This is a genomic window from Streptomyces sp. NBC_01689 (genome assembly GCF_036250675.1).
Lineage (GTDB): Bacteria > Actinomycetota > Actinomycetes > Streptomycetales > Streptomycetaceae > Streptomyces.
The window spans coordinates 6721332-6952017 of the sequence record NZ_CP109592.1 but is presented as its reverse complement, the minus strand read 5'-3'; the positions used below and the strand labels follow the sequence as shown (position 1 = coordinate 6952017).

At 72.4% G+C, this 230686-nt stretch carries 193 protein-coding genes, 1 other RNA gene, 4 pseudogenes and 1 riboswitch (2 of these 199 only partly in view); of the genes and pseudogenes, 101 read left to right on the top strand and 97 right to left on the bottom strand.

Translation table 11 applies throughout. The features are described from left to right. From OG776_RS29670 to OG776_RS29660, 3 genes are all read right to left on the bottom strand, one after another. Nucleotides 1-584 carry the 5' portion of a response regulator gene (locus OG776_RS29670; RefSeq protein WP_148013601.1) on the bottom strand. Its footprint begins 109 nt before the window's first position, so 584 of the gene's 693 nt are visible here — the first part of the coding sequence; the start codon lies at nucleotides 582-584; its stop codon lies off the left edge, out of view. A 114-nt stretch (nucleotides 585-698) separates the two neighbouring features. After that, nucleotides 699-1892, bottom strand: coding sequence for a MacS family sensor histidine kinase (macS, locus tag OG776_RS29665; RefSeq protein ID WP_148013602.1), 1194 nt, complete (start codon nucleotides 1890-1892; stop codon nucleotides 699-701). Between the two features lie 33 nt (nucleotides 1893-1925). Further along, nucleotides 1926-2693 (bottom strand): lysophospholipid acyltransferase family protein, encoded by a 768-nt coding sequence (locus tag OG776_RS29660; RefSeq protein ID WP_329326557.1) that lies wholly within the window; start codon nucleotides 2691-2693, stop codon nucleotides 1926-1928. 226 nt (nucleotides 2694-2919) lie between these two features. On the opposite strand from OG776_RS29660, the gene OG776_RS29655 reads away from it, so the two are divergent. Together OG776_RS29655 and OG776_RS29650 are read left to right on the top strand one after the other, a co-directional pair. After that, nucleotides 2920-3729, top strand: coding sequence for an alpha/beta hydrolase (locus OG776_RS29655; RefSeq protein ID WP_148013604.1), 810 nt, complete (start codon nucleotides 2920-2922; stop codon nucleotides 3727-3729). Then, a complete protein-coding gene (locus OG776_RS29650; protein WP_148013605.1) occupies nucleotides 3722-4423 on the top strand; it encodes a hypothetical protein in 702 nt (233 codons plus the stop codon). The genes OG776_RS29655 and OG776_RS29650 overlap by 8 nt, the downstream gene beginning before the upstream one ends. Nucleotides 4424-4455: 32 nt before the next feature. Here OG776_RS29650 and OG776_RS29645 read toward each other — a convergent pair whose 3' ends face one another. From OG776_RS29645 to OG776_RS29620, 6 genes are all read right to left on the bottom strand, one after another. Further along, nucleotides 4456-5208: an endonuclease/exonuclease/phosphatase family protein gene (locus OG776_RS29645; protein ID WP_148013606.1), complete on the bottom strand. Its 753-nt coding sequence runs from the start codon at nucleotides 5206-5208 to the stop codon at nucleotides 4456-4458. 222 nt (nucleotides 5209-5430) lie between these two features. Next, complete coding sequence (locus OG776_RS29640) at nucleotides 5431-6384, bottom strand: ROK family glucokinase (RefSeq protein WP_148013607.1); 954 nt, start codon at nucleotides 6382-6384, stop codon at nucleotides 5431-5433. Between the two features lie 54 nt (nucleotides 6385-6438). Next, nucleotides 6439-6909: a DUF5304 domain-containing protein gene (locus OG776_RS29635; protein ID WP_148013608.1), complete on the bottom strand. Its 471-nt coding sequence runs from the start codon at nucleotides 6907-6909 to the stop codon at nucleotides 6439-6441. Nucleotides 6910-6966: 57 nt separating this feature from the next. Beyond that, nucleotides 6967-8136, bottom strand: a complete 1170-nt coding sequence (locus tag OG776_RS29630; RefSeq protein ID WP_148013609.1) for an ArsA family ATPase — start codon at nucleotides 8134-8136, stop codon at nucleotides 6967-6969. Nucleotides 8137-8292: 156 nt separating this feature from the next. Continuing rightward, nucleotides 8293-8739, bottom strand: coding sequence for an SRPBCC family protein (locus tag OG776_RS29625; protein ID WP_148013610.1), 447 nt, complete (start codon nucleotides 8737-8739; stop codon nucleotides 8293-8295). A gap of 107 nt (nucleotides 8740-8846) precedes the next feature. After that, nucleotides 8847-9644, bottom strand: coding sequence for a metallophosphoesterase family protein (locus tag OG776_RS29620; RefSeq protein ID WP_148013611.1), 798 nt, complete (start codon nucleotides 9642-9644; stop codon nucleotides 8847-8849). A 296-nt stretch (nucleotides 9645-9940) separates the two neighbouring features. On the opposite strand from OG776_RS29620, the gene OG776_RS29615 reads away from it, so the two are divergent. Next, a complete protein-coding gene (locus OG776_RS29615; protein WP_148013612.1) occupies nucleotides 9941-11737 on the top strand; it encodes an AMP-dependent synthetase/ligase in 1797 nt (598 codons plus the stop codon). Between the two features lie 80 nt (nucleotides 11738-11817). Here OG776_RS29615 and OG776_RS29610 read toward each other — a convergent pair whose 3' ends face one another. Further along, the gene (locus OG776_RS29610) at nucleotides 11818-13401 is read right to left on the bottom strand and encodes a GMC oxidoreductase (RefSeq protein WP_148014102.1); all 1584 of its coding nucleotides are present in this window, start codon (nucleotides 13399-13401) and stop codon (nucleotides 11818-11820) included. Between the two features lie 449 nt (nucleotides 13402-13850). After that, on the bottom strand, nucleotides 13851-14993 hold the full coding sequence (locus OG776_RS29605) for a glycosyltransferase family 4 protein (RefSeq protein WP_329322798.1): 1143 nt from the start codon (nucleotides 14991-14993) through the stop codon (nucleotides 13851-13853). 151 nt (nucleotides 14994-15144) lie between these two features. Between OG776_RS29605 and OG776_RS29600 the strand changes: the two genes are divergently transcribed. After that, nucleotides 15145-16377 carry a glycosyltransferase 87 family protein gene (locus OG776_RS29600; protein ID WP_148013614.1) on the top strand — a complete coding sequence of 411 codons (1233 nt, stop codon included), beginning with the start codon at nucleotides 15145-15147 and terminating at the stop codon, nucleotides 16375-16377. 59 nt (nucleotides 16378-16436) lie between these two features. Here the strand turns inward: OG776_RS29600 and OG776_RS29595 are convergent, their stop codons facing one another. The 5 genes from OG776_RS29595 to OG776_RS29575 all read right to left on the bottom strand — a co-directional run bounded on the left by OG776_RS29595 (nucleotide 16437) and on the right by OG776_RS29575 (nucleotide 21982). Further along, the gene (locus OG776_RS29595) at nucleotides 16437-17633 is read right to left on the bottom strand and encodes a hypothetical protein (protein ID WP_148013615.1); all 1197 of its coding nucleotides are present in this window, start codon (nucleotides 17631-17633) and stop codon (nucleotides 16437-16439) included. Nucleotides 17634-17665: 32 nt separating this feature from the next. Continuing rightward, entirely contained in the window at nucleotides 17666-18697 is a 1032-nt protein-coding gene (locus OG776_RS29590) for a C40 family peptidase (RefSeq protein ID WP_148013616.1), read from the bottom strand. 223 nt (nucleotides 18698-18920) lie between these two features. Continuing rightward, nucleotides 18921-19961, bottom strand: a complete 1041-nt coding sequence (locus OG776_RS29585; protein ID WP_148013617.1) for a C40 family peptidase — start codon at nucleotides 19959-19961, stop codon at nucleotides 18921-18923. 397 nt (nucleotides 19962-20358) lie between these two features. After that, entirely contained in the window at nucleotides 20359-21708 is a 1350-nt protein-coding gene (locus tag OG776_RS29580) for an NYN domain-containing protein (protein WP_148013618.1), read from the bottom strand. 34 nt (nucleotides 21709-21742) lie between these two features. Then, nucleotides 21743-21982 carry a hypothetical protein gene (locus tag OG776_RS29575; RefSeq protein WP_148013619.1) on the bottom strand — a complete coding sequence of 80 codons (240 nt, stop codon included), beginning with the start codon at nucleotides 21980-21982 and terminating at the stop codon, nucleotides 21743-21745. A 130-nt stretch (nucleotides 21983-22112) separates the two neighbouring features. Between OG776_RS29575 and OG776_RS29570 the strand changes: the two genes are divergently transcribed. Together OG776_RS29570 and OG776_RS29565 are read left to right on the top strand one after the other, a co-directional pair. Then, entirely contained in the window at nucleotides 22113-22844 is a 732-nt protein-coding gene (locus tag OG776_RS29570) for a rhomboid family intramembrane serine protease (RefSeq protein WP_148014103.1), read from the top strand. Then, nucleotides 22841-23122: an Lrp/AsnC family transcriptional regulator gene (locus OG776_RS29565; protein ID WP_148013620.1), complete on the top strand. Its 282-nt coding sequence runs from the start codon at nucleotides 22841-22843 to the stop codon at nucleotides 23120-23122. The genes OG776_RS29570 and OG776_RS29565 overlap by 4 nt, the downstream gene beginning before the upstream one ends. Before the next feature lie 112 nt (nucleotides 23123-23234). Here the strand turns inward: OG776_RS29565 and OG776_RS29560 are convergent, their stop codons facing one another. From OG776_RS29560 to ctaE, 6 genes are all read right to left on the bottom strand, one after another. Further along, complete coding sequence (locus OG776_RS29560; protein ID WP_148013621.1) at nucleotides 23235-24599, bottom strand: aminotransferase class V-fold PLP-dependent enzyme; 1365 nt, start codon at nucleotides 24597-24599, stop codon at nucleotides 23235-23237. A 183-nt stretch (nucleotides 24600-24782) separates the two neighbouring features. Continuing rightward, nucleotides 24783-24899: riboswitch (SAM riboswitch) on the bottom strand. A 357-nt stretch (nucleotides 24900-25256) separates the two neighbouring features. Then, entirely contained in the window at nucleotides 25257-26321 is a 1065-nt protein-coding gene (gene trpD / locus OG776_RS29555; protein WP_148013622.1) for an anthranilate phosphoribosyltransferase, read from the bottom strand. A gap of 141 nt (nucleotides 26322-26462) precedes the next feature. Next, complete coding sequence (qcrB, locus tag OG776_RS29550) at nucleotides 26463-28100, bottom strand: cytochrome bc1 complex cytochrome b subunit (RefSeq protein WP_148013623.1); 1638 nt, start codon at nucleotides 28098-28100, stop codon at nucleotides 26463-26465. Further along, nucleotides 28097-29161 (bottom strand): cytochrome bc1 complex Rieske iron-sulfur subunit, encoded by a 1065-nt coding sequence (qcrA, locus tag OG776_RS29545; protein WP_148013624.1) that lies wholly within the window; start codon nucleotides 29159-29161, stop codon nucleotides 28097-28099. The genes qcrB and qcrA overlap by 4 nt, the downstream gene beginning before the upstream one ends. Next, nucleotides 29158-29967, bottom strand: a complete 810-nt coding sequence (gene qcrC, locus OG776_RS29540; RefSeq protein ID WP_148013625.1) for a cytochrome bc1 complex diheme cytochrome c subunit — start codon at nucleotides 29965-29967, stop codon at nucleotides 29158-29160. Before qcrC ends, qcrA begins: the two co-directional genes overlap by 4 nt. Before the next feature lie 64 nt (nucleotides 29968-30031). After that, the gene (gene ctaE, locus OG776_RS29535) at nucleotides 30032-30652 is read right to left on the bottom strand and encodes an aa3-type cytochrome oxidase subunit III (RefSeq protein WP_148013626.1); all 621 of its coding nucleotides are present in this window, start codon (nucleotides 30650-30652) and stop codon (nucleotides 30032-30034) included. 193 nt (nucleotides 30653-30845) lie between these two features. Between ctaE and OG776_RS29530 the strand changes: the two genes are divergently transcribed. After that, on the top strand, nucleotides 30846-31247 hold the full coding sequence (locus OG776_RS29530; RefSeq protein ID WP_148013627.1) for a hypothetical protein: 402 nt from the start codon (nucleotides 30846-30848) through the stop codon (nucleotides 31245-31247). An 86-nt stretch (nucleotides 31248-31333) separates the two neighbouring features. Here OG776_RS29530 and OG776_RS29525 read toward each other — a convergent pair whose 3' ends face one another. The 4 genes from OG776_RS29525 to ctaC form a co-directional block, all read right to left on the bottom strand. After that, the gene (locus OG776_RS29525; protein ID WP_148013628.1) at nucleotides 31334-32599 is read right to left on the bottom strand and encodes a L,D-transpeptidase; all 1266 of its coding nucleotides are present in this window, start codon (nucleotides 32597-32599) and stop codon (nucleotides 31334-31336) included. Nucleotides 32600-32755: 156 nt separating this feature from the next. Then, on the bottom strand, nucleotides 32756-33154 hold the full coding sequence (locus OG776_RS29520) for a cytochrome c oxidase subunit 4 (RefSeq protein ID WP_148013629.1): 399 nt from the start codon (nucleotides 33152-33154) through the stop codon (nucleotides 32756-32758). Next, nucleotides 33151-34887 (bottom strand): aa3-type cytochrome oxidase subunit I, encoded by a 1737-nt coding sequence (gene ctaD, locus OG776_RS29515; protein ID WP_329322797.1) that lies wholly within the window; start codon nucleotides 34885-34887, stop codon nucleotides 33151-33153. The genes OG776_RS29520 and ctaD overlap by 4 nt, the downstream gene beginning before the upstream one ends. Further along, complete coding sequence (gene ctaC / locus OG776_RS29510; protein ID WP_148013630.1) at nucleotides 34884-35843, bottom strand: aa3-type cytochrome oxidase subunit II; 960 nt, start codon at nucleotides 35841-35843, stop codon at nucleotides 34884-34886. Before ctaC ends, ctaD begins: the two co-directional genes overlap by 4 nt. A gap of 335 nt (nucleotides 35844-36178) precedes the next feature. On the opposite strand from ctaC, the gene OG776_RS29505 reads away from it, so the two are divergent. Next, nucleotides 36179-37561, top strand: a complete 1383-nt coding sequence (locus OG776_RS29505) for a cysteine desulfurase/sulfurtransferase TusA family protein (protein WP_148013631.1) — start codon at nucleotides 36179-36181, stop codon at nucleotides 37559-37561. Nucleotides 37562-37574: 13 nt separating this feature from the next. Here OG776_RS29505 and OG776_RS29500 read toward each other — a convergent pair whose 3' ends face one another. Beyond that, complete coding sequence (locus tag OG776_RS29500) at nucleotides 37575-38549, bottom strand: carbohydrate kinase family protein (RefSeq protein WP_148013632.1); 975 nt, start codon at nucleotides 38547-38549, stop codon at nucleotides 37575-37577. A 134-nt stretch (nucleotides 38550-38683) separates the two neighbouring features. Between OG776_RS29500 and OG776_RS29495 the strand changes: the two genes are divergently transcribed. Together OG776_RS29495 and OG776_RS29490 are read left to right on the top strand one after the other, a co-directional pair. After that, a complete protein-coding gene (locus OG776_RS29495) occupies nucleotides 38684-38893 on the top strand; it encodes a hypothetical protein (RefSeq protein ID WP_148013633.1) in 210 nt (69 codons plus the stop codon). Nucleotides 38894-39118: 225 nt separating this feature from the next. After that, the gene (locus OG776_RS29490) at nucleotides 39119-40684 is read left to right on the top strand and encodes a hypothetical protein (RefSeq protein ID WP_329322796.1); all 1566 of its coding nucleotides are present in this window, start codon (nucleotides 39119-39121) and stop codon (nucleotides 40682-40684) included. Nucleotides 40685-40892: 208 nt separating this feature from the next. On the opposite strand, the gene OG776_RS29485 is transcribed toward OG776_RS29490, so the two are convergent. Next, nucleotides 40893-41249 carry a HesB/IscA family protein gene (locus OG776_RS29485; protein WP_148013634.1) on the bottom strand — a complete coding sequence of 119 codons (357 nt, stop codon included), beginning with the start codon at nucleotides 41247-41249 and terminating at the stop codon, nucleotides 40893-40895. 309 nt (nucleotides 41250-41558) lie between these two features. Between OG776_RS29485 and nadA the strand changes: the two genes are divergently transcribed. Beyond that, nucleotides 41559-42743 carry a quinolinate synthase NadA gene (nadA, locus tag OG776_RS29480; protein WP_148013636.1) on the top strand — a complete coding sequence of 395 codons (1185 nt, stop codon included), beginning with the start codon at nucleotides 41559-41561 and terminating at the stop codon, nucleotides 42741-42743. Nucleotides 42744-42937: 194 nt separating this feature from the next. Here the strand turns inward: nadA and OG776_RS29475 are convergent, their stop codons facing one another. The 5 genes from OG776_RS29475 to OG776_RS29455 form a co-directional block, all read right to left on the bottom strand. Next, a complete protein-coding gene (locus OG776_RS29475; protein WP_148013637.1) occupies nucleotides 42938-46069 on the bottom strand; it encodes an efflux RND transporter permease subunit in 3132 nt (1043 codons plus the stop codon). A 336-nt stretch (nucleotides 46070-46405) separates the two neighbouring features. Beyond that, nucleotides 46406-47089, bottom strand: coding sequence for a response regulator (locus tag OG776_RS29470; RefSeq protein WP_148013638.1), 684 nt, complete (start codon nucleotides 47087-47089; stop codon nucleotides 46406-46408). Next, the gene (locus OG776_RS29465; RefSeq protein WP_187285992.1) at nucleotides 47086-48306 is read right to left on the bottom strand and encodes a sensor histidine kinase; all 1221 of its coding nucleotides are present in this window, start codon (nucleotides 48304-48306) and stop codon (nucleotides 47086-47088) included. Before OG776_RS29465 ends, OG776_RS29470 begins: the two co-directional genes overlap by 4 nt. Before the next feature lie 236 nt (nucleotides 48307-48542). Then, a complete protein-coding gene (gene pspAA / locus OG776_RS29460) occupies nucleotides 48543-48821 on the bottom strand; it encodes a PspA-associated protein PspAA (protein WP_148013640.1) in 279 nt (92 codons plus the stop codon). A gap of 40 nt (nucleotides 48822-48861) precedes the next feature. Beyond that, nucleotides 48862-49653, bottom strand: a complete 792-nt coding sequence (locus tag OG776_RS29455) for a PspA/IM30 family protein (RefSeq protein ID WP_148014105.1) — start codon at nucleotides 49651-49653, stop codon at nucleotides 48862-48864. A 269-nt stretch (nucleotides 49654-49922) separates the two neighbouring features. Here OG776_RS29455 and OG776_RS29450 point away from each other — a divergent pair, with 269 nt between their 5' ends. Both OG776_RS29450 and OG776_RS29445 read left to right on the top strand, forming a co-directional pair. Next, nucleotides 49923-50549, top strand: a complete 627-nt coding sequence (locus OG776_RS29450; RefSeq protein ID WP_148013641.1) for a DUF3043 domain-containing protein — start codon at nucleotides 49923-49925, stop codon at nucleotides 50547-50549. Between the two features lie 83 nt (nucleotides 50550-50632). Continuing rightward, nucleotides 50633-51334, top strand: a complete 702-nt coding sequence (locus OG776_RS29445) for a class I SAM-dependent methyltransferase (RefSeq protein WP_148013642.1) — start codon at nucleotides 50633-50635, stop codon at nucleotides 51332-51334. A 55-nt stretch (nucleotides 51335-51389) separates the two neighbouring features. Here the strand turns inward: OG776_RS29445 and OG776_RS29440 are convergent, their stop codons facing one another. Beyond that, nucleotides 51390-51602, bottom strand: a complete 213-nt coding sequence (locus tag OG776_RS29440; RefSeq protein ID WP_148013643.1) for a hypothetical protein — start codon at nucleotides 51600-51602, stop codon at nucleotides 51390-51392. A gap of 113 nt (nucleotides 51603-51715) precedes the next feature. Between OG776_RS29440 and OG776_RS29435 the strand changes: the two genes are divergently transcribed. Beyond that, nucleotides 51716-52915, top strand: coding sequence for a bifunctional adenosylcobinamide kinase/adenosylcobinamide-phosphate guanylyltransferase (locus tag OG776_RS29435; RefSeq protein WP_148013644.1), 1200 nt, complete (start codon nucleotides 51716-51718; stop codon nucleotides 52913-52915). Between the two features lie 19 nt (nucleotides 52916-52934). Here the strand turns inward: OG776_RS29435 and OG776_RS29430 are convergent, their stop codons facing one another. Continuing rightward, entirely contained in the window at nucleotides 52935-53999 is a 1065-nt protein-coding gene (locus OG776_RS29430) for a class I SAM-dependent methyltransferase (protein WP_329322795.1), read from the bottom strand. A 152-nt stretch (nucleotides 54000-54151) separates the two neighbouring features. Here OG776_RS29430 and cobT point away from each other — a divergent pair, with 152 nt between their 5' ends. The 3 genes from cobT (at nucleotide 54152) to OG776_RS29415 (ending at nucleotide 58020) form a co-directional block, all read left to right on the top strand. Further along, the gene (gene cobT / locus OG776_RS29425; RefSeq protein WP_329322794.1) at nucleotides 54152-55237 is read left to right on the top strand and encodes a nicotinate-nucleotide--dimethylbenzimidazole phosphoribosyltransferase; all 1086 of its coding nucleotides are present in this window, start codon (nucleotides 54152-54154) and stop codon (nucleotides 55235-55237) included. A gap of 264 nt (nucleotides 55238-55501) precedes the next feature. Beyond that, nucleotides 55502-57298, top strand: coding sequence for a phosphatidylglycerol lysyltransferase domain-containing protein (locus tag OG776_RS29420; RefSeq protein WP_329322793.1), 1797 nt, complete (start codon nucleotides 55502-55504; stop codon nucleotides 57296-57298). Next, a complete protein-coding gene (locus OG776_RS29415; protein ID WP_187285993.1) occupies nucleotides 57295-58020 on the top strand; it encodes a hypothetical protein in 726 nt (241 codons plus the stop codon). Before OG776_RS29420 ends, OG776_RS29415 begins: the two co-directional genes overlap by 4 nt. Here the strand turns inward: OG776_RS29415 and OG776_RS29410 are convergent. Beyond that, entirely contained in the window at nucleotides 57957-58724 is a 768-nt protein-coding gene (locus OG776_RS29410) for a hypothetical protein (protein ID WP_148013647.1), read from the bottom strand. The two genes, OG776_RS29415 and OG776_RS29410, sit on opposite strands and share 64 nt — an antisense overlap. A gap of 74 nt (nucleotides 58725-58798) precedes the next feature. On the opposite strand from OG776_RS29410, the gene OG776_RS29405 reads away from it, so the two are divergent. The 8 genes from OG776_RS29405 to OG776_RS29370 all read left to right on the top strand — a co-directional run bounded on the left by OG776_RS29405 (nucleotide 58799) and on the right by OG776_RS29370 (nucleotide 70955). Continuing rightward, a complete protein-coding gene (locus tag OG776_RS29405) occupies nucleotides 58799-59581 on the top strand; it encodes an adenosylcobinamide-GDP ribazoletransferase (RefSeq protein WP_148013648.1) in 783 nt (260 codons plus the stop codon). 570 nt (nucleotides 59582-60151) lie between these two features. Continuing rightward, on the top strand, nucleotides 60152-61681 hold the full coding sequence (locus tag OG776_RS29400; RefSeq protein ID WP_148013649.1) for a leucyl aminopeptidase: 1530 nt from the start codon (nucleotides 60152-60154) through the stop codon (nucleotides 61679-61681). Nucleotides 61682-61996: 315 nt separating this feature from the next. Continuing rightward, the gene (lpdA, locus tag OG776_RS29395) at nucleotides 61997-63385 is read left to right on the top strand and encodes a dihydrolipoyl dehydrogenase (protein WP_148013650.1); all 1389 of its coding nucleotides are present in this window, start codon (nucleotides 61997-61999) and stop codon (nucleotides 63383-63385) included. 132 nt (nucleotides 63386-63517) lie between these two features. Further along, nucleotides 63518-65332, top strand: a complete 1815-nt coding sequence (sucB, locus tag OG776_RS29390; RefSeq protein ID WP_329322792.1) for a 2-oxoglutarate dehydrogenase, E2 component, dihydrolipoamide succinyltransferase — start codon at nucleotides 63518-63520, stop codon at nucleotides 65330-65332. A gap of 330 nt (nucleotides 65333-65662) precedes the next feature. Next, nucleotides 65663-66286: a GntR family transcriptional regulator gene (locus tag OG776_RS29385; protein WP_148013651.1), complete on the top strand. Its 624-nt coding sequence runs from the start codon at nucleotides 65663-65665 to the stop codon at nucleotides 66284-66286. 259 nt (nucleotides 66287-66545) lie between these two features. Continuing rightward, on the top strand, nucleotides 66546-69248 hold the full coding sequence (aceE, locus tag OG776_RS29380) for a pyruvate dehydrogenase (acetyl-transferring), homodimeric type (protein WP_148013652.1): 2703 nt from the start codon (nucleotides 66546-66548) through the stop codon (nucleotides 69246-69248). A gap of 102 nt (nucleotides 69249-69350) precedes the next feature. Further along, a complete protein-coding gene (locus OG776_RS29375; RefSeq protein WP_148013653.1) occupies nucleotides 69351-70322 on the top strand; it encodes a helix-turn-helix transcriptional regulator in 972 nt (323 codons plus the stop codon). 111 nt (nucleotides 70323-70433) lie between these two features. Then, nucleotides 70434-70955 (top strand): DUF4240 domain-containing protein, encoded by a 522-nt coding sequence (locus OG776_RS29370; RefSeq protein ID WP_187285994.1) that lies wholly within the window; start codon nucleotides 70434-70436, stop codon nucleotides 70953-70955. 188 nt (nucleotides 70956-71143) lie between these two features. On the opposite strand, the gene OG776_RS29365 is transcribed toward OG776_RS29370, so the two are convergent. Further along, nucleotides 71144-71890: a peptidoglycan recognition protein family protein gene (locus tag OG776_RS29365; RefSeq protein ID WP_148014108.1), complete on the bottom strand. Its 747-nt coding sequence runs from the start codon at nucleotides 71888-71890 to the stop codon at nucleotides 71144-71146. A 580-nt stretch (nucleotides 71891-72470) separates the two neighbouring features. Between OG776_RS29365 and OG776_RS29360 the strand changes: the two genes are divergently transcribed. Further along, nucleotides 72471-73655, top strand: a complete 1185-nt coding sequence (locus tag OG776_RS29360) for a MarP family serine protease (RefSeq protein WP_148013654.1) — start codon at nucleotides 72471-72473, stop codon at nucleotides 73653-73655. Nucleotides 73656-73727: 72 nt separating this feature from the next. Here the strand turns inward: OG776_RS29360 and OG776_RS29355 are convergent, their stop codons facing one another. After that, entirely contained in the window at nucleotides 73728-74216 is a 489-nt protein-coding gene (locus OG776_RS29355; RefSeq protein WP_187285995.1) for a GNAT family N-acetyltransferase, read from the bottom strand. A 72-nt stretch (nucleotides 74217-74288) separates the two neighbouring features. Between OG776_RS29355 and OG776_RS29350 the strand changes: the two genes are divergently transcribed. Continuing rightward, the gene (locus tag OG776_RS29350) at nucleotides 74289-75206 is read left to right on the top strand and encodes a TIGR01777 family oxidoreductase (RefSeq protein WP_329322791.1); all 918 of its coding nucleotides are present in this window, start codon (nucleotides 74289-74291) and stop codon (nucleotides 75204-75206) included. A gap of 605 nt (nucleotides 75207-75811) precedes the next feature. Next, nucleotides 75812-77200 (top strand): NAD(P)/FAD-dependent oxidoreductase, encoded by a 1389-nt coding sequence (locus OG776_RS29345; protein WP_148013657.1) that lies wholly within the window; start codon nucleotides 75812-75814, stop codon nucleotides 77198-77200. A 7-nt stretch (nucleotides 77201-77207) separates the two neighbouring features. Here the strand turns inward: OG776_RS29345 and OG776_RS29340 are convergent, their stop codons facing one another. After that, on the bottom strand, nucleotides 77208-78689 hold the full coding sequence (locus OG776_RS29340; RefSeq protein ID WP_148013658.1) for a regulator: 1482 nt from the start codon (nucleotides 78687-78689) through the stop codon (nucleotides 77208-77210). A gap of 291 nt (nucleotides 78690-78980) precedes the next feature. Between OG776_RS29340 and lipB the strand changes: the two genes are divergently transcribed. The 4 genes from lipB to OG776_RS29320 all read left to right on the top strand — a co-directional run bounded on the left by lipB (nucleotide 78981) and on the right by OG776_RS29320 (nucleotide 82220). Further along, nucleotides 78981-79775, top strand: coding sequence for a lipoyl(octanoyl) transferase LipB (lipB, locus tag OG776_RS29335; protein ID WP_329322789.1), 795 nt, complete (start codon nucleotides 78981-78983; stop codon nucleotides 79773-79775). 140 nt (nucleotides 79776-79915) lie between these two features. Then, nucleotides 79916-80881, top strand: coding sequence for a lipoyl synthase (gene lipA / locus OG776_RS29330; protein ID WP_148013660.1), 966 nt, complete (start codon nucleotides 79916-79918; stop codon nucleotides 80879-80881). A 319-nt stretch (nucleotides 80882-81200) separates the two neighbouring features. Further along, nucleotides 81201-81398, top strand: coding sequence for an SCO2195 family GlnR-regulated protein (locus OG776_RS29325; protein WP_148013661.1), 198 nt, complete (start codon nucleotides 81201-81203; stop codon nucleotides 81396-81398). A 120-nt stretch (nucleotides 81399-81518) separates the two neighbouring features. Further along, nucleotides 81519-82220, top strand: coding sequence for a DUF4191 domain-containing protein (locus tag OG776_RS29320; RefSeq protein ID WP_148013662.1), 702 nt, complete (start codon nucleotides 81519-81521; stop codon nucleotides 82218-82220). A gap of 243 nt (nucleotides 82221-82463) precedes the next feature. Here the strand turns inward: OG776_RS29320 and OG776_RS29315 are convergent, their stop codons facing one another. Continuing rightward, the gene (locus OG776_RS29315; protein WP_329322788.1) at nucleotides 82464-82931 is read right to left on the bottom strand and encodes an RDD family protein; all 468 of its coding nucleotides are present in this window, start codon (nucleotides 82929-82931) and stop codon (nucleotides 82464-82466) included. A gap of 199 nt (nucleotides 82932-83130) precedes the next feature. Here OG776_RS29315 and glnA (OG776_RS29310) point away from each other — a divergent pair, with 199 nt between their 5' ends. The 3 genes from glnA (OG776_RS29310) to pspAB all read left to right on the top strand — a co-directional run bounded on the left by glnA (OG776_RS29310) (nucleotide 83131) and on the right by pspAB (nucleotide 86390). Further along, the gene (glnA, locus tag OG776_RS29310) at nucleotides 83131-84540 is read left to right on the top strand and encodes a type I glutamate--ammonia ligase (protein ID WP_148013664.1); all 1410 of its coding nucleotides are present in this window, start codon (nucleotides 83131-83133) and stop codon (nucleotides 84538-84540) included. A gap of 269 nt (nucleotides 84541-84809) precedes the next feature. Further along, nucleotides 84810-85733: a zinc metalloprotease HtpX gene (htpX, locus tag OG776_RS29305; protein ID WP_148013665.1), complete on the top strand. Its 924-nt coding sequence runs from the start codon at nucleotides 84810-84812 to the stop codon at nucleotides 85731-85733. Nucleotides 85734-85760: 27 nt separating this feature from the next. Next, nucleotides 85761-86390 carry a PspA-associated protein PspAB gene (gene pspAB, locus OG776_RS29300; protein ID WP_148013666.1) on the top strand — a complete coding sequence of 210 codons (630 nt, stop codon included), beginning with the start codon at nucleotides 85761-85763 and terminating at the stop codon, nucleotides 86388-86390. Between the two features lie 25 nt (nucleotides 86391-86415). On the opposite strand, the gene OG776_RS29295 is transcribed toward pspAB, so the two are convergent. Beyond that, entirely contained in the window at nucleotides 86416-87774 is a 1359-nt protein-coding gene (locus OG776_RS29295) for a DUF2252 domain-containing protein (RefSeq protein ID WP_148013667.1), read from the bottom strand. A gap of 5 nt (nucleotides 87775-87779) precedes the next feature. After that, nucleotides 87780-88319 carry a hypothetical protein gene (locus OG776_RS29290; RefSeq protein WP_261994968.1) on the bottom strand — a complete coding sequence of 180 codons (540 nt, stop codon included), beginning with the start codon at nucleotides 88317-88319 and terminating at the stop codon, nucleotides 87780-87782. Nucleotides 88320-88428: 109 nt separating this feature from the next. Between OG776_RS29290 and OG776_RS29285 the strand changes: the two genes are divergently transcribed. Continuing rightward, nucleotides 88429-89664, top strand: a complete 1236-nt coding sequence (locus OG776_RS29285) for a winged helix DNA-binding domain-containing protein (protein WP_329323780.1) — start codon at nucleotides 88429-88431, stop codon at nucleotides 89662-89664. A gap of 136 nt (nucleotides 89665-89800) precedes the next feature. Here the strand turns inward: OG776_RS29285 and OG776_RS29280 are convergent, their stop codons facing one another. After that, the gene (locus tag OG776_RS29280) at nucleotides 89801-90109 is read right to left on the bottom strand and encodes a hypothetical protein (protein WP_329322787.1); all 309 of its coding nucleotides are present in this window, start codon (nucleotides 90107-90109) and stop codon (nucleotides 89801-89803) included. Nucleotides 90110-90328: 219 nt separating this feature from the next. Between OG776_RS29280 and OG776_RS29275 the strand changes: the two are divergent. The 6 genes and pseudogenes from OG776_RS29275 to OG776_RS29250 form a co-directional block, all read left to right on the top strand. Beyond that, nucleotides 90329-90685: pseudogene (locus OG776_RS29275) on the top strand (ArsC/Spx/MgsR family protein); the annotation flags it as partial. A 165-nt stretch (nucleotides 90686-90850) separates the two neighbouring features. Then, the gene (locus OG776_RS29270) at nucleotides 90851-91534 is read left to right on the top strand and encodes a hypothetical protein (RefSeq protein ID WP_148013669.1); all 684 of its coding nucleotides are present in this window, start codon (nucleotides 90851-90853) and stop codon (nucleotides 91532-91534) included. 415 nt (nucleotides 91535-91949) lie between these two features. After that, nucleotides 91950-92978 (top strand): glutamine synthetase, encoded by a 1029-nt coding sequence (gene glnII / locus OG776_RS29265; protein WP_148013670.1) that lies wholly within the window; start codon nucleotides 91950-91952, stop codon nucleotides 92976-92978. Nucleotides 92979-93391: 413 nt separating this feature from the next. After that, nucleotides 93392-93985, top strand: a complete 594-nt coding sequence (locus OG776_RS29260; protein WP_148013671.1) for a winged helix-turn-helix domain-containing protein — start codon at nucleotides 93392-93394, stop codon at nucleotides 93983-93985. A 92-nt stretch (nucleotides 93986-94077) separates the two neighbouring features. Further along, the gene (locus OG776_RS29255; RefSeq protein ID WP_187285996.1) at nucleotides 94078-95082 is read left to right on the top strand and encodes an NAD-dependent epimerase/dehydratase family protein; all 1005 of its coding nucleotides are present in this window, start codon (nucleotides 94078-94080) and stop codon (nucleotides 95080-95082) included. Between the two features lie 343 nt (nucleotides 95083-95425). Then, the gene (locus OG776_RS29250; RefSeq protein WP_148013672.1) at nucleotides 95426-96964 is read left to right on the top strand and encodes a DUF1996 domain-containing protein; all 1539 of its coding nucleotides are present in this window, start codon (nucleotides 95426-95428) and stop codon (nucleotides 96962-96964) included. 94 nt (nucleotides 96965-97058) lie between these two features. On the opposite strand, the gene OG776_RS29245 is transcribed toward OG776_RS29250, so the two are convergent. Beyond that, nucleotides 97059-97496: a hypothetical protein gene (locus OG776_RS29245; RefSeq protein WP_148013673.1), complete on the bottom strand. Its 438-nt coding sequence runs from the start codon at nucleotides 97494-97496 to the stop codon at nucleotides 97059-97061. 158 nt (nucleotides 97497-97654) lie between these two features. Here OG776_RS29245 and OG776_RS29240 point away from each other — a divergent pair, with 158 nt between their 5' ends. The 5 genes from OG776_RS29240 (at nucleotide 97655) to OG776_RS29220 (ending at nucleotide 103034) form a co-directional block, all read left to right on the top strand. Then, nucleotides 97655-98155: a tetratricopeptide repeat protein gene (locus OG776_RS29240; protein WP_261994969.1), complete on the top strand. Its 501-nt coding sequence runs from the start codon at nucleotides 97655-97657 to the stop codon at nucleotides 98153-98155. A 49-nt stretch (nucleotides 98156-98204) separates the two neighbouring features. Further along, entirely contained in the window at nucleotides 98205-100121 is a 1917-nt protein-coding gene (locus tag OG776_RS29235) for a hypothetical protein (RefSeq protein WP_148013674.1), read from the top strand. A gap of 188 nt (nucleotides 100122-100309) precedes the next feature. Beyond that, nucleotides 100310-101221, top strand: coding sequence for a metal-dependent hydrolase (locus tag OG776_RS29230; RefSeq protein WP_329322786.1), 912 nt, complete (start codon nucleotides 100310-100312; stop codon nucleotides 101219-101221). Beyond that, entirely contained in the window at nucleotides 101218-102276 is a 1059-nt protein-coding gene (locus OG776_RS29225; protein ID WP_329322785.1) for a PDR/VanB family oxidoreductase, read from the top strand. The genes OG776_RS29230 and OG776_RS29225 overlap by 4 nt, the downstream gene beginning before the upstream one ends. A 56-nt stretch (nucleotides 102277-102332) precedes the next feature. Further along, on the top strand, nucleotides 102333-103034 hold the full coding sequence (locus tag OG776_RS29220) for a TetR/AcrR family transcriptional regulator (RefSeq protein WP_148013677.1): 702 nt from the start codon (nucleotides 102333-102335) through the stop codon (nucleotides 103032-103034). A 15-nt stretch (nucleotides 103035-103049) separates the two neighbouring features. Here the strand turns inward: OG776_RS29220 and OG776_RS29215 are convergent, their stop codons facing one another. The 8 genes from OG776_RS29215 to OG776_RS29180 all read right to left on the bottom strand — a co-directional run bounded on the left by OG776_RS29215 (nucleotide 103050) and on the right by OG776_RS29180 (nucleotide 117523). Continuing rightward, the gene (locus OG776_RS29215; protein ID WP_148013678.1) at nucleotides 103050-103406 is read right to left on the bottom strand and encodes a 5-carboxymethyl-2-hydroxymuconate Delta-isomerase; all 357 of its coding nucleotides are present in this window, start codon (nucleotides 103404-103406) and stop codon (nucleotides 103050-103052) included. A 33-nt stretch (nucleotides 103407-103439) separates the two neighbouring features. Then, nucleotides 103440-105080 (bottom strand): fused response regulator/phosphatase, encoded by a 1641-nt coding sequence (locus tag OG776_RS29210; RefSeq protein ID WP_329322784.1) that lies wholly within the window; start codon nucleotides 105078-105080, stop codon nucleotides 103440-103442. A 69-nt stretch (nucleotides 105081-105149) separates the two neighbouring features. After that, entirely contained in the window at nucleotides 105150-110549 is a 5400-nt protein-coding gene (pulA, locus tag OG776_RS29205; protein WP_443077384.1) for a pullulanase-type alpha-1,6-glucosidase, read from the bottom strand. Nucleotides 110550-110693: 144 nt separating this feature from the next. After that, nucleotides 110694-112076, bottom strand: a complete 1383-nt coding sequence (locus OG776_RS29200) for an alpha-amylase (RefSeq protein ID WP_148013681.1) — start codon at nucleotides 112074-112076, stop codon at nucleotides 110694-110696. Nucleotides 112077-112306: 230 nt separating this feature from the next. Further along, on the bottom strand, nucleotides 112307-113986 hold the full coding sequence (locus OG776_RS29195; RefSeq protein ID WP_148013682.1) for a glycoside hydrolase family 13 protein: 1680 nt from the start codon (nucleotides 113984-113986) through the stop codon (nucleotides 112307-112309). A 226-nt stretch (nucleotides 113987-114212) separates the two neighbouring features. Continuing rightward, a complete protein-coding gene (locus tag OG776_RS29190; RefSeq protein ID WP_148013683.1) occupies nucleotides 114213-115121 on the bottom strand; it encodes a sugar ABC transporter permease in 909 nt (302 codons plus the stop codon). Nucleotides 115122-115134: 13 nt separating this feature from the next. Continuing rightward, nucleotides 115135-116139, bottom strand: a complete 1005-nt coding sequence (locus OG776_RS29185) for a carbohydrate ABC transporter permease (RefSeq protein WP_148013684.1) — start codon at nucleotides 116137-116139, stop codon at nucleotides 115135-115137. A gap of 109 nt (nucleotides 116140-116248) precedes the next feature. Next, nucleotides 116249-117523 (bottom strand): extracellular solute-binding protein, encoded by a 1275-nt coding sequence (locus tag OG776_RS29180; RefSeq protein WP_148013685.1) that lies wholly within the window; start codon nucleotides 117521-117523, stop codon nucleotides 116249-116251. A 468-nt stretch (nucleotides 117524-117991) separates the two neighbouring features. On the opposite strand from OG776_RS29180, the gene OG776_RS29175 reads away from it, so the two are divergent. Then, on the top strand, nucleotides 117992-119026 hold the full coding sequence (locus tag OG776_RS29175) for a LacI family DNA-binding transcriptional regulator (RefSeq protein WP_261994970.1): 1035 nt from the start codon (nucleotides 117992-117994) through the stop codon (nucleotides 119024-119026). A 110-nt stretch (nucleotides 119027-119136) separates the two neighbouring features. Next, nucleotides 119137-120006 (top strand): phosphatase PAP2 family protein, encoded by an 870-nt coding sequence (locus OG776_RS29170; protein ID WP_329322782.1) that lies wholly within the window; start codon nucleotides 119137-119139, stop codon nucleotides 120004-120006. Nucleotides 120007-120371: 365 nt separating this feature from the next. On the opposite strand, the gene OG776_RS29165 is transcribed toward OG776_RS29170, so the two are convergent. Next, nucleotides 120372-123368 carry a bifunctional [glutamine synthetase] adenylyltransferase/[glutamine synthetase]-adenylyl-L-tyrosine phosphorylase gene (locus OG776_RS29165; RefSeq protein WP_329322781.1) on the bottom strand — a complete coding sequence of 999 codons (2997 nt, stop codon included), beginning with the start codon at nucleotides 123366-123368 and terminating at the stop codon, nucleotides 120372-120374. A gap of 303 nt (nucleotides 123369-123671) precedes the next feature. Here OG776_RS29165 and OG776_RS29160 point away from each other — a divergent pair, with 303 nt between their 5' ends. From OG776_RS29160 to OG776_RS29150, 3 genes are read left to right on the top strand one after another with little or no spacing between them, the layout of a single operon-like run. After that, the gene (locus OG776_RS29160) at nucleotides 123672-124559 is read left to right on the top strand and encodes an alkaline phosphatase family protein (protein ID WP_148013687.1); all 888 of its coding nucleotides are present in this window, start codon (nucleotides 123672-123674) and stop codon (nucleotides 124557-124559) included. Nucleotide 124560: 1 nt separating this feature from the next. Continuing rightward, a complete protein-coding gene (locus tag OG776_RS29155; protein WP_329322780.1) occupies nucleotides 124561-126024 on the top strand; it encodes an MFS transporter in 1464 nt (487 codons plus the stop codon). After that, a complete protein-coding gene (locus OG776_RS29150; RefSeq protein ID WP_329322779.1) occupies nucleotides 126021-127052 on the top strand; it encodes a TolB family protein in 1032 nt (343 codons plus the stop codon). The genes OG776_RS29155 and OG776_RS29150 overlap by 4 nt, the downstream gene beginning before the upstream one ends. A gap of 100 nt (nucleotides 127053-127152) precedes the next feature. On the opposite strand, the gene OG776_RS29145 is transcribed toward OG776_RS29150, so the two are convergent. Beyond that, nucleotides 127153-127917, bottom strand: a complete 765-nt coding sequence (locus tag OG776_RS29145) for a hypothetical protein (protein WP_329322778.1) — start codon at nucleotides 127915-127917, stop codon at nucleotides 127153-127155. A 261-nt stretch (nucleotides 127918-128178) separates the two neighbouring features. Here OG776_RS29145 and OG776_RS29140 point away from each other — a divergent pair, with 261 nt between their 5' ends. After that, a complete protein-coding gene (locus tag OG776_RS29140) occupies nucleotides 128179-128733 on the top strand; it encodes a DUF4760 domain-containing protein (protein ID WP_148013692.1) in 555 nt (184 codons plus the stop codon). Between the two features lie 30 nt (nucleotides 128734-128763). On the opposite strand, the gene OG776_RS29135 is transcribed toward OG776_RS29140, so the two are convergent. Both OG776_RS29135 and glnA (OG776_RS29130) read right to left on the bottom strand, forming a co-directional pair. Beyond that, nucleotides 128764-129330: a GNAT family N-acetyltransferase gene (locus tag OG776_RS29135; protein ID WP_329322777.1), complete on the bottom strand. Its 567-nt coding sequence runs from the start codon at nucleotides 129328-129330 to the stop codon at nucleotides 128764-128766. Between the two features lie 228 nt (nucleotides 129331-129558). Then, a complete protein-coding gene (glnA, locus tag OG776_RS29130; protein WP_148013694.1) occupies nucleotides 129559-130920 on the bottom strand; it encodes a type I glutamate--ammonia ligase in 1362 nt (453 codons plus the stop codon). A gap of 331 nt (nucleotides 130921-131251) precedes the next feature. Between glnA (OG776_RS29130) and OG776_RS29125 the strand changes: the two genes are divergently transcribed. After that, a complete protein-coding gene (locus tag OG776_RS29125; protein WP_329322776.1) occupies nucleotides 131252-132439 on the top strand; it encodes a globin domain-containing protein in 1188 nt (395 codons plus the stop codon). Nucleotides 132440-132529: 90 nt separating this feature from the next. Here OG776_RS29125 and OG776_RS29120 read toward each other — a convergent pair whose 3' ends face one another. Beyond that, nucleotides 132530-132964 (bottom strand): RrF2 family transcriptional regulator, encoded by a 435-nt coding sequence (locus tag OG776_RS29120; RefSeq protein ID WP_148013696.1) that lies wholly within the window; start codon nucleotides 132962-132964, stop codon nucleotides 132530-132532. Nucleotides 132965-133142: 178 nt separating this feature from the next. On the opposite strand from OG776_RS29120, the gene OG776_RS29115 reads away from it, so the two are divergent. The 4 genes from OG776_RS29115 (at nucleotide 133143) to OG776_RS29100 (ending at nucleotide 138924) form a co-directional block, all read left to right on the top strand. Then, a complete protein-coding gene (locus OG776_RS29115; RefSeq protein ID WP_148013697.1) occupies nucleotides 133143-133814 on the top strand; it encodes a DUF3105 domain-containing protein in 672 nt (223 codons plus the stop codon). A 5-nt stretch (nucleotides 133815-133819) separates the two neighbouring features. Then, nucleotides 133820-134443 (top strand): DUF305 domain-containing protein, encoded by a 624-nt coding sequence (locus tag OG776_RS29110; protein WP_148014113.1) that lies wholly within the window; start codon nucleotides 133820-133822, stop codon nucleotides 134441-134443. Nucleotides 134444-134746: 303 nt separating this feature from the next. Beyond that, nucleotides 134747-136687: a S53 family peptidase gene (locus OG776_RS29105; RefSeq protein WP_148013698.1), complete on the top strand. Its 1941-nt coding sequence runs from the start codon at nucleotides 134747-134749 to the stop codon at nucleotides 136685-136687. A gap of 191 nt (nucleotides 136688-136878) precedes the next feature. Continuing rightward, on the top strand, nucleotides 136879-138924 hold the full coding sequence (locus tag OG776_RS29100; protein ID WP_148014921.1) for an NAD(+) synthase: 2046 nt from the start codon (nucleotides 136879-136881) through the stop codon (nucleotides 138922-138924). Nucleotides 138925-138928: 4 nt separating this feature from the next. Here the strand turns inward: OG776_RS29100 and OG776_RS29095 are convergent, their stop codons facing one another. The 4 genes from OG776_RS29095 to OG776_RS29080 form a co-directional block, all read right to left on the bottom strand. Next, a complete protein-coding gene (locus OG776_RS29095; RefSeq protein WP_148014920.1) occupies nucleotides 138929-140152 on the bottom strand; it encodes an MFS transporter in 1224 nt (407 codons plus the stop codon). 205 nt (nucleotides 140153-140357) lie between these two features. Then, nucleotides 140358-141395 carry an endonuclease/exonuclease/phosphatase family protein gene (locus OG776_RS29090; protein ID WP_148013699.1) on the bottom strand — a complete coding sequence of 346 codons (1038 nt, stop codon included), beginning with the start codon at nucleotides 141393-141395 and terminating at the stop codon, nucleotides 140358-140360. A gap of 219 nt (nucleotides 141396-141614) precedes the next feature. Next, nucleotides 141615-142235, bottom strand: a complete 621-nt coding sequence (locus tag OG776_RS29085; RefSeq protein ID WP_187285999.1) for a TetR/AcrR family transcriptional regulator — start codon at nucleotides 142233-142235, stop codon at nucleotides 141615-141617. Between the two features lie 120 nt (nucleotides 142236-142355). Further along, the gene (locus OG776_RS29080) at nucleotides 142356-143948 is read right to left on the bottom strand and encodes an MFS transporter (RefSeq protein ID WP_148013700.1); all 1593 of its coding nucleotides are present in this window, start codon (nucleotides 143946-143948) and stop codon (nucleotides 142356-142358) included. A 312-nt stretch (nucleotides 143949-144260) separates the two neighbouring features. On the opposite strand from OG776_RS29080, the gene panB reads away from it, so the two are divergent. The 3 genes from panB (at nucleotide 144261) to OG776_RS29065 (ending at nucleotide 147270) form a co-directional block, all read left to right on the top strand. Then, complete coding sequence (panB, locus tag OG776_RS29075) at nucleotides 144261-145148, top strand: 3-methyl-2-oxobutanoate hydroxymethyltransferase (protein ID WP_329322775.1); 888 nt, start codon at nucleotides 144261-144263, stop codon at nucleotides 145146-145148. A gap of 218 nt (nucleotides 145149-145366) precedes the next feature. Then, complete coding sequence (locus OG776_RS29070) at nucleotides 145367-146395, top strand: ATP-binding cassette domain-containing protein (protein WP_148013702.1); 1029 nt, start codon at nucleotides 145367-145369, stop codon at nucleotides 146393-146395. Beyond that, nucleotides 146392-147270 carry an ABC transporter permease gene (locus OG776_RS29065; RefSeq protein ID WP_329322774.1) on the top strand — a complete coding sequence of 293 codons (879 nt, stop codon included), beginning with the start codon at nucleotides 146392-146394 and terminating at the stop codon, nucleotides 147268-147270. The genes OG776_RS29070 and OG776_RS29065 overlap by 4 nt, the downstream gene beginning before the upstream one ends. Before the next feature lie 36 nt (nucleotides 147271-147306). On the opposite strand, the gene OG776_RS29060 is transcribed toward OG776_RS29065, so the two are convergent. Next, complete coding sequence (locus tag OG776_RS29060) at nucleotides 147307-150699, bottom strand: AfsR/SARP family transcriptional regulator (RefSeq protein ID WP_329322773.1); 3393 nt, start codon at nucleotides 150697-150699, stop codon at nucleotides 147307-147309. A 926-nt stretch (nucleotides 150700-151625) separates the two neighbouring features. Between OG776_RS29060 and OG776_RS29055 the strand changes: the two genes are divergently transcribed. Then, nucleotides 151626-152426, top strand: a complete 801-nt coding sequence (locus tag OG776_RS29055; protein WP_329322772.1) for a site-2 protease family protein — start codon at nucleotides 151626-151628, stop codon at nucleotides 152424-152426. Here OG776_RS29055 and OG776_RS29050 read toward each other — a convergent pair. From OG776_RS29050 to OG776_RS29040, 3 genes are all read right to left on the bottom strand, one after another. Further along, the gene (locus tag OG776_RS29050; protein WP_148013705.1) at nucleotides 152416-152631 is read right to left on the bottom strand and encodes a hypothetical protein; all 216 of its coding nucleotides are present in this window, start codon (nucleotides 152629-152631) and stop codon (nucleotides 152416-152418) included. The genes OG776_RS29055 and OG776_RS29050 overlap by 11 nt on opposite strands. Nucleotides 152632-152818: 187 nt before the next feature. Then, nucleotides 152819-153523 carry an NADPH-dependent F420 reductase gene (gene npdG, locus OG776_RS29045; RefSeq protein ID WP_148013706.1) on the bottom strand — a complete coding sequence of 235 codons (705 nt, stop codon included), beginning with the start codon at nucleotides 153521-153523 and terminating at the stop codon, nucleotides 152819-152821. Continuing rightward, a complete protein-coding gene (locus OG776_RS29040; protein WP_329322771.1) occupies nucleotides 153510-154655 on the bottom strand; it encodes a sialidase family protein in 1146 nt (381 codons plus the stop codon). Before OG776_RS29040 ends, npdG begins: the two co-directional genes overlap by 14 nt. A gap of 79 nt (nucleotides 154656-154734) precedes the next feature. On the opposite strand from OG776_RS29040, the gene OG776_RS29035 reads away from it, so the two are divergent. Both OG776_RS29035 and OG776_RS29030 read left to right on the top strand, forming a co-directional pair. Then, the gene (locus tag OG776_RS29035) at nucleotides 154735-155337 is read left to right on the top strand and encodes a hypothetical protein (protein WP_148013708.1); all 603 of its coding nucleotides are present in this window, start codon (nucleotides 154735-154737) and stop codon (nucleotides 155335-155337) included. A gap of 135 nt (nucleotides 155338-155472) precedes the next feature. Next, nucleotides 155473-156879, top strand: coding sequence for an MFS transporter (locus tag OG776_RS29030; RefSeq protein WP_329322770.1), 1407 nt, complete (start codon nucleotides 155473-155475; stop codon nucleotides 156877-156879). Nucleotides 156880-157103: 224 nt separating this feature from the next. Here OG776_RS29030 and OG776_RS29025 read toward each other — a convergent pair whose 3' ends face one another. Next, nucleotides 157104-157334, bottom strand: coding sequence for a hypothetical protein (locus OG776_RS29025; protein WP_148013709.1), 231 nt, complete (start codon nucleotides 157332-157334; stop codon nucleotides 157104-157106). A 59-nt stretch (nucleotides 157335-157393) separates the two neighbouring features. On the opposite strand from OG776_RS29025, the gene map reads away from it, so the two are divergent. After that, entirely contained in the window at nucleotides 157394-158251 is an 858-nt protein-coding gene (gene map / locus OG776_RS29020) for a type I methionyl aminopeptidase (protein ID WP_329322769.1), read from the top strand. 236 nt (nucleotides 158252-158487) lie between these two features. Beyond that, nucleotides 158488-159135, top strand: a complete 648-nt coding sequence (locus OG776_RS29015; protein WP_329322768.1) for a biliverdin-producing heme oxygenase — start codon at nucleotides 158488-158490, stop codon at nucleotides 159133-159135. A 44-nt stretch (nucleotides 159136-159179) separates the two neighbouring features. On the opposite strand, the gene OG776_RS29010 is transcribed toward OG776_RS29015, so the two are convergent. After that, a complete protein-coding gene (locus OG776_RS29010) occupies nucleotides 159180-159824 on the bottom strand; it encodes a PhzF family phenazine biosynthesis protein (RefSeq protein ID WP_148014117.1) in 645 nt (214 codons plus the stop codon). On the opposite strand from OG776_RS29010, the gene OG776_RS29005 reads away from it, so the two are divergent. The 5 genes from OG776_RS29005 to OG776_RS28985 all read left to right on the top strand — a co-directional run bounded on the left by OG776_RS29005 (nucleotide 159714) and on the right by OG776_RS28985 (nucleotide 164850). Continuing rightward, nucleotides 159714-160349: an HtaA domain-containing protein gene (locus tag OG776_RS29005; RefSeq protein ID WP_329323779.1), complete on the top strand. Its 636-nt coding sequence runs from the start codon at nucleotides 159714-159716 to the stop codon at nucleotides 160347-160349. The genes OG776_RS29010 and OG776_RS29005 overlap by 111 nt on opposite strands. A gap of 187 nt (nucleotides 160350-160536) precedes the next feature. Further along, entirely contained in the window at nucleotides 160537-161685 is a 1149-nt protein-coding gene (gene efeO / locus OG776_RS29000; protein WP_148013711.1) for an iron uptake system protein EfeO, read from the top strand. An 11-nt stretch (nucleotides 161686-161696) separates the two neighbouring features. Further along, entirely contained in the window at nucleotides 161697-162962 is a 1266-nt protein-coding gene (gene efeB / locus OG776_RS28995; protein ID WP_148013712.1) for an iron uptake transporter deferrochelatase/peroxidase subunit, read from the top strand. A 3-nt stretch (nucleotides 162963-162965) separates the two neighbouring features. Continuing rightward, nucleotides 162966-163841, top strand: coding sequence for an iron uptake transporter permease EfeU (gene efeU, locus OG776_RS28990; protein ID WP_148013713.1), 876 nt, complete (start codon nucleotides 162966-162968; stop codon nucleotides 163839-163841). After that, entirely contained in the window at nucleotides 163798-164850 is a 1053-nt protein-coding gene (locus tag OG776_RS28985) for a hypothetical protein (RefSeq protein WP_148013714.1), read from the top strand. Before efeU ends, OG776_RS28985 begins: the two co-directional genes overlap by 44 nt. Before the next feature lie 146 nt (nucleotides 164851-164996). Here OG776_RS28985 and OG776_RS28980 read toward each other — a convergent pair whose 3' ends face one another. Both OG776_RS28980 and OG776_RS28975 read right to left on the bottom strand, forming a co-directional pair. Further along, nucleotides 164997-165725 carry a bifunctional DNA primase/polymerase gene (locus OG776_RS28980; RefSeq protein ID WP_148013715.1) on the bottom strand — a complete coding sequence of 243 codons (729 nt, stop codon included), beginning with the start codon at nucleotides 165723-165725 and terminating at the stop codon, nucleotides 164997-164999. 199 nt (nucleotides 165726-165924) lie between these two features. After that, a complete protein-coding gene (locus OG776_RS28975) occupies nucleotides 165925-166572 on the bottom strand; it encodes a TetR/AcrR family transcriptional regulator (RefSeq protein ID WP_329322767.1) in 648 nt (215 codons plus the stop codon). 331 nt (nucleotides 166573-166903) lie between these two features. Between OG776_RS28975 and ddaH the strand changes: the two genes are divergently transcribed. Further along, nucleotides 166904-167761, top strand: a complete 858-nt coding sequence (gene ddaH, locus OG776_RS28970; RefSeq protein ID WP_410093610.1) for a dimethylargininase — start codon at nucleotides 166904-166906, stop codon at nucleotides 167759-167761. Between the two features lie 129 nt (nucleotides 167762-167890). Here ddaH and OG776_RS28965 read toward each other — a convergent pair whose 3' ends face one another. The 3 genes from OG776_RS28965 to OG776_RS28955 form a co-directional block, all read right to left on the bottom strand. Then, a complete protein-coding gene (locus OG776_RS28965; protein WP_148014882.1) occupies nucleotides 167891-168877 on the bottom strand; it encodes a small ribosomal subunit Rsm22 family protein in 987 nt (328 codons plus the stop codon). Between the two features lie 308 nt (nucleotides 168878-169185). Then, on the bottom strand, nucleotides 169186-170367 hold the full coding sequence (locus OG776_RS28960) for a serine hydrolase domain-containing protein (RefSeq protein ID WP_329322766.1): 1182 nt from the start codon (nucleotides 170365-170367) through the stop codon (nucleotides 169186-169188). After that, nucleotides 170313-171800 carry a multidrug effflux MFS transporter gene (locus OG776_RS28955; RefSeq protein WP_261994972.1) on the bottom strand — a complete coding sequence of 496 codons (1488 nt, stop codon included), beginning with the start codon at nucleotides 171798-171800 and terminating at the stop codon, nucleotides 170313-170315. Before OG776_RS28955 ends, OG776_RS28960 begins: the two co-directional genes overlap by 55 nt. A gap of 99 nt (nucleotides 171801-171899) precedes the next feature. On the opposite strand from OG776_RS28955, the gene OG776_RS28950 reads away from it, so the two are divergent. Together OG776_RS28950 and OG776_RS28945 are read left to right on the top strand one after the other, a co-directional pair. After that, nucleotides 171900-172907, top strand: a complete 1008-nt coding sequence (locus OG776_RS28950; RefSeq protein WP_148013716.1) for a Gfo/Idh/MocA family protein — start codon at nucleotides 171900-171902, stop codon at nucleotides 172905-172907. A gap of 124 nt (nucleotides 172908-173031) precedes the next feature. Further along, the gene (locus tag OG776_RS28945) at nucleotides 173032-173790 is read left to right on the top strand and encodes an SDR family oxidoreductase (protein ID WP_329322765.1); all 759 of its coding nucleotides are present in this window, start codon (nucleotides 173032-173034) and stop codon (nucleotides 173788-173790) included. A gap of 351 nt (nucleotides 173791-174141) precedes the next feature. On the opposite strand, the gene OG776_RS28940 is transcribed toward OG776_RS28945, so the two are convergent. Further along, complete coding sequence (locus OG776_RS28940) at nucleotides 174142-175449, bottom strand: D-alanyl-D-alanine carboxypeptidase family protein (RefSeq protein ID WP_148013718.1); 1308 nt, start codon at nucleotides 175447-175449, stop codon at nucleotides 174142-174144. Nucleotides 175450-175763: 314 nt separating this feature from the next. Here OG776_RS28940 and OG776_RS28935 point away from each other — a divergent pair, with 314 nt between their 5' ends. The 3 genes and pseudogenes from OG776_RS28935 to OG776_RS28920 all read left to right on the top strand — a co-directional run bounded on the left by OG776_RS28935 (nucleotide 175764) and on the right by OG776_RS28920 (nucleotide 178790). Beyond that, nucleotides 175764-177227 (top strand): ABC transporter permease, encoded by a 1464-nt coding sequence (locus tag OG776_RS28935; RefSeq protein ID WP_148013719.1) that lies wholly within the window; start codon nucleotides 175764-175766, stop codon nucleotides 177225-177227. A gap of 54 nt (nucleotides 177228-177281) precedes the next feature. Further along, nucleotides 177282-177999, top strand: a pseudogene (locus OG776_RS28930) (ABC transporter ATP-binding protein). A 245-nt stretch (nucleotides 178000-178244) separates the two neighbouring features. Further along, nucleotides 178245-178790 (top strand): DoxX family protein, encoded by a 546-nt coding sequence (locus tag OG776_RS28920; RefSeq protein WP_148013720.1) that lies wholly within the window; start codon nucleotides 178245-178247, stop codon nucleotides 178788-178790. Nucleotides 178791-179035: 245 nt separating this feature from the next. Here the strand turns inward: OG776_RS28920 and OG776_RS28915 are convergent, their stop codons facing one another. From OG776_RS28915 to OG776_RS28905, 3 genes are all read right to left on the bottom strand, one after another. Continuing rightward, on the bottom strand, nucleotides 179036-179722 hold the full coding sequence (locus OG776_RS28915; RefSeq protein ID WP_148013721.1) for a histidine phosphatase family protein: 687 nt from the start codon (nucleotides 179720-179722) through the stop codon (nucleotides 179036-179038). A 112-nt stretch (nucleotides 179723-179834) separates the two neighbouring features. Further along, nucleotides 179835-180209 carry a MazG-like family protein gene (locus OG776_RS28910; RefSeq protein ID WP_148013722.1) on the bottom strand — a complete coding sequence of 125 codons (375 nt, stop codon included), beginning with the start codon at nucleotides 180207-180209 and terminating at the stop codon, nucleotides 179835-179837. A gap of 178 nt (nucleotides 180210-180387) precedes the next feature. After that, the gene (locus OG776_RS28905) at nucleotides 180388-181410 is read right to left on the bottom strand and encodes a LacI family DNA-binding transcriptional regulator (RefSeq protein WP_148013723.1); all 1023 of its coding nucleotides are present in this window, start codon (nucleotides 181408-181410) and stop codon (nucleotides 180388-180390) included. Nucleotides 181411-181520: 110 nt separating this feature from the next. On the opposite strand from OG776_RS28905, the gene OG776_RS28900 reads away from it, so the two are divergent. The 3 genes from OG776_RS28900 to OG776_RS28890 all read left to right on the top strand — a co-directional run bounded on the left by OG776_RS28900 (nucleotide 181521) and on the right by OG776_RS28890 (nucleotide 184575). Further along, a complete protein-coding gene (locus tag OG776_RS28900; RefSeq protein WP_148013724.1) occupies nucleotides 181521-182693 on the top strand; it encodes a phytanoyl-CoA dioxygenase family protein in 1173 nt (390 codons plus the stop codon). A gap of 41 nt (nucleotides 182694-182734) precedes the next feature. Further along, nucleotides 182735-183499 (top strand): SDR family oxidoreductase, encoded by a 765-nt coding sequence (locus OG776_RS28895; RefSeq protein WP_148013725.1) that lies wholly within the window; start codon nucleotides 182735-182737, stop codon nucleotides 183497-183499. Nucleotides 183500-183570: 71 nt separating this feature from the next. Continuing rightward, nucleotides 183571-184575, top strand: a complete 1005-nt coding sequence (locus tag OG776_RS28890; RefSeq protein ID WP_329322762.1) for a Gfo/Idh/MocA family protein — start codon at nucleotides 183571-183573, stop codon at nucleotides 184573-184575. Nucleotides 184576-184782: 207 nt separating this feature from the next. Here OG776_RS28890 and OG776_RS28885 read toward each other — a convergent pair whose 3' ends face one another. Further along, nucleotides 184783-185514 carry a hypothetical protein gene (locus OG776_RS28885; RefSeq protein WP_329322761.1) on the bottom strand — a complete coding sequence of 244 codons (732 nt, stop codon included), beginning with the start codon at nucleotides 185512-185514 and terminating at the stop codon, nucleotides 184783-184785. A 508-nt stretch (nucleotides 185515-186022) separates the two neighbouring features. On the opposite strand from OG776_RS28885, the gene OG776_RS28880 reads away from it, so the two are divergent. Together OG776_RS28880 and OG776_RS28875 are read left to right on the top strand one after the other, a co-directional pair. Then, complete coding sequence (locus OG776_RS28880) at nucleotides 186023-187537, top strand: hypothetical protein (protein WP_329322760.1); 1515 nt, start codon at nucleotides 186023-186025, stop codon at nucleotides 187535-187537. Nucleotides 187538-187559: 22 nt separating this feature from the next. Then, nucleotides 187560-190202 carry a hypothetical protein gene (locus OG776_RS28875; RefSeq protein WP_329322759.1) on the top strand — a complete coding sequence of 881 codons (2643 nt, stop codon included), beginning with the start codon at nucleotides 187560-187562 and terminating at the stop codon, nucleotides 190200-190202. Between the two features lie 216 nt (nucleotides 190203-190418). Here OG776_RS28875 and rnpB read toward each other — a convergent pair. From rnpB to OG776_RS28850, 4 genes and pseudogenes are all read right to left on the bottom strand, one after another. Next, nucleotides 190419-190819, bottom strand: an RNA gene (gene rnpB / locus OG776_RS28870) — RNase P RNA component class A. A gap of 118 nt (nucleotides 190820-190937) precedes the next feature. Further along, a pseudogene (locus tag OG776_RS42475) lies at nucleotides 190938-191663 on the bottom strand (DMT family transporter); the annotation flags it as partial. A gap of 133 nt (nucleotides 191664-191796) precedes the next feature. Continuing rightward, nucleotides 191797-192618 carry an AraC family transcriptional regulator gene (locus OG776_RS28855; protein ID WP_329322758.1) on the bottom strand — a complete coding sequence of 274 codons (822 nt, stop codon included), beginning with the start codon at nucleotides 192616-192618 and terminating at the stop codon, nucleotides 191797-191799. A 379-nt stretch (nucleotides 192619-192997) separates the two neighbouring features. Further along, the gene (locus OG776_RS28850) at nucleotides 192998-194431 is read right to left on the bottom strand and encodes an RNB domain-containing ribonuclease (RefSeq protein ID WP_148013730.1); all 1434 of its coding nucleotides are present in this window, start codon (nucleotides 194429-194431) and stop codon (nucleotides 192998-193000) included. Nucleotides 194432-194633: 202 nt separating this feature from the next. On the opposite strand from OG776_RS28850, the gene yaaA reads away from it, so the two are divergent. Further along, nucleotides 194634-195434, top strand: coding sequence for a peroxide stress protein YaaA (gene yaaA, locus OG776_RS28845; protein WP_148013731.1), 801 nt, complete (start codon nucleotides 194634-194636; stop codon nucleotides 195432-195434). Between the two features lie 86 nt (nucleotides 195435-195520). Further along, nucleotides 195521-196216 (top strand): bifunctional 4-hydroxy-2-oxoglutarate aldolase/2-dehydro-3-deoxy-phosphogluconate aldolase, encoded by a 696-nt coding sequence (gene eda, locus OG776_RS28840; protein ID WP_148014122.1) that lies wholly within the window; start codon nucleotides 195521-195523, stop codon nucleotides 196214-196216. A gap of 223 nt (nucleotides 196217-196439) precedes the next feature. Here eda and OG776_RS28835 read toward each other — a convergent pair whose 3' ends face one another. The 3 genes from OG776_RS28835 to OG776_RS28825 are packed head-to-tail and all read right to left on the bottom strand — an operon-like array spanning nucleotide 196440 to nucleotide 199398. Further along, nucleotides 196440-197786 (bottom strand): bifunctional RNase H/acid phosphatase, encoded by a 1347-nt coding sequence (locus OG776_RS28835; protein WP_329322757.1) that lies wholly within the window; start codon nucleotides 197784-197786, stop codon nucleotides 196440-196442. An 11-nt stretch (nucleotides 197787-197797) separates the two neighbouring features. Next, nucleotides 197798-198541 (bottom strand): zinc ribbon domain-containing protein, encoded by a 744-nt coding sequence (locus OG776_RS28830; protein ID WP_187286031.1) that lies wholly within the window; start codon nucleotides 198539-198541, stop codon nucleotides 197798-197800. Continuing rightward, nucleotides 198538-199398, bottom strand: a complete 861-nt coding sequence (locus OG776_RS28825; protein ID WP_148013734.1) for a Nif3-like dinuclear metal center hexameric protein — start codon at nucleotides 199396-199398, stop codon at nucleotides 198538-198540. Before OG776_RS28825 ends, OG776_RS28830 begins: the two co-directional genes overlap by 4 nt. A gap of 252 nt (nucleotides 199399-199650) precedes the next feature. On the opposite strand from OG776_RS28825, the gene OG776_RS28820 reads away from it, so the two are divergent. Then, nucleotides 199651-201033 (top strand): hypothetical protein, encoded by a 1383-nt coding sequence (locus OG776_RS28820; RefSeq protein ID WP_261994975.1) that lies wholly within the window; start codon nucleotides 199651-199653, stop codon nucleotides 201031-201033. A 58-nt stretch (nucleotides 201034-201091) separates the two neighbouring features. Then, nucleotides 201092-201259: a hypothetical protein gene (locus OG776_RS28815; protein ID WP_187286000.1), complete on the top strand. Its 168-nt coding sequence runs from the start codon at nucleotides 201092-201094 to the stop codon at nucleotides 201257-201259. 162 nt (nucleotides 201260-201421) lie between these two features. On the opposite strand, the gene OG776_RS28810 is transcribed toward OG776_RS28815, so the two are convergent. From OG776_RS28810 to OG776_RS28800, 3 genes are all read right to left on the bottom strand, one after another. Continuing rightward, the gene (locus tag OG776_RS28810) at nucleotides 201422-202378 is read right to left on the bottom strand and encodes a 3-oxoacyl-ACP reductase (RefSeq protein WP_329322756.1); all 957 of its coding nucleotides are present in this window, start codon (nucleotides 202376-202378) and stop codon (nucleotides 201422-201424) included. Nucleotides 202379-202507: 129 nt separating this feature from the next. Then, a complete protein-coding gene (locus OG776_RS28805) occupies nucleotides 202508-203584 on the bottom strand; it encodes a Zn-dependent alcohol dehydrogenase (RefSeq protein WP_148013736.1) in 1077 nt (358 codons plus the stop codon). A 30-nt stretch (nucleotides 203585-203614) separates the two neighbouring features. Next, a complete protein-coding gene (locus tag OG776_RS28800; RefSeq protein ID WP_329322755.1) occupies nucleotides 203615-204499 on the bottom strand; it encodes a MaoC/PaaZ C-terminal domain-containing protein in 885 nt (294 codons plus the stop codon). A gap of 411 nt (nucleotides 204500-204910) precedes the next feature. Here OG776_RS28800 and OG776_RS28795 point away from each other — a divergent pair, with 411 nt between their 5' ends. The 4 genes from OG776_RS28795 (at nucleotide 204911) to OG776_RS28780 (ending at nucleotide 208807) form a co-directional block, all read left to right on the top strand. Further along, entirely contained in the window at nucleotides 204911-205813 is a 903-nt protein-coding gene (locus tag OG776_RS28795; RefSeq protein WP_148013738.1) for an ABC transporter ATP-binding protein, read from the top strand. Beyond that, a complete protein-coding gene (locus OG776_RS28790; protein WP_329322754.1) occupies nucleotides 205813-206532 on the top strand; it encodes an ABC transporter permease in 720 nt (239 codons plus the stop codon). The genes OG776_RS28795 and OG776_RS28790 overlap by 1 nt, the downstream gene beginning before the upstream one ends. Before the next feature lie 192 nt (nucleotides 206533-206724). Continuing rightward, entirely contained in the window at nucleotides 206725-208107 is a 1383-nt protein-coding gene (locus tag OG776_RS28785; RefSeq protein WP_148013740.1) for a sensor histidine kinase, read from the top strand. 67 nt (nucleotides 208108-208174) lie between these two features. Continuing rightward, complete coding sequence (locus tag OG776_RS28780; protein WP_148014123.1) at nucleotides 208175-208807, top strand: response regulator transcription factor; 633 nt, start codon at nucleotides 208175-208177, stop codon at nucleotides 208805-208807. A 36-nt stretch (nucleotides 208808-208843) separates the two neighbouring features. On the opposite strand, the gene OG776_RS28775 is transcribed toward OG776_RS28780, so the two are convergent. From OG776_RS28775 to OG776_RS28765, 3 genes and pseudogenes are all read right to left on the bottom strand, one after another. Beyond that, on the bottom strand, nucleotides 208844-209650 hold the full coding sequence (locus OG776_RS28775; protein ID WP_329322753.1) for a hypothetical protein: 807 nt from the start codon (nucleotides 209648-209650) through the stop codon (nucleotides 208844-208846). 29 nt (nucleotides 209651-209679) lie between these two features. Further along, the gene (locus tag OG776_RS28770) at nucleotides 209680-210219 is read right to left on the bottom strand and encodes a SigE family RNA polymerase sigma factor (RefSeq protein ID WP_148013742.1); all 540 of its coding nucleotides are present in this window, start codon (nucleotides 210217-210219) and stop codon (nucleotides 209680-209682) included. 267 nt (nucleotides 210220-210486) lie between these two features. Beyond that, nucleotides 210487-211672 (bottom strand): annotated as a pseudogene (locus tag OG776_RS28765) (thiolase C-terminal domain-containing protein). A 237-nt stretch (nucleotides 211673-211909) separates the two neighbouring features. Here OG776_RS28765 and OG776_RS28760 point away from each other — a divergent pair. From OG776_RS28760 to OG776_RS28740, 5 genes are all read left to right on the top strand, one after another. Further along, nucleotides 211910-213652 (top strand): MFS transporter, encoded by a 1743-nt coding sequence (locus OG776_RS28760; protein ID WP_148013743.1) that lies wholly within the window; start codon nucleotides 211910-211912, stop codon nucleotides 213650-213652. A gap of 530 nt (nucleotides 213653-214182) precedes the next feature. After that, nucleotides 214183-214833, top strand: a complete 651-nt coding sequence (locus OG776_RS28755) for a class I SAM-dependent methyltransferase (RefSeq protein WP_148013744.1) — start codon at nucleotides 214183-214185, stop codon at nucleotides 214831-214833. A 22-nt stretch (nucleotides 214834-214855) separates the two neighbouring features. Beyond that, complete coding sequence (locus OG776_RS28750; RefSeq protein WP_329322752.1) at nucleotides 214856-215845, top strand: N-acetylmuramoyl-L-alanine amidase; 990 nt, start codon at nucleotides 214856-214858, stop codon at nucleotides 215843-215845. Nucleotides 215846-216003: 158 nt separating this feature from the next. Continuing rightward, a complete protein-coding gene (locus OG776_RS28745; protein WP_148013746.1) occupies nucleotides 216004-216858 on the top strand; it encodes a DUF5336 domain-containing protein in 855 nt (284 codons plus the stop codon). A gap of 115 nt (nucleotides 216859-216973) precedes the next feature. Next, entirely contained in the window at nucleotides 216974-218002 is a 1029-nt protein-coding gene (locus tag OG776_RS28740; protein WP_329323778.1) for an LLM class F420-dependent oxidoreductase, read from the top strand. Nucleotides 218003-218033: 31 nt separating this feature from the next. Here OG776_RS28740 and OG776_RS28735 read toward each other — a convergent pair whose 3' ends face one another. Then, a complete protein-coding gene (locus OG776_RS28735; protein WP_148013748.1) occupies nucleotides 218034-218606 on the bottom strand; it encodes a hypothetical protein in 573 nt (190 codons plus the stop codon). Nucleotides 218607-218750: 144 nt separating this feature from the next. Here OG776_RS28735 and OG776_RS28730 point away from each other — a divergent pair, with 144 nt between their 5' ends. After that, complete coding sequence (locus OG776_RS28730; protein ID WP_153290868.1) at nucleotides 218751-219044, top strand: hypothetical protein; 294 nt, start codon at nucleotides 218751-218753, stop codon at nucleotides 219042-219044. 218 nt (nucleotides 219045-219262) lie between these two features. Here OG776_RS28730 and OG776_RS28725 read toward each other — a convergent pair whose 3' ends face one another. Genes OG776_RS28725 through OG776_RS28715 form a run of 3 tightly spaced genes read right to left on the bottom strand, consistent with a single transcriptional unit; the run spans nucleotide 219263 to nucleotide 222578 of the window. Next, nucleotides 219263-220330: a prenyltransferase/squalene oxidase repeat-containing protein gene (locus tag OG776_RS28725; protein WP_148013750.1), complete on the bottom strand. Its 1068-nt coding sequence runs from the start codon at nucleotides 220328-220330 to the stop codon at nucleotides 219263-219265. Further along, nucleotides 220327-221073 carry a class I SAM-dependent methyltransferase gene (locus tag OG776_RS28720; protein ID WP_329322751.1) on the bottom strand — a complete coding sequence of 249 codons (747 nt, stop codon included), beginning with the start codon at nucleotides 221071-221073 and terminating at the stop codon, nucleotides 220327-220329. Before OG776_RS28720 ends, OG776_RS28725 begins: the two co-directional genes overlap by 4 nt. Further along, on the bottom strand, nucleotides 221067-222578 hold the full coding sequence (locus OG776_RS28715; RefSeq protein WP_329322750.1) for a glycosyltransferase family 4 protein: 1512 nt from the start codon (nucleotides 222576-222578) through the stop codon (nucleotides 221067-221069). The genes OG776_RS28720 and OG776_RS28715 overlap by 7 nt, the downstream gene beginning before the upstream one ends. 226 nt (nucleotides 222579-222804) lie before the next feature. On the opposite strand from OG776_RS28715, the gene OG776_RS28710 reads away from it, so the two are divergent. After that, complete coding sequence (locus tag OG776_RS28710; RefSeq protein ID WP_329322749.1) at nucleotides 222805-223452, top strand: TetR family transcriptional regulator; 648 nt, start codon at nucleotides 222805-222807, stop codon at nucleotides 223450-223452. Nucleotides 223453-223476: 24 nt separating this feature from the next. Here the strand turns inward: OG776_RS28710 and OG776_RS28705 are convergent, their stop codons facing one another. Further along, a complete protein-coding gene (locus tag OG776_RS28705) occupies nucleotides 223477-223710 on the bottom strand; it encodes a ferredoxin (RefSeq protein ID WP_148013754.1) in 234 nt (77 codons plus the stop codon). Nucleotides 223711-223713: 3 nt separating this feature from the next. After that, nucleotides 223714-225171 carry an aldehyde dehydrogenase gene (locus OG776_RS28700; RefSeq protein ID WP_329322748.1) on the bottom strand — a complete coding sequence of 486 codons (1458 nt, stop codon included), beginning with the start codon at nucleotides 225169-225171 and terminating at the stop codon, nucleotides 223714-223716. 190 nt (nucleotides 225172-225361) lie between these two features. Here OG776_RS28700 and OG776_RS28695 point away from each other — a divergent pair, with 190 nt between their 5' ends. Continuing rightward, nucleotides 225362-226399 (top strand): MBL fold metallo-hydrolase, encoded by a 1038-nt coding sequence (locus OG776_RS28695; protein WP_148013756.1) that lies wholly within the window; start codon nucleotides 225362-225364, stop codon nucleotides 226397-226399. 107 nt (nucleotides 226400-226506) lie between these two features. Here the strand turns inward: OG776_RS28695 and OG776_RS28690 are convergent, their stop codons facing one another. After that, the gene (locus OG776_RS28690; RefSeq protein ID WP_148013757.1) at nucleotides 226507-227169 is read right to left on the bottom strand and encodes a phosphotransferase; all 663 of its coding nucleotides are present in this window, start codon (nucleotides 227167-227169) and stop codon (nucleotides 226507-226509) included. Nucleotides 227170-227508: 339 nt separating this feature from the next. On the opposite strand from OG776_RS28690, the gene OG776_RS28685 reads away from it, so the two are divergent. The 3 genes from OG776_RS28685 to OG776_RS28675 form a co-directional block, all read left to right on the top strand. Beyond that, the gene (locus tag OG776_RS28685) at nucleotides 227509-228786 is read left to right on the top strand and encodes a prenyltransferase/squalene oxidase repeat-containing protein (RefSeq protein WP_329322747.1); all 1278 of its coding nucleotides are present in this window, start codon (nucleotides 227509-227511) and stop codon (nucleotides 228784-228786) included. Next, nucleotides 228783-229463: an SCO2322 family protein gene (locus OG776_RS28680; RefSeq protein WP_329322746.1), complete on the top strand. Its 681-nt coding sequence runs from the start codon at nucleotides 228783-228785 to the stop codon at nucleotides 229461-229463. Before OG776_RS28685 ends, OG776_RS28680 begins: the two co-directional genes overlap by 4 nt. Nucleotides 229464-230504: 1041 nt before the next feature. Further along, nucleotides 230505-230686, top strand: the beginning of a protein-coding gene (locus tag OG776_RS28675; protein ID WP_329323777.1) for an energy-coupling factor transporter transmembrane component T. The gene runs 931 nt beyond the window's last position; 182 of the gene's 1113 nt are visible here — the first part of the coding sequence; it begins with the start codon at nucleotides 230505-230507; the stop codon falls past the right edge of the window.

The following is a 230686-nucleotide window of genomic DNA, read 5'->3' as shown; positions in this document are numbered from 1 at the left end:
GAGATGACCAGCCGCTCCGCGATCTGCTTGTAGCTCAGGCCCTTCGCCACCAGGCGCAGCACCTCCGTCTCCCGGTCGGTCAGCTGCGGGGCCTTGGGCTCGCCCGCGCCCGCGGCCGGCACCGGCTCGGAGGCGAGCCTGCGGTACTCACCGAGGACCAGACCCGCGAGGCCCGGGGTGAACACCGGGTCACCGGCCGCCGTCCGGCGCACCGCCTCGGTCAGCTCCTCCGTGGACGCCGACTTCAGCAGATAGCCGGTCGCCCCGGACTTCACCGCCTCCAGCACGTCCGCGTGCTCCCCGCTGGCCGACAGCACGAGGACGCGCAGCGCCGGGTCGGCTCCGACCAGTTCCTTGCAGACCTGGACACCGGGCTTGGCCGGCAGGTTCAGGTCCAGCACGAGAACGTCCGGGCCGGCCGCCCTGGCCCGCCGTACGGCCTGCTCACCGTCGCCCGCCGTGGCCACCACGGCGAAACCGGCCGCGGCGAGATCGCGGGCCACCGCGTCGCGCCACATGGGGTGGTCGTCCACCACCATGACCTTGATCGGGTCCTCGCCCACCTGCCGCTCCGCCTCCGTCATGTCCGCCGCTCCCCCTGTTCCGTCGTATCCGCCACGTCCGCCACGTCTGTCACGTCTGTCACGTCCGTCATCTCTGTGTCTGCCATGCCCGCCCCGTCCGTCCAGCTTTCGCCGTCAGGCCTTCGGTACCTTCAGCTCGACCTCCGTGCCCTGGCCCGGGACCGAGATCAGTTCGGCCGCGCCGCCCAGCTCGCGCAGCCGCCCGCGGATCGACAGGGCCACGCCGAGCCGCCCCTCCCCCTCGGCCTGGGCGAGCCGCCCCTCGGGGATGCCCGGGCCGTCGTCGCGCACGGTCACGATCACCGCGTCCGGCTCGTCCTCGACCAGGATCCAGGCACGGGCGCTCTCCCCGACGTGTCTGCGCACATTGTCCAGGGCGGCGCCGACGGCTGCGGCCAGCTCCCGGGCGGCCACCGCGGGCAACGGCACCGGGGCGCCCGGCTCGGAGAGGGTCACGCGCGCGGTGGCGTACCGGGCGAGCAGCACGCGCAGGTCGACGGGGCCCGCGTCGTCGTCGGGCTCCTCGACGGCCCGTACCACCGCGCCGAGCGCGGCGTCCTCGGACACCCGGGAGACGGGCAGCAGTCCGCCGGAGACCAGCGTGCGCAGTGCCACCTCCTGCTCGCCCGCCATCCGGCCCAGCTCCGCGGCCTCGCCGCCGAGGGCGCCGCCGCGCCGCTGCACCATGGCGAGGACCTGCAGGACCCCGTCGTGGATGTCACGGGCGAGGCGCTCGCGTTCTCGGGTGGCGGCCTCGATCTCCAGGGCGCGGGCGAGGGTGAGCTCGGAGGCGCGGGCGACCTCGACGACGTAGCCGATGGCGATGGACGCCACCCAGACGAGGATCACGTTGTGGACGGTGTCCCGGGTCGGGGCGCCGCGCTCGACCAGGTTGGCGGCCGCGACGAGCGTGGACGCGAAGGCCGCCCAGCGCCAGCCGCCCTTGATGGCGAAGGCCAGGACGGAGCCCGCGGTCCATATCGAGGGGAGCGTCGGCCCGCCGGTCACGATGCCGTGGTGGGTGACCGCGACCGGGGTGAGGAGGATGCCGGTGAGCGCCACGGCGAGGTCGGCGGCGAGGAACCGCTTGGTGCAGCTCGCCGCGTTCGCCACCCTGGGGAGGGTCGCGAGGGTCCAGACGAACAGGACGGCGTAGTAGCCGACGGCCACCCAGGGGCGGGCGAACCGATCGGTCGCGAACCCGAAGAGGCCGATCGCGTACAGCATCGTCAGCACGCGGTACGCGGTGAGCGCACGCCACAGCGGCTGCTCGACCGACATCCTCATGACTCTCTCGCGCTTGGCCATGCCCCCCGCCCCAACCGCCTCCGACGCGAGCGTCTAGGAGCCGCCCGCCCGTCCCTCTTCGGTCCCGGCCGCCTTCGCGGCCTCCTTCTGCGCCTGTTCCGCTTCCTTCTGCGCCTGCTTCTCGGCCTTCGCCGCGTCCGCGAGCTGCCGCTTGGCCGCGGTCGCGTAGATGTCGACGTACTCCTGGCCGGACAGCTTCATGATCTCGTACATGACCTCGTCGGTCACCGCGCGCAGCACGAAGCGGTCGTGCTCCATGCCGCTGTAGCGGCTGAAGTCGAGCGGCTCGCCGATGCGGATGCCCGGACGCATCAGCTTGGGCATCACCTTGCCCGGCGGCTGGATCTTCTCGGTGTCGATCATGGCGACCGGGATGACCGGGGCGCCGGTGGCGAGGGCCACCCGCGCGAGGCCGCCCGGTTTGCCGCGGTAGAGGCGTCCGTCGGGCGAACGCGTGCCCTCCGGGTAGATGCCGAACAGCTCACCCCGCTCGATGACGTCGATACCGCTCTTGACCGCCGCCTCGCCGGCGCCGCGCGCGCCGGAGCGGTCCACCGGGAGCTGCCCCACGCCCTTGAAGAACGCGGCGGTCATCCTGCCCTTGACGCCGGGCGTCGTGAAGTACTCCGCCTTCGCGATGAAGGTCACCTTGCGGTCGAGGACCGCGGGCAGGAAGAACGAGTCCGAGAAGGACAGATGATTGCTTGCCAGGATGGCGGGGCCCTCGGCGGGAATGTGCTCGAGGCCTTCCACCCAGGGCCTGAAGGCGAGCTTCAGCGGCCCTCCGATGGAAAACTTCATGGCGCCGTAGATCAACCGAATGCCTCCTGTGTCGTCGCTCAGACCTTATCCCGGAGGACTGTCAAAGGACCCGACGACCCTGGTCGGTGTCAGTGCGGTCGCGTACGGTGAAGTACGCCCGGATCTCCGGGGCCGTGTTCCGCCTCCGTTCGGGTCGCCCGTCTTGTTCCGGTCCGCCCACCCGCCTTGTCCCGTTCCGCCCGTCCTGACGAACAGGAGACCGAAGGTGCCGGTCCTCCCTGGAGCCGAGCCGTTCCGCCACGAGGGCGGAGAGGTCGGCGTCCTCCTCTGCCACGGTTTCACTGGGTCGCCCCAGTCGCTGCGCCCCTGGGCCGAGTTCCTCGCCGAGCGCGGGCTGACCGTCGCGCTCCCGCTGCTGCCCGGGCACGGCACGCGCTGGGAGGACATGCAGCTCACCGGCTGGCAGGACTGGTACGCGGAGGTCGACCGCGAGCTGCGCGCCCTCCGGGAGCGCTGCACCCGGGTGTTCGTCCTCGGACTCTCCCTGGGCGGCGCGCTGGCCCTGCGGCTGGCGGCGAAGCACGGGGACGAGGTGAGCGGCATCGTCGTGGTCAACCCGGCGAACAGGGTGCACGGGGCCGCCGCGTACGCCCTTCCCCTGCTCCGTCACTTCGTACCGACCGTGGGCGGTATCGCGAGCGACATCGCCAAGGAGGGGGTCACGGAACTGGGCTACGACCGGGTCCCCCTGCGGGCAGCGCACTCCATGCGGAACTTCTACCGGATCGTCGACGGGGAGCTGCCCCAGGTGACCCAGCCGCTCCTGCTGCTGCGCAGCCCGCAGGACCATGTGGTGCCGCCGGTGGACTCGGCGCGCGTCCTCGGCCGGGTGTCGTCCACGGATGTGACGGAGGTCCTCCTGGAACACAGCTACCACGTGGCGACGTTGGACCATGACGCGGACCGGGTCTTCGAGGAGAGCTACGCGTTCATCGGCCGGCTCGCGCCCGGCGTCGGCGAGCGGTCCGACGCGGTACAGGCGGGTCAGCAGGAAGGGACGGCCACCGGTGGCTGAGCAGGACGCGGAACGCGGCGAGCCCGACGAGAAGGGCGTGCCCGTCGGCGGGCCCCCGGGGGACGGACAGGGTGTCCCGTTCGACGAGGAAGCCGCGTGGAAGGCGATCGTCGAGGGGTACGGCGAGGAACCGAAGGACCCGCCCGGCGCGAAACCGTTCAAGTCGGTCGAGGACCTGGCGCTCCTCGGCCCGGAGACGAACGGCACCCCCACGGGCCGTGGGGGCGGGGACAAGGCCGAGCCGCGCGACAAGGGCGACGGGAGCGACGCCGGCACGACCGGCGGGACGGACCCGGCCCGGGGCGCCGACGGGGAAGACGAGCGCGGGGACCGGCCCTCCGCCGCACAGGCTCTCGGCAGCTCCGTCTCCTTCGCCCCCGGCGTCGGCGGACCCCGTGACTACCGGGCGGCGGAACCCGCCGAGGACGACTTCGACGAGGACGACGAGGGGCACTTCGTGCCGCCCGAGCCGCCTCCGCTGCCGGCCGCCGACACCACGGCCAAGTTCGCCTGGCTGGCCGTCATCGGCGGTCCGGTCGTGCTCCTGCTGGCCGTCCTGCTCGGCTGGGACATGACCTGGTGGCTGGCGACCGTGGGCATCGGCGGCTTCCTGGGCGGTTTCGCCACTCTCGTGATGCGCATGAACCCCGACGCCGACGACGAGGACGATCCGGGGCGGGGCGCGGTGGTCTGAGCCAGGGTCCCGCGCCCCGCGGGACCCGCGTCTCAGGACGCCGGCACTCTGAGGGCGGCCAGTACGGGCAGATGGTCCGTGGCCGCCCTCAGGTCCGTCTCCGTCACGCCGGGCAGGCCCAGCGGCACCCCACAGCCCAGCACCTCGATGCCCTTCGTGGCGAAGACGGCGTCGATACGGCGGTGCGGCGCGTCGCGGATCCAGGTGTGCTCGGCGCCCCAGGGGCGGGTCGCCCAGCCGTCCTGGAGGGAGGCCGAGAGCCGCTGGAAGGTACGGCCCCCGGGCAGGTCGTTCAGGTCACCGCCCGCCACCGCGTGCGGGGTGCCGAGGGCCGCGACGCGGTCAAGAAGCAGGCCGCCCTGCTCATGACGCTCGTCCCCGTCGAGCGACAGGTGGCAGCTCAGGACGCCCAGGCGCGCACCGCCGAAACGGACGACGGCCGTGGCGAAGCCTCGGCGGTGCAGGCCCGGCGTGAGCGGGAGCAGGACGTCCTCGGTCCGCTCGACGGTGGCCCGCAGGGAGCACAGGAGCGCGGGGCCGGCCGCCGGGGCGCCGCCGGAGAGGATCATCTGGTCGGAAGCGGCCGCGAGACGGGCCAGCTTCTTGCGCCAGCGGAAGAAGCGGGGGGCTTCCTGGACCAGGACGAGGTCCGGCGCGCAGGCGCCGATCACCCGCGCGAGGGCGCCGGTGTCGTCGCGCATCGAGCGGATGTTGTAGCTGAGCACCCGGACGACGGCGGAGCCGTCGGGTTCGGTGCGGGAGTGGGGCAGCGGGGTCGTCGCCATGCCGATCAAGATACGGGGGCGCTCCGCCGGGTGGGGGGAAATCGGGGGCGGTCCGGTCCTCGGCCGCGGGTGGGCCGCGGTCGGCCGCACGCCGGGGCCGGTCCCGTCCCGGCTGCCGGGAGCCGTGCCAGCCCGCGCGCTCCCGCGCCCTGGGGAAGGCCCCGTACGACGGCGCCCGCCGTCCTCGGGGGCCGGCGGGCGCTGTCGGGTGGTCACAGGGGGTCACATGATCGGGTCGGGCTCCCGGGCCAGGTCCGCCGCGCCCACGAGTCCGGCCTTGTTGCCGAGCTGGGCGGCGATCACATCGGCCACGGGGCGCCAGTTGCCTCCGACGAGCCAGCGCTTGTACGACTTCCGGATGGGGTCGAGGACCAGTTCGCCCTCGTCCGACAGGCCGCCGCCGACGATGAAGGCCGACGGGTCGAAGAGCGACGCGAGGTCGGCGAGGCCCGCGCCGGCCCAGCGGGCCAGCTCGCGGTAGGAGTCCACGGCGACCGGGTCGCCCTGCCGCGCGGCCACCGAGATGTGCTTGCCCTCGATGCCGTCGGGGTTGCCGTCGCCCAGCGCGAGCAGGATCTCCGCGTTCTCGGGGGTGGCGTTGGCCCGCTGCTTGGCGTAGCGAACCAGGGCGCGGCCGGAGGCGTACTGCTCCCAGCAGCCCTGCGAGCCGCAGCCGCACAGCAGACCGTCCGGCACCATCCGGATGTGGCCGAACTCGGCGGCCACACCGAAGTGCCCGCGGCGCAGCTTGTTGCCGATGATGATGCCGCCGCCGAGGCCCGTGCCCAGCGTGATGCAGATGACGTTCCGGTGGCCCTTGCCCGCGCCGAACTTGTACTCGCCCCACGCCGCCGCGTTCGCGTCGTTCTCCACCACGACCGGCAGCCCCACGCGCGCCTCGACCTCGGCCTTGAGCGGCTCCTGCCGCCAGTCGATGTTGGGCGCGAAGTAGACCGTCGAGCGCTGGCGGTTCACGTAACCGGCCGCACCGATGCCCACCCCGACGATGTCGTGACCGGCTCGCGCACCCTCGACGGCGGCGGCGATGGCGTCCACGATGCCCTGCGGCGTGCTGGGAGTCGGCACCTTGTGCGTCGAGAGGATGTTGCCTTCCTCGTCGACCACACCGGCCGCGATCTTCGTGCCGCCGATGTCGACGCCGATGGTGAGTCCCATGAATCCCTCAGTTTCGGTCGAGCCCCGCTACGGCCAACCGTACCCGAGCGGCCTTCAGTCCAAGTCAATCCGCTCCCCCGGACCGGTGCCCTCGTCGTGCGGGCCGGTGTCCCGGGTCGTCCAGCGCCGTTCCTGCGCCTCGACGGCCGAGCGGTACGCGGCGAGCAGCTCGGAGCCCGCGGCCGCGAGGTGGTCGAAGACGTCGGGGTTGCGTTCCATGACGGGTTCGACGGCCGCCTTGGCCTGCTGCACGACCTGGCTGACCATCTGCTGGGCGGTGCCCGAGGCGATCGCGCCGAACAGCGGTGAGTTCAGTCCGGACAGTTTGTCGGCGACCGCGTCGACGAGCTTGCGCAGTTCCTCGGAGGCGGAGCCCGGCGGTGGCCCGTACTGGGTGCGGCGGCGGGCCTTCTCCGCCGCGAGATCCTCGGCGCACGCCTTCGCCCAGGCGTCGGCGTCGCTGACGCGCGCTTCGTCCACCGTCTCCTGCTGAGCGGCGTCGGACGTGGGGCGCTCTTCGCTCATGGCGGGCTCCTGCCTACGGTTCCTCCCTTCGACGTTACCCGAACAGGGGTACCCGGTTCACCGTGCGCGCGGCCACAGATCGGGGTCCGGGGCGAAACGGATCCGCAGTTCCCCCTCACGCAGCGCGGCACCGTCCACGCCACAGCGGCGCAGGGCGGACGGCAGCGGCACGATCCGGCGGAACTGCCCCACGGTGAGGACCAGTTCGTCGCCCCTGCGGATCAGGTCCAGTTCCTCGCGTATCGCGCCGGGGAGCGGGATGTGCCACACGAGGACGCCGTCGTCGGCGAGGTGGTCGAGGACGGGCCACTCGACCGGGGGCGGCGTCTCGTTGACACCCGGCACCGGGAGCGCGCCGAGGTCGTCGGCGCCGCGCGGATCGCGGCCCAGGTGCGCGGTCTCGTGGACGGTGTACGTCTCCCGCCATTCGTCGAGCGCCTTGTGCTGCTGCGCGGCGAGGGCGCCCAGCCAGGCGTCCGGGGTGGCGGCGGGCAGCACGCGGTTGGCGAGCAGTGTCTCGACGCGCAGACCGCGCAGCGCGAAGCCGGTGACGGCGGTGCGGACGGCGTCGGTGCCGGCCGGTCCGGGTTCGGCGACCACCCGTACGGTCGTGGCGCGGTCCCCGACGACCGCTTCCACGGCGGCCAGCTCCCCGTCCCAGCGCGCCGCCGTCTCGTAGAGCCACTCGGCGGGCATCGGGACCCCGGCGAGCCGGCCGAGGACGGGCCGCAGGGCGCGGGCGGCCTGGCGTTCCGCGGGGAGCAGCCGGCGCAGATAGCGGCGCAGTTCCTCGGGGAGCGCCAGCAGGGCGAGAGCCTCGGGGGTCGGGGGGAGGTCGACGACCAGGAGGTCGTACCTCTCCGAGGTCGCCGCGTCGCGCAGGGCGCGCAGCAGGGCCAGTTCCTCGGCGCCGGGCAGCGGGGTGAGCTCCTCGGCGTCCAGCCGGGCGGCGCCGAGCAGATCGAGGGCGGTGGTCGCGCGGTCCTGGAAGGCGGCGAGGTCCTCGCGGAAGCGTTCGGTCGCGTCGGGACGCCAGGCGGTGAGGCCGGGGGCGGCTTCGACGGGCTCCGCGCCGGTGCGGGTGCCCAGCGCGGCGCCGAGGGTGTCGGCGCGGTCGGCGCTCAGCAGCAGGGTGCGGGTGCCGGCGCCCGCGGCCTTCAGCGCGGTGGCCGCCGCGAGGGTCGTACGGCCGGTGCCGCCGGAGCCGGTGATCAGGATGGTGCGCATGGGAGGGAACGCTACCCGCGCCCGGCACCCCCGCCGTCCCGCCCCGTCACCCGTCCGCTCCCCGGAACCGCGCGGCGGCCCGTCACCCGTCCGCTCCCGGGAACCGCCCGGCGGCCCGTCACCGGGCCACCCGGTGCGGCCCGGCCGCGGACGGGGTCAGCCCGCCTCGCCCGATTCCACCCGCTTCTTCAGACCCGCCAGGGCCCGGTCGATGATGACCTTCTCGGCCTTGCGCTTGATCATGCCCAGCATGGGGATCTTGACGTCGACCGTCAGCCGGTAGGTGACCTCGGTGGCACCGGCGCCCGCCGGCGCCAGGAGGTACGAGCCGTCCAGGGAGCGCAGCATCTGGGACTTGACCAGGGTCCAGGAGACCTCGTGGTCGCCGGTCCAGGTGTACCCGAGGGTCTGGTCGTCCTTGATGGCGCCGGCGTCCATGACGAGACGCACCTGCTCGGCGCGGCCCTGCCCGTCCGTGCCGAGCACCTCGGCCTCCTTCACCTCGCCGGTCCAGTCCGGGTAGCGGGCGAAGTCGGCGATGACCGCCATGACGTCAGCCGGTGCCGCCTCGATCGTGATGCTCGAGCTGGTGTGTTCCGCCATCGCCGTGGCTCCTCCAGGTGCGGTCCGGTGAGGGAGGGTGGTGCGCACGAGTGTGCAGCGTGAAGGCTACCGCGCGCCGGGCCGACCCTTGCCACCCCACCTGGGGTTCACCATTCCAGCGCCCAGGGCCTGCCCGACCCGGCGAAGTGGCCCACGTTCACGCACTCCGTCGCGCCGATCCGCATCCGCCGGACGAGCGGCTGGTGGACGTGGCCGAAGAGCGCGTAGCGGGGGCGGGTGCGCCGGATCGCGTCGAGCAGGGCGCGGGACCCGCGTTCGAAGCGGCGCGCCACGGTGTCGTACATCAGATCGGGCACCTCCGGCGGGATGTGGGTGCACAGCACGTCGACCTCGCCGACCGCCTCGATCTTCGCCGCGTACTCCTCGTCGCTGATCTCGTAGGGGGTGCGCATGGGGGTGCGCAGTCCGCCGCCGACGAAGCCGAAGACCCGGCCGGCGATCTCGACCCGCTCGCCGTCGAGGACGGTGGTGCCGGGTCGGGCGTACTCGGCCCACAGCGCGGGCATGTCGACATTGCCGTAGGTGGCGTACGTCGGTGTCGGGAACGCGGCGAACAGCTCGGCGTACTGCCTGCGCACGGCCTTCTCGATGGCCGTGAAGCGGTCCGTGCCCACGCCGGACCACAGCCGCGCCCCGAACTCGCGCGCCTCCGTGAAGCGGCGGGCGGTGCGCAGCTCGACCAGCCGGTCGGCGTTCTCCGTGCCGAAGAGGTCGGGGAAGATGCCCCGCGAGTGGTCGGCGTAGTCGAGGAAGAGCACCAGGTCACCGAGGCAGATCAGGGCGTCGGCGCCCTCGCCGGCCCGGGCGAGGTCACGCGCGTTGCCGTGCACGTCACTCACCACGTGAATGCGCGTCCTGCGGTTACCGCCTGGTGTGGGTGCCATGGCGATCAAGCGTAGGCCTGTGCGGCAAACGTGAACAGAGGCGGTCGGACCTGCGGTTACTGGCATGCCGAGAAGGGCGTGGACTACTGTGCGCGAAGGAACGTCAACCTGTGTGACGCAGGGAACATCTCGCCGGGACCCCCTATCGAAACAGCCGTACCGGTGGGTAACGTCCGGGCAGTCCAGTCGTACTCAGGAATTCAACAACGGTCTTCCCGAGTGCCTGCCCGAGCCTTGGACCGCACCGTCGCATCACACAGAGTCGTGGCGCCGGCGCCCTATGAGGAGCAGCAGTCTTGCGCGAGTTCAGCCTTCCGGCTTTGTACGAGGTCCCTGCGGACGGAAACCTGACCGACATCGTCCGCAGAAACGCCGCGCAGCATCCCGACGTCGCCGTCATCGCCCGCAAGGTGGGCGGCACGTGGACGGACGTCACCGCCACGGTGTTCCTCGCCGAGGTACGGGCCGCGGCCAAGGGACTGATCGCCTCGGGCGTGCAGCCCGGCGACCGGGTCGGCCTGATGTCCCGTACACGCTACGAGTGGACGCTGCTCGACTTCGCCATCTGGAGCGCGGGCGGCGTCACCGTGCCGGTGTACGAGACCAGCTCCGCCGAGCAGGTGCAGTGGATACTCGGCGACTCGGGCGCGACCGCCTGCGTCGTCGAGCTGCCGGCGCACGCGGCCGCCGTGGAGTCGGTGCGCGACCGGCTGCCCGCCCTCAAGCACGTGTGGCAGATCGAGGGCGGCGGAGTGGAGGAGCTGGGCCGGGCCGGGCGGGACGTCAGTGACGCCACCGTCGAGGAGCGCAGCTCGCTGGCGAAGGCCGACGATCCGGCGACCATCGTCTACACGAGCGGTACGACCGGCCGTCCGAAGGGCTGTGTCCTCACCCACCGCGCCTTCTTCGCGGAGTGCGGCAACATCGTGGAGCGGCTGCGTCCGCTGTTCCGTACGGGCGAGTGCTCCGTGCTGCTGTTCCTCCCCCTCGCCCACGTCTTCGGCCGTCTCGTGCAGGTCGCGCCGATGATGGCGCCGATCAAGCTGGGCTGTGTCCCGGACATCAAGAACCTCACCGACGAGCTGGCGGCTTTCCGGCCGACGCTGATCCTCGGTGTGCCGCGCGTCTTCGAGAAGGTCTACAACTCGGCGCGCGCCAAGGCGCAGGCGGACGGCAAGGGCAAGATCTTCGACAAGGCCGCGGACACGGCGATCGCGTACAGCCGCGCGCTGGACACCCCGTCGGGCCCGTCGCTCGGCCTGAAGATCAAGTACCGGACCTTCGACAAGCTGGTCTACAGCAAGCTGCGCGCGGTGCTGGGCGGTCGCGGCGAGTACGCCATCTCCGGCGGTGCCCCGCTCGGCGAGCGGCTCGGGCACTTCTTCCGCGGCATCGGCTTCACGGTCCTGGAGGGCTACGGCCTGACGGAGTCCTGCGCGGCCACCGCCTTCAACCCCTGGGACCGGACGAAGATCGGCACGGTCGGCCAGCCGCTGCCGGGTTCCGTGATCCGCATCGCGGACGACGGCGAGGTGCTGCTGCACGGTGAGCACCTGTTCAAGGGGTACTGGAACAACGAGGCCGCCACCGCGGAGGCGCTGGCCGACGGCTGGTTCCACACGGGCGACATCGGCACCCTGGACGAGGACGGCTACCTCCGGATCACCGGCCGCAAGAAGGAGATCATCGTCACCGCGGGCGGCAAGAACGTCGCCCCGGCCGTGATCGAGGACCGCATCCGCGCGCACGCGCTGGTCGCGGAGTGCATGGTGGTCGGAGACGGGCGCCCGTTCGTCGGCGCGCTGGTCACCGTCGACGAGGAGTTCCTGGGCCGCTGGTGCCAGGAGCACGGCAAACCGGCGGGTTCCACCGCGGCGTCGCTGCGCGAGGACCCGGATCTCGTACGGGCGATCCAGGACGCGGTGGACGACGGCAACGCCGCGGTGTCGAAGGCGGAATCGGTGCGGAAGTTCCGCATTCTGTCCTCCCAGTTCAGCGAGGAGTCGGGCCACCTGACGCCGTCCCTGAAGCTCAAGCGCAACGTGGTGGCGAAGGACTACGCGGACGAGATCGAGGCGATCTACGGGGGCTGACCCCGGCGGGTCCGGCTCGGACGTCCTGCCCTAGGGCCTCGGAGTTCCACGGTCTCCACGGCCCTGCTGCCGCACGGCTCTCATGGCGCGGTGTCCTCGGCGAGGATCCGCGCCATGCCGCGTTCCGCGAGCGCGGTGATGGTCACGAACGGGTTGACCCCGATCGAGCCGGGCACCAGTGAGCCGTCGGTGATGTACAGGTGCGGATAGCCCCTCACCCGGCCGTAGTCGTCCGTCGCCCTGCCCAGCACACAGCCGCCGAGCGGGTGGTAGCAGAAGTCGTCGGCGAAGGTCTTGTTGCCGCCGAACAGGTCGTACCGGTAGATCGTCGCGTTCGCCAGGTTGATCCGGTCGAAGAGCTTCTTGGCCATGCTCACCGAGACCGCGCTCTGGGCCGCGGTCCAGCCGAGCTTCGCGGAGTCCGTCGCGGCGTCGTAGGTGAAGGACGCGCGCTCGGGGTTCTTGGTGATCGCCAGGTAGAGGCTGATCCAGTGCTCCAGCCCCATGGGCAGCGGAGCGATCTCGGCGAAGACCGGGTTGGAGGCGTTCGCCCAGTCGTCGATCCCCATCACGGGCATCGTGGACTGGTTGGCTCCGACGGTGTCCCAGATGTGGTTGGCCCTGCCGGTCATGACGTTGCCGTTGGTCCCCCAGCCCGCCCCCACACTGGCGTCCAGGGCGGGCAGGGCGCCCGTCTCCCGGGCCCGGACGAGGAGTTCGGTGGTGCCGAGGCTGCCGCCGCCCAGGAAGAGGTACGTGCAGCCGTACTGCTTGGTCTCCACCACCGCGCCGGTGCCGTCGATGCGGTCGGCGGTCAGGACGTACGTCCCGTCGGCGGCGCGCTGGACGGCCCGGACCCTCTCCAGGGTGTGGATGGTGACGTTGCCGGTGCCGAGGGCGGCGGCGAGGTACGTCTTGTCGAGGCTCTTCTTGCCGTAGTTGTTGCCGTAGATGACCTCACCCGCGAGCGCCGACTTCGTGGCGGTGCCGGCCGCCTCCCGCTGCATGTAGGAGAAGTCGTAGACGTTCGGCACGAACGTGGTCCTCAGCCCCGCGTTCGCGGCGGCCTTGCGGGAGGTGCGGGTGAACTTGTACCACTCGGTGGACTCGAACCAGGCGGGGTCCACCGTGTTGACGCCGAGCATGGCCCGGGCGCGCGGGAAGTAGGTGTCGTACATCTCGGGGGCGTCCACGCCGGGGAACTGCTCGGCGAAGTACGACTGCGGGGGTGTGACGGCCATGCCGCCGTTGACCAGCGAGCCGCCGCCGACGCCACGGCCGACGTAGACGGACATGTGGTCGTAGTGGACGCGGTCCAGGACGCCCGGGTAGCGGCTGATGTCCTTGTTGACGAGGTCCAGCCAGAGGAACGTGGCGAGCGGGGCCTCGGTGCGGGTGCGGAACCACATGGAGCGCTGGTCGGGGGCGCTGGTGGAACAGAAGACCTTGCCGTCGGAGCCGGCCGTGTTCCAGAGCCGGCCCATCTCGATGACGAGCGTGCGGATGCCGGCCTGGCCGAGGCGGAGGGCGGCCACGGCGGCGCCGTAGCCCGAACCGATCACGATGGCGGGGGCGTTGTCGACGGCGTCGGGTTCGGTGGCGTGGGCGGACTGGAGGCCGATGCGGGTGAGGCCGATGGCGGCGGCCGTCTGGAGGGCGGCCATGCCCAGGATGTGGCGTCTCGTCAGGTGACGGTTAGTCATCTGATGATGAGTCAGTTTTTCTGTCATGTGCGCAGCATCGGCGGATTATTGCCTTCCGCCTAGGGGCTTCGCCCGGATTTCGAGGGGGTGAGGGTCACTGTGCGGGGAGTCCTGCGGGAGCGTGGGGGCTTGGCGCGCAGTTCCCCGCGCCCCTTGGGGAGTTGACGGGAGCGCCTGTGGGTGCGTGCGGGTCCGTGGAGGGATTGCGCAGTTCCCCGCGCCCCTGAGGGGCGGGTGGGAGTCACTGTGCGTGGAGACGTGCGGGAGCGTGGGGGCTTGGCGCGCAGTTCCCCGCGTCCCTTGGGGAGTTGGTGGGGGCGGCTGTGGGTGCGTGCGGGTCCGTGGAGGGATTGCGCAGTTCCCCGCGCCCCTTGGGGAGTTGGTGGGGCGGGAGGTTCCCGGCGGTTGGGCTACAGGAGGGTCTTGAGGTGTTCCGACAGGAGGTCCCAGCGCCATTTCTCCTCGATCCAGGCCCGGCCCCGTTCGCCCATGCGGCGGCGGAGTTCCGGGTCGGCGAGGAGGGTGGCAATGCGGTCGGCCGCGTCGTCCGGAGAGCCGCCCCGCACCACCCAGCCCGTCTCTCCGTCGAGGACCGCGTCGGGCGCGCCGCCCGAGTCGCCGGCGACGACCGGCAGGCCCGTCGCGGACGCCTCCAGGTAGACGATCCCGAGGCCCTCGACGTCCAGACCGCCCCGGCGGGTACGGCACGGCATCGCGAAGACGTCCCCCGCACCGTAGTGCGCCGGCAGCTCCGACCAGGGCACCGGGCCGGTGAAGCGGACGGCGTCGGCGACACCCGTCCGGTGCGCCAGCTCGCGCAGCTCCTTCTCGTACGGCCCACCGCCGACGATCAGCAGCACCGCCTCCGGCTGCGCGGCGAGGATGCGCGGCATGGCGAGGATGAGCGTGTCCTGCCCCTTGCGCGGGACCAGGCGGGAGACGCAGACCACCACCGGGCGGTCCGTCAGCCCGAGCCGGGCCCTGACCTCGGCGCCGCCCGAACCGGGGTGGAAGGTCTTCTCGTCGACGCCCGGCGGCAGCTGGACCATGCGCGCGGCCGCTTCCGGGCTCAGCGCGGAGGCGATCCGCGAGCGCGTGTACTCCCCCAGATACGTGATGGTGTCCGTGGAGTCCCCGATCCGCCGCAACAGACCGCGCGCGGCCGGCAGTTGAGCCCAGCCGGCCTCGTGACCGTGCGTGGTCGCCACCAGCCGGCGGGCACCCGCCCGGCGCAGCGCGGGCGCCATCAGGCCGAGCGGGGCCGCCGCCCCGAACCACACCGACGTGCAGCCGTGTTCGCGCAGCAGCCCGACGGCCCGGCGAGTGACGCCCGGCGTCGGCAGGAGCATCGTCGTACGGTCGCGGACGACGGTGAAGGGCTGCTCGGCGTCGAAGGCCGCCGTCGCCTCGGCACCCTCCCGGTCGCGCTTCCAGGTGGAGGCGTAGACGACGAGCCGCTCGGGGTCCAGGCGCAGCGCCATGTTGTGCAGGAACGCCTGGATGCCCCCGGGGCGGGGCGGGAAGTCGTTGGTCACGATCAGGGTCTTGTGCATCGGGCCCGACAGTAACGGAACCCCGCCGGCCGTTCGCGTCCGGCACACTCCCCGGCGCACGGCCCCGCTTCGTGGCTCTCGCCCGGTGCGGCCCGCCATCATGGCCCCACGCGAAACCGCGCGGACCGGGACGGACGAGGGCCAGGTGGGCATGAAGGGCGCAAGGGGGGCGGGGTTCCCGTACGGACCGCTCGGGGCGTGGTGCCTGACCAGGCTGGTGGTGCTGCTCGTCGTCCTCCGGGTGTTCGTGCTGCCCGGCCCGGACGTCACCGGTGACGTCTCGGTGATCTACCACGGCTGGTACGAGATCCTGCGCGCCGGCACCTTCCCGCTCGACGACGTGGCCTGGCAGTACCCGCCGGCCGCGTCGCTCGCGATCCTCTCCCCCGCGCTGCTGCCCTTCCTCGACTATCCGTCCGCCTTCTTCGTCCTGGCCCTCCTCGCCGACCTGGTGGTGTTCGCGCTGCTCCGGTACGCCGGTGTGCGCCCCGGCAGGACGCCGCGCGGTGCCTGGGTGTGGGTGGCCGGCCTCCCGCTGCTCGGCCCGACCGTCTACGCCCGCTACGACGTGATGGTGACGGCGGTGGCGGTCGCGGCCCTGCTCGCGGGGGCCCGGCACCCGCGCGTGATGGGGGCTCTCGCGGGTTTCGGGGCGCTGCTGAAGGTGTGGCCGGTCCTGCTGCTCGCCGGAGCCGTGAAGCGCCGCGCGTGGGCCGCGGCGGCGGTGACCGCGGGCGGGATCGCGCTGCTGTTCTGGGCGGTGATACCGGGTGCCTTCTCCTTTCTCGCCTCCCAGCGGGACCGCGGCACCGAGGTGGAGTCGCTGGGCTCCCTGGTCTTCCACGTGGCCCGGCACTTCGGCTGGAGCGGCCAGGTGCTGCTCAACTACGGTTCGGTGGAGTTTCTCGGCCCGTACGTCGACCTGGTGAGCGCGGCGGCCCTGACGCTCACGGCGGCCGCCCTGGGCTGGCTGCTGCTGTGGCGGCTGCGCAGCGGCCGCATGCGGTCGCACACCCTCGCCGACGCCGCCTTCACGGCGGTCCTGATGTTCACCGCCACCAGCCGGGTCATCAGCCCGCAGTACATGGTGTGGCTGGTCGGAACCGGCGCGGTCTGTCTGTGCTTCCGCGGCAGCCGGATGGCGGTCCCGGTGGGGATGGTGCTGGGCGCCTGCGCGGCGACCGTGCTGGAGTTCCCGGTCTGGTTCTCGCATGTGGTGATCAGCGACTGGCTGGGCGTGACCCTGCTCGCCGCCCGCGACGGGCTGCTGGTGGCCGCCGCGCTGCTGGCCGCCCGCGCGCTGTGGTGGGGCACGGTGACGCACCCGGCCCCGGCCCTGCCCGCGCGGGCCACCCGTGCTCCGGAGTCCCTGAGTCCGTCCTGACGGCGGGCGGGGGCACCGTCGGCAGGGTCTCGGCGGCCCGGGGTGCCGTCGGGACGGTCTCAGCCGAGCTGGTCGCGCAGATAGGTCCGCCACTGCGCGGTGAATCGCTCCGGTGTCGTGTGCAGCACGTCCCGCAGCGCATCCGCCACGGCCCCCGTCCGCTTCCCGTGGTCTCCCACCGCCCGGTAGAAGTCGTCCAGCCGCACCTCGCCCCAGCGGTCGGCGATCAGCCGGCACGCCATCCAGCCGCCCTCGTACGCCCGGGCCAGCCGCGCGGCGTCCCCGGTGAAGCCGAAATCCCCGTCCGCCGGCAGTGCGGCCGGGGAGCGGCCGTCCAGCACCGCCCGCTGCAGCTCCGGTGCCGCCTGCACCGGCGTGCGCCCGCTGCCGCGGTAGCCCACCCAGTCCGCGTACCCCTCGGACAGCCACAGCGGGGTGGCGGCGGTCGTGTGGGCCCGGGTGGCGACATGCGTGGTCTCGTGGGTCAGCACGACCTGCTTGCCGAGGTCGCCGAGGACGCCGTACGCCTCGGGGTTGACGATGATCCGGTCCGCTGGCGCCTTCGCCGAACCGCCGGCCTCGCCGGTGGTGACGGCGGCGATCCCCCGGTAGCTCGACGCCGGCGCGCCGAGCAGCCCCGCCATGCCCTCCAGCGACTTCGGCACGAGGACGACGACGTGCCCGGACCAGTCCGTGTCCCAGGCCTCGGAGACGGCGGGCACGGCGCGGTCCGCGAGAGCCGCGTAGGACCGCAGCCGCCCCACGGTCTGCCCGACCCCCAGGACGAGGCTGTGGGCCCCTCGTACGGCCGTCACGGTGCCCTGCTCCCACAACTGCCGGCCGGACTTCTTCACGGGGGTGTCGGAGGCGACCCGCCACCCCCCGCCGTCGTGGACGAGGCGCAGCGTCCGGGGGACCGTGACGGGAGCCCTGTCGTACCCCTCGACGCGGTAGCGCAGCTCCGCGTCGGCGGTGGCCCGCTCCCCGGACCGGCGCAGGTCCGTCAGCCGGTACGACCAGGCGGCCAGCGGGACGGCGCGCAGCGCCCTGAACCCGGCGACCCCGCCGGAGGGTTCCTCGGTGGCGCGGTACGCCGCCTCGTCCCGGTGGAGGACCGCGGCGGCCCGCCGGTCGAGGACCCGCTGCACCTCGGCGGCCGCGGTGTCCGCGGCCGGACGTCCGCCGCAGCCCGCCAGCACGCCGAGCAGCAGCACCAGGGCACACCCTGCCCGCGACGCACGCCCTCGACCTGCCACGTTCCCGATCGTACGGCGGTGCGGCGGTGTGGTCAGACCCGCGTCACGGACGAGATCGGCATCATGCCCACCGGGTCGTAGCGGACCGCGGCCCCGGGGTAGGGCGCGTGGATCACCTGTCCGTTGCCCGCGTACATCGCCACATGGCTCGCGTCCGACCGGTAGGTGACCAGGTCGCCGGGCCGGGCCTGGGAGAGCGGCACCTGGTGTCCGGCGTACCGCTGCTCCTGCGAGGTGCGCGGCAGGCCGACCCCGGCCCGCGCGTACGACCACTGCATGAGGCCCGAACAGTCGAAGCCGCCGGGCCCGTTGGCGCCCCACACGTACGGGCGGCCGAGCGCGGAGCGGGCCGCCGCGAGGGCCGCCGCGGCCCGTCCCGAGGAGGGCACGGCGCCACCGAGGTCGGGGATTCCGGGGCGTCCGGAGCGGGAGGCGCGGTCGTAGGCCTCGCGCAGCGCGTCGGGCATCGCGTTGAGCAGCCGGCGCGCCTCGGCGAGTTTCCGCTCGACGGTCCGCTTGTGGTGGGCGACGGCCCGGCTGGTCCGCTCCAGCGCGGCGAGTTTCGCGGTGGCCTCCTCCCGTTCCTGGGCGAGGTCGCGCATGGCGAGCTGGAGGTCGTCCAGTTCGCCCGCCTGGTGTGCGGAGATCCGGTCCAGCACGGCGGCCTTGTCGAGGTATTCGGCCGGGTCGTCGGAGAAGAGCAGCGCGAGGGAGGGGTCGAGTCCGCCGGAGCGGTACTGGGCCCCGGCGAGTGAACCGAGCGCGTCCCGCATCGTGTTGATGCGTTCCTGCTGGCGGGCGATCCGGTCCTGCGCCGTGTGGACCTCCCGGCGCAGTGAACCGGCGCGCTCGCCCGCCTTGTTGAACGCCTCGGTGGCCTTCTCCGCCTGCGTGTAGAGGCGGTCCACCTCGGCCCGGGTGTCGTCCTGCGGTGCCGCGGCGGCCGGTACGGCGCCGAGGGCCGCGGCGGCCACGGACATCACGGTGGCGGTGATACCGGCGATGCCGGGCGTGCCGGCGACCCGGTCGGACCCGGACGGCGCACGGCGGCGATGGGAACCCACGGTAGCCGCTCTCCCTTCCGCTGACGGTCCCCCGGAATCGGGGGAAACGCGGCAGACAGTAGCCGTGCGACTACGCACCGGCCAAAGACCTCCGGCGGCGCGCGACACGGCGCCCCGCCGGAGACGCAGGTCACCGACGGGGCGCGGGGTCAGCGGGAGTTGTCGTGATTCGCCCGTTTGGGCGGCGAACCGGGGAGGTTCCCGAAGAGGTCCGGGACCGGGATCAGACCCGGACGCCGAACTGGAACGCTCCGCCGATGGTGCTCATCGACTCGTAGCGCACGACGGTGCCGGTACGCGGGGCGTGCAGCACCTGGCCGTTGCCCGCGTAGAGGGCGACGTGGTGCAGGTCACCGAAGAAGAAGACCAGGTCACCGACCTGCAGATCGCTCTGCGAGTAGATACGGGTGCCTATGTTGGCCTGCGACTCGGAGGTCCGCGGGATGGAGACGCCGGCCTGAGCGTAGGCCCAGGAGGTGAGGCCGGAGCAGTCGAAGGAGCTCGGGCCGGTGGCGCCGTAGACGTACGGGCGGCCGATCATGCCCTGGGCGGCGGCGAACGCGGCGCCGGCCCGCCCGGAGGCGGCCTTGGAGTTGCCGAGGTCGACGCGCTCGCTGGCCCGGGTGGCCCGCTCCTGGTCCTGGGCCGCGAGGGCCGCCCGCTCCTTGGCCGTCAGGGAGTTGAGCAGCTTCTGCGCGGAGGCGAGCTTGCCCTGGACTTCCTGCTTCTTCTTCTTGAGCTCCGCGCGGGTGTCGGAGAGGTCCTTGAGCTTCGCGGACGCTTCCTGGCGCTGCTGGGCGAGTTCGCGCTGCTTCGACTGGACCTTCTTCATCGCCTCGACCTGCTGACTGCTCAGCTGGTCCATCGCGGACGCCTTGTCCAGGTAGTCGTCCGGGTTCGAGGAGAGGAAGAGCGCCACGGACGGGTCGATGCCGCCGGTGCGGTACTGGGCGCTGGCCATCGAACCCAGGCCGTCACGCAGCTCGTTGAGGTCCTCCTGGCCGCGGGCGACGTTGTCCTGCAGGGTGCTGATCTGCTTCTCCAGCTTGTCCTGCTTCTCCTTGGCCCCGTTCAGCTTCTCGGTGGCCTTCTCCGCCTGCTCGTAGAGGGCGTCGACCTTGGACTTGACCTCGTCCTTGCTCGGCTTCTCGCTGGGCGCGGCGTTGGCGGCGTTGGCGCTGAGGGCCACGGCTGCCGCGGCGGCGGTGGTGAGCACGGTCACGCGGGTGCGGCTCGGCTGCTTGGGTCGACGGTGGGACGCCACGAAGGCGAGCTCCTTCTTCCTTCAGCCGCCTGCCGAGACGCCGACGGGCGGTGCCCCTCCGCCGTCACTCCCTATGAGTGATCACCCGAGCGGAGGTTCGAGGCCAGACCCTAGTGACCTTCCTGTGATCAGTTCAAATCCAAACCTGAAAAATCTCGGTCACCGAGCGCATTCTTTGCACTCAACTCACGTGCAGTGATGCGCGATTGACACTACGTTGCGTGAAGGTCTCACCAAACGGGCCATCCCGCCCGGACGTCACAGATGGGACGGACGAGTTCTCCGGGACGCGGGAGGCGGTTCGCGGACCGGGGGCGGACACCCCGCCCGCGCCGGGGGACGCGCTCGGCCGACGGCCCCCGGGGCAACGCCCGGCGGACCAGGGGTGAACTCCCGGCTAACCGCGCGAGAAACGCTTCAGGAGCACCACGGAGGCGACCGGGCGGGCGCCCGCCTTGGCGATCCCGTCGGCGACCTCACGGTCGGTGGAGACCACGATGACCGGCCGTCCGGGCGGCTCGGCGCGCACCAGCTGGCGGATCAACTCGTCAGCGGTGACGCCGGGTTTGGAGAACAGCACCCGCACCCCGCGCGGCGGCGCGAGCAGCACCGGCGCCGCCAGCTCCGCCCCGTCGAAGACGCAGGTGACCTCGGCGCCGGTCTGCGCGGCGAGCTGGGAGAGCTGCCCCAGCAGTCGCAGCCGCTGCTTCTCCAGCGGCATCTGCGGATAACCGGTCTTGGTGACGTTGTACCCGTCGACCACCAGGTGCGCCTGCGGCAGCGCGAGCAACTGGTCGAGGATCGCGGGGTCGTTCTCGGAGAGCGCGCGAGCGGCGATGTCCTTCGGGGTCATCCGTCCCGGCTCGACCGCGTCCACGGTCTCGGCGGGCCGTACGGACACGGGTGGCAGGGCGAGTTCGCGCCGCAGCCCCTGTGCCGCGTCCAGCACGGTGTCCAGGAGCAGCCGGACGCGCATGTCCTCGACGCTGCGACCCTCGCGGGCCGCCCTGCGGGTGGCCTCCAGGGCCGCCTCGGCCTCGGCCAGCCGGGTCTTGAGCCGCCGGGTCTCGCTCTCCGCGGCGGACACCTGGGCCTGCCCCTCCGCCCGCGCGGTGTCCGTCTCGGCGTGCAGCTTGCGCAGCGCGGCCTCGCCCCGCTTGACGTCGCTGAGGGCACCGCGCAGCTTGCGGTGCAGCGACTCCGACTCCTTCTTCGCGGACTCCAGCTCGGTGCGCAGCCGTTCGGTCTCGGCCCTGGTCTGGGCGCGCGCCTCGGCGAGCTCCTCCCGCAGCCGCTCCAGCTCCGCGCGGCTCTCCTCGTCGGCACGCTCGGCGTCCGCCCGCAGGGCCTCCTCGCCCGCGGCGGTCACCAGCTTCACCCAGCCCGTGGGGCGCAGCACATAGGCCGCGGCCGCCACGTCCAGCGGGTCCGCGGCCGGGGGCGGCGCACCGGAGTCGAGGGCGCCCACGAGCTCCGGCTGCGCCTCTCTGAGCTTCTCCCCGATACGCTGCCGGAAGAGCGGGTCGGTCTCCAGTGCGGCGGCCATCGCGTTGCCGGCGAACTTCGCCCGCCGGTTCGCGGCGAACCGCGCGTACTGTCTCAGCTGAACCGGCAGTTCGGCGACGGTCAGGCCGCCGAACCCGTCGGAGACGATCTGCACGACGCGGCGGCGCACGCCGTCGGGCAGCGGACGGTCGAGCACCTCGGCGGCGCCGTCGTCCGGCTCCCCATCCGTGGTCTCCGCCATCCCTCGCTCCATCGTCCGTGCGGGGCCCGCTCCCTCAGGAGCCGGCGCCCGGCCTGTCCACCAGTTCCACCTGATCCACCGCGTTGCACCAGCGACAGCGCACCGACTCGATGGTCTCACTGACCACCTCGCGCTCCTCCACGCTCGGCTCGCCGGCCAGGTCGAGGTGCACGTACTCGACGACCTTCGACGAGCGCGTCACGTCGAAGCGCGTCAGATTGCCGCACAGGGTGCAGCGCCAGCGGGTCTCGGTGGTCGGAAGGGGAACCGTCATGTGGCAGTCGCTTTCCTTCTGGTGTCCGTGTGGCTCGTAACCCTACGGCCTGGCGGGTACTCGACGCTCGGCCGTCCGCAGCGGCGAGGCACTCTGCGTGCATCGGTCCGGTTACGTCATGCTCTGCAACATGATCGGCAACTGGAGTACGACGGTCGGCAGGACGGTGCGGGCCCAGTCCGCGCCCGTGACGTACGGGCTGATCGTCCTGTGCTGCGTGATCTTCGTGATCGGCCCGGCGTCGGGGTTCAATCCGACCTACGGCACCGGGGACGAGCTGCTCGTCGCGCAGCGGGCCTACTTCCGGCGCTGGGGCGTGGTGCCCGCCGAGCTCCTCGCGGGGACCCCGGGCGCCCTGCTGACGCCCGCCACGGCCCTGTTCATCCACGGCAGCTGGCTCCACCTCCTGGGCAACATGCTCTTCTTCTACGTCTTCGGGGCCATGACCGAGGAGCGCATGGGCCACTTCGAGTTCGCCCTCTTCTACGTCGGCTGCGGCTATCTCGCGCTGGTCGGCTACGCGGTCGCCAACTCCACCTCCGAACAGACCCTGGTCGGTGCCTCGGGAGCGATCTCCGCGGTCCTCGGAGCGTTCCTCTACCTTTTCCCCAAGGCCCGGGTGACCAGTCTCTTCCCGTTCCTGTTCTTCCTGCCGCTGCGCTTCCCGGCCTGGATCGTGCTGCCGTTCTGGGCGGCGCTGCAGTGGCTGGCGGCGGGCCGCAGCCCCTCGGGTCCCGGGGTCGCCTATCTGGCCCATCTGGTGGGCTTCTCGCTGGGCTTCCTCTACGCGTGGGTGCGCTTCCGGGGGCCGACTAGAGTGAAAGTCCCAGCAGCGGCCCCCGAGGGAGAGAACCAGCCGTGATCACCGCGATCGTGCTCATCAAGACCAGCGTGGACCGGATCCCCGAGATCGCCGAGTCGATCGCCGCCCTCGACAGTGTCAGCGAGGTCTTCTCCGTCACCGGCACGTACGACCTGATCGCCATGGTCCGGGTCAAGGCCCACGACGACCTGGCGGACGTCATCCCCGGCAGCATCAGCAAGATCCCCGGGGTGGAGGGCACCGACACCCACGTCGCCTTCCGCACGTACTCGCAGCACGACCTGGAGGCGGCCTTCGCGATCGGCCTGGACTCCTGACCGGCCCGGACTCCTGACCGGCCGCGCCCCATGGCCGACCGCGACCCTTGACCGGCCGCGACTCCTGACCGGTCCCGCGACCCGCGCCACACCGCCCGAGGGGGGACCCGGGTCAGACCGCGGGCACGCAGCGACCGCCCTCGGTGCGGTAGCGCCACTGCGCGCCGTCCCGCACGAGCTCCTTCACGGCGCGCACGAAACGCTCCACGTGCTCGTCCGGGGTGCCCGCCCCGAAGCTGACGCGGATCGCGTTGAGGGACTTCTCGCCGGGCGCGGCCTCGGGGGCCCCGCACTCGCCCTGGGTCTGCGGGTCGCTGCCGAGCAGCGTGCGCAGCAGCGGGTGCGCGCAGAAGAGCCCGTCCCGCACCCCGATGCCGTACTCGGCGGAGAGCGCCGCCGCGAAGTGCGAGCTGTTCCAGCCCTCCACGACGAACGAGATGACACCGACCCGGGGCGCGTCGTCGCCGAACAGGGACAGCACGCGCACCCCGGGCACCTCGGCGAGGCCCTCGCGGACCGTGCGGATCAGGTGCCGCTCGCGGGCGACGATCCGGTCGAAGCCCTCCTCGGCGAGCGCCTTGCAGGCGGAGGCGATGGAGTAGGCGCCGATCACGTTGGGGGACCCGGCCTCGTGCCGGGCCGCGCTCTCGTGCCACTCGACGTCGACACCGCCGTCCGCGCGCCGGGCGACCTTGCGGCTGGCGCCGCCCCCGGCCAGGTACGGCTCGGCGGCGCGCAGCCAGTCGGAGCGGCCGGCGAGGACACCGGAGCCGAAGGGCGCGTAGAGCTTGTGCCCGGAGAAGGCGACCCAGTCCACGTCGAGGTCGCGGACGGACACCGGGTGGTGCGGGGCGAGCTGAGCCGCGTCCAGCACGATCCGGGCGCCGTGGGCGTGGGCTGCGGCGGCGAGCTCGCGCACCGGCCACAGCTCGCCGGTGACGTTCGAGGCCCCGGTGACGCAGACGAGGGCGGGTCCGTGCGGGTCGCGGCGGCCGGCCAGGGCGCGCTCCAGGGCCGCGACGGCCTCCCGCGGGGTACGGGGCGCGTCGAGGTAGCTGACCCGGGCGTCCTGCCACGGCAGCAGCGAGGCGTGGTGCTCGGTCTCGAACACGAAGACCTGGCAGTCGGCCGGCAGGGTGGCGGCGAGCAGGTTGAGCGAGTCGGTCGTCGACCGGGTGAAGACGACCTGGTCGTCGTCCCGGCAGTCCAGGAACTCCGCGACGGTCCCGCGGGCGTTCTCGAAGAGATCGGTGGACAGCTGCGAGAGGTAGCCCGCTCCGCGGTGCACACTGCCGTAGTACGGGGCGTACGCGGCGACGTCGTCCCAGACGCGCTGGAGGGCCGGGGCGCTCGCGGCGTAGTCGAGGGCGGCGTAGGTGACCTCGCCGCCGGTGACGAGCGGGACGGTCACATCACGGCCCAGAACGGGCAGCGGGGCACAGACGGACTGGTCGACGGCAGCGGTGGAGACAGACATGGCGCACTCCTGTGAGGCAGGCGGAAGCACCGCGCGAGCGGGGGCGTAGCGGGGTACGCCGCGCGCCGCCCGGCGCAGGTGAGGGTGAAAAGGGGTGTGCGGAGGCGGGGCTCTACGCCCTAGCGCATTCGCTTGCTCACAGAAGGCTCCCTCGAACGACCAGGACCCCTGGGATGCTCGAGGGGTCCGCGCTTGCCGCAGACCTCGCTGCCTACGGCCTGGTCTTCACCCGGGGCACCCCGCCACGGACGGAGGGTTGCCGGACAGCCGGCCGGGGCCTGATGGCTGTCGCTCATGACCTGATACCGCATCCTGCCACACGGTCTTCCGGACGCAACCCGGAGTCCACATGGCGGTACACGCCCCCCTGCCCGAGCCCTCTCGTACCAGGGGCTCCCGCCAGGGGCGCCGCGCCCCCTGGACCCCCGCCCTCGCACGGAGCCTCGACCTCGAACGCCGGACGGGCCGGAGATGCCCGCCCACGCTCGAAGACCGACGCCCGCCACCCACGCACAACCAGCCCGTCCGGCGCCGCTTGAGGACGAGGCCGTCCAGGCCGATGCGGGGGTCCGGGGGCGGCAGCCCCCGGCAGCACGAAGGCCGACGCCCACCGTCCAGCCCCTCCGGGCTTGAGGGCCCCTCTACCCGGCCCGCGGGCTACGCGTTCGTGGCCGCCACCCACCGGTCCAGCGCGGCACGCGCCGCACCGGAGTCGATGGCCCCGGCCGTCCTCACCATCGCGGCACGGACCTGGTCCACCAGCGGCGCGTCCGTCGGGGACAACGCCACCAGCGCCGCCGCCGCGTTCAGCACCACGGCGTCCCGTACGGGCCCTCGCTCGCCGTCCAGGACGCGGCGGGCGACCTCCGCGTTGTAGGACGCGTCGGCGCCCCGCAGGGCCTCCACGGGGACGAGGTCGAGACCGACGTCCCGCGGGTCGAACCGCTCCTCGGTCACCTTGCCGTCCCGTACGACCCAGACCCTCGACGTCGCCGTGGTGGTCAGCTCGTCCAGCCCGTCGTCACCGCGGAAGACCAGCGACGAGTTGCCGCGCTCGGCGAAGACGCCGGCCATGATCGGCGCCATCCGGGCGTCGGCGACACCGACCGCCTGCGCCCTGACCCGCGCGGGGTTGGTCAGCGGGCCGAGGAAGTTGAAGACGGTCCGGATGCCCAGCTGTCCGCGCGCCGCCGCCACATGACGCAGCGCCGGATGGAACTTCACCGCGAAGCAGAAGGTGATCCCGGCCTCCTCGGCCACCTCGGCCACCCGCTTCGGCGTCAGTTCCAGATTGACGCCGAGCTGCCCCAGGACGTCGGAGGCACCCGACGCCGAGGACGCGGCCCGGTTGCCGTGCTTGACGACCTTCGTGCCGGTCCCGGCCACCACGATCGACGACATCGTGGAGATGTTCACCGTCTTCGCGCCGTCGCCGCCCGTACCGACGATGTCGACGGTCTCCCCCGGCACCTCGATCACCTTGGCGTGCGCGTACATCGTGCGGACCAGGCCGGTGATCTCCTCGACGGTCTCGCCCTTGGCCCGCAGCGCCACCACGAAGCCGGCGATCTGCGCGTCCGTCGCCTCGCCGCTCATGATCCGGTCCATCGCCCAGGCGGTGTCGTCCGCGCTCTGGTCCCGGCCGTCGAGCAGGCCGTTCAGCACCGCGGGCCAGGAACGGCCCGCCGCGATGTCGCCTCCAGCGGGGGTCACAGCACTCATATGCCGCTCCTGGGTTCGTAGACACGTACAAGCAGGGTCCACCCTATCCAGCACCGGGCACGGCAAAGAGCCCCCGTCCGGGCAATGGACGGGGGCTCCTGCCGTGGCGATCAGCGGGACCGGTGAGGACCGGCCGGAGGATCAGTGGTGGCCGTGGCCGCTCGTGATCTCCTCGTACTCCTCGACCGTGGGCTTGGGGATCTGGCTGTTCTCCCCGTAGAAGCCCTTGCTGAGCTTGGCACGCAGCCGCTGCGCGCCGTTGACCTTGCGCTCGACACCGTTCTCGTCGACCACCGGGCCGATCTCGGCGGGCTGGTACTGCTCGTGCGCGGTGAGCGTGTGCAGGGCCTCCTGGCCGAGCGGCTCGTGCACCTCGATGAACTCACCGTGCGGCAGGCGCTTGATGATGCCCGACTCGCGGCCGTGCAGCACCTTCTCCTTGTCGCGGCGCTGGAGGCCGAGGCAGATCCGCTTGGTGGCGATGAAGACCAGCACCGGCACGACGAAGAACGCGATCCGGACGAACCAGGTGATCGAGTTGATCGACAGGTGGAAGTGCGTGGCCCAGATGTCGTTGCCGCCACCGACCAGCAGGACGAAGTACCAGCTGATCCAGGCCGCGCCGAAGGCGGTACGGGTGGGGACGTTGCGCGGGCGGTCCAGGATGTGGTGCTCGCGGTTGTCGCCGGTGACCCAGCCCTCGATGAACGGGTAGACCGCGATCGCGACCAGGACCAGCGGGAAGATGACCAGCGGGATGAACACGCCCAGGACGAGCGTGTGACCCCAGAGGTTGATCTCCCAGCCCGGCATGACACGGATCAGGCCCTCGGAGAAGCCCATGTACCAGTCCGGCTGGGCGCCCGTGGAGACCATGTCGGGCCGGTAGGGGCCGAGCGACCAGATCGGGTTGATCGAGGCGATCGCCGCGATGGCCGCGATGGCACCGAAGACCAGGAAGAAGAAGCCTCCGGCCTTCGCCATGTAGACCGGCAGCAGCGGCATGCCGACGACGTTGTTGTTCGTCTTTCCGGGGCCCGCGAACTGCGTGTGCTTGTGGTAGAAGACCAGGATCAGGTGGCCGACGACCAGGCCGAGCATGATGCCCGGCAGCAGCAGCACGTGCACGGAGTAGAAGCGGGCCACGAAGTCGCCGCCCGGGAACTGACCGCCGAAGAGGAAGAACGAGAGGTACGTGCCGACGATCGGCACGGACAGGACCGCGCCCTCCATGAAGCGGACACCGGTGCCGGAGAGCAGGTCGTCCGGGAGCGAGTAACCGGTGAAGCCGGTGAACATGCCCAGGACGAACAGCAGGAAGCCGAACAGCCAGTTGACCTCGCGCGGCTTGCGGAACGCGCCCGTGAAGAACACGCGCATCATGTGCACGAACATGCCGGCGAGGAAGATCAGCGCCGCCCAGTGGTGGATCTGCCGGATCAGCAGACCACCGCGCACCTCGAAGGAGATGTGCATGGTCGAGTTGAACGCCTCGGACATCAGCTGACCCTGCAGCGGGACGTAGCTGCCGTGGTACTCCACCTCGTTCATCGACGGGTGGAAGAACAGCGTCAGATACACACCCGTGAGGATGATGATGAGGAAGCTGTACAGGCAGATCTCACCCAGCATGAACGACCAGTGGTCGGGGAAGATCTTGCGCATGTTGGCCTTGGCCAGGGAGTAGATCCCCAGGCGGCCGTCGGCCCAGTCGGCCACCCGCTCACCGGCGGGCGCCTTCTCGCGCGAGCGCGAGTCGGAGGTGGTCGTAGTGCTCATCCGCGCTCCCAGAAGGCAGGACCGACGGGCTCGTCGAAGTCGCCGAGCGCCTCGAGGTAGCCCTCGTCGTTCACACCGATGCGCAGCTGCGGCAGGGCATGACCGGCCGGGCCGAAGATCACTCGGGCACCGTCGGAGAGGTCGAAGGTGGACTGGTGGCAGGGGCAGAGCACGTGGTGCGTCTGCTGCTCGTACAGGGAGATCGGGCAGCCGACGTGGGTGCAGATCTTCGAGTACGCCACGATGCCCTCGTGCGACCAGGCGAGCTCGCGCTTGTCCTTGATGTTCTCCGGCTGGAGCCGGACGATCATCACGGCGGCCTTCGCGATCTCCTGCTGGAAGTCCTCGTCCTTCTCCTCCAGGCCCTCGGGCTTGACGAAGGTGAGCGAGCCGACGGCGATGTCGGAGGGACGCAGCGGCTCGTTCGTGTTCATGTTGACGAGGAGCTTGCCCTTGGACCAGATCGTGTGGCGCAGCTTGGTGCCCGGCAGCGGACCGAGGTCGCGCAGCAGCATGACACCGGAGAGCGGGAACAGGGCCAGCGCGCCGAACATCGTGGTGCGGATCAGCTTGCGACGGCCGAGCGCGGACTCCTTGGCGCCCTGCTTGAAGTCGGCCAGAACCTTGGCCTTGACCTCGGGCTCCGCCTCGATCGGGTGACGTTCGTCGGCGATCTCCACGTCGGACATCAGGGTGCGGGCCCAGTGGACCGCGCCCGCGCCGATGGAGAAGAGCGCCACACCGAGCGTCATACCCAGCGCGAAGTTCAGCGCGCTGATGTGCCCGAGCGGGAAGACGAAGATCGACTTGTCGTTCGGGATCGTCACGTAGGAGGCGATGAAGGCCACGGTGGCCAGCATCGACAGCGTGAACAGCATCGCGACCACACGCTCGGACCGCTTGGCGGCCCGCTCGTCGATGTCCTGGATGCGGTGCTCGTGGGGCGGCAGTCCCGGGTCCGCGAACGGGTTGTCCTCGTTCGCGACGGCGACTGCGCCGTGACCGTGCGCGTCGGCCTGCTCAGCGGGCAGGTTCTCTTCTGGAATGTCTTGGCTACTCATGACTTCTTGGCCTTTGCGGTCCGAGCGGCGACCCAGACGGCGACGGCGACCAGGGCGCCAAGACCGAAGATCCAGCCGAAGAGGCCTTCACTGACCGGCCCGAGGCCGCCCAGCTCGAGACCGCCCGGGCTCTCGGTGTTGTCACCGTTGACCGCGTCGAGGTACGCGATGATGTCCTTCTTGTTCTTCTCCGACAGCGTGGTGTCGGGGAAGGAGGGCATGTTCTGCGGGCCGGTCTGCATGGCCTCGTAGATGTGCTTCGGGTCGACACCCTCAAGGCTCGGCGCGAACTTGCCGTGCGTCAGCGCGCCCCCCTTGCCGGTGAAGTTGTGGCACTGCGCGCAGTTGGTGCGGAACAGCTCGCCGCCCTTGGCGATGTCCGCGCCCTCCGGGCTGACCTGGCTCTTCGTCGGGACCGTGGGACCAGCGCCCAGCGAGGCGATGTACGCCGCGAGCTGGTCGATCTCGGCCTGCGAGTAGATGACCTTCTTGCGCGGGATCTGCGCGCCCGGCTGCTGGGCCGGCATGCGGCCGGTGCCGACCTGGAAGTCGACCGCCGCGGCGCCCACTCCCACCAGGCTCGGCCCGTCGGAGGAGCCCTGACCGCCGGTCCCGTGGCAGCTTGCGCAGCCCACGGAGTAGAGCTTCTTGCCCTCGTCGATGGCAAGGGACTGGGCGGTGGTGTCGGCCTGCGCCTTGCTCGCGGGTGCGAACGCGGCGTACAGCCCCCCGGTGGCCGCCAGCGCGAGGAGTAGGACGACGACCGCCGCCAGCGGATGGCGTCGTCGTGCGGAGAGCTTTTTCACGGATTACCCCGGTGTCAGGATCTTCTGCGTCGATGCTTCTGGATGTTTCGGGCTGCGGGCCCGATTACTTGATCATGTAGATCGTGGCGAAGAGGCCGATCCAGACGACATCGACGAAGTGCCAGTAGTAGGACACGACGATGGCGGCGGTCGCCTGCTCGTGAGTGAACCTCTTGGCCGCGTAGGTGCGGCCGAGGACCAGCAGGAAGGCGATGAGGCCGCCCGTCACGTGCAGGCCGTGGAAGCCGGTGGTCAGGTAGAACACCGAGCCGTACGGGTCGGAGGAGAGCGAGAGCCCGTCCTTCTTGACCAGTTCGGTGTACTCGAAGATCTGACCACCGATGAAGATCGCACCCATCACGAACGTGACGGTGAACCACATCCGGAGCTTCTTCACGTCCCCGCGCTCGGCGGCGAACACGCCGAGCTGGCAGGTCAGGGAGGAGAGCACCAGGATCGTGGTGTTCGTCGCGGAGAACGGGAAGTTGAGATGGCCCGCCATCTCCTTCCAGTGGTCCGGTCCGGTCACCGATCGCAGGGTGAAGTACATCGCGAAGAGGGCCGCGAAGAACATCAGCTCGGAACTCAGCCAGATGATGGTTCCGACGCTGGTGAGGTTCGGTCGATTGACCGACGGGTGCGCGTGCCCGGTTTCTACTGTCGTTGCTGTCGCCACGACCGACATTATGTCGGTCGCTTATCCCGCCCTCACGCCGGGGGGTGCCGTTCGGGGGGTCTGGGGGGTGTGTCCAGCCCGTATGGCCCATCGAAGCCCTGTCCGAACCGGTGTTGACGAGGTGTTTGAAGGAGTAGCATCCGCGCCATCGGTACCAGGAGTTCCCGATCAATGCGGTGCTTCTCAGATGCGTGGAGGAACAATGCAGCCGACCGCCACGGTGCTGGTCTACAGTGACGACTCCCACACCCGGGGGCAGGTGCGGCTGGCGACAGGCCGCAGACCGGCCTCCGACGTTCCCCAGGTCGAGTTCATCGAGTGCGCGACGCCCGCCGCGGTCCTGAAGGAGCTGGACAGGGGCGGCATCGACGTCTGCGTGCTGGACGGCGAGGCGGTTCCGATGGGCGGCATGGGTGTCTGCCGGCAGATCAAGGACGAGATCTTCAACTGCCCGCCCGTGCTCGTGCTCATCGGACGGCCCCAGGACGCCTGGCTGGCCACCTGGAGCCGTGCGGACGCCGCGGTGACGCTGCCGGTCGACCCGGTGGAGTTCGCCGCCTCGCTGGCCTCCCTGCTGCGCCGCAAGGCCCTGCTCGGCGCCTGAGTTCCCGCCGCGGCGGGTGCGGGCCGCCTGGGGCCCGGCACACCGTCTCCCGCGCCCCCGACGGGGCGCGGGGCCGCGGCGCCGTCTCAGACGGACTCGGGTCGCAGCCGCGCCCTCTCCGCCGCCGGCGGGCCGTCGGGGGTGCCGACCATCAGGGCACTGCCGTTGCGCCAGTTCGCCCACGAGACGTTCCAGTCACCGAACCCGTTGTCGAACGCCGCCATCTGGGCGCCGTTGGAGTTGACGACCTTCACGATGTCGCCCACGCGTACGTGGTTGAAGAACCACGCCGCGTTGCTGGTGCTCATGCCGGTGCAGCCGTGGCTGACGTTGGCGTATCCCTGGGAGCCCACGGACCAGGGCGCCGCGTGGACGTACTCGCCGCTCCAGGTGACCCGGGTCGCGTAGTACACGGGCAGGTCGTAGGAGTCGGCGGAACCCTCGGCGATGCCGACGGTGGTACCGCGCATCCGTACGACGTACTCCTTGCTGAGCACCACCTTGACGCCGTTGCGCGTCTCGAAGCCGGGCTTGCCGGTGGTGATGGGGATCTTGTTGATCACGGCGCCGTTCTTGTACACCGTCATGACGTGCGTGCCGGCGTCCGTGAGGGCGACGAGCTGGTCGCCGGTGGTGAGCGTCAGGGGCTTCGCGTCGCCGCCCCAGAGCCCTTCGCGGACCTTGACGCCCTTGAGGTTGCTGTGCGCCTGGATGGTGGCGTGGGCGGGCCAGTACTCCTTGGGGCGGTAGTGCAGGGTCTTGTCGTCCACCCAGTGCCAGGCCCCTTCCACCGCGGGCGTCGAGTCCACCCGCAGGGCCCGCTCGACGATCGTGCGGGCGGCCTTGTCCTTGACGGGGGCGCTGAGTTGGGCGGTGACGGGCTGTCCGACGCCGTACTCGCCCGCGTCGGGCCCGAAGGTGACGCCGAGGGTCTTCTTGGCCTTGGGCGTGGTGGTGTCGAAGCCGATGGACTTGCGTCCCTGGGCGCCGTCCTCGTCCTCCGTGCTCACCTGCACCGTGTAGTGGGTGCCTGCGGCCAGGGCCGAGGTGCTGTGCCAGCGGGTGCCGTCGGCGGCGAGCTCGCCCGCCACGTACCGGCCCGACGCGTCCGTGGCCGTCACATCGGTGATGCGCTCGTCGTCGTCATTGACGGTGATCTCGAGCGGCTTGTCCGGGTCCACCTTGCTGCTGTCGCCCTCGACCGGACCGTTGAAGGAGATCAGGCCCGCCGCGTCGTACGGCTTGGCCGCCAGCGGATGACTGTCTGAGCCGCAGGCGGTCGTGGCCGCGCCGAAGGCAACCACCAGCGTGGCGCAGCTGACGACCGTGCGGATTCGCGGTGCGTGGTTCATGGGTTTCACGCTATGAACGGCCGGCCGCGACGGCACGGCGGGTGAGCCGACCGGGGGACATCGCGCGTGACACGCGGAGAACCCGGGCCCTCCTGACGGAGAGTCCGGGTTCTCTGGTGTAAAGGGTGTCCCGCGTGCGGCGCGGGCCGCCGGGTCCTACTGGGTCCGGTTGGGACCGTGGTAGAACTCGAAGACCCAGCCCCACAGACCGATCAGGAGCAGCGGGGCCGAGAAGTACAGCAGCCACCAGCCGAAGATGACGCCCATGAAGCCGAGGGCGCCGCCGATGCCGAGCGCGAGCGGCTGCCAGCTGTGCGGGGCGAAGAACCCCACCTCACCGGCCTCGTCCGCGACGTCGGCCTCCTTGTTGTCCTGCGCCAGCTGGTCGACCCGCCGGGCCGTGAAGGCCAGGTAGTAGCCGATCATGACGCTCAGGCCGAAGCCCAGGAAGAGCGCCGTGGTGCCGGCCGGCTCCTTCGACCACAGGCCGTACACGATGGCCATGATCAGGATGAAGACCGCCAGCCAGAGGAACATCTTGCCTTGGACCTTCACTTGCCGGCCCCCTTCCCGCCGGCCAGGGCCGCCGAACCGTGACCGGAGTTCTCGAGCTGGTCGAGAGCCGCGATCTCCGGGTGGTGGAGGTCGAACGCCGGGGATTCACTGCGGATCCGCGGCAGAGTGAGGAAGTTGTGGCGCGGCGGCGGGCAGGACGTCGCCCATTCGAGCGAACGGCCGTAGCCCCACGGGTCGTCGACCTCGACCTTCTTGCCGTACTTGGCGGTCTTCCAGACGTTGTAGAGGAACGGCAGGATCGACAGGCCGAGCAGGAACGAGGAGATCGTCGAGACCGTGTTGAGGGCGGTGAAGCCGTCGGCCGCGAGGTAGTCGGCGTAACGACGCGGCATGCCCTCGGCGCCCAGCCAGTGCTGGACGAGGAACGTGCCGTGGAAGCCCACGAACAGCGTCCAGAAGGTGATCTTGCCGAGCCGCTCGTCGAGCATCTTGCCCGTCATCTTCGGCCACCAGAAGTGGAAGCCGGAGAACATCGCGAAGACCACGGTGCCGAACACCACGTAGTGGAAGTGCGCCACCACGAAGTACGAGTCGGAGACGTGGAAGTCCATCGGGGGCGAGGCCAGGATGACGCCGGTCAGACCGCCGAAGGTGAACGTGATGAGGAAGCCGGTCGCCCAGAGCATCGGTGTCTCGAAGGACAGCGAGCCCTTCCACATCGTTCCGATCCAGTTGAAGAACTTCACGCCGGTCGGTACGGCGATGAGGAACGTCATGAAGGAGAAGAACGGCAGCAGTACACCGCCGGTGACGTACATGTGGTGCGCCCACACGGTCACGGACAGGCCCGCGATCGCGATGGTCGCGCCGATCAGGCCCATGTAGCCGAACATCGGCTTGCGCGAGAAGACGGGGATGACTTCCGAGATGATGCCGAAGAACGGTAGGGCGATGATGTACACCTCTGGATGGCCGAAGAACCAGAAGAGGTGTTGCCAGAGCAATGCCCCGCCGTTGGCCGCATCGAAGACATGTGCCCCGAATTTTCGATCCGCCTCCAGGGCGAACAGGGCCGCCGCCAGGACGGGGAAGGCGAGCAGCACCAGCACGGCGGTGAGCAGCACGTTCCACACGAAGATCGGCATACGGAACATCGTCATGCCGGGAGCGCGCATGCAGATGATCGTGGTGATGAAGTTGACCGCGCCGAGGATGGTGCCGAAGCCGGAGAAGGCCAGACCCATGATCCACATGTCGGCGCCGACGCCGGGCGAGCGGACCGCGTCGGAGAGCGGCGAGTACGCGAACCAGCCGAAGTCGGCCGCGCCCTGCGGGGTGAGGAAGCCCCCGACCGCGATGAGCGAGCCGAAGAGGTAGAGCCAGTAGGCGAACATGTTCAGCCGCGGGAACGCCACGTCGGGCGCGCCGATCTGCAGCGGCATGATCCAGTTCGTGAAACCGGCGAACAGGGGCGTCGCGAACATCAGCAGCATGATCGTGCCGTGCATCGTGAACGCCTGGTTGAACTGCTCGTTCGACATGATCTGCAGTCCGGGCCGCGCGAGCTCGGCGCGCATGAGCAGCGCCATGACGCCGCCGATGCAGAAGAACGCGAACGACGTGACCAGATAGAGCGTGCCGATCGTCTTGTGGTCAGTGGTGGTCAGCCACTTGATCACGACATTGCCCGGCTGCTTGCGCCGCACCGGCAGCTCGTTCTCGTACGAGTCGTCGGCGTCCGCGGCACCCTGGGGTTCGTTGAGGATGCTCACAGGTTGTTCGTCTCCCGGTTCTTCTCGTGGCCCGTCTGCTCAATGCCGGCCGGGATGTAACCGGTCTGCCCCTCGGCCGCGAGCTGCTTGAGGTGAGCCTCGTAGCGCTCGGGCGAGACGACCTTCACGTTGAAGAGCATCCGGGAGTGGTCGACGCCGCACAGCTCGGCGCACTTGCCCAGGTAGGTGCCTTCCCTGTTGGGAGTCACCTGGAAGGAGTTGGTGTGGCCCGGGATGACGTCCTGCTTCATGAGGAACGGCACCACCCAGAAGGAGTGGATGACGTCACGCGAAGTGAGGACGAAGCGGACCGTCTTGCCCTTGGGGAGCCAGAGGGTCGGACCGGGGTTGTTCGTCTGGGGGTTCCGCTCGCCGGGCGTACCGGCGTCGTAGACACCGCCGGCACCGGCCGGGAAGTCCGTCTTGAACCGGTCCGGAATGGCGTCCAGGTTCTTGTCGGTCTTCGCGTCGCCGGTGACACCGGGGACGTTCTCGATGTAGTTGAAGCCCCAGCTCCACTGGTAGCCGACCACGTTGACCGTGAGGTCGGGCTTCTTGTCGAGGCTGAGGAGCTTCGTCTCGTCCCGGGCGGTGAAGTAGAACAGCACCGAGACGATGATGAGCGGGACCACCGTGTACAGCGCCTCGATCGGCATGTTGTACCGGGTCTGCGGGGGAACTTCGACCTTGGTGCGGCTGCGCCGATGGAAGACGACGCTCCACAGGATCAGGCCCCAGACCAGCACGCCCGTGGCGAGCGCGGCCGCCCACGAGCCCTGCCAGAGGGAGAGGATCCGCGGAGCCTCCTCCGTGACCGGGGTGGGCATACCAAGGCGGGGAAAGTCCTTGTATGTGCAACCGGTGGCGGTCGCCAGGACCAGGCCCGCTGTCATTGCCTGCAGCAGCTTCCGCCGCATCGGGCGCCGCGGCGAGCGGTCGGAGCCGTTGGGACTCACGTAGCGCCTTCCCGAGAGTCTCGCCCGCGCTGGTTGGCTACGGCCCTTCTCGCTGGTCGCTCGCCGCCCTGGCACACGGGCAGGGGTTTGGATGTTTATGCGGACCAAACCCTACTGGACGCTATTTGAGGTCGCGCGGGGAGGGTGCCCAACGCGCCGCCGGGTCAGCCGAAGGGGGTGGGTTGCCCTGCTCCGGGCTACTTCTGACGGGGGTTCGGGGCGTCCGGAGGCCCCGGACCGGGGGTGTCACGGCGGCCACGGCTCCGTCCCGGCCCTCCGTGCCGTTCCTCGCCCCCCTCGGGGCGCCGCCCCGACCGGGGCCTTAGCGTGGGCGTGTGGCCTACTTCGACGCTGCTTCCGCCGCCCCCCTCCATCCCGTCGCCCGACAGGCCCTGCAGGCCTCGCTCGACGAGGGCTGGGCCGACCCGGCCCGGCTCTACCGCGAGGGGCGGCGGGCCCGGCTGCTGCTCGACGCGGCCCGCGAGGCGGCTGCCGAGGCCGTGGGCTGCCGCCCGGACGAACTGGTCTTCACCAGTTCCGGCACCCGGGCCGTGCACTCCGGGATCGAGGGTGCGCTGGCCGGCCGCCGACGCGTCGGACGCCACCTGATCGTGTCAGCCGTCGAACATTCGTCGGTACTCCATTCGGCTGAGGTCCATGAGGCGGCGGGCGGCACGGTGACGTATGTCCCGGTCGGCCGGACGGGCGCGGTGTCCCCTTCCGGGTACGCCGAGGCCCTGCGCCCGGACACCGCGCTCGCCTGTCTGCAGTCCGCCAACCATGAGGTGGGCACGGAGCAGCCGGTGGCGGCGGTCGCGGAGGCGTGCCGGACGGCGGGGGTGCCGCTGCTGGTGGACGCGGCGCAGTCGCTGGGCTGGGGGCGGGTCGAGGGCGACTGGTCCCTGCTGACGGCAAGTGCCCACAAGTGGGGCGGCCCTTCGGGGGTCGGGCTTCTCGTCGTGCGCAAGGGGGCCCGGTTCGCCCCTCAAGGCCCCCTGGACGAAAGGGAGTCGGGGCGGGCGGCCGGTTTCGAGAACATTCCGGCCGTGGTGGCCGCGGCGGCCTCGTTGCGTGCCGTGCGCGCGGAGGCGGCCGGGGAGGCGGCGCGGCTGCGGGAACTGACGGACCGGATCCGGGCGCGGGTCCCCGTGCTCGTCCCGGACGTGGAGGTGGTCGGCGACCCGGCCGGCCGGCTGCCGGGGATCGTCACCTTCTCCTGTCTCTATGTCGACGGGGAGTCGCTCCTGCACGAGCTGGACCGGGCGGGGTTCTCGGTCTCCTCCGGTTCGTCCTGTACGAGCAGCACGCTCACCCCGAGCCATGTGCTGAAGGCGATGGGGGTGCTGAGCGAGGGCAACGTCCGGGTGTCGCTGCCGACGGGCACGCCGCCGGAGGAGGTCGACCGGTTCCTGTCGGTGCTTCCGGCGGCGGTCTCCGCGGTGCGCGAGAAGCTCGGCGCCCCGACGGCCCCCCGTACGGCGTCCGCCCCCTCGGGTTCGCTCGTCCTGGACGCCCTGGGCAAGCTCTGCCCGATCCCGGTCATCGAACTGGCCGGGGTCATCGGCGACGTGCCGGTCGGCGGCACCGTCCGGGTCCTCGCGGACGACGAGGCGGCGCGCCTGGACATCCCGGCGTGGTGCGCGATGCGGGGTCAGGAGTTCGTCGGGGAGGAGCCGGCGGACCGGGGCTCGGTCTACGTGGTCCGCCGGGTGTCCTGACCCCGCCGTCGTCCTAGACCAGGTGGGCCCTGACCTCCTGGGCGGCGTCGTCGCCGTACGCCTTGGTGAACCGGTCCATGAAGTGGGCGCGGCGCAGCTGGTACTCCTGGGTGCCGACCGTCTCGATCACCAGGGTGGCGAGCATGCAGCCGACCTGGGCGGCGCGCTCCAGGGAGACGCCCCAGGCGAGCCCGGACAGGAAGCCCGCGCGGAACGCGTCGCCGACGCCCGTCGGGTCGGCCTTGCGCTCCTCGTCGGGGCAGCCGACCTCGACCGGGTCCTCGCCGACGCGCTCGATGCGGACGCCCCGCGCGCCGAGGGTGGTCACGCGGTGGCCGACCTTGGAGAGGATCTCGGAGTCGCTCCAGCCGGTCTTGGACTCGATGAGCCCCTTCTCGTACTCGTTGGAGAAGAGGTAGGTCGCCCCGTCCAGCAGTATCCGGATCTCGTCGCCGTTCATCCGGGCGATCTGCTGGGAGAAGTCGGCCGCGAAGGGGATCGAGCGGGACCGGCACTCCTCGGTGTGCCGCAGCATCGCCTCGGGGTCGTCCGCCCCGATGAGGACGAGGTCGAGTCCGTCGACCCGGTCCGCGACCGCCTTCAGCTCGATCAGCCGGGCCTCGCTCATCGCGCCCGTGTAGAAGGAGCCGATCTGGTTGTGGTCGGCGTCCGTGGTGCACACGAAGCGCGCGGTGTGCAGCACCTCGGAGATCCGTACGGAGCCGGTGTCGACGCCGTGGCGGTCCAGCCACGCACGGTATTCGTCGAAGTCGGAGCCCGCGGCCCCGACCAGGATCGGCCTGGTGCCCAGCTGACCCATACCGAAGGCGATGTTCGCGCCGACACCGCCCCTGCGCACGTCGAGGTTGTCGACGAGGAAGGACAGGGAGACCGTGTGCAGCTGGTCCGCGACCAGCTGGTCGGCGAAACGGCCGGGGAAGGTCATGAGGTGGTCGGTGGCGATGGAGCCGGTGACTGCGATACGCACGGCGAGGACACGCTCCTGCGAAGGGAGAGGGTTGACAGTTCACGCTACCCGGTCGCGGCCCGACCTCTGAAGCGGGCAAAACTACCCGATAGTAGGTCTTTCTTCGTAACGCTTCCGGTGCATACGGTTCCGTCATGACGAACCTCAGGGTCCACGGCTCCGCTCCGCTCGACCTCGAAGGCGACCTGGCGTCGCTGCGCGCCGACTGCGCCCGGACCGCCCGGCGCTGGGCGGCCCCGGCTCCGGCCGCCGCCGCGGCGGTGTCCCCGTCCCGCATCCACGGGGTACGCGTGCCGCCCGCCTCCGCCCGCCTGCTGGACGCCATGTCCGAGTACGGCGACTGATCCGGCGCTCCACGTCCCGACGCCTCCGTGCCCCGACGCCTCCGTGCCCGAGAGGGCGCTGGGGGGCGGACGGACAGCGCCCGCGGGGAACCGCGCGCTCCCCCGCCGCGTCCCATCGCCGTCCCCTTCGAGAGGGACGCGGCGTACGGCCTTTCCGCCCGCTCCGGGAGTCTCCCGGCCGGGCCGGGTCGTCGCGGACAGCAGTGGAGCCGAAGGAGCGATGCGGTGAGCACCGAGCGACCCGACCACGAAGCGACCGACCCCGCCGAGGACGGCGTCGGGACGGCGAGGCCGCGCCGCCGGCACTCCCCGGTGGCCGTCGCCTCCGTCGCGGCCGCCGTTCTGCTCGTCGGGGGCGGCGGGGCGTACATGGCCACGGCCGCCTTCGACAGCGGCGGACACGGCGGCGCCCAGTCGCCCGGCGGTGACCGCACTCTCCCGCCGCTCGCCCTCGACCGTGCCCCGGGCGGCGGTTCCGGCGGCGGTACGGGGGGAATCGCGCCCGGTGAGCCCGACCCGTACGGCCCGGTCTACCGCGCCGACGGCAAACTGCCCGACGGCCCGGACTCCGCGCCCGTCTACGCGCCGGAGGGCGCGGTCACCGCGGCCGAGGTGACCGAGCTGGCCGACGCCCTGGGGCTCACCGGCACCCCGCGGCTCGTCGGCGACACCTGGCAGACCGGCCAGGGCGGGGAGGGCACCGGCCCGAGTCTCCAGGTGAGCCGGCAGGCCCCCGGCACCTGGACGTTCAGCCGCTACGCGCCCGGCACCGACAACTGCAAGGGCGCCGTGTGCACCGCCGACCCCGGCTCGCCGAGCAGTCACGCGGTGAGCGAGGCGGTCGCGAAGAAGGCCGCCGCGCCCGTGCTGAAGGCGCTCGGCGAGGACGACGCGAAGCTCGACGCGAGCACGCTCTTGGGCGCCGTACGTGTGGTGAACGCGGACCCCGAGGTCGGCGGACTGCCCACCCACGGCTGGACCACCGGGATCCAGATCGGCGCGGGGGGCCAGGTGGTGGGCGGCGACGGCCTGCTGAAGACACCGGAGCGCGGCGACTCGTACCCGGTCCTCGACGCGCGCCGGACGCTCGGTCTGATGAACGCCCGGGGACCGGCCTCGGCGCCGGGGGGTGGGCGCAACGGGCCGGGCGGCTGCGCGAGCGCCGTGCCGCTGAAGGACCGGGACGAGTCGCCGTGCCGCGCGTCGACCGAGCTGCCGCGGCGGGAGTCGGTGAACGTCGAGAAGGCCGTCTTCGGGCTGGCGTCGCACTTCGTGGACGGGCATCGGACGCTGGTGCCGTCCTGGCTGTTCGAGGTCCGGCCGAAGGGGGCCTCCGCCCGCCTCACCGTGACGTTCCCGGCCGTCGATCCCCGGTACCTGGCCTCGCCGGAGACCCCGGGGACGCCGAGTCCGCGGCCGACCGGCGGTCCGGCGTCCCGTGACGCCAGGGTCGAGGGGTACACCGCCCACGGCCGGGACCTGACGGTGAGCTTCACCGGCGGGGTGTGCGCCGACTACTCCGTCTCGGCGCACGAGAGCGCGGACGAGGTGACGGTCGAGGTGACCGAGTCCCCGTGGCAGGGGAAGGTCTGCATCATGATCGCCAAGGTCTACGAGAAGACGGTGCGTCTGGACGCGCCGCTCGGCGACCGGAAGGTCGTGGGGCCGGACGGCGGGAGGATCCACGAGGGAAGGACGCCCGGCGCGTCGACGAGGACCCCGACCCGGCCGACGCCGATGACACCGGCGACACCGAGGGCGGCACACACGCCGAACCCGCTGGTGCGGTAGGGCAACGGCCCGCGCGAGTGCGGGCGTGGACACGCGAAGGCCCCGCGGGCGCGGAGACGCGACGGCCCACACCGTGCGGGCGCCGACATGCGAAGACGCCCGCGGGTGCGGGCGTGGACACGCGAAGGCGGCGTCACCCTCGGAGGGGACGCCGCCTTCGTCCGTGTCCAGCAGTGGTCCGCGGCCCGTCGCAGGGGGCCGCGGGGGCCTAGCTGAAGGAGTCGCCGCAGGCGCAGGAGCCCGTCGCGTTCGGGTTGTCGATCGTGAAGCCCTGCTTCTCGATGGTGTCCACGAAGTCGATCGAGGCGCCGCCCAGGTACGGGGCGCTCATGCGGTCGGTGACGACCTTGACGCCGCCGAAGTCCTTGACGACATCGCCGTCGAGGGAGCGCTCGTCGAAGAAGAGCTGGTAGCGCAGGCCGGAGCAGCCGCCGGGCTGAACGGCGACACGCAGTGCCAGATCGTCGCGGCCTTCCTGGTCGAGCAGGGCCTTGACCTTGCCCGCGGCGGCGTCGGACAGCATGATGCCGTCGCTCACGGTGGTGGTCTCGTCCGATACGGACATCTGCTTCTCTCCCGGGTTGTTCGGAGACTGCTTGCCGACGGGAACAACCGCCGGGGCCGCGGATTCATTCCGGGCCGAGAGTCTGTCTTCTGGTTCTCCGTTCCCTCTCATGCTCGCACACGCGCATCAGCGCGCACAGCGGCCTGTGGACAACCTCAGGGATTCACATCACATGGTCCCGGCGGACATCGTCAACATGACGTGAAGCGGTTATGATAGATAGCGTCATTTAGACGAAAAGGCTACTCCCGCATGTCCCGCCGAGTCGTTCGTGACCCGGCGAGCCGCAGAACAGAAAGGGTGCGTGTCGTGACCACCGCCCAGACCCAGGAGCTCGACGTACAGCCGACGCCCCTCGCCCTGCTGCTGCTCGGCCGTGAGGCCGACCCGAGGAGCGAGCGCGGCGTCGAGTGCCCCGGCGACCTCCCCTCCCCGTCCGACCCGGACCTGGTGGAGCGCGCGCGAGCGGCGAAGGAGAAGCTCGGGGACAAAGTCTTCGTGCTCGGCCACCACTACCAGCGCGACGAGGTCATCCAGTTCGCGGATGTCACGGGCGACTCGTTCAAGCTCGCCCGGGAAGCCGCCGCGCGCCCCGAGGCCGAGTACATCGTCTTCTGCGGTGTGCACTTCATGGCGGAGTCCGCGGACATCCTGACCACCGACGACCAGAAGGTGGTCCTGCCCGACCTCGCCGCCGGCTGCTCCATGGCCGACATGGCGACGGCCGAGCAGGTCGCCGAGTGCTGGGACGTGCTGACCGAGGCCGGGGTCGCCGACCGGGTCGTCCCCGTCTCGTACATGAACTCGTCCGCCGACATCAAGGCGTTCACCGGCAGGCACGGCGGCACGATCTGCACGTCGTCCAACGCCCAGCGGGCCCTGGAGTGGGCCTTCGAGCAGGGCGAGAAGGTCCTCTTCCTGCCCGACCAGCACCTCGGCCGCAACACCGCCGTCCGTGACCTGGGGATGTCGCTGGAGGACTGCGTCCTCTACAACCCCCACAAGCCGAACGGCGGCCTGACCGCGGAGCAGCTGCGCGACGCGAAGATGATCCTGTGGCGCGGCCACTGCTCGGTGCACGGCCGCTTCAGCCTGGACTCGGTGAACGACGTGCGCGCGCGCATCCCCGGTGTGAACGTGCTCGTGCACCCCGAGTGCAAGCACGAGGTCGTCGACGCCGCGGACCACGTCGGCTCCACGGAGTACATCATCAAGGCCCTGGAGGCGGCCCCCGCCGGTTCGAAGTGGGCGATCGGCACGGAGCTGAATCTCGTACGCCGGCTCGCGAATCGTTTCGCCCCCGAGGGCAAGGAGATCGTCTTCCTCGACAAGACGGTCTGCTTCTGCTCGACCATGAACCGCATCGACCTGCCCCACCTGGTGTGGACCCTGGAGTCGCTGGCCGAGGGCAACCTGGTCAACCGCATCGAGGTGGACCGGGAGACGGAGCGGTACGCGAAGCTGGCGCTGGAGCGGATGCTGGCGCTGCCGTAACCCCGGCGGACGGCCCGCCAGGATCCCGCCGGGCCCGTCGGCCGTGACCGGCTCCGGCGGGCCCACGTACGGGTACGGACCGCCGAACGGCCAGGGCCCGCACGGCACCTCATGGTGCCGGGCGGGCCCTGGCCGTTTCCGTCCCCCGGGCCGAGAGGCCGGCGGCCCCTCGGCCCGGGGGCCGTGCGGATCCCTCAGACCTTCGCCGGTTCCGGCTCGTCGTCCGGGACGGACGGCGCCTCCGGTGCGGCGCCGGCCTTCTGCGCCCGCTTGCGCGCCTTCTTCCCCGCCCGCCGTTCCTTGCGGAGTTCGAGCATCGCGTAGAGCGTCGGGACCAGCAGCAGCGTCAGCAGGGTCGAGCTGATCAGGCCGCCGATGACGACGACCGCCAGCGGCTGCGCGATGAAGCCGCCCTCGCCGGTGACACCGAGCGCCATCGGCAGCAGGGCGAAGATCGTCGCCAGGGCCGTCATGAGGATCGGGCGGAGACGGTGACGGCCGCCCTCCACCACGGCCTCGACCACTCCGTACCCCTGTCGGCGGTACTGGTTGATGAGGTCGATCAGCACGATCGCGTTCGTCACCACGATGCCGATCAGCATCAGCATGCCGATCATCGCCGGGACACCCATCGGGGTGCCCGTGACGACCAGCAGTCCGATCGCGCCCGTCGCCGCGAACGGGATCGAGACGAGCAGGATCAGCGGCTGGACCAGCGAGCGGAAGGTCGCGACCAGCAGCATGAAGACGATCGCGATGGCCGCCAGCATCGCCAGGCCGAGGTTCTTGAACGCGTCGTCCTGGTTCTGCGAGACCCCGCCGATCTCGGCGGTCGCCCCGGCCGGCAGCTTGAGCGCGTCCAGTTTCGCGGTGAGCGCGGAGCTGACCGCGCCCGTGTTGTCCCCGGTCGGCTTCGCCGTGATCGTCGCGGCCCGCTGCCCGTCGATCCGGGTCATCGAGACCGGGCCGTCCACCAGCTTCACGTCCGCGATGTCACCGAGCTTCACCGCGCCCAGACGCAGGTCCCGGAGCCCGGCCAGCGACTCGGCCGGCTTCGCCGACCTGATGACGACGTCCCGCTCGGTGTCGTCCAGGATCGCCTTGCCGCTCGTGGTGCCGCGCACCGCCTCGCCGACGGCGGCGCCCAGCGTGGCGTCGTCGAAACCGGCCGCGGCGGCCTTGGAGTTGGCCTTCACCGAGATGCGCGGAACGCTCCGCGCCAGGTCGCTGGTGACGTCCGTGACGTCGTCGAGCTTCGCGACCTCGGCGCGCACCTGCTCCGCCGCCTTGCGCAGAACCTGCCCGTCGGCCGCCTTCACGACCACGCTGAGGTCCTGGTTGCCGAAGCCGTCACCGGCCGCGACCGTCGTCGTACCGATGCCGGAGAGCTTGCCGAGTCCGTCCTCGATCCGCTTCTGGACGTCGGTCGCGGACGCCGAGTCCTCCAGCATGACCTGGTACGAGGCCTGGTTGGTGTCCGTGCCGCCGCCGAAGGCGGCCATGAACCCGGACGAGCCGACCGTGACCTGGTAGTCCTTGACGCCCTTGACGCCGTCGAGCAGCCGCTCGACCTTCTTCGCCTGCGCGTCGGTCGCCGCCAGGCTGGTGCCCGGCTTCAGCTCCTGCTTGAGGGTGAGGACCTCCTGCTCGCCCTGGTCGAAGAAGTTCGTCTTCAGCAGCGGCGCCATGCCGAAGGTGCCGACCAGGACCGCCGCGGCGATCGCCACGCTCGTCAGGCGCCGGCGGGTGGCGAAGCGCAGGACGGGGACGTAGAAGCGCTGCAGACGGCTGCGCGCCTCCTTCTCCTCGGCCGTGCGGCGCGCCTCGTCGGCGTCCGCCGGCATGTCCTTCGGGGGCCGCAGGAACCAGTACGAGAGAACCGGGACGACGGTCAGGGAGACGATCAGGGACGCCAGCAGCGCCGCCGTGACCGTCAGGCTGAACGAGCCGAACAGCTCGCCCACCATGCCGCCGGTGAGGCCGATGGGCAGGAAGACGGCGACCGTTGTGAGCGTCGAGGACGTGACCGCGCCCGCCACCTCGCGCACCGCCTTGAGGATGGCCTCCTCGCGCTCCTCGCCGTAGCCGAGGTGCCGCTTGATGTTCTCCAGGACGACGATCGAGTCGTCGACGACCCGGCCGATCGCGATGGTGAGCGCGCCCAGCGTGAGCATGTTCAGCGACAGGTCACGGGTCCAGAGCACGATCAGCGCCAGCACCACGGACAGCGGGATGGACACCGCGGTGACCAGCGTCGAGCGGACCGACGCCAGGAAGACCAGGATGACCAGGACCGCGAAGAGCAGGCCGAGCCCGCCCTCGGTCGTCAGACCCTTGATCGACTTGGACACGGCCGGGCCCTGGTCGCTGACGACGGTGATCGCCGACCCGGTGCCCAGGTCCTTGCGCATGCCGGGCAGCTTGTCCTTGACCGCGTCGGAGATGGCGACCGCGCTGCCGTCGTGGTCCATGGTGACGTTCACGGCGAGGCTCGGCCGGCCGTCCGTGCGGGTGAGGGAGTCGGCCTTGGACGGCTCCTGCCGGACCGTCGCGACGGAGGACAGCCGCACCGGCTTTCCGCCCTTCGCGCCCGTGACCATCAGGTCCTGGATCTGCCTCAGCGAGGTGAAGCCGCCGCCGACCTGGACGGTCCGGTTGCTGCCGTCCTCGTCGAAGGAACCGGCCGGCACGGTCGCGCCGCCCGCCTGCAGGGCCTGGCCGAGAGCGCCCGGGGTCAGTCCCGCGGCCGCCATCCTCCTGTCGTCCGGCACCACGGTGACCTGGAGGTCCCGTACGCCGTCCACCGTCACCTGGCCGACGCCGTCGACGCCCTTGAGGTCCGGCACGACCGTGCGGTCGAGCAGGTCGGACAGGGCCTGCTGGTCCTTGTCGGACGTGACGGCGAGCACCACGGTCGGGATGTCGTCCGTGGAACCCGCGATGACCTGCGGGTCGACGGCGTCCGGGAGCTGCGTGCGGGCCCGGTTGACGGCCTGCTGGACGTCGGCGACGAGCTGCTTGGTGTCGTTGCCGTAGTCGAAGGACGCGCGGATCACGGCGTTGCCCTCGGCGGCGGTGGAGGTGACACCGGTGATGCCGTCGACGCCTTCGAGGGTGTCCTCGATGGGCTCGACGACCTGCTTCTCGACCACGTCGGGAGACGCACCCTGGTACGGCGCGAGCACGGACACCATGGGCAGTTCGATGGTGGGCAGCAACTGCTGCTTGAGCTGGGGGATCGCGATCGCTCCGAACGCGAGCGCGACGATCGACATCAGCCCGATGAGGGCCCGTTGCGCGAGGCTGAATCTGGACAGCCAGGACATGGGTGGGGGGTCTCTCTTCCGTGGCGTGAGGAACTGGCGTGACTGTGTGGTGCGGTAGTGCGGTGCCTGGTGCGGGTGTGTGGCGTGAGCGCGTGGCGCGGGTGTGTGGCGTGCGTGACGGATGTGGTCGGCTGAGTCGACAGGGGTGGGCTGAGCGGGACTGACGGCAGACGGCGGGCGAACGCGTACGTGCCCGCGACGGGCCGGCGCGCCGGCCGCGCCGTACAGGTGAGCGCTCTCCTGCCACCATGAGCCATCGGCCGGCGCCGATCCGTCGCCCCTGGGTCTATTTCCTTATGCGGAACCTACTGCGGGCGCAGTACGGCCCGGTGAAGTTCACTCCACCCTTGGACGTACCAGTCCCGACTCGTACGCGACGACGACGAGCTGCGCCCGGTCGCGGGCACCGAGTTTCGCCATGGCGCGGTTGACATGCGTCTTCACCGTGAGCGGGCTGACCGCCAGCCGCTCGGCGATCTCGTCGTTGGAGTGGCCCCCCGCGACCTGGACGAGCACCTCCCGCTCACGCCCGGTGAGCGCGTTCAGCCGCTCGGCGCGGCCGGGGTCGCGCTCCTCGTCCGCGCCGTCGCCCTGCGCGAGGAACTTGGCGATCAGCCCCTTGGTGGCCGCCGGGGACAGCAGCGCCTCGCCGCCCGCCGCGATCCGGATGGCGTTCAGCAGCTCGTCCGGCTCGGCGCCCTTGCCGAGGAACCCGGAGGCCCCGGCCCGCAGCGACCGGACCACGTACTCGTCGACCTCGAAGGTCGTCAGCATGACCACCCGCACCTGCGCGAGTGCCGGATCCGCGCTGATCAGCCGGGTCGCGGCGAGTCCGTCGGTGCCCGGCATCCGGATGTCCATCAGCACCACGTCGGCGCGCGTCTCCCCGGCGAGCCGCACCGCCTCGGCGCCGTCGGACGCCTCCCCCACGACCTCCATGTCGGGCTCCGAGTCGACGAGTACGCGGAACGCGCTGCGCAGCAGCGCCTGGTCGTCGGCGAGCAGGACACGGATGGTCATGCGGGGTCCCCCAGGGCAGGCGTGCGGGTCTTGACCGGAAGGATCGCATGGACGCGGAAGCCGCCTCCGTACCGGGGACCGGCCGAGCAGGTGCCGCCGAGGGCGCCGACCCGCTCCCGCATCCCCAGCAGCCCGTGGCCGCCGCCCTCCTCCGGACCGTCGTCCTGCCCGGGGCCGTCGTCGAGGACGGACACCTCCACGTTCGGACCCACGCGTACGACGCTTACCTCGGCCTTCGCCGTGGGGCCCGCGTGTTTCCGCACATTGGTGAGGGCTTCCTGGATGACCCGGTAGGCGGCGAGGTCGACCGCCGCGGGGAGGGTGGTGCCGTGGTCGGCGCGGGCCACCTCGACGGGGAGCCCCGCGTTGCGGAAGGTGTCGGCGAGTTCGTCGAGGCGGGCGAGGCCGGGGGCCGGCTCGGTGGGGGCCTCGGGGTCCCCGGACTGGCGCAGCAGGCCCACGGTGGCGCGCAGCTCGTTCAGGGCGGAGCGGCTGGCCTCCCGTACGTGGGCCAGTGCCTCCTTGGCCTGGTCCGGACGCTTGTCCATGACATGGGCGGCGACCCCGGCCTGCACGTTCACGAGCGCGATGTGGTGGGCGACGACGTCGTGGAGATCGCGGGCGATGCGCAGCCGCTCCTCGGCGACGCGGCGCCTGGCCTCCTCCTCGCGGGTGCGTTCCGCGCGCTCGGCGCGTTCCCGGATGGCGTGGACGAAGGCGCGGCGGCTGCGGACGGCGTCGCCCGCGGCGGCGGCCATGCCCGTCCAGGCGAAGATGCCGAGGTTCTCCTGCGCGTACCAGGGCAGGGGGCCGGCGAGCATCGCGCAGGCGGTGAGCACGGTCATCGTGAGCAGGCCGACCCGCCAGGTGGTGGGCCGGTCGGTGGCCGACGCGACGGTGAAGAGGGCGACGACGGCGGACATCACCACCGGGGTGCGGGGGTCGCTGGCGACCAGTTCCACGACGGACAGCGCGCCGGTCGCGGCGAGGACCGCGAGAGGGGCGCGACGGCGGAACACCAGGGCCGCGGCGCCGAGCACCATCAGCACGAGGCTGAGGGAGCCGGGGGTGCGGGTGCCCCAGCCCGATCCGTCGTCGCCGTGCGGGTCCACGAAGGAACTGGCCGTCATGGCCAGGAGTACGCCGGTCGCCAGGGCGGCGTCCAGGACCGTCGGGTGCGCGCGGACTCTGCACCTCGTGCGCTCTAGGGTGCTCACTTCGTTCACGGTACGGGGCCCCTGCGGGGAGCGGAACGGGTGCCCAGGTGGCCGGCGTTCCCTGTCCGGGGGCTGCCGCCCCCGGGCCCCCGCATCGGCCTGGACGGCCTCGTCGTCAAGCGCCGGACGGGCTGAGTGGCCGGCCCGCGCCCCACCAGGGGGTCCGCCCCGGGACCCCCGCCATCGCCCGAAGGGCTAGTCCTCGAGCGCCGGACGGGCTGGAGATGTCGAAGGGTTCAGCCGGGGATCAAGCCGTCGTCGTCGAGCATCTCGCGGACCTCCGCGAGCGTGGCCTCCGGCGACGGAAGGATCAGCCCCGACGGCTCCAGCGCGTCGTCGGGCAACGGCGTGCCGAGACGGTGGACGGCGTCGAGAAGGGCGGTCAGCGTGCGCCGGAACCCGGCCTCGTCACCGCCCTCCACCTCGGCGAGCAACTCGTCGTCCAGCTTGTTCAGCTCGGTGAGGTGGCCGTCGTCCAGCCTCACCTGCCCCTCCCCCATGATCCGTACGATCATGTCGCCCTCCTCAGGCGTGGGTCCCGGTCGGTCGCCGCTGCTACTGCTTGTCGAAGCGCGGGGTGTCCTGCGGCTGGGACCGGTCCTGCCCCTGTCCCGTACCGCCCTCGATGGCCTGCTGCGGGGAGCCGCCGGCCAGCTCGGCCTTCATGCGCTGCAACTCCAGTTCCACATCCGTACCACCGGAGAGCCGGTCCAGCTCGCTCTGGATGTCGTCCTTGGCGAGCCCGGACTGGTCGTCGAGGGCGCCGGAGGCGAGCAGCTCGTCGATGGCACCCGCGCGGGCCTGCAGCTGCGCGGTCTTGTCCTCGGCACGCTGGATGGCCATCCCGACGTCGCCCATCTCCTCGGAGATGCCGGAGAAGGCCTCCCCGATGCGGGTCTGCGCCTGGGCCGCGGTGTACGTGGCCTTGATGGTCTCCTTCTTCGTGCGGAAGGCGTCGACCTTGGCCTGGAGCCGCTGCGCCGCGAGGGTGAGCTTCTCCTCCTCGCCCTGGAGGGTCTGGTGCTGGGTCTCCAGGTCCGTCACCTGCTGCTGGAGCGCGGCACGGCGGGAGAGCGCCTCACGGGCCAGGTCCTCCCGGCCGAGCGCGAGCGCCTTGCGGCCCTGGTCCTCCAGCTTGCTGGACTGACCCTGGAGCTGGTTGAGCTGCAGTTCCAGGCGTTTGCGGGAGGTCGCCACGTCGGCGACGCCCCGGCGCACCTTCTGGAGCAGCTCCAGCTGCTTCTGGTACGAGTAATCGAGGGTTTCGCGCGGGTCCTCGGCCCGGTCAAGGGCCTTGTTCGCCTTCGCGCGGAAGATCATCCCCATACGCTTCATGACACCGCTCATGGGCTTCGCGCGCCCCCTTCTGACGGACTCCAGCTCCAGGTACTGCAACAGAACCCACAGTACGGGCCCTGCATCCATTACCGCACTGTTCGGGGACGGATGCGCTCATCCCCAAGGACGAGTGCGTGCGGTGCCGCTCCGGCGTAGGGAGTAGGGAGAACCCGGGGTGGCCCCCCGCGTCCCCTTCGCGTCCCCCCGGGAACAACGTCCCCTGTGTCCCCCTACAGACGTACGGTGTTGCCGGATCGTTCCCCCCTCGCACGACGTCCATGCCGCCGCACCCCGTACCCTTGGGTTTTGTGTTCCGTAGCCGTGCCAAGGAAGAGAAGGCCCCCGCCGACAAGGCGCAGGTGACCGACTCCAAGCAGACCCGTCACCCGCAGGCCCCCAAGGGCCGCCCCACGCCGAAGCGCAGTGAGGCCCAGACCCAGCGTCGCAGCGTCGCCCAGACGCCGACGACGCGCAAGGAGGCCGCCAAGCGTCAGCGTGACGAGCGCCGAGTCCAGCTGGAGAAGCAACGTCAGGCGCTGGCCAGCGGGGACGAGCGCTATCTGCCCGCCCGTGACAAGGGGCAGGTGCGGAAGTTCGCACGCGACTTCGTGGACTCGCGCTTCTGCGTCGCGGAGTTCTTCCTGCCGATGGCCGTGGTCATCCTCGTGCTGAGCATGGTGCGGGTGGGCTCGCTGCAGAACATCGCGCTGCTGCTGTGGCTCGTGGTGATCGTGATGATCGTGGTCGACTCGATCGGTATCGCGATCCGTCTGAAGAAGCAGCTGGCCACGCGCTTCCCGGACCTGCCCAAGAAGGGCGCGGTTCCCTACGCGCTGATGCGCACCCTCCAGATGCGTCGACTCCGGCTGCCGAAGCCGCAGGTCAAGCGCGGAGAGCGGCCCTGAGCGCGACGCCTTTCTCCGGAGACGCGGCGGACGCCTGGCTGAGCAAGCTGGGCGGGCTGCGTGATGTCGTACGGCAGGAGCTGGTGGCCCGGCAGCTCGACGAGCAGATAGCCGGCCGCTTCCCGGTCGGGCAGCGGCTGCGGGTGCTCGACGTCGGGATGGGCCAGGGCACCCAGGCGCTGCGGCTGGCCCGCGCCGGGCATCAGGTGACCGGCCTGGAGCAGGACAAGCGGATGCTTTCCGTGGCCCGGGAGGCGCTGGCCGCCGAGCCCGAGGGCATCCGGGGCCGGGTCCGGCTCATCGAGGGCGACGGCCGGGACACCGGGGTCCACTTCCTGCCCGGCAGTTTCGACGTGGTGCTGTGCCACGGGGTGCTGATGTACGTCGAGGAGCCGGACCCGCTGGTCGCGGGCCTGGCGCGGATGCTGGCGCCGGGCGGGCTGCTGTCGCTGCTGGTGCGCAACGCCGACGCGCTGGCGCTGCGGCCCGGACTGGACGGGGACTGGACGTCGACGCTGGCCGCGTTCGACTCCGACACCTACGTCAACCGGCTCGGGCTCGCGGTCCGCGCCGACCGGCTCGCCACGCTGACCTCGACGCTGGCGGGGATCGGGGCGCCCTTGCACGCCTGGTACGGCGTGCGGGTGTTCACGGACGTGGCGCCGGACGGCGCACCCGTCCCCGAGGACCTGGAGGGTCTGCTGGCCGCGGAGGAGCGGGCCGGACGGACCGACCCCTACCGTCAGGTGGCGGCGCTGCTGCACCTGTGCGGCGTACGGGGCTGAGGGCGCGGCCGGGTCGCCGGAGCCGGTTCCGGTGGCCCCGGCGACCCCTACCGGCCTACTCGGGCTCGGCGTGCAGGCTCATCGGCCCGTAGATCTGCGTGCTGTCCTCGAAGAGGAACACCTGGTCGGCCCCGCCCGCCAGGAGGTCCTTCCACACCTCGCCGATCCAGGACTCCGCGTCCCCCTGCGTGGTGAACTCCTCGGGCTCCACCGCGGGTTGGACCTCTGTCCCGTCGGACTTCTCGAACCGCCACGTCCATGCCGCCATGTACGCCTCCCAGGTATGAGCACACTGCACAGCGGGAGCCCGACAAGATCCGGCTCCCGTCCGAAGCCTAGCCGGGCGCGCAAGACCTGCGGGGACACGGAAAAATCATCCCCGTGGAACTGACTCTGCTCGGCACCGGTGCCCCCGAGGGCCTCCCCCGCCCCTCCTGCCCCTGCTCGTCCTGCGCGAACGCGCTCGGCGAGGACGCGCGGGCGGCCACCGCGCTGCTCGTGGACGGCACCCTGCTGCTCGACCTGACACCGGGCGCGGCGTTCGCGGCCGCGCGCGCCGGGCACACGCTCGGCGGCGTGCGGCAGGTGCTGCTCTCCCATCCGCACGACGGGCCCGCGGTCGAGGTGCCGGCGGGGCTGCCGCAGCCGGTGCGGGTTCCGGACGGCAGCGAGTTGACCCTGCTGACCGGGCACCGGGTGCGGGCGGTGCCGATGGACGCCCCGGGCACGGGGTACGCGGTGACCGGCCCGGACGGACAGCGGCTGCTGTACCTGCCGCCGGGCGCGGCCCCCGCCGGACTCGACGACGGCGGCGCCCCGTACGCCATGGTGGCCCTCGACGTGGTGGGCCGGCCGGACGCGCTGGCGAAGCTGCGGGCGGTGGGGGCCGTCGGGCCGACGACGGACGTGATCGCGGTGCACCTCGACCACGAGGTGCCGCCGGGCCCCGAACTGCGGCGGCGGCTCGCGGCGGCGGGCGCCCGCGCGGTGCCGGACGGGACGACGCTGGACGTCGGCGTGTACGAGGACGTCCCCGACGTGCCGCGGCGCACCCTGGTGCTCGGCGGCGCGCGCTCCGGCAAGTCCGTCGAGGCGGAACGCCGGCTGGAGTCCTTCCCGGACGTGCTGTACGTGGCGACGGGCGGCACCCGCGGCGGGGACACCGAGTGGGCGTCCCGGGTGAGCGCGCACCGCGAGCGGCGCCCCGGTTCCTGGCGCACCACGGAGACCTGCGACCTCGTGCCCCTGCTGGCGGAGGAGGGGCCGCCGCTGCTCGTCGACTGTCTGTCGCTGTGGCTGACGGACGCGATGGACTCCGTGAACGCCTGGGACGACGCGGAGTGGGCCGGTGGCGGCGAACGCGCGCTGCGCGCCCGCGTGGAGGAGCTCACCGCCGCCGTCCGCGCGACCCGCCGCACCCTGGTCGCCGTCTCCAACGAGGTCGGCTCCGGGATCGTCCCGGCCACCGCTTCCGGCCGCCGCTACCGCGACGAACTCGGGCGTCTGAACGCCGGGTTCGGGGCGGAGTGCGAGCACCTGCTGCTGGTGGTGGCGGGGCAGGCCCTGGTGCTGCGGGGCTGATCGCCGTGGCGCCCCCGGCTCATGGCCGGCGGCGGGCGATGATCCGGTACGCGTTCGAGAAGCGGGTGCGCCGCAGGAGCGGGGCGAAGGTGTGGTCCAGGGCGGAGGCCGAGGCGAGCAGCGGAGCCGTCACCCCGGTCAGGACGGCGTGCAGCCTGCGCCGCGGGGAGCTCGGCGGCGCCGGGCGCCAGGGGGCGTCGAGGTCGGGCAGGATCCGGCCGAGGGCGAGCGCGAGGGCGCCCGCGAGGTCGTAGGGGATGTGCGGTGCGCGGCGGTCCGTCGCGACGATCTCGCAGCCCTGGGACTCCAGTTCGGCCAGCAGGTTGGGCAGCGGCATGAGGTGGAGATGGCGCGGCTGGCCGTGCGACACCCACCACTTGCCCAGCAGCGCGCCGAACGCGCAGTCGGGGTCGGGGACTTCGACAAGGAGGTGGCCGCCGGGCCGCAGCGTCACCAGGGCGGCGCGCAGTTCCTCGCGCGGGTCGGGGGTGTGCTCCAGATGGTGGAACATGCTGACGACGTCGTACCGGGCGCGCAGCCTGCCGGTGATCCGGGGGTCGACGAGCCGGCCGCGGTGGGCCTCCTCGATCCGCCCGGCCGCCCTGGCCTTCTCGACGCGCCGGGTGGGGTCGAGCCCGTCGAAGGAGGTGTACGGGTGGACCTCCTTGGCGGCGGCCGGGAAGTACCCGTGTCCGGTGCCGACGTCCAGCCAGCTCTCCGGTTCCGCGTACGGCAGGAGGGCGCGGGCGGCCGCGCGGTGCCGGCCGCTGCTGCCGCGGGCGCCGAGGAGCCGGTCGGCGAGGCCGTCGGGCGTCTCGTGGAAGTCCCGGTGGTAGAAGGCCAGTCCCTCCGCGGTGAGCCGGGGGTTCTGGAAGGCGTGGGCGCAGTCCCCGCACTCGTCGACGACGAACGTGCCGGGTTTGCGCTGGGCGAGGTCCGGTGTGCGCAGCCGGGTGCGCAGCCGGTCCGAGCCGCACCAGGGGCAGTCCTCCCGGCGCGGTTCGTGGAACCGGTCGGTGCCCCGGGCGAGTTCGGCCGCGTAGGCGGCGCGTCGGTCGTCGGTCGGGGACGGCGTGGGGGGCATGGGCGCTCCTGGGAGGGGCGGCGGGGCGACAAGGCGATGGGCGGCGGACCAGGTGTAGGGCAATCCGATACAAAAGGTACGGATCAGATGACGTTCCGGGGCGCAACGACGTGGCTCGGACGTGTTCGATCGCTGCCGGTACTGTTCGGCGAATGAGCTCGCTTAATCTCGACGACTTCACCGATCTGATCGAGCGCCCGGACGGCGGGGTGCGCCGCGACGCCGAGGCGCGCCGGGAGCGCCAGATCGTGCCGCCCGGGGCCCTGGGCCGCCTGGACGACCTGGGCGAGTGGCTGGCCGCGGCGCAGGGCTCGGTGCCCGTGCGGCCGATCGAGCGTCCGCGCGCGGTGCTGTTCGCTGGCGACCACGGAATCGCCGGACTCGGCGTGTCCGCGCGGCCCGCGGGCACCGCGGACCGGTTGGTGCGGGCGGTGCTGGAGGGCGCGAGTCCGGCCGCGGTGCTGGCCCGCCGGCTCGGTGTCCCGGTCCGGGTGGTCGACATGGCGCTGGACTGCGACCCCGCGGAGCTGCCCGCCGAGGTCGTACGGCACCGGGTGCGGCGCGGTTCGGGGCGGATCGACGTCGAGGACGCGCTGAGCACGGAGGAGGCCGAGGCGGCGTTCCGGGCGGGTGTCGCCGTCGCGGACGAGGAGGCGGACTCCGGTACGGACCTGGTGGTGCTCGGCGACGTGAGCGTCGGCGGGACGACCGCGGCGGCCGTGCTGGTCGCGGCCCTGTGCGGGACCGACGCGTCCGTCGTCACCGGGCGGGGCGGACAGGCCATCGACGACCTCGCGTGGATGCGCAAGTGCGCCGCGGTGCGGGACGCGTTGCGGCGGGCCCGGCCCGTGCTCGGGGATCAGCTGCAGCTGCTCGCCGTGGTCGGCGGGGCGGATCTCGCCGCGATGACCGGGTTCCTGCTGCAGAGCGCGGTGCGGAAGATGCCGGTCGTTCTCGACGGGGTCGTCTCGGCCGCGTGCGCCCTGGTCGGGCAGCGGGTCGCCTTCCGGGCGCCGGACTGGTGGCTGGCCGGACAGAGCAGCGGGGAGCCGGCCCAGGCGAAGGCGCTGGACCGGATGGCGCTCGAACCGCTCCTCGACCACGGGGTCACGGTCGGCGAGGGCGCGGGCGCGCTCCTTGCCCTGCCCCTCGTCCAGGCGGCGGCCGCGCTCGCCGCGGAGCTCCCCGTACGTCCCGCCCCCACCGCCGACCCGGCCCCCGCCGCCGACGACGAGTGACCCTCAGGGGCACCACGCCCCGACCGGGTCCCCCGCCCGGCCACCCGCGCCTCCCGAGAGGCGCGGGAGTCCGCGCGATCCGCCACGAACCGCCGACCGCCCGGCCCCACCACCCCTGAGGGGCCCGGGGAGCCGCGCGGCCGGGCCCCGCCGGCCCGCACCCGGGCCCCACCACCCCACCGCCCCCGCCTCTCCCGGCCCCGCAGGGAACCGCGCCCCGCCCTTCCTCCACGCGGAGCACAGTGCCCCATATCATCGCGCATTATGGGAGATGTCCGAATTGCCGTCGAACAGGTGCGGACCCCGGTCCGTCGGGGCGAAGGGGACCGCGGGTCCACCCGCGCCTCGCGCAGAGCCGCCGGCTTCACCGTCTGGTACCTGCGAGCGGTCACGTTCATCAACTTCCTGAGCGCCGCCTGGGTGACGCTCGGTCAGGACGTGCGGCGCCACAACACCGAGAACCTCTTCACCCCGTACCTGCTGACGGCGGGGTTCGCCTCGGGTGTGTTCACGATGTTCCTCGCCGTCACCATGCGCCGGCGCAAGCGGGCCGCCTGGATCCTGAACTTCGTCCTGAGCGGTCTCTTCCTGCTGCTGTTCGCCGTCGCGATGGCCTTCCCGGAGATCCGCCGGTCCGCCCAGAACTGGATCTCGCTGGCCCTGACCTCGGCGTTCGTCGCCTCGCTCGTCGTGGGCCGCCGCGAGTTCTACGCCAAGGGCGACCGCTCGAACCCGAAGCTCGCCGCGGCCGTCGCCACCGGCGGCCTGCTCGTCTGCTCCCTGCTCGCGGCACTGCTGGTGACGGTCACCAACAGCGCGCCGGACGCGACCCGTTCCGCCTTCTCCGAACGCTGGCGCTACGGCACCCTGCGGCTGGTCTCGGTCGCCGCCGACGACTCCCGCTTCCACGGGCTGGCGATCGCCAACTGGGTCAACGTCACCATCAACGTGCTCAGCACCCTGCTGGTCCTCGCCGTCTTCTACGCGGCCTTCCGTTCCCGCCGCGCCGTCGACCCGCTCACCGAGGACGACGAGAAGCGGCTGCGGGTCCTGCTCGACAAGAACGGCGACCGGGACTCGCTGGGCTACTTCGCGCTGCGCCGGGAGAAGAGCGTGGTCTGGTCGCCGACCGGCAAGGCGGCGGTGGCGTACCGGGTCGTCGGCGGGGTCTCGCTGGCCTCCGGCGACCCGCTGGGCGATCCGGAGGCGTGGCCCGGCGCCATCGAGCCCTGGCTCGCCGAGGCCCGCGCGCACGGCTGGATCCCCGCGGTGATGGGCGCGAGCGAGGAGGCCGGGACCGTCTACTCCCGGCACGGCCTCGACGCCCTGGAACTGGGCGACGAAGCCATCGTGGAGACCGCCGAGTTCACCCTCGAGGGACGGGCCATGCGCACCGTCCGGCAGGCCTACAACCGGGTGGCGCGTGCCGGGTACCGGGTACGCATCCGGCGCCACGACGACATCCCGGCCGCGGAGATGGCCCACCTCCTGGAGCGCGCCGACGACTGGCGCGACGGCGCCACCGAACGCGGGTTCAGCATGGCGCTCGGACGGCTCGGCGACCCCGACGACGGACAGTGCGTGATGCTCGAATGCACGGACGGGGAAGGCGAGTTGAGGGCCTTGCTGTCCTTCGTGCCGTGGGGCCCGCGAGGGCTCTCCCTCGACCTCATGCGACGCGACCGCGACTCCGAGAACGGGCTGATGGAGTTCATGGTGATCGAACTCCTGCGCCGCGCCAAGGACATCGGGATCACGCAGGTCTCGCTCAACTTCGCCATGTTCCGGTCCGTCTTCGAGCGCGGCGCCCGGCTGGGCGCGGGGCCGGTGCTGCGACTGTGGCGTTCCCTGCTCAGTTTCTTCTCGCGCTGGTGGCAGATCGAATCGCTCTACCGCGCCAACGCCAAGTACCGGCCGATCTGGGAACCCCGGTTCCTGCTCTTCGAGAAGAGCGCGGACCTGCTGCGCATCGGCGTCGCGTCCGCCCGCGCGGAAGGGTTCCTGGAGGCTCCCGGCCTGCCGAAGTGGCTGCACCGCAAGCACCTCGAGTCGCATAGATGAACACGCTCGCCCGTCTGGCCCGCACGGAATGGGGACCGCTCCTCGTCACCGTGCGCCGGGGCCTGGAGGCACGACGTCTGCGAGCCGTTCCCGTGACCCTCGGGGCCGTTCTCCTGACGGGCCTCCTGCAGTTCGTGCAGAACCGGTCCTGGGGCTACCGGTTCGTCCAGGACATCGGCTCCGTACAGGCCGACGAACCCCTCGGGCTCGCCCTGCTGCGCACCCCGCTCTCCCTCTTCGTACCCGCACTGGACCTGCCGGTTTGGGGGGCGCTGATCCAGATCCTGGTGGTGTTCGGGATCGCCGAGATCTGCCTCGGCTGGTGGCGGATGCTCCTCATCGCGTACGCCGCCACGCTGGCCGGCACGCTCTACGCGCGTATCGCGGTCGCGCTCGGCCCCGGCCACCCGCTGGGGCTGCCCGCGGCGGACGCCCGGGTCGTGGACACCGGGCCGTCCGCGGCCGTGGTCGGTCTCGCCGTCTTCGTGGCCTGGCGCTATCGCGCGTACGGTACGGCCGCGGTGGTGATCGTGGCGATGGCGGTCGAGGTGACGGTCAAGGGGAACCTCGCGGGACGGGAGCACATCGCCGCGCTCGCCGTGGCCCTCGTGCTCTGCGGGATCTCCGCGCTGCGTCGTCCTCGTTGCCGGCGGCGGCGTCACCGGCGTCCGGGCGGCAGCCGCACGGGCAGCGGATCCGGCTTCCCGCCGATCAGGTCCTGAAGTCTGCGGCGCGGGCCCGCCCAGCGACGGTCGTGGTGGTAGGCGCGCAGCATCGCCCGGGCCCGGGCCCGCGGCCTGCGGCGGTAGAAGCGCCGGGCCCAGGGCGAGGCGGGCCGGGCCAGCCGGACCGCTCCGACCAGGGCGAGGAACGGGACGATCACGCCGAAGATCGCCATCCGGGCCTTGCCCTTGCCGAGGGCGAGCAGGGCGAAGAGGAAGTTCACCGCGACGCTGACGATGACGCCGCCGCGGTCCTGCAGCTCCTGCTGGCTCAGGTCGTTGACCCCGAACGGCAGGAACCCGCCGAGCACCAGCCCGACCAGGGCCGCCGTGATCAGCACGACCTCGACGCTCTTGCGGCCCTCCTCCGTCCAGTACACGTCGTCCAGGTGCAGGATCAGCGCGAACTCGTCCAGCACCAGCCCCGCGCCCATCCCGAACACCACGGCGAACACCGAGGCACCGAGGCCCGGCCGGACACTGGCCACCGCGCCGAAGCCACCGACCACCGTCAGGACGACACCGGGGACCACGTGGTGGATGTGCAGGCCGCCCGCCTTCACGTTGCCGAACGGCCCCTTGCCCGCGCGGATGAGCCGGACGACGACCCGGGTGATCACAAAGGTCAGCACGAAGGAGCCGAGCGCCAGCAACAGGGGCAGTTTCCCCGGCTCGATGATGTTCCGGTGCAGCCAATGACCCATATCGGGCACTTTATCCATGCCTGTTGCCCCCGGCCGCCGTACCCGCCCGCCGCCCTCCCGGGTAACCTGCGCCGGTGTCCGCGACCCCTGTCCCCCACGGCCTGCGCTTCGCCTTCGGCACCCTGACCGTGTTCCCCGTCGAGGTGACCCGCTGGGACCGCGAGGCGGCACGCGCCGGAATGCTGTGCGCCCCCGTGGCCGGACTGGCCGTCGGGGCGGGCGCCGCCCTGGTGGGCGTGGCGCTGCTCGCGGCCGGAGCCGGCCCGCTGCTCGCGGCCGTCGCCACCGTCGCCGTACCGGCGGTGCTCACCCGCGGACTCCATCTCGACGGGCTCGCCGACACGGCGGACGGCCTCGGCAGCGGGAAGCCCGCGCCGGACGCGCTGCGCGTCATGAAGCAGTCCGACATCGGCCCGTTCGGCGTGATCACGGTGTTGCTCGTGCTGCTCGCCCAGGTCGCCGCGCTCTTCCAGGCCTACGGATCCTCGTGGGGGCGCGGTGTGCTGGCGGCCGTCGTCTCGGCGGCCGCGGCCCGGCTCGCGCTCACCCTGGCGGCACGCACCGGGGTGCCCCCGGCCCGTCCCGAGGGGCTCGGCGCGGCGGTCGCGGGCACCGTGCCGGTGCGCGCCGCCCTGCCGGTGGCGCTCGCCGTCGTCGCCGCGGCGGCCTGCGCGGGCGCGTCGCTGGGCACGTACGACCTGGTCCGCTCCGCGCTCGCGGTGGTGGCCGCCTGCGCGGCGGCCGAACTCCTGCTGCGCCACTGCACGCGCCGCTTCGGCGGCGTCACGGGTGACGTCTTCGGCGGCCTCGCCGAGACGGCGGCGACCACGGCCCTGGTGGTGTGCTGCCTCGGCTGACCGCCGGTCACCGGGGCGGTTCCGTCGGCGCGTCGCCCGGCCCGTCGCCGGCCGCGCGACCGAAGTCCCCGGCGCGCCCGCGGATTTGACCGAGACGGTGGTGGTCCGTCCGCGGGAGCGCCGGGAGACGTCGCGCGACAGGGGGCGTGTGCCGCCCGGCGCACTCCAGGACGCGCGCGGGATGGCGCCCGGGGACCGTGCCCGTCTCCGGTCGGCACCGCGCGGCGCGGGCGGGCCGCGCCGGCCCGCGGGATCCGCCCCGGCCCGGCGGGCCCGTCGGAGCAGGTGGACGACCGGTGAAGTTACTGTGGAGCCGCACGCGACACCTGAACCGGAAGCGCCCACCCGCGCACCGGATCCCGGGGGCGGAGGAGCGGCGGGCGGCGGTCGCGCCACGGAAGGGTGAACACCCCACGACGCAGGGGCGGTCTCCCCCGCGTAGGCTCTTGTCGATTGCCCTCCCGGCCCCACCACAGGCACCTCTCCGCTGCCAGGACAAGGATCGATGCCGGGCCCGGTCGACCCACCCAGATCGGCCACTGAACTCAATGGAAGCGAGAATTCACCACCGTGACTGCTCTGACTCTCAGCACCGCCGCGGCGTCCGGCCTGCGGGCCGACGCGATCGTCGTCGGTGTCGCCAAGGGCGCCAAGGGCCCGGTCCTCGCACCGGGCGCCGAGGCCGTGGACAAGGCGTATGACGGCTCGCTCGCCGGCATCCTGGAGACCCTCGGCGCGTCCGGCGGCGAGGGCGAGGTGACGAAGCTGCCCGCGCCGTCCGGCTTCAAGGCCCCCGTCGTCGTGGCCGTCGGCCTGGGAGCGGTCCCCGACAAGGACGAGGCGTTCGACGCCGAGACGCTGCGCCGCGCCGCGGGTGTCGCCGCCCGTGCGCTCGCCGGCGCCAAGAAGGCCGTCCTCGCCCTGCCGGTCACCGACGCCGCCGACCTCGGCGCCCTCGCGGAGGGCGCGCTGCTCGGCGCGTACTCCTTCGACGCGTACAAGGAGACCGGCCGCTCCGGCGGCGCCGCGAAGAACGGCAAGGCCCCGCTCGGCGAGGTCGCGCTGCTCGGCGGCAAGCCTCGGGACGCGGCGCACAAGGCCGCGATCGCGCGCGCCACCGCCGTCGTCGAGGAGCTCAACCGCGCCCGCGACCTCGTCAACACCCCGCCGAACGACCTCACCCCCGAGGCCTTCGCCGCCGTCGCCACCGCCGCCGCCAAGGAGCACGGCATCAAGGTGCAGGTGCTCGACGAGAAGGCTCTCGCGAAGGGCGGCTACGGCGGCATCCTGGGCGTCGGCGCGGGCTCGGCCGCCGCTCCCCGCCTGGTCAAGCTCTCGTACACCAGCTCCAAGGCGGACAAACACCTCGCCTTCGTCGGCAAGGGCATCACCTACGACTCGGGCGGCATCTCGCTCAAGCCCGCCGGGCACAACGAGACGATGAAGTGCGACATGAGCGGTGCGGCGGCGGTCTTCGCCGCCGTGGTCTCCGCCGCGCGCCTCGGCCTGGAGGTCAACGTCACCGGCTGGCTGGCGCTCGCCGAGAACATGCCCTCCGGTTCCGCCACCCGCCCCGGTGACGTGCTGCGCATGTACAGCGGCAAGACCGTCGAGGTCCTCAACACGGACGCCGAGGGCCGTCTCGTCCTCGCGGACGCACTGTGGAAGGCGTCCGAGGAGAAGCCCGACGCGATCGTCGACGTGGCGACCCTGACCGGCGCGATGGTGCTGGCCCTCGGCAACCGCACCTTCGGTGTGATGGCCAACGACGACGCGTTCCGCGCCTCGATCGTGGAGGCCGCGGAGGAGGTCGGCGAGGAGTCCTGGCCGATGCCGCTGCCCGAGCACCTGCGCAAGGGCATGGACTCCCCCACCGCGGACATCGCGAACATGGGCGAGCGGATGGGCGGCGGCCTGGTCGCCGGTCTGTTCCTGAAGGAGTTCGTGGGCGAGGGCATCACCTGGGCGCACCTGGACATCGCCGGACCCGCGTTCAACGAGTCCGGCCCGTTCGGCTACACCCCCAAGGGCGGCACGGGGTCGGCGGTGCGGACGCTGGTGCGTCTCGCCGAGCTGACCGCGGCGGGCGACCTCGGCTAGTCCCTCCGCCCGGCCACGGACGATCCCGTGGCCGGTCAGGCGGGGCCCCGCGCCTCAGCCGGGTGCTCCACGGCCCCGGGCGACGTGTCGCCCGGGGCCGTTCCGTACGGACGAAACCGGACAGCGGGTCCGGAGGAAACCGGACAGTGGGACGTCTCACACACCGGCCCGGCGTCTCGAACGCCTCCGACAAGTGCGAAGATGGGTTCTCGGCAGGACAGGGCCCCCACCACAGGGCCGAAGAAGAGCGGCCGGACACCAGCCGCCGACCGGTCACTGGAGACCGGCGTGGCGCACATGCATGGAGGACGTGACGTGGCGAACGACGCCAGCACCGTTTTCGACCTAGTGATCCTCGGCGGTGGTAGCGGTGGTTACGCCGCGGCCCTGCGCGGAGCGCAGCTGGGCCTGGACGTCGCCCTGATCGAGAAGGACAAGGTCGGCGGTACCTGCCTGCACCGGGGGTGCATCCCCACCAAGGCTCTGCTGCACGCAGGCGAGATCGCCGACCAGGCCCGCGAGAGCGAGCAGTTCGGCGTCAAGGCCACCTTCGAGGGCATCGACGTCCCGGCCGTCCACAAGTACAAGGACGAGGTCATCACGGGCCTGTACAAGGGCCTGCAGGGACTCATCGCCTCCCGCAAGGTGACGTACATCGAGGGAGAGGGCCGTCTGTCCTCCCCGACCTCCGTCGACGTGGGCGGCCGGCGTGTCCAGGGCCGTCACGTGCTGCTGGCGACCGGCTCCGTGCCGAAGTCGCTGCCGGGTCTGGAGATCGACGGCAACCGCATCATCTCGTCCGACCACGCGCTGGTCCTGGACCGCGTCCCGCAGTCCGCGATCGTGCTCGGCGGCGGCGTCATCGGCGTGGAGTTCGCCTCCGCGTGGAAGTCCTTCGGCACGGACATCACGATCATCGAAGGGCTCAAGCACCTCGCCCCGCTCGAGGACGAGAACTCCTCCAAGCTTCTTGAGCGCGCGTTCCGCAAGCGCGGCATCAAGTTCAACCTGGGCACCTTCTTCTCGAAGGCCGAGTACACCCAGAACGGTGTCAAGGTCACCCTCGCCGACGGCAAGGAGTTCGAGGCCGAGGTCCTGCTCGTCGCCGTCGGCCGCGGCCCGGTCTCGGCCGGTCTCGGCTACGAGGAGCAGGGCATCGCCATGGACCGCGGCTACGTCCTGGTCGACGAGTACATGCGGACGAACGTGCCCACCGTCTCCGCCGTCGGCGACCTGGTCCCGACGCTCCAGCTCGCGCACGTCGGCTTCGCCGAGGGCATCCTCGTCGCGGAGCGGCTCGCGGGTCTCAAGACCGTCCCGATCGACTACGACGGCGTGCCGCGGGTGACGTACTGCCACCCCGAGGTCGCCTCCGTGGGCATCACCGAGGCCAAGGCCAAGGAGATCTACGGCGCGGACAAGGTCGTCGCCCTGAAGTACAACCTCGCGGGCAACGGCAAGAGCAAGATCCTCAAGACCGCGGGCGAGATCAAGCTCGTCCAGGTCAAGGACGGTGCCGTGGTCGGCGTCCACATGGTCGGCGACCGCATGGGCGAGCAGGTCGGCGAGGCCCAGCTGATCTACAACTGGGAAGCGCTGCCCGCCGAGGTCGCCCAGCTCATCCACGCCCACCCGACGCAGAACGAGGCGCTCGGCGAGGCCCACCTGGCCCTCGCGGGCAAGCCGCTGCACTCGCACGACTGACAACGCCCACGGCTGTTCTCAGTCACCGCGTCGCCCCTGGGCGCGACGACCACAGACTTCCGCACCTTCCCCGAGCCCGCGGCTCCGCCCGACGGGCAGGGGAGATCCCATTCGTAAGGAGCAACAGAAACCATGCCGGTTTCCGTAACCCTTCCGGCGCTCGGTGAGAGCGTCACCGAGGGCACTGTCACCCGCTGGCTGAAGGCCGAGGGCGAGCGCGTCGAAGCCGACGAACCGCTGCTCGAGGTGTCGACCGACAAGGTCGACACCGAGATCCCCTCGCCCGCCGCCGGTGTGCTCGCCTCCATCAAGGTCGCCGAGGACGAGACGGTCGAGGTCGGCGCCGAGCTGGCCGTCATCGACGACGGCACGGGCGCGCCCGCCGCCGCCCCCGCTCCGGCCGCCGAGCCCGAGCCCGAGGCCGCACCGGCCCCGGCCGCTCCCGCCCCGGCCGCCGAGGCCCCTGCGGCCCCGGCGCCCGCCGCCCCTGCCGCCCCCGCCGCTCCGGCCGGTGGCGCCTCCGGTACCGACGTCGTGCTGCCCGCGCTGGGCGAGTCGGTCACCGAGGGCACCGTCACCCGCTGGCTGAAGGAGGTCGGCGAGGAGGTCGCGGAGGACGAGCCGCTGCTCGAGGTCTCCACGGACAAGGTCGACACCGAGATCCCCGCGCCGGTCGCCGGCGTCCTGCTGGAGATCGTGGTCGGCGAGGACGAGACCGCGGAGGTCGGCGCCAAGCTCGCCGTCATCGGTGCCCCGGGCGCGGCTCCGGCCGCCGCTCCGGCTCCCGCGGCCCCGGCGCCCGCCGCTGCCGCGCCCGCTCCGGCCGCACCGGCCCCCGCCGCTCCGGCTCCGGCCGCTCCGGCTCCGGCTCCGGCCGCTCCGGCTCCGGTCCAAGCCGCCGCCCCGGTCGCGCCCGCCGCCCCGGCGCCCGCTCCCGCCGCGCCGGCTCCGGCCCCCGCGCCGGCCGCGCCCGCCCCCGTCGCCCCGGCCCCGGCTCCCGCCGCGACCTCCGGTGACGACGGCGCCTACGTGACCCCGCTGGTGCGCAAGCTCGCCGCCGAGAACGGCGTCGACCTGGCCGCCGTCAAGGGCACCGGCGTCGGTGGCCGTATCCGCAAGCAGGACGTCGTCGCCGCCGCCGAGGCCGCGAAGGCCGCCGCCGCTCCGGCTCCCGCCGCGGCCGCCGCCCCCGCCGCCAAGAAGGCCCCCGTCCTGGAGGTCTCCCCGCTCCGCGGCCAGACCGTCAAGATGACCCGCATCCGCAAGGTCATCGGCGACAACATGGTGAAGGCCCTGCACGAGCAGGCCCAGCTGTCCTCGGTCGTCGAGGTCGACATCACCCGCCTGATGAAGCTCCGCGCGCAGGCGAAGGACTCCTTCGCGGCCCGCGAGGGCGTCAAGCTCTCCCCGATGCCGTTCTTCGTGAAGGCGGCGGCCCAGGCGCTGAAGGCCCACCCGGTCATCAACGCCCGGATCAACGAGGCCGACGGCACGATCACCTACTTCGACTCCGAGAACATCGGTATCGCGGTGGACTCGGAGAAGGGCCTGATGACCCCGGTCATCAAGGGTGCGGGCGACCTGAACATCGCCGGCATCTCGAAGGCGACCGCCGACCTGGCGGGCAAGGTCCGCGCCAACAAGATCACCCCGGACGAGCTGTCCGGCGCGACCTTCACCATCTCCAACACCGGTTCGCGCGGCGCTCTCTTCGACACGATCATCGTGCCGCCGAACCAGGTCGCGATCCTCGGCATCGGTGCCACGGTCAAGCGCCCGGCCGTGATCGAGACGGAGGAGGGCACGGTCATCGGCGTCCGCGACATGACCTACCTGACGCTCTCCTACGACCACCGTCTGGTGGACGGCGCCGACGCGGCCCGTTACCTGACCGCGGTCAAGGCGATCCTGGAGGCCGGCGAGTTCGAGGTCGAGCTCGGCCTGTAGTCCCGCCCCCGCGCACCCGACGCCCCCGTCCGGAACACTCCGGGCGGGGGCGTCGCGCGTGCGCGCACCCCGCGCCCGCCGCGAGCGGCCGGAACCGGGCCGCACCCGCCCCCGCCCCGCCCCCGCACCCGCACCCGCACCCGCCCTGACAGCGTGTAAGTCTCGTCTCACCTGCGCGAAAGCGCCCCCGTGCGCCTCTCCCCGGCGACCGTGCGGCCTTATTGTCTAAACGTCAAAGCCCTCGGGTCCGCTCGTCGCCCGGTCGCCACCCCTCAACGAGGCCCTTCGGGCCGCAGTATCGGATCCAGAGCCCCCGCCGAAGGAGCCCTCATGACCGCGCCCGTCGTCCACTCGCTGCGCGAACAGATCCGCGAGCACATCGTGGAAGGGATCGTGAGCGGCCGCTGGAAGCCGGGCGAGCGGATCGTGGAGCGCCGGATCGCGACCGAGCTGGAGGTCAGCCAGACCCCGGTGCGCGAGGCGCTGCGCGAGCTGGAGTCGCTGCGGCTGATCGAGTCGGCGCCGAACAAGGGCGTACGGGTGCGGAACCTGACGGCCGCCGACCTGGAGGAGAGCTACCCCGTACGGGCCGGTCTGGAGGCCATCGCGGCCGAGCTGGCGGCGGAGCGGCTCGCGCAGGACTGCTCGGCGCTGGAACCCCACGTCACCGCGCTGTACGAGGCCGACCGGCTGTCGGACGGGACCGGCCAGGTCCGCCACACCGTCGCCTTCCACCGCGAGCTGGTGCGGGCCGCCGGGAACTCCGTCCTCCTGCACACCTGGGAGGGCCTGGGCATCGAGGTCTTCACGGCGCTGTCGATCCGCTGGCTGGGGACCGTCCAGCAGTCGTACGCGGAGGAGCACGAGGCCCTCGTGGCCGCTTTCCGGCGCCGCGACCCGCTGATCGCGGAGCTGGTGAAGGCCCATGTCCTCGGCTGCGCGCCGCGACCCTGACACAGCGGAGCGCGACCATGCTCACCTGCGGGAATCCCCTGAATTCACGGCACCCGGTGCCTGCGGTCGAGGCACCCCGTGCCGACTTTCACCCGACGACAGGGTTTTCGGCCGGATTCCTTTGATCGATCATCGATCAGGGAGTTAGAGTCATCGCGGGCTCACACCAGAGCCCCTGAGCCCTGTCCTGCCAAAGACCAAGGGCCACCCCGAACCCTTACCGATGAGGGAACCCCCTTCGACTCCGGAAGGCGGCGCAATGTCCGACCCCACCGCAATCCAGCCGAGCGAGCTCGACCAGCTCCCGGACCGCGACCCCGAGGAGACCGCCGAATGGCAGGCCTCCCTGGACGCCGTCACCAAGGCGGCCGGGCCGCACCGTGCCGCGTACCTGATGCGCCGCACGCTGGAGCGCGCCGAGGGCCACGGCCTCGCGCTGCCCAAGCTGCTTGAGACCGACTACGTCAACACCATCCCCACCTCCGCCGAGCCCGTGGTGGACGGCGACGAGGCGATGGAGCGCCGGATCACCGCCTGGAACCGCTGGAACGCGGCCGCGATGGTGACCAGGGGCGCGAAGCACGGCGTGGGCGGTCACATCGCCACCTTCGCCTCCGCTGCCTGGCTCTACGAGACGGGCTTCAACCACTTCTTCAAGGGCAAGGAGGGTGACGGGTCCGGCGACCAGCTCTACATCCAGGGCCACGCCTCCCCCGGCATCTACGCCCGCGCCTTCCTCGACGGCCGCCTCAGCGAGGCGCAGCTCGACAACTTCCGCCAGGAGGCGGGGGGCGACGGTCTGCCGTCCTACCCGCACCCGCGCCGGCTGCCCTGGCTCTGGGAGTTCCCGACGGTCTCCATGGGCCTCGGCCCGCTGTCGGCGATCTACCAGGCACGCTTCAACCGGTATCTCACCAACCGCGGCATCAAGGACGTCTCGCAGTCCCACGTGTGGGCGTTCCTCGGTGACGGCGAGATGGACGAGCCGGAGTCGACGGCCGCACTCGCCCTGGCCGCGCGTGAGGGCCTGGACAACCTGACCTTCGTCATCAACTGCAACCTGCAGCGCCTCGACGGCCCGGTCCGCGCCAACTTCAAGATCGTGCAGGAGCTGGAGGCCCAGTTCCGCGGCGCCGGCTGGAACGTCGTGAAGTCCCTGTGGGGCAACGCCTGGGACGAGCTGTTCCGGCTCGACACCACCGGCGCGCTCGTCCGCCGGCTGCGCGAGGTGCCCGACGCCCAGGTGCAGACGTACCAGACGCGCGACGCCGCCTACATCCGCCAGGACTTCTTCGGCGCCGACCCGGCGCTCGTCGAGATGGCGAAGCTGCTCAGCGACGACAAGATCACCGAGTGCTTCCACCTCTCCCGCGGCGGCCACGAGTCGCGCAAGGTGTACGCCGCCTACCGCGCCGCGCTCGCGCACAAGGGCGGACCGACCGTGATCCTGGCCCAGACGGTCAAGGGCTTCACGCTCGGCTCGGGCTTCGCGTCGAAGAACGCCAACCACCAGATGAAGAAGCTGTCCACGGACGAGTTCAAGCAGATGCGTGACCTGCTCGAACTGCCCATCTCCGACAGCCAGTTCGTCGACGGCGTGGTCCCCTACGGCCACCCGGGCGCCGACGCCCCCGAGGTCCGTTACCTCCAGGAGCGCCGCGCGGCCCTCGGTGGTCCGGCCCCCGCCCGCCGCACGCACCCCCTCGCCCCGCTGCCCGCGCCCGCCGACAAGGCGTTCGCGTCCTTCGACAAGGGCTCCGGCACGCAGAACGTGGCGACGACGATGGCCTTCGTCCGGCTGGTCAAGGACCTCGTCCGCGACAAGCAGAGCGGGAAGCGCTGGGTACCGATCGTCCCCGACGAGGCGCGCACCTTCGGCATGGAGAGCCTCTTCCCGTCCCTCGGCATCTACTCGCCCAAGGGCCAGACGTACGAGCCGGTCGACCGCGACCAGCTGATGTACTACAAGGAGGCCAAGGACGGCCAGATCCTCAACGAGGGGATCACCGAGGCCGGCTCCATGGCGGACTTCATCGCCGCGTCCACCGCGTACGCCACGCACGGCGAGGCGATGATCCCCTTCTACATCTTCTACTCGATGTTCGGCTGGCAGCGCACGGCCGACCAGATGTGGCAGCTCGGTGACCAGCTCGGCCGCGGTTTCCTGGTCGGCGCCACGGCGGGCCGTACGACACTGACGGGCGAGGGCCTCCAGCACGCCGACGGCCACTCCCCCGTGATCGCGGCGACGAACCCGGCGGCGCTCAGCTACGACCCGGCGTTCGCGTACGAGGTCGCGGCGATCGTCAAGGACGGCCTGCGCCGGATGTACGGAGAGACCGCGCCGGGCGAGGACCCGAACGTCTTCTACTACCTGACGGTCTACAACGAGCCGATCCCGCAGCCCGCGAAGCCGGCCGGGCCCGGTGTCGACGAGGGCATCGTCAAGGGCCTGTACCGCTTCAACACGGCCGAGTCGGCGGGCCTGTCCCCGGCCGCCAACGCCGCGCGCGTCCAGCTGCTGGCCTCCGGCACGGCGATCCACTGGACCCTGGAGGCGCAGCGGCTGCTCGCCGAGGAGTGGGGCGTGGCCGCCGACGTGTGGTCCGCGACCTCCTGGACGGAGCTGCGGCGCGACGCGATGGACGCCGACGCGGCGCTGCTGCGCGGCGAGGAGCGGGTGCCGTTCGTCCGCCAGGCGCTGCACGGCGCCGAGGGCCCGGTGCTCGCGGTCTCCGACTACATGCGCCAGGTCCCGGACCAGATCGCCCAGTGGGTCGAGCAGGACTGGTCCTCGCTCGGTGCCGACGGCTTCGGTCTCTCGGACACCCGCGTGGCGGCCCGCCGTCACTTCGGCGTGGACGCGGAGTCGATCGTCGTCGCGGCGCTGGCGCAGCTGGCCCGCCGCGGTGAGGTCAAGGCGTCCGCGGTGAAGGAAGCCCGGGAGCGCTACGGCCTGTAGGACCTGTGTTCGTCCCGGCGAGGGGGGTACGGCGGCCGCCGTACCCCCCTCGCCGTCGTCGTCGGCCGGCTCGCTGTCGGTGGCGCCCGGCATGATGAACGCATGCGTGCTGCCCGCCTGATCAAGATGGTGCTGCTGCTCCAGTCGCGGGCGTCGATGACCGCCGCCGAGCTGGCGCGGGAGCTGGAGGTGTCCGAGCGGACCGTCGCGCGGGACGCGCTGGCGCTCTCGGAGGCGGGCGTCCCGGTCTACGCGGACCGTGGGCGGACGGGGGGTTACCGGCTGATCGGCGGGTACCGCACCCGGCTCACCGGCCTGGCGCGCGGCGAGGCGGAGGCGCTCTTCCTGAGCGGGGTGCCCGGGGCGCTGCGCGAGATGGGGCTGGAGGACACCGCGTCGGCGGCCCGGCTGAAGGTCTCCGCGGCCCTGCTGCCCTCGCTGCGGGACGCCTCCCGGACGGCGGCGCAGCGCTTCCATCTGGACGCGCCCGCCTGGTTCAGCGAGCCCGGGACGCCCGAGCTGCTGCCCCCCGTCGCGGAAGCGGTGTGGGACGACCGGCCGGTCGTCGCGCGGTACGGACGGGGCGGGACGGAGGTGGAGCGGACGCTGGAGCCGTACGGGCTCGTGCTGAAGGCGGGGGTCTGGTACGTGTGCGCGCGGGTGCCGGAGGCCGGGACCTTCCGGGTGTACCGGATCGACCGGTTCACCTCGGTCGATCTCGGCGAGGAGCGGTTCGGGCGGGAGGAGGATTTCGACCTGCCCGGGTTCTGGGAGGAGCGGGCCGAACAGTTCGCGCGTTCCGTCCTGCGAGCCGAGGCCGTCGTACGGCTCTCCCCGGACGGTGTGCGGCAGCTGGCGGGGGCCGTGGGTCCCCCGGCGGCGAGGGCGGCGCTGGAGGCCCTGGATGCCGCCGACGACCGGGGGTGGGTGACCGTCACGCTGCCCGTCGAGTCCGAGGAGGTCGCCCATGCGCAGCTCATGGGGCTCGGGCCCGAGGTGGAGGTGCTCTCCCCCGTGGCGCTGCGCGAACGCTTCGCCGCGGACGCGGCGCGGCTGGCGGCGCTCTACGCCTGACGGGGTCCGCGAAAGCGCCCCGTATCCACCGGTTCCGCCGTCAGGGGCGCACGCATAACAATCTGCGGCACTCCGCGTGCGTCACTCCCCTTGAGGCCCGATGCTTGACCCGTGATGGACGAGACGGAGTTCTGGGAGCTGGTGGACACGACCCGCGAGGCCGTCGAGGGCGACCCCGAGGACCACGCCGACCTGCTCGTCGAACGGCTCGTCCAGCGGGACCCGGACGTGGTACTCGACTTCGCCCGTCACTTCGAGGCCCGTTACAACCGTGCCTACCGATGGGACCTGTGGGGCGCCGCGTGGGTGCTGCTCGACGGAGCGAGCGACGACGCCTTCGACTTCTTCCGGTGCTGGCTGATCGGCCAGGGCCGCGAGGTCTTCGAGGGCGCGATGCACGATCCGGACGCCCTCGCGGAGCTCCTGGACGACTTCGACGAGGATCTCGACGGGGACGGCGAGGAACTTGGGTACGCGGCGGACGAGGCGTACGAGCAGCTCACCGGGGTGGTCGCGCCCGACCTGGGGATTCCTCCGGCGTCGTCGGAGCCGGAGGGGACGCCGCTCGACTTCGAGAACGAGCGGGTGCTGGCCGAGCGGTATCCCAAGTTGTGGGAACGCTTCAGGGGTTGAGGGCACGGTCCCGGCCCTGGGTCGCGGCTTCTCGGCCCCTCCGGGCCCGGCGGACGGGCCCGGCGGATGGGCCCGGCGGACGCCGGGCAGGGGTCCCGCCGCCGAGTGCGCGGGGAACGGCACGGCGGCCGGCCCTCGCCCACCGCTTTTCGTAGGGCGGCCCGAAGTCCGGCGCCCCGCGTGGAAGTTCAGTGGCGGCCCTGGAGGACCGCGGCCCTCGTGCGGATCGCCGGAAGACGGTCCGTCAGCGCGGCGCCGGGGCACGTGGTCATGAATCCGGCGTTGTGCCCGGCCAGCGTGGGCAGCACCGCGGCCGTCCCCTGCGTGTAGCGGCTGAGGCTGTTGCTGGACACGAGCCGCACGGTGCCCCTCGGGTCCACGTCCGCCAGCCCCAGTTTCCACGCGGCGAGCGCCGCGATCGCCTCGGTCATGGCCGGCGGCACCACCGCTCCCGCCGTGAAGGTGCCGATGGCCGCGATCCCCGCGGTCCGGTGGTTGAAGCCCTGGGTGTGGGCACCGGTGACGGCCCGGTCGACCCCGCCCGCGCGACCCTCGTAGATCGTCCCGCACCGGTCGACGAGGAAGTTGTAGCCGATGTCGTCCCAGTTCCGGACCCCGGTCTGCCCGGCGTAGAGGTACCGGATGATGCGGGGCACGTCGGCGCAGTCGTACGCGTTCGGCGAGTCGGTGTGGTGGACGAAGACGGCGACGACCCGGTCGTCGTAGCGCGGCGGCGGCTGGCTGTGCGCGGTCCGCTCGTCCAGCCAGCTCGACCGCGGCACGATGACCGGCCGCACGGCGGTGTGGAGGGCCGGGCGCACGACGGCGGCCGGGGGCGCGGCGGTACGGGAGCGGCCCACGACGCGTTCGACACCGAGGGCGCACAGGACGAGCGCGGCCACCGCGAGCAGTCCGGAGACACACCCGAGCACGATCAGCGTGGGCCGGGTCGCCCACCCGCCCGGTGCCGGCCGCCAGGTCGTCCGGCGCACCCACTCGGGCCGGCGCACCCACCCGGGCCGGCGCACCGCCCACCAGTACCGCAGCGCCCGCCGGACCCGCGCCGTCCGGCGCTCCGCCCAGCCGATCCACACACGTCCGCGCGCCGCCCACCGGTCCGCCGCCGGCCGGCACCTCGCCCACAGGTCCTCCGCAGGACGGCGTGCCGCCCACCGGTCCCGCAGCGGGCGCCACACCACCCACGGGCCCCATACCGGGCGCCGCGGCAGCCACCAGCGCAGCCACAGCCGCACCAGGTCCAGCGCACGGCGAAGTCGCTCTCCGACCGGTTCCCGCGATGCCCCCCGCGTCCTCCACACGACACGCATGCCCTCACCCTCGCCCGGATCCCCCCGCGGCGCGATGTGCGCTGTGCCACCCGGTGGAACCATCCCCGCGGTCCGGAACGTTTTCACAGTTCCACGCACGTGCGGCCCGCTCGCGGGACCTCGCGCGCGTGTCTGATCACCGAGCCCGCCCCGCGCGTACTAAGGGGCCCGAGAGAAAGGCGGCTCCGTGGATCTGCTCGACGTCCTGCTGATGCTGGTGATCCTCGCCTACGCGGCGTCCGGCTACCGGCGCGGCCTGGTCGCCGGCTGTGTCTCGCTGGCCGGGTTCGTGGGCGGCGCGGTCATCGGCGTATGGGTGCTGCCCTGGATGATGGACCTGGTGACGGCGGGCACGTCGGCGGCCACGGTGACGGCCGTGCTGACGGTGCTGGTACCGGCCGTGGTGGGCCACGAACTGGCGGGCCGGCTGGCGCTGAAGCTCCGCCGCGAGCTGGACCGGGGGCCGCTGCGGGTGGCGGACGGGATCGGCGGGGCCGCGGCGAACACGCTGGCCGTGCTGCTGGTGGCCTGGGTGGCGGCGAGCGTCCTGGGCGCCTCCTCGTCCACGCTGATCACGCAGTCGATCCGTGGTTCGGCCCTGCTGGGCGCGGTGCAGAACGCGATGCCGGACACCACGCCCACCTGGTTCTCACGGGCGACCTCGGCGCTCACGGAGGCGGGCTTCCCGCAGGTCTTCAACCCGTTCGAGAACGAGCCGACGGCGGGCGTCGCCAAGCCCTCCGGGGACAGCGTGACCGAGTCCGCGACGAACGCCGCCAAGCTGAGCACGGTGAAGATCGAGGGCGCCGCGGGCACCCAGGGCCGGGAGGGCAGCGGCTTCGCGTACGCGGCGCAGCACGTGATGACCAACGCCCACGTGGTGGCGGGCATCGACAACCCGACGGTGCGGGTGGGCGGCGTGGGCCGGGTGTACTCGGCGCGTGTGGTGCTCTTCGACCCGCGCAAGGACGTCGCCGTCCTGTACGTACCCGGTCTGCGGGCCCCGCTCCTGCGTTTCGACACCGGCGCCGCGCGCGGCGACTCGGCGGTCGTCGCGGGCTATCCGCAGGACGGCGGTCTCGACCTGCAGGCGGCGACGGTCGCGAGCCGGATCGACGCGCGCGGCCAGAACATCTACAGCACGGACACCGTCACCCGGGAGATCTACTCGATCCGCTCCACGGTCCGCCCCGGCAACTCCGGCGGGCCTCTCCTCACCACCGAGGGCCGGGTGTACGGGGTCGTCTTCGCCCGTTCGACCTCGGACGACGAGACGGGCTACGTGCTGACGGCGCACGAGGTCGCCGGCGACGCGCAGCGGGCGGCGCGGGCGACGGCGCCGGTGGACACGGGGGACCTGGTCACCTCGTGAGCCGGCGTCCCGTCCGCGGACGGGCGAACGGGCGCGAGGCGGGAAGGGCGGGGCGCTCGCGGGTCCGCGCCGTCAGAGGGCGCGGCCCATGAACACGTCGTCGACGTACGCGCCGTCGAGCAGGAACTCCTCGGGCAGGACGCCCTCCACGACGAAGCCCTCGGACTCGTACAGCTTGCGGGCCGGGGTGTTGTGCCCGAGGACCCGCAGGGAGATCCGCCGGGCGCCCTGCCGCCGGGCCTCGTCCTGCACGGCCCGCAGCAGCGCCCGCCCGACGCCCGCGCCACGGGCGGCCTCCGAGACGGCGAGTCCCTGGATCTGCCGGACGTGGGAGTTGCAGGCCAGAGAGGTCGGCCGGCCGAGCCGGACGTAGCCGGCCAGCGCGCCGTCGAGTTCGGCGACCAGGTGGTCGCGCGGCCCGAACCGTTCGCTGTAGAAGGGCTCGTACGGCGGCCGGGGGCGGGGCATGACCGCGTGCAGCGTGGACCAGGTGGCGCGGTCGAGACGGCCGAGGGCGTCCTCGTCGTCCGGCGTGGCGGAGCGTATGTGCGGTACCGGCATGAGGATCACTGTACGGCGGCGCCACGGTGTTCCCGCCCGTCTTTTCCCCCGGCGGCGGGGCAGGATGGACGCATGAACGACTCACCGCTTGCTCCCGGTTCCCGCGTGGTGATCGCCGGTGCGTCCGGCCTGATCGGTTCGGCGCTGACGCGCTCGCTGGCCGCGGACGGCCACGAGGTGGTCCGCCTGGTGCGGCGGGAGCCCCGCGGCCGGGACGAGGTGCGGTGGGACCCCGAGGGGCGCGGGATCGGCGCGGGGGCGCTCGCCGGGTGCGCGGCGGTGGTGAACCTCGCGGGCGCGGGCATCGCCTCACGACGGTGGACGGAGTCCTACAAGCGGACGATCCGGGAGAGCCGGGTGCGCGGGACCACGGTGCTCGCCGAGGCGGTGGCCTCGCTCGACGAACGCCCGTCGGTGTTCGTCAACGGGAGCGCGATCGGGTTCTACGGCGACACGGGCGACCGGGCGGTGGACGAGTCGGCGGGGCCCGGGGAGGGGTTCCTGCCCTCCGTGTGCGTGGCGTGGGAGGAGGCGACCGCCCCGGCCCGTGAGGCGGGGGTCCGTACCGTGCTGGCCCGTACGGGGCTGGTGGTGGCCCGTGAGGGCGGGGCGTGGGGGAGGCTGTTCCCGCTCTTCAGGGCGGGGCTCGGCGGGCGTCTGGGGGACGGCCGCCAGTACTGGAGTTTCATCTCGGTGCACGACGAGGTGGCCGCGCTCAGGTACCTCCTCGACACGGTGTCGCTGTCCGGTCCGGTGAATCTGACCGCGCCTCAGCCGCTGACGAACCGTGAGATCACGGAGGCGATGGGGCGGGTGCTGCGGCGGCCCACCGTGCTGGGGGCTCCCGCGGGGGTGCTGCGGGCGGCTCTGGGGGACATGGCCGAGGACGTTCTGGGCAGTCAGCGGGTGCTGCCCACGCGTCTGCTGGAGTCCGGCTTCGGGTTCACGTACCCGTCGATCGAGGAGACGCTGCGAGCGGCGCTGGACTGACGGCGTCCCCTCGCCCCCGCCGCCTCTGCCCGACCCGACCTCGACCTGGGGACTCCGCCCCCCGGACCCCCGCCAGGGGCGCTGCGCCCCCTGGACCCCCGCATCGCCCGAAGGGCTCGGCCTCGAACGCCGGACGGGCTGGAGATGCGAGCCCGCGCCCGATCAGACCCGCAGGGCTCGTCCTCGAACGCCGGACGGGCTGGAGACGCCCGGACGCCGGCCTCTGAGCGCGGGCCCGCACCGTCAGCCCGTCCGGCGTTCGAGGCCGGAGCGGGGGTCTGGGGGCGGCAGCCCCAGGGGTCACGGCGCCCGACGCCCACCCCACCACACACGCCCACACCCCAGCCCGTCCGGACAAGGCCGTTCAGGCCGGAGCGGGGGTCTGGGGGCGCAGCCCCAGGGGCGGGGGCCGGCCCCACCGACCCGGGGTGCGGAACCCCCTGACCGCCGGCGGAGCCGTATGCCCCCCCCATGCGACCGTGCACACCCGACGCGCGACTGCCCCGCGCCGCCCACACCCCTACTCTCGACCCGAACTCGGGTATTCCCAGGGCCCGTTGGGGGCATGACGTCCCCACCGGCCGCGCAACCTCGAGGAGGGGCATGTGCTAGAGCCCGTATGTCAAGCGGACGTGGACGTCGTCATCGTCGGGGCCGGAGCCGCGGGGCTGGCGGCCGCCCAGCACCTGACCAGGGCGGGGCTCACCACCGTGGTCCTGGAGGCCGCCCCCACCGTGGGCGGCCGCATGGCGACGGAGAAGGTGGACGGATTCCGGCTCGACCGCATCGGCCGGCTGCTGTCCACGTCGTACCCGGAACTACGCCGCACCCCCGGCCTGGACGGCCTGACCCTGCGCCCGTTCTCCCCGGGCGTCCTGCTGCACAGCGACGGCCGCCACCACCGCGCCGGCGCCCTCACCCCCCGGAGCGCAAGAGGCGCACTCACCGCGGCGCGCGCCCTCGCAAGCGCCCCCCGGCTCCCCCGGACCACCGCCCGGAGCGCCTATCGCCCCCATCGCGGCCAGAGCGGGGTCCCCCGGCCCGGACCCCTGGGCGGCCCCCTCGACCAGACGCGCCTCACGGCCGCGCTCGCCCGCCTCGCGGCCACCCCGCCGGAGCGCCTCCTGACCCGCCCGGAGCACCCGGCGGCCGGCTCGCAGGCCGCTCGCGGGCTGCCACCGCGTACGGTCGACGGCTTCCTGCGCCCGCTGCTCTCCGCGCTCCTGTGCGATCCGGAGCTCACCACCTCCAGCCGGGCCGCCGACCTGGCCCTGCACTCGTTCGCGTCGGGCCGGCTCTGTCTGCCGGAGGGCGGCGCGGACACCCTTCCGGAACTCCTCGCGGCCTCGCTCCCACCGGGCACCGTGCGCACCGGCGTCCATGTCACCGCGGTCTCCACGACCACCGTGACCACCCGCGACCACGGCCGGCTCACCTGTCGCGCCATCCTGCTGGCCACCGGGGCCCGCGACGCCGCCCGGCTGCTGCCCGGCCTGCGCGTCCCGGCCTTCCATCCGGTGACCGTCCTGCACCACACCACGGACGAGCCGCCGCTCGCCGAGCCCGCCCTGCTGCTGGACGCCGACCGCGGCGGGCCGGTGGCGCACACCGCGGTGGTGAGCCAGGTCGACCCGAGCCGCGCCCCGGCCGGACGCGCCCTGATCTCCTCGACGGTGCTGGGCGTCCCGCCGTCCGCCGCCCCGCTGGACGCGGCGGTCCGCGCCCAGCTGGCCCGCCTGTACGGGACTCCGACGAGCCGCTGGGAGCTCCTCGCGGTCCACCACACCGCCGACGCCGTCCCCGCGATGCCCCCGCCGCACGACCTGCGCCGCCCGGTACGCCTCCTGGCGGGCCTGTACGTCTGCGGGGACCACCGCGACACCGGCACGCTCCAGGGGGCCCTGCATTCGGCCCGCAGGGCCGCCAAGGCCCTGCTCGCGGACCTGGGCGTCCAACCGGTCACCGCCGAGGAACCCCTGGAGGCGGCCGCCTGACCCCGGGTCACCCGAGCGCGGCCACCCGGTCCCGGTAGCCGCGCACGGGTGCCGCGTCCCGGTACGGTTCGAGCCGGCGCTCGAACTCCCGTACGTACTCCACGGCCCGTACCGACCGCATCTCCGCCGCCTGTCCCGCCGCCTCCGCGCCCAGCTGGCAGGCCTGGTCGAGCTCCCCGAGCCCGAGCCGCGCGGTGGCGAGCACCACCCGGCAGAAGAGCCGGCTGCGCGCGTAGCCGGGCGCCCGCAGCTGGAGCGAGCGCTCGGCGTGCTGCGCCGCGGCCCGGTACTGCTGCAGATCCCGGTGGCAGTGCCCGAACTCGTCGGCGAGCTGCGCCTCGTCGAAGAAGCGCGCCCAGTGCGGCGCGTCGTCCCCGGGCCGGGCGGTCTCCAGCGCCCGCTCGGCGCGCACCAGCGACGCCGTGCAGGCCCTCACCTCGCCGAGCACCCCGTGCCCGCGCGCCTCGACGGAGTGCAGCATCGCCTGGACGACGGGCGGCGCGGACGAGCCCACGCCCTGCTGGGCGACCCGGGCGAGCTGGACGGCCTCGCGCCCGTGGCCGAGGTAGACCGCCTGCCGGCTCATGGTCACCAGCACGTAGGAGCCGTACGCCCGGTCCCCGGCCGCCTGCGACAGCCGCAGCGCCTGCACGAAGTAGCGCTGCGCGAGCCCGTGCGCGGCGATGTCGTACGAGGTCCAGCCGGCCAGCCGGGTGAGGTCGGCCGCGGCCGCGAACAGGCGCCGTCCGGTCTGCTCCCCGTAGACGCCGCGCAGCATCGGCTCCGCCTCGTGCTCCAGGTAGCGGACCAGCGCCTGCCGGGCGTGTCCGCCGCCGTACGCGTGGTCGAGGGCGCGGAAGAGCTCGCCGACCGAACGGAGCGCCGCGATGTCGCCGCCGGTGACCCGCTGACCGGGGCCGCGCTCGGTCTGGTTGCGCCGGCGGGCCGGGGGCTCCCCCGCCTCGGCGGGGGCCGGGAACCGGGGGACGGCGGCGGGGCGCGCCTGGGCGGGGATGCGCGCCCCGGCCAGGTCGCCGCGGCCGACCCGGTCGTCGGCCCGGCCGATCAGCCAGTCCCGGCTGGGGACCACGAGTCCCGCCGGGGTGAAGGCGATCTTCCGCAGCTCGGCGTGGCTGCCGGAGTCCTTGCGCCACAGCCCGCTGACGATGTCGACGGCCTCCTCCGGGGTCGCGGCGAACTCCAGGCCCGCGTACACGGGGGCGCAGGCGTCGAGCCCGAGATCCTGCGCGGTGAGCCGTCGCCCGAGGCGGCGGGTGAACACCTCGGCGATGAGCGCGGGAGTCGTGCCCCTGGGCTGCTGCCCGCGCAGCCACCGGGTCACCGATGTCTTGTCGTATCTGAGATCAAGTCCGTGTTCGAGGCCGAGCTGGTCCACGCGACGGGCGAGACCTGCGTTGGAGAACCCCGCTTCTGCGATGAGCGCGGCGAGCTGGCGGTTGGGCGTGCGCTGCGCGGGTCGTTCCGTCATCTGCGGTGCGGTCTCCTGCCTTTCGGGCGCCACTGCGCGCCCGGATTGCCTGTGAGCAGCCCTTATGGCCTCCTGAACGGCGCGAATGTAGCTGAGCGTGAGCACCCGATCACACGGTCCGGCATATATTCATCCGATCGTGTGAGGATTGCCCTTCGAGCTGACGCGGCGGGCCCGGACGTACAGTGGCGTAGGCGCGTCACGTACCTGACGAAAGGTTCTTTCGCGTACCGGACAACGGTTCCGCGGAGTGCCGGACCGCGGTCGTGGACTTCGAGGGAGGCGCTTGCCGTGAGTGAGCTGCGGTTCGTCCGCATGGGATTCGGTGCCGAGGCCGTGGACTACCAGGAGGCGTGGGACGAGCAACGCCGGGTGCACGCCGCCCGCTTCCTGGACGAGATCCCCGACACCTGTCTGCTCCTGGAGCACCAGCCCGTCTACACGGCGGGACGGCGGACGGCGGACGACGAACGCCCGCTCGACGGCACGCCCGTCGTCGACGTGGACCGCGGCGGGAAGATCACCTGGCACGGCCCCGGCCAGCTCGTGGGCTACCCCATCCAGAAGCTTCCGCGCCCCGTGGACGTGGTGGCGCACCTGCGCCGCCTGGAGGAGGCGATGATCCGGGTCTGCGCCGAGTTCGGCGTCGAGACCAGCCGGGTGGAGGGCCGCGCGGGCGTCTGGGTCCTCGGCGACCCGGTCGGCGAACGCCCCGCCGGCGGCCTCTCCCTCGACTTCGACCCGCGCCTCACCGACGAGGAGTTCGACCCACGGCTGAACGGACCGCAGTACGCGCCCTCCAACGCCGGCCAGCGCCGGGAGGACCGCAAGATCTGCGCCCTGGGCATCCGGGTCGCCAAGGGCGTCACCATGCACGGCTTCGCCCTGAACGTGAACCCCGACACCTCGTCCTTCGACAAGATCATCCCGTGCGGCATCCGGGACGCGGGCGTGACGTCGCTCGCGTACGAACTGGGCCGCGAGCTCACCATCGGCGAGGTGCTGCCCGTCGTGGAGAAGCACCTGGAGGACGTCCTCGGCAACGCGGACCTCAGGCCGCGCGAGGTGGAGCGGGCGTCCGCCTGACCGCTCCCCGGGAACGTGTCCCCTCCGACGCCTCCCGCGGGAATGCACCCCCGCTCCCCAAGGTTGCCCACCCCGGGGAGCAAGCACCGCACGGGCGTACCCTGGTGTACGCCGAAGAATCGAAGCTACAGGGAGCCGATGTGTCCGCAGTCGCACCCGACGGACGCAAGATGCTGCGCCTGGAGGTCCGGAACGCCCAGACCCCCATCGAGCGCAAGCCCGAGTGGATCAAGACCCGGGCGAAAATGGGCCCCGAGTACACGAAGATGCAGAGCCTCGTGAAGAGCGAGGGGCTGCACACGGTCTGCCAGGAGGCGGGCTGCCCCAACATCTACGAATGCTGGGAGGACCGGGAGGCCACGTTCCTGATCGGTGGGGACCAGTGCACCCGGCGCTGCGACTTCTGCCAGATCGACACGGGCAAGCCGGAGGCCCTCGACCGTGACGAGCCCCGCCGCGTGGGCGAGTCCGTGGTCACCATGGACCTGAACTACGCCACCATCACCGGCGTCGCCCGCGACGACCTGGAGGACGGCGGCGCCTGGCTGTACGCGGAGACGGTCCGCCAGATCCACGCCCAGACCGCCGACCGCGCGGAGGGCCGCACCAAGGTCGAGCTGCTCGCCCCCGACTTCAACGCCGAGCCCGCCCAGCTCGCCGAGGTCTTCTCCTCGCGCCCGGAGGTCTTCGCGCACAACGTGGAGACGGTCCCCCGGATCTTCAAGCGCATCCGCCCCGGCTTCCGCTACGAGCGCTCGCTGAAGGTCATCACGGAGGCGCGGGACTACGGTCTGGTCACGAAGTCCAACCTGATCCTCGGCATGGGCGAGACCCGCGAGGAGGTCGGCGAGGCGCTGCGGCAGCTGCACGAGGCGGGCTGCGAGCTGGTGACCATCACCCAGTACCTGCGCCCCTCCGTGCGCCACCACCCCGTGGAGCGCTGGGTCAAGCCGCACGAGTTCGTGGAGCTCAAGGAGGAGGCCGAGCAGATCGGCTTCTCCGGCGTCATGTCGGGCCCCCTGGTCCGCTCCTCGTACCGCGCCGGCCGGCTGTACCGGATGGCCGTCGAGAAGCGCGGCGCCTACGTCGCCTCGCAGGCCGTCTGAACCGACGCGCGGCACCCCCGGACGGAGCAGTCGGGGGAAACCTGTTCGACACGAGCGGTGGCACTCAGTGCCACCGCTCGCGTGTGAGTCGGCGCACAAGCAACTACCGCCCGGTAGTGGCCAATTCGGCACCCTCGCGACCGTCCGCGCAGTTCGGGACCCGCGTCAGGACCGCGTCAGGCTCGAGACCTGCTGCATCAAGGCTTCATTGGTGTTTGACCGGTCGGTCACGCCCTGGTAACACCAATCAGTGACCCTGGTCTTACGTCCCGTACCGCACCGTCCCACGAGCCGTCATCCCGAGGGGGGACCTCTCATCATGCAGGCCGCGCCCGTACGCGCCACCGCGATCCCGTCGTTCACCGATGCACTCCGTGCCGTCGAGTCGCTGCTCATGAGCAGCGGCCAGCGCACCGCCCGCCGCAACGCCTGGACCTCCGTCCTGGAGGACCGCCGTCGCGCGAAGGACCGGGTCGAGGCGCAGCGCGTACTGGAGTCCGTGGCGACGCGTCCGTAGCCCCCGCACGCCCCGCTGTGCGCCCCGCACGCCCCGCAGCACGCCCCGCCGTGGGCGCCGCCGCCGTCCGGCCGGGCACTGCCGTCGTCGGGCCTTGCCGGGCCACGTAGACTTCGTGGCATGGCGAGGAAGGAACCTGCAGCGGACGCTGCGAACCCCGGGCGACTCAAGCAGATCGTCCTGACCTACAAGATGACCCGCAAGGCCGATTCCAAGATCGGTCTTGTACTCGCGGCAGTCGGAATCGTCACCCTCGGTGTCTTCCTCGCGATCGGCTTCCTGATCGGCCACCCGGTCTATCTGGGCATTCTCGGCCTTCTGCTCGCCTTCCTCGCGTCGGCGATCGTCTTCGGACGCAGGGCGGAGCGGGCCGCGTTCGGACAGATGGAGGGCCAGCCCGGTGCCGCCGCGGCGGTACTGGACAACATCGGCCGGGGCTGGACGACCACCCCGGCAGTGGCGATGAACCGCAGCCAGGACGTCGTGCACCGCGCGGTCGGCAAGGCCGGCATCGTGCTGGTGGCCGAGGGCAACCCGAACCGGGTGAAGAGCCTGCTGGCGGCCGAGAAGAAGAAGATGGCGCGGATCGTCGCGGACGTGCCGGTGCACGACGTGATGGTGGGCACCGGCGAGGGCCAGGTCGGGCTCAAGAAGCTCCGCACGACCATGCTGAAGTTCCCGCGGGTGCTGACCGGCCCCCAGGTGACGGCCACCAACGACCGGCTGCGGGCGATGGGCGACCTGATGAGCAACATGCCGCTGCCGAAGGGCCCGATGCCCAAGGGCATGCGGATGCCGCGCGGCGGCCCGAAGACCCGCTGACACCCTCCTACGTACGGCGAAGGGGGCGACCGGAACTCTCCGGTCGCCCCCTTCGCCGTACGTACCTCAGCCCTGCGCGGGCCGTCGTACCGCGGGCCGTCGTGCACGGTCCGATGCGTGCGTCCACAGTGCGCGGCCCGTCGGTGGAGTCCTCCGCGCCGAGGGCCGCGGCCGCCGTATCCAGCCGGCCCCCGAGCCGGCACCGCGGTCCCCTCGGTCCCGGCAAGCACGGCGACGGAAGCCCTAGGCGCGGACCTCGACGGTCCGTGCCAGGCGGTCGTGCAGGCCCCGGCCGTCCCGGTCCCAGATCAGGGCGGGGACGGCGACGCACAGGAGGGCGGTGCGCAGCAGCGCGCGCAGCGGGTTCAGCCGCCCGCCGCCCTCGGGCACGATCCGCAGGCCGAACAGCCGCTTGCCCGGCGTGAAGCCCACGGTGCCCACCGTCAGGACGCCGAGGGCGAAGAAGACGAGCAGCGCCCAGTTCCCGGTCGCCTGCCCGTAGCCGTCGGTGAGCAGCCCGTATGCGATCAACATGCACAGCGCCCAGTCGACCGCGAGGGCGCCGAGCCGGCGGCCCGGACGCGCGATGGAGCCGGGTCCCTGTTCCGGAAGACCGAGCTGCTCCCCCCGGTAACCGAGCTCCGCTCCGGAGTCCTCCATGGCCGCCCGGGGTCCGGAGAGCCACGAGCCGATTGCCTGCCTGTTGTCCACCCGTCCACGGTACTGCGCCCGTTTTGGCATACGGACACGAGGGGCCCGGACGACCCCGGTCGGTTAACTTGGGCGAAACAAATGGGTCACGCTGGAGAAATCCCCCGTCCCTATGGTCGGCCCCAGCGTGTGCCACCGCACTGGCCGCACGAACGAACTACCACCCCGGTCCACAGTGGGCGGGAGTAGGAGGAGCTGGATGTTCCAGAACGCCGACGAGGCCCAGAAGTTCATCGCGGACGAGGACGTCAAGTTCGTCGACGTACGGTTCTGCGACCTGCCGGGTGTGATGCAGCACTTCACGATCCCGGCCGAGGCCTTCGACCCGGCCGAGGAGCTCGCGTTCGACGGCTCCTCGATCCGCGGCTTCCAGGCCATCCACGAGTCCGACATGGCGCTCCGCGCCGACCTGTCCACCGCGCGCGTCGACCCCTTCCGCCGCGACAAGACGGTCAACATCAACTTCTTCATCCACGACCCGATCACGGGTGAGCAGTACTCCCGTGACCCGCGCAACGTGGCGAAGAAGGCCGAGGCGTACCTCACCTCGACCGGCATCGCCGACACCGCGTTCTTCGGCCCCGAGGCCGAGTTCTACGTCTTCGACAGCGTGCGCTTCGACACCAAGTCGAACGAGGCCTTCTACCACATCGACTCCGAGGCGGGCGCCTGGAACACCGGTGCGCTGGAGGACAACCGCGGTTACAAGGTCCGCTACAAGGGCGGCTACTTCCCCACCCCGCCGGTCGACCACTTCGCCGACCTGCGTGCGGAGATCTCCCTGGAGCTGGCCAAGTCCGGCCTCCAGGTCGAGCGCCAGCACCACGAGGTGGGCACGGCCGGCCAGGCCGAGATCAACTACAAGTTCAACACGCTGCTCGCCGCCGCCGACGACCTCCAGCTCTTCAAGTACATCGTGAAGAACGTCGCCTGGCGCAACGGCAAGACCGCGACCTTCATGCCGAAGCCGATCTTCGGCGACAACGGCTCGGGCATGCACGTGCACCAGTCGCTGTGGGCCAACGGCGACCCGCTGTTCTACGACGAGGCGGGCTACGCGGGCCTCTCGGACACCGCCCGCTACTACATCGGCGGCATCCTGAAGCACGCCCCCTCCCTGCTGGCCTTCACCAACCCGACGGTGAACTCGTACCACCGTCTGGTCCCCGGCTTCGAGGCCCCGGTCAACCTGGTCTACTCGCAGCGCAACCGCTCCGCGGCCATGCGCATCCCGATCACGGGCTCGAACCCGAAGGCCAAGCGCGTCGAGTTCCGTGCGCCCGACTCCTCCGGCAACCCGTACCTCGCCTTCTCGGCGCTGCTGCTCGCGGGCCTCGACGGCATCAAGAACAAGGTCGAGCCGGCCGAGCCGATCGACAAGGACCTCTACGAGCTGGCCCCCGAGGAGCACGCGGGTGTCGCCCAGGTCCCGACCTCGCTGCCGGCCGTCCTCGACCGTCTCGAGGCCGACCACGAGTTCCTGCTCGCGGGCGACGTCTTCACGTCCGACCTGATCGAGACGTGGATCGACTACAAGCGCACGAACGAGATCGCGCCGCTGCAGCTGCGTCCGCACCCGCACGAGTTCGAGCTGTACTACGACGTGTGAGTCGTCCCGGCTTCCGTACGGAGCCCCGTCACCGCCCCAGGGCGGCGGCGGGGCTCCGTCGCGTCGTGCGGCGTGCGGGGCCCCGCGGGCCGTCACGGGCCGTGGGCCGTCACCGATCCGTGGGCCGCCGTCGCGCGGGGTGTCGGGAGGCGGCGGGCGGGGCGTTCTTTGCCTGCCATGGGGCCGTTCGGCACCGGTTCTTGGGTGGGCCCGGGCGCACAATGGAAGCGGGACGAGTGCCGGAGTGCGTGAGTTCGGGGTGATGCAGAATGCAGAGCCGGTTCCGGAGCGATCGACGGCTGACCGTGCGGATGACGGTCACGCTGTTCCTGCTCGGATTGCTGTACGTGGCCTTCGTCGCCGCGCTGATCGTGCTGCTGAAGTCCTGGGTCCTCGTCGTGGTCGTCGCCGCCGCGCTGCTCGGCGCCCAGTACTGGTTCTCGGACCGCATCGCCCTGTACGCGATGCACGGGCGGATCGTGGAGCGGGAGGAGCATCCGCAGCTGCACGGGACCGTGGACCGGCTGTGCGCCGTCGCCGACATGCCGAAGCCGCTCGTCGCCGTCTCCGACCTGGACATGCCGAACGCGTTCGCGACCGGCCGCAACGCCGACCACGCGGTGCTGTGCGTGACGACCGGGCTGCTGCGCCGGCTGGAGCCCGACGAGCTGGAGGGCGTCCTCGCGCACGAGCTGTCGCACGTGGCGCACAAGGACGTCGCCGTGATCACCGTGGCCTCCTTCCTCGGGGTGATCGCCGGGCTGATCGTCCGGTTCGCCTTCTACTCGCAGCTCTTCGGCGGCCGGGGGCGCAAGGACCAGAACACCGTGGCGATCTTCATGGCCGTGCTGGCCGTCTCCGCGGCCGTGTACGCGATCAGCTTCCTGCTCATCCGGGCCCTGTCCCGGTACCGCGAGCTGGCCGCCGACCGCTCCGCGGCCCTGCTCACCGGCCGGCCGTCGGCGCTCGCGTCCGCGCTGACCAAGGTCTCCGGGGACATCGCGCGCATCCCGACCAAGGACCTGCGGACGGCGCAGGCCTTCAACGCCTTCTACTTCACGCCCGCCCTGGGCTCCGGGGCGAGCCTCTCCAAGCTCTTCTCCACGCACCCGAGCCTTGAACAGCGGCTCGACCAACTGGGCCGCATCTCCGCCGAGTTGGGCGAGGCGGCGACTCCCGACAACGCCACCTGACCCGTCGTTCGAAAGGCAGCCGTCCGTATGGGGTTCCTGGACATCCTGCTCGGGCGCACCAAGGCCGTCGCACCCGACCTCGACCGGCTCTTCGGGCTGCCGTCGGCCGCCGTGACCCTGCAGGCCGCCGCCGGGTTCACGCCGACCGGGACGGGCGCGGTGTGTTTCGCCTCCGTCGAGGGCGCGGCCTTCGCCGACGCCAACCGCGAGGTACGGGAACTGCTGGAGGCGGACACCGCCCGCGCGGAGTCCGCGCCGTCCGGGGAGCCGGGCGCGGGTCCCCCGGTGGAGGTGACGCGGGACGAGTACGGGTACTCGTGGCTGGTCTCACGGCGTGCCCCGGACGACCTGCCCGCGCTGGTGAGTGATCTGCACGCGGTCAACAGCACCCTGGAGGGCAGCGGCTTCGGGCCTCAACTGCTGTGCTCGGTGGTCGCGTTCGAGGAGACCGGGGATCCCGGACAAGCCGGACGGCGGCTCGGGCTCGTCTACCTCTACAAGCGCGGCACCTTCTACCCCTTCGCGCCGTCCCCGGACGCCGGCGGGCGGCGCGACAACGCGCTCGAACTGCGGATCAAGGCCGCGCTCGCCGACGATCTGCGCATCGAGCAGGATCTCGGCCGGTGGTTCCCCGTCTGGGGCGCGCCGGGTCTGTGACGCCTCCCGGGCGCCGCCCGGGGCCTCAGACCCCGGGGGCCGCCGTGACCACTCCGGCCGCCACCGCGGAGACCAGTGCCGCGTGGTCCCTGGCGTTCTGGTCCGCGTACCGCAGGGCGAACTCGGCGACGGCGTACTCGAAGGTCTCCGCTCCGCCGAGATACGCGGCGATGGCGACCCGGTCGCCGGAGCGCGCGTGCGCGCGGGCCAGCGCGGTGCCGCACAGCCGCGCGTAGGCCACCAGCTCGTCCGGGCTCATGCCGGCGACGTTCGCGGAGCCCTTCATGTCCCGCAGCTGCCGCCAGTAGAAGGCGCGGCCCTGCGGCCCGGTCATCCAGCCGAGGAAGATGTCGCTCGCCGACTGCAGCAACCGCTGTCCGGCGACGACCCGGTGGCCGGGATGGACGTACGGGCCGCCGGGCAGATGCTCCTCCAGAACGGAACGGGTGGCCTCCTTGATCTGCAGGAACAGCGGGTCGTCCGTGTCCCGTCCGGTGAGCAGCACGATGAAGCAGCGGGTGCCGACGCTGCCGACTCCGACGACCTTGCGGGCCGCGTCCACGAAGCGGTAGCGGTCCAGCAGGAGGCGGCGCTCCTCGGCGAGGGTCGAACGGTAGTCGCTGAAGATCTTGCGCAGGGCCGCCATGTCGGAGGCACCGGCCGGTTCCAGCAGCGGGGGGTCGCGGACGATGCGGCGGCGTCCGTCGACGGTCTCGGTGAGCTTGCCGAGCGCGTGCAGGCTGGTGCGGCGGCGGGCCCGGGTCAGGCTCGACTCGACGCGTCGTCGCCGTCCGGCGGAGCGGACGAGCGGGAGCAGCCGGTCGGCGTCGACGCGTTCGTACCAGACGGCCAGCTCGCCGCGGTCGGCGAGTCGCCGTACGCCCTTGCGGTAGCCGGCGGCGGCGGCCTCGGCGGCGCGGCGCACGCGGGTCTCGGCGTACCCGTTCTCGCGGGCGGCCACCGCGACGCTGGCCGCGAGCCGTTTGACGTCCCACTCGAAGGGGCCCGGATGGGTCTCGTCGAAGTCGTTCAGGTCGAAGTGCAGGGCGCGTTCCGGTGAGGCGAAGAGACCGAAGTTGAGGAGGTGGGCGTCCCCGCACAGCTGGACCGTGAGGCCGGTGTGCGGCTGGGAGGCGAGGTCGGCGGCCATCACGGCGGCGGCTCCGCGCAGGAACGCGAACGGGGAGGCGGTCATCCGCCCGTACCGGATCGGCAGCAGTTCCGGCAGGCGGTCCCTGCCCTGCCGTTCCAGGACGGCGACGGGGTCCGGGCGGTCGGCCCCGGGGATCCAGACTCCGTGCGAGGAGCGGGAGGCGCGCTTGCGGGCCGCCCTGCCGTGCGCGGCGCGTGCGGCGGGGGCGGCTGTGGCGCCGGTCGTGGGCACGGCCGTCAGGTCCGCAGGGCGCGGGCGACGTCGCCGCCGACGGCGCCGGAGAGGGTGCGGCTGCTGCGGGCCGTGGCGTCCTTGGAGCCGTTCGCCGGAACGCCGCCCACCGTGAGGACGACGGTGTCGAGAAGGCCGCCGTCCTGGCTCCGGAAATCGACCTGGACGATGTACGTCCGGGCCGTGGACGTGGGATTGGTGACGGTGATCCCGACGGTGGAACGGCCGTCGGGGCCGGTGCGGACCCGGTCGCCGACCCAGACCTCGTCCTTGGCGTCGAGGCCGTCCCTGAACTCGTCGAACCGCCGGCCCGCCTCGTCGGTCGCGGAGGTGAGGGAGTCGCCGCCGCCCGCCGTCGCGGCGGCCAGGGCGCTGCTCGCCGCGGAGGCGAGGGAGGCGGCCGCGAAGGCGGCCTGGGAGGCGGTGCTGACCGGATCGCCCTCGCCCGAACAGCCGGTGAGGGACAGGGCGCCCAGCAGCACGGTGCCGGCCGACCCGAGCGCCGCCCCGCGTGCACGAAGCCCGCGTATTCCGTTCCTCGCCATCTCGCCTCCCGGCGTCCGCTGTGGATTCCCTGCCGCGCGTTCCCCTCAGTCAAGGCTCTGAGCAGGGAATACGCATGGTGTGGGCGGCAATCGGGTGATGCGCGGGAGGATGTGGGGACGACGACGGCGAGAGACGGGCGGAGACGGCGTGGGCGAGCAGCGGCGGCACATCGGAGGGGCGGAGCGGCGGGCCCGGCTCGCGCTGCGGCACCGGCTGGCGGGGGCGTGGCGCGCGGCGGACCCCGAGGAGGTCGCCGGGTCGCTGGTCGCCCTGCACGGGACCGATCCGGCGACGGTGTATCTGGCCGTGGGCGCTCGCCTCGCCGAGGCGGGGCGGACGGTGCCGGAACTCGACCGGGCGCTGTACGGGGACCGGACCCTGGTGCGTATGCACGGCATGCGGCACACCGTGTTCGTCCTGCCCACCGAGCTGGCCGCCGTGGTGCACGCCTCGACCGGTCTGCCGATCGCGGCGAAGGCGCGGGCCGGGCTGGTCAAGGACGTGACGGCCGGCAGCGACGGACGGCTGACCGAGGCGTGGCTCGCGGAGGTCGAGGCGTCCGCGCTCGCCGCGCTGGCCCGGCGCGGGCAGGCGACGGTGAACGAACTCACCGGCGACGAACCGCGGTTGAGGGAGCAGTTCATTTACGGCGCGGGCCGGAGCTACGAGAGCGCGCAGACCGTGTCCTCGCGTCTGATGCGGGTGCTCGGCGTCGAGGGGCGGGTCGTACGGGGGCGTCCGCTCGGCTCCTGGACCTCGACGCAGTTCCGCTGGGCCGTCGCCCCGCCGCATCCCGAGCTGCCCGTCGCCGAGGCCCAGCGCGAGCTGCTGCACCGCTGGCTGACGGCGTGCGGCCCCGCCTCCGAGGCGGACCTCAAGTGGTGGACGGGCTGGAAGGTGACGGAGGTGCGACGGGCGCTGGGGGCGGTCGGGGCGGAGGCCGTGACGCTCGACGGCGGGGGGACGGGGTACGTCGTCGCGGGCGACGCCGGTCCGGTCGAGGGGCCCGGTGCGCCGTGGGCCGCGCTGTTGCCCGGCCTCGATCCGACGGCCATGGGATGGCAGGAGCGGGACTGGTATCTCGCGCCCTCGCTGCGGCCCGCGTTGTTCGACCGCAGCGGGAACGTCGGGCCGACGGTGTGGTGGGACGGGCGGGTGGTCGGAGGGTGGGCCCAGCGCGGGGACGGCGAGGTGGTGTGGCGTCTGCTGGACCCGGAGGGGGTGGGGCGGGAGGGGGTCGCGGCGATCGCGGCGGAGGCGGAACGTCTGCGGGGCTGGGTGGGCCCGGCCCGCGTCACCCCGCGGTTCCGGACCCCGCTGGAGCGCGAGCTGGCCGCGCCGTGAGCCGCGCGGGCGGTTCCCTCCCCCGCCGCCCCGCGCTCCCCCAGGCTCCGGGCTCCGCTCCGACCGGGGGCCCCGTCATCCCGACGTGCGGGGGCCGCCGAGGGCGTCCGGGGCGAGTCCCCGGACGCCCGGCCGCTCAGCGTGCGTACTTCATCAGCGCCCGCACCATGTGACACGTCGTGTCCGACGGCGGATGCACCCCGATGAGCACGGCGGTGCTGCGTATCTTCTCATCGCGGGCCTGATGCGCCGCGTAGACACCGGAGTCGAGCAGCGCGATCGCGAGACGCATCGCCTTGAGCCGGCGGTTGTGCGTGACGTACCACTCGCGGGGACGCCCGGGCGGCAGCGGGCGCTTCTCCACGGGCTCGTACGGCAGGTCCATGAGGACCGCCCTCTTCGACGTGGACTGGGTGGGCAGCGGCTTCAGTGCGGCAGCGGGCACGAGCATCCTCCTGTCGCGGTCGGGGCGCCGCCGGCCCTCCCGGCGACCCCCTCGAACACTGCTTCCAGTCTACCGCCCGCCACTGACATCGGGCGAGGTCGCACGATCCATCGAATGCCCAGGTGGGAAGGGTAATTGACGTCGTGTCACAGCTGTTTCGGCAGATGCGCGTGAGGCGGCGAAAAAATCGAACACGACACTCGCTGTACGGTGTGCGGCATGGAGATCTGGATCAACCCGGCCTGCTCGAAATGCCGCGGCGCCCTCAGCCTGCTCGACGCGGAGGGCGCGGAGTACACGGTCCGCCGCTACCTGGAGGACGTACCGGCACCGGACGAGATCCGGGCCGTACTGGAGCGGCTCGGTCTCGAACCGTGGGACATCACCCGCACCCAGGAGGACGCGGCCGCGGAGCTCGGGGTGAAGTCGTGGGCACGGGACGGCGGTTCACGCGAGCGGTGGATCACCGCACTGTCGGAGCACCCGGAGCTCATCCAGCGGCCCATCATCACCGCCGAGGACGGCACCGCCGTCGTGGGACGCTCCGAGGAAGCGGTGCGCGAGGCCCTGCCCCGCCGACGGACGCTCCGCCCCGGCCATCCGGACATCAACTCCCGCGTGACACAGGTCACTTCAGCAACTTGCGCGAACTGTTGAGCAGCCCCGTTCGGTATCTCGTACATAGCGGCACACGGATCGCATCCGGCCGCCCGTGGCGGTGGCCGGAGACAGGAGGCGCGCATGTCGCGTAGGAGAACCGTCAGCCCCAAGAAGAAGATCGCGCTGCTGGCCGGCGCGGCGGTCGTGGCGGGAGGCGGCGCCTTCGTCATGGCGACCACCTCCAACGCGGCCCCGGTGCAGAACGCGTCGAACTCGACGGTCTGCCAGGGACTGGCGACCGCGCTGGGCAACAACCAGTCGTTCATCGACGGGCAGCGGGCCAACCCGGACGCCCAGTCGCAGGCCCGGATCGCCAACCGCGAGGCGGTCATCGCGCAGATCAAGGTCCAGCAGGCGGCGTCGAACTGCGCGGTCGGGGAGTCGGCTCAGGGCCCCCAGGCCGCACAGCCCGCGAAGCCCGCTCAGCCCGCGAAGCCCGCCCAGCCGGCGAAGCCCGCGCCGGGTCAGCAGCAGAGCACCGCACCCGCGCAGGGCGCGGGCGGTGGCGCGGCCGGCGGACAGCAGGTCTGCGTCGGCTCGACCGTCACCCTCTCCGGCGAGGCCGGCGCACCGGCCGCCTCCAGCAACCAGTTCCCCGCCGGGACGAAGCTCAAGGTCACGAACCTGGACAACAACAAGTCCACCACCGTGCAGGTCACGTCGGTGTCCGGCAGCTGCGCGCTGCTGAACAACGCCGCGTTCGAACAGGTCCGCGAACCGGGCAAGTTCCTGATCCGCCGGGCCCTGATCGAGAAGGTGGGGTGAGAGCGGACGCCTGACGACGCCCGTGCCACCACCCGGCGCGGGTCACGGGTCCTGCCGTTCGCGGCCACGAACGGCAGGACCGGCTCCTCGGGAGCACCCGGCTCGCGGCGCCCCGCACCGGGCCGCGGGTCCGCAAACCCATCGCATACGAGCCGCCGCCACCGTCCGGGGGAAGCCCGGCGGGGGGACGCGTCACCCGGACAGCCTGCGGGAACGGGCCCCTGACCGGGGTCGCCCGTCGCTCCCGGCGGGTGAGGCGCGGCACAGGGGCGCCGGGTAACACGGGGTTCACACTCGGGCAATGATCGGGAAATCGCCTGTTGACAGGCTGCCGGGCATGACGCGGCGCCCCGGTGTGCCGCGGCGCCGCAGCGTCCGCAGCGCGGCTGGAGACCCACCCCGAAGGATGTGGCCCGTGAGCTTCAAGGCTGAGTACATCTGGATCGACGGCACCGAGCCGACGGCCAAGCTCCGTTCGAAGACGAAGATCCTGGCCGACGACGCCAAGGGTGCCGAGCTGCCGATCTGGGGCTTCGACGGGTCCTCCACGAACCAGGCCGAGGGGCACGCCTCGGACCGCGTGCTCAAGCCGGTCGCCAGCTACCCGGACCCGATCCGCGGCGGGGACCACGTCCTCGTCCTGTGCGAGGTCCTGAACATCGACATGACGCCGCACGAGTCCAACACCCGTGCCGCGCTGGCCGAGGTCGCGGAGCGGTTCGCCGCGCAGGAGCCGGTCTTCGGCATCGAGCAGGAGTACACGTTCTTCGACGGGGAGCGCCCGCTCGGCTTCCCCGCCGGCGGTTTCCCGGCCCCCCAGGGCGGCTACTACTGCGGGGTCGGCGCCGACGAGATCTTCGGCCGCGACATCGTCGAGGCGCACCTGGAGAACTGCCTGAAGGCGGGACTCGGCATCTCCGGCATCAACGCCGAGGTCATGCCCGGCCAGTGGGAGTTCCAGGTCGGCCCGCTCGCCCCGCTGGAGGTCTCCGACCAGCTGTGGGTGGCCCGCTGGCTGCTCTACCGCACCGCCGAGGACTTCGCCGTCTCCGCGACCCTGGACCCCAAGCCGGTCAAGGGCGACTGGAACGGCGCGGGCGCGCACACCAACTTCTCCACCAAGGCGATGCGCGAGGGCTACGCCGCGATCATCACCGCGTGCGAGTCCCTGGGCGAGGGCTCGAAGCCGCTCGACCACGTCAAGAACTACGGCGCCGGCATCGACGACCGGCTGACCGGCCTGCACGAGACCGCTCCGTGGAACGAGTACTCGTACGGCGTCTCCGACCGCGGCGCCTCGGTCCGGATCCCGTGGCAGGTCGAGAAGGACGGCAAGGGGTACATCGAGGACCGCCGTCCGAACGCCAACGTCGACCCGTACGTGGTGACGCGTCTGCTCGTCGACACCTGCTGCACCGCCCTGGACAAGGCCGGGCAGGTCTGACCCACCGCTTCCCCGCGAAGGGGCGTCCGCCGGTTCGGCGGACGCCCCTTCGGCGTGTTCCGCCCCCCGCCGCGGCCGGGCGCGCGGGCCGGGGCCCGTCCCCGTGCCGGAGGCGTGTCCGGCCTTTGAACCGGGGCTCCTGTGCGGCCCCGGCTTCTGCTTCAATGGAGACATGGCCAGCCACCGGAAGTGCACCGCGACAGGTCGCCTCGACCTGGAGCCCTTCTGGCCCTCCCGTCAGCATCACGACTTCGACCGGGTGTGTTGCCGCGCGACGAACGCGCCGGCCCTCTAAAGCCGTACACCCCGGCCTTCGGCCAGCGCGCACGACGTACGTCCTCGACGGCCCCGACCACGAACTCGCGGTCGTCGACCCTCCCGACGAACTCCTCGCGCGAAAGAGCTGACCTCTCATGGCGAACCCCCGTTCCTTCACCTCCGTCGCGACCTCTCCCTCCCCGGGCCCCGCCTCTCTCCCGACCGGCGCCGGACGGCACCGGCTCCGCGCCGTCGACCGGGACGAGGTGGTGGACGTGGCCGACTTCCTGCCGCCGGGCGCCACCTGGCTGCCCGCGCCCCCGCACACCCTTCCGGTCCTGCCGGGCCGGCCGCCGATGATCGGCTACCTGGTCCTCGTACCGGCCGACCAGCAGCCCCTGCTGCCGGTCGCCCTTCCCCCGGATCCCGCCGGGACGGCCGCCCCCGCCGGCGCCGACCCGCTCGTCCGCATCGACTCCGTGCAGCGCACCGCCGAGGTCGACGGACGGACGCTCGACCTCACCTACCTGGAGTTCGAGCTGCTCGCGCATCTCGTCGCGCACCCGCACCGGGTGCACACCCGGGACCAGCTGGTCACCACCGTGTGGGGCTACGGGCACGTGGGCGACGGGCGGACCGTCGACGTGCACGTGGCACGGCTGCGGCGCAAGCTCGGCGCACAGCACCGGCAGGCCATCCAGACGGTCCGCCGGGTCGGCTACAAGTACGCGCCGCCGACGGGCCGCTGAGCGGGCCGTCCCGCGTCCTCCGCACCCCGGGCGGATCTCCTGTCAGCAGATTCCCGTTCCGTCCGGCGGCCCGTCCGTGCAGAGTCGTCCCCATGAGACTTCTGGTGCTGGGCGGTACGGAGTTCGCGGGGCGGGCGGTCGCGGAGGCGGCGGTGCGACGGGGCTGGGAGGTGACCGTCTTCCATCGGGGACGGCACCGGCCTCCCGCCGGGGTACGGTCGCTGCTGGGCGACCGCACCGCTCCCGACGGTCTCGCCGCGCTCGCGGGCGCCGCCGCCGGAGGCGACTGGGACCTCGTCGTCGACACCTGGTCGGCGGCGCCGCGGGCCGTCCTCGACGCGGCGCGGCTGCTGGCGGACCGGGCGGCCCGCCTTGTGTACGTGTCGAGCTGTTCGGTCTACGCGTGGGCTCCGCCCGCCGGATACACCGAGGACGCACCGCTCGTGACCGGGGCGTCACCGGACGCCGGGCAGACCGACTACGCGCGGGACAAGCTGGGCGGTGAGCTGGCCGCCGTCTCCGCGTTCGGCGCGGAGCGTTCGCTGCTCGTGCGGTCGGGGCTGATCCTCGGGCCGCACGAGAACATCGGCCGGCTGCCGTGGTGGCTGGGCCGGATCGCGCGCGGCGGGCGGGTCCCGGCGCCCGGCCCCCGGGACCTGCCCCTCCAGTACGTCGACGTCCGCGACCTCGCCCAGTGGATCCTCGGGGCGGCGGAGCGGGGGGCGGCGGGACCCCACAACCTGATGAGCCCCCGGGGTCACACCACGATGGGGGAGCTGCTCGACGCGTGCGTGCGGGCGACGGGGAGCGGGGCGGAGCTGCGGTGGATCGAGCCGGAGGCCGTGCTGGGCGCCGGGGTGGAGCCGTGGACCCAGCTGCCGGTGTGGGTGCCGCCGGGGAGCGACATGCACGACGCACTGCACGGAGCGGACGTCTCCCGGGCGGTGGAGGCCGGACTCCGGTGCCGGGACGTCTCGGAGACCGTCGCCGACACCTGGGCGTGGCTCCGGGAGGTGGGCGGGACGGTTCCCCCGCGTCCGGGGCGGCCGCCGGTCGGGCTGCCCCCGGAGGCGGAGGCCCGGCTGCTCTCCCGGTGACCGGCCCCGGCGGATGCCGGGCCGTCGCGCCCGGAATCCGCCCCGGCCCCGAGCGGCGCCGTCCCCGGGCCATGACGGGAGCCCGGACGGAGGCCCCAACTTCCTTATCCACAAGGGCCGAAGAGTCCCCTCACACTCCTCTGAACATTGTTCAAACCTCATTTCGGAGATCAACTCCTCGAAAATCATGGGCTTCTGAGCCCATTGCGCCGGAAATGACCTCATGAACTTCTAAGATTTTCCGAGGTTTCTGAACGCCTCACACGTCACCTGCGTATGAATGGGAGCCGCTTCACTCCTGTCGGGCGCCCTCGATGCCCCGCAAGGAAGTCAGAGGAGTTCCATGGGACGCAACATACGCAAACGCCGTTCGCCGCTGGCCGTCCGGGCCATCGCCGCGTCGGCAGCGCTCGCGATCGGCGGGGGTGGACTGGTCTGGGCGAATTTCTACGCCTCGGCGCACGAGGAGAACTCTTCTCCCAACACCACGAAGGCCGCCGCCGCTCAGGTGGCCACCATCAGCTGTCCGGACGTCGGTCAGAAGCTGACCAACGTGCCGAACAGGGCCCGCGGTGAGGTCGACGGCGAACTCGCCACGCTGGACGCGCAGATCACCGCCGCCTACCAGCGGCTCGCCACGACCCGTGACGCACAGGCGAGGGACGCGAGCTTCGTCCAGAACTCCATCCTCGGCCCGCTGAAGAACAACCGGTCGGTGATCATCGACCGGATCAAGCTGGAGATCAGCCGGGCCGGCGGTTCGACACCGTCCTCGCTCGACGGCCTGTCCTCCTGCACGGCGACGCCCGCCACCCAGACCGACGCCGGCCAGAACAACGGTGGTCAGAACAACGGCGGCCAGAACAACGGCGGGGCGGCCAGTCAGGCGCCCTCCCCCTCGGCCAGCGCGAGCGCCGGCGGCCAGCAGGGCGGCGGCCAGCAGACGGGCAACGGCGGTCAGGCCGGCAACGGGCCGCTCGCCTCGGACTTCGTCGACATCACGAAGGTCAAGGCGAACGTGCCCCGCAAGGCACAGACCCGGGCCGGCGGTTCGACGGGCACGTTCACCACGTCCTGCGGCGTGAACGCGAACAAGAAGTTCAACACCGACAACGTCATCGTGGCCCCCGGCGTCACCAACGGCGCGCACCACCTGCACGACTACGTCGGCAACCAGTCGAACGACGCGTTCGCCACCAACGACACGTTCGCCGCGGCCAAGACCACCTGCGCCAACCAGGGCGACAAGTCGACGTACTACTGGCCGGTCGTGCGTATCCAGAACGGTACGCAGGACTTCGACCAGAACAACGACGGCGGTGGCAAGGAAGGCAACGTCGGCCAGATCCAGCAGGTCAAGCAGGCGCAGATCAAGTTCGTCGGCAGCGCGAAGAGCAAGGTCGTCGCGATGCCGAAGTTCCTGCGCATCATCACGGGTGACGCGAAGACCACGACCAACGGTCTCGCGAACGCCAACGCCCACTGGTCCTGCACCGGCTTCGAGAACAAGGTGCAGCTCACGCAGCAGTACCCGATCTGCCCGCGCGGCAGCACCGTGGTACGCACCTTCGCCTTCCAGAGCTGCTGGGACGGCGTGAACATCGACAGCGCGAACCACCGCACGCACGTGGCCTTCGCGGACGCCCAGGGCAACTGCGCCAACGGCTTCAAGGCCATTCCGCAGCTGACGATGCGCCTCGTCTACGGTTTCCGGGCACCGACCCTGCAGAACGGGCAGATCAAGAATGCCTACGCGGTGGACGGATTCCCCGAGCAGCTGCACAAGGCGGCCACCGACCACGACGACTTCATCAACGTCTTCGACGAGAACCTGATGAACAAGATGGTCAACTGCATCAACAAGGGCCAGCGTTGTAAGTGACCCCCATGAGGAAGCCGGTGGCGGGATTCTCCCGCCACCGGCTTTCTTGTGTCCGCGGGTCCCCGGCCCGTCGGGCCGGGGAGGCTCCGCCTGGTCAGCCGCTGTGCTCGTGACCGGCGTGCGCGCCGTGCGAGGTCCCCTCCTCCAGGCTCCCGCCGAGACGGCCACGCAGGGACGTGACCGTCTTCTGGTCGCCGACGGCCACCCACTTGGCCCCCACGAGGTACGAACCTCCGTAGTCCTTCGCACCGTTGAGCCACTCGCGCTGACCGCGGTCGGTGGCGAAGGTCGCCAGGATGAACTTGCCGGTGTCGACCTTGCAGACCCCCTGGCGGATCTCGTCCGCGTCGGTCTGGATGTCCGGACGGCACTTCACCTCGGCCGCCAGATCCTCCAGGCTGCCGGTCGCCGTGGCCGGCACCCGGTCCGCCGTGCCGGCCCTGGCCCCGCCGTCGCCCGACCCGCCGCAGCCGGTCAGCGCCAGCAGCGCCACGACGGCTCCCGCGGCGAGCTTCTCGCGTGTCAACCTCATACGTTCCTCCGGTACCGTCGGCGCCCGCGCCATGGAGAGCCCCGGCGAGGGCCCTGGCCTTCGATACGGCTCCGGGACGCCCAGCACTCAATCCGCCACCGCGGCGGTGCGGGGAGACCCCGTGCCGGCGTCAGCACACGTATGCGAAAGTGTGCCGCGTGAACGAAGACTGGGAAGAGCGTACGGCGGCGGCCTGGGACACTTTCGACGACTACGGGGAAGCGGACGCGGCAAACTTCCGCGCGGTGATCGATTCGCTGGCCGCCGAGCTGCCCGCGGACAGCCCGCTCGGGCCCTTCGAGCGGGCCTGCGCCTGGGACTCCACCGGCCACTCGGACCGGGCCGTGCCGCTGTACCGGGAGGCACTCGACCGCGGGCTCGACGGCTACCGCGGGCGCCGCGCCCGGATCCAACTCTCCAGCTCCCTGCGGAACATCGGCCGGGCCGAAGAGGGCGTCGCCCTCCTCACACCCGAACTCGTCGCACCCTCGGACGAGTTGGACGACGCCGTACGCGCATGCCTCGCGCTGTGCCTGGCCGACCTGGGCCGCGAACGCGAGGGCCTGGCGCTGGTGATCGGCGCCCTCGCCCCCCATCTGCCGCGCTACCAGCGGTCGATGGCCAACTACGCGCGGCTGCTCGTCGAACCCGAGGCCTGAGTCCGCCGGACGGAGGTGACCATCCACCGATTCGCTCGTTCTGCTGAACGTGCAGTCACAGGATGTAGCCCCGCGCCCCACCGCCTCCTCCGGACCGGTCGTCGACGTCGCCCAGGCCGAGGCCGCGCTCGTCGAGCACTACCCGCGGCTCGTCCGGCTCGCCTATCTGGTGCTGCCGCCGAGCCTCGGCCGCAACCGGCGGGTGCTGACCGCGCACGCCCTCACCCAGCGGGCGCTGCCCCGGCGCCGCACGCCCTCGTCCGTGATCCCGGCCCAGGCCACCGGCCGCGACGGCGACCCGGGCTACGCCTTCGTACGCCTCACGGTCGTCCGTACGGCGCTGGAGGCCGGTCTGCCGCTGCGACGCACCGCGTGGCCCAAGCGGTCCCAGCTGCCGCCGCTGCTGCCCCAGGTGTGGGGCCTGCGGCTCTTCCCGCGCTCCGGCGGTGCCGACGAACTCGCCCTGGACCAGCGGCTGTCCGCGCTGTCCGCGGAAGCCCGTGCCGCCTACGTGCTGCGCGGGCTGGAGGGGCTGGCCGACCCCGACGTGCGCAAGGTGCTCGCCGCGGCCGGAGTCGGCGATCCGCGGGCGGCGCTCGCGGAGGCCGACCGGGTCGAGGCCCGGGACGCGCTGCTCCGCTCCCCCGAGTTCGACCCCTGCGCGCTGCACGCCCGGCCCACGGACCTGATGCGGCGCCGTCAGCACCTGAAGGCCGCGCTCGCCGCCGGCGCGGCGGTCGCCGTCTGCGGCGCGCTGCTCGTGCTGCCCGGCGACGGCTGGGGCCCCGAGGGCGCCGCGGCCCCCTCGTACGCGCAGAACCCGGCCGCCGTGGCCGCCCTGGACCCCGGGAAGGTGACCCGCGTCTCCCCGGCCGCCTGGCGGACGTCCGCGCGCACGGACCTCTCCGTGTGGCCCGCGCGCGGGAACCTCGCCGCGGACAGCGGGCTGCTGCGCCGCGCGCTCGCCGTCTGGGCCCGCCCCGGCGGGTCCGTGCAGGTCTCGGCGACCCCGGGCACCCCGTCGGGCGCCCCGCCCGGACCGCCCCAGCTGCTGTACGCCGGTGACGTGGACCAGGCCCGGGTGGTGCTGTTCTACGACGGGCTGCGCATCGCCCGGTACGCCGAGCCGCGCGACGGAACCGGTGGGGCGGCCCTCGACTTCGCCCGGGTAGACGGCGCGCAGGGGGCGGAGGCGAGCGCGGTCGTCCTGGACCGCGCCGACGGCAACGTCCGCTATCTGACCGCTCCCTGGGTGACCGGGGCCGCCCAGCGCGACCTGATGAAGCCGACCTCGGCCCCGGCCGGCCTGACCCTGTCGGACGACGGCACCACCTCCCCCCTGGCGGGTCCCGCCCGGACGGGCGCGTGCACGTCGTGGAACGTGCTGCAGCTGACGGACGCCGGCGGCACCCGGCTGATGACCGACCTCGGCGAGCTGACCCCGGCCCATCTGACCTCCGGATCGCCCTCGGCGCCCCACGAGGCCTCCGGCGCGGCGGCGCTGGCGAACTGGGCGCCGTTCGCCTGCTCGCTGACCGCGATGCGCTCCGAGGGCGTGCGGTCCGTGAACGCCTGGCAGTACACCCGCCAGCAACTGCCGGACGCGGGCGGGGAAGCGGCCTGGGTGTGCACACGGGCCGAGACCTGGCGGGGTGACGGCACCCGCGTGCTGGCCCAGTTCCACACCCCGGGCGGCACCTACGGGGCGATCGCGGCGAAGGCCGAGAACTCGCCCGCGTGCGGCGCGCGCGACTCCCACGTCCTGGCGGGCGTGCTGTGGAAATCGGGGGCGGGCGCCTGGTACCTGCTCGCGGCCGGCAGCAAGGGCACCGCGTCGGTCACCGCGACCGGCGGGGTGACCGGATCGGCGCAGGGCCCCCTGCTCGCCGTACGGACCACGCAGGGGGCCCAGGCGGGGCTGCGGGGGACCCTGACGGACGGCAGGGCGGTCTCCGGACTGCGTTAGGACCGGCGGGCGGATCGCACCGGCACGCGGCCCGGACCGGCGGTCGGATCGCACGGGCACGCGGGTCGGGCCGACCGCTGGACCGTGCCGCCGGTCCGGGCGGACTGCGCCGGAGCTAGTTGACGTTCGCGTCAACAAGTGGGCGCAGAGGGGTTCTCCCCCGGCCTACTCGTCAGTACATTGACGCCATGTCTCACACGCACGCCCGACCGCCCCGGCCGGTCGCATCGGAGCGGACCCCGCTCAAGGCGCGGAAGGTGTCGTTCTCCTGGGAGGACACCCCACTGCACTGGGTCCCGGGAGACCCGTTCGCCGGTCACACGATCAATGTCCTGCACCTGCTGCTGCCCGCCGGTGAGCGCTGGTTCGTGCACGTCTACCGGCAGGTGCTGCCGCTCATCACCGACGAGCGGCTGCGCGCGGACGTGATCGGCTTCATCGGGCAGGAGGCGATGCACTCGCAGGCCCACGACGAGGTCCTCCCGCACCTCAGGGAGCTCGGGCTCGATCCCACGCCCTACACCGCCCAGGTCGACTGGCTCTTCGAGAAGCTGCTCGGCGACCGCACCCTCCCCCCGGGCCGGGCCCGCAGGTGGTGGCTGATGGAACGGGTCGCGATCATCGCCGCGATCGAGCACTACACCGCCTTCCTCGGCGACTGGGTGCTCAACGCCGGTGAACTGGACCGGCGCGGCGCCGATCCGACCATGCTGGACCTGCTGCGCTGGCACGGCGCGGAGGAGGTGGAGCACCGCTCGGTCGCCTTCGAGCTGTTCCTGCATCTCGACGGGGGCTACCGGCGGCGCGCGCGGACCTGGGCCACCGCCTTCACCGCGCTCGTCTTCCTCTGGCAGCGCGGGGCGCGGTTCTTCATGGAGAACGACCCGACCCTGACGGCGGGCCGGGCGAGCTTCCGGGACTTCCACCGGAGCGGACGGCAGGGCCTGCTGCCGTCGACCGGGGACATGCTCAGGTCCGTCCCGCGCTACCTCAGCCGCTCCTACCACCCCTCCCAGGAGGGATCCACCGCGCAGGCCGTCGCCTACCTGGCCGGCTCCCCCGCCGCGCGCGCTGCGGCCGCCGCCGAGGAGGGCGCGTGACACCCCGGCTGCGGACCCTCGCGGCCGTCGCGGGCACGGCCCTGCTCGTCCGGCGCGCGCTGCGCCGCCGGATCGGGGAGTCACCGCTGTGGCCCCTGCCCGCCCTGGAGGAGCCGGTCTCCGGACGGCCGCGGTCCCGGGCCCTGCGGCTGACGGTCACCGGACACGAGCGGATCGCCGACGGCGTCGTCCGGCTGCGCCTCGCGGGCAACGGTCTGCCGCGCTGGGAGCCCGGCGCCCACCTCGAACTGGTGCTGCCCTCGGGGCTCGTACGGCAGTACTCGCTGTGCGGGAACCCGGCGGACACCTCGTCGTACACCGTCGCGGCGCGGCTCGCGGAGGACGGGCGGGGCGGCTCGCGCGAGGTCCACGAACGGCTGCGGGAGGGCATGACGGTCGAGGTGCGCGGACCGCGCAACCGGTTCCCGCTCGCCGAGGCGCCCGGGTACGTCTTCGTCGCGGGCGGCATCGGGATCACCCCCCTCCTGCCGATGCTCCGGGCGGTCCAGGACCGTGCCGACTGGCGGCTGTTGTACGGCGGGCGCAGCCGGGCGTCGATGCCGTTCCTGGCCGAGATCGAAGGGCTGGACCCGGCGCGGGTCACCGTGGTGGCCGAGGACGTCGACGGACGGCCCGACCTCGACGCGCTGTTCACGGACCTGCCCGCGGGGACTGCGGTCCACTGCTGCGGGCCGGAGGGGCTGATGGCCGCGGTCCGGGACCGGTTGCCGGACGGAGCCACGCTGCACCTGGAGCGCTTCGCCCCGCACGCCCCGGGCGCCGGGGACGGCGACAGCGCCTTCGCGGTCGAACTGCGGCGCAGCGCACGGACCCTGACCGTACCGGCCGGCTCCACGCTGCTGGCGGCCGTACGCGCGGAGCTGCCCGGCACGCCCTACTCCTGCGAACAGGGCTTCTGCGGGACCTGCCGGCAACGTGTCCTGGAGGGCGAGATCGACCACCGGGACGAACTGCTCACGGACACGGAGCGTGGTGACTCGATGCTGATCTGTGTGTCCCGGGCCCACGGTGACCGCCTCGTGCTGGACATGTGAACGACCCTGGTCGGTCCGGCCCGTTCCCGGCCGGATCCGATCGGTAAGGTGTTCGCATGACAACCGGGGTACGCCGCAGGATGGGTGTCGAGGAGCGGCGCCGGCAGCTGATCGGCGTCGCCCTCGAACTCTTCAGCCGACGCTCGCCCGACGAGGTCTCCATCGACGAGATAGCGTCGGCGGCGGGCATCTCGCGTCCCTTGGTCTACCACTACTTCCCGGGCAAACTCAGCCTGTACGAGGCGGCGTTGCAGCGCGCCGCGGACGATCTCGCGAGCCGGTTCGTGGAGCCCCGGGAGGGTCCGCTGGGCGCGCGGCTGCTGCGGGTCATGCGCCGGTTCTTCGACTTCGTGGACGACCACGGGCCCGGATTCTCGGCGTTGATGCGCGGCGGCCCCGCCGTCGGCTCCTCGAAGACCAACGCGCTCGTCGACGCGGTGCGGCAGGCCGCGTATGTCCAGATCCTGTCGCATCTGAAGGTCGACGACCCGCCCGCCCGGCTGGAACTGGTGATCCGCTCGTGGATCTCGCTGGTCGAGTCGACGGCGCTGATCTGGCTGGACGGCCGGCGCATCCCGCGCGGTGAGCTGGAGGTGCAGCTCGTCCACGACTTCGCGGCGCTGGCCGCGGTGAGCGCGGCACAGGACGAGGAACTGGGCACGCTGCTGCGCGGCGCGCTCCGTGGCGAGCCGGGCGACGGCCCCTTCACCGACCTCGCCGTCCGGCTCATCGCGCTGGCCACGCCCCCGGACGCGTAGCCGCGCTCCCGCGCCCTACTCCTCGTACTTGCGATACGACGGGTCGAGGTCCCGCACCTCGGCGGAGGCGTGCAGGACGAGACCGCCCACCGGTTCGACGTACTTGCGCAGCAGTTCCAGAGCGGCCTCGGTGAGACGGGCCTTGGTCTCCTCGCTGCGGCCGGCCAGCAGGCCGAACGTGACATGCACGACGGCGTGTCCCGCCCCGTCCGCTCCCACCACGTTGTCCCCGGTCGCCCGGAACCGTGTCTTGCACGCCTCGATCCGCGCGGCCGCCGTCTCGACCACCACGGGGTGCAGCGCGAGCGCGAATCCCCGCCGGTCGAAGGCGTCGTCGAGCGCGGCGGAGTAGTCGACGGTGATCTGCGGCATGGGGCACTCCTGTTCTAGGTCAACGGACTCACCTTAGGGCCTGGTCCGCCCCGGCCTGAGCTGCAGCGCCAGCATCGCGACGTCGTCCTCCCGGTCCTGCCCGAAGCGGTCCAGGAGCATGTCGCACAGGGGGCGCACCCCGGGCGCGGCGTCGGCGACGGCCGCGCGCAGGCCCTCCATGGAGACCGCGAGGTCGGTGCCACGGGTCTCGATCAGGCCGTCGGTGACGACGAGCAGCCGGTCCGAGGGCTCCAGGAACAGTTCGGTGGGCGTGGGCCGGTTCACGACGAGGCCGAGGCCGAGCAGCGGCCCGTGGGCCTTCGCGTAGTCGGCGCCGCCCGCACCGCGCACGATCAGCGGCGGGATGTGGCCGGCGTTGGCGATGCGCACGCGCCCGGTGTCCGGCTCGACCAGGATCAGGCAGACGGTCGCGGTGACCTCGGGGTGGTAGCGCTGGAGCATCCGGTCGAGCCGCTCGGCGAGGACGGCCGGATCGCTGTCGTCGACGCAGTAGGCGCGCAGGGCGTGCCGGATCTCCACCATCACGGTGGCCGCTTCCAGGGAGTGGCCGACGACGTCACCGACCGCGGCGAGGACGCCGTCGCCGACGCGCAGTGCCGCGTAGAAGTCGCCGCCGATCTCGGCCTGCCGGGAGGCGGGTTCGTAGCGGACCGCGATGTCGACGCCGGGCAGGTCGGGCAGCTTGTCCGGCTCGGGCAGGAAGCTGCGCTGCAGGGTGAGCGCGACATGGCGCTCGACCTGGTACATCAGCAGCGGCTCGGCGGCGAGCGCGGTGGCCTGCGCGAGCCGTGCCACCCCGGCCTCGTCGGCGGGGCTCTGGGGGCGGGAGTCGCGCACCGGCGTCGCGAGGCACACCGGCGCCTTGCCGCCCTGGGCCAGCACCAGCCGGGCGTCGTCCTGCACACCGGGCCGGAAGAACCCGGCGGGCCACAGCGGCGCGTGGACGACGGTGCGGTGCACGACGGCCCGGTCCGCCCCGAGCCTGCCGATCAGCTGGGTCACGGCGTCGTGCGCGGCGCGGTCGGGCAGCGCGAGGCCGATCCGCTCCGGGGACATCCCGCGGTACAGCTCACCCTCCGGGCCGAGGACGAACACGGCGGCCGGCAGACCGGTGAGCCGGGCGGTGCCCTCGGCGGCCGCGTCGACGAGTTCGTCGAGGCTGCGCGCGGCCTGGACGGTGACGATCGTCTCGGACAGCAGCGTCAGCCGCCGTATCAGCGCCTGGTCCTCCGACCGCAGCCGGGCCGCGCGCACCACGGACCGTACGGCGGTCCGGATCTCCTCCGGCTCGGCGGGTGTCGACAGGCAGGCCTCGGCGCCGGAGTCCAGGCTGCGGCGGTGGTCGCCGCCGGGCGGGCGGGCGGCGGAGAGGTGCACCACGGGCAGCGCGGCCAGGACGTGGTGCGCCTTGAGCCGGCGGCAGAGTTCGAAGCCGGTCATGTCCCGCAGCCGTACGTCGACGAGGAGCACGTCCGGCAGGGTGCCCTCGCGCAGCCGGGTGTCGAGTTCGCGCAGCGCGTCCGCGGCGGTGGCGACGGACACGGCCTCGTGGCCGGCGCCGCGCAGCAGCGTGCTCATGGCGTGCCGGTCCTCCGGCACGCCGCCGACGACCAGCACGGTGGTCGTCCCGTTCCTTCTGCTGTTGCCGTCCAACTGGAAGCCTCGGGCACGCCGGTGGGGCGGACCGGGTGTCCGGTCCGCCCCACCAAGGTAATGCCCTTGTCAGGGTGTTCGGGAGAAGACGGCCACAGTCCGTGCCGGAACGCTGAAGGTTCCCGTCCCGCTCGTGTACGCGGCGGACTTGACGACGGGGTCGGCGCCCGCCCGCTGCACCGGGTGCAGTGCGTAGCGCGTCCCGGACAGGGCGGCGATCCGCTGTTCCTGGCGCCGGGGCGTCGCGTTGAGGACGACGACGAGGTCACCGAGCCTCATCGTGATCACCCCCGGTGTCTCGTCCTTCCCCGACAGCGGGAAGGAGAGCCGCGACTGGACCTGGGCGGCCGTGGAGAGCGAGAAGACCTTCTCGCCCGTACGGATCCGCTGGAGGTCCTGGAAGGCGGCCGAGGTGCCGTCGATCTGCTCGCAGCCCACGCTCACGGAGGTGAGCAGCGGCTTGGCGAACGGCCACTTCGAGGAGTTGTCCGCGGCCGTCGGCAGTCCGCGCCCGAATCCGTTGCCGTCCCGGCAGTTCCAGTGGATGGCGTTGAACCAGTCGCCGCTGTCGAAGGAGTTGCGGTCCAGGGACTTGGAGCGCAGCAGGTCGGAGCCGGCCTGGGAGAGGGACGGGCCCTGCGAGAGGGTGGCCGTCGCCATCGCGAGGACCTGCATCCGGGCCCGGTCGGCGGCGCTGGTCGTCGCGGGCAGCTTGTACGTCAGCGCGTCGTACAGCGACTCGTTGTCGTGCGCGTCGGCGTAGGCGAGCGCGTCGCCGGGCGCGGCCGCGTAGCCGGCGGGCCGGCCGTTGTAGTCGATCTCGGAGCCCTTGACCTCCTTGCCGTCGGTGTCGGTGAAGCGGTAGGCCGCCAGATTGCCGGTCAGGCCGACCTTGATGAGGTCCTGGTAGTGCAGCAGGCGGGCCTTCTGCTCGGCCGGGGTGCCGTTGGCGGTGGAGGAGTTGGGGTCGGTGTACAGGCCCGAGGCGAAGCCCTGGACGCCGGGGTCGGAGTCGAAGGGGCTGCCGCCGCGGACGGCGTCACGGGCCCGGTCGGAGAAGGTCGCGACGCCCGTGCCGGCCATGTTCTCCTGGGTGGCCTGGACGAACCGGGCGTCGTCGGCGACCTCGCCGAAGTTCCAGCCCTCGCCGTACAGGATGATCTTCTTGCCGTCCACGCCGTCCTTCGCAGGGGTCAGCCCGTCGAGGGCCTTCCTGACCGCGAGGATGTTGGCCTTGGGCTGGTGTCCCATGAGGTCGAAGCGGAAGCCGTCGACCTTGTACTCCTTGGCCCAGGTGACGATCGAGTCGACGACCAGCTTGCCCATCATGGCGTTCTCGGTCGCCGTGTTGGAGCAGCAGGTGGAGTTGGCGACACTGCCGTCGGCGAGGAGCCGCTGGTAGTAGCCGGGGACGATCTTGTCGAGGACGCTGGTGTCGGCCTGGCCGCTCGCGGCGGTGTGGTTGTAGACCACGTCCATGACGACCCTGAGGCCGTCCTCGTTGAGCGACTTGACCATCTTGCGGAACTCGACCGTGCGGCCGGTGCCGTTCGGGTCGGTGGCGTAGGAGCCCTCGGGGACCGTGTAGTGGTACGGGTCGTAGCCCCAGTTGTAGGCGTCCTTGGCGGCGGTCTTCGCCACGCACTCCTGCTGCTTCTCGGAGTCGGCGGCGTAGGAGGCGAGGTCGCAGTCGGTGCTCTGCCGGTCCGCCTTCTTCTCGGGGATGGTGGCGATGTCGAACGCGGGCAGCAGATGCACGTACGAGGTGCCGGACTTCGCCAGCGCCTTCAGGTGCCGGGAGCCGTCGCTGTTCTTGTCGGTGAAGGCGAGGTAGGTGCCCTGGTCCTTGGCGGGCACGGTCTTGTCGGCCACCGAGAAGTCCCGGACGTGCAGTTCCTGGATCTGCGCGTCCTTCAGCGGTACGGCCGCGGGCTTCTTGAGCGAGGACCAGCCGGACGGGGCGAGGGACCTGGCGTCCAGGTCGACGACCAGGCTGCGCTCCGAGTTCGCCGTCAGCGCCACCGAGTACGGGTCGGTCACCTTGTTGGTGACGATCTTCCGGACGCTCGGCGCCCACACCTTCACGACGTAGCGGTAGGGCTTGCCCGTCCAGGACTTCTTTCCGGTGACGGACCAGACACCGGTGGCGCCGTCGCGCTTCATGGCGACGGTGGAGCCGCCGAGGTCGAGGCTCACCGACTGCGCGGTCGGGGCCCACACCGAGAGGGTGGGGGCACCCTGGTGGAAGACCGGTCCGAGGTGCGCCTTCGTCGCCGGGTACAGGTCGTCGAGGACTCCGGCGGTCTGCACGCCGGTCGCCGCGAGCACGGCGCCGTTGGCGGCCCGCTGGGAGGCGACGAGCTGGCCGTCGAGGGCGGAGCGCACCCGGGCGCGGTCGCGCGGGTCGACGGACCAGGCGGTGTACGCCTTCAGGTGCGGGTACTTGGCCTTCTGGGCGTCGGTGAGGGTGGTCTTCGCAAGCCGCAGCCAGCGCTCGTCGTCGCTGGTCAGCCCGCCGTCCTTGACGGCGATCGAGCCGTCGTGGGAGGAGAGGAGCTGGGTGGAGACGGCGGCGTCGGAGCCGTTCCAGGCGACGGTGTAGCGGTCGATCCAGATCGCCTTGGACGTGGTCAGGTCGAGCGCGGCCGCGCTGCCCTTGGGCTGCGGCAGCAGGTACTTCTCCTGGCCGTTCAGCAGCCACACCTCGTGGCCGTTCGCTGTCAGGTCCAGCGACTGGTCGGTGGGCAGGTCCTTGTCGTCGCCCTTGTGCAGGATGTAGCTGAGGCTGGTCGCGCCCTCGGCGAGCGGCACCTCGAACACGGCGCCGTAGGCGTCGGTCCGCACCGGCTCCAGGGGCTTCGTCCAGTCCGTGGGCGTCGCGGCCCCGGTCCAGGTGTGCAGGCCCCAGCCGGTGTAGTCGCCGTCGGCGCGGTGGTAGCGGAGGACCGCCTTGGTCCTGTCCTGGGCGGGCAGGTCGGGCTGCTCGGTCAGGACGGTGTCCTTGCCCTGTTCGACCCAGACCTCGCCGGTCCTGGTGACGTCGATCGTGCGGTCGCTCGCGACGTCCTTGTTGCCGTCCTTGTCGATGACCAGGAAGCCCACGCTGGAGGCTCCGGGCTTCAGCTTCACGTAGGCGAAGGCACCGTAGGCGTCGCGGCCGACGAAGTCGTGCCCGGCGGGCCAGGTCGTGCCCTCGCCGTCGGCGATGTCGCCCCAGGCGTACAGGCGCCAGTCGGTGTAGTCGCCGTCGGCGCGCTTGTAGTGGACGACCGCGTAGTCGCGCGAGGAGGCCGCGGGGGTCTCCGGGGCGGGCGCGGCGCCGGTGGTGGACCCGGCCGTCGCGCTCGCGGTGCGTCCGGCCGAATCGACGACGACGGCCTTGTAGCGCAGGGCCGTTCCGGCCGGTACGTCCTTGCCGATGGCCTGGGTGACCTTGTACGGGGCGTGGTCGGCGGAGCCGAGGGTGCGCCAGGTGCCGTTGCCCACCTGGGCCGCGAAGACGACCCGGTCGAGCTGTCCGCCGGTGACGTCGGCGCCGAGTTCGACGGTGCCGGTGGCGCCCGCGGCGGGGGCCTTCAGCGTCAGCGTGGGCCTGGTCGCGGGGGCGGCGAGCCGGCCCGCGGCCTTGAGGACGACGGAGGAACCGGCCGGGACGGTGACGGTGACCTTCTTGTCCCCGTCGCTCTTCACCGAGTCCGAGGTTCCGTACACGGCCCGGAAGTCCATGTTCGCCGAGCCGGTGGCGAAGGTGGCCGACTTGGCCTCGTCCGCGTTGTTCACGGCGACCACGTACTCGGTGCCGGTCCTCGCGTCCGTGCGGGAGAAGGCGTAGACGCCGGCGCCGTCCGCGGCGTACCGCTCGGTCTGGACTCCGTCGGCGAGGGCCGGGTTGTCCTTGCGCAGCTCGGAGAGAGCGCTGATCGTCCTGTAGAGCGGGGCGTCCGTGTCGTAGGCGTCGCTCGCGTGGGTGCGGTCGGTGCCGATCTCGTCGTCGTCGAGGTAGTCGGCGACCTTGGAGGCGAACATGGTCTGGCGGGCGTCCTTGTCGCCACCGGAGCCGGTGAAGCCCTGCTCGTCGCCGTAGTAGACGACGGGGTTGCCGCGGCTGAGGAACATCAGCTCGTTGGCGAGCCGGTCCTTCTTCAGCAGTTCCGCGTCGGTCGCCTTCGGGTTGTCCTGGTCCAGGAAGTACCCGATGCGGCCCATGTCGTGGTTGCCGAGGAAGGTGACCTGTTCGTACGCGTTGGCCTTGTCGGTCGTGTACTTGTAGTCGTCGCCGAAGACTCCGGCCAGCTTCCGCGCGCTGCCGCCCTGCGAAGCGTAGGAGCGGGCCGCGTCCTGGAACGGGAAGTCGAGGGTGGCGTCGAGACGGCCCTGGGTGACGTACGGCGAGGTGATCGACGTGTCGGCGGAGTAGACCTCACCGAACATGAAGAAGTTCCTGCGGCCGTGCGCGGCGGCGTACTTGTCCAGCGCGGTCGCCCACTGCGTCCAGAACTCCATGTTCACGTGCTTGACGGTGTCGATCCGGAAGCCGTCGACGCCGAAGTCCTTCACCCAGCGCTGGTAGATCTTCTCCATGCCGCTGACGACCTCGGGACGCTCGGTCCACAGGTCGTCGAGGCCGGAGAAGTCGCCGTAGGTGGCGGACTCGCCCGCGTAGGTGGAGTCGCCGCGGTTGGAGTACATGGTCGTGTCGTTGAGCCACGACGGGACCTTGGCGTTCTTCTTCGCGGCCGGGACCGTCGGCGTGCGGGGGAAGGAGCCGGCGTCCACCGACGGGAACTTCCTGGTGCCGTCCGCGTAGTCCGCGTCGTCGAACGGCCTGCCGTCCTCGGTCAGGTACGGGAAGGCGCCCTTGGAGAGGTAGCCGTAGGACTTCTCCTGGTAGTCGACGACGTCGGCGGTGTGGTTGGTGATGACGTCGAAGAAGACCTTCATGCCCTTGGCGTGGGCCCGGGAGATGAGCGTCTCCAGGTCCTTGTTCGTGCCGAAGTGGGGGTCGACGCGGGTGAAGTCGGTGATCCAGTAACCGTGGTAGCCGGCCGACGCGTCCGCGCCGGTCCCCTGCACGGGCTGGTTCTTGAAGATCGGTGCCATCCAGATGGCGGTGGTGCCGAGGCCCTTGATGTAGTCGAGCCTCTTCGTCAGGCCCTTGAGGTCACCGCCCTGGTAGAACCCCTTGTCGGTGGGGTCGTATCCGGTAGAAAGGCGTGAACCGGTCAGCCCGCCCCGGTCGTTGGCCGTGTCGCCGTTGGCGAAACGGTCCGGCATGACGAAGTAGAACTGCTCGCGGGTGTCGTCGTGCCGGGCCGGCGCCGCGGCCAGCCGGGCGTCCGACGGGGGTGCGGGCGGGGTCTCGGCCCGCGCCGCGAGGGGCTGCGCGAGCGATACGGCGAGCGCGGCGGCGAGCACGGCCGCGCGCAGCCTGGAACGGCCGGGGCGGCGCGCCGGCCCTCTCGGTATCAGGTCCACCGGTGTGAACTCCTAGCGATTACGGCGCATATGGGTCCGACCCCGCGCTGCGTTCCGGCTCCGGTGCCGAACGCCCGCGTGACCGTATCGCTCACGCAAGGTTTACAGCAAGAGTCTTGCAAGGTGCGGAAAGGCTTTTCAGCAGCTGGACTTGCCCGCGTAGACGGCCAGTGCCGTGTTGGCGCCCAGCGTGGCGGTGAACTGGCCCGAACCGTTCACCGTGACCGCGGTGTTGTTCTGCACGTTGCAGTAGGTGCCCGCCGCGAGGGACGTCTGGTACGTCCGGCTGAGCGAGGACGTCTCGTGGTTGATGGCGACGAAGCCCTTGCTGCCGCGGCCGAACGCGATGGCGTCGTTGCCGTCGTCCCACCAGTTGCTCAGCGCCTGGCCCCGGGTGGCGTTGCGGAAGGCCACCATCGACTTGATCTCGGGCCAGGCGTGCTGGCACTTCCAGCCGTCCTGCCAGCAGGCGTTGACGGTCCCGCCGTTGGGTGGACCGGCGTCCGCGTCGGACCACTCGTAGCCGGAGTTGATGTCCGGGGCGCCGTACGGGTAGGCCAGCATGAAGACGTTGGCGAGCGTGTAGTTCGCGCCGTCCTTGTAGTTCAGGGTCGAGCCGTTGCGCTCGGTGTCGTGGTTGTCGACGAAGACGCCCGCGACGGAGCTGTTCAGATAGCCCCAGCCCTCGCCGTAGTTCTTCAGGTAGGCCAGGTTCTCGTTGTTGAAGACCCGCTTGAGGTCGTAGGCGTACCGGAACTCCTGGACGTCCCCGTTGCCCGTGTACTCGGTGGGCTGGACCGCCTCGCCGGAACCGTAGATGACCTCCTGCTTCCAGTACACGGACGGATTGCTGAGCCGGGACTTGATGTTGGCGAGGTCGGCCGCCGGGATGTGCTTGGCCGCGTCGATGCGGAAGCCGTCGACGCCGTATCCGAGCAGGGTGTTCAGATAGCCGGCGATGGTCTTGCGGACGTACTCCTCGCCGGTGTCCAGGTCGGCGAGACCGACGAGTTCGCAGTTCTGCACGTTGGCGCGGTTGGTGTAGTCGCTGATCGCCGCGGTGCAGTCGTCCATGTCGAACGAGGAGTACAGGCCCGGGTAGTTGTACTTCGTGTACGAGGAGCCGCCGGTCCCGGTGCCGGAACCGGCCGACATGTGGTTGATCACCGAGTCCGTGACGACCTTCACCCCGGCCGCGTGACAGGCGCCGACCATGTTCCGGAAGGCGGTGGCGTCGCCCAGCCGGCCGGCGATCCGGTAGCTCACGGGCTGGTACGAGGTCCACCACTGCGGGCCCTGTATGTGCTCGGCGGGCGGGGACACCTGGACGTAGCCGTAGCCGGCCGGGCCCAGCGTGTTGGTGCACTCCTTGGCCACGGAGTCGAATTTCCACTCGAACAGGACGGCGGTGACGTCCTTGGTTCCGGGCGGGGACGCCTGCGCGGTGCCGGTGGGCAGGACCACCGAGGCCGCCATGCCCGCGGCGAGCGCGAGCGCGGTGGCAAGAGTTCTCTTGGCCATGTCATCTCCTGCACGTCGTTGTGCGGTGGGGGTGTGCGGGTGACCGGGGCTCCGGGGTGCAAGTGGGGGGCCCTGGAAGGAAGTTGCCCAGTGAATCAGTCGGGCGTGTGCCGGAACGTATCCCTTGCCGCCAAGTTTCAGCAAGATGTCGTAAGAGATTTCAGCGGGTAAAAAAGCGGTGCCCCAGTCCAGAGGGACCGGGGCACCGCTCAGCCGTGGTGGCGGGAGGGTCAGGCTGCCCACCACACGGTCGTGTCGGCGGACAGCGTCGCCTCGCCGTCCGGGGACAGGGTCACCTCGCCGCTCGCGACGAGGATCCTGCCGTACGCGGGAACGGTCACGGAGCCGCTCCCGGTGTTCGCGGTGCAGACGAACGCGCCCCGGCGGAAGGCCAGTACGCCGTCCGGGGCGTCCAGCCAGTCGACGGTGTCGCCCGCGCCGAGGTCGGACCGCTCGCGCCGCACGGCGAGCGCGTCGCGGTACAGCTCCAGCGTGGAGCCGGCCACCCCGGTCTGTGCCTCGATGCTCAGCTCCGCCCACTCGGCGGGCTGCGGAAGCCAGCTGCCGCCGCTGCCGAAGCCGTACGAGGAACCCGTCCGGGTCCACGGGATCGGCACCCGGCACCCGTCACGGAACCCGTCCTGTCCGGCGCCCCGGAAGTAGGCGGGGTCCTGGCGCACCTCGTCGGGCAGGTCGACGACGTCGGGCAGGCCGAGCTCCTCGCCCTGGTAGAGGTAGGCGGAGCCGGGCAGCGCCAGCATCAGCAGGGTCGCCGCGCGGGCCCGGCGCAGCCCGAGCTCCCGGTCGCCCGCGGTGCGGATCTGCGTGCCGAGGCCGGGCTCGTTGGCGAACCGGGTGGCGTGCCGGGTCACGTCGTGGTTGGACAGCACCCAGGTGGAGGGGGCGCCGACCGGGCGCATCGCGTCGAGCGTGCGGTCGATCACGGAGCGCAGCTCGGCCGCGTGCCAGTGGGTGCCCAGGTACTGGAAGTTGAAGGCCTGGTGCAGTTCGTCGGGCCGGACGTAGTTCGCGGTCCGCTCGATGGTCGGCGTCCACGCCTCGGCGACGAAGATGCGCTCGCCGGAGTACTCGTCGAGGATCGTGCGCCACTGCCGGTAGACCTCGTGCACACCGTCCTGGTCGAAGAACGGCATGACATCGTTGCCCAGCAGCTTCAGCTGGTCGTGGTCGCCCAGGTCCGGCAGCCCCTCGGCCTTCACCAGTCCGTGCGCGACGTCGATCCGGAAGCCGTCGACGCCCATGTCGAGCCAGAACCGCAGGATCGAGCGGAACTCGTCGCCGACGGCGGGGTGTTCCCAGTTGAAGTCGGGCTGCTCGGGCGCGAAGAGGTGCAGGTACCACTCACCGGGGGTGCCGTCCGGCTCGGTGACCCGGGTCCAGGCCGGCCCGCCGAAGATGGACTCCCAGTCGTTGGGGGGCAGTTCGCCGTCCGCGCCCTTGCCGGGGCGGAAGTGGTAGCGGTCCCGCAGGTCGGAGCCGGGTCCCTCGCGCAGGGCGCGCTTGAACCACTCGTGCTGGTCGGAGGAGTGGTTGGGCACCAGGTCGACGATGATCCGCAGGCCGAGGCCGTGGGCGTCGCGGATGAGGGCGTCGGCGTCCAGGAGGCTGCCGAACATGGGGTCGACGGCGCGGTAGTCCGCCACGTCGTATCCGGCGTCGGCCTGCGGCGAGGCGTAGAAGGGGCTGAGCCACACGGCGTCCACCCCGAGGTCGCGCAGATACGGGAGTCGGGAACGTACGCCCTCCAGGTCGCCCATGCCGTCGCCGTTGCTGTCGGCGAAGCTGCGCGGATAGACCTGGTAGATCACCGCGTCGCGCCACCAGTCGCGACGGTCGGCGACGGTGGCGAGGGCGGAGTTCGGGGCCTGGTCGGCGGAGTGCTGGCTCATGGCGTCCTTGATGCGGTGGGGGTCCCCCCGCCCGGGTGGAACCGGGCGTGGGAGAGGAGTTCGAGGTGGGGTCTCCCCCTCCGCCCGGGCGTGGCCCGGGTCGCGGGGGGATGCGTCGTCGGGGTGGCGGAACGAGGCGGCCGCGGTGCCGGCGGGGTCGGATGGACACCGCGGCCGCCACCCGCGCGTGATGAGCGCGCGGGAGTCTGGGGCCCTCCCGGGCGGGTCAGCCCTTCGTGCCGCCGGCGGTGAGTCCGGTGACCAGGTTCTTCTGCACGAGGTAGAAGAACGCCGAGACGGGTATCGCGATCAGCACCGCCGTGGCGGCCATCAGGTTGCGCTGCGCGTCGTGCTCGCTGACGAAGCTCTGCAGGCCGACCGCGAAGGTGTACTTCGAGTCGTCGAGCATGAACGTGGAGGCGAAGGCGACCTCGCCGAAGGCGGTGATGAAGTTGTAGAACGCGGCGACCGCGAGGCCCGGCTTGGCGAGCGGCAGGATCAGCCGGAAGAAGGTGCCGAAGGGGCTCAGCCCGTCGACGCGTCCGGCCTCGTCGATCTCGAACGGGATGGTGTCGAAGTAGCCCTTGAGCAGCCAGGCGCTGTAGGGCACCGCCGTCGAGCAGTAGACGAGGACCAGTCCGAGGTAGCTGTCGATGAGCTGGAGGTCCGAGAGGATCTCGTACATCGGCACGATGAGCACGGCGATCGGGAACATCTGGGTGACCAGCAGGACCCACATGAACTTCCGGTAGCCGGGGAAGCGCATGCGGGACACCGCGTAGCCGGTGGTCGCGGCGACCAGCACACCGATGACCGTGGTGCCGAGCGAGACGATGAGCGAGCTCTTCATCCACTCGAAGAAGTTCGTGTGCTGGAGCACGAAGGTGTAGTTGTCGAAGGTCATCTTCGACCAGATGCGCCCGGGGTGGAGGTAGTCGTCCTTGTCCGGGCCGAGGGACAGGAAGACCAGCCAGGCGATCGGGAACAGCGCGATCAGGCTCGCGACGATCAGGATGCCGTGCGAAGTGAGCGAGCCGAGGAGCCCGCGCTGCCCGCGCCGGCGGGGCCTCGCGGCCGGCTCTCCGTGCGCGGGGACCTGGTCGGCCGGAGACGTCCGAAGGGTGGTGGTACTCATGGAGACTCCCGCCTCAGATCGCGAGCTGCTGGTCATTGCGGTTCAGCCAGCGGCGGTAGAAGGAGGTGAAGACGATCAGGATGGCCAGCAGCAGCATGCCGTAGGCGGCCGACTGCGCGAAGTCGCGCGGCTGCTGTCCGAAGCCGAGGTAGTAGGCCCAGGTGACGAGGATCTGCGCGTCCGGGGCGGTGTTGCCGAACAGCAGGAAGATCACGGCGAACTGGTTGAACGTCCAGATGATGCCGAGCAGGACGACGGTGGAGCTGACCGACCTGAGGCCCGGCAGGGTGACGTAGCGGAACCGCTGCCAGGCGTTCGCGCCGTCCATCTCCGCGGCCTCGTACAGCGTGGCGTCGATGGACTGCAGGCCGCCGAGGAGCGAGACCATCATGAAGGGCACACCGCACCAGGTGTTGACCATGATCGCCGCGAACCGCTGCCAGAAGGTGTCCTCCAGCCACAGCGGCGTCGGCAGGTGCACCGCGTCGAGCATGGAGTTGATGATGCCGCCGTCCGCGAGCATGAAGCGCCAGCCGAAGACGGTGACGAACGTCGGCACGGCCCAGGGCAGCACCAGGAGCAGCCGGTAGAAGGTCCGGCCGCGCATCTTCTGGTCGAGCAGCAGGGCGAGACCGAGACCGATGCAGTAGTGCAGGGCGACGCACAGGGCCGTCCACACGATGGTCCAGATGAAGTGCGACCAGAAGCGGTCGTACGACGTCGGGCCCCACAGGATGTCCTTGTAGTTGTCGAGACCGATGAACTTGTAGGTGGCGTCGATGTGGTTGACGCCGATCGTGCGGGCCGAGTTGAGGCTGTTGGCGTCCGTGAGCGTCAGGTAGAGGCCCCGCACCAGCGGATACAGCACCAGTCCGCCGAGCACGACGACCACCGGGGCGATCATCGCGTACGCGTACCAGTACTTCTGGTACCCGCGCTTGAGACGCTGGAGCGGACCGGGGCGGGACCCGCGGTCACCGACACGCTTTCCGGTCGCTCGGTCGATGGCGACTGTCATGGTTCGACACCTTCTGGAAGATCAGGGTTGGGGCCGTGCTCACGCCGGTGGCCGTCGGGTCCCCTCCCGTCCCCCGGGGCGCGGGAGGGGACCCGACGGCCACACGGACTCACTTGCTGAAGTCCGGGACCAGCTTGGCGATCGCAAGTTCGACGTTGCTCAGGCCCTTGTCCAGGGACTCCTTGCCACCCGCGATCTTCGGCAGCTCGGTGTCGAGCGGGCCCCACAGCGAGCTGTACTCGGGCAGCGCGGGCCGCGGCTGGGCGGCGGCGAGCACCGTCTGGTAGCCGGCGATGCCCGGGTCGGCCTTGACCTCGGTGGTGTACGCGTCGTCACGGGTGGGCAGCGTGGAGTTCTTGAGCGCGATCGTCGACTGCGAGGCGGCCGAGGTCATGAACTTCACGAACTTCAGCGACGCCGCCTGGTGGGCCTTGTCGGACCCGGCGTAGACGGAGAGGTTGTGGCCGCCGGTCGGGGCGCCCGCCTTGCCGGTGGAGCCGGCCGGGACGGTGGCGATACCGAGGTTGGTCTTGTCGGTGAAGGCCGAGCCCTTGTAGAAGTTCGTGATCTCCCAGGGGCCCTGGACGATCGAGGCGACCTTGCCGTTGACGAACGCGTCCTGGATGTGGGCGTAGGCGTCGGCGGTGGTGTCGGCCTTGTGCAGTCCCTTGCCGGAGAACAGGCCCTGCCAGGTCCCGTACGCCTTCTGCGCGGCGGCCGAGTTCACGGTGATCTTCTTCGCGGCGGCGTCGACGGTGTCGGTGCCCTCGCCGTAGAGGAACGACTGCGCGTAGTAGGCCTGGGTCGAGCCCCAGTAGCCGTCGACACCCGTCTTCTGCTTGATCGTGGCGGCGTCCTTCTTCAGGTCGTCCCACGTCTTGGGCGCCTCGGCGATGCCGGCCTTCTTGTACAGCGCCTTGTTGTAGACGAGCGCGAGGGTGTCGGTCACCAGCGGGACACCGTACGTCTTGCCGTCGAACTTGGCCTGCTCGATCAGGCTGGGCTGGAACTTGGCCTGGTCCGCGAGGGCCTCGGTGCCGTCCAGCGGCAGGAAGAAGCCCTTCTTGGCGAACGCGGGGGTCCAGCCGACCTCCGAGCGCAGGATGTCCGGGGCGCCCTTGGAACCGGCGGCCGTGTCGAACTTGTTCTGCGCCTGGTCGAACGGGACGTTGACGTACTTGACCTTGATGTCCGGGTTGGCCTTCTCGAACTGCTGGGCCAGTGCCTTGTACGTCGGCGCCTCATTGGTGGCGTTGGAGGTGTCCCACCAGGTGATGGTGGTGGGGCCGTCCGACTTGTCGCTGCCGCTGTCACTGCCGCCGCAGGCCGTCGCCGCGAGGGCGAGGGACGCCACCAGCGCGGTGGCCGCTATGCCACGCCGCATGAGATCTCCTTGAGGGTGAAAGCCCGAGTGGGTGGGGAAGGCGGTCCCGCCCGCTTCCCTTGCCGACTTGCCGACTGCGCCGTTGCGTCCGCCGGGCGACGTGAACGTAACAGCGTTGTAAGCGGCGCGAAAGACCTTGCAGCAAAAAAGTGCAAGAGCTGCCGAGAGTTATCCGCCCGTGACCCGGCGGCGATGGTACGGAGACCCTTGTCCGAGGCCGCTCAACAGGGAACCGGGCCACTGTGCAAGACTCTGCAAGCTCTTGCCATACCCGCCCGGTGCGGGGATCATCGGCCCGTCAGCGCCTTGCAGGAGCCACCCCTTCCCGCGGCGCACGTCCGGGACGCCGAGCCGACCAGAACACGAGGGAGCGCGATGACGCAGCAGCCCGGAGCGGGCCGATCAACCGCCCGCACACGGCGTCTGGTTGGTGTGCAGGGCGAGAACCGGCAGGTACAGTCCCATCCCGTGACCACACGGCTTGCCGACATCGCAGCCCAGGCGGGGGTCAGTGAGGCGACGGTCAGCCGCGTCCTGAACGGGAAGCCCGGAGTCGCCGCGACCACCCGCCAGTCCGTCCTGGCCGCTCTCGACGTGCTCGGCTACGAACGCCCGGTCCGGCTGCGGCAGCGCAGCGAGGGCCTGGTGGGGCTGATCACCCCCGAGCTGGAGAACCCGATATTCCCCGCGCTGGCGCAGGTCATCGGGCAGGCGCTGACCCGCCAGGGATACACCCCGGTGCTCGCGACCCAGACGCCGGGCGGCTCGACCGAGGACGAGCTGACGGAGATGCTGGTCGACCGGGGGGTCGCCGGCATCATCTTCGTCTCCGGACTGCACGCGGACACCTCGGCGGACATGCAGCGCTACGAGCAGCTGCGCGCCCAGGGGGTCCCCTTCGTGCTGGTCGACGGGTTCTCGCCGAAGGTGCAGGCGCCGTTCATCTCGCCCGACGACCGCGCCGCCATGGACCTGGCGGTGACGCATCTGGCCTCACTCGGCCACACCCGCATCGGCCTCGCCCTCGGCCCGAAGCGGTTCGTGCCGGTGCAGCGCAAGATCGAGGGCTTCGTACGGACGATGCAGGAGCAGCTGGGTCTGGCCGCCGCCGACGTCGAGGAGCGACTGGTCCAGCACTCCCTGTACACCCTGGAGGGCGGGCAGGCCGCGGCCGCCGCGCTCATCGACCGGGACTGCACGGCGGTCGTGTGCGCCAGCGACATGATGGCCCTCGGGGCGATACGGGCGGCGCGCGGCCGCGGCCTGGAGGTGCCCAAGGACATATCCGTCGTGGGCTTCGACGACTCGCCGCTGATCGCCTTCACCGACCCGCCCCTGACGACGATCCGCAAGCCGGTGCCGGCCATGGGGCAGGCGGCGGTGCGGACGCTGCTGGAGGAGATCGGCGGGACTCCGGCACCGCACAGTGAGTTCGTGTTCATGCCGGAACTGGTGGTGCGGGGGTCAACCGCTTCGGCTCCCGGGGACCGAAATCGTCCCTGAGGGGGATTCCCCCCACCACTCGTAGCGGTCCGTCCGGCGTAGAACGTGCGGCCGGGACCCGACCAGGGGATGATCGGTCGGGGAACGCTTTTCTGGCAGACTTTGTGCCTATGGGTGAGACAACCGTGACGACACTGGAAGGCCAGGACCGGGCCGCTCCACGCCCCGTCGCGGAGGACCGTGCGGGAGAGGGTTTCCTGCATCGTCTGCGGACTCCGCGCCGCCCCCGCTTCTGGTTCGAGATCCTGCTCATCGCGGCGAGTTACTGGACGTACTCGCTGATCCGCAACGCCGTGCCCGAGCAGCGCGGCAAGGCGCTGCGCAACGCCGACTGGATCTGGCGTACGGAGCACCATCTCGGGATCGCGGTCGAGCAGTCGGTCAACCACGCCGTCAACTCGGCGACATGGCTGATCATCGGGATGAACTACTACTACGCGACGCTGCACTTCGTGGTGACGCTGACCGTGCTGGTCTGGCTCTACCGCAGCCATCCGGGCCGCTACGCGGCGGCCCGCCTCGCCCTGTTCGCGACGACGGCGGTGGCCCTGGTCGGCTACTACTTCTTCCCGCTCGCCCCGCCCCGTCTGATGACCGGCAGCCACTTCGTGGACACGGTCGTCGTCCACCACACCTGGGGCTCGATGGCCTCCGGCGACCTCAAGCACATGTCGAACCAGTACGCCGCGATGCCCTCGATGCACATCGGCTGGTCCCTGTGGTGCGGCCTGACGGTCTTCGCCCTGGCCTCGGCCCCGTGGGCCCGCGTCCTGGGCCTCCTCTACCCGGCGGCCACCCTGCTGGTCATCGTCTCCACCGCCAACCACTTCTGGCTGGACGCGGTGGGCGGCATGCTCTGCCTGGCCTTCGGCTGCACCCTGGCCCGCCTCTGGTACGGCGCCCTCCCCCACGCCCTCCCCCGCCGAGTCCCCGAAACACACCCCACCCCACCCCTCCCCCCACTCCCTTCCAAACCCTGAGCCCCCACCCGCACCCGGCGACGCACCCGGGCCCCCCGGAGCCGCCCCCCGGCGATGCACGCGAGGCCCCCCGGAGCCAGACCCTCCCACCCCCTCGACGCCGAACGCGAGGGGGTGGGTCGGTACGTCGAGCCCGTCGCTTACGCCCGGATCGAGCAGCGGCTCCCCGTCCACCCACGCCTGATCCAGCGGCGACGGGCTCGACGTACCGGCCCGCCCCCGCCCCACCACGACCCGCACCCGGCACCCCGCCCGGCCCCCCACCACCCAGCCCAGTCCCGCGCCGCCCCGCGCCGCCCCGCCCCGCCCCGCCCCGGCCCGCCCCGGCCCGGCCGCGCAGCCCTACCCCGCCCCAGCCACCGCCGTCACGCCCCGTAGAACAACTCGTCCACCACGGCCCGAGCCCGCCGAGTCGTCCGCCGGTAGTCGTCGAGCATGTCGCCCACATGACCGGGCCCGTACCCCAAGTACCTGCCCACGGCCGCCAGTTCCCGCCCGTCGGACGGAAACGTGTCCCCGGCCCGCCCCCGCACCAGCATCACCGCGTTACGCACCCGCGTCGCCAGCACCCACGCCTCGTCGAGGATCGCCGCGTCCTCCCCCGACACCAGCTCCGCCGCACACGCGGCCGCCAGCGCCTCCCGCGTCCGCGTGGTCCGCAGCCCCGGTTCGTCCCACCCGTGCCGCAACTGGAACAGCTGCACCGTCCACTCCACGTCGGACAGCCCGCCCCGCCCCAGTTTGGTGTGCAGCGTCGGATCCGCCCCGCGAGGCATCCGCTCCGACTCCATCCGGGCCTTCAGCCGCCGTATCTCCCGTACGGCGTCCTCGCCCAGCCCCTCCGCCGGGTACCGCAGCGGATCGACCAGCTCGATGAACCGGCGCCCCAGATCCTCGTCCCCGGCCACGAACTCGGCCCGCAGCAGTGCCTGCGACTCCCACACCAGCGACCACCGCCGGTAGTACGCCTCGTACGACTTCAGCGACCGTACGAGCGGCCCGGTCTTCCCCTCGGGCCGCAGATCCGCGTCGATCAGCAGGGGCGGATCCGCGCTGGGGACCTGGAGCAGCCTGCGCATCTCGGCCACCACGGCGTTGGCCGCCCGGGACGCCTCGTGCTCGTCCACCCCCTCCCGGGGCTCGTGCACGAACAGCACGTCCGCGTCGGAGCCGTAGCCCAGCTCGTGTCCCCCGAACCGTCCCATCGCGATGACCGCGAACCGGGTGGGCAGGGTGTCCCCCCACCCGTCCCGGACGACGGCCCGCAGGGTCCCCGCGAGCGTCGCCGCGGTGAGATCGGACACCGCGCCGCCGACCTGGTCGACGAGGGCGCCCTGGTCGGCGACGACGGGCGTCTCCTCGGTCCCGTAGGAGGCGACGATGTCGGCGGCGGCGGTACGGAAGAGCTCCCGTCGCCGCACGCCGCGCGCGGCGGTGACCGCCTGTTCTCCGCCGACGGCCCGCCCCACCGCCGAGAGCACCTCCTGTTCCAGATGTGCCCGGGCGCGCGGTTCCAGCCCGCCGCCGTCCCCGTCACCGAGCAGCGCGACCGCCTCCGGGGCGCGCATCAGCAGGTCGGGGGCGAGCCGTCCCGCGGACAGCACGCGTGCGAGGTTCTCGGCCGCGGCGCCCTCGTCCCTCAACAGGCGCAGGTACCAAGGGGTCTTGCCCAGCGCGTCGGAGACCTTGCGGAAGTTGAGCAGGCCGGCGTCGGGTTCGGCGGAGTCCGCGAACCATCCCAACAGCACCGGCAGCAGGGTCCGTTGGATGGCGGCCTTGCGCGAGACGCCGGAGGCCAGCGCCTCCAGGTGCCGCAGCGCGGCGGCCGGGTCGGCGTATCCGAGCGCGACGAGCCGTTCCCGGGCCGCGTCGGCGCTCAGCCGGGCCTCGCCGGTGGCGAGTTGGGCGACGGCGTCGAGCAGCGGCCGGTAGAAGAGCTTCTCGTGCAGCCGTCGCACCACGGCCCGGTGCCGCTTCCACTCCCGCTTCAGCTCGACGACCGGATCGCCGCGCAGTCCCAGCGACCGTCCGATGCGCCGCAGATCGGCGCTGTCCTCCGGGACCAGATGGGTCCGCCGCAGCCGGAACAGCTGTATGCGGTGCTCCATCAGTCGCAGGAACCGGTAGGAGTCGTCGAGCTGGACGGCGTCGGCGCGCCCCACGTACCCGCCGGCGGCCAGTGCCTTCAGGGCGTCGAGGGTGGTGCCGCTGCGCAGCGTGGAGTCCGCCCGGCCGTGCACCAACTGCAGGAGCTGAACGGCGAATTCGACGTCCCGCAGCCCTCCGGGGCCGAGCTTCAGCTCCCGGTCGACCTCGGCGACGGGGATGTTCTCGACCACCCGGCGCCGCATCTTCTGCACGTCGGCCACGAAGTTCTCGCGCTCGGCGGCGTGCCAGACGAGCGGCGCGAGCGTGGCCACGTACTCGGTGCCGAGCTCGATGTCACCGGCGACCGGGCGGGCCTTGAGCAGGGCCTGGAACTCCCAGGTCTTGGCCCATCGCTGGTAGTAGGCGAGGTGGCTGCTGAGCGTGCGGACCAGCGGCCCGTTGCGTCCCTCGGGCCGCAGGTTGGCGTCGACGGGCCAGATGCTGCCCTCGACGGTCGTCTCGGAGCAGATCCGCATCATGTGGGCGGCGAGCCGGGTGGCGGCCTGGACCGCCTTGCCCTCGTCGGCCCCGCCGGCCGCCTCCCCCACGAAGATCACGTCGACGTCGGAGACGTAGTTGAGCTCGTGTCCGCCGCACTTGCCCATGGCGACGACGGCGAGCCGGCACAGCGCGGCGTCGGCCGGTGCCGCGTCGCAGGCGATGGCGAGGGCGGCGCGCAGGGTCGCGGTGGCGAGGTCGGCGAGTTCGGCGGCGGTCTGGGCGAGGTCGGTGGTGCCGCACACGTCCCGGGCGGCGATGGACAGCAGGCAGCGCCGGTAGGCGACACGCAGCGAGACCGGGTCGTGGGCCTCCGCGAGACAGCGCTCGAACTCGGCCACTCCGGGATGCAGGTCCTGCGGCTCGTAGGTGACGAGTTCCCGCCAGTCGCCCGGGTGCCGGGCGAGGTGGTCGGCGAGGGCGGCGGAGGCGCCCAGCACGCCGAGCAGCCGGTCGCGCAGCGGTTTGGCGGCCACGAGGGTGTCGAGGAGTTCGCGTTCGGCCGTGTGGTGGCCCTGCGCCTCGACCAGCCGGACCAGTCCGAGCAGCGCGAGATCCGGGTCGGCGGTCCTGCCGAGCGCGTCCAGGAGCACCGGGTCGGCCCTGATGGGCGCGAGCTGGTCGCTCTCCAGGAGCCGCTCGGCCGCCGAGGGATCGGTGAAACCGTGCCGCAGCAGCCGTGTGAAGGTGCTGCTCCTGCGCCCCGGCGCCGTCATCCCCGGCCTCCCTCGGATCGAAGTCGCACCGCCGGTCCGGCCTGTGCCGCACGGCCGGTCCGATCAAGGTCGTACGAGCCCGAGCCTAACCGGAGCGGCGTGCGGAAGCGCCGGGGCGTGCGCGGCGGGGAGCCGCGGCCGTCGTGGCGGAGGGCCGCCGGGCCCCTGAGGACCCGCGAACCGGGCCGTTCACCAGCTCTTCACCCCCCGGGGTGGGCGCCGTGAGGCAGTCGAACGCTGGCGTGTACATGCTCTGTTCGCACCGTCCCGTCACCGTCGCGTCTCCCCCACCGGAGGTCTGAAGTGTCCGGCAGAACCGTGTACAGCCGTCGCCGTGCCGTCCTGGCGTCCGCCCTCGCCTTCACCGCGGCCGCGGTGGGGCTGTGGACCGGGCTCGGCGGCTCCGCCACCGCCCATGCCGCGGCCGGGGTCCCGACCCCGGACCACGTGGTCGTCGTCGTCTTCGAGAACCACGCGTACAGCCAGGTGATCGGCTCCTCCAGCGCCCCGTACATCAACTCGCTCAAAACAGGGGGTGCGAACCTCTCCCAGTCGTACGCCGAGACGCACCCGAGCCAGCCCAACTACTACGCCCTGTTCTCCGGCTCCACGCAGGGCGTCACGGACGACAGCTGTGTGCGGCCCGGTTTCTCCTCCGCGCCGAACCTCGCCTCCGAGCTGATCGCCGCGGGCAAGACCTGGGCGAGCTACAACGAGACGCTGCCCAGCCAGGGCTCCACGACGTGCAGCAGCGGCAAGTACGCGCAGAAGCACAACCCCTGGTTCGGCTTCGGCAACGTGCCGACGTCGAGCGCGAAGACCTTCGCGCAGTTCCCGGCCGACTACACGACGCTGCCGCAGGTCTCCTTCGTCGTCCCCAACCTGTGCAGCGACATGCACGACTGCTCGGTGTCCTCCGGGGACACCTGGCTCAAGAACAACCTGGGCGCCTACGCCACCTGGGCCAAGACCCACAACAGCCTGCTCGTCGTCACCTTCGACGAGGACAACCGGCTCAGCGGCAACAAGATCCCCACGGTGCTCTACGGCCAGCGGGTGACGGCCGGGTCCTCCTCGGCCACCACGTACAACCACTACGACCTGCTGCGCACCCTGGAGGACATGCACGGCCTGCCGCACGCCGGCAACGCCGCCTCCGGCAAGGACATCACCGGCATCTGGACGTCCTGACATGTACGTTGCGGACAGCCGCGCCGGTACGCGTGCGGCGTCCGCGGAAGGCGCCGCCCGGCCCCGTGCCGGGCGGCGCCGCGCCGCGGTCGCGCCCACGGTGCTGGCACTCGGCACGGTCAGTCTGATCACCGACGTCTCGTCCGAGATGGTCACCGCGGTGCTCCCGCTGTACCTGGTGGCGGGCCTCGGCCTGTCCCCGCTGGGTTTCGGCCTGCTGGACGGCGTCTACAACGGCTTCTCGGCGCTCGTGCGACTGGTCGGCGGCCATCTGGCCGACCGCGGCGGCGGCCGCCACAAGTGGGTGGCGGGCTTCGGCTACGCGCTCTCGGCAGCGTGCAAACCCCTCCTGCTGCTGGCGCACTCACTGACCCCGATCGGCCTGGTCCTGGCCGCCGACCGCACCGGCAAGGGCCTGCGCACCGCCCCGCGCGACGCGCTGATCTCCCTGTCGAGCACCCCGGCGACGCGTGGCCGCGCCTTCGGCGTGCACCGGGCCATGGACACGGCGGGCGCGCTGCTGGGCCCGCTGGTCGCCTTCCTGATCCTGCGGGCGACGGTGGACGGCTACGACGCGGTGTTCACGGTGAGCTTCTGCGTGGCGGTGGTGGGGGTCCTGGTCCTGGTGCTGTTCGTGCCGGCGGACACCCGCGCCGGGACCGGCCCGCGGTCCGCACGGCCGGCGGAGGCGACCCGTCCCACGGAGTTCGCGGAGCCCGCCGGGTCCGCGGGGCCGGCCCGGTCCACGCCCGCCGGAGCGGCGGACCGGTCCCGTCCGGCGGAGGAGGCTCCCCGGTCCGGGAGCGCGGCGGGCTCCGCCCCGTCCCCCGCCGGGCAGAACCCCGCGGACCCGGCCGGGTCCCCCGCGTCCCCCACCCTCCGCGCGGCCCTGTCCCTGCTCGGCACTCCGGCGGTGCGCCGCATCACCCTGTGCGCCCTCCTGCTGGGCCTCGCGACGGTCAGCGACGCCTTCGTCTTCCTGCTCCTCCAGCGGCGCCTGGGCGTGCCGGACCGCTGGTTCGCGCTGCTCCCCCTCGGCACGGCGGCCGCGTTCCTGCTCCTGGCCGTCCCGCTGGGCCGCCTCGCGGACCGGATCGGCAGCCGCCGGCTGTTCCTGGCCGGTCACGGCGCCCTGCTGCTCGTCTACGCCCTCCTGCTCTCCGCCTGGCACGGGTCGGCACTGCCGTACCTGGTGCTGCTCCTGCACGGCGGCTTCTACGCGGCCACCGACGGCGTCCTGATGGCCGCGGCCTCCGAGAGCGTGCCGGAGGAACTGCGCTCGTCCGGGCTGGCCCTCGTGCAGACCGGCCAGGCGCTGGCCCGTTTCGTCTGCTCGCTCGGCTTCGGCGCCGCCTGGACGGCCTGGGGCGACCGTACGGCGCTCACCGTGTCCGCCGCGCTGCTCGTGTTCGGGGTCCTGGTCTCCGTCGCCCTGCGCCCCACTCCTCCGGAAGGCCTCGCATGACCCTCCGTACCCGTCTCCTGGTGCTGGTCTCGGCCCTCGTCGTGCTCGCGGGCATCGGCACGGCCTCCGTCCTGCGCGCCTCGGCCCGCGCCGACCGCCGTGACCACGCCGTTCCCGGCGGCCCGGAGATCACCGCGGGGCCGGTGGCGCTCGGCGCGCGGGGCCGCATGATCTTCCGCAACATGGCGTGGGGTCCGCACCGCGACGAGCTGACGTCGGTCCCGGCGTCGGACCCGGCGGGCCCGCGGACCGCCTCGAAGGTGAAGTGCCTGCGGTTCCACGCGGCCGGCGGCACGGGCGTCTGCCTGCAGTCGGTGCACGGCCCGGTGGGGGACACCTACCGGGCCGTCCTGCTCGACTCCCGCCTGCGGGTCACGGCCCGCTACGACGTCCCCGGCATCCCCTCCCGCGCCCGCGTCTCCCCGAGCGGCCGCTACGCCGCCTGGACGGCGTTCGTGGGCGGCGACTCGTACGCGGGCACGGACTTCTCGACCCGCGCCGCGGTCGTCGACACCCGTACGGGACGGCTGATCCCGTCCCTGGAGGCGTTCCGTGTGGTGAAGGACGGCAGGACGTACCACGCGGCGGACGTCAACTTCTGGGGTGTCACCTTCACCGCCGACGACCGCACGTTCTACGCGACGCTCGCCACCCACGGCAGCACGTACCTGGTCCGGGGAGATCTCCGCGCCCGCACCCTGACCACCGTCCACCCGAACGTCGAGTGCCCGTCGCTCTCCCCCGACGGCACCCGCGTCGCCTACAAGAAGCGGGTGAAGGGCCTCCCGAAGGACGCCCCCTGGCACCTGTACGTCCTGGACCTCCGCACCCTGCGGGAGACTCCCGTCGCCGAACCCCGCAGCGTCGACGACCAGGCCGTCTGGCGCGACGACCACACCCTCGTCTACGCCCTCCCCGGCGACTACGGCGCCGACCTCTACACGGCCCCGGCCGACGGCACGGGACACCCACGCCGCATCAGCACGGCGGCGGTGTCCCCGGCGTACGTGGGCCGACCGCCGGCCTGAACCCCGCGCACGCGCGTCGGCCGGGCACGGCCCCGGACGGGCCCGTGTCGCAGCCGTTACCGCCGGTTCGGCCGCCACCGGCCCGCCGGCACCGCGGACATCACTTCACCACGACGTCGTCCCCGGACGACGTCGACGGCCCGGTGGTGGCGTTGCCGTAGTACACCCAGCGCCACGTGCCCGTCCTGGACGCCTTCACGGTCGTCTTGAGACCCCCCGAACCGTTCGCGTACACCTTCTTGACGGTGGTGTAGGCGGCGGCGCCGGAGGCCTTGAACTGCAGGCTCACCAGGCGGCCTCCGTAGGAGACGTACTTCCTGGTCTCCCAGTCGGCCCGCGTGACCTTTCCGGTCACGGTGATGGTCCTGTCCTTGGACACCGGTTCGGGCGAGGCGTTGACGGTCAGGCGGGAGTTGCGCTTGACGTCGACCGTCAGACCCTTGTCGTCGGTGTCACCGCCGCCGCCCTCGAAGTACACCTCGGCCCCGACCTTCCAGGCCCCGGCCTCACTGTTGCGCATGTCCCACACGCTCGGGTCGAAGTACATCGTCTCGTCGAAGTCGCAGACGCCCGAGCTCACCTTGACGCAGTCGCTCGTCTCGATGGCGTGCCACAGGCGGTCACCCGCACCACCGCGGTACAGGAACACCGCGGGCCACTTCCACTTGTGCGTGGTCGCCATCCGGAAGGAGGCGGGCACCGCGACCTCCTTCGACACCCCGATCACGATCGCCTTGCCGCCGTTCACCTGGACACGGCTGAACGAGACCCCGCCCTCGGCCGCCCCGGCCGGCACCGCGGCCAAGGCCGTGAACACCGCGGCCGCGCCACCGGCCACGACGGCTCTCCAGACCTGCTTCCCCACCTGATCCCCATTCTCCTCGCGGAAACGCACCGGAGGTTCATCCCTCCAGCGCCTTACAGACGGCCGGAATCCACGCGGGGTTGTACACACGCGCGTCACGACGGGGCATCGGACGGTCCCCGCTCCGCCGGGCCCGCCTGAACCGTGATCGCGCCCCGGGGCCGGCGGAGCGGCTCCGGGCCGGAGCCGCCCTGGGGCACGTGCGCCTCGATGCCGGAAACGGGCCCCGCCGGCAGCGGACCTTCCGTAACGTATCCGGCCGTGACGTCGTATGAGCGGTGGTCCCTGATTGCTTCGTTCGGCTCCCTGCTCGTGAGCGTCGTCGCCTTCGGCGCGGTGGCGTGGCAGCTCCTCATGCTGTCGCGCGGTACGGAACAGGACCACGACAGACGTCGCAAGCAAGCGACCATGGAGTACCTCACGGCCAACATGGACCGCCGGAAGGCCCTGTTCGACGAGGGCATACCGCACGAGCGGGACCACGGGGCCATCGCGGCCCTGGTCGGTCTCTCGCTGTCCGGCGACGACCGAGCCACGAAGCTGGTCGCGTCCTACCTCACCACGTTCAACTTCCTCGCCGTCGGCGCGCAGACGGACGCCTTCGACCGCCAGGTCATCGACGAGGCATGGGGCGGCCTCATCCTCTCCGTCTGGAACAACTACCGTCCCTGGGTGGAGGAACAGCGGCGCCTGCACGGTGAGCCCCGGGTGTGGGAGAACCTGGAGTGGCTGGCCGGCAGGATGACACCGCGTCGGAGCGGCGTTCCTGACGGCGACCCGGGAAACCTGCCCCCACAGGGACGGCCGGTGCGGTAGGGAGGTTCCGTGTCCGGGCGCGGACACGGCCTAGACACCACCAGGCCGTTCCGGCTCCGGGGTCTCGTCCACGAAGCCGTGTTCAGTCCGGTCCGTCGACCGCTGTGCCAGCCAACCCGACACCCGGGGGCCTCCGTTGATCGCTCTCCCGTCGAGGACCGTACGGACGTGCTCGAAGCCCTGGCGGAGGTAGTACGCCTGCAGGTCCGTGTTGGTCGTCCACGCGTCGAGCCGGAGCCACTCGGCCCCGGCCCGACGGGCCCGGTCCCCGGCCCAGTCGAGCAGCCGGCCACCGATGTTCCGCCCGCCGTGCGTCCGCGCGACGGAGAGCTTGCTGACGAACACGGACGGCTCGGAGAGCTCTCGCTCCGTCCAGAGGCCCGCTTCCGCGTCAGGGGTCACGGTGATGGTCGCCGCCGTCACCGGACCGTCCAGGACCATGAAGACCGTGCCGTCATCGACGGTCTCCAGCAGCTTGGCGGCCGGGTAGGGGAACTGCCACTGGTCGGTCCCGAGGTCCGAGAGCCACGCCGCGACCTCCGCTCGGAAGGCCAGCAGCTTGGGTACGTCGCTCGGCTGGGCGGGGATGATTCTCACCGGGCTCGTTCTCCTGTCTCCAGCAGCCGCGCTTCCTCCGGGGCGGGGCATCCGCACGGCGATCTCGTGACACGGCATGCACGCCCTGAGACCACGTGTCCGAGGACCGGGTTCCCGGGGGCGGAGGGCCTTCGGACGGCCCAGGGGCCGTGAGGACGGCCGCGGGGCCGGCGGCCGACAGCCGCCGGCCCCGCGGGGCGCATCGCGAGAACCGCCGCTGGCCTGCGGCTACAGCACCGGCAGGTTCTTCCGCAGCTCGAACGCCGTGACCTCGCTGCGGTACTCCTCCCACTCCGACTTCTTGTTGCGGAGGAAGAAGTCGAAGACGTGTTCGCCGAGGGTCTCGGCGACCAGTTCACTGCGCTGCATGAGGGTGAGGGCCTCGCCGAGGTTCTGCGGCAGGGGCTCGATGCCCATCGCGCGCCGCTCGGCGTCGGAGAGGGCCCAGACGTCGTCGTCCGCGCCCGGCGGGAGCTCGTAGCCCTCCTCGATGCCCTTGAGGCCGGCGGCGAGCAGGAGGGCGTAGGCCAGGTACGGGTTCGCGCCGGAGTCGATGGAGCGGACCTCGACCCGTGCGGAGCCGGTCTTGCCGGGCTTGTACATCGGGACCCGGACCAGCGCGGAGCGGTTGTTGTGGCCCCAGCAGATGTACGAGGGCGCCTCGCCGCCGGCGCCCGCCGTGCGCTCCGAGCCGCCCCAGATGCGCTTGTAGGAGTTGACCCACTGGTTGGTGACGGCGGAGATCTCCGCGGCGTGCTTGAGCAGGCCGGCGATGAAGGAGCGGCCGACCTTGGAGAGCTGGTACTCCGAGCCGGACTCGTAGAAGGCGTTCCGGTCGCCCTCGAAGAGGGAGAGGTGGGTGTGCATACCGCTGCCCGGGTACTCCGAGAACGGCTTCGGCATGAAGGTGGCCTGCACGCCCTGCTCCAGCGCGACCTGCTTCATGATCAGGCGGAAGGTCATGATGTTGTCGGCCGTGGAGAGCGCGTCGGCGTAGCGCAGGTCGATCTCCTGCTGGCCCGGGGCGCCCTCGTGGTGGCTGAACTCCACGGAGATGCCCATCGACTCCAGCATCGTGATGGCCTGGCGCCGGAAGTCCTGGCCCACGTTCTGCGGGGTGTGGTCGAAGTAGCCGGAGTTGTCCGCGGGGGTGGGCCGCGAGCCGTCCAGCGGGCGGTCCTTCAGCAGGAAGAACTCGATCTCCGGGTGGGTGTAGAAGGTGAAGCCCAGGTCGGAGGTCTTCGCGAGGGCGCGCTTGAGGACGTAGCGCGGGTCGGCGAAGGACGGGGAGCCGTCCGGCATCAGGATGTCGCAGAACATGCGCGCCGTACCGGGGGCCTCCGCACGCCACGGCAGCACCTGGAACGTGGACGGGTCGGGCTTGGCGATCATGTCGGACTCGTAGACGCGGGCGAAGCCCTCGATCGCCGAGCCGTCGAAGCCGATGCCCTCGTCGAAGGCCTGCTCCAGTTCGGCCGGGGCGACGGCCACCGACTTGAGGAAGCCCAGCACGTCCGTGAACCACAGCCGAACGAACCGGATGTCCCGCTCCTCCAGTGTCCGGAGCACGAACTCCTGCTGCTTGTCCATTGTCCGCTTCCACCCATCCTTGCTGGTCAGGCCGCCTGCTCCCACGCCTCGAAGACGGTCGGGGCACCTGAGCATCCCACCACAACACCATTTCGTGCGCGTTGCCGACCATGATCGGCCCGCCGACCACGGAGTGAACGCCTCGCCTACGGAAGGTGTCCGTTCCGCTGCCCATACTGCCTGCTCACCCGCCTCGTTGTAATGCCCGGCCTGCACCCTTCCTCCACGCCCCCTTTAATTTGCATCTTAGATGCAAGTTTTATTACCGTGCTGTGCAGACAGGGAGTCGCACCAGCGGCCCTCCGCTTCCGTCCTGGCCCGAGGAGTTCCGATGCTGTCCGAGCAGTCCACCGCCACCGTGCGTGCCACCCTCCCCGCGGTCGGCGCGGCCATCGGCGAGATCGCCGACCGCTTCTACGAGGGGCTGTTCGCCGCCCACCCGGAGCTGCTGCGCGACCTCTTCAACCGCGGCAACCAGGCCTCGGGCACCCAGCGCCGGGCGCTGGCGGGATCGATCGCCGCCTTCGCCGCCCACCTCGTCGAGCGGCCGGACGAGCGCCCCGACGTCATGCTGAGCCGCATCGCCCACAAGCACGCCTCGCTGGGGATCGCTCCCGAGCAGTACGCGGTCGTGCACGAACACCTCTTCGCGGCCATCGCCGAGGTCCTCGGCGACGCGGTCACCCCCGAGGTCGCGGCCGCCTGGGACGAGGTCTACTGGCTGATGGCGAACGCGCTGATCGCCCTGGAGAAGCGGCTGCGCGCCCGGCACTCGGACGACGCGCGCGGCTGGCGGACGTGGCGCGTCGTGGGCCGCGACGAGGAGACGGCGGACGTCGCCACGTTCCGGATGCGTCCGGCCGACGGCGGCCCGCTGCCGGACTTCCGGGCGGGCCAGTACGTGTCGGTCCGGGTGACGCTGGCGGACGGCGCCCGCCAGATCCGCCAGTACAGCCTCGTCGGCGCCCCGGGCGCGCCGGACCGCCGGATCGGCGTCAAGCGGGTGCGCGAGGCCGGCAGCCCCGACGGCGAGGTCTCGAACCACCTGCACGCCCACGTGGCGGCCGGCGACACCCTGGAGGTCTCCGCCCCGTACGGCGATCTGGTGCTCGACGGCACCGACGCCCCCGTCCTGCTGGCCTCCGCCGGCATCGGCGTCACCCCGATGATCGCCATGCTCGAACAGCTCGCGCTCTCCGGGCACCGCGCCCCGGTCACGATCGTGCACGCCGACCGCTCCCCCGCCGACCACGCCCTGCGCACCGACCACGAGGCGTACGCGGGGAAACTCAGCGACGCGGCGGCCCACTTCTGGTACGAGCGGGACGCCGACGGGGCCGGCCTCCCCGGCCGCGCGGACCTCTCCGCGATACCGGTCGCCCCGGGCACCCGGGCCTATCTGTGCGGCCCCCTCCCCTTCATGCGGGCGGTGCGGGCCCAGCTCCTCGGCAAGGGCATGGCCGCCGCCGACATCCACTACGAGGTGTTCGGACCGGACCTCTGGCTCGCACAGGACTGACCGTCCCCGGCCCGCACGGGACCGCCCGTCCCCGCGGTGCGGGCGGCGTCCGCCCGCCCGTCACGGAGCACCCCGGTGCGGGCCGCGTCCTCAGGGGCGGCTGGAGATCCCCAGCAGGAGCGGGCCTGTCGGCGAGGCGACCATGTCCCGTACCGTCAGCGGGTCCAGCGAGGCGAAGAAGGCCTCCTGGGCCCGCCGCAGCGCCCCCCGCAGCCGGCACGCGGAGTGCAGCGGACAGGGCGTGGCGCCCTCGCAGTCGACGACGTCACCGTCCCCCTCGAAGGTCCGGACGACGGAGCCGACGGAGGCCGTACGCCCCGCCTCGGTGAGCGTGAGGCCGCCGCCCCGGCCCCGGCGCGCGTCGAGCAGCCCGAGGTGCTGGAGCTCGGCGACGACCTTCGCGGCATGCGTGTAGGGGACGTCCATGTCGGTGGCGACCTCGCGGGTCGTGGGCGTCGAGCCCTCCGCGACGGCGAGCCGCATCAGCACCCGCAGGGCCAGGTCGGTGGAGCGCAACAGCCTCATACCACCAGCGTAAATAATACGCATCCGAGGTTCAAATTATCTGCGCGGCCGTACGGGCGTAACGCCGCCGCTGTCCGGAGCGCGCACCTTCGGACATTCTGCGCCCTGAACGCCTGCGGGCACCCTCTCCCCATTACGATCAGCGGACCCGACCGTCCCATCCCCATAAGGACTCGCCATGGGTTCCGCCAAGAACACCACCTCCGCGCAGCGCAAGGCGCGCATAGACGAGATGCGCAAGGCCGAGCGCTCCCGGGAGCGTCGCAACCGGATCCTCGCGATCACGGCGAGCACGGTCGTCGTCGTCGGTCTCGTGGTCGGCGGTGTCGTCCTGGTCAGGTCGCAGTCCGACAAGAGCGACACCGCGGCGAGCGACTCCAAGGGCGCCGGCTCCGGGCACTTCGTCACGGGCAAGGACGGTGTGCGCACGTGGTCGGGGAAGCTCTCCCGCAACCACGTCACCAAGACCGTGGACTACCCGATGGAGCCCCCGGTCGGCGGTGACCACAACCAGGTGTGGATGAACTGCAACGGCGACGTCTACACCAAGCCGGTCAACGACATGAACGCGGTGCACTCGCTGGAGCACGGCGCCGTGTGGGTGACGTACAACGACAAGGCCTCGGACGCCGACGTGAAGGCGCTCGCGGAGAAGGTCAAGAAGACCCCGTACACCCTGATGAGCCCCGTGGCCGACCAGAAGGACCCGGTCATGCTCAGCGCCTGGGGCAAGCAGCGCACGGTGACGGGCGCGAGCGACCCGGCCGTGAACTCCTTCTTCTCCGAGTTCGTGCAGGGCAAGCAGACGCCCGAGCCGGGCGCCGCCTGCACCAACGGTCTGTCGCAGTGACCCGGATGCGGCAGGCGGGCTGGATCGCGGGCGCCACGGCGGCGGCGCTGGTCGCCGCCGGGGCCATCACGTACGCGGTCGCCGAGAGCGACGGCCCGGGGAACGCGACGCCCGCGGCGGACTCCGCCGACGCGGGCTTCGCACGGGACATGTCGGTCCACCACCAGCAGGCCGTCGAGATGTCGTACCTCGTGCGCGACCGCACGGACGACGAGGAGGTGCGGCGCCTCGCGTACGACATCGCGCAGACGCAGGCCAACCAGCGCGGCATGCTGCTCGGCTGGCTCGACCTGTGGGATCTGCCGAAGGTGTCCGCGGACCCGCCCATGACCTGGATGGGCATGGGCGACATGGCGTCGGGCAAGGACGGCGCGCTGATGCCGGGCATGGCGACCAACACCGAGCTGAAGAAGCTGGACACGCTCAAGGGCAGGCAGGCGGAGATCCTGTACCTCCAGCTGATGACCGACCATCACAAGGGCGGCATCCACATGGCCGAGGGCTGTGTGCAGAAGTGCACGGTCGGCGTGGAGAAGAAGCTCGCGCAGGGCATGGTCGACGCGCAGCAGTCCGAGATCAAGCTGATGGCCGACCTGTTGAAGGCGCGCGGCGCCAAGGCACGCGGCTAGGACCCGCCCGGGGACGGGCGGGGACCCGCGGGACCGGGAGCCCCGGAACCGGGAACGGGGAACCCCTTCACGCGAAGTCGAGGGATATCCCTACGTCCGCACGCGGCACCCCCTCCAAAGCCCCCCAAATGCCCTTCAACCACGCCCACTTGGCGTTTCCTTGGCTTTCTCATTCCCCTTGCATGAACGGTTCATCGCCAGAGTGACCCCAGCGTGATCCATTCCGTGTGCCCGCTGTTCGGCGCACGGTCTCGCACATCACGGACGACCGCACATGCGACGAACCGCATCGCAGGGGGTTTTATGAGATCCAATCGCGCTGCAGTACGCGCCGGAGTGAGCATGGCAGCGACATTGCCGCTGCTCGCCGGTGCGCTGGCGCTCGGCATACCCGCGGCCCACGCCGCGACCGGCCCGAGCCGGCACACCCTCGCGGGCACCAAGCCCGCGTGGGCCACGGCGAAGGCGGACAAGGGGGCCGCGTCCGACAGCTCCCAGGTCTCCGCCCGGGTCTACTTCGCGGGCCGGGACGCCGCCGGCCTTGCCGCGTATGCCAAGGCCGTCGCCGACCCGGCGTCTGCCTCGTACGGCAAGTACCTCACCGCCGCGCAGACGCAGGCCCGTTTCGGCGCCACCAAGGCGCAGGTCACCGCGGTGACCTCGTGGCTGAAGTCGGCCGGCCTGAAGGTCACCGGCACCACGCAGCACTACGTCTCCGTCACCGGTGACGTCGCCGCCGCCGAGAAGGCGTTCGGCACCCAGCTGCACAACTACACCAAGGGCAGCAGGACCTACCGGGCTCCGGCCGGGTCGGCCTCGGTCCCGGCCGCCCTGAACGGCGCCGTCCTGACCGTGACCGGTCTGGACAACGCCCCGCACAAGGCGACGCACAACGACACGCTGCCGCCTCCGGACGCGGTGTTCCGCAACGCCGGGCCGTTCTCCTCGTACTACGGCTCGAAGACCGCGAGCACGCTGCCGAGCGCGTACGGCAAGAAGATCCCGTACGCGGTGCAGGGATACACCGGCCGGCAGCTCCGCGCCGCCTACGGCGCGGGCAAGCAGACCGGCAAGGGTGTCCGGGTCGCCATCACCGACGCGTACGCCTCGCCGACCATCGCGTTCGACGCCGCTTCGTACGCGAAGAAGCACGGTGACGCGAAGTACTCCACCAGTCAGCTGCGTCAGGTGCTTCCCGGCACCTACACGAAGACCGAGGAGTGCGGCGCGGCCGGCTGGTACGGCGAGGAGACCCTCGACGTCGAGGCCGTGCACGCGGTGGCGCCCGGGGCGAACATCACGTACGTGGGTGCCGCCTCCTGCTACGACGACGACCTGCTGGACTCGCTCAGCAAGATCGTCGACGGTCACCTGGCCGACATCGTCTCCAACTCGTGGGGCGACATCGAGGCCAACCAGACCCCGGACCTCGCCGCGGCCTACGACCAGGTCTTCCAGTTCGGCGCGGTCGAGGGCATCGGCTTCTACTTCTCCTCCGGCGACAACGGCGACGAGGTCGCCAACACCGGTACGAAGCAGGTCGACACCCCGGCCAACTCGGCGTGGGTGACGGCGGTCGGCGGTACCTCGCTGGCGGTCGGCAAGAACGACAAGTACCTGTTCGAGACCGGCTGGGGAACCGAGAAGGCCTCGCTGGCGGCCGACGGCAAGAGCTGGACCGGCTTCCCGGGCGCGTTCACCTCGGGCGCGGGCGGCGGCACCAGCAAGACGGTGGCGCAGCCCTTCTACCAGAAGGGCGTCGTCCCGAACGCGCTGGCCAAGGCGGGCGGCACCACGCCCATGCGTACCGTGCCGGACATCTCGGCGATCGCCGACCCGAACACCGGTTTCCGCGTCGGCCAGACGCAGACCTTCCCGGACGGGTCGCAGCAGTACAGCGAGTACCGGATCGGCGGCACCTCGCTCGCCGCGCCGGTGATCGCGGCCGTCCAGGCCCTGGCCCAGGAGGCGCGCGGCGGCAAGGCGATCGGTTTCGCCAACCCGTCGATCTACGCGAAGTACGGCTCCAAGGCGTACCACGACGTCACGGACAACCCCACGGGCTCCGGACTCGCCGTGGCCCGGGTGGACTTCGCGAACTCGTTCGACGCGTCGGAGGGTCTGCTGACCTCCGTGCGCAGCCTCGGCAAGGACAGCTCGCTGTCGGCCGTGAAGGGCTATGACGACGTGACCGGTGTGGGTTCCCCCGCCCCGGGCTACGTCAGCTCGTTCCGCCGGCACTGACCGGCGCGCACGGACGGTGCGCCCGCCTCCCCCGTGGAGGCGGGCGCACCGTCACGTCCGGCCCGGCCCGGCGCTCCCCGCGGCCGGCCTCCCCCTGGCCTCCGCCCGGCCTCCGTCGTCGACGGGGACCGCCCACCCGCCCCAGCCCCCCATCGCGTCGCTCTGACGATTACACTGGGCGAGTGCCTTCTCTGAACTTCCGGTCGCTCTATCAGCACGGCTTCGCACGCGTCGCCGCCTGCACGGGCCACACCGTCATCGCGGACCCGCCCGCCAACGCCGAGGCGGTCCTGCGCCAGGCGCACAGGTGCGCCGGGGAGGGTGTCGCCGTCGCCGTCTTCCCGGAGATGGGGCTGTGCGGCTACTCGATCGAGGACCTGCTGCTCCAGGACGCGCTGCTCGACCAGGTCGAGGAGGCGCTCGGGACCGTGGTGGCGGGCTCGGCGGAACTGCTGCCGGTGCTGGTCGTGGGCGCCCCGCTGCGCCACCGCAACCGGGTCTACAACTGCGCGGTGGTCGTGCACCGCGGCCGGGTGCTCGGTGTCGTGCCCAAGTCGTACCCGCCCAACTACCGGGAGTTCTACGAGCGTCGGCAGATCGCCGCGGGCGACGACGAGCGCGGCGGCACGATCCGCGTCGGCGGCGAGTCCGTGCCGTTCGGTGTGGACCTGCTGTTCGCCGCGGACGACGTCCCGGGCCTGGTGCTGCACACGGAGATCTGCGAGGACATGTGGGTGCCGGTGCCCCCGAGCGCCGAGGCCGCCCTGGCGGGCGCCACCGTCCTCGCCAACCTCTCCGGCAGTCCGATCACCGTCGGCCGGGCAGAGGACCGCAGGCTGATGTGCCGCTCGGCGTCGTCGCGCTGCATCGCCGCGTACGTCTACGCGGCGGCCGGCCTGGGCGAGTCGACCACCGATCTGTCCTGGGACGGACAGACCATGATCTACGAGAACGGGACGCTGCTGGCCGAGTCCGACCGCTTCCCGCTCGACGACCGGTTCGCGGTGGCGGACGTCGACCTCGACCTGCTGCGCCAGGAGCGGCTGCGGACCGGCAGCTTCGACGACAACCGGCGCACCCACACCGCCCGCGCCGCCGATTTCCGCACCGTGTCGTTCCGGCTCGACCCGCCCTCCGGCGACCTGGGCCTGCGGCGTCGCGTCGAGCGCTTCCCGTTCGTGCCCGCGGACCCCGACCGGCTGGCCCTGGACTGCTACGAGGCGTACAACATCCAGGTCGCGGGGCTGCAGCAGCGGCTCGCGGCGATCGGTGGCCCGAAGGTCGTCATCGGGGTGTCCGGAGGGCTCGACTCCACGCACGCGCTGATCGTCGCGGCCCGCGCGATGGACCGGGCGGGCCGCCCGCGCAGCGACATCCTCGCCTTCACCCTGCCCGGCTTCGCCACCAGCGACCACACCAAGGGCAACGCGCACGAGCTGATGCGCTCCCTGGGCGTCACCGCGGCCGAGCTGGACATCACGCCGACCGCCCGGCTGATGCTGGAGGAGATGGGGCATCCCTTCGCGTCCGGCGAGCCCGTGTACGACGTCACCTTCGAGAACGTGCAGGCCGGACTGCGCACCGACTACCTGTTCCGGCTCGCCAACCAGCGCGGCGGCATCGTGCTCGGGACCGGTGACCTGTCGGAGCTGGCGCTCGGCTGGTCCACGTACGGCGTGGGCGACCAGATGAGTCACTACAACGTCAACTCGGGCGTCCCGAAGACGCTGATCCAGCATCTGATCCGCTGGGTCATCGGCACCGGCCAGTTCGGCGAGGAGACCGGCCGGACGCTCGCCGCGATCCTCGACACGGAGATCAGCCCGGAGCTGGTCCCGGGCGAGGAGATGCAGTCCACCGAGTCGAAGATCGGCCCGTACGCGCTGCACGACTTCACGCTCTTCCACGTACTGCGCTACGGGTTCAGGCCGTCGAAGATCGCCTTCCTCGCCTGGCACGCCTGGCACGACCCGGACGCGGGCGCCTGGCCGCCCGGCTTCCCCGAGGCCGAGCGGGGCGCGTACGACCTGCCGGAGATCCGGCGCTGGCTGGAGGTGTTCTGCCGCCGCTTCTTCGGGTTCGCGCAGTTCAAGCGCTCGGCGATGCCGAACGGGCCGAAGGTGTCGGCGGGCGGTTCGCTCTCGCCGCGGGGCGACTGGCGCGCGCCGTCCGACAGTTCGGCCCGCACCTGGCTGCGTGACCTGGCTCGCTTCGACCCGCCGGAGACGCGAGGCTGACCGTTCAGCGGCGCAGCGCCTCCGGCCGGTCGGGGACGTGGGCGGCGACCAGACGGCCGGGGGTGACCGAGTGGGCGGCCCGGTGGCGGCGGTCGACCGCGTAGGCCGTCCCGGCTACGGCCAGGCCGAGCACGGCGAGTGCGGCTCCGGCGAGCGCCGGGGAGGTGGCGCCGAAGCCCGCGGCCAGGGCGAGCCCGCCGATCCACGCGCCGCCCGCGTTGGCGAGGTTGAACGCGGCCTGGTTGGCGGAGGAGGCCAGCGACGGGGCCGCGGCCGCCTTCTCCATGACCATCAGCTGGAGCGGGGAGCCGGTGACGAAGGCGGCCGTGCCGAGCAGGGTGACGGCGAGCGCGGCACTCCACTGGGCCGCCATCAGGACGGGGAAGAGCGCGAGGACCGCGACCAGGGACGCGAGACCGCCGAAGAGGGTGCCGCGCAGGGAATGGTCCGCCAGCCGTCCGCCCGCCAGGTTGCCCGCCGTCGCGCCGACGCCGAACAGCGCGAGCAGCAGCGTGACGCTGGACTCGGAGTACCCGGCGGACTCGGTGAGCATCGGCGTGACGTAGCTGTACGCGGAGAACAGCGCGCCGAAGCCCGCCACCGTCGTCCCCAGCGCCAGCCAGACGGGCAGGGAGCGCAGGGCCGCCAGTTCGCCGCGCAGACCGCCGCTCGCGGCCTGGGTGTGGTCGTGCGGGACGAGCAGCGCCAGTGTGGCGATCGCGGCCAGCCCGATCAGGCTGACCCCGAGGAAGGTGACCCGCCAGCCGAAGTGCTGGCCGACGGAGGTGGCGACCGGCACTCCGGCGATGTTCGCGACGGTCAGCCCGAGGAACATCAGCGAGACGGAGCGTGCCTTGCGCTCGGGCGCGACCAGGCCGGTGGCGACGACGGCGCCGACACCGAAGAAGGCGCCGTGCGGCAGGCCGCTGAGGAAGCGGGCGGCGAGCAGCCAGTGCTGGTCGGGGGCGAGGGCGGAGAGCGCGTTGCCCGCGACGAAGAGGACCATGAGGCCGATCAGGACCTTGCGGCGGGACAGGCGGGCGGTGGCCGCGGCGAGCAGCGGGGCGCCGATCACCACGCCGAGCGCGTACGCCGAGACCAGGTGGCCGGCGGCGGGGAGGGATATGTGGAGGTCGTCCGCGACGTCGGGCAGCAGGCCCATCATCACGAACTCGGTGGTGCCGATGCCGAAGGCGCCCACGGCGAGGGCGAGCAGGGCCAGGGGCATGAGGGGGCCTTTCGGGGCAGCGGGGCGATGGAGCGGGGCGGGGCACGGAACGGACCGGCGTGCCGCGGGTCGGCGGGCCGTCACACCGACGGGCCGGCCGACGGGCCCGTTCCGTGCGCACGGACGCGCCCGTGCACGTCGATGTGCACGGGCTTCGTAAGTTCAGCTATGGAACAAACTCTCTCAGGCCCAGTATTCCGGCAGGTTAAGAACCGGTTGCCGCGACCTTCACGCGGGCGGCGATCGGGAGATGGTCGCTGCTGGTCTCGGGCAGCGTCCAGGAGGTCACCGGCTCGACGCCCTTGACCATGATCTGGTCGATCCGGGCCATCGGGAAGGACGCCGGCCAGCTGAAGCCGAAGCCGCTGCCCGCCGCGCCCTGGGTGGAGCGCATCTGCGAGGTGACGCCGTTGAGCGACCGGTCGTTCATGGTGCCGTTGAGGTCGCCGAGCAGGACGATCCTCTGCAGCGGCTCGTCGGCGATCGCCTCGCCCAGCGCGTCGGCGCTGCGGTCGCGCTGGCGGGCGGTGAACCCGGCCTCCAGCTTGACCCGCACCGAGGGGAGGTGGGCGACGTACACCGCGACGCCGCCCTCCGGCGTCGCCACCGTCGCCCGCATCGCCCGCGTCCAGCCCAGCTTGATGTCCACGGGCCGGGCCCCGGTCAGCGGGTACTTGCTCCACAGCCCGACCGTGCCCTGCACGGAGTGGTACTTGTACGTGGCGGCCAGCGCCTTCTCGTACGTGGGGACGGCGGTGGCCGTCAGCTCCTCCAGGGCCACCACGTCGGCGCCGGAGGCGGCCACGTCACGGGCGGTGCCGGACGGGTCGGGGTTCTCCGCGTTGACGTTGTGCGTGGCGACGGTGAGGTCGCCGCCGCTGCCGGTCCGGTCGACGAGCAGTCCGCCGAAGAGGTTCAGCCAGACGACCGTGGGGAGCAGCACGGCGATCAGGGCGCTCGCGGACCTCCGTACCAGCGCGAGGGCGAGCAGGACCGGGACGAACAGGCCGATCCACGGCAGGAACGTCTCGGTGAGGCTGCCGAGGTTGCCGATCCGGTTCGGGATCTGCGCGTGCAGCAGCATCACCAGGGCGAGGAGGAGCGCGATCGCGGCGAGGACCAGGCCGCGGCGCCAGATGCCGCGGTCTGCGCGCCACGTCTCCAGCAGGCGCCGAAGCCGGGATCCTCGACGCTCGGGCCCCGAGCCGCCGCTGCCCGTCTCCGTCATGTACGCCTGCGCCATACCGTCGCCTCACAACCTGCCGTGCACACCGTCAGTCCCGCGGTACGACCCTAGGGGATGATCGGTGCCGTTCCTGCCGTCGCATGACGGCTGTACGGGCACGAGGACGAACAACTCGGCTTCCGGGGTTCCGAATCGGGGGCGGTGCGCGGCCTCTGTGACGAAACGCGCACATTCGGCCGTCCCGCCGTCCGGGCGAGCCGCGTCCTGACGGACGGGCTAACGTCCGGGCGGGCGGAGCCCCGTGAGCACCGCGTCCACGATCTGCTCGGCGAGGTTCTCGGGGAGTTCGGCCTCCGGGCGCATCACGGCGCGCACCAGCATGGGTCCGACGAAGAGGTCGTTGATGACCTCTATGTCCACGTCGGCGCGGAGTTCACCGTCACGCTGCCCGCGGCGCAGGACCTCGAACGTGGTCCGGCGCCGCGGTTCGATGACGGTCGCCTGGTAGGCCGCCCAGATCTTCGGGCTGGTCTTTATCTGGGCGTAGACGTTGTGCAGGAGCGCCGAGGAGCGGCTGGCGAGACCCCGCCGGCGCAGCGGTTCCAGAAGGGCGATCAGGTCGTCGCGCATCGAGGTGCCGGGGAGTTCGGCGTCCGGGGGTTCGGCGGCGCGCAGGACGTCGACGAAGAGTTCCTCCTTGCCGCTCCAGCGGCGGTAGATGGTCGCCTTGCCGACGCCCGCCGTGCGGGCCAGCCGTTCGATGGAGATGTCCGCGAGCGGGACGCCGTCCTCCAGGAGTTTCATCGCGCCCTCGATGATGGAGCGTTCCACGGCCTCGCTGCGGGGGCGCCCCCGGGTGGGACCCTCGTGCCTTTCCCGGCTTTCCGCGAGGTTCACGTGTCGCTCCGTTCCTTCGTCCTGGGCTGCTGGTTCCCGCCGGGGTGCGGCGGATCGGGCGTGTGCGGCGGGTCGGGCGCCCGGTGCCGATGCCACGGGGCGCCCCGCCGTGTACTTCCGTCAGTGCTCCGCGGTCACCAACTCCGTCCGGTCCTCGTCCTGTTGCCGGGCCGGCGGACGGCCCGGCAGGAACACGGCGACGATGACGGCGCCCACGATCGCGACCCCGGCGCCGCACAGGGCGGTGACGTGCATGGCGTGCAGGAAGGCGTCGTTGGCCGGGGTGACGAGGGCCTCGCCCCGGGGGCCGAGCTTGGCGGCGACACCGAGGGTGGCCTCGATGGACTCGCCCGCGGTGTGGCGCAGGCCGGGCGGGAGAAGGGAGAGCTTGTCCTCGATGCCGTTGCGGTAGGCCGAGGAGAGGACCGAACCGAGGACCGCGATGCCGAGGGCGCCGCCGACCTGGCGGAAGACGTTGCTGAGGGCGGAGGCGGAGCCGGCCTTCTCGCGCGGCAGGGCCTGCATTATGACGACGCTCGTCGGGGTCATGATGTGCGCCATGCCGGTGCCCATCAGGAAGAAGACGACCTCGAGGAGCCAGATCGGGGTGTCCGCCTTCAGTGTGGCGAACGCGCCGAGCATCGCGGCGAGCAGCAGCAGGCCCGCCGTGCAGGTGGCCCGGTTGCCGATGCGGTCGACGACGAGGCGGGCGCGCGGCGCGAAGATGAGCTGGGCGGCGGCGAGCGGCAGCATCAGCACACCGGTCTTCAGGGGCGAGTAGCCGCGCACGCTCTGGGTGTAGAAGACGGAGAAGAAGGTCACGCCCATCAGTGCGAAGAAGACGAGCGCGATGGCGGCGATGGCGGCCGAGAAGACCTTGTTCTTGAAGTACGTGACGTCGATGGAGGGATGGTCGCTGCGCTTCTCGTAGACGACGAAGGCGACGAGGACGGCGACTCCGGCCCCGATGGTGGCGAGGACCGTCGCGTCGGTGAAGGAGGCCAGCTGGCCGCCCTTGATGATGCCGTAGACGAGCAGCACGAGTCCGATGACGGAGAGCACGACACCGACCAGGTCGACACGGCCGGGGTTCGGGTCGCGGGAGTCGGGGACCAGCCAGAACATCAGGCCGAGCGCGAGGACCACGATCGGCACGTTGATCAGGAAGACGGAGCCCCACCAGAAGTGGGCGAGCAGCACACCGCCGGTGATCGGGCCGATGGCGATGGCCAGACCGACGCCGCCGGCCCAGATGCCGATGGCCTTGGGCTGTTCCTCGCGCTCGAAGACGTTCATGAGGACGGCGAGGGTGGCGGGCATCACGAAGGCGGCGCCGAAGCCCATGACGGCGCGGAAGACGATGAGCTGGACGGGTGAGCCGGACTCCGCCGCCAGAGCCGAGCCCACCCCGAAGACCGCCAGACCGGCGAGCAGGACCTTCTTGCGGCCGAGCCGGTCGCCGAGGAGGCCCGCGGTGAAGAGCAGCCCGGCGAAGACGAGCGTGTAGGCGTTGATGGCCCACTCCAGCTGGCTCTGCGTGGCGCCGAGCCCGGTGGGTGCCGGGGTGGAGATCGTCTTGATCGCGACGTTGAGGATCGAGTTGTCCAGGACCACGATCAACAGGCTGAGCATGAGCACGCCGAGAATGGCCCAGCGGCGCCGGTGCACCGCTTCGGGCACACGCCGTTCGGCGGGGGCAGCGGGAGTTGTCATGGGCGGGAGCCTAACGAAATTCGATACGGAACCGTATCGTATCGTAAATCTTTTACGGAGACCTTACGAACCGGGCCGGAGCCGCGCGTCCGGGTGAGGGGGCACCGCCCGCGCGGGCGGGGGTCACCCGGTCGGCGGACCTGCTCCGGTGCCGGGAGACGCGTCCCGAAGTCTGGGGATGCACCCCGAAACCCCGGGGATGAGACGCGTCTCGCTCGACCCGGTCTGGCACCCGATGGCACGAGGTGCCACCATGGAGGCGATCCGGGGACGCCGTCAGGGCGCCTCGAGATGACAGAAGGAGCCGTTGCGATGACGCAGCTCTCGGCTGCCCCGAACCAGCCCGCCGACGGTGCGCGGGCCACCACCGACAGCGCCAGGGCGCTGTACGGAGGCAAGAGCACCCGCCGCATCACGGTCCGCGACATCACCGCGGCCAAGGAGCGCGGCGAGAAGTGGCCCATGCTCACCGCCTACGACGCGATGACCGCGTCGGTCTTCGACGACGCCGGCATCCCGGTGATGCTCGTCGGCGACTCGGCCGGCAACTGCCACCTCGGCTACGAGACCACCGTGCCCGTCACCCTCGACGAGATGACGATGCTGTCCGCCGCCGTCGTCCGCGGCACCAGCCGCGCCCTGATCGTCGGCGACCTGCCCTTCGGCTCGTACCAGGAGGGCCCGGTCCAGGCCCTGCGCTCCGCCACCCGGCTGGTCAAGGAGGCCGGCGTCGGCGCCGTGAAGCTGGAGGGCGGCGAGCGCTCGCACCGCCAGATCGAGCTGCTCGTCGAGTCCGGCATCCCCGTCATGGCGCACATCGGTCTCACCCCGCAGTCCGTGAACTCCATGGGCTACCGCGTCCAGGGCCGCGGCGAGGAAGCCGCCCAGCAGCTGCTGCGCGACGCCAAGGCGGTCCAGGACGCGGGCGCCTTCGCGGTCGTCCTGGAGCTGGTGCCGGCGGAGCTCGCCGCCGAGGTCACCCGCACCCTGCACATCCCGACCGTCGGCATCGGCGCCGGCCCGGAGACCGACGCACAGGTCCTGGTCTGGACCGACATGCTCGGCCTCACCGGGGGCCGGGTGCCGAAGTTCGTGAAGCAGTACGCCGATCTGCGGACGGTCATCGGCGACGCGGCCCGCGCCTTCGCCGACGACGTGGTCGGCGGGACGTTCCCCCTGGAGGAGCACTCCGTCCACTAGCCTCACCGGCCCCACCGAGCCACTGCGGCACCAAGACAGCCCGCCGAACTTCCCCCGTCGGCGGGCTGTCGCCGTTCCCGGACAGGGGTGTGCGCACCACCCCGTCGGCCACCGCCCGCTGCCACTGTCGCTGTCGCTGTCGGCGGCCCGTCGGTCAGCACCGAACGCTGTAGGCACCCTGTAGGCGGTTTGTCGGTGGGCACTGACATCTTGTGGTCATGACGCGAATCGACAAGAACCCCGGCGGCGGCGCCCGCAGCGCCGTCACCGTGCGGGGGCTGGTCAAGCACTACGGCGAGACCAAGGCACTGGACGGCGTGGACCTGGACGTCCACGAAGGCACCGTCCTCGGCGTGCTCGGTCCCAACGGCGCCGGCAAGACCACCCTCGTCCGCATCCTGTCCACCCTGGTCACCCCGGACGCCGGACGGGCGACGGTGGCCGGCTACGACGTGCTCACCCAGCCCCGCCAGCTGCGCCGCGTGATAGGCCTCACCGGCCAGTACGCCTCGGTCGACGAGAAGCTCCCCGGCTGGGAGAACCTGTACATGATCGGGCGGCTGCTGGACCTGCCCCGCAAGGAGGCCCGCCGGCGCGCCGACGAGCTCCTGGAGCGCTTCTCGCTCACCGACGCCGCCAAGCGCCCCGCGTCCACGTACTCCGGCGGCATGCGCCGCAGGCTCGACCTCGCCGCCTCCATGATCGGCGACCCGTCCGTCCTCTACCTGGACGAGCCGACCACCGGGCTCGACCCGCGCACCCGCAACGAGGTGTGGAAGGAGGTCAAGCGGATGGTCGCGGACGGCGCGACCGTCCTGCTCACCACCCAGTACATGGAGGAGGCCGAGCAGCTGGCGTCCGAGCTGACGGTCATCGACCGCGGCAAGGTCATCGCCAACGGCCGGATCGACGACCTGAAGGCCCGGGTCGGCGGCCGTACGCTGCGCATCCGCCCGCTTGACCCGCTGGAACTGCGCCCGCTGGCCGCCCTCTTCGACGAGCTGGGCCTCACCGGGCTCGCGTCCTCGGCCGTGGACATCGAGACCGGCACCGTGGTGGTGCCGATCCTCAGCGACGAACAGCTCACCGCCGTGGTCGGCGCGGTCAGCGCGCGCGGCATCACCATCGCCTCCATCTCCACCGAACTGCCCAGTCTTGACGAGGTGTTCCTGTCCCTCACCGGCCACAAGGCCAGTGCCCCGCAGGACACGCCGCCCGCCCGCGCCTACGAGGAGGTCTCCGCATGAGCGCCCGCCCGTCGCCCGCCACCACCCTTCCGAGGGGCGGCTCCGCCCCGCACCTTCCGCCCGCCGCCGAAGCCCCCCTCGCCGCCGCGGGAGACCCGCGCATCTCCCCCCGGGCGCACGCACGCCACATCGGCGCCCTCGTCCGCCGCAACCTGCTGTGGATCCGCCAGGACCCGGAGTCGATGTTCGACGCCGTCCTGATGCCGATCGTCTTCACCCTGCTGTTCGTGTACGTCTTCGGCGGCTCCATCGGCCAGTCCCTGGGCGGCGGACAGGACGCCTACGTGCAGTACGTGGTGCCCGGACTGATGGCGATGACGGCCATGAACATCGCGACGGCCGTCGGCACCGGCTTCAACCAGGACTTCCAGACCGGGGTGATGGACCGCTTCCGCACCCTGCCCATCGGCCAGGGATCCGTGCTCTTCGCCAAGATCGTGGTGGAACTGCTGCGGATGCTCGTCGCCACGACGATCCTCCTGGTCGTCGGCGTGCTGGTCGGCTTCGACATCACCGATTGGCCCGGCCTGTTCGCCTCCGTGGGTCTGTCCGTCCTCTTCGGCTCGGCCCTGATGTGGATCTTCCTGGTCCTCGGGGTGACGATGAAGAACGCGCAGTCGGTGCAGGCGATGGGCTTCCTGGTCCTGATGCCCCTGCAGTTCGGTTCGTCGATCTTCTCGCCGACCGGGACCATGCCGGGCTGGCTGCGCGCCTTCACCGAGTACAACCCGCTGTCCTCGCTCGCGGACACCACACGCGGTCTGATGGTCGGCGGCCCGGTCACGCACGGACTGTGGGTGACCCTCGCCTGGACGGCGGGGCTCACCGTGGTGATGGCGCCGATCGCGATCCACAAGTTCCGCACCAAGAGCTGACGTCCGCCGAGACGACCTCGGCACCCCCGGTCCGCGTCACACGAGGGCGGCGGCCTCCTCCAGGGAGAGCGCGCCGCCCTCGGCGTACGCGGCCTCGTACGCCGCGTCGTCCAGCAGGGCCCGTACACCGGTCTCGGCCCGGACCCGCACCTCGCCCTCCATCGGACCGGCGAAGTGCCCCGGCGGCAGCAGCCGGTCGGCCGCGCCGAGCAGCACGGCCGCGTCACGCACCCGCCGCCCGCCGTCCACACCGGTGAGGGCGACGGCCGCGGTGGTCAGATGCGCGGAGACCATGTGCGGCGCGATGACCTGCGACAGCGGATCGCCCGCCCGCTCCAGCGCCTTGCCGACCTTCGCCAGGGAGGCCTCGTACCGGCCCTCCAGCGCGTCCAGCCACGCCTCCACACCCAGCACGAAGCCGTCGAAGACCACGAAGGTGACGGCCTCGAAGTCCGCGCGCAGCAGCCGCATCTGCTCGCGGGCCTCCGGGACCCGCCCGCTGCGGCCCAGCCATATCGCCAGGAAGAGCCGGGAGGCGGGCATGGCCTCGTTCAGGCTGCCCTCGCCCCGCGCCAGCACGTCCCGCAGCATCCGCTCACCGCGCTCGGTCTCGCCGGACTCGATGAGGACGCCGCCGAGCCGGGTGCTCAGCACCGCCGTCTGCGCGTGCGCGCCGAGCCCCTCGGCGTACGCCATCGCCCGGGCGTAGTCGTCGGCCGCGAGCCGGTAGTCGCCCCGGCGTTCATAGGCCTCGCCGCGCGCCGACAGCGCCTCCGCGGCCCCCCAGGAGTCCCCGATCCGGGTGAAGATCTCCAGCGCCTCCTCCGCGTCCCGGACCGCGTCGCCCGACCAGGTGGCCCGGTTGGCGAGGACGTTGGCGCGCATCTGGAGGGCGACGCCGAGCTCCCACGCGTAGCCGAGGTCGCGGCAGGTGCGGACGGTCTCGTCGATGACGGCGTGCATCCTGTCCACGTCACCCGTCATGATCACGGCGTAGAACCAGAGGTTGCCGGGGCTGCGGCAGGTCTGCGGCAGCCCCGGGCTGTAGGCCCGGCTGATGGCGCGCAGTTTCACCTGGGCCTCGGGGGTCTCCCAGGCGCCCATGTCCATGTCCATGCAGGCGAGATGGACGAGATGCAGGCCGCGGCGCGCCTCGTCGAGGATCTCGGGGCGCATCGGCGGCGGAGCGTCCGTGCAGCTCTCGGTCAGCGGCGGGACGGGCCGCAGGGGCTCGGCAAAGGGGTCGGGGCCGAGGGCCATGACCTCGTTCGACCAGTGCCGGGCCATCAGCCGCAGGTCGCGCATCTGCCAGTACCAGGCGAGCGAGAGGACGAGACAGAGCGCCTCCTGCTCGTCGCCGGTGGCGACGGCACGCTGCAGGGCGGCCCGCAGGTTCTCCGACTCCCGTTCCATCCGCTCGATCGCGGCGCGCTGGCCGGGGCTGCGCAGCTGGGGGTCGGTGGTGCGGGCGAGTTCCCGGTAGTACGTGAGGTGGTCGCGCTCGGCCGCGGAGCGCCGGCCGGACTCGTCGAGCCGTTCACCGGCGTACTCGGCGACGGTCTCCAGCAGCCGGTAGCGCATCGCGCCGTCGCCGGAGGGGGCGGCGACCACGAGGGACTTGTCGACCAGCGATCCGAGCGCCTCCAGGGCCGCCGGGCCGCAGACGGCCTCGGCGGCGGCGAGGTCGCAGCCGCCCGCGAACACCGACAGCCGTCGCAGGACGTCCCGTTCGTCCCCGTCGAGAAGGTCCCAGGACCAGTCGACAACGGCCCGCAGGGTCTGCTGGCGCGGCAGCACCGTACGGCTGCCCGAGGTCAGCAGCCGGAACCGGTCGTCGAGCCGGTCGGCGATCTGCCGCGGGGTGAGCATCCGCAGCCGGGCCGCGGCGAGTTCGATGGCGAGCGGCAGTCCGTCCAGCCGGCGGCAGATCTCCGCCGCGGCCTCGGCGGTCCCGGCGTCGGCGTCGATCCGGAAGCCGGGCCGGGCGGAGGCCCCTCGGTCGGCGAACAGCCGCAGCGCGAACGGCTCCGGCAGGGGTTCCACGGGCCGCAGCAACTCCCCCGGTACGCCGAGGGGTTCACGGCTGGTGGCCAGTACGGTCAGCCCCGGGCACCGCTCCAGGAGCTCCTCGGCCAGGCGCGCCGCGGCGTCCACGACGTGCTCGCAGTTGTCGAGGATGAGCAGCATGGTGCGCTTGGAGCAGTACTCGGCGAGCCGGTGCAGCGGGTCGTCGTGCCGCTCGGAGGCGGCCCGCATCTCTTCGGCGCCGGCCCCGCGCAGCACGGTCTCGCGGGCTCCGACGGCGGTGAGCACCGCGTCGGGCACGGCCTTCGCGTCGTCGACCGGGGCGAGTTCGGCCAGCCACACGCCGTCCCGGAGCCCGGAGGCGACGGCCTCCGCCGCCTCCTGCGACAGCCGGGTCTTCCCGGCGCCGCCGGGGCCGAGCAGGGTCACCAGCCGGGCCGAGGCGAGGTCGTTCCGGATCGTGCCGATGTCGGCCTCCCGTCCGACGAACGAGGTGAGCCGGGCACGGAGGTTGCCGGGCGGCGCGGGAGTGGCACCGGGCCGCCGCCCGGTCGCGGGGACGCGCGGCGCGGGCGCGGTGGCGTGTCCGGCCGGTGCCGGGTGGTGCGGTACGGGCCGGGTACGGGACCCGGCGCCGCCCGGGTGCGCGGGGGCCCGCGGGGAGGGCGCCGGGTCGGCCGGGCGGAGCAGCTCTCCGTGCAGCGCGCGCAGCTCCGGGCCGGGGTCGGAGCCCAGCCGGTCGGCGAGCAGCGCGCGGACCGACTCGTAGGCGGCCAGGGCCTCGGCGGGGCGGCCCGCGTCGCGCAGGGCACGCAGCCGCAGCGCGTGCAGCGGCTCGTCCAGGGGGTGCAGGTCGCACAGGGCGGTGAGTTCGGGCAGGGACTGCTCGGCCTGGCCGAGTGCCAGGGCCGCGGCGAGGCGGGCGCGGCGCACGTCGAGGCGCCTGGTCTCCCAGCGGACCGCTTCGGCGGCGCGGTCGGGGAGGTCGGCCAGGGCCGGCCCGTGCCACAGCGCGAGGGCGTCGTCGAGGATGACGGCCGCCTTCGCCGGGTCGCCGTCGGCGAGCGCGCGGGCGCCCTCCCCGGCGAGCCGCTCGAAGCGGTGCAGGTCGATGTCGTCGGGCGCCGCGGCGAGCCGGTAGCCGCCGTCCGCCGACCCCACCGCGTCGGCGCCGAGCGCGCGGCGCAGCCGTCCGACCAGTGCCTGGAGCGCCGCGGACGCGTCGGCGGGCGGGTCGCCGTCCCACACCTCGTCGACCAGGACGGCGGCGGGCACGGTCCGGCCCGGCCGCAGCGCGAGCACGGTCAGCAGCGCGCGCAGGCGCGCACCGCCGACCGGGACGGCCGTGCCGTCGGTGCGGAGTGCCTGGGTGGTTCCGAGGATGCGGTAGCGCACGGGGTCCATTGTCTCCGGTGCCGTCGCGTACGGACGTCGGGTACGGCAACGGGCTCCGGGACCGGCCGGGGGCACGGTCTCGGGGCGGGCTCCGGCCCGGGGCGGTCGCCGGGCGGGGACGGGCGCCCGCCCCGGTGCGGGGCCCACTCCGGCGGGGGCTCCGGGCCGATGGGGGCTCCGACCCGGCGGGGGATCCGTCTCCGGGCCGGGCGGGGACTCCGGTCCCGGGACGGGTTCCGTCTCCGGGACCGAGCCCCATTTCGGCGGTGGGCTACGGCCGGGCGGAAGCCCCGGTCCGGTGGAGGTCTCACCCCGGCGGAAGCTCCGCCTGGCGGGGGCCCGGTCTTCGGGACTAGGCGGGGGCCCGGTCCCGGCAGGGCTCCGCCCGGAGTCGGGCCCCATCCCGGCAGGGCTCCGGCCCGGTGGAGGTCCCATCCCAGCGGTAGCTCCGCCTGCTGGGGGCTCCGTCTCCAGAACCGGGCCCCAACCCGGCCGAGATTCCTGCCCGGTGGAGGCTCCGTCTCCAGAACCGGGCGGGGTCGCGACCCCGGGACAAGCTCCGACACGGAACGGCCCCAGCCCGGTGGAGAATCCGGCCCGGCGCAAGCTCCGGCCCGGCGCAAGCTCCGCCTCCCGGACCGGGCACGGTCGCGGTTCCGGGACGGGCTCCGGCCTGGGACGGGCGCCGTCTCGGTGGAGGTTCCGGCACCACCCCGGCGGGGGCCCCGGACTCGGGCCGGCCGGAGCTCCGTTCCCAGGGGCCGGCAGGGGCCCCGGCCCGGACCGGCGGGCCCCTCCTGGACCGGCGGCGGGTCCGTCCTCGTGCGGTCATGGGGCCGGCCTCTCCGGAACCGGTGGCCGTCGCGAGACGTTTTCCGTGCGGGCCCGGTACGGTCGGGCAGGCCCAGCACCCGCGCACCAGTCCAGGGAGTCCCATGACCACCGCCGCGTCCCGCCGCAGCGACCGGAGGATCAGCCCCGTCTTCGTCGGCATCGTGGCCGTGATGGCGGTGACCGGCTGGGCGACCTGGACCGGGTTCGCCGAACAGCCCGGCGTGGCCGTGTTCCTGTTCGTGACGGCCGCCTGGATCGTCTCGCTCTGCCTGCACGAGTACGCGCACGCGCGCACCGCCCTGCACAGCGGCGACATCTCGATCGGCGCGAAGGGCTATCTGACGCTCAACCCGCTCAAGTACACGCACGCGCTGCTGAGCATCGTGCTGCCGGTGATCTTCGTGATCATGGGCGGGATCGGTCTGCCGGGCGGCGCGGTCTTCATCGAGCGGAACCGCATCCAGGGCCGCTGGAAGCACAGCCTGATCTCGGCGGCGGGCCCGCTGACGAACGTGCTGTTCGCGGCGGTGTGCACGGCGCCGTTCTGGCTGCACGCGCTGGACGGCGTGCCGCGCACCTTCCAGTACGCGCTGGCGTTCCTCGCGCTGCTCCAGGTCACGGCGGCGATCCTGAACTTCCTGCCGGTCCCGGGCCTGGACGGCTACGGCGTCATCGAGCCCTGGCTGTCGTACGAGGTCCGCCGCCAGGTGGAGCCCTTCGCGCCGTTCGGTCTGCTCGCCGTGTTCGCGGTGCTGTGGATCCCGTCGGTGAACACCGCGTTCTTCGACCTGATCGACACCGTCCTGGGCGGACTGGGCATCGACGACCTGCAACGCTACTGCGGCCAGAACCTCTACCGTTTCTGGCAGAGCACCGACCAGTTCTGCACCGTCAGCCGGTGACGGACCCGGCGCGGTCGCGGACCCGGCCGCGCCGGGCGTAGTACCAGGTCATGTTGGACGACAGACCGGCCAGCAGCACCCACACGATCCCCAGCCAGCTGCCCTGGACGAAGGAGACCACGGCCGCGGCGACGGACAGGACACAGACCGCGAGGGCGTAGAGGGCGAGTCGCCGGGTCGGGGCGGGCGAGGGCGAGGCGGACATGGGGGAACGGCTCCTGACGGACGGGCGGATCGCTGGTGCTGCGGCGTCCAGTGTCCCTCATGTCCGTGTCCTTGTTGTCCGGTGCCCCGACCCCGGTGCCCCGGCAGCCCGGGCGTCGGCGCCCGGGCGCCCCCGTGCCCGCATGTCCCCGTGCCGTGCCCCTGCCCGTCCCGGGCCCGTGCGGCCGCTATACGTCCGTCACCCGCAGGCCCGCGTGGGCCTTGTAACGCCGGTTCACCGAGATCAGGTTCGCGACCAGCGCCTCGACCTGGTGGGCGTTGCGCAGCCGGCCCGCGAAGACCCCCCGCATGCCGGGGATGCGACCGGCGAGCGCCTGCACCAGTTCGACGTCCGCTCGCTCCTCACCGAGGACCATCACGTCGGTGTCGATCCGCTCGGTCTCCGGGTCCTCGAGGAGCACGGCCGAGAGGTGGTGGAAGGCGGCCGTGACCCGGGAGTCCGGCAGCAGCGCCGCGGCCTGCTCGGCGGCGCTGCCCTCCTCGGGCTTCAGGGCGTACGCGCCCTTCTTGTCGAAGCCGAGCGGGTTGACGCAGTCGACGACGAGCTTGCCCGCCAGTTCCTCGCGCAGGGCCTCCAGGGTCTTGCCGTGCCCTTCCCACGGCACGGCGACGATCACGAGATCGCTGCGGCGGGCGCACTCGGCGTTGTCGGCACCCTCGACACCGTGCCCCAGTTCCGCGGCGGCGGCCTGCGCCCGCTCCGCGGCACGTGATCCGATGATCACCTTCTGGCCGGCCCTGGCGAGCCGGTAGGCCAGGCCCTTGCCCTGCGGACCGGTGCCGCCGAGCACGCCCACGACCAGCCCGGAGACGTCGGGCAGGTCCCACGGGTCCTTGGCGGGGGCCTTCTGTGCGCTGTCAGTAGAGGTCATGGGCCGACCTTACGTGCGCGGACCCCGCCGCGGTGGCTTCGGGGGCCCGGGCGAGGGCGGTCACCGGGACGCGCCGGAAGGTGATCGTCTCGTACGGGCCGAAGTCGCCGGTCTCGTAGAGGAGTCCCACGGTCGCGGTGTCGATCCGGGCCAGATCGCTGTAGGCGGCGGGCAGTCCGTCGACCGTGTGCACGGGCCGCCAGGTGGTGCCGCCGTCGTCGGACGCGCGCACCGTCATCAGGGCCCGGGCGGCCGGGTCGGCGGGCCCCGCGTACAGGAGCACGTCGGGGTCGCGGAGTTGGAGGACGCTGCCCTGGACCACCGGGGTGACGAGCCCGGCCTGCGGGCGGAAGGGCTTCAGCAGGGTGCGCCCGCCGTCCGCGGAGTGGGCGTCGGCCCGGCAGCCCGGCGAGGGCGAGTCGTTACGGGTGTTGAAGTAGACGCGTCCGTCCAGGAGTTCGGCGGCCGTCGTCTCGTTCGCGTTGACGTATCCGTCGGTGTTCTCGTCGAGGTAGCCGAGGTACCAGGTCGCGCCGCGGTCGTCGCTGAGGAGACAGTGACCGCTGTTGTAGCGGGCCTCCGTGCCGTTGTCGGTGCCGACGGGCGGCAGGGTGTGGTTGCCGGGCACGACCACGCGGCCGGTGGTGAGCTGGATCGCGTGCCCCGGGGTGGTCGCGTACCACCGCCACTCCGTTCTCTTCACCTGCGGGGTGATCTCGCGCGGCGCGGACCAGGTGAGGCCGTCGTCGTCGCTGTGCTGCACCCACACCCGGCGGCCGTCGGCGGCGCTCACCCTGCCCCGCAGGATGGCGTCCTCGGTGGCGGCGGCCGCGGCGCGGACGTGCACGAGCAGGACGCGGCCGGTGTCGAGGACGACGGGGGCGGGGTTGCCCGCGAGGTCGTGCCCGTTCTCGGCCACGACCCGCAGCGCCCCCCAGGTGCGGCCGCCGTCCGTCGACCGCTTCAGGACGATGGCGACACGGCCGTGGTCCTGGGCGGAGTCGACCCTTCCCTCGCAGAAGGCGAGCAGGGTGCCCGCGCGGGTGACGACGAGGGCGGGGATGCGGAAGCTCGCCCGGCCCTCGCTCCCCGCGCGGAAGGGGACGCTGGTCGTCGCGTTGGGTTCGGTCATGCGCGGCCTCTGCCCCACCCGGGCGAATTCATGGTGAACTCCGCCTGACGAGTCCCCGGTTGCGGCAGGATGCGTGCGCATGGATGCGGTACGGGTCGCGTTGCTGCGCGAGGTCCTGGCCGGGACGGAGTGGCCGGGGGCCACCCGGCGGTTCGCGGGGGCCCTGCGCGGCTCCGTGGTGTCGTACGGGGGCGGGCTGCTGCTCGTGGGCACGCCGGAGTACGAGCCGTGGCACCTGGCGGCGCATCTGGTGGACGAGGCCGCCTGGTCGGGCACTCCGGAGCTGTCACCGACGCTGGTGCGGCACGGGGCGCGGGCCTCGGACCCCGCCCATCTGGCCGTGGGACTCGGTCGTGTCGAGGCCGCGCGGCGCGGGGAGACCCTGCTCGTGGTGGCGCCGTCCGCCCCCGGGGCGCCGCTCCTGGAGCGGGTCCACGACGCCCGGCGGGCCGGCGCCACCGTGCTGGCGCTCGGCTCCGGCGACCATGACCTGGAGGCGATGGCGCACGAGGCGCTGACCGTACCGCCGGACCACGAGCTCGACCTCGACACCGTCCAGCACCTCGTCAGCGCGGCGGCCGGGGAGAACACCCTGCCCGCGCAGCGCGGGCGCCGCCGTCTGCGCGACCGCCTCTCCCGCCTCGCCGACCACCTGACGGCGCCACCCCCGACACGCTGGTAGCAACCTCGGTCCGGCCGCGGCGCGGTGGCGGGACGGCGGGGGGGTGGGGTGGAGGCGGGGGTCGGCCCGTTCGGCGGGGCGCCGCGCGGAAAAGCGGTTGCCGCGCGGGGAGGGCGACGTTCAGCATGAGCCCACGTGAGCGAAGAAGCACCCGCACCCCCCGCACCGCCGACCCGGGTCGGACCACCCCAGGACGCCCCCTCCCCCGGCTCGCACGCCGCCGGGGACACGCCCGCCGCGCCGGACGCGCGGCCCTCGCGTACGCGGTCGCTCCTCCCCGATCTCGCGCCCTGGCGGGAATCCGCCGACTTCCGGCGGCTGTGGCTGTCCGGGCTGATCACCCACTTCGGCAGCTCGCTGACCTTCGTCGCGCTGCCGGTGCAGATGAAGGTCCTGACCGGATCCGCGGTCGCCGTGGGCGCGATCGGAGCGGTGGAGCTCGTCCCGCTGATCGTGTTCGGGCTGTACGGCGGGGCGCTGGCGGACGCCCTGGACAAGCGAAAGCTGATCGTCCGCACGGAGGCCGGGCAGGGGCTGCTGTGCGCGGCGCTGCTGGTCAACGCGCTGACGCCGACCCCCGCGGTGTGGCCGCTGTACGCGGTCGCCGCGTTCTCGTCCGCTCTCGTGGCGGTGCAGCGGCCCGCGCTGGACTCGCTGGTGCCGCGGATCGTCGCCCACGAACACCTGCCGGCCGCCGCCTCGCTGAACTCGCTGCGCTGGTCGGTCGGCGGGGTCGCGGGCCCCGCGCTCGCGGGGGTCGTGGTGGCGTACGCCGGACTCGGCTGGGCGTACGGCGTGGACCTGGCGACCTTCGTGGTCTCGGTGGTCCTGGTTCTCGGACTCGGGCCGTCACCGGCCTCGCACGAGGCCGCGAAGCCGTCCCTGAGGTCGATCGCCGAGGGCGCGCGCTACGCGTGGAGCCGCAAGGAGCTGCTCGGCACGTACGCGATCGATCTGGCGGCGATGTTCTTCGCGATGCCGCTCGCCGTGCTGCCGTTCCTGGCGGACGAACTCGACGCCGAGTGGTCGCTGGGGCTGATGTACGCGGCGCTGCCCGCCGGGGCGCTGCTGGCGACCCTGACCAGCGGCTGGACCTCCCGTGTCCACCGACACGGCCGGATGGTGGCCCTGGCGGCGGCCTGCTGGGGGCTGGCCATGGTGGCCGCGGGGGCCGTCCACGACGTGGGGCTGGTGCTGCTGTTCCTCGTCCTCGCCGGGAGCTTCGACATGGTCAGCGGGATCTTCCGCGGCGCGATGTGGAACCAGACCATCCCGGACGAGCTGCGCGGCCGGCTGGCCGGCATCGAACTGCTGTCGTACTCCGTCGGTCCTCAGCTGGGCCAGGTACGGGCCGGCGGAATGGCCGCGTGGACGAGCGTACGCACGTCGATCTGGGCGGGAGGCGTGCTCTGCGTGGGCGCGGTGGGCCTGCTGGGGCTGTGCCTGCCGGGGCTGATGAGGTACGACGTGCGGACGAACGAGCACGCCGTACGGATGCGCTCCGTCCGGAGTTCCACGGCGGCCGCCCGCCCGCACGCCTGACGGCCGCCCGCCCCGGGGTCGAAAGCCGCCGCGTGGACCGGTCCCCGCCGCGGCCGGCACCAGCGGTCGAGCCGCCGCACACGGCCCACGAGCGGTCGGGCCGCCGTACACCGCCGTCGCCGACCGGCCATTCCGGAGCGCCGCGTCGGATCGGCCGAGGCACCCGGCGAACGGGCCGGACGCGACGGCCGAGGCGGGCCGGTAGCGCCGGTCAGCCCCGCGGGTCAGTCGTCGTCCGGATTCTGGGCCGTCGCGTCGTGCCACTTGGGGTCCGTCTCCCACTCCAGGTTGCGTTCCTGGGCGGTCTCCATGGCGTGTTCGGCCTCACCGCGGGTGGCGTAGGGGCCGAACCGGTCCTTGGCGGGGCACTCCGGACCCTCCTCGACCTTCTGGTGGACGAGGCAGTAGTACCACTCGCCGGGTTTCGCGACGGTCCGCTTCTTGAAGAGGGCCATGACCTGCTCCTTTCGCCACGGACATAGTGCCCCCATGCCCGCTGGTTAGACTCGCTGGCATGTCTGGCCAGTCGCTGCTCGTACCAGGAGAGCTCTCTCCCACCCGTCCCGTCCCGGGAAACATCAGGCGTCCCGAGTATGTGGGCAAGCCCGCCCCGACGCCGTACACCGGTCCGGAGGTGCAGAACGCCGAGACGATCGAGGCGATGCGGATCGCCGGCCGGATCGCCGCGCAGGCGATGGCCGAGGCCGCCAAGCTGATCGCGCCCGGCGTCACCACGGACGAGCTGGACCGCGTCGCGCACACGTACATGTGCGACCACGGCGCCTACCCCTCCACCCTCGGCTACCGCGGGTTCCCCAAGTCGCTGTGCACCTCCCTGAACGAGGTCATCTGCCACGGCATCCCCGACTCCACGGTCCTGCGGGACGGCGACATCATCAACCTCGACGTGACGGCGTACATCGGCGGGGTGCACGGCGACAACAACGCGACGTACCTGGTCGGCGACGTGGACGAGGAGTCGCGGCTGCTGGTCGAGCGGACCCGGGAGTCCCTCGACCGCGCCATCAAGGCGGTCAGGCCGGGCCGCCAGATCAACGTCATCGGCCGTGTCATCGAGTCGTACGCGAAGCGCTTCGGGTACGGGGTCGTGCGGGACTTCACGGGACACGGGATCAACTCCTCGTTCCACTCCGGACTGATCGTCCCGCACTACGACAGCCCGCACGCCACGACCGTCATCCAGCCCGGGATGACCTTCACGATCGAGCCGATGCTCACGCTCGGCACGCACGAGTACGACCTGTGGGACGACGGCTGGACGGTCGTGACGAAGGACCGCAGGCGGACCGCCCAGTTCGAGCACACCCTGGTGGTGACCGACACCGGCGCGGAGATCCTGACGCTGCCGTAACCCCGTCCGCCTCCCCCTCGCACCCCGCCGAAGCCCGCCCCGTCCGCCGGACGGGGCGGGCTTCCGTGTGCGCACGGGCCCCAGGGCCCCCGGTGGCCTCCCCCGGAATCCGGGGTACGGTTTTACCGACGGCGTGTCGGAACGTTTACCGACAGGGAGTCGACAACCCGTTGACTTAGGTAAGCCTAACCATACAAAATCCGAGAGGCTCCCGTTCCCCCGGCCCCGGAGATCCCATGGACCTTTTCTCGACGCTCATCCGCACCGCCTCGCACGAGCAGCACACGGAGGCGGAGACCTCGACCTTCATGAGTGACCTGCTCGGCGGCAGGCTCGGCGTCGACGCGTACGCGCGCTACACCGAGCAGCTGTGGTTCGTGTACGAGGCCCTGGAGGCGGACGCCGGGACACTGGCCGCCGATCCGGTCGCCGGGCCGTTCATCCAGCCGGGACTGCTGCGCCGCGCCGCCCTGGAGCGGGACCTGACCCATCTGCGGGGTGCCGGCTGGCGCGCGACGCTCACCGCGTTGCCGGCCACCGAGGCCTACGCGACGCGAGTCGCGGAGTGCGCCCGCACGTGGCCGGGAGGCTACGTCGCCCACCACTACACCCGGTACCTCGGCGACCTCTCCGGCGGCCAGATCATCCGCGACCGGGCCGAGCGCACCTGGGGCTTCGCCCGGAAGGGTGACGGGGTGCGCTTCTACGTCTTCGAGGAGATCGCCAACCCGGCCGCGTTCAAGCGCGGTTACCGCGAACTCCTGGACGCGGTCCCCGCGGACGACCTGGAGCGGCAGCGGATCATCGCCGAGTGCAAGCGGGCGTTCGCGCTGAACACGGCGGTGTTCGGTGCGCTGGACGAGGAGTTCCGGCTGAGCGCCTGACGCCCGCGCCGTACGGGCCGGCTGCGTCCGCCGGGCGGGGAGGGTCAGCGTTCCAGGAACACCCGGCCGCCGACCTCCACCCATCCCTCCGGCTGGGGCGCCGTCAGGATCTGGGAGCCCCGGCCCTGGACGATGTTGAGCGCGCGGCCGAGCCGGGCCGTCAGCAGCAGCGCCGCCGCCCCGGTCGCCTCGTCCTCCGTGATGCCGTCGTCCCGGCCGGGGAAGGCACGGGCGCGCACCCGTCCCGCGGACTCGTCCTCCCAGGCCCAGGCGTAGACCCACTCGCCGGGCGGCGGGACACGGAGGGCGTCCACCTCGGCCGCCGACCCGTACTGGCGCAGGGTGCGGGGAGGCGCCCACTCGGGCCGCGCCTCGATCCAGCTGAACTCGCCGTCGAGGCGGACCCCCACCACTCCGGCGGGTGTGACCAGTTCGGGCACGTCCAGCAGCCATCCCGTCCCGACGCACGGATGCCCGGCGAAGGGCAGCCGCAGGGTCGGGGTGTAGATGTCGACGACACCGCGCTCGGGGTCGTCGACGAAGACGGTCTCGCTGAAACCGAGTTTGGCCGCGAGGGCCTGACGGTCGTCGGGGTCCGGCAGCACCGAGCCCTCGCGTACGACACCGAGTTCGTTGCCGTAGCCGCCGTCGGGTCCGCAGAACACCCGCAGCACGTCGTAATCAGTCACGCGGGCATTGAACCTCATACGGACGACGGCCGCCCGGGGGCCGGACCGGGCGGGCCGGTCGGTCCTCGTCGCCGGCGCGGCGGTGCTCCGCTTCTCGCTCTCGGGCGTGGGCGGGTCGGAGCTGCCCAGGTCGGGCAGGGCGGGCAGCCGGGCGTCGTCGGTGACCGCCACGGAGAGGGTCACGGGGTCCATGACGGTGCCCGCCCGGTCCCGGCCGGCGGGGGAACCCACGGCAAGAAGGACCGCTCGCTGCACGCCGCCTTCGCCGGAGCCGTCCGCTTCACCGGGGACCACGGACTCGACCTCCGGCTCGCCGGGCGGCGCGTCACCGTCGAGGACGGCCGGGGCACGCTCTACGCCGGCGCCAACGGCACGGCCTGCACCGTCAAGCGGGTCCCCCTCGTCACCTTCACCGCCAAGGACCTCCTCGCCCCGAAGAACGGACCGGTCCAACTCACCGAAGCCCCATCGAGCTCGCGCACCCGCGGACCGGCCGTCCTGGTGGCCCCCCGCCGCGACCCTTGACCGTCCCTTGGCCCCCCTGTGGCGTCTGCTTTGAGCCGCCGTGATCAAGCCGTGTCTGTGTGCCGACCGTGAGAGCTGAATCACTGGACGGCCGGGTAGCACTGAGGTATGCCTCAGGTAAGTTAGGCCAGCCTCACCATACGAGCGCGGTCCCTTCCGTGCCGTCCATCGTTCTCCTGGAGCCTGAATGCGAGCCGTCCGACTCTCAGTTGTCACCGCCGCCGCGACCGCGGCCGCTCTGGCCGCCGTAACGGGCTGCACCGAGAAGAGCGACGCCGGTGACGGCGACGCGATCCAGGTGACCGCCGCCGACTCGAAGTGCACCACGTCGGCGAAGTCGGTCCCGGCCGGCCAGGTCACTCTGAAGATCGAGAACAAGGGCTCGCAGGCCACCGAGGTCGAGATCCTCTTCCCGGACGACCGCATCGTCTCCGAGAAGGAGAACATCGGCCCGGGCACCAAGTACACGCTGACCGCCGAGGTCAAGGCCGGTTCGTACGAGATCGCCTGCCGCCCCGGCATGAAGGGGCTCGGCGTCCGCCAGAAGCTCGCGGTCACCGGAGGCAGCGTCGCCAAGCGCGACCCGCGTCTGGACAAGGCCGTCGCCGCCTACCGCGAGTACGCGCAGGAGCAGGCGGACGCGACGCTCCCGAAGGTGGAGACGTTCGCCGCCGCCGTCAAGGCCGGTGACCTGGAGGCCGCCAAGAACGCCTTCGCCCCCTCGCGTGTGGGCTGGGAGAGCACCGAGCCGATCGCCGAGTCCTTCGGCGACATCGACCCGAAGACCGACACCCGCGCCGACGGCCTGGAGAAGGGCCAGAAGTGGACCGGCTGGCACGCGCTGGAGAAGTCCCTCTGGCAGGACAAGAAGATCGGCGCCGAGCAGAAGACCCTCGCCGGCCAGCTGGTCACCGACCTGAAGGACTGGCAGAAGCGCGTCGGCAAGGCCGTCATCACCCCGACCTCCATGGCCAACGGTGCCAAGGAGCTGCTCGACGAGGTCGCCACCGGCAAGGTCACCGGCGAGGAGGACCGCTACTCCCACACCGACCTCAGTGACTTCAAGGCCAACGTCGACGGCGCGCAGAAGTCCTACGAGCTGCTCAAGCCGGTCGCCGAGCAGAACGACAAGGCGCTGACCACCGAGCTGGACAAGCAGTTCACCGCGCTGAACACGGTGCTCGACAAGTACCGCTCGGACGACCCGAAGGACAAGGCGCAGAACGGCTTCGTGTCCTACGACAAGGTCACCAAGGACCAGCGCAAGGAGCTCTCGGACGCGGTGAACGCGCTCGCCGAGCCCCTCTCCAAGCTCGCCGCGGCCGTGGTCAAGTAGGCGGGGCGATCGTGACGACGGACAGTACGGAGACCACCGACGGGCCCACGCCGTCGCGGCGTTCACTGATCGGCTGGGGCGGTGCCGGGCTCGCGCTCGGCGCCGCCGCGGCCGGCGGCGCGGTGGCGATGACCCGGATCGGCAACGACGTGGACCCGGCGGGCGCCGACACCGGCGGCGCGGTCGCCTTCCACGGCACCCACCAGGCGGGCATCGCCACGCCGGTCCAGGACCGGCTGCACTTCGCCGCGTTCGACGTGAAGACCGACGACCGTGCCGAGTTCGTCCAGATGCTCAAGGAGTGGACGGCGGCCGCCCGCCGCATGACGGGCGGCCACACCGTCGGCGAGGGCGCCTACGGCGGGCTCGCCGAGGCGCCGCCGGACGACACCGGTGAGGCGCTGGGCCTCAAGCCGTCGCGACTCACCCTGACCATCGGCTTCGGCCCCTCGCTCTTCGGGAAGTTCGGCCTGGCCGAGGAACGCCCGCAGGCACTCGTCGACCTGCCGAAGTTCCCGGGCGACAACCTGGAGGCGGCGCGCAGCGACGGCGACCTGTGCATCCAGGCGTGCGCGGACGACCCGCAGGTCGCGGTCCACGCGATCCGCAACCTGGCCCGGATCGGGTTCGGCAAGGTCGCCATCCGCTGGTCGCAGCTCGGCTTCGGCAAGACCTCGTCGACGACACCGGACGCCCAGACCCCCCGCAACCTGATGGGGTTCAAGGACGGCACCCGCAACATCGCGGGCACCGAGCCGGACCGGCTGAAGAAGTTCGTGTGGGCGTCCGAGGACGACGGTCCGGCCTGGATGGCCGGCGGCTCGTACCTCGTGGCGCGCCGCATCCGGATGAACATCGAGACCTGGGACCGCACTTCGCTGCAGGAGCAGGAGGACGTGTTCGGCCGGGACAAGGGCGAGGGCGCGCCGGCCGGCAAGGCCAAGGAGCGCGACGAGCCGTTCCTGAAGGCGATGAAGCCGGACGCGCACGTGCGGCTCGCGCATCCGGACTCCAACGACGGCATCACCCTGCTGCGCCGCGGCTACTCCTTCACGGACGGCACCGACGGTCTGGGCCGGCTGGAGGCGGGGCTGTTCTTCCTCGCGTACCAGCGCGACGTGCGCAAGGGGTTCATCCCCGTGCAACGCAGCCTCTCGCGCTCCGACGCGCTCAACGAGTACATCCAGCACGTGAGTTCGGCGGTCTTCGCCGTCCCGCCCGGCGTCCGGGACAAGGACGACTGGTGGGGGCGCACGCTGTTCTCCAAGGAGGCGTAACCCGTGTTCGGCAACTATCTGATCGGCCTGCGCGAGGGGCTGGAGGCCAGCCTCGTCGTCTGCATCCTCATCGCCTACCTGGTGAAGACGGGCCGCAGGGACGCCCTGCGGCCCATCTGGGCCGGCATCGCCGTGGCGATCCTGCTGGCGCTCGGCTTCGGCTGCGCGCTCGAATTCGGCTCCCAGGAGATGACGTTCGAGGCGCAGGAGGCGCTCGGCGGTTCGCTGTCGATCATCGCGGTCGGCCTGGTGACCTGGATGGTCTTCTGGATGCGGCGCACCGCCCGGCACCTGAGGTCCGAACTGCACGGCAAGCTGGACGCCGCGCTGGCGATGGGGACCGGCGCGCTGGTGGCGACCGCGTTCCTGGCCGTGGGCCGGGAAGGCCTGGAGACAGCGCTGTTCGTGTGGGCGTCGGTGCACGCGGCGAGCGACGGCACGCCGCGCCCGCTGATCGGTGTCGCACTGGGCCTCGCGACCGCGGTGGTGCTCGGCTGGCTGTTCTACAGGGGTGCCCTGCGGATCAACCTCGCCAAGTTCTTCACCTGGACCGGCGGCATGCTGGTCGTGGTCGCCGCGGGCGTGATCGCGTACGGCGTGCACGACCTGCAGGAGGCCGACTGGATCCCCGGGCTGCGGAACCTGGCCTTCGACATCAGTGGCACGATCCCGCCGGACAGCTGGTACGGCACGCTCCTCAAGGGCGTCTTCAACTTCCAGCCCGATCCGACCGTCGTTCAGATCACGGTGTGGGCGCTCTACTTGGTCCCGACACTCGCGATCTTCCTCGCCCCGGTAGGGTTCGCCTCCGGGAAGGGGAAGGTGAAGGTACCTGATGAGCAGGGATCGCACGGGTCACAGCCCTCGAAGACTTCTTAGCCTCGCACGGGCGGCACTTCGCCGTCCCGGACCTGGTGGCCGCCACCGTCTCGCCCTGGTGACGGGCGCGGTGGCCGTCCTGTCCGTGACGGCGAGCGGCTGCGTGGTGGTGCACGGGGAGCGTGAGGTCGTCCCGACGGCCACGCGCGGCGAGGCCGCCCGCGCCCTCGCCGACTTCACCACCGCGTACAACAAGGCCGACCAGGCCAACGATCCTTCGCTGGACGAGGACCGCGTCACGGGCGCGCTCGGGGCGATCGACGGCGCGAAGCTGAAGGCCGGCCGGCGGAACAACCCCGGCGGCAATCCGGGGTATTCGCCGCTGGAGCTGAACGACGCGAGGTTCGCCATCCCCGCGAAGGCGGGCTGGCCGCGCTGGTTCGTCGCGGACACCGCGGCCAACAAGGGCCAGGCCGGCAGCCGTTGGCTGCTCGTCTTCACCCGCGGCGCCGCGAACGACGTGTGGCGGGCCTCCTACCTCACCGTGCTGGCGGGTACCGACGTGCCGAAGTTCCGTCAGGACAAGGACGGTTGGGCACAGCCGGTCACCGCGGACGACGCGGCTCTCGCCGTAGGTCCGGGGCAGCTGAGCCAGGCCTACGCGACGTACCTGAGGAGCGGCGGCGAGACGTTCGCGCCGGGCGTCCACACCTCGCAGTGGCGGGCCCTGCGCGACAGGAACGCGAGCAGGCCCGGTCTCGCCCGGCAGTACATCGACGAGCCGCTGACCTCGGGCGACTACGCCCCGGTCGGGCTGCGCACCGCGGACGGCGGGGCGCTGGTCTTCTTCACCACGCAGCGCTACGAGAAGCAGACCGCCGCGCAGGGCACCGAACTTCCCGCGCAGAGCGCCGACGTCAAGGCCCTGACGACCGGTGACGCCCGGCAGTCCCTCACGCTGGGGTTCGTCTCGAACCAGGCGGCCCTGGACCCGGCGAAGGGCGCCCAGGACCAGCGGGTGACGGTGCTGGGCCGGGTCGAGGGGCTGACGGCGGCGAAGGGCGGCTGACGGCCCGTCCCGCAGCACCCGCCGGGACGGGTCCGGTGGGTGCGGCGGGGACGGGGCGGCCGCAGGCGGTGGCCGGTCACGGGCCGGGGTGGCCGTGGGCCCGGTGTCCAGCCGCGGTGTCCAGTCCCGCTGTCCAGCCGCGGTGTCTAGCCGCGGTGCGGCCAGGCGGCCAGCTGGTCCGACTCGTTCTCCCCCGCGTAGCGGGCGCAGGCGTCCGTCAGCGCTTCGAGCAGGCTCAGCGGGTCGGGCAGCGGATGCTCGGGGCCGCGCAGCCAGTCGACGGTCAGATCACCGGGGAGCCGGGCCGGCGGGACGAGGACGTAGGAACCGCGGCAGTGCCAGCGCAGACCGGGGTGTTCGTCCGTCGTCTCGGGGTGCGAGTCCAGCTCACAGGGCCACCACTCGTCCTCGTCCTCGGGCGTGCCGCGGGTGAGGGTGAAGAAGAACATGCGTCCGTCGCCGCTCTCCGCGACGGGACCGACCTCGACACCGGAGGCGAGCAGCCGCTCCAGGGCCTCGCGGCCCGCGTCGACCGGCACGTCGAGCACGTCGTGCACCATGCCGGTGGCGGTGATGAAGTTGGCCTCCGGCTGATGCCGCACCCAGCGTTCGACCTGCGCGCGGTCGGTCGTGGACTGGGTCTGCCAGGCGAAGGACACGGGATGGCGCGCGGGCGTGGGACAGCCGACACGGTCGCAGGAACATCGGTAGCCGGAGGGGTAAGCGGCCTGCGCGAGCGGCAGCCCGGCGGCGGCAGCGGCGAGCAGCAGGCCCTCACGCCCGCCGTCGTCGGCGATCTCCTTGGGACGGCGACCACGCAGCCACTGGGAGATCCTGCCCTGCGCGCCGGAGCGGCGGCCGAACTCTGCGCTCATCAATCTCCTCGCCTAGCAGTGGTGCCGACAGCGGTCGTGCCGATGCGGTCGTACCCGGCGGACGCCTTCGCGACCGGCATCCGACAAGCCCCATGGTCCCACCATCCTGCGCCCCGGGTGGACAGACCTCGCATCCGGGGTGCGCGGGACACCGGATGCGCGATTCGATATCACACGGGAAGCGACGCTATGCCCCGGTTCATCCGCGAGGCGTGAGCCCGTACAGGGCGTACTCGACCAGGGTGTCCGTGTACGCGTACGAGATCGGGCCGGTGCGCTGGAGCCAGCGCTGGGCGAGCGGGGAGACGAAGAGCTCCAGGGCGATCCGGGGGTCGAGGCCGGCCCGCAGCACGCCCTCGTCCTGGGCGGACCTGAGCCGCTTCACGTACAGCTGGAGCTGGGGTTCGAGGAGCTTGGTGACGAACTCGGCGCCGAGCTCCTCGTTCACCAGGCCCTCGGCCGCCAGGGCCCGCGAGGGGACCTCGAACGCGGGGTTCAGCAGCTCGTCGACGGTGGCGCGCAGGACCTGCTTGAGGTCGGCGGCCAGGTCACCGGTGTCCGGGATCTCGTACGACTCCTGGCCCGCCTCCCGCGCGGCCCGCTCCGCGAGGTCCATGAAGGCGTCGAGGAGCACGGCGGCCTTCGAGGGCCACCACCGGTAGATCGTCTGCTTGCCGACACCGGCGCGGGCGGCGACGCCCTCGATCGTGGTCCGGGGGTAGCCGACCTCGCCGACGAGGGCGAGGGCCGCGTCGAAGATCGCCCGGCGGGACCTCTCGCTGCGGCGGGAGGAGTCGGGGGCGGAGCGGCCGGCGGGCTGGGCGGGCCGGGGGGACGTCGGGGCCATGGGGCGAACCTAACAGGTGCCCAAGACGGCGCGTCTCGCCGCCGTTCGGGCTGACGGGGGGCGCGCCGGAGGAGTGCTGGTGGGCGTGCGGGGGGGCGGTCAGGACGTGGGTGCGTGGGCGGCCTCAGGTACGCGTGGCTCGGGAACGCGCCGGGAGGGCGTGCGCGGGTGGCTGTGGGAGCGGGGCCCGGGTGACCGTCGGAGCGGGGGCCGAGCGGCCGTGGGAGCCGGTGCCGGGTGGCCGTCGGGGCGGCCGAGGGAGCCAGAGCCGGGGCGGCCCCGTGCGGACCACCCGTTCGCCGAAGAGCCGGACGGCGACTCCCGGCGCACCATGGGCATCATCTGCCCCGCGGCCCGTGAGGAGACCTCCTTGCACCCTCTGCGCAGCGCCACACCCCGGCGCTATCTGATGTGCCCGCCCGAGCACTTCGGCGTCACCTACGCCATCAACCCCTGGATGGACCCCTCCAAACCGGTCGACGTGGCGCTCGCCGTCGCCCAGTGGGAGGACCTGCGCGACCGCTACCGCTCGCTGGGGCACACGGTCGAGGAACTCGTCCCGCGTCCCGGGCTGCCGGACATGGTGTTCGCGGCGAACGGGGCGACGGTCGTGGACGGCCGGGTCCTCGGCGCGCGGTTCGCGCACCGGGAACGGGCGGCGGAGGCTCCCGTGCACCTGGAGTGGTTCCGCGCCCACGGCTTCCGGCACGTCCGTGAGCCGGTGCACGTCAACGAGGGCGAGGGCGACTTCGCGGTCACCGCCTCCTACCTGCTCGCCGGGCGCGGCTTCCGGGCGAGCCCCCTGTCGCACGGCGAGGCCCAGGAGTTCTTCGGCCGCCCGGTGCTCGGGCTCGATCTGGTCGACCCCCGCCACTACCACCTGGACACGGCCCTCACCGTCCTCGACGACACGACGGACGAGATCATGTACTACCCGCCCGCGTTCTCCCCCGGCAGCCGCGAGGTGCTGCGCCGGCTGTTCCCCGACGCGCTGACCGCCGGCGACGAGGACGCCGCCGCGTTCGGCCTGAACGGGGTCTCGGACGGCCTGCACGTGCTGCTGCCGCAGGCCGCGGCCGGGCTCTTCGGGCCGCTCCGCGACCGGGGGTTCGAGCCCGTCGGCATCGACCTGAGCGAACTCCTCAAGGGCGGCGGCAGCGTGAAGTGCTGCACGCAGGAACTGCGGTGAGGCCGTGAGGCGGGGACGGGGAGCCGGGGGGACGAGTGCGGGCGCGTGCACGAAGGAAGGCGCGGCCCGGGCCCGGGACCGTGGCCGCCCCGGCACAGCCGACCCCGCCGACCCGGGCGAGCGGTGCGGTCAGTCCTCGTCGGCGGGCGGCGGCCAGGCGTCGCCCCAGTCCGCGTCCCGGGCCGCGCGGTAGAGCGGCCCGTGGCGCTTGGTCACCGTCTCGCGGTGCAGGGACTCGTCCGGGCCGCAGAGGTCCAGCAGTACCTGCCCCTTGCGGATCTGCGGCTTGCGCACCACGCGGGAGGCGGCCGGGTCCGCGGGGAGACGGGTGGCGGCGACGTAGCTGAACTTCTCGTCCTCGTACGCCAGGGACCCGCCCTTGACCTGCCGGTGGAGGGAGGAACGGCTGACCCTGGCGGAGAAGTGGCACCAGTCCTCGCCGGGCACGATGGGGCAGGCCGCGCTGTGCGGACAGGGCGCGGCGACACGGAACCCGGCGTCGATCAGGCGGTCGCGGGCCTCGATCACCCGGGCGTATCCGTCGGGCGTGCCCGGTTCGATGATCACGACGGCCCGCGCGGCGGCGGCCACGGCCGTCACGACGGAGGCACGGTCGGCCGCGGTGAGCTCGCCGAGAACGTAGGAGACCGTCACGAGATCAGTGCTCTCGAAAGTGAGCGCCGCTCCGATGCGGGCCCGGGTCCACTCCGCCGGCGTCAGTTCCGGGTTCGTGGCGGCGATCTCGCGGCCCAGCGCGAGGGCCGGCTCGGCCCAGTCGAACACGGTCACGGGACGCTCGCCCGGCCAGGTCGCGTTCACCGCCCAGGTCGCGGCGCCCGTGCCACCGCCGACGTCCAGGTGGCTCGCGGGGCTCCACCCCGGGACCGCGTCCGCGAACGCCTCCAGCGCGGCGCGCACCGCCTCGAACGTCGCCGGCATCCGGTAGGCGGCGTACGCCACCACGTCCGAACGGTCGCGGAGGATCGGGGCGTGGGTGGGGGTGGTCCCCCGGTAGTTCGCGATCAGCCGGTCGACGGCCTGGGCGGCGGCCTTCGGCGGCAGCCCGTCGAGCAGGTCCGCGAGGGCGGTGCGCAGGGTGTCGGAGGCGGGGGTCACGCGGTGATTCTACGGGGGTGGAGCGGGCCGCCGGTTCTCTCGCCCCGCGGCCCCGTCCCGTACCTGGGGGCTCCGCCCCCCGACCCCCACCAGGGGCGCTGCGCCCCCTGGACCCCCGCATCGCCCGAAGGGCTCGTCCTCAAACGCCGGACGGGCTGAAGATGCGCGCCCACGCCGGAAAGGCCACGTCGGCCACCACCCTTTCAGCGCCGGCCGGCACCAGCAGCCCGTCCGGCGCTTGAGAACGAGGCCGTCCAGGCCGACGCGGGGGCCTGCGGGCGGCAGCCCCCAGAGACGGGACAGCCGCGTCAAGCGCCCCGTACCGCACGGGCGACCCGCGTCCCCGCCCCCACCCGCGGAGCGTTCCGTACGGCCCCCCGCCGCGGATGCACGGTGTTCGCCAGCAGCACGAGAAACGTCTCCGTCCCCGGGTCGAGCACCAGCGACGTCCCCGTGAAACCCGTGTGGCCCGCCGCCCCGCGCTCCGCCAGCTCCCCCATGAACCAGGGCTGGGCGACCGCGAAGCCGAGGCCCGGCGCGGTGAGCATCAGCTCGACGAAGTCGGGGCCGAGGATGCGTGCGGGCCCGTAGGAGCCGCCCGCGAGCAGCGCACGGCAGAAGACCGCGAGGTCGCGGCCGGTGGAGAACAGGCCCGCGTGCCCCGCCACCCCGCCGAGCGCCCACGCGTTCTCGTCGTGCACCACCCCCCGCAGCATCCCCCGGTCCGCCTTGGCCCACGGCCGCCGCTGGTCCTCGGTCGCCGCCGCGTCCGGGCACGGCCCGAAACCGGTGGCCGTCATCCCCAGCGGCCGGGTGATCCCGTCCCGGACGAGGACGTCGAGGGTACGGCCGGTGATGCGTTCCAGGACGTGCTGGAGGAGGAGCAGGTTGAGGTCCGAGTAGAGGTACGCCCCCGGCTCGGACGAGGGCTCCTCCGCCTGCAGCAGCGCGAGCCGCGCGGCGCCGTCCGGGCAGTCGTACAGCGGGAGTTCGGGCCGCAGCCCGGAGGTGTGCGTGAGCAGCTGCCGGACGGTGACGTCGTGGGCGCGGGCGGCCTGGAACTCCGGCAGGTACGCCCCCACCCGCGCGTCGATGCCGAGCGTGCCGCGCTCCAGCTGCTGCACCGCGGCGACCGCGGTGAACAGTTTGGTGAGGGAGGCCAGGTCGAAGGGGGTCCGTACGCTCATCGGAACGCGCTGCTCGGACGGCAGCTCGACCCGCGTGCCGGTCTTCTCGTCGTACGACGCGTAGCGCACCGCCCAGCCCGCCGCCTCCTCGACGGCGATGACCGGGCCGCGCCCGGCGACCACGACCACGCCGGCCGCCCAGGGTTCGGGCCCGCGGGTGAGGGCTCGGACGTCGCGTACGAGGTGGCGCAGTTCGGCCGGGTCGAGCCCGGCCCGCTCCGGTGTGTCGACGCGCAGTTTCGGTGCGCTCAGCTGTCCGCCGCCTTTCCGTCCGGGGTGTGGCGCGTCCGCCAGGGACGGCACAGTGCCATGAAGCAGACGACGGCGACCAGAACCGCCGCCAGTTGGACGACGGCCATCGGGACGGCGGTGTGCTCCCCGGCGATGCCGACCAGCGGTGAGGCGACCGCGCCGATGAGGAAGGAGGAGGTGCCCAGCAGCGCGGAGGCGGAACCCGCCGCGTGCCGTACGCGCATCAGGGCGAGCGCCTGGGTGTTGGGCAGCGCGAGGCCCATCGCGGACATCAGGACGAACAGGGCGGCGGCCACCGGCACGAGTCCGACCTCGCCGAAGACGCCGGAGGACATCAGGAGCAGCGCGGTCGCGCCGAGGGCGACGAGCCCGAGGCCCACCGCGAGGACCTTGTCGAGGCCGACCCGGCCGACCAGGAGCTTGCCGTTGATCTGGCCGACGGCCACCAGGCCGACCGAGTTCACGCCGAAGAGCAGGCTGAAGGTCTGCGGGGACGCGCCGTAGATGTCCTGGATCACGAACGGGGAGGCCGCGATGTACGCGAAGAGCGCGGCGAACGCGAAGCCGCCCGCCAGCATGTAGCCGGTGAAGACCCGGTCGGCGAGCAGGGCGCGCATCGAGCCGAGGGCCTCGCCGACGCCGCCGGCGTGCCGGTCGCCGGGCGCGAGGGTCTCGGGGAGTCTCGTCCAGACGAGCGCGGTGAGCCCGATGCCCACGGCGGTGAGGAGCACGAAGACGCCCCGCCAGTCGGTGGCGCGCAGGATCTGACCGCCGATGAGGGGTGCGACGACCGGGGCGACGCCGGAGATCAGCATGAGGGTGGAGAAGAAGCGGGCCATCGCCATGCCGTCGTACAGGTCGCGGACGACGGCCCGGGCGATCACGATGCCCGCCGCTCCCGCGAGCCCCTGCGCCAGCCGGAAGGCGACGAGGAGTTCGACGTCGGGCGCGACGGCGCACAGGGCGGTGGCGAGGACGTAGACGAGCAGTCCGGCGAGCAGGGGCCTGCGCCGCCCCCATCTGTCGCTCATCGGTCCGACGACGAGCTGGCCGAACGCCATTCCCGCGAGGCACGCGGTCAGCGTGAGCTGGACGGTCGCGGCCGGCGCGTGCAGGGAGCGGGTGACCTCCGGCAGCGACGGGAGGTACATGTCCATGGACAGCGGGGGTGTCGCGGTGAGCCCGCCGAGGATCAGGGTGACGAGGAGGCCGGTACGGCGGAGCGCTCCCGGGTCGCGCGGCGCGGTGTCCCCGGAACCGGCGGCCCGCGGGCCCGGCTGCCCCGCCCCCGGGGCCGTCCTGGGAGGCACGACCGCGGGCGCCGGGCCGGCGACGGCCGCCGAGGTGTCGGCGTCGACGGCCGAGGTGTCGGGGACGACGGTCAAGGTGTCCGTGACCGCGGCCGTGGTGTCGGCGACGGCGGTGTTCGGTATGTGCCCCCGCGGGCCTTCCTGGTCCCCCGTGTTGCGCCCGCGCTCGGGCATGTGCCCCTCCCTCTCCGAGTGATCCGCCACCTATGCTCTCAGTTCGAACGGAGTGTTCGGGGTCACGGAGCACCAGGGTGACAGAGCGAAGGGCCGGGAATGACGGGCGAGCACGAGCGGGTGCGGTGGGGGATTCTGGCGACCGGCGGGATCGCCGCGGCGTTCACGGCGGATCTGGTGGACATGCCGGACGCCGAGGTGGTGGCCGTGGCGTCACGGACCGACGCCTCGGCGAAGGCGTTCGCCGAACGGTTCGGCATCCCCCGGGCGTACGGGGACTGGGCCTCGCTCGCCGCCGACGAGGACGTCGACGTCGTGTACGTGGCCACTCCGCACTCGGCGCACCGGCAGGCGGCCGGTATGTGCCTGGAGGCCGGGCGTCATGTGCTGTGCGAGAAGGCGCTGACGCTGAACGTGCGGGAGGCGCGGGAGCTGGTCGGGCTCGCCCGCCGGCACGACCGCTTCCTGATGGAGGCCATGTGGATGTACTGCAACCCGCTGATCCGCAGGCTCAAGGGGCTCGTGGACGACGGGGTGATCGGTGAGCTCCGCACCGTGCAGGCGGACTTCGGGATCAACGGACCGTTCCCGCCCTCGCACCGGCTGCGCGACCCCGCCCAGGGCGGCGGTGCCCTCCTCGACCTCGGTGTCTACCCGGTGTCGTTCGCGCAGCTGCTGCTCGGAGAGCCCTCCGGCATCACGGCGAGAGCGGTGCTCTCGGACGAGGGCGTCGATCTCCAGACGGGAGCGGTGCTCACCTGGGAGAGCGGTGCTCTCGCTTCGGTGCACTGCTCCATCAACGGCAGCACCCCCGTCATGGCCTCCGTCACCGGCTCGCGGGGCCGCATCGAGATCCCCGGCGGCTTCTTCTTCCCGGAGCGGTTCGTGCTGCACCGCGACGGGCGCGACGCGGAGGAGTTCCCGGCCGACCCGGCGCACGGCCCGCGCAACAGCCTCAAGCACGAGGCCGCCGAGGTGATGCGCGCGCTGCGGGCCGGTGAGAAGGAGTCCCCGCTCGTCCCCCTCGACGGCAGCCTCGCGGTGATGCGGACGCTCGACGCGGTACGCGAACAGATCGGCGTCCGCTACCCCGGCGAGACCGCCTGACCGACTGACCGCCTGACCGACTTGAGGACATAGGCACACAGGTAGACAGGTACATGGGGACGTGGGGACACGGCGAGATGACGCGCCCCGCGTCCCGGCCGGGCCGTCGCTACGCTGCGGCCCCATGAATGCCAAGCAGACGAAGATCGCGGTGGTGACCGGGGCGGGCTCCGGCATCGGCCGCGCGGTGGCCGTCGAACTGCTGCGCACCGGCTGGTCGGTGGGCCTGGCCGGACGCCGGACCGGGCCCCTGGAGGAGACGGCGGCCCTGGCACCCGGGGCGCCCACCCTCGTCGTACGGGCGGACGTCGCCCGCCCCGAGGAGGTGGCCGCCCTCTTCGCCGCCGTGCGCGAACGCTTCGGACGGCTCGACCTGCTCTTCAACAACGCCGGGACGTTCGGCCCGGGCGGCGTCCCGGTCGAGGAACTGCCCTACGAGGCCTGGCGGCACGTCGTGGACACCAATCTCAACGGCGCGTTCCTCTGTGCCCAGGCCGCGTTCCGGCAGATGAAGGAGCAGGACCCGCAGGGCGGGCGGATCATCAACAACGGCTCGATCTCGGCGCACGCGCCGCGGCCGCGGTCCATCGCGTACACGGCGACCAAGCACGCGGTGACGGGCCTGACCAAGTCGCTGTCCCTGGACGGGCGTCCGTACCGGATCGCCTGCGGTCAGATCGACATCGGCAACGCGGCGACGGACATGACCTCCGGCATGCGCACGGGAACGCCGCAGGCCAACGGGGAACTGGCGGTCGAGCCCGTGATGGACGCGGCGGACGTGGCCCGCACGGTGCGGCACATGGCGGAGCTGCCGCTGGAGGCGAACGTGCAGTTCGCGACGGTGATGGCCACGTCGATGCCCTACGTGGGGCGCGGCTGAGGGGTGTCCCGGAGGGCGATTTCCCGCCCTTCGTCGCCACCTCAACTTGCACAAACGGAAGCTGAACCTCCGCACTATAAGACCCGGTCGCGGGCTTATGCTCATCAGGCCTCCACGAGAGCTTCACACTCGGAGTGGAGGACTTCGGTACGACCACGGTCCGCACCGAGGGGGGAGGTGGCAGCCGTCTCCACGGCCCGGCTGGGGGGCGACCCCGCGCGGGACCGCGGGGTGGGCCGCGGGACGGCTGCCTCCGCACGCGTGGCGGGCGGCCCTCCGCAGGTGGGAGGGCCGCCGCCGGACGCGCGACGACCGCCGCCGTCGGCGCACCGTCAGCACATCACCCGTACGTCAACGCCCGTGCCGCGCACCGGAGTCCCCCGGACCCGGCTCCCCCGCGCCCGTGGCGCCCGTGTCCGGAAGCCGACCGTCGGAGGCGCCCGCGTCCGGGGCCGGCGCCGGCCCCTCGCCCGTCCCCGCCGCGCGCCGCCGCCTGCGCCACACGACGGCCGCGCCCGCGAGCACCACGGCCGCTCCGCCGGCCCCGCCCGCGAGTCCCCACGAGGACCCGCCCCGCTCCGCCCGCGCGGGTGCGCCGGCGGCGGGCCGGGCCGCCTTCCCGGTCGGCTTCGCCTTGCCGCCGCCCTCGCTGAGCGGGGCGACCAGCATGCCCACCGGACGGGCGTTCGCGCCCTGCCGGAACCCCCAGTCGAGCAGCGCCGCCGTCTCCTCGTACACGCCGCTGCCCCCGCTCTTCGGGTGCATGACCGTGACCAGCAGGGTCCGCCCGCCCCGGGTCGCGGCGCCGGTGAAGGTGTTGCCCGCGTGGCTGGTGTAGCCGTTCTTGACGCCGATGAGTCCGTCGTACGTCGGTACGCCCCACGCGCCGGTCAGCAGGCGGTCGGTGTTCTGTATCTGGAAGGTCTTCTTGCCGCCCGCCGGGAAGTCCGCGGTCCGCGTCGAGCAGTAGGCGCGGAAGTCGGCGTCGGCGAGGCCGTGCCGGGCGAAGAGCGTCAGGTCGTACGCGGAGGACACCTGGCCCTTGTGGTCGAACCCGTCGGGGCTGACCACATGGGTGTCCAGCGCCTGCAGGTCCTCGGCCTTCGCCTGCATCTGCGCGACCGTCTCGGGCACACCGCCGTTCATGTGGCTGAGCACGTGCACCGCGTCGTTCCCGGAACGCAGGAAGACGCCGAGCCACAACTGCTCGACGGTGTAGGTGATTCCGGGTTTGACACCGACGAGGCTGGAACCGGCGGGAATCCCGGCGAGGTCGGCGTCGGTCACCCGGTGCCGCTCGGTGCGTTCGAACTTCTTCAGCACGGTGTCCGCGAACAGCATCTTCAGCGTCGAGGCGGGCGCCAGCGGCCGGTGCGCGTCGAACGAGGCGAGCACCTCCCCGCTGTCGTGGTCCGCGACCAGCCAGGAGCGGGCGGTGAGCCGCTTGGGCAGGCCCGAGGCACCGAGCACCTGGACCCCGCCGCGGCCCAGCAGTTCACCGCCGATCGTGGCGGTCGGCGGCGCGCCGGACGGGGTGGCGGAGGCGGTGGCGGCCGCCGCCCGGGACGCGGCGGCCAGCGGGACGGCCGCGGCGAGGCCGAGCGCGGCGCGGCGGGACAGCACCGCGGCACGCGGGGGGAGCGGAGAGGAATCGCGCATCTCGGGACCGTACAAAGCCGCTCCGCGCCGGTGTACGGCGGGGTCGCACAAGAAACGCACAGCGTGCGCACCGGTGGCGCCGCGCGGCGGTCGGCACCCCGTGCCGGGGCCGCGCGCACCACCGGCACCCCATCCCACAGGCGGTTCCTGGCAAGGACCCCTCCGGAGCCTGGGAATCGGCTGTTCTACCCGCATCCGCTCCCGGAACCGGCATGCTCAGCTCACCCGCACCTCCTGCCCAGCCCGTCGCAAAGGTTCCTCCACAGCTTGTGGCCGCGCCCACGGCGGGCGCCGAGAACCTTTGGGGAAACGGGATGTTTGGCATCTATCTCAAGCGCGAGCTGAGCCGGCGCAAGAAGGCGGCCCTGGTGATCGCCCTGGGTCTGGCCCTCGGAATCGCCCTGGTCATTACCGTCGACTCGGTGTCGGCCGGTATGCGGCAGGCCCAGGGCACGGTCCTGAAGTCGCTGTACGGACTCGGCACCGACATGACCGTCACCAAGGCCCGGCCGGCCGCGACGGACAGCTCCTCGGGGCGGCCGAAGTTCGATTTCGACGCCAAGTCCGACAGCAGCACGAAACAGAGCTCGGACCGGGTGATGACACAGGGCGGGCAGTCCCTGAAGTCCTCGCTCGTCACCCGGGTCGCCGCGCAGAAGGGCGTGTCGAGCGCCGTGGGGGCGCTCACCCTGAACGTCACCAAGGTCGACGGCTCGTTCACCCGGGGTACGGCGAAGTCCTCCGCCCCGGGCTCCTCGGGCGGGCAGCAGGGCGGTCCCGGCGGCGGCCAGGGCGGCGGGTCGGGCCGGCCGCAGGTGCAGGGCGGCGGCGCGTCCTTCGACGTGAACTCGTACTCCGTCGCGGGCGTGGACGTCGCGCACCAGGGCCTCGGCCCGCTCGCCACCTCGAAGATCACCACGGGCCGGACCTTCAGCGCGTCCCGGACCGACGCCAAGGTCGCCGTACTCGCCGCGTCGTACGCCAAGGAGAACAAGAAGAAGGTCGGCGGAACGCTCACGATCTCCGGCACCGCGTACGAGGTCATCGGCATCGCCACGCCGGACAGCGGAGAGTCGACGACCGACGTCTACCTGCCGCTGAAGCAGGCGCAGTCGCTGGGCGACGCGAAGGACGAGGTCACCACGATCTACGTCAAGGCGACCGACTCCCAGCGGATCGACACCGTCAAGGCGGCCATCCAGAAGAACATCCCGGGCACCACCGTCACCACCTCCGCCGACCTCGCCTCCACCGTCTCCGGCTCCCTGTCGACCGCCTCGAACCTCGCGGCCGGCGTCGGCAAGTGGCTGTCCGTCGCCGTCCTCGTCGCCGCGTTCCTGGTGGCGGCGCTGCTGACCTCCTCGGCCGTGTCCCGCCGGGTGCGCGAGTTCGGCACCCTCAAGGCGCTCGGCTGGCCGTCCCGCAGGGTCACCCGCCAGGTCGTCGGCGAGTCCGTCGTGAACGGTCTGCTCGGCGGCGCGCTCGGGATCGCCCTCGGCCTCGGCGCGGCGTACGCGGTGACGGCGATCAGCCCCACGCTGACCGCCCAGCTCGGCTCCGGCGGCGGGGGCGGTCCGGCCGGCGGCCCCGGCGGCGGCGGGCCCGGCCGGCAGGCGGCCGCGAACACCATGGAGATCGCGCTCTCCGCGCCGGTCTCGGTGACCACCGTCGCGCTCGCCGCGGGACTGGCCGTCGCGGGCGGTCTCGTGGCCGGCGCGATGGGCGGCCGGCGCGCCTCGCGGATGCGCCCCGCGGACGCCCTGCGCAGCGTCGCGTGACCCCCTTCCCCTGACGCCGAACGCACCTCGACCCCCTCATCTTCGGAGAACCTCATGTACAAGCTCACCGGCGTCACCAAGCGCTACACGCGGGGCAAGGAGACGGTGGAGGCGCTGCGCGGCGTCGACCTCACCATCGAGGACGGCGACCAGCTCGTCGTCCAGGGCCCCACCGGCGGCGGCAAGTCGACCCTGCTCCAGATGATCGGCGGCCTGGACCGGCCGTCCTCCGGCAGCGTCGAACTGGACGGCGTCGACCTCGCCTCCGTCGGCGAGGCCCGGCTGACCCGGCTGCGCGCCGAGAAGATCGGCATCATCTTCCAGTCGTTCAACCTCATCCCGACGCTGACCGCGCAGGAGAACGTGGAGACCGCGCTCGTCCCGCTCGGGGTGAAGCCCGCGGAGCGGCGCGAACGCACGGCCGAGGCGCTGCGTTCGTGTCGGTCTGGGCGAGCGCCTGCTGCACGCGCCGTCCGAACTCTCCGGCGGCCAGCAGCAGCGCGTCGCCATCGCGCGGGCCCTGGTCAAGAAGCCGAAGGTGCTCCTCGCGGACGAACCGACGGGCAACCTGGACGAGGGCACCCGTGACGACATCATGGGACTGCTGGAGGGGTTGTGGCACGAGTACGGGCTGACCTTCGTCCTGGTCACCCACGACTCGTCGATCGCCCGCCGGGCACCGCGGCTCGCCACCCTCAGCGCGGGCCGGATCACGCTGACCGAACGGGCCGGCGGGGTCCGGCACACCGCACCCCGGTACTCCGCCGGCTGAGACGCGGTACCTGGTCCCGCCCCGGGGGTGACCGCCGGGGCGGGACGACGCAGGCAACGGCCCGCGGGGGCGACGGGGCCGGGACGGCGAGGCGGCGGAGGCGGGCCACCCGAACGGCCTCGCGAACCTCGCGAACGGCACCTGAACAGCCGCGCGCGCCGGGTGCCGGGCGGCGCCGCGGGCGACGGTGGGGCAAGGACGCCGGAGAGGCATGCCGTCATCTCGCGAGCCCGTGGGGAGCCACCGTGACCTGTTTCGACCGTAGAGACCTCGGACTGCTGCTGCTCCGCCTCGGCACGGGCGGCGTCCTGGCCGCCCACGGGGCCCAGAAGCTGTTCGGCTGGTTCGGCGGGGGCGGGCTCGCCGGGACGGGGATGGCCATGGCCGCGATGGGATACGTGCCCGGGAAGCAGAGCGCGCTCGCGGCGGGCCTCGCCGAGGCGGGCGGGGGCACCCTGCTGGCGCTCGGCCTCGCGACCCCCGCGGCCGGCGCCTCCGCGGCCGGGGCGATGGCCGGCGCGATGGCGGTGCACCTGCCGAACGGGTTCTTCGCGAGCGAGGGCGGCTTCGAGCACGCGGCCTCGCTCGGCCTGACGGCCGCGGGACTAGCCGTGTCGGGCCCCGGCCGGATCTCCCTGGACCATCTGCTCGGACACACCGTCGACCGGGGCTGGATGGTCCCCGCCGCGCTGGGCGTGACGGCCGCGGCCACGCTGGCCGTGGTGGGTGCGCGCAACAAGCGGGTACGACGGGCCGCCGAGGGCGAACAGACCACGCTGTTCGACGAGTAGCACCGGACTCCGGAACCCGGGGCGCGCGCCCACCGCCGCCCGCCGTACCCCGGCTCCGGAACCCGAGGCCGGCCCGCACTCCGTGGACGGCTCGGACCCCGTGGACGGCTCACGACCCGTGGAGCGATCGCTGCCCGTCAGGCGGGCGCACTCGGCCGCACCCCGCCCGGCGGCCCCGGGCGGGCGCCCATGGGCCCCCGGGCCCGACGCCCGTGTGGCTCCCCGGGCGGGCGCCGGTGTGGCTTCTACTCGTTCGGTACGGGCGCGCCCCCGGTGGGCCCCAAGGGCTGTCCCGTCGGCCCGCTCTCCCTGCCGGAAGCCGCCTCGCCCAGGGGTGTGCCCGCCCAGGACACGGCCGTCCAGCCGTCCGCCGGGGAACCCTCCAGGATCACCACGTCCGTGTTGTCCAGCCGGTGACCGGTGGCGAAGGACACCTCGACGTTGCGCGCGCGGGCCGCCGTCCACACCCGGATCGCGGCGCCGTGACTGACCATCGCGACCGTGCCGGCCCCGCTCGCCGCGGCCTCCGCGACCACCGTGTCGAACCGGCCCAGCGCCTCCGCGCCGCTCTCGCCGCCGGGCATCCGCAGCGCGGTGTCCCCGGCCGCCCACGCGAACGCCGTCGTGAGGTAGGCACGCGCCTCCTCGATGTCCCCGCGCAGCATCTCCAGGTCCCCGGCGGACAGTTCGCGGATGCCCTCCCGGACGCGCACCTCCAGGCCGCGTGCGGCCGCGAGCGGGGCGGCGGTCAGCCGGGCCCGGGTCAGCGTGGAGGCGTACAGCGCGTCGATCTCCTCCTCCGCCAGCGCCTGCGGCAGCGCGGCGGCCTGCTTCTCTCCGAGGGCCGTGAGCCCCGGTCCCGGCGCGGCGGTGTCCAGCAGGAACGCCACATTGGACGGTGTCTGTCCGTGGCGGACGAGGATCAGGCGCATGCGGCCACCCTCTCAGACGGCGCGACGAGGGTACGGTGCCCCCTCCCGGTTGCCCCTCCCGGTCGCTCCCTCTCCGTTGCCCCCTCCCCGCACCGGATCTCCCGGCGGCCGTTCAGCGGGGCCGTCCGGGGCCGCGACCCGTCCCGAGGGAGCGCTCCGTGACGCCCGCCAGGTGGGCCGTGAAGACCTCGCGGGCGTCCGGCGCGAGGGTCCGCAGCGCGACCAGACCGGTGATCACGACGTCGCACAGCTCGGACCGTACGTCGTCCCAGGTGTGGGTCGTGCCCTTGCGCGGGTTCTGCCCGGTCGCGCCGATCACCGCCTGGGCGACCTCGCCGACCTCCTCCGACAGCTTCAGGATGCGCAGGAGCAGTTCCTCACGCCCGTTCCGCGGCCGGCCGTCGTCCGACCGCGCGTCCCCCGTGCGGTCGGCGTCGAGCCACTCGTACAGGCGGTCGATCGAGTCCCAGACGTCTTCATCAGCCATGGGCCCAGCCTCCCCCGGGACGCACCGCCCGACGCGCGCACCCCGGGAGAACCCGCCAGGAGCGCCCGCCCGGGAATCCGTACACCGAAGGACCCGTCCACCGAAGGACCCGTACGCCGAAGGCCCCTCCCCCGAGGACTCGCACGCCGAAGAGCCCGTACGCCCGCGGACGCGCACCTCACCCCGGCGGCATGTTGTACGGCGTGACCACCTGGATCGCCGAGGGGAGGAGCGGGCCGTCGTCCGGGAGGGCCTGGTGGGCCCGCATGATGGTCTGACAGGCGCGGCGCATGTCCTGGCGCAGGTCGTGATGGAGCACCGCGGACAGCCGCCGCTCGGCCAGGAGCCGGGTGTTGTCGTGGTCGAGGTCGTGCGCGACGAAGGCCAGCAGATCGCGCCCGAGCGCGTCGAAGGCCTCGATGGTCGCGGTGTTACCACCGCCGATGGAGTAGACGGAGTTGATCTCCGGATCGCGTTCCAGGGCCTCGCGGACGAGTTCCCGCTGGGTGGAGTCGAGTCCGTCGCTGTCGGTGACCTCGACCAGCCGGCGTTCCGGCCGCGCGACGCGCATCTCGCTGCGGAAGCCCATCTCGCGTTCCTCCTCGTTGCGGAAGGAGCCGCGGCTGATGGTGACGAGCACATGGCCGGGCCCGTCGCCGAGCCACTGCCGGATCAAGTAGGCCGCGGTCGCCCCGGCCGCCCGGTTGTCGATGCCGACGTAGGCCCTGCGCGGGCTGCCGGGCAGGTCCGTCACGAGCGTGACGACGGGGATGCCGGCCGCCACCAGCCGTCCGACCGCGGCGGTGACCTCGGGCACGTCGGGCGCCTTGAGGATCACGCCCTGCGAGCCGCGCGCGGCGATCCGGTCCAGGTCCTTCACCAGCCCGGCGGCGGGGTCCGTCTCGCGGAAGTGGAAGCGGGAGCGCACGACCGCCGGGTGCAGGGAGGGCAGTTCGGCCTCCAGGGCGTCACGCACCGCGGAGGAGAACCGCTCCGGGGTCTGCATCACGATGTCGATCATGAAGGTGCGTCCGCCGATGCGGACCTGGGTGCGCTGGCGGTCCAGGTCCTCGACGGCTTGCCGCACCTCCCGGGCCGTGCTCTCGCGGACGCCGCCCCGGTCGTTGAGGACCCGGTCGACCGTCGCCTCGCTCAGCCCGGCCTGACGGGCGATCTCCCGGATCGTGTAGGGGTGTGCCATGGCTGCGTTCCCAGGGTCGGTGACGGGTTTTTGATGGGTTTCTGCTCATTGAATGATGGGCTCGCGTTCATAAGACTGACGGAAACGGCCGCGCGGCGAAAGGACCCTGCATGGCTTCCCAGGACGCGGGACCACGGGTGGTGTGGCTGAGCGGGGAGCGGGACTGCGACCTCGACGCCTTCCGTGTGCTGGTCGCCGAGCGCACCGATCCGGCCGACTACCCGGGCGCCGTGGGGATCGAGCGGAACGTCCCCGTCTACGACAGCGACCGCGTCCGGGCGGCGGCCGACCCTGCCGCGGTGCGGACCGAATGGGTCCGCGCGCTGCTGGACGGCCCCGGCATCGTCGTACTGAGGGGCGCGTTCGCGGACCCGGACGTGGTGGACCGGGCCTCCGCCGTCTTCCGCGCGCTGATCGAGCGGGAGCGGTCGGCGGGCACCGCCCGCGGTGACCACTTCGCGAAGCCCGGCGCCAACGACCGGGTGTGGAGCGCCCTGGACAAGACGGCCCTGCACGCCCCCGAGGTCTTCGCCGACTACTACGCCAACGACATGCTGGCCCTGGTCTGCGAGGCCTGGCTCGGCCCCGGCTACCAGGTCACCTCCCAGATCAACGTGGTCAACCCGGGCGGCGCCGCGCAGAGCGTGCACCGGGACTACCACCTCGGTTTCCTCTCCGACGAGCGGGCGGCCCGCTACCCGGCGCACGTCCACCGGCTCTCCCCCGTCCTCACCCTGCAGGGCGCGGTGGCGCACTGCGACATGCCCGTGGAGTCCGGTCCGACGCTGTACCTGCCGCACTCGCAGAAGTACGGGCCCGGCTATCTGGCCTGGCGGCGCCCGGAGTTCATCGCGTACTTCGAGGAACACCACGTACAGCTCCCGCTCGCCAAGGGGGACGCGGTCTTCTTCAACCCCGCGCTCTTCCACGCCGCGGGCCACAACCGCACGGCCGACGTCCGGCGGATGGCGAACCTGCTGCAGATCTCGTCGGCCTTCGGCCGCGCGATGGAGACGGTGGACCGGGAGTCGATGGTGAACGCGCTCTTCCCGGTGCTGCTGCGGCGCCGGAGCGAGGGCGCCGGCGAGGCGTGGCTGCGCCGGGTGGTGGCGGCCTGCGCGGAGGGCTACCCGTTCCCCACCGACCTGGATCTCGACCCGCCGCTGGCGGGGCTGGCCCCGCCGTCCCAGGCGGACACGGTGTGGCGGGCCCTGACGGAGGAGTGGAGCCCAGGGCGGCTGCGGCGGGAACTGCGGGCCGGCGCCGACCGCCGCCGCGCGTGAGCCCTCGGGTCACGCATGAACATCCAGGTCAGGGGAGAACCGTGGGACCACTTCTCGAGGACAGGGTCGTCCTGGTCAACGGCGGCAGCCAGGGCGTCGGCGCCGGTGTCGTGCGGGCCGCCGTCCGCGAGGGCGCGACGGTCGCGTTCACCGCGCGCCGCGAGGAACTCGGTGAACGGTTCGCCGCGGAGACCGGCGCCACCTTCGTACGGGCCGATCTGGCCGATCCCGCGCAGGCGCGCGCCGGTGTCGAACGGGTCGTGGCCGCGCACGGACGGCTCGACTGCCTGGTCAACGCGGCCGGGCTGACCTCGCGCGGCACCCTCCTGGACACCACGCCGGAACTCTTCGACGCGCACGTCGCGGTGAACCTGCGAGCGCCGTTCTTCGCGATGCAGGCGGCGGTCCGGCACCTGGTGGACCGCGGGGCGCCCGGCACCGTCGTCAACATCATCACCTCCTCCTCGCACGGCGGACAGCCCTTCCTCGCCCCGTACGTGGCCGCCAAGGCGGGGCTGGCCGGACTGACCCGCAACGCCGCGCACGCGCACCGCCGGGACCGGATCCGGATCAACGGCCTGAACATCGGCTGGACGGACACCGAGGGCGAGGAGGAGATCCAGCGCACCTTCCACGGCGCGGGCGACGACTGGCGGGAGGAGGCGGCGAGGCGCCTCCCGATGGGCAGGCTCGGCCAGGTCGACGAGGTCGCCGACTTCGTCGTCTTCCTGCTCTCCGACCGCAGCGGTGTGGTGACGGGCTCGGTCGTCGACTGGGACCAGACCGTCTTCGGCGGACTCGACTGAACGCGGCCCGGCTTCGGCCCCGCGGGGCCGTACGAAGGGCTGAGGGCATTGGCAACTAGGAGCAACTTCTCATGCGTATAGGCATCTTGGGACTGGGCCGGATCGGCGCCTTCCACACCGCGACGCTCGCCGGACTCGACGCGGTGGAATCACTGGTGGTCACCGACCCGGTGGCCGCGGCCGCCGACGCGGCGGTCGAGCGCTTCGGCGCGACGGCGGTGGACTCCCCCGAGGCGGTGCTCGCGGCCGGGGTCGACGGCATCGTGGTGGCCGCCGCCACCGACGCGCATCCCGCGCTCATCCTGGCCGCGGTCGAGGCGGGCATCCCCGTCTTCTGCGAGAAGCCGGTGGCCCGGACGGTCGAGGAGAGCGTCGCGGTGCTGCGCGCGGTCCAGGACAGCGGCGTGCAGGTGCACATCGGCTACAACCGGCGCTTCGACGCGGGCTGCGTGGCCGCGCGCAAGGCCGTGGTGAGCGGCGAACTCGGCGCGCTGCACACCGTACGCTCCACGACTCTGGACCCGGCGCCGCCGCCGGGCGCGTACGTGGCGGTCTCCGGCGGCATCTTCCGTGACTGCGCGGTGCACGACTTCGACATCGTGCGCTGGGTCACCGGCCGCGAGGTGACCGAGGTGTACGCGGCCGGCGGCAACCGGGGCGCCGAGTACATCGCCGAGGCGGGCGACGTCGACACCGCGTCCGCGATCCTCACCCTCGACGACGGCACCCTCGCGCTGGTGTCCAACTCCCGTCACAACGCGCGCGGTTACGACGTCCGCCTGGAGCTGCACGGCATGCGCGACAGCATCGCCGTGGGCCTGGACGACAAACTCCCCCTGCGCTCGGTGGAACCCGGCGCGACCTTCCCCGCGGGCACCCCCCACGACTTCTTCATGGACCGCTTCGCCCCCGCCTACCGCGCCGAACTCACCGCCTTCACCGAGGTCGTGGCGGGCCGCGCCACGTCCCCGTGCACGGTCGCCGACGCGATCGAGGCGAGCTGGATCGCGGAGGCGTGCGCGTTGTCGCTGGCGGAGCGGCGGGTGGTGCGGGTGGAGGAGGTTCGGAGGGGGTGAGCCGTCAGCGCTTCGGCTCCTGCCCGGCCGGGCTTCCCCGGCCCCGTCCTCCTCGCCGGGGAGGACGGGGCCGTACCCGACCCTGGTTTGTCCCCGGCCGGACGGCCGACGGGAAACCACGGGTGTTCCCCCGCCGAGTCAGGCGGGTACCGGAGTGACATCCGGTGGCGGAGAAAAGTGTTCATCCCCCCGCCGGCTCGCCGCGAGTCAGTCACGCGGGTCCTCGGCCGTCGCCGCCGGTCCGTACGTCGTCCCGGGCCAGGACTCCGGCGGCGGGCCGAACGCGCGGCGGCCGGCCCTCACCGCCAGAGTGGCCAGGGCGGCGTTAGCGCCACCGCCGATCACGGCACCGATACCGAACGGGGCCACGCGCCCGAGAACGATGATCCCCTGCTTCGTGCCGTACTTCGTGATGAAGTTCTTCCCCAGGACCCTGTTGATCTGACGCAAGGTCTCGACCGGCACCTTGGCGACGATTTGGCGTCCCCAGTGCTGCCCCGTGCGTTCGGCGACCTTGGAGATCGTGGCGGAGCCGCCCCCTCCGAGCATGATGCCCATCACGATCGTCCGACGGCGCTCGACCTCGTCGATGGGGACGCCGTGAACTTCAGCGACCGAGAGCGCGAAGAGGGCGCTCAGCTCGAGGGAGGAGAGGGTCTCGCCCGCCGACAACGCCAGCGCGACTCCCGTGCCGACGCCGGGCGCGGCCGCGGTGGCTCCCACCGCGGCGCCCGTCCCGCTCAGAGCACTGACGTACATCCGCTCCAGACTGCGGATCACCTGGGCCGGTGTCGCCTCCGCGTTCCGCTGGCGGGCCCGGGTGATGTTCTTGCGTACGAGTGGGGTCTGGAGGTCGATCGCTTTGTCCAGGAGTTCGAGGACTCGCTGCCCACGTCCAACTGCTTCCGGATCCGCTCCGTCGTGGGTGTCTGCTGCCATGCCTCGGCTCCCCGGGTCATTACGTGTCGACTGAAACCGTCACTCAATCAGCCGAACGGACCTTTCGCCAGACGGAACGCGATGGCCTCCGGCATCAGGAAAGGCGAAGCGGCAGACGAGTCGGGCTGTACGCCAGGGCGTGCCGCAGCAGCGCTGCGGCCGTGCAACCGTCCAGGAAGGACGCTCAGAAGAGCCGTCCGCGGTTGCAGCGTCACAGCCCCGTCGAGCTGCTGTTTCGTCCAGCTGCGTGATTCGCCTCCGAAGTGCCTCCGGCCCCCGTGGAGATGCGCCAGAATGACGAACCAGTTTCCCGACTGAACGGCATTTAGGGGGTGGCAGCGGGAAGTGGCCGAGCACAGGCGCGACGCAGCTGGAGTGAGGCAGCTCCGTTCCGCAGTAGCCGCCTCGCGCCCGTGGGCGCGAGGACCGTCTCGCCACAAAGCGCTCGCTGCGCGGCACACCCACCAGCCTGCGGCGTTCAGCTTCTCTCCGTCCGATGATTGAGCGAATGGTCACCGACGGTGGGGCGGGCCAGGTGCTGGAGCTGGTGGACGGACCAGGTTGGAGCCGTCCTGGGCTGGACGTCGCCGCGGGCCGTTATCCGCTCTCGGTGGAGCGGCATGTGATGCGCATGGTCGATCACCTGGTGCCCGGAGTGACCGCGGTGACTCCGCACGCGCGTTACTACGCTCTGCACGGGCTCATCGCGGCACAAGCCGATGCGGAAGACCTGACGGTCCCGGCCGCCCAGACCCTGCTGCGCCGCGCGGAAGTGGCGTTGGCCGCCGTGTCGTTCGCGCATCATCCGCAGGCTCTGGAGTGGCTGCCGCGTGCTCATGGAGTCGATGCTCTGGCCCGGCGGCTGCACACCGGGACGGTCAGCATGTCCGAGGCCGAGGTCCCGGGCAAGGACGGGTACGTACGCAACTCGTGGGGGTTCTGGGGACCGTACGCCGGATCCGAGATCGCGCTCGGCATCCTCGGCACCGGCCCCATGCCGGTTCCTGGACCGCGGCTCAACAAAACGACAGCACTGCGAGCTGGGCTGGACGGGCTGCTGGAGCTGGCCGCCGAGGAAACGCTGAACGTGGATGATCTCGCCTCCTTCGGCGACCGGCTGTGCATCTGCATGGGCGGCGAGCACCCTGACGGGGCGTGGCTGGCGAACCTGATGTGCGAGCCAGATGCGCCGGCCGAAGCGGGCCCCCGCTCGGCAACACGACGACAGACGATTCAGCTTCTGGCTCGTGTGGTCGCCACTCATCCCGTCCGAAATTTCACCCGCGACATCGGTCACGTGCTCGCTTTCGGTGACTTCCTGACCACTGATGCCGTGACCAGCGACATCGACGCGGCCGGTGCCTGGCGCGGAGTGGTACTGCGGAACTACTCCGTCGGAGCGTGGCGCCGCCTGTGGTCCTGGCTCGTGGAGCAGGTCGACGGGCTGCTGCCGATCGAGGAAGTTGCCGACCGTTTCGCCGCGAAGCTGCCCGACATGACGGTGGACGCGTTCCTTTCCTCCCTTCCCGCGACGCAGAGCACGACCGGAGCGCCGTTGCCCGCCGAGCACGACCTGCGGTGGGCGGGTGATGCCCTGCCCCTCGCCGAACTGCGGGTGCTCGCCACCAGCGCCCGTCGTGTGGACGAACTCACCGGTCGGGTCCGAGACGCCTTCCTCGGCCAGCGCGGTGTCGAGCTCGGCCCGGAATGGGTCCAGCGGCGGCTCGACGAAGCCCGGCCCATGAAACTGCGCGATGTCGCCCGCCGACTCACCTACGACCTGGTGGCGCGGTCGCAGCGGATCGCGCTGGCCAAGGCACGCCGCCGTGCCGACGGCACACTGTGGCTGCCGACTCGGCTGTACGAACGGGGCGGGCTGCTGTACCGGACGAGCCAGGAGGGGCGCGGTGACGTCGGCCTGCGGCTGGACCAGCTCGGGACCGTCCTGGCCACCTGCGGTGTATTGCGGTACCACGACGGGCACTGGTCAGTGACCAGTAACGGGAGGGCTCTCGTTGACTGAGACCGCACCAGCACCGGGAGTAGTGGAGCCACCAACCGCGTTCGCTTCTCCGCTCACTCTCATCCTCAACGAGCAGCGCACCGGCGGACAGAGCCTGGAAGAAGCGCTCTTCCTAAGTTTCACCGCCGATCTCGGCTTCTTCGAGGAGGTCGCCCTCGGCGCCACCCAGGCCTCCGGCGCGCGCGTCACGGTGGCGGGGGATGTCTCCATGGCCCGGCACGATCCACGGTCCGTCCGCCGGGCCGGCCGCAGCTATCTCGCCGGACTGGCATACGCACACGGTGCCGCGTTCCATCCCAAGTTGATGGTCCTCGCCGGACCGGAGCACGCCACCATTGCGCTCGGCTCTGGCAACGCCACGCTGGCCGGCTGGCAGGCCAACGCCGAGCTGTGGACGGTACTGCGGGTGAACGGCGACCAGAGCCCCGCCGCGATACCGGACCTGTCGGCATGGCTGCGCGGCCTGCCGGAAGAGGTGAGGTTCTCTGCCGGTGTGCCACAGGCACTTGGTCGGGTCGCGGCGCTCCTGGACCGGCTCCACCGCGACAGGACCCCCGCGACACCGCGAGTCCGTGTCGTCAGCAGCCTTCACTCCCCCATCATCGATCAGCTGCCGCACGGACCGGTCGACGAACTGGCTGTTTTCGCGCCTTTCCACGACCAGCGATCCCGGGCACTGCGGCAGCTGCTTGAACGCTTCCGCCCGAGCCGGTTCACGCTCGCTTACCAGCCCGGACTCAGCGATCTCGACGGCCCGTCGGTCGCCGCATTGGTGAAGGAGTACGACGGACGCGTCATCAGCGACAACGACCAGCGGTACCGCCACGGGAAGCTCGTCGAGTGGACCTCTGAGGGGCAGCGCTGGGCCCTGACCGGCAGCCCGAACCTTTCCGCTGCGGCCCTGCTGCTTTCCCAGCGCGAGGGCGGCAACTGCGAACTCGGCGTCGTCGCTCCCATCCCCTCAACCCTCCTTCCGGACGGCACCGACGAGCCCGCCGCCCGGCTGCGCACGGCCGCGACCCTCCCCCGCCCCATGGTCAGCAATGGACCGCTGCTGCTCGGTGCCCTCCGCGTACCGGACGGCCTGGAGATCAGCGTGGCCCGGCCCCTCTCCGACACCGCTCACCTGGAGTTGTCTCAGGCGGCAGCGCCGCCGGAGGCATGGGAGCGCATCGCCGACATCCCGTCCGGCCAGGCCACGCTGACGGTGACGGCTCCGGCGGATGCGGGCAGCCGTGTGCGCCTGGTCGTCGTCGATAGCGACGGCGTACCGCACTTCGGCAACATCGTGTTCGTCGTCGACCCGGACCGCGCGCTGCGCCGAATGACCTCTACCCAGTCCCAGGTCCCCACGACCCGGCCACCCGATCTGTTCGCGGACCCCCGGCTGGCCGAACGGTTCTTGGGCGACCTGGAAACCCTTCGCACGGGACTGACCTCAGCCCGAGCGGGCGCATCGGCGAGCAGCAACACTGGCGGTACGGTCGCGACGGCCCTGATGGACGGTGACGAGGACGGCTGGGAGCGTTATCTGGACGAATGCGCGGGGCGTGTCGGGCACCCGCTTACGCGCTTCGCGCTGGGGCTTCCCCTGCCTGTCGGCACCTCCACACCTTTTCAAGACCTGCTACCCGTCTCCTGGGACGAGCGGTTCACCGACGACATCGAAGCCACCCTGGACGAGGACGACGCCGAGGCCGTGGCAGCGGAGCACACTCTCGAGGCAGCCGGTGCCGAAGCGGGCACCGTCACCCTGACCGACCTCCGGCAGACCGACCAGGAAGTCCGCCGTAGATACCGGCGCTGGGTGGAACGTCTGGTCGCCCTCGCTCCCAACCTGGGCCCTCCGGAACGCATGCTCGTCGTCCGGCTGACCCTGTGGACCATCGCCGCAGGCGCCTGGCCTCCGGCGCACACCGACTGGCTGCCGCTGCTCTCCCGCTCCGTCCACGCACTGGACCGAAACGATCTCCCCGAGCAGATCGAACCCCAGGTCGCCAGCCTCGCCGCAGTCGCCCTCGCCGTGCTCCGAAGCCACGCACCACGCTACGAGATCACCCCTGAGACGCTCGCCTTCAACGAAGCTTCCGAGGCAGTCCGCCACCTGCTTCCCGCAGTGGATTCCGCGTATGTCATGGAATATACGGCGCTGCTCGACACAGCCTTCGGCCCGGCCGTCGATCAGGCCGCCGTGCTCGATGTCGCGTCGGACGTCGTCCAGGAGGATCCCCTAGCCGACGCCGTATGGTCCCTCGCCGAGAAGGGTCGTGACGTACACCGCCACGGACAGTTGCTGCTCCACGTCACCGGCCGCTTCAGCAACCCCGCTCTGGTAGCCCTCGAAGCGGTCGGTGCCGCCGAGGACGCGCCTCTGGTCGGAGCCTGGGCCGACTCGGGACACGGCAACGGCCCCTGGGCGCTGGTCATCTGGCATCGACCGGACCTCATCGTGGTCGATGCTCAGCGACCTACTCCCCTTTGGCGCCACTACCGGCTCACAGGGCTGGTGGGTCCCAGAGCTCTCGCCGCGCAGCGCACCCTCGGATCCGCCGCCTCCGTACCCCACGGTCCCCGTAACCAGCCGTTCGAACTGGCTCAGCAAGTCCTGTCGGACCTTCGTCTGGTCGAGCCCCGAGCACCGCGATGCGAACCACGGAGCTCGTAACACCGATCACGGGCGGGCCCTTTGAGGGCCGTCTCCAGCAGATGAGGCCTCGGGCGAGTGAGACAAGGGTGTCACGGAGGTCGAGGCGCTTTTCCCACGGACGGACGGGCGCTTGAAACGATGTTCAAAGCGGTTCGGAACGGGGGCTCGCCAAGACCCTTCAAGCCCAAAAAGGGCCCACGACCAGCTCGTTCGCTGATCAGATCCCCCAAACAGCAGACGAGTCGGGCTGTACGCCGGGTTCTGTTCCCCGGGTCCTCGCGGACGTCGGGGAGACGGCCATCCATCTAGGGCCGGTGTTGCCACCGGCCTCGTGCGGTCTACCCGCGGACTCGGGCGGGCAGCCCTCGAACGTCCGCGCAGAGACACCGGGGTGTCTCCTTTTGACCTTGCTCCGGGTGGGGTTTACCTAGCCGCCTGAGTCACCTCAGGCGCTGGTGGTCTCTTACACCACCGTTTCACCCTTACCGGGGACCGAGATCCCCGGCGGTCTGTTTTCTGTGGCACTGTCCCGCGGGTCACCCCGGGTGGCCGTTAGCCACCACCCTGCCCTGTGGAGCCCGGACGTTCCTCGGGAAGGTCCGCAAGGACCTCCACGCGGCCGTCCGCCCGGCTCGTCTGCCGTGTGGACCATGGTACCGGCCGCGCGGCCCGCTTCGGTCCGGCCGTCGCCGTCGCCAGGACCGAGCCCGCCAGGATGAGGGCGAAGGCCGCGACGGTGCCGGTGGTCAGGCGCTCGTCCAGGAAGAGCGCTCCGGCGGCGACGGCCACCGCCGGGTTGACGTACGTGATCACCGTCGCCCGGGTCGGGCCCGCCTCCTTGATGAGTTCGAGGAAGGCGACGAAGGCGACCGCCGTGCAGATGACGCCGAGACCCGCGAGGGCGGTGAGGACCTGTGCGGAGGGGACGGCCGTGGGGCGGGTGGCCACCGCCGCGGGGGCGTAGACCAGGGCCGCCAGGGTCAGGCAGGGGGCCGTGAGGTGGAGCGAGGGGACGTCCTTGAGGTGGCGGGCGGCTATCACCGGCGCCGTCGCGTAGCCGACGACCGTCAGCAGCACCTCGGCGAGGGAGCGGGCGTCGCCGCCGGTCAGGTGCGGGATCGTGAGGACGGCGACGCCGGACAGCCCGAGCGCCAGGCCCGACACGCGGCGGCCGCCCAGGCGTTCCGTGTCCCCGAAGAGCCGGGCGGCCGCCACGCCGACGATCGGTACTCCCGCGATCAGCAGGCCCGCCGTGGAACTGGAGAGATGCCGCTCGGCGTCGGTGAGCGTCCACCAGGGGACGATGATCTCGATGCACGCGAAGGCCAGCATGGGGCGCCAGTGGGTCCGTACGCTCCGGGCCAGGCCGGTGAAGCCTCCCTGGCGGACCGCGAAGGGGAGCAGCAGCGCGGCCCCCACCGCGCAGCGCGTGAACACCACCACGGACGGGGACACGCCGTCCACCGCCACTTTGATCATCAGGTAGGGGATGCCCCAGACCACTCCCATCAGGGAGAACAGGAACCAGCCGCGTGCAGTCATGCCGGAAGTGTGGGGCGGGCGGGGGGTTCCCGTCTTGAACGTCGTTGCGGGGGCGGCCCGGACGAACGGGTCACGGGCGCACGCTCGCGCGGTACGCCGCCGGGGTCACCCCCAGCACCCTGCGGAACCAGCGCGTCAGGTGCGCCTGGTCCGCGAAGCCCACCAGAGAGGCGACCTCGGCCGGGCGCAGACCGCGCTCCAGCAGGCCGCGGGCCCTGTTCACCCGGTGCTGCGCCAGCCAGGCGTACGGGGGCATGCCCATCGTCGTACGGAAGGCGCGCAGCAGTTGGTAGCGGGACAGGCCCAGGTCGGCGGCGAGGTCCGCGAGGGAGGGCGGCATGAGGAGTTCGTCGGCGAGGCGGTCGCGGACCGTACGGGCGACGGTGTCCGCGCCGGGCACCGTGTCGTCGGCGGGGCGGGCCGTGGAATGGCGGCAGGCCAGGGCCGTGAGCAGCCAGGGGATGCGGGACTCGGCCTCCAGCGGGTCGGGGCAGGCGCTGAGGTCGGTGTGCGCGGCGCGCAGGGCGGCGGCGAGTTCGGGGTCGTCGATGACGGGGTCGCGGAAGTGGGGGACGGCGGTGCGGGTGCCTTCGGCGAGGAGGGCGGGGCGCGGGTACAGGGCGCGGTACGCGTAGCCGTCGGGGACCGCCGGGCCGCCGGTGTGGGCCTCGCCCGGGGCGAGGACGACGATCGAGCCCGGGCCGGTGTGGATGCGGCCGCCTCGGTAGTCGATGAACTCGGCTCCGCCCACGCAGACGCCGACGGTGTACTCGTCGTGGGCGTGGGGGGCGTAGCGGTGGTTCTCGAAGCGGGCGGTGAGGAGGTCGAGGGGGTGGCCGTCCCGGCCCAGGGTGGCTCTGGTCCAGTGGGTCTCTTCGCGGGCTGAGCGCATGGTTCTTTCCCCCGGGGTCGTCTTGGGGGCAACGCCGTGGGGGGTGTGGCTGTTCCAGGGCGGGGCCGTCGGCTGGGGTCCGGGTTTCCTCGCCCCCGCCGCCCCTACCCGTCCCATCCCCGGGGGCCGCGCCCCGGACCCCGCCCGGGGGCTCCGCCCCCGAACCCCCTTGCGGGACTCCGCCCCCGCGCCCCGCCAAGGGGCTGCCGCCCCCTGGACCCCCGCATCGCCCGAAGGGCTCGTCCTCAAACGCCGGACGGGCTGAGGGTGCGGGCCGGCGCCGAACCACCCCGGAGGCTCGTCCTCGAACGCCGGACGGGCTGGAGATGCGCGCCCCCGCCGATGGAAGACCGCCCGGAACAGCCGCTGCCCGCCCCGTTCACGCCGGCGCGAACCGTACCTTCGTCGTGCCCGGGTCCGCCGCCGTGAGGCGTACGCGGAGGTGTTCGCCGAGGGGGAGTCTGGAGCGGCCGCCCCTGATGCGGGCGAGGACCGCCGGGGTCTCCAGCTGGACCGTTCCCACGGTGGGGTCGTGGTCCTCGACGTCGACCACGCAGGCCTCGAAGAGGTCGCCGACCCGGTCCTTGAGCAGCGCGGCCTCCACGATGTCGACGCATTCGCGCTCGACCGTGGCCGCGCGCCGGCTGCCCTCGGCCATCTCGCCGGGGAGGGCGTCCAGGGCGGCGAGGACCCAGTCGGGCGGCTCCCGGTCCGCGGCGGCGGCGAGGCAGATCTCCGCCGTGTAGCGGTCGCCGAGGCGGCGGAGGGGGGCCGTGCAGTGGGCGTACGGCGCGGCGACGGCCGCGTGGGTGGTGATGGCGGGGAGCAGGCCGTCGCGGAAGACCGTGTAGCCCGCGCCGCGCAGCAGCGTCGTGCACTCCTGGAGGAACGCCGCGTGCCGCGCCAGATGCGGGTCGAGGGAGCGGATGAGCTGGGCGTACGAGACATGGTGCGGCCAGTCGATGCGCAGGGCCGCGGCGGTTCGGCGCAGCCGGCCGACCGCGCCGTCGGGGGCGGCCGGGAGGGTGCGCAGGACGCCCGTGCCGTGGGCCAGCATCAGGTCGGCCGCGGCCATCCCGGTGAGGAGGGAGATCTGGGCGTTCCAGCCCTCGGCCGGGAGGGGCGCGCGGTAGGCGAGCGAGCAGGACCCGTCCTTCTCGACGATCCGCTGTTCGGGGACGTCGAGCGAGATACCGCCGCGTTCCGCCTCCAGACGTTCGCGCAGCGCGCCGATGTCCTTGAGGAGGGCGAGGGGCTCCTCGGCCGTTCCCGCGTCGATCCGTCGCTGGACGTCCGCGTAGTCGAGTCCGGCCCGGCTCCGTACGAGGGCTCGGCGTACGTCGGTGGTCTCGGTGCGGCCCTCCGCGTCGAGGTCCAGCGTCCACAGCACGGCCGGGCGGGTCCGGTCGGGCAGGAGGCTGGCGGCATCCTCGGAGAGCCGGAGCGGGTGGAGGGGGACCCTCTCGTCGGGGAAGTAGAGCGTGGTCACGCGGCGGTGCGCCTCGGCGTCGAGCGGGCCGCCGGGTGTCACGAAGGCGGCGACGTCGGCGATCGCGTACCGCACGCGGTAGCCGCCCCTCGCCCGGCGCGTGAGGTGCATCGCCTGGTCGAGGTCGGCGGAGGCCGGCGGGTCGACGGTGAAGAAGGGGATGTCCGTCGCGTCGTGGGAGGGCAGGCGGGGTGGCCGGGCCGCCTCCGCCAGGGCGTCGGGAGGGAAGCTCCCGGGTACGCCGAGCTCGGTGCGCAGGGCGCACAGGGCGGCCTCCAGGGGACCCTCCGGTGCGCAGACGGCGCGCAGGTGGCGGCGGGGCATGCGTCGAGCGTAGGTCGCCCGCGGGTATCGGGCACCCCGGACCGCGCCCGCATGGCTCCCTCATGCCCCGGACCGCGCCCGCACGACTCCCGGACGGCCACCGGACCGCGCCCGCACACCCCACGCCCAGCTCCCCGACGGCACCAGGACCGCACCCTTTAGGCTGGCGCCGGGCCATACCCACTGTGAGGAGAACACCACCGTGCTCGTGCTGCTGCCGCCCTCCGAGGGGAAAGCCCCCTCGGGCCGGGGAACCGCTCTGAAGCTGGAGTCGCTGTCCCTGCCCGGTCTCACCGAGGCGCGCCGGGCGGTTCTCGACGAACTGGCCGAGCTGTGCGCCGGGGACGAGGAGAAGGCCCGTGAGGTGCTCGGACTGAGCGAGGGGCTGCGCGGGGAGATCGCCAAGAACACGGAACTGCGCACCACCGGCGCGCGGCCGGCCGGGGAGATCTACACGGGGGTCCTGTACGACTCGCTGGACCTCTCCTCGCTGGACACGGCAGCCAAGCGGCGCGCGAGCCGTTCGCTGCTGGTGTTCTCGGGGCTGTGGGGCGCCGTCCGGGTGACGGACCGGATCCCCTCGTACCGCTGTTCGATGGGCGTGAAGCTGCCCGGGCTCGGAGCGCTCGGCGCCCACTGGCGGGCTCCGATGGCCACCGCGCTGCCGGAGGCGGCCGGGGACGGGCTGGTGCTCGACCTGCGGTCCTCGGCGTACACGTCCGCGTGGAAGCCGAAGGGTGAGGTCGCCGGGCGGACGGCGACGGTACGGGTGCTGCACGCGCAGTGGGTGGACGGGGTCGAGAAGCGATCGGTCGTCAGCCACTTCAACAAGGCGACGAAGGGCCGGATCGTCCGCAGCCTGCTGACCTCGGGTGCGGCGCCCAGGAACCCCGCGCAGCTGCTGGAGGCGCTGCGGGATCTCGGGTACGTGGTGGAGGCGAAGGAGCCGGCCGGCGCGGGCCGGCCGTGGGCGCTGGACGTGGTGGTGACCGAGATCCACTGAGGGGCGTCGTCCGGGACGACCCCCATGTGTTGCAGCATACGCAACGTCCTTTGCGCATGCTGCACACCACGGGCAGGATGACGTGCATGACCTCGTCGCTGCCCTCGCCCTCCCCTGCCCCCGCACCCGGTCCCGCGCCCGCCCGCGCACCGGAGCCCGCGTCGGCCTCCGTGCTGGATCTCGCGCCGGTCATGCCCGTGGTCGTGCTCACGGACGCCGCCGACGCGGTGCCGCTCGCGCGGGCGCTGGTGGCGGGCGGACTGCCCGCGATCGAGGTGACACTGCGGACCCCGGCCGCGCTCGACGCCATCCGGGCCGTCGCCGCCGCGGTGCCGGACGCGGTGGTCGGCGCCGGCACCGTCCTCACCCCGGCCCAGGTGGCGGACACGGTGGCCGCCGGAGCGCGCTTCCTGGTCAGTCCCGGCTGGACGGACGGACTCCTCGACGCGATGAGGGCGTCCGGGGTGCCGTTCCTGCCGGGGGTGTCCACCGCCTCGGAGGTCGTGGCGCTGCTGGAGCGGGGGGTGCGGGAGATGAAGTTCTTCCCCGCGCAGGCGGCGGGCGGGACCGCGTACCTGAGGTCGCTCGCCGGACCGCTGCCGCAGGCCCGGTTCTGCCCGACCGGTGGGATCACCGCGGACAGCGCCGGGGAGTACCTCGCGCTGCCCAACGTCGGCTGCGTGGGCGGCACCTGGATGGTTCCGGGCGACGCGATCGCGGCGAAGGACTGGGGCCGGATCGAGTCGCTGGCCGCCGACACGGCGACACGGTACGCCCGTTGAGATCCTGGACGGGGATCACCCCGTCCCGGTGACCCCGTTGAGGTCGGGGACGGCCATCACCCCGACCCAGTGGTCCCGTTGAGGTCCGGGACGGCCATCGCCCCACCCCCGTAAGCCCGTTGACATACAGGGCCCCCACCATGCCACTCCAGCAACCCCGTTGACACCGAAGCGGGCATCAACGCACCCGGACGACGACGGGCCGGTGGCGGCGGCCCTCCGCTCAGCGGAGGTGGGAGGTGTCGTTGAAGAGACGCAGGCTGGCGTTGCCGTCCGCGTAGTACGCCACCGCGGACAGCGAGGCGGCGGACAACTCCATGCGGAACAGCGACTCCGACGGGGCGCCGATCGCCAGCCGCACGAACGTCTTGATCGGGGTGACGTGGGTGACGAGCAGGACGGTGCGGCCCGCGTAGGAGGCGATCAGCCTGTCGCGGGCGGCGGCGACGCGGCGGGCGGTCGCCTCGAAGCTCTCGCCGCCGCCGGTGGGCTCGGCCTCCGGCGAGGCGAGCCAGGCGTCCAGATCCTCGGGGTACCGCTCCCGGACCTCGGCGAATGTCAGCCCTTCCCAGGCGCCGAAGTCCGTCTCGCGCAGACCGTCCTCGACGGCCACGTCGAGCCCGAGGCGGGCGGCGACGGCTTCCGCGGTCTGCCGGGTCCGGGTGAGCGGGGAGGCCACGACCGCCTGGATCGTGCCGCGCGCGGCCAGCGCCGCGGCGGCCCGCTCGGCCTGCTCCCGGCCGACGTCCGACAGCGCGGGGTCGGTGCCGCCGCTGCCGGAGAACCGCTTCTGCGGGGTCAGCGGGGTCTCACCGTGCCGCAGCAGGACGAAGGTGGCGGGCGCGCCCATGTCGGGGGCCGCGCCCCATCCGACGGTCGGCGCGGGGGTGGCCACGTTGCGCGCGGCCCGTACGTCGTTCTCGGACTTCGTGGCTTCGCCGGCGCCCGGTGCCGGGGGTGCGACGGGGGTCGTCGCGCCGCCGGACGGTGCGGGCCGGTCGCTCGGTTCCCCGCGCCCCGTGCGGGGCGCCCGCAAGGCCGCGCGGGCCTTCGCCGCGCCCGCCGCCGCGTCCCCCGGCGGACCCGACGGCTCGGGCGTCGCGGTCCTCGTGGCCCTCGCGTCCAGCTCCGCCGTCGACTCCGACGGCGACCACCGCTCGCCCCGCTTCCCCGCGTCCATGGCCTCGTTGGCCAGGCGGTCGGCGTGCTTGTTCCGTTCGCGCGGGATCCACTCGTAGGTGACCTGCGCGGGCGGCAGGATCCGGGCCGCCTCGGCGGCCAGCGGCTTCATGTCCGGGTGCTTGATCTTCCAGCGGCCGGACATCTGCTCGACGACGAGCTTGGAGTCCATCCGGACCCGGACCGTGGCGGTCGGGTCGAGCTCACGCGCCGCCTTCAGCCCCGCCACCAGCCCCCGGTACTCGGCGACGTTGTTGGTGGCGAAGCCGATGTACTCGGCGGCCTCCGTCAGCGTCTCCCCCGTGGCCGCGTCGATGACCACGGACCCGTACCCCGCCGGGCCCGGGTTGCCCCGGGAACCGCCGTCGGCCTCGACGATGAACTCCCGCACGCCCCCGGCCCCTACAGGCCGGACTCGGACGTGCGCACCAGGATCCGGCGGCAGTTCTCGCAGCGCAGCACGGTGTCCGGGGAGGCCGCCTTGACGTCGTTGACCTCGGTGATGTTGAGCTCCAGGCGGCAGCCCTCGCAGCGGCGCTGGTAGAGCCGGGCCGCGCCGACGCCGCCCTGCTGCTCGCGCAGCTTGTCGTAGAGCTTGAGGAGGTCGGCGGGGACGGAGCCCGCGACGACGCCGCGCTCCTTCGTCACCGTGGCCGCCTCGCCGTCGAGGGACTCGAACGCCGCGTCCCGTCGTCCGGTGGCGTCGTCGATCTTCGTCTGGACGGAGGAGACCCGCTCGGTCAGTTCGGCGACCCGCTCCTGCGCGGACTCGCGGCGCTCCATGACCTCCAGGACGACGTCCTCCAGGTCGCCCTGCCGCTTGGCGAGGGAGGTGATCTCGCGCTGCAGGTTCTCCAGGTCCTTCGGGGAGGTCACGGCACCCGAGTCCAGCCGCTGCTGGTCACGGGTGGCGCGCTGGCGCACCTGGTCGACGTCCTGCTCCGCCTTGGTCTGCTCGCGGGCGCAGTCGCTCTCCTCGGTCTGTGCGGCGACCAGCAGGTCGCGCAGCTGCGTGAGGTCCTTGTTCAGCGACTCGATCTCGGCGTGCTCGGGCAGCGACCTCCGCCGGTGCGCGAGCTGCTGCAGGCGCACGTCGAGGGACTGGACGTCGAGAAGTCGGATCTGGTCGGCGGGCGCGGCGTTCAGTTGGGGGCTCCAGATGTGTCGGTGTTCGAGGCCGCGTGGGCGGTCCAGGGGTCGGTGACCGCCTTCGAGACGTGGACCCGCAGGTCCCATCCGTGGCGGTCGGAGATCTCGTCGAGCTGGGTGGCGGCCAGCTCGCACCAGGGCCACTCGGTGGCCCAGTGCGCCGCGTCGAGCAGCGCGAGAGGACGGGGGTCGCGGACCGCCGTGAACTCGGACGCCGGGTGGTGGCGGAGGTCCGCGGTGAGGAAGGCGTCGACGCCCGCGGCCCGTACGTCGTCGAAGAGGCTGTCGCCGGAACCGCCGCTGACCGCGACGGTCCGTACGAGCGCGTCGGGGTCGCCCGCGATCCGGATGCCCTGCGCGGTGGCCGGCAGCCGCGCGGCGGCGCGCGCGGCGAACTCGCGGACGGTCACCGGGTGGTCCAGTTCGCAGACGCGGCCGAGGCCCCGGCGGCCCTCCGGGTCGGCCGGGTCCGGCACGAGGGGGCGGACGACCCGCAGGTCGAGCGCGCCGGCCAGGGCGTCCGAGACACCGGGGTCGGCCCGGTCGGCGTTGGTGTGCGCGACGTGCAGCGCGATGTCGTTCTTGATGAGGGTGTGCACGACGCGGCCCTTGAAGGTGCCGGCCTCGACCGTCGTCGTACCGCGCAGATAGAGCGGGTGGTGGGTGACCAGCAGGTCGGCGCCCAGCTTCACGGCCTCGTCGACGACGTCCCGCACCGGGTCGACCGCGAACAGGACCCGCGCGACCTCCTGGTCGGGGTCGCCGCAGACCGTGCCGACCGCGTCCCATCCCTCGGCCCTCTCGGGCGGCCAGAGGGCGTCGAGCGCGGCGATGACTTCAGACAGACGGGGCACGGGGAAAGGCTACCTGCCCCACGTCCGTGTCCCACCGGTCGCGGGTGCGCTCGACCGGCGGGACGGCCCTCTCCGGGCCCGCGGCCCGCCGCCGCCCCGGTCCCACCCCCTCCTCCGCGCCCCGCTCAGCACACCGGCCCCCGTTCCCTCAGGCGAATCGCACGACGGCCACCCTTATGTGTGAAGCGGCCGGGCGTCGGTCCCGCGTCTGTGCGGACGAAAACTAGCTTCGTGGCCGGAGGTGACCGAACGATGACGGTCTGTGCGACGGAGTCCTCGGCGGACCACGAGAACACGGAGAACCCGGAACACGTGGAGAACGCCGATCACGAGAACGCGCGAGCCGGCCGCCCGGGATGCGTGATCACCGCCGACGGGGCCTACGCGGCGCGCCTCGCGCTCGACGGCGGATGCTGGTTCCCGGAGCGCTGGACGCTGGACGGCCCCGAGCCGTACGCCGTGCCGCTGCCGTCCCACCAGCCGGAGGAGCCCGGCACCGAGGTGCTGCCGATGGGAGACGGGCGGGTGCTGATCCACCGGGTGGCGGTCGGACGGCACTCGTTCTCGCTGCTGTATCCGACCGGGCCCGGTACCGGTGAGCTGCCGCTCGGCGCGGTCGAGTGCCCGGAGGAGGGCTCCCGGCTGCGGCTGCTGCCGCCCGCGCCGGGCGGGGAGTACGCGTACGCGCTCGCCGTGGGACGGGGGTCCACGGCGGTGTGGCTGGTGGCGGGCGGCGCCTTCGGTCCCGAACACCTGGCCGAGATCCCGGGCCGCTGTTCGGGCGGGGTGTGGCTTGACGGGACGGGCCGCATGCTGGCGCTGGACCGTTTCCAGGACGGCCGGACCAAGACGGTGGTCGTCGATCTGGAGCGCGGCGGCGAGGTGTCACCGCTGCTGCAGATCGCCGAGGACAGCGACGACCGGCTGCTGCTCGCGGACGCCGACAGCGGGCTGCTGCTCATCCGCTCGGACGCCCCCTCGCCGGGGCGGCCGCGGCTGGGCTGGGGGGTGCTGGGGAGCACGCTGCCGGTCCGCTTCCCGGAGTGCCTGCGCGCCTCGGACTGCGCGGTGACACCGTTCGCGATCCAGCCGGGGCAGGTGCTGACACCGGAGCGCTGCGCGGTGGCCCTGCGGATCGACGGGCCGGCCGGTACATGGGTGGGGATCTGGCGGCCCGTCGAGCGTCAGGTCCACCATCTCCCGGCGCCCGAGGGGTGGTTGGCGGGGGCGGGGATGCTGACCGAGGAGGGCGTGCTCCGGCTGCCGTACGCGACGAGGTCGGTGCCGTGCGGGGTGGCGCCGCTGGAGGCGCCCGCCGCTCCGGTGGACGCGGAGTCCGCGCGCCCGCCGGAGCGGGTGACCGCGCGTCCGGTCCCGCTGCAGCAGGCACCCCTCACCGGGCGGACCGCGCCGCCCGCCCGGCAGGACGGCCGGGACGGACCCGTTCCCTCCACTCCGGCCGCTCCTCCCGGCACGGCGGTGCCGGTCGTGCCCGCCGTGCCGATCGTTCCGGTGGCACCGGCCTTTCCGGTCACCCGGGCCGGGCGGGGGGCGGGTGTCCGGGCACCCGGCGGGTGGGAGCGGGTGGAACTGGCCGGGGCGCGTCCCGGTCACCCGCCGACGGCCCGGACATGACCACCGGTTAGAATCCCCCGGCTGCAAAGAAGGATCTTGTTGACGGGGTGAACACCAGATGAGCGACATCGACACCATGGAACCGCGGGTCACCGACGCCCGGGACGACGAGGCGTCGGCCACGGGGCACGGCAGGCACCGGGGGCCGGTCTCCGGCCAGGACGACACCGCGATGCCGCACGGCCGGCACCGCAAGCCGTCCGGTCAGCCGGACACGTCGGCCTGACGGCACGACTGCCTGACGGCACGACCGCCTGACGGCACGTCGGACCAGGACGATGCCCCGCTCGCCTCGGGTGAGCGGGGCATCGTCGTGCCGTAGCCGGGAGCCCGTCCGCGTGCCCGGGACCACGGCCCGCGGGCCGGTCCCGGTCCGGTGGGCCGGTCGCTATCCGTGGGTCAGGCCCAGGACCTCGGCCGCCGCGAACGTCTCGCCGCGCGGGCGCGCGGCGTAGTGCGGGCTGAGCAGGGCGTCGAGTTCCTCGTAGGTGAAGGCGTCCTGCTCGGTGTCGAACTTGACGGCCACCCGCGGCCGTTCGACGACCGCGACCATGCCGCCGTGCGCCACGAACAGCTGCCCGTTGACGTGCGCGGCGGCCGGTGAGACCAAGTAGCCGACGAGCGGGGCGACATGCTCGGGGGCGAGCGGGTCCAGCCCCTTCCCCGGCTCCGCACCGGACCGCGAGGCCGGGAGGCCCGCGAACACGTCCTCGGTCATCCGGGTCCGGGCCCGCGGGCAGATGACGTTCGCCGTCACCCCGTACCGGGCGAGCGCCAGCGCGGTCGACGTGGTCAGGCCGACGATCCCGGCTTTGGCCGCCGCGTAGTTGGGCTGCCCGGCGGAGCCCGCGAGGAACGCCTCCGACGAGGTGTTGACGATCCGTCCGTACACGGGGGCGCCGGCCGCCTTGGACCGGGTCCGCCAGTGCGCGGAGGCGAAGTGCGTCATGTTGAAGTGGCCCTTGAGATGGACCCGGATCACCGAGTCCCACTCCTCCTCGGACATCGAGAAGACCATCCGGTCGCGCAGGATGCCCGCGTTGTTGACCAGGATGTCGAGCCCGCCGAACTCGGCGAACGCCGACTCGACCAGCCCACGGGCCTGTTCGTGGTCGGCGACGTCGCCGATGTGGGCGACGGCCCGGCCGCCCGCGGCCCGGATCTCGGCGGCGACCTCCTCGGCCGGCGCCGCCGAGACGGCGCCCGAACCGTCCCGCCCGGGGCGTCCGTAGTCGTTGACGACGACGGACGCGCCCAGGCCCGCGAGCTCCAGCGCCTCGGCCCGGCCGAGGCCGCGCCCCGCGCCGGTGACGATCGCGGTCAGCCCTTCGAGTGGCAGTGACATCAGGGTCCTCAGCGGTGGTCGGGGTCGGGGTCATGGCCGGATCCAGGGCCGGATCCAGGGGGATCCAGGAGGGATCCAGGGTCGGGTCCGGGTGATCGGGGCCCGTCGGGTCCGTGAGCGGACGCGACGTCAGATCTCGATGCAGGTGCGCAGGGCGGTGCCCGTCCGCATCTGGTCCAGCGCCTCGTTGATCCCGGACAGCGGCACCCGGTGGGTGATCAGGCCCTCCAGGTCTATGCGGCCCGCACGCCAGAGGGCGACGGTCCGCTCGTAGGAGCGCAGGACGTCTCCGCCGCCGTACATGGAGGGCAGGATGCGCTTCTCGTCGAAGAACAGCTCGAACATGTTGAGCTGGAGGAAGTCGTCCATGGCGCCCGCGCCGACGACGACGAGGGTGCCGCCGCGCCGGGTGTTCTCGTAGGCGGTGCGGGCGGTGGCCGACCTGCCGACGACCTCGAAGACGTAGTCGAAGCCCTCGCCCGCGGTCACCGACTGCCTGGCGTCGGCGAGTTGGTCCGGCGCGACCGCCCTCGTCGCGCCGAACCTCAGTGCCGCGTCGCGACGGGAGGCGACCGGGTCGACGGCGACGATCTCGGCTGCGCCCTTGAGCCGCGCGCCCTGGATCGCGGAGATCCCGACGCCTCCGCAGCCGATCACCGCGACGGACGAACCGGCCGCCACGTCCGCGGTGTTGAGGGCGGCGCCGAGCCCGGTGGTGACACCGCAGCCGATGAGGGCCGCGATGTCGAAGGGCACGTCGTCGGGGATGGGCACGGCGCAGCCCGCGTCCACGACGACCTCCTCCGCGAAGGTCCCGGTCCCGGCGAAACCGAAGACGTCCTGGCCGGAGCGCTTGAAGTTGGGGGTGCCCGCGTTCATGAAGCCGGCCAGGCACAGCTCGGTCTGGCCGCGTCGGCAGGCGGGACAGGCGCCGCAGGCGGGCAGCCAGCAGACGACGACCCGGTCCCCCGGCTTGAGGTGGGTGACGCCCTCGCCGACCTCGGTGATCTCTCCGGCTCCCTCGTGTCCGGGCACGAACGGCGCGGGCTGCGGCAGTACGCCGCTCATCGCGGACAGGTCCGAGTGGCACAGCCCGGTGGCCCGCACCCGGATCCTGACCCGCCCGGGCCCGAAGCCCACCGCCTCGACGTCGTCGAGGACGTCGAGTTTGTCCTGCCCGGTCTCGTGCTGTACGGCTGCGCGCATGGTGCGGCTCCTCTCGACGGTGGGCTGAACTCACGCGTGCTCGACGACGGTGTCGGCCAGTACCGGAGCGTCGTCCCGGTCGGCCGCGGTCACCGTCACCCGGATCCCGCCGTCCGGGGCCGGCCCGCGCCACATGCGGATGCGCAGGGTCTCGCCGGGGAACACGACACCGGCGAAGCGGGTGGTGTACGAGCGGACACGGGACACGTCGCCGCCGAGCAGCGTGTCGACGACCGCCTTGAGCGTCATGCCGTAGGTGCACAGTCCGTGCAGGATCGGCCGGTCGAAGCCGGCCAGCTTGGCGAACTCGGGGTCCGCGTGCAGCGGGTTCCAGTCTCCGGAGAGCCGGTAGAGCAGCGCCTGGTCCGGGCGGACCGGGCGCTCGACGGTCCGGTCCGGCGGCCCGTCCGGTGCGTCGAGGCGGGTGGAGGGGCCGCGCTCGCCGCCCCACCCGCCCTCTCCCCGTACGAAGATCTGGGCGTCGTTCGTCCACAGCGGTCCCCCGGCGTCCACGACCTCGGTGCGCATGACCAGGATCGCGGCCTTGCCCTTGTCGTACACGGCGGCGATCCGCCCGGTGGCCGTCGCGCGGCCCTCGGCCGGCAGGGGGCGGTGCACCACCACGCGCTGTCCGCCGTGCAGGACGCGGCTGAGGTCGACGTCGACGCCGGGCATGGACAGACCGCTGATCACACCGGGGGAGCCGGCGCCCGCGACGGTGGCGAAGCTCGGCAGGACGTGCAGGGCGGATTCGAGGGTGTATCGCAACTCGTCGGCGTCCGTGGCGGGTTGGGACTTGTCCGGGTTCGCGCCCGCCCCGATGCCGAGGTGGTAGAGCTGAACGTCCTTGCGGTCCCAGGTGATCTCACCGGTGCGGGGTTCGGCGGCGAGGGCCTGTGCGGCGTCGATGGGCATAGGGCTCCTGATCACTAGCGCGAAAGACCTCGATGCGGCCGTCCGCACCGTCGGCCGCACCGAGGTCGACACAGGGCCTCGGAACCCGCCTGTTCTAGAACGCGTTCCAGTACGGCGACCCCCTGTATAGCCCAGCACCCCAGAGTTGTGAAGGCCACTGACGCCCTGTCAGATCCCGCGGCCGGCACCGGCCGTGACATTTGTCCCGGCCGACTGCCCACAAGTGCCTCTGCCGGGCCCACCACCCCGGCTCGTAGCGTCGTTCTCATGACATCGACGACGGGGACGACACGGACGACCGGCACGGACGGGGTGACCGGCACCGCCGGCACGACCCGGACGAACCGGATGAACCGGATGAAGGGGAAGACGCCGACGACGGGGGCGGCGGGCACGAAGGGGGCGAGGCGCATGACGGGGACGGACACGGCGGTGTCCTTCGCGGGGGCCGTCAAGGCGTTCGGCGCGGTGCGCGCCGTGGACGGCGTGGATCTGGAGATGAGGCGCGGCGAGACGGTGGCGCTGCTCGGGCGCAACGGGGCGGGCAAGTCGACGACGATCTCCCTCCTGCTCGGCCTGAACGAGCCCGACGAGGGGTCGGTCTCCCTCTTCGGCGGGTCCCCGGAGCAGGCGGTGCGGGCCGGACTGGTCGGTGCCATGCTCCAGGAGGCGCGGCCGGTGTCCCGCGTCACCGTCCGCGAGCTGGTCTCCTTCGTGGCGGGCCGCTATCCGGCGCCGCTGCCGGTGGACGAGGCGCTGCGGCTGGCGGGGATCGCGGAGCTGGCGGGGCGGCGCGCCGACCGGCTCTCCGGCGGCCAGACGCAACGGGTGCGGTTCGCGGTGGCGCTCGCCGGAAATCCCGCGCTGATCGTGCTGGACGAGCCGACCGCCGCGCTGGACGTGGAGGCGCGGCAGGCGTTCTGGGCGTCGATGCGGGCGTACGCGCGGCGCGGCCACACCGTCCTGTTCTCCACGCACTACCTGGACGAGGCCGACGCGCACGCGGACCGGATCCTCGTCATCGACCGGGGGCGGATCGTCGCGGACGGCACCGGTGAGCAGCTCAAGCGTTCGGTGGGCGGCAACCTCGTCTCCTTCGACCTGGCCGGCGAGGGTACGCAGGGGCTGACCCTGCTGCCCGGCGTGGTGTCCGTGGAGGTGCGCGGGGACCGGGCGCGGCTGCGGACCGACGACTCGGACGCGACGGTGGTCGCGCTCGCCCGGCGCGGCTCGATCCGCGGCCTGGAGGTCACCCCGGCGTCCCTGGACGACGCCTTCCTCGCTCTCACCTCGACTGCTTCGGAGGCGGTGTGATGCTGGACTACCTGCGACTGGAGGTCCGCCGGACCCTGCGCGACACCGGGTTCGTGATCGGTGGCGTCGCGATGCCGGTGATGATGTACCTGCTCTTCACCAACCTCGGCGGGGACGACGACGGCGGCTGGAAGACCGGTTCGATGATCGGGATGGCCGCGTACGGCGCGGTGGGCTCGGCGCTGAACACCGGGGGCGGGGTCGCCGAGGACCGGTCGACGGGCTGGCTGCGGCAGCTGCGGGTGACGCCGATGACACCGCGCGAGGTGGTGCTGGGGCGGGCGCTGACCGGCTCGGTGACCGTGCTGCCGGCGATCGCCGCGGTGCTGACGGCGGGCGGTCTGGTCAACGGCGTACGGATGGCGGCCTGGCAGTGGGCGGAGGTCGCCCTGCTGCTCTGGCTCGGCTCCGTCCCGTTCACCCTGCTCGGCCTCGGCAACGGCTACCGGCTGACCGCGCAGACCACCGGCGTCGCGAACATGGCCTGCAACCTGGGGCTCTCGGTGGTGGGCGGGCTGTGGTTCCCGATCACGCTGTTCCCCGGCTGGCTGCAGTCGCTGTCCGTGTACACCCCGGCCAACCGCTTCGCCGAGCTCGGCCTGTCCGTCACCGACGGGCACGCCCCGGCGCCGGGCGCGGTCGCGGTGCTCATGGCCTGGCTGCTGGCCTTCGGTTCGTACGCTGTGGTCTCGTACCGCAGGGCGGGCCGGTCCGTCTGAGCCATCTCTCCGTCCGCGGGGCGGGCCGTCCGGACCGCGGCGGCCCGCCCCCTCCGGCACCGGGCCGCCGCCCGGACGCCGGTACCGGCGGGGACGCGAACGGCAACGGGAACGGGAAGACGTGGCACCGGGACGCCGGGGCGGCGGGACGGCGGGACGGGCCGACAGGATCAGGGAACGGGGAGCGCGGACATGGCGTGGACGGACAGCTCGTGGATACGAGGGCTCGTCCGCCGGACGAGGACGTGGCGGGAGTCACGGCGGCGGTGGAGGGCGGAGATGGCGGGTTTCAAGGCGGCGCGGCGTGCCGCGGACAGGAGCGGGCAGCCGCTGCCGGAGAATCCCGGTCCGCCGCCGACCGGGTTCACCCTGCTGCCCTGGCTGCTGCTGGGCATGGGCGCCTTCTCCAACCTGTTCCAGGGCACGACCGCGAACCCCTGGATCGGCGCGATCGGCCTGCTCACCTTCAACTCCCTGTACATCTACGTCGCGTTCCGCGCCTTCGTGAAGGTGACGCGCGAGGCCCGCTCCACACGGCTGGCGCTCGCCGCGTTGGCGGTGCTGACCTGCGGCCTCGCCATCGGCTACGGCGGCAACTGGCTGCTGTTCTTCCCGCTGTTGGGTCTGGCGACGGGAGCGACCCTGCGCGGCCGCTGGCTCGGCCGGACGGGCATCGGCCTCGCCGCGGTGGCGGGCGGTGTCTCCGGCTTCCAGGAGGGCTGGGACGCGATCAACATCGCGTACGGCACCTTCCTGTCCACGATGGTCACGGCGGCGATCCTGTCCCTCTCCGAGGCGGTACGGGAGCTGCGGGCGGCCCGTGAGGAGCTCGCCCGGCGCGCCGTCGAGAAGGAACGGCTGCGCTTCTCGCGGGACCTGCACGACCTGCTCGGTCACACGCTCTCCGTGATCGTGGTGAAGTCGGAGGCGGCCCGCCGGCTGGCGCCCCGCGACCTGGAGTCGGCCCTGGTGCAGATCACGGACATCGAGTCGGTCGGGCGCCAAGCCCTCACGGAGATCCGCGAGGCGGTCACGGGCTACCGCGAGGGCAGCCTCGCCACCGAGCTGGACCGGGCCCGCTCCGCGCTGTCCGCGGTGGGCGTCGACCCGGTCGTACGGCAGTCGGGGCCGCCCCTCGTGCCGCGGTCCGAGGCGCTGCTGGGGTGGGTGCTGCGCGAGGCGGTCACCAACGTCGTCCGGCACAGCGGTGCGACCCGCTGCGAGATCGTCGTCGCCGGCACACGGGACCGGGTCCGTCTGGAGGTCGCGGACGACGGGGACGGTCTGGTCTCCCCGCCGTCGGTGCCGGGTGTCGGCGGGACCGGTCTGAAGGGGCTGACCGAACGCCTGGCGGCGGCCGGCGGCTCGCTGCGGGCCGGCCCGTCCCCGCGCGGCGGTTTCACCGTCACCGCCGAACTCCCCGTGGAAGGCGAACTCCCGGTGGAGGGCGAACTCCCCACGGGGGACGGCCTCTCCGCGGCGGCCGCCGACGTGAAGGGGGAACGTCCGACGGAGGTCCCGCCCGCCGTGGACCCGGCGGGCGGGCCGCTGTCCAAGGCGCCCAGGGTGCCGTGACCCCTCTCTCACCTCGCCCGTCCGGGACACGGCGCCTTCGCGGGCCTACGCTGGGCCCGTGGACGAGATGCCCCGGGATCAGCGGCCGGTGAAGTGTGTGCGGGTCCTGCTCGCCGAGGACCAGGGAATGATGCGCGGCGCGCTCGCCCTGCTGCTCGGCATGGAAGACGATCTGGAGGTGGTCGCGCAGGTCGGGACGGGCGACGCGATCGTGGACGCGGTGCTGCTGCACCGCCCGGACGTGGCCCTGCTGGACATCGAACTGCCCGGCATGAGCGGTCTGGACGCGGCCGCCGAACTGCGCCGACAGGCCCCGGACTGCCGGGTGTTGATCCTCACCACGTTCGGCCGGCCCGGATATCTGCGGCGCGCGATGGAAGCGGGCGCCGCGGGGTTCCTGGTCAAGGACGGACCCGTGGAGGAACTGGCCGCGGCGATCCGCCGGGTGCTGACCGGCGAGCGGGTCATCGACCCGGCGCTGGCCGCGGCCGCGCTGAGCGCCGGGCCCAGTCCGCTCACCGCCCGCGAGTGCGACGTGCTGAAGGCCTCGGTGGACGGCGCCACCGTCGCCGACATCGCGGGCCGGCTCCACCTCTCCGAGTCCACGGTCCGCAACTACCTGTCCTCCGCCATCGGCAAGACCGGCACCCGCAACCGTATGGAGGCGATGCGGGAGGCCCGTCAGCAGGGATGGCTCTGACCGGCGCCCGCCCGCGTCGCCACGCGGCTGCCGCCGCTACCTCGTCACCGCCGCCGCTCTGAAGGTCCTGCCCTCCGGTCCCAGGCAGACGAACCAGTCGGACGGCGAACCTTCCGCCGGACGGATCAGGTCCTCGAAGTCCCCGGCGATGCCCGTACCCGGGGCGGGCCGGTACGCCGTGGTCGTCGTGGTGTCGTCCCAGGTGCAGGTGACCTCCTGGGCGGTCGTGGAGACCCGGCCGATCACGAGCCGTTCGCCGGACCCCCTCGGCGTCGTCCTCCTGATCTCCAGCGGCAGCGCGGCGGACCACACCTCCCGGCCCGACAGGGTGCCGCGCCTGTCGAACACCCCCCGCACCTCGGTCGACGTCCTGCCGTCCACGGTCAGCCGCACGAAGTACGCGCTCCTGCCGACGAGTCCGGCGGCGGTCGGCGGCTCCACCCCCGGATTCCCGAACCCGGCCCCGGCCATGGCGTCCAGCTGGCGCTGCGCCTCCGTCCGGTCGCGGGGCGCTCCCCACACGGAGACGACCACCTTCCACTTCCTGCCGTGGTCGGTTCCCCTGGCCAGGTCGCTGCTCCGCGGCGCGTACAGATGCCGTGCGTCGCGCACCGGCGGGCGCGTCGCGGCCGGCGCGACCCGCTTCGCGCCGTCGTCCGCCGTCCCGGCCAGCGCCAGCGTCCCCGTCGAGCCGGCGACCACCAGCGCCGCGGTCGCGGCCATCATCCAGCGGCGGGCCCTGCGGCGCCGGCCGCCGCGGACGACCGCCTGGCACGGGGCCGGGCCGATCGTCACCTCGTCCGCCGCCGTGGCCAGCAGCACGGCGATGTCCCCGTGCGTCATGCCGTGATCCGTCTCCCGGTCCGCGTTCATCACTTCCGCCCTCCGTACGCCACCATGTCGGCCAGTCCAGGTACGGCGCGGAGCTTCGCGATCCCCTTCGCCGCGTTGCTCTTCACCGCGCCCACCGAGCAGCCCATCGCCTCCGCCACCGTCGCCTCGCTCAGGTCCTCCCAGTACCGCAGGACCACCGCCTCGCGCTGGCGGGGCGGCAGTTGGGCGAGGGCCGCCAGCAGGGCACCGCGGTCGTCGGCCTGGGCCATCCGGTCGGCGCCCTCGGGAACCTCGTGCCGGAGGCCCGAATCGTCCTTCGGCGCCAGGAACTCCTTGAGCCGCCGTCGGTGTCTGCGGGCATGCGCGTTGATCATCACGCGCCGTACGTACGCGTCGGGGTCGTCGGCCGTGCCGACCCTGCGCCAGGCCACGTAGACCCGTTCCAGCGTCGACTGGACCAGGTCCTCGGCCGCGTACTGCTCCCCCGTGAGGAGGAACGCCGTACGCAGCAGCCGCGGCCAGCGGCCCACGACAAAACCCCGGAACTCCTCGTCACGCGTGTGTTTCCGATCCCCCATGGGCACCTCCTCGATGTTCAAAGGAGTCCATGAGGGCCGGATCGCGTTGCCTCACCGGCCGAAGATCCTCCGCGGCAGTCCCGGCGGAATCGACGGGATCGGCGGAATCGACGGGATCCGTCCCGGGTCACCGGCCCCCGGTGTCACACCGTACGAGGGAACGGCGCGCAGCCCTCGGCAGGGGGCCCGCCCGGTCCGGGCGGCGGCCGTCCTTCCCGGACGGGGCGGTCACGACGGCCCGGTCACCGGGAACGCCGAGGGTCCGGTTCAGGTGCGGGCGGCGCCCCGCAGCAGCGTGACCACGGCCGCCCCGCCGAGCCCGATGTTGTGCGCGAGGCCGACCCGCGCGCCCGCCACCTGACGCTCACCGGCCTCGCCGCGCAACTGCTGGACCAGCTCGACCACCTGGGCGATCCCGGTCGCCCCCAGCGGGTGCCCCTTCGAGATCAGACCGCCGGACGGGTTCACCACCCACCGTCCCCCGTAGGTGGTGGCCCCCGATTCGACGAGCTTGCCGGACTCCCCCGCGCCGCACATGCCGAGCGCCTCGTACGTCAGCAGTTCGTTGATCGAGAAGCAGTCGTGCAGTTCGACGACGTCCACGTCGTGGATGCCGAGCCCCGCACGCTCGTAGACCTGCCGCGCGGCCTCCCTGGACACGGGCTGTCCCACGACGTCGATGCACGAACCGGAGGCGAAGGACTCCTTCGTGTCCGTGGTCATCGCCTGCGCGACGATCTCCACCGCCCGGCCGGCCGGCCCACGTTCCTCGGCGAACCGCTCGGACACGACGACGGCCGCCGCGGCTCCGTCCGAGGTGGGTGAGCACTGGAGCTTCGTCAGCGGCCTGTGCACGACCCGGGAGGCGAGGATCTCGTCGACCCCGTACACGTCCCGGAACCGGGCGTACGGATTGTGGGCCGAGTGCCGGTGGTTCTTGGCGCCGACGGCGGCGAGCTGCGCCTCGGTGGTCCCGTACCTCTCCATGTGCTCGCGGGCCGCCGCACCGAAGATCTGCGCGGTGGGCGGGGACGCTCGAAGCCGTGCCGGGCGGCCATGATCCCGTAGTGCCGGGCCACCGGGGAGGCCGCGAGGTCCCCGCCGCCCAGCGCGCCGCGCTTCATCTTCTCGAACCCCAGCGCGAGGACGCAGTCCGAGATCCCGCCCTCGACGAACTGCCGCGCCGGCATCAGCGCGCTCGCCCCGGTGGCGCAGTTGTTGTCGACGTTGTATACGGGGACGCCGGTCAGACCGAGTTCGTACACGGCCCGCTGCCCCGCGGTGGAGGGCTGGAGGCAGTGGCCGACGGGCACCGCCGGACGTCGGAGTACGCGATCCCCGCGTCCGCAAGGGCGCGCGTGCCCGCCTCCTTCGCCAGGTCCCAGTACGGCCGGTCCCCGGTCTCGGGCTTCTCGAAACGGGTCATCCCGACCCCGACGACGTACGCCTTCACGGCACTTCCCGGCCTCACGGTGCGCGCCAGACTAGAACACGTTCTACTGAGACGCCAGGTCTGACGGCCGTTCAGATCCTCACGAGAAGGTCAAGTTTTCGTTAGTACGCCGAAGCATCGGAATAGTTGCCCCGGCGCACCGGGTTCACCTTGCACGTATCCGCACCGACTCCCGCACGGATTCCCGCACGGATCGTTCGCTCCCCCTCTCCTCTCCCGGCCTGGAGGCCTCACGCAATGACGCACACGACGACCCCACAGCCCGCCCGGAGGACCAGCGCCGCGGTCGTGCCGGTGCTGGCCTTCGCGGGCATCGTTGTCGCGGTGATGCAGACCCTGCTCGTCCCGGTCATCAAGGACCTGCCGAAGCTGCTGGGCACCGCCCCCAGCAACGCCACCTGGGTCCTGACCTCGACGCTGCTCGCGGGAGCCGTCGCCACCCCGATCATGGGCCGGCTCGGCGACCTCTACGGCAAGCGGCGCATGCTGCTCATGAGCCTGTCCGTCATGGTCGTCGGCTCGCTGATCGCCGGGTTCACCAGCGACCTGCTCGTGATGATCGCCGGCCGCGCGCTGCAGGGCTTCGCCATGGGCGCGATCCCGCTCGGCATCGGACTGATGCGCGACATGCTGCCCCGCGAGAAGCTCGGCTCGGCGATGGCCCTGATGAGCTCCTCGATCGGCGTCGGCGGCGGTCTCGCCCTGCCGCTCGCGGCCCTGGTCGCGCAGCACGCCGACTGGCACTCCCTGTTCTTCCTCTCGGCCGGACTCGGCGTCGTCTCGATCGTGCTGACCCTCGTCGCCGTGCCGGAGTCCCCGATGCGCGCCAAGGGCACCTTCGACGTACTGGGCGCGATAGGTCTGTCCGCGGGGCTCGTCCTCTTCCTTCTGCCGATCACCAAGGGCAGCGACTGGGGCTGGACCTCGGGCACCACGCTCGGCCTGTTCGGCGCGTCGGCCGTCGTGCTCGTGCTGTGGGGCGTGATGGAGCTGCGCGTGCAGGCGCCGCTGGTCGACCTGCGCACCACGGCCCGGCGCTCGGTGCTCTTCACCAACCTCGCCTCGATCATGGTCGGTGTCTCCTTCTACGTCGTCTCCCTCGTCCTGCCGCAGCTCCTCCAGCTGCCGACGGCCACCGGCTACGGCCTCGGCCAGTCGATGGTGGTCGCGGGTCTGTGCGTGGCGCCGCTCGGCCTGACGATGATGTTCACGGCGCCGGTCTACGCCCGGATCTCCGCCAAGTACGGCCCCAAGGTCACGCTGATCATCGGCATGCTGATCATCGGGATCGGGTACGGCGCCGGGCTCGGCCTGATGAGTGCCGCCTGGCAGACCATCGTGATCGCGGTCATCCTCGGCGCGGGTATCGGCCTCGCCTACTCCTCGCTGCCCGCGCTGATCGTCGGTTCCGTCCCGGCCTCGGAGACGGGTGCGGCCAACGGCCTCAACACCTTGATGCGCTCGATCGGCACGTCGGTGTCCAGCGCCGTCATCGGCATGGTGCTGGCGAACACGGCCGCCGATGCCGGGGGTGGCGTCGCGCTCCCGACCATGCACGGCTTCCGGCTCTCCTTCCTGATCGCGACGTGTGCGGTGGCGATCGGTCTGGTCATGGCCCTCTTCCTGCCCCGTCAGCGGCAGGCCACCAAGCCGCAGCTGCGTGCCAGCAGCGCGGAGGACGCCGCGCTGGAGCGGGCCCAGGAGATCCTCGGCGGCTTCCGCGGCCGGGTCCTGGACACCGACGGCGCGCCCGTCGCCCGTGCCAAGGTCACCCTGATCGACCGGCGCGGCCGCCAGGCGGGCGCCACGCTCTCCGGGGAGGACGGCAGCTACGCGCTGGCCGTGCCCGCCGAGGGCGCGTACGTCCTCGCGGCGAGGGCCGCGGGCCACGGTCCGCTCGCCTCGTCGGCGACCCACTCCGGCGACGACCGTCCGGTCGACCTGGACCTGGCGCTGCCGGCGGAGACCGTCCCCGCGTAGGCCCTGCCGGGCGGTTCCGAGGGGGGCGTTCCTGGGAGTGGGGTACCTGGGGGTGCGCCGTTCGTGAGGGTGCGGTGTGTGGGGGGCGGCGCCCCTTGAGTTCCGTCTTCGTTCGGCCGGCGTCCCCGGGGGTTGCTGTCCCTGGGGGCTGCCGCTCCCGGACCCCCGCTTCGGCCTGGACGGCCTCGTCCTCAAGCGCCGGACGGGCTGATGATGCGGGCCCGCGGCCCAGGCGCGACCCGGTCGGCTCACCCGACGGACAGGCCGAAGGTGCGGGCCCCGGGCCAAGGAGCGCGACCCGGTCGGCTCAGCCGACGGACAGGGCGAGGATGTGGGCCCGGGCCAGGGCGCGGGCCCGAACGGCTCGCACGACGGACAGGCCGCGGGTGGGGGCCCGCGTCGGGAGCCGCTCCCAGGTCACTCCCGCCGTCGCCCCCGACCCCCCGTCACCCCCCGCCACCGTCGTGGTGCAGCATGGGGCGCTCACGGGCCTCTGAGGACAAGAGGGGCCGGCAGCGACTGGAGGACCCATGCCCGCGGTACCCGAGCCGGAGATTCTCGCCGCCTTCGAGGCCGCCAAGGGGTTCATGCCCGTCGAGGAGGGGCTCGCGCTGTACGGCGCCGCCGCCGAGGCGGCTCGGCTCGGGCTGCCTCTCCTGGAGGTCGGGACCTACTGCGGGCGCTCCACCATCCTGCTGGCCGACGCGGCGCGCGCGGCCGGGGTGACGGCGATCACCGTCGACCACCACCGGGGCAGCGAGGAGCAGCAGCCCGGGTGGGAGTACCACGACCCGTCCACGGTCGACCCCGAGATCGGCCGGATGGACACCCTGCCCACCTTCCGCCGTACCCTGCACCGGGCGGGCCTGGAGGAGCACGTGGTCGCGGTCGTCGGCCGCTCCCCGCAGATCGCCGCGTTCTGGGGGACGCCGCTCGGGCTCGTCTTCATCGACGGCGGTCACACGGACGAGCACGCGTCCGCCGACTACGAGGGCTGGGCCCCCCATGTGGCGGACGGCGGGCTGCTGTTGATCCACGACGTGTTCCCCGAGCCGGCCGACGAGTTCACCGGCCAGGCCCCCTACCGGGTCTATCTCCGGGCGCTGGGGTCGGGGGCGTTCGAGGAGATCTCGGTCACCGACTCGCTGCGCGTCCTGCGCCGAACCGGAGCAGGGATCTGAGGGCCCGGTTAGAGTCGCAGACGTGTCGTACGTAGGCCCTGACTTCGATCCTCCCCAGCCGCGCCGCCCCCGGCGCGGGCCGATGACCGTGGCGCTCGCCGCGCTGGTGCCGGGCGCGCTGGTGGGATGGCTGGTGTGGCAGGCGGTGGGTGACCCCGGCGGTCCCTCCGGGGCCGCCGGGACCTCGTCCGCCTCCCCGGTGTCCCCGTCCGCGGGGGCCACCGGCTCCGGGACACCGTCGGTGTCCGGGACGGACGGCGGGCAGCGCCGGAGCCCGTCCCCGTCCGGGTCCGCCACCCGTTCCGGGCCCTCCACCGCGGGCGGGGCCGCCGGTTCCGGCCCGCTCGCCGGCAAGGTCGTGGTCATCGATCCCGGACACAACCCGGGCAACTCCGAGCACACGGCGGAGATCAACCGCAAGGTGGACATCGGCACGAACTCCAAGGAGTGCGACACCACCGGCACGTCGACCAACGCGGGTTACGCCGAAGCCCGGTTCACCCTCGACGTCGCCCGCCGGATGCGCACGCTCCTCCAACAGGAGGGTGCCACGGTGAAGTTCACCCAGGACGGCGACCGCCCCTGGGGCCCGTGCGTCGACGAGCGGGCCCGGATCGGCAACGACGCGCACGCCGACGCGGTCGTCTCCGTCCACGCGGACGGCTCCGCTGCGGGCAACCGCGGCTTCCACGTCATCCTCCCCGCGTCCGTCCACTCGGGCGACGCCGACACCCGGCCCATCGTCGGCCCGTCGCGCGATCTGGCGGAGCGCATCGCGGGCAACTTCGTCCGCGCCACCGGAAGCGCGCCCTCCAACTACATCGGCGGCGGTACCGGACTGGACGTCCGCGGTGACCTCGGCGGTCTCAATCTGTCAACGGTTCCGAAGGTGTTCATCGAGTGCGGCAACATGCGCGATAGCAAGGACGCGGCGCTGCTGACCAGCGGCGCGTGGCGGCAGAAGGCGGCGCGTGGGATCTCTGAGGGAATCGTGAGCTTCCTGCGCGGGTAGTGACCGGCACGTCACACCCTCCGGACGTCCCGATCGTACGGACGATAGTGTCGCCCGTACGATGTGGGGCCACCCCCGCGCTTCACACCAGGGCCTGACGGCGCCATGGTGTCAGCGACGCCTCCACCGACGACGAGACGACTGACGAAGGACCTGAAGTGAATATCCGCTCCCTCACTCGAGGCGACGGCGTGGTGATCGGAGCAGCGGTGTTGCTGTTCATCGCGTCGTTCCTCGCCCTCTTTTCGCTCGACAGCGTCAGCATCGGCGCGCAGACGATCAGATACGACAGTCCCAGTGGCTGGGCGAGCGGCCCCTTCCTGCTGAGCGTGATCCTGGCCGGCCTCGCGGGTGCCGGCCTGGTCGTCGCCTCCCGCGTCCTGCCGCGGATGCCGAAGGTCGCCGGACTGGACCTCGCCCCGTTCGGAGTGGCCCTCACCGTCTTCGCCGCGTGGAGCGCGCTCGGGAACGTCTTCGACCCGGCGGGCGGTGTCAACAACATCGGCAGCGGCGGGGACAGCGGCGTGAGCGCGGGCGTCGGCCTGATCCTCTCCCTCGTCGCGACGCTGGTCATGGCCGCCGCCGCGATCGCCACCCCGCTCGTTCCCGCGCTCCAGGTCGGCCTCGTGCCCGCCCCGAAGCCCGCCGCCCCGCAGCCCTACGGCGGTCAGCCGCAGGGCGGTTACGGGTACCCGGGCGCCCAGCAGCCCGGCCAGCCCTACGCCGGCCAGCCGCAGCCGTCGTTCGGCGGACAGCCCGGTCAGCCCGGTCAGCCGCTGCAGGCACCGGTCCCGCAGCCGCAGCTGCCCGCCGGGGACTTCTCGCCGTTCTGGTTCGCCGTCCCGGTGCCGCGTCCGCTCTTCTCGGAGGACGGTTCGCCGGCGCCGATCGCCGAGCTCGCGCCGGGCACCTGGTACCTGGCCGTGGAGCAGCGCGGCCAGCACCTGGTGGCGCAGACGCAGGACGGCCGCCGCGGCGTGCTGCAGGACGTCTCGGGCATCCAGCGCGGCTGATCCGCCCGCCCGCCCGCGGCCCCTCGCCCTTTTCGGGCGGGGGGCCGTTGCCGTACAGTCACCTGACGGTTGCACAGAACTGACGATGCGTCAGAACATGGCGCCTGGAGGGGACATGCGGCTCGGCCTCGCACTCGGTTACTGGGGGCGCGGCCCCTCCGCGGACCATCTGCCGCTCGCGCTGGAGGCGGAGCGGCTCGGCTACCACTCGGTGTGGACGGCCGAGTCCTGGGGTTCGGACGCCTTCACCCCGCTGACCTGGATCGCGGCGCAGACCACCCGTATCCGCCTCGGCACGGCGGTCGCCCAGATGGCCGCCCGCTCCCCTACCACGACCGCGATGCACGCGCTCACCCTGGACCACCTCTCGGGCGGGCGGATGATGCTCGGCCTCGGTCTGTCGGGGCCGCAGGTGGTGGAGGGCTGGTACGGACGCCCCTTCCCGAAGTCCCCGCTCACCGCGACACGGGAGTACGTGGACGTCGTACGCCAGGTCCTCAGACGCGAGGGGCCCGTGCGCCTCGACGGACGCTTCCACTCCCTGCCGTACGGCGGTGCCGACGGCACGGGGCTCGGCAAGGCGCTGCGCCCGATCACCCATCCCCTCCGTGCGGACCTGCCCGTCCTGCTGGGCGCCGAGGGGCCGAAGAACATCGCGCAGACGACCCGGATCGCGGACGGCTGGCTGCCGTTGTACTGGTCGCCCACCCGCCCGCAGGCCTACGAGGCGGCCCTGGCGGAGCCGGGTGACGCCCGCGCGGGAGCGGACCCGTTCGTCGTCGCGCCCATGGCCCAGGTCCGGGTCTGCGACGACGTCGCCGAAGGCCTGCTGCCCGTCAAGGCGATGCTCGGCTTCTACATCGGCGGGATGGGGCACTCGGCACGCAACTTCCACGCGGACCTGATGGCCCGCATGGGCTACGAGGAGGAGGCCCGGCTCATCCAGGAGCTGTTCCTCGCCGGACGCCGCCAGGAGGCGGTGCTGGCCGTGCCGGACGCCTTCGCCGACGAGATCTCGCTGGTCGGTCCGCGTGAGCGGATCGCCGAACGGCTCGACCTGTGGCGCAAGGGCCCGGTGACGGACCTGCTGGCGCTGTCACCGGACCCTCACTCGCTCCGCGTGCTGGCGGATCTGAACCACTAGGCCGCGTCCGCTCCCGTCGCCGGGAGCGGACTCATCCGCCGGTCAGCTGGGAGGTCGACGGCACCTTGTCCGTGACCTTGGCGCCCGCGCTCTTACCGGCGTCCTTGACCTGGTTGATGATGTCGTCGAAGGAACCCGCCGTGTCATCGGTCGACTTGCCCTTGCGGAGCTTGGCGGGCAGGCTCTTGAGGGCCTCGATGCCCGCGGTCAGCGGAGCGACCGCCTTGGACAGCGTCGGGTCGCCCTTGGCGTTCCGGCTCGCCGCCTTGAGCCTGTTGTAGGCGAAGGCGCCCGCGACGCCCGCCTTGATGAGGGCGAGCTTGCGTCCCTTCACGCCCTTCTTGAACTTTCCGGCCTTCCACGGCTTCACGATCCACTGGTAGGTGGCGCCGGCCGCGAGGCTGGCGTTGGCCACGAAGCGGGTCTTCGACAGCCTCTGCTTCTCGGCAGTGGTACTCGGGGACGGAGTCGCGGCCACCGCCGCCGCGACGGCCGCGGTGTCCTTGGTGGCACTGCTGCCGCTGCTGGAACAGGCGGTGGCACCGGCGACCAGAGCACAGGAAAGAGTGAGCGCCACGATGAGGCGCCGTATCGATACAGGCACGGGGTCCTCCGGGGTGGGGGAACGGTTCTCCTCGGATGGGGGAGAACACGTCTCTTACAGCAGACTCACCCGCCACGGCGCGTTACGCCACTTGGGCGAAACCCGTACGGGTTTCAACCCTGGATCCGCGGCAACCCGGACGGCATGTCCCCTCGATATCGCAACGGCTCCAACCAGGCGGGCACGGTCATCGCGATCGTCGCCGACGTGATGGCCCTCATCCTGGGCCTGTGGATCCTCATGTACCTGCTGGACGCGAACCGGGCCAACGACCTGGTCCAGTTCGTCCACAACCTGGCGAGCTGGCTCGCGGGCTGGTCCCGTGACCTGTTCACCTTCGACGAGGCGTGGGCGCGCGTCGTCGCGGGCTACGGTCTCGCCGCCGTCGTATACCTCTTCATCGGCCACGCCATCGCCAATCGCATGCACCGCCACTGAGCCGGTCCCGCACCTCGGCGCCCCTGGCCCGTCCCGGGCCAGGGTCCCGACGGGCCGGGCCGCTTCCGGCCCGCGGATCCGGCCGGAGGCGGCGACCACGGAACAGGCCGGCGGTCACGGCCGCCGTGGCCCTCCGGCCGGACCCGGTGACGGGACGCGGGGCGGGACCCGCCGCACCGGCCTGGGCCTGGCGGTCGGGGTCCGGGGCGGGACAGCCCTCAGCAGCACTCCGCGTCGAGGCCCCGCGGCAGGCGTTCGCCGCCGAAGACGGCGCAGGTCGGCTCGTCGCCGCCCAGCGCGGCGACCGCCAGCAGGAGGGAACCCGCCGTCCAGGTGGTCAGCTCCTCGGGCCAGATCGCCCGCGCGTCGAACACGTAGCCCGTCCAGTACAGGCCGGTCCCCGGATCGCGCAGGTGCTGGATGGACTGCAGGATCTCCAGAGCACGGTCGGACTCGCCCACGGCCCACAGCGCCAGGGCGAGTTCGGCCGACTCGCCGCCGGTCACCCACGGGTTGGGAACCACACAGCGCACGCCGAGCCCGGGCACGACGAAGCGCTCCCAGCCCTCCGCTATCCGGGACTCGGCCTCGGCGCCGGTCAGCGCGCCGCCGAGCACCGGGTAGTACCAGTCCATCGAGTAGCGGTCCTTGTCGAGGAACCGTTCGGGGTGCCTGCGGATCGCGTGCCGCAGCAGGCCGAGCGCCAACTCCCAGTCGGGCTGCGGCTCCTCGCGCTGCTCGGCGACGGCGAGCGCGCAGCGCAGCGCGTGGTGGATGGACGAACTCCCGGTCAGCAGTGCCTCGTCGGTCGCCGTCCCGTCGTCCTCGCGCTTCCAGCCGATCTGGCCGCCGGGCTGCTGGAGCCGCAGCACGAACTCCACGGCCGCGTAGACCGCGGGCCACATCCGGTCCAGGAAGGTGTCGTCGCCGGTGGCCAGGTAGTGGTGCCAGACACCCACCGCGATGTACGCGCAGAAGTTGGTCTCCCGGCCGCGGTCGGTGACGTCCTCGAAGTCCCCGTCCGCGTAGGCCGCGTACCAGGAACCGTCCGGGTTCTGGTGCCGGGCCAGCCAGTCGTAGGCCCGCTCGGCCGCCTCGTGCTCGCCCGCCGCGTCCAGTGCCATGGCCGCCTCGGTGTGGTCCCACGGGTCGAGGTGGTGACCGCGGAACCACGGTATGGCGCCGTCCGGACGCTGCGCCCCGAGGATCGCGCGCACCGTGGCGGTGGCCTCCTCGGCGGTGAGCACCCCGGGCAGGACGAGGTGCTCCGTGCGGGGTGTGGTCACGAAGCGTCCACCGCGGTGGCGTTGACGGGCAGGTGCGGCTTGGTCGCGTACGCCACGAAGCTCTTGCCGATCAGCGGGTTCAGCGCGTTCTCCGCGACCCGGGTGGCGAGCGGCTTCTTCATGATGTCCCAGACCAGGAGCTTGTGGTACGCCCGCACGGGCAGCGCCTTGTCGTTGTCGACGCCGAACGCGCACTTCAGCCACCAGTAGGGGCTGTGCAGGGCGTGGGCGTGATGGGTGCCGTACGGCTTCAGCCCGGCCTCCTTCATCCTGCCCAGCAGCTCGTCCGCCCGGTAGATGCGGATGTGACCGCCCTCGACCTCGTGGTACGCGTCGGACAGCGCCCAGCAGACCTTCTCGGGCCCGTAGCGCGGGACGGTGATCGCGATCCGGCCGCCGGGCTTGAGCACCCGGACCATCTCGGCGAGGACGCCCTTGTCGTCGGGGATGTGCTCCATCACCTCGGAGATGATCACGACGTCGAACGACTCGTCGGGGAAGGGGAGTAGGAGCGCGTCGCCCTCCATGGCGGTGGCCGTGGCCCCCTCGGGCGCCTCACCCGCCTCCTTCATCGCCGCGAACCACTTGGCGACCTCGCGGATCTCCTCGCCGTTCTGGTCCAGCGCGACGACCTGTGCGCCGCGCCGGTAGCACTCGAACGCGTGCCGGCCGGCACCGCAGCCGAGGTCCAGCACGCGGTCGCCCGGGGCGAGCGGGAACCGGGAGAAGTCGACGGTCAGCACGTGGCCCTGCTTTCGCGATTGGATACGACAACGTCAGCCGCGTCACCCGCGACGCCCGCGGGGGCGGCACCGGGAGTCACGGGGAGGCCGGGGACCGCGGAGGCGCCGGACTCCGGGGCCCGGTCCGCGGCGGAGCCGGCGCGGACGGCGGCCGGGGGCGTGGCGGGCACGGTGGCCGGGGCGGCGCGGCGGGAGGCGGCACCGGCGGTCCGGGCCACGGCCTCGCGGTAGTGGGCGACCGTGCCCTGCGCGGCGCGCGCCCAGGTGAAGTGTTCCAGGACCCGCGCGCGCCCGGCGGAGCCGAGCCGCGCGCGCATCTCCGGGTCGCCCAGGAGCCGGCTCAGGCCCGCGGCCAGTGCCCCGGCGTCGCCGGGCGGCACCGCGAGGCAGGTCTCGCCGTCGGGGCCGGCGACCTCCGGGATCGCTCCGCCGGTGGTGGCCACCAGCGGCGTGCCCGTGGCCATGGCCTCGGCGGCGGGCAGCGAGAACCCCTCGTACAGGGAGGGCACGCAGGCGACCTCGGCGGACCGTACGAGGTCGACGAGTTCCGCGTCCGAGATGCCCTTGACGAACTCGACGGCGCGTTCCAGGCCGTACCGCTCGATGGCCTGGGCGACGGGCCCGTCCTCGGCGCGCTTGCCGACGACGACGAGGTGGGCGCCGGGGTGCTCGGTCCGGACCTTGGCGAGCGCCTCGACGAGATGGACGAGGCCCTTGAGCGGGACGTCCGCGCTGGAGGTGGTGACGATCCGGCCCGGCACCTGCGGCACGGCCGGGTCGGGCGAGAAGAGGTCGGTGTCGGCGCCGATGTGCACGACGTGGATGCGGTCCCGGGTGACGCCGAGGTGGTCGACGATCTCCTGGCGCGAGGTGCCGGAGACGGTGAGAACGGACGGCAGCCGGCGCGCGACGCGCTTCTGCATCCGGGTGAAGGCGTACCAGCGGCGCACGGACGCGCGGCGGCGGCGCCCCTCGGCGGCGTCCAGGTCCAGCCGCCGGTCGACGGTGATGGGGTGGTGGATCGTGGTGACCAGGGGGGCGCCCACGTCTCCCAGCAGCCCGTAGCCGAGCGTCTGGTTGTCGTGCACGACGTCGAACTCGCCCCGCCGGGACCGCAGATGACGGCGGGCGCGTAGCGAGAAGGTCAGCGGCTCGGGGAAGCCCCCGGTCCACATGGTGCCGACCTCCAGGGCGTCGATCCAGTCGCGGAACTCCTCGCGCGCCGGGGTGCGGAAGGGGTCCGGCTGGCGGTAGAGGTCGAGGCTGGGCAGCTCGGTGAGACGCAGACCGGGGAGGCCTTCGTCCAGCACGGGGTACGGCTGGGAGCCGATGACCTCGACCCGGTGGCCGAGGCGGGCGAGTTCACGTGAGAGGTGCCGTACGTACACGCCCTGACCGCCGCAGAACGGGTTCCCCTTGTACGTCAGGAGCGCGATGCGCAACGGTCCGTCGCCGTCGATGGCCGCGCCCGCTCCGGGGCCCGCCTCCATGGCCTCAGCGGTCACTTACGGCCCCCTTCTCCCTGCACATTCCCGCGAGATTACGCCGGGACGCTAATCTAGAACAAGTTTCAGACTTGATCGTTCGAGGAGCACTGAATCTACCGGCAGGTAGGGCTTCTGTGAGAAGTGGATCAGGTGATCCGCGCCACGACGGAGGCGTTCCGGCCCACGGATGTGTTCTGCCATGCTGTCTGATCGCTCCTCCAGCTGAACCCACGGAACGGGACCCATGCCTGCGGAAGTCAAGGTGGAAGCCAAGTCCGCGCAGTTCGCCTCTCCCCCGCTCACCGAGCGGCAGGAAGCACGCCGTCGCCGGATCCTGCACGCGAGCGCGCAGTTGGCCGGCCGGGGCGGTTTCGACGCGGTGCAGATGCGTGAGGTCGCGGAGTCGTCGCAGGTCGCCCTGGGCACGCTCTACCGCTACTTCCCCTCGAAGGTCCATCTGCTGGTGGCCACGATGCAGGACCAGTTGGACCACATGCACGGCACCCTGAGGAAGAAGCCGCCGGCGGGCGAGACGGCGGCGGAGCGGGTCGCCGAGACGCTGATGCGGGCCTTCCGCGCCCTGCAGCGCGAACCGCACCTCGCCGACGCCATGGTCCGCGCGCTGACCTTCGCGGACCGCAGCGTGAGCCCCGAGGTCGACCAGGTGTCCCGGCAGACCACGGCGATCATCCTGGACGCCATGGGCCTGGACGACCCGAGTCCCGCGCAGCTCTCCGCGGTCCGCGTCATCGAGCACACCTGGCACTCGGCCCTGATCACCTGGCTCTCCGGCCGCGCCTCGATCGCCCAGGTCAAGATCGACATCGAGACGGTGTGCCGTCTCATCGACCTGACGGACCCGGGCGAGACGGGCCGCGGCGGGAAGGCGTGACGGACCGGGCGGCCCGTTCCCCGTTCACTCCTCGGGCGGGAACACCGGCTCCCCGCTGCCCGGCAACGTGATCATGATGGCCTCCACGGGACAGCCCTCCGCCGCCCCGAGGATCCCCTCGTTGGCGTCGGTCTCGGGTTCGACGGGATGGGACTGCATGGCGGAGTCGAGGCGGAAGGCCTCCGGGACGAGGTGGACGCACTGGGCGGAGCCGATGCACAGCGAGCGGTCGACCTCGATGTTCCAGCGGTCGCCCATGCCCTACGCCTCCCAGCCCGCGGGCAGGTGGATCATCTTGTGCTCCAGGAACTCGCCGTAGCCCTCGCGCCCGAACTCCCGTCCCAGGCCTGAGTTCTTGTAGCCGCCGAACGGACCGAGCATGTCGAGGCTGAAGGTGTTGACGGAGTAGGTGCCGGTGCGGACCCGGCGCGCGACGTCGACGCCGTGGGCGACGTCCGCCGTCCAGACGCTGCCGCTCAGCCCGTACTCGGAGTCGTTGGCGATCTTCACGGCCTCGGTCTCGTCGCCGTACGGGAGCAGGCAGATCACCGGTCCGAAGATCTCCTCGCGGGCGATCCGCATCGAGTTGTCCACGTCGCCGAAGAGGGTGGGCTCGACGTACCAGCCGCGGTCCATGCCGTGCGGACGGCCGCCGCCCGTGAGGACCTTGGCGCCCTCCTCCTGGCCGATGCGGATGTAGTCGAGGCTGCGGCGCTGCTGCCGCTCGGCGACCAGGGGGCCCACCTGGGTCGCCGGGTCCAGCGGGTCGCCGACCACCAGGGCGCCGGCCGCCGCGGCGAAGGCGTCCGCGAACTCGTCGTAGCGCGAGCGCGGTACGAGGATGCGGGTCTGGGCGACGCAGGCCTGGCCGTTGTTCATCCAGGCCGCCTGGACGATCCCGGGCACGGCCGTGGCGAGGTCCGCGTCCGGCAGCACGACCGCCGCCGACTTGCCGCCCAGTTCGAGCGTCACGCGGGTGAGGTTGCGCGAGGCGACCTCCATCACCCGCCGGCCGGCCGCGACCGACCCGGTGAAGGAGACCTTGTCGACACCGGGATGCCCGACCAGGTACTCGCTCACCTCGCGGTCGGCCGGCAGGATGGACAGGACGCCCTCGGGCAGTCCGGCCTCCCGCGCGATCTCGCCCAGCAGGTAGGCGTCCAGGGGCGATTCGGGGGACGGCTTCAGCACGACCGTACAGCCGGTGAGCAGGGCGGGCGCGAGTTTGGCGGCCGCCACGAACTGCGGGACGTTCCAGGGGACGACGGCCGCGACGACCCCCACCGGCTCGCGCCGGACGAGGATCCTGCCGAGGACCCCGTCCCGCGTCTCCTCGTACGTGAAGCCGCGCGCCACCGTGAGCGCCGCGTCCCAGACCATCATCGCGCCGAGCGCCTGCGCGAGGACGCTCCAGGAGTACGGGGAGCCGTTCTCGGAGGAGATGACGCGGGCGATCTCCTCGTGGCGGGCGCCGATCGCGTCCTTGATCCGGGTGACGACGGCGATCCGTTCGGCGGGGCTCATCCGGGGCCAGGGGCCCTCGTCGAAGGCACGCCGCGCGACGGCGACGGCCCGGTCGACGTCCTCGGCCGACGCGTGCGGGACCCGTCCGATGACCTCCTCCGTGTGCGGCGAGATCACCTCGATGACTCCGGCGCCCAGGGGATCCGTCAACTCCCCGCCTATGAACAGCTGTCCGTGTTCCACGAGCTCGGTCATGACCGACCGCCTCCCCGGGGGGCGTTCTCCGACACTGCCGACTTCTGACGCTTCATCAGATACGAGAACTGATACCAGTTACGGTCGGAGGAGTCCACGGGCCGGGGTCAACGGCACGACAGTTGGTTCGAGCACCCATTGGAATGCGTTCTAGTTATAGTGACGGCAGGACGGCGATTGGTGGGGGCCCATGACGCAGGTGACCGATCACGGCGGGGGCGTACGGTCGCTCGCGGTCCCCATACCCGACAACCCCCTCGGCACCACGCTGGTCCACGTCGTCGACACCGACCGGGGCCCGGTACTGATCGACACCGGCTGGGACGACCCGGACTCCTGGGAGGTCCTCACCGCCGGACTCGCCGCCTGCGGCATTCCGGTCGCCGAGGTGCACGGCGTGGTCATCACCCACCATCACCCCGACCACCACGGCCTGTCGGGCAAGGTGCGGGACGCGTCCGGGGCGTGGATCGCGATGCACGCGCTGGACACCGAGATCGTACGGCGGACCCGGGAGCACAAGGCCGAACGCTGGTTCGCGTACATGGCCGACAAACTCGAGGCCTGCGGCGCGCCCGAGGAGCACGTGGCGCTGCTGCGCGCGGCGCGCACGGCCCGGCGCTCGGGCGGCCTGCCCCAGTTCGCCCCCGCACTCCCCGACCGCGAGATCGTCCCCGGTGAACTGCTCGACCTGGCCGGGCGCCGGCTGCGCGCGATCTGGACCCCGGGCCACACACCCGGCCACGTCTGCCTGCATCTGGAGGAGGCGCACCCGGCCGGACTGCCGGGCCACGGACGCCTGTTCTCCGGCGACCACCTGCTGCCCCGGATCACCCCGCACATCGGCCTGTACGAGGATCCGGACGACGCCACCGTCGCCGATCCGCTCGGGGACTACCTGGACTCCCTGGAGCGCGTCGGACGCCTCGGCCCCGCCGAGGTGCTCCCCGCCCACCAGCACGCCTTCACCGACGCACCGGGCCGGGTGAGGGAGCTGCTCACTCACCACGAGGAGCGCCTCACCGGTCTGCTCACCCTGCTGGCGACCCCGCTCACCGCCTGGCAGCTCGCCGAACGCATGGAGTGGAACCGGCCCTGGGAGCAGATCCCCTTCGGCTCCCGGAACATCGCCGTCTCGGAGGCCGAGGCCCACGTCCGCCGACTGGTGAAACTCGGCCGCGCCGAGGCGGTGCCCGGCAGCGGCCCGGTGACCTACGTGGCGGTCTGAGCCGCCCGGCGCGATCCGCCGTACGCACCCGGCGGGACGGCCGCCGGGACGGGACGCCGGGACGGGACGCTCGACCGCCGCGCCGGGCGGGCGGGCCCGCGGAAGCCCTAGAAGGCCTGCGAACGGACCAGTTCCTCCGCGTCACCGAGGAGTTGGACCTCCCGCACGCTCATCGTCGGGTTGGCGGCCCGCCGTCGCACGGCCTCGGTGAGCCCGTCCCGGGTCACGTGGTCCGCGTTCGCGTCGAGCATCGCGGCCAGCGTCTCCGCGGCCACCCCGGCCCGCGTCCCGCCGCCGACGGCGACCTGCGCGAGGATCACCGCGGACATGGCCCAGTCCAGGCCGGGCGGGCCCTCCTCGGTGTCGGTCCAGTCGATGACCTTCGGTCCGTCGGGGGTGAGCATCACGTTGTCGGGATGCAGGTCCAGGTGCAGCACCCGGACCGCGGGGTCGGCGGAGAGCCGCGCGGGCACGGCGTGCAGCCGGCGCAGCAGCCGGGCGAGGGTGAGTCCGGCCTCCTCCGCGGAGAAGAGCCCGGCGCCGAACGCCTCCAGCATGGTGGGCCCCGTCAGCCGTTCCATCACCAGGTCGCCGCGGGTCGCCGCCCGCACCGCCGGCACCGGATAGCCGTGCCGGCGTACGTGTTCCATCACGGTGGCCTCGGCCGTCGCGTCGCCCCGGCCCTCCCGGTCGCGCCGCAGCACCCATGCCTCGTCGACCTCGTAGACGTCCGCCGAACGCCCCGAGCCGAGCAGTCTCCCCGTCCGCATGAGGTGAACCTAGCCGGTCGTGACCGCGGGCCCACAGGCGGCGCCGGGGCGATTCCTACGGGCCGGTACAGTGAACGCGTCGTCATCGCGCCCGTACGGGAGGAAGCCGGTACACATCCGGCGCCGGTCCCGCCCCCGAGCCCTCGGCCCGTCCGAGCGGGGAGCCCCCGATCCGTGATCCGCCCCCCGTCGGCGGCGCGCCGGATCGTCGCGCCCGGGCCGTGGACGACTCGTGCCATCGGCAGCCCGCCGGTGGCCGGCACCGTCGAGGCATACGGAGCCGGAGCCGCTCGGGGCCAAGCCTGTGCCCGGCGCTGCCCCGGCCCCGCAGGGAGAGTCATGAGCGTTCGCCGCACCGCCGCGGTACTGGCAGCCACCGTCGTGATCGGTACGGCCCTCGTCCCGGCCGCGGTGGCCGACGGCTCCTCCCCGTCCCCCACCGCGCCCCCGGCGACCCCCTCCGGCCTCTTCGGCCGCTCCGACCCCACCTACGACGGCGTGTGGCGGCAGTCCCTCGCCCTGCTCGCGCAGCACACGGTCGGCGAGCGGCCCGCGGCCGAGGCCGTCGACTGGCTGGCCGGGCAGCAGTGCGCGAACGGCGCGTTCGCCGCGTTCCGCGCCGACGCCACGGCCGCGTGCGACGCCAAGACCATGGTCGACACCAACAGCACCGCCGCCGCCGTCCAGGCCCTCGCCGCGCTCGGCGGGCACGACACCGGGACGCGCAAGGCGGTCGGCTGGCTCACGTCCGTACAGAACAAGGACGGTGGCTGGGGTTACACGGCGGGCGGCGCGAGCGACGCGAACTCCACGTCGGTGGTGGTCGGAGCGCTGGCCGCGGCCGGCCGGAACCCCGCGGAGGTGCGCTCCGGACAGGGCGGGTCGCCGTACGACGCGCTGGTGAAGCTCTCCGTCGGGTGCGACGGCGAGGGCAGCGACGCGGGCGGCTTCGCGTACCAGCCGGACAAGCGGGGCGCCCTGGCCGCCAACGCGGACGCCACGGCCGCGGCGGTGCTCGGATCCCTCGGCAAGGGACTCGCGGCCACGGCCGGAAAGGCCCTCCCGCACGGCTACACCTGCGAGAAGGCGGACACCCCCACCCCTGGGCAGGCCGCCGACAACGGCGCCTTCCACCTCGCACGGCTGCTGCACGACACCCCGTACCTGAAGTCGGCGCTTCCCGGCGCCAAGGACCGGCCCGACTACGGCAACACCGCGGACGCGGTCGTCGCGCTGGCCGCGCAGGGCGGGATCGCGGAGGCGAAGAAGCCCCTCGCCTGGCTGGAGAAGAACTCCGGGCCCTGGGCGGCGACCTCCGGCCCGGCCGCGTACGCGCAGCTGATCCTCGCCGCGCACGCCACCGGCACGGACCCGCGCGCGTTCGGCGGCACCGACCTGGTCGCGCGGCTCGGCGCGACGGGTCCGGCGGTCCAGGCGTCCGGCTCGGAGGCCTCCGCCGGCACGAAGAAGAACGACCAGGAGAACGAGAACCACAAGAAGGACAAGAAGGACGGCGGCAAGGGCGTCGGCGTCTGGTGGATCATCGGGGTGGGTCTCGTCGGCGGCATCGGCATCGGCTTCCTGATCAGCGGACGTTCGAAGAAGCAGCAGCCGTGAGCCGGCGCCGCGCGACGGCCCCGGCCCTGCTCCTCACCCCGCTGCTGCTGGCCTCGCTGCTCCTCGCCCCGCTGCTGCTGGTCCTCGCGGTGGCGGGGCAGGCCGAGGCCGTCGGTTACCGCTACTGGTCCTTCTGGGACCGGACCGGCGGCACCTGGACGTACGCGACCCAGGGCCCGTCGACCGCGCGGCCGTCCGACGGAGACGTCGAGGGCTTCCGTTTCGCGGTGAGCGCGGACTCTCAGGACGCCACGAAGCCGCGCGGGGCCGCGGACTTCACGGCCGTCTGCCACGGGACCGAGGCCCGGCACGGCACCAAGAGGGTGGCTCTGGTCCTCGACTTCGGCACGGCGGCCGACGCTCCCTCCGGCGAGACGCCTCCGGCGCCGCGCACGGTCTGCGCCAGGATTCCCTCCGACGCGACCACGGCGGACGCCCTGGCCTCGGTGGCCAAGCCCCTCCGTTACGACACCAACGCCCTGCTGTGCGCGATCGCGGGCTACCCGCGCACCGGCTGCGGCGAGCAGGTGTCGGCCCCGCACGAGTCGACGGCATCCGCCCGCCCGCGGTCCGGGGCGCCCCACCACGGCCCCTCCGCGGGCCTGCTGGCGGGTGTCGCCGCGGTGGCCCTGCTGGGCGCGGCCGCGATCTGGCAGGCCCGCCGCCGCCGGGGCTGAACGACGATGACGACAGACGACGAGGAACCGGGGACAGCGGCGGAGGACCGGCAGGTCACCCGCCGACAGCCCACGGCACCGGCCACGCGGGCGGAAACCCCGCCCCGTCACCGCCCGGCCGCGCCGCCCGCACGCACGGCGGCGTCCGACCCCGCCGCGCCCTCGGCCCCGGCCACACCTTCGGCACCGGCTGGGGCATCCGCACCCTCGGCAGCCCCGGCACCCTCCGCGCTGTCCGACCCCGCCGGACCTTTGGCACCCTCGGCCCCGTCCGCCCCTGCCGCATCCTCGACACCGTCCGCCCCTGCCGCATCCTCGACACCGTCCGCCCCTGCAGCATGCTCCACACCGTCCGACCCCGCCGCACCCTCGGCACCGACCGGCCCCGCGGCACCCTCAGTACCCTCAGCACCTTCAGCGCCCTCAGCACCCTCAGCACCCTCAGCACCCTCAGCACCCTCAGCACCCTCAGCACCAGCCGACCCAGCCGCATCCGCCGCCCTCGGCACACCCCCGGCATCAGACGCACCCGGCGCACCACCGACACCCACCACCCCTGTCCTACCGAAGGCACCACCCGTCCCGTGCGTAACACCGGCGGGCGAAGCGGAACCGGAAGCGGAATCGCTCGTCCCCACCGCTCGGGCCGTGCCGTCCGCACCGCTCACCCTCGGCGCACCGGTCGTCCCCGCCGTGTCCGCGCCCCGGCCCGCGCCGCCCGGGGCCGCCCCGGGCCCGGCCCGTGAACCGGGCGCAGCCGTCGCTCCCCTCCCCCCGGCCGCTCCCGCCACGGCCGACCTACCCGGCGCCCGCGTCGCCGCCGACCCGGTCACCACCACTCCTCCGGCCGTCACCACCGACTCAGCCGTCCCTCCCTCCCCGGCCGCCGAGCCCACCGCCCGCCGGACACAGCGACTCCCGGCGCGGTCCGGCGCGGCCGAGCCCGTCGTGCCGGACGGCGGACGGGGCGGACGCGGCGGCCGGCGCGGGCGTCGGCGGCCGCCCCGTACCCGCGCGCCGCAGGCACACCGCGGCAACGCCCTGCACCCCGGAGCCTGGTGGATCTGGGCGCTGGGCCTCGGCACCGCCGCCTCCCGCACCACCAACCCGCTGCTGCTCGCCCTCCTGATCGGCACGGCCGGCTATGTCGTGGCGGCACGCCGCACCTCGGCACCCTGGTCCCGCTCGTACGGTGCCTTCGTCCGGCTCGGCGCGGCCGTGCT

Bases quoted from the DNA above. Each gene is read 5' to 3' on its own strand.
- OG776_RS28850 (WP_148013730.1), bottom strand. From the start codon at position 194,431: ATGCCCCGCCGCCACCTGCGCGCCGTCTGCGCACCGGAGGGTCCCCTG.
- qcrA (WP_148013624.1), bottom strand. From the start codon at position 29,161: ATGAGTAGCCAAGACATTCCAGAAGAGAACCTGCCCGCTGAGCAGGCC.
- OG776_RS28885 (WP_329322761.1), bottom strand. From the start codon at position 185,514: ATGGCAGCAGACACCCACGACGGAGCGGATCCGGAAGCAGTTGGACGT.
- OG776_RS29080 (WP_148013700.1), bottom strand. From the start codon at position 143,948: ATGACAACTCCCGCTGCCCCCGCCGAACGGCGTGTGCCCGAAGCGGTG.
- OG776_RS29630 (WP_148013609.1), bottom strand. From the start codon at position 8,136: ATGCGCACCATCCTGATCACCGGCTCCGGCGGCACCGGCCGTACGACC.
- trpD (WP_148013622.1), bottom strand. From the start codon at position 26,321: ATGAGTGCTGTGACCCCCGCTGGAGGCGACATCGCGGCGGGCCGTTCC.
- OG776_RS29155 (WP_329322780.1), top strand. From the start codon at position 124,561: ATGTACGTTGCGGACAGCCGCGCCGGTACGCGTGCGGCGTCCGCGGAA.
- OG776_RS28820 (WP_261994975.1), top strand. From the start codon at position 199,651: ATGACGGTCTGTGCGACGGAGTCCTCGGCGGACCACGAGAACACGGAG.
- OG776_RS29340 (WP_148013658.1), bottom strand. From the start codon at position 78,689: ATGACGGAACGACCCGCGCAGCGCACGCCCAACCGCCAGCTCGCCGCG.
- OG776_RS29560 (WP_148013621.1), bottom strand. From the start codon at position 24,599: ATGTCTGTCTCCACCGCTGCCGTCGACCAGTCCGTCTGTGCCCCGCTG.
- OG776_RS29420 (WP_329322793.1), top strand. From the start codon at position 55,502: ATGGGAGATGTCCGAATTGCCGTCGAACAGGTGCGGACCCCGGTCCGT.
- OG776_RS29575 (WP_148013619.1), bottom strand. From the start codon at position 21,982: ATGACGGTTCCCCTTCCGACCACCGAGACCCGCTGGCGCTGCACCCTG.
- OG776_RS29050 (WP_148013705.1), bottom strand. From the start codon at position 152,631: ATGTCCGCCTCGCCCTCGCCCGCCCCGACCCGGCGACTCGCCCTCTAC.
- pspAB (WP_148013666.1), top strand. From the start codon at position 85,761: ATGGGGTTCCTGGACATCCTGCTCGGGCGCACCAAGGCCGTCGCACCC.
- map (WP_329322769.1), top strand. From the start codon at position 157,394: ATGTCTGGCCAGTCGCTGCTCGTACCAGGAGAGCTCTCTCCCACCCGT.
- panB (WP_329322775.1), top strand. From the start codon at position 144,261: ATGACGCAGCTCTCGGCTGCCCCGAACCAGCCCGCCGACGGTGCGCGG.
- OG776_RS29230 (WP_329322786.1), top strand. From the start codon at position 100,310: ATGTCTCACACGCACGCCCGACCGCCCCGGCCGGTCGCATCGGAGCGG.
- OG776_RS29455 (WP_148014105.1), bottom strand. From the start codon at position 49,653: ATGAGCGGTGTCATGAAGCGTATGGGGATGATCTTCCGCGCGAAGGCG.
- OG776_RS28945 (WP_329322765.1), top strand. From the start codon at position 173,032: ATGAATGCCAAGCAGACGAAGATCGCGGTGGTGACCGGGGCGGGCTCC.
- OG776_RS28985 (WP_148013714.1), top strand. From the start codon at position 163,798: ATGAGCAGGGATCGCACGGGTCACAGCCCTCGAAGACTTCTTAGCCTC.
- eda (WP_148014122.1), top strand. From the start codon at position 195,521: ATGACCTCGTCGCTGCCCTCGCCCTCCCCTGCCCCCGCACCCGGTCCC.
- OG776_RS29620 (WP_148013611.1), bottom strand. From the start codon at position 9,644: ATGGCACCCACACCAGGCGGTAACCGCAGGACGCGCATTCACGTGGTG.
- OG776_RS29195 (WP_148013682.1), bottom strand. From the start codon at position 113,986: ATGAGCCAGCACTCCGCCGACCAGGCCCCGAACTCCGCCCTCGCCACC.
- OG776_RS29430 (WP_329322795.1), bottom strand. From the start codon at position 53,999: ATGCCCCCCACGCCGTCCCCGACCGACGACCGACGCGCCGCCTACGCG.
- efeO (WP_148013711.1), top strand. From the start codon at position 160,537: ATGCGAGCCGTCCGACTCTCAGTTGTCACCGCCGCCGCGACCGCGGCC.
- OG776_RS29605 (WP_329322798.1), bottom strand. From the start codon at position 14,993: ATGCACAAGACCCTGATCGTGACCAACGACTTCCCGCCCCGCCCCGGG.
- OG776_RS29495 (WP_148013633.1), top strand. From the start codon at position 38,684: ATGACGAACCTCAGGGTCCACGGCTCCGCTCCGCTCGACCTCGAAGGC.
- OG776_RS29625 (WP_148013610.1), bottom strand. From the start codon at position 8,739: ATGGCGGAACACACCAGCTCGAGCATCACGATCGAGGCGGCACCGGCT.
- OG776_RS29635 (WP_148013608.1), bottom strand. From the start codon at position 6,909: ATGAGCGAAGAGCGCCCCACGTCCGACGCCGCTCAGCAGGAGACGGTG.
- OG776_RS29200 (WP_148013681.1), bottom strand. From the start codon at position 112,076: ATGGCCAAGAGAACTCTTGCCACCGCGCTCGCGCTCGCCGCGGGCATG.
- OG776_RS28915 (WP_148013721.1), bottom strand. From the start codon at position 179,722: ATGCGCCTGATCCTCGTCCGCCACGGACAGACACCGTCCAATGTGGCG.
- OG776_RS28795 (WP_148013738.1), top strand. From the start codon at position 204,911: ATGACGGGGACGGACACGGCGGTGTCCTTCGCGGGGGCCGTCAAGGCG.
- OG776_RS29170 (WP_329322782.1), top strand. From the start codon at position 119,137: ATGGGTGAGACAACCGTGACGACACTGGAAGGCCAGGACCGGGCCGCT.
- OG776_RS29270 (WP_148013669.1), top strand. From the start codon at position 90,851: ATGTCGCGTAGGAGAACCGTCAGCCCCAAGAAGAAGATCGCGCTGCTG.
- OG776_RS29610 (WP_148014102.1), bottom strand. From the start codon at position 13,401: ATGGCCGCCCTCCAGACGGCCGCCGCCATCGGCCTCACCCGCATCGGC.
- OG776_RS28775 (WP_329322753.1), bottom strand. From the start codon at position 209,650: ATGACGCACGGGGACATCGCCGTGCTGCTGGCCACGGCGGCGGACGAG.
- macS (WP_148013602.1), bottom strand. From the start codon at position 1,892: ATGGCCAAGCGCGAGAGAGTCATGAGGATGTCGGTCGAGCAGCCGCTG.
- OG776_RS29110 (WP_148014113.1), top strand. From the start codon at position 133,820: ATGCGGCAGGCGGGCTGGATCGCGGGCGCCACGGCGGCGGCGCTGGTC.
- OG776_RS29090 (WP_148013699.1), bottom strand. From the start codon at position 141,395: ATGGCGCAGGCGTACATGACGGAGACGGGCAGCGGCGGCTCGGGGCCC.
- OG776_RS28695 (WP_148013756.1), top strand. From the start codon at position 225,362: ATGACGCAGGTGACCGATCACGGCGGGGGCGTACGGTCGCTCGCGGTC.
- OG776_RS29250 (WP_148013672.1), top strand. From the start codon at position 95,426: ATGGGACGCAACATACGCAAACGCCGTTCGCCGCTGGCCGTCCGGGCC.
- htpX (WP_148013665.1), top strand. From the start codon at position 84,810: ATGCAGAGCCGGTTCCGGAGCGATCGACGGCTGACCGTGCGGATGACG.
- OG776_RS28910 (WP_148013722.1), bottom strand. From the start codon at position 180,209: ATGGCTGATGAAGACGTCTGGGACTCGATCGACCGCCTGTACGAGTGG.
- OG776_RS29065 (WP_329322774.1), top strand. From the start codon at position 146,392: ATGAGCGCCCGCCCGTCGCCCGCCACCACCCTTCCGAGGGGCGGCTCC.
- qcrB (WP_148013623.1), bottom strand. From the start codon at position 28,100: ATGAGCACTACGACCACCTCCGACTCGCGCTCGCGCGAGAAGGCGCCC.
- OG776_RS28760 (WP_148013743.1), top strand. From the start codon at position 211,910: ATGACGCACACGACGACCCCACAGCCCGCCCGGAGGACCAGCGCCGCG.
- OG776_RS28730 (WP_153290868.1), top strand. From the start codon at position 218,751: ATGTCCCCTCGATATCGCAACGGCTCCAACCAGGCGGGCACGGTCATC.
- OG776_RS29385 (WP_148013651.1), top strand. From the start codon at position 65,663: ATGACCGCGCCCGTCGTCCACTCGCTGCGCGAACAGATCCGCGAGCAC.
- OG776_RS29150 (WP_329322779.1), top strand. From the start codon at position 126,021: ATGACCCTCCGTACCCGTCTCCTGGTGCTGGTCTCGGCCCTCGTCGTG.
- OG776_RS29485 (WP_148013634.1), bottom strand. From the start codon at position 41,249: ATGTCCGTATCGGACGAGACCACCACCGTGAGCGACGGCATCATGCTG.
- OG776_RS28900 (WP_148013724.1), top strand. From the start codon at position 181,521: ATGGCTTCCCAGGACGCGGGACCACGGGTGGTGTGGCTGAGCGGGGAG.
- OG776_RS28710 (WP_329322749.1), top strand. From the start codon at position 222,805: ATGCCTGCGGAAGTCAAGGTGGAAGCCAAGTCCGCGCAGTTCGCCTCT.
- glnA (WP_148013694.1), bottom strand. From the start codon at position 130,920: ATGGACAAGCAGCAGGAGTTCGTGCTCCGGACACTGGAGGAGCGGGAC.
- OG776_RS28755 (WP_148013744.1), top strand. From the start codon at position 214,183: ATGCCCGCGGTACCCGAGCCGGAGATTCTCGCCGCCTTCGAGGCCGCC.
- OG776_RS28790 (WP_329322754.1), top strand. From the start codon at position 205,813: ATGCTGGACTACCTGCGACTGGAGGTCCGCCGGACCCTGCGCGACACC.
- OG776_RS29035 (WP_148013708.1), top strand. From the start codon at position 154,735: ATGGATGCGGTACGGGTCGCGTTGCTGCGCGAGGTCCTGGCCGGGACG.
- OG776_RS29475 (WP_148013637.1), bottom strand. From the start codon at position 46,069: ATGTCCTGGCTGTCCAGATTCAGCCTCGCGCAACGGGCCCTCATCGGG.
- OG776_RS28785 (WP_148013740.1), top strand. From the start codon at position 206,725: ATGGCGTGGACGGACAGCTCGTGGATACGAGGGCTCGTCCGCCGGACG.
- OG776_RS28800 (WP_329322755.1), bottom strand. From the start codon at position 204,499: ATGCCCATCGACGCCGCACAGGCCCTCGCCGCCGAACCCCGCACCGGT.
- OG776_RS29290 (WP_261994968.1), bottom strand. From the start codon at position 88,319: ATGGCGAGGAACGGAATACGCGGGCTTCGTGCACGCGGGGCGGCGCTC.
- OG776_RS28700 (WP_329322748.1), bottom strand. From the start codon at position 225,171: ATGACCGAGCTCGTGGAACACGGACAGCTGTTCATAGGCGGGGAGTTG.
- OG776_RS29180 (WP_148013685.1), bottom strand. From the start codon at position 117,523: ATGCGGCGTGGCATAGCGGCCACCGCGCTGGTGGCGTCCCTCGCCCTC.
- OG776_RS28935 (WP_148013719.1), top strand. From the start codon at position 175,764: ATGTTTGGCATCTATCTCAAGCGCGAGCTGAGCCGGCGCAAGAAGGCG.
- OG776_RS29410 (WP_148013647.1), bottom strand. From the start codon at position 58,724: ATGGGTCATTGGCTGCACCGGAACATCATCGAGCCGGGGAAACTGCCC.
- OG776_RS29040 (WP_329322771.1), bottom strand. From the start codon at position 154,655: ATGACCGAACCCAACGCGACGACCAGCGTCCCCTTCCGCGCGGGGAGC.
- OG776_RS28940 (WP_148013718.1), bottom strand. From the start codon at position 175,449: ATGCGCGATTCCTCTCCGCTCCCCCCGCGTGCCGCGGTGCTGTCCCGC.
- OG776_RS29125 (WP_329322776.1), top strand. From the start codon at position 131,252: ATGCTGTCCGAGCAGTCCACCGCCACCGTGCGTGCCACCCTCCCCGCG.
- npdG (WP_148013706.1), bottom strand. From the start codon at position 153,523: ATGACCTCTACTGACAGCGCACAGAAGGCCCCCGCCAAGGACCCGTGG.
- OG776_RS29115 (WP_148013697.1), top strand. From the start codon at position 133,143: ATGGGTTCCGCCAAGAACACCACCTCCGCGCAGCGCAAGGCGCGCATA.
- OG776_RS29350 (WP_329322791.1), top strand. From the start codon at position 74,289: ATGAACGACTCACCGCTTGCTCCCGGTTCCCGCGTGGTGATCGCCGGT.
- OG776_RS29640 (WP_148013607.1), bottom strand. From the start codon at position 6,384: ATGGGACTCACCATCGGCGTCGACATCGGCGGCACGAAGATCGCGGCC.
- OG776_RS28950 (WP_148013716.1), top strand. From the start codon at position 171,900: ATGACGGGCGAGCACGAGCGGGTGCGGTGGGGGATTCTGGCGACCGGC.
- OG776_RS29220 (WP_148013677.1), top strand. From the start codon at position 102,333: ATGACAACCGGGGTACGCCGCAGGATGGGTGTCGAGGAGCGGCGCCGG.
- OG776_RS29580 (WP_148013618.1), bottom strand. From the start codon at position 21,708: ATGGCGGAGACCACGGATGGGGAGCCGGACGACGGCGCCGCCGAGGTG.
- OG776_RS28740 (WP_329323778.1), top strand. From the start codon at position 216,974: ATGCGGCTCGGCCTCGCACTCGGTTACTGGGGGCGCGGCCCCTCCGCG.
- OG776_RS28880 (WP_329322760.1), top strand. From the start codon at position 186,023: ATGGTCACCGACGGTGGGGCGGGCCAGGTGCTGGAGCTGGTGGACGGA.
- OG776_RS29055 (WP_329322772.1), top strand. From the start codon at position 151,626: ATGACCACCGCCGCGTCCCGCCGCAGCGACCGGAGGATCAGCCCCGTC.
- OG776_RS29285 (WP_329323780.1), top strand. From the start codon at position 88,429: ATGTGGGGACGACGACGGCGAGAGACGGGCGGAGACGGCGTGGGCGAG.
- OG776_RS28975 (WP_329322767.1), bottom strand. From the start codon at position 166,572: ATGGCCCCGACGTCCCCCCGGCCCGCCCAGCCCGCCGGCCGCTCCGCC.
- OG776_RS28705 (WP_148013754.1), bottom strand. From the start codon at position 223,710: ATGGGCGACCGCTGGAACATCGAGGTCGACCGCTCGCTGTGCATCGGC.
- OG776_RS29260 (WP_148013671.1), top strand. From the start codon at position 93,392: ATGGCGAACCCCCGTTCCTTCACCTCCGTCGCGACCTCTCCCTCCCCG.
- OG776_RS29570 (WP_148014103.1), top strand. From the start codon at position 22,113: ATGATCGGCAACTGGAGTACGACGGTCGGCAGGACGGTGCGGGCCCAG.
- OG776_RS29215 (WP_148013678.1), bottom strand. From the start codon at position 103,406: ATGCCGCAGATCACCGTCGACTACTCCGCCGCGCTCGACGACGCCTTC.
- OG776_RS29450 (WP_148013641.1), top strand. From the start codon at position 49,923: ATGCCGCCGCACCCCGTACCCTTGGGTTTTGTGTTCCGTAGCCGTGCC.
- OG776_RS29660 (WP_329326557.1), bottom strand. From the start codon at position 2,693: ATGAAGTTTTCCATCGGAGGGCCGCTGAAGCTCGCCTTCAGGCCCTGG.
- OG776_RS29530 (WP_148013627.1), top strand. From the start codon at position 30,846: ATGCAGCCGACCGCCACGGTGCTGGTCTACAGTGACGACTCCCACACC.
- OG776_RS29095 (WP_148014920.1), bottom strand. From the start codon at position 140,152: ATGCCCCTGGCCCTGCTCGCCCTCGCCGTGGGCGCCTTCGGCATCGGC.
- OG776_RS29375 (WP_148013653.1), top strand. From the start codon at position 69,351: ATGCGTGCTGCCCGCCTGATCAAGATGGTGCTGCTGCTCCAGTCGCGG.
- aceE (WP_148013652.1), top strand. From the start codon at position 66,546: ATGTCCGACCCCACCGCAATCCAGCCGAGCGAGCTCGACCAGCTCCCG.
- OG776_RS29645 (WP_148013606.1), bottom strand. From the start codon at position 5,208: ATGGCGACGACCCCGCTGCCCCACTCCCGCACCGAACCCGACGGCTCC.
- OG776_RS28855 (WP_329322758.1), bottom strand. From the start codon at position 192,618: ATGCGCTCAGCCCGCGAAGAGACCCACTGGACCAGAGCCACCCTGGGC.
- OG776_RS29440 (WP_148013643.1), bottom strand. From the start codon at position 51,602: ATGGCGGCATGGACGTGGCGGTTCGAGAAGTCCGACGGGACAGAGGTC.
- OG776_RS29415 (WP_187285993.1), top strand. From the start codon at position 57,295: ATGAACACGCTCGCCCGTCTGGCCCGCACGGAATGGGGACCGCTCCTC.
- OG776_RS29015 (WP_329322768.1), top strand. From the start codon at position 158,488: ATGGACCTTTTCTCGACGCTCATCCGCACCGCCTCGCACGAGCAGCAC.
- OG776_RS29190 (WP_148013683.1), bottom strand. From the start codon at position 115,121: ATGAGTACCACCACCCTTCGGACGTCTCCGGCCGACCAGGTCCCCGCG.
- OG776_RS28805 (WP_148013736.1), bottom strand. From the start codon at position 203,584: ATGCGCGCAGCCGTACAGCACGAGACCGGGCAGGACAAACTCGACGTC.
- OG776_RS29255 (WP_187285996.1), top strand. From the start codon at position 94,078: ATGAGACTTCTGGTGCTGGGCGGTACGGAGTTCGCGGGGCGGGCGGTC.
- ddaH (WP_410093610.1), top strand. From the start codon at position 166,904: ATGGGCATCATCTGCCCCGCGGCCCGTGAGGAGACCTCCTTGCACCCT.
- OG776_RS29185 (WP_148013684.1), bottom strand. From the start codon at position 116,139: ATGACAGTCGCCATCGACCGAGCGACCGGAAAGCGTGTCGGTGACCGC.
- OG776_RS29245 (WP_148013673.1), bottom strand. From the start codon at position 97,496: ATGAGGTTGACACGCGAGAAGCTCGCCGCGGGAGCCGTCGTGGCGCTG.
- OG776_RS28980 (WP_148013715.1), bottom strand. From the start codon at position 165,725: ATGAGCGCAGAGTTCGGCCGCCGCTCCGGCGCGCAGGGCAGGATCTCC.
- OG776_RS29120 (WP_148013696.1), bottom strand. From the start codon at position 132,964: ATGAGGCTGTTGCGCTCCACCGACCTGGCCCTGCGGGTGCTGATGCGG.
- cobT (WP_329322794.1), top strand. From the start codon at position 54,152: ATGAGCTCGCTTAATCTCGACGACTTCACCGATCTGATCGAGCGCCCG.
- OG776_RS29525 (WP_148013628.1), bottom strand. From the start codon at position 32,599: ATGAACCACGCACCGCGAATCCGCACGGTCGTCAGCTGCGCCACGCTG.
- OG776_RS28685 (WP_329322747.1), top strand. From the start codon at position 227,509: ATGAGCGTTCGCCGCACCGCCGCGGTACTGGCAGCCACCGTCGTGATC.
- OG776_RS28770 (WP_148013742.1), bottom strand. From the start codon at position 210,219: ATGGGGGATCGGAAACACACGCGTGACGAGGAGTTCCGGGGTTTTGTC.
- OG776_RS29470 (WP_148013638.1), bottom strand. From the start codon at position 47,089: ATGACCATCCGTGTCCTGCTCGCCGACGACCAGGCGCTGCTGCGCAGC.
- glnA (WP_148013664.1), top strand. From the start codon at position 83,131: ATGTTCCAGAACGCCGACGAGGCCCAGAAGTTCATCGCGGACGAGGAC.
- sucB (WP_329322792.1), top strand. From the start codon at position 63,518: ATGCCGGTTTCCGTAACCCTTCCGGCGCTCGGTGAGAGCGTCACCGAG.
- OG776_RS29600 (WP_148013614.1), top strand. From the start codon at position 15,145: ATGAAGGGCGCAAGGGGGGCGGGGTTCCCGTACGGACCGCTCGGGGCG.
- ctaE (WP_148013626.1), bottom strand. From the start codon at position 30,652: ATGTCGGTCGTGGCGACAGCAACGACAGTAGAAACCGGGCACGCGCAC.
- OG776_RS28810 (WP_329322756.1), bottom strand. From the start codon at position 202,378: ATGTCACTGCCACTCGAAGGGCTGACCGCGATCGTCACCGGCGCGGGG.
- OG776_RS28890 (WP_329322762.1), top strand. From the start codon at position 183,571: ATGCGTATAGGCATCTTGGGACTGGGCCGGATCGGCGCCTTCCACACC.
- OG776_RS29325 (WP_148013661.1), top strand. From the start codon at position 81,201: ATGCAGGCCGCGCCCGTACGCGCCACCGCGATCCCGTCGTTCACCGAT.
- OG776_RS28955 (WP_261994972.1), bottom strand. From the start codon at position 171,800: ATGCCCGAGCGCGGGCGCAACACGGGGGACCAGGAAGGCCCGCGGGGG.
- OG776_RS29320 (WP_148013662.1), top strand. From the start codon at position 81,519: ATGGCGAGGAAGGAACCTGCAGCGGACGCTGCGAACCCCGGGCGACTC.
- OG776_RS29070 (WP_148013702.1), top strand. From the start codon at position 145,367: ATGACGCGAATCGACAAGAACCCCGGCGGCGGCGCCCGCAGCGCCGTC.
- OG776_RS29355 (WP_187285995.1), bottom strand. From the start codon at position 74,216: ATGCCGGTACCGCACATACGCTCCGCCACGCCGGACGACGAGGACGCC.
- OG776_RS29025 (WP_148013709.1), bottom strand. From the start codon at position 157,334: ATGGCCCTCTTCAAGAAGCGGACCGTCGCGAAACCCGGCGAGTGGTAC.
- OG776_RS28690 (WP_148013757.1), bottom strand. From the start codon at position 227,169: ATGCGGACGGGGAGACTGCTCGGCTCGGGGCGTTCGGCGGACGTCTAC.
- OG776_RS29165 (WP_329322781.1), bottom strand. From the start codon at position 123,368: ATGACGGCGCCGGGGCGCAGGAGCAGCACCTTCACACGGCTGCTGCGG.
- OG776_RS28780 (WP_148014123.1), top strand. From the start codon at position 208,175: ATGCCCCGGGATCAGCGGCCGGTGAAGTGTGTGCGGGTCCTGCTCGCC.
- OG776_RS29105 (WP_148013698.1), top strand. From the start codon at position 134,747: ATGAGATCCAATCGCGCTGCAGTACGCGCCGGAGTGAGCATGGCAGCG.
- OG776_RS28905 (WP_148013723.1), bottom strand. From the start codon at position 181,410: ATGGCACACCCCTACACGATCCGGGAGATCGCCCGTCAGGCCGGGCTG.
- OG776_RS28815 (WP_187286000.1), top strand. From the start codon at position 201,092: ATGAGCGACATCGACACCATGGAACCGCGGGTCACCGACGCCCGGGAC.
- OG776_RS29060 (WP_329322773.1), bottom strand. From the start codon at position 150,699: ATGGACCCCGTGCGCTACCGCATCCTCGGAACCACCCAGGCACTCCGC.
- pspAA (WP_148013640.1), bottom strand. From the start codon at position 48,821: ATGATCGTACGGATCATGGGGGAGGGGCAGGTGAGGCTGGACGACGGC.